The organism is Enterobacter cloacae complex sp. IR5402 (assembly GCF_049238125.1).
Lineage (GTDB): Bacteria > Pseudomonadota > Gammaproteobacteria > Enterobacterales > Enterobacteriaceae > Enterobacter > Enterobacter hormaechei_C.
In genome coordinates this window covers 171724-338464 of sequence record NZ_JBMKHO010000004.1, presented here as the reverse complement: position 1 = coordinate 338464, position 166741 = coordinate 171724, and the positions used below count along the sequence as shown (strand labels likewise).

Here is a 166741-nt window from a genome sequence, read left to right as displayed (position 1 = left end):
CAACCCTGATTTTCAGGATTTTTTCTCTTCAGCCGACCGGGTTATCTGTGAAGTGATTCACATCCGCCGTGTCGATGGAGGCGCATTATAGGGAGCCGCCGAGGAATGACAAGCGGAAAAATGCATTTTTATTTCAACCGCTCACCTTTTCGCCAAAACGCCTATTTTTGGTGCTTTTTAATCTCTTTTGGCAGTTCTGCCAGACTAGTTATCACCCAGTCGGCTGCATTTTCTGCTTCTGGGGTGACCGGTTTACCGGTACGCACTAATACTTTGGTACCTACACCTGCCGCTGCTGCTGCCTGCATATCTTCCAGTTTATCGCCCACCATATAAGATGCGGCCATATCAATGTGCAGGAATTCCTGTGCAGAGATAAACATGCCCGGGTGTGGCTTACGGCAATCGCAGGTCTGACGATACGCCTCTACACTTCCCTGCGGGTGATGCGGACAATAATAGATGCCATCAAGATCGACGCCGCGATCGGCCAGAGACCAGTCCATCCATTCCGTCAGCGTCTCGAACTGCGCTTCGGTAAATTTACCCCGGGCGATACCGGACTGGTTAGTTACCACCACCAGCGCATAGCCCATCTCTTTCAACTGGCGCATGGCATCTATTACGCCCTCGATAAATTCGAACTCATCAATCTCATGGACGTAACCGTGATCCACATTAATAGTGCCGTCACGATCGAGAAAAATTGCGGGTACAGATTTTGCCACCGGTTTGCTCCTGAAAAAGGCTTGTTCGGCTAGTATCTCATGAATCGCAGCGCAATAAAGTGCTCATCGCAAAGAGGTGGATTGATTTAGACGTCTGGATGCCTTAACATCCATTTTGTTTACGGTCATTCCCCGTATCTGGCAGAAGAAAATGCCACGGCTAACTTACTTACGATAAAAATAATCTAATGATTAAACTTTCCAATATCACCAAAGTGTTCCAGCAGGGGAACCGAACCATTCAGGCGCTGAACAACGTCAGCCTGCATGTGCCTGCTGGTCAGATTTATGGCGTCATTGGCGCATCGGGTGCAGGTAAAAGTACGCTGATCCGTTGTGTTAACCTGCTTGAGCGCCCAACCCAGGGCAGCGTAGAAGTTGGCGGCCAGGAGCTTACCGCTCTCTCAGAAAAAGAACTCACCAAAGCGCGTCGCCAGATTGGCATGATTTTCCAGCACTTTAACCTGCTGGCCTCACGCACCGTTTTCGGTAACGTTGCGTTACCCCTGGAGCTTGATAACACACCAAAAGAAGAAATTACGCGTCGCGTCACCGAACTGCTCGATCTGGTTGGTCTGGGTGATAAACATGACAGCTACCCGGCAAATCTGTCCGGCGGGCAAAAACAGCGAGTAGCAATCGCTCGCGCGCTGGCAAGCAACCCAAAAGTGCTGCTGTGCGATGAAGCCACCAGCGCATTAGATCCGGCTACCACGCGCTCTATTCTGGAACTGTTAAAAGACATTAACCGTCGTCTGGGCCTGACTATCCTCCTTATTACACATGAAATGGATGTAGTGAAACGTATCTGCGACTGTGTAGCAGTCATCAGCAACGGTGAGCTGATTGAGCAGGACACGGTGAGCGAAGTCTTCTCGCACCCGAAAACGCCGCTGGCTCAGCAGTTCATTCAGTCCACACTGCATCTTGATATTCCGGAAGATTATCTGGAACGTTTAAAAACAGACGCAACGCCTGACAGCGTCCCGATGCTGCGCATGGAGTTCACGGGCCAGTCCGTTGACGCACCGCTGCTGTCCGAAACCGCGCGTCGCTTTAACGTGAATAACAACATTATTAGCGCGCAGATGGACTACGCCGGTGGCGTGAAGTTCGGCATTATGCTGACGGAAATGCACGGCACACAGGAAGAAACCCAGGCGGCAATTGCCTGGCTGCAAGAACATCACGTAAAAGTAGAGGTACTGGGTTATGTCTGAGCCGATGATGTGGCTACTGGTTCGCGGCGTTTGGGAAACGCTGGCAATGACCTTCGTATCGGGCTTCTTTGGTTTTGTGATTGGGCTGCCGGTCGGCGTGTTGCTGTACGTCACGCGCCCGGGTCAAATTATTGAAAACGCGAAGCTGTATCGCACGCTCTCTGCGCTGGTGAACATTTTCCGGTCTATTCCGTTCATTATTCTGCTGGTGTGGATGATTCCGTTTACTCGCGTGATCGTCGGGACGTCGATTGGTTTGCAGGCGGCAATTGTCCCGCTGACAGTAGGCGCGGCACCGTTTATCGCCCGTATGGTGGAAAACGCCCTGCTGGAAATCCCAACAGGCCTGATTGAAGCTTCCCGCGCGATGGGTGCAACACCAATGCAGATCGTTCGCAAAGTTCTGCTGCCAGAGGCGCTGCCTGGGCTGGTGAACGCAGCAACCATCACGCTTATCACCCTGGTCGGTTATTCCGCAATGGGCGGCGCCGTAGGTGCTGGCGGTTTAGGCCAGATTGGATATCAGTACGGCTATATTGGCTATAACGCTACCGTAATGAATACCGTTCTGGTATTGCTGGTTGTGCTGGTTTACTTAATTCAATTCTCTGGCGATCGTATCGTCCGGGCTGTTACGCATAAATAACGTTACAAACAACACAAACTCGACGAGTTAAGGATATAACATGGCGTTTAAATTTAAGACCTTCGCAGCAGTAGGCGCACTGATTGGCTCGCTGGCACTGGTGGGTTGCGGTCAGGACGAAAAAGATCCAAACCACATCAAAGTAGGCGTTATCGTCGGTGCAGAACAGCAGGTTGCTGAGGCCGCGCAGAAAATCGCTAAAGAGAAATATGGCCTGGACGTTGAACTGGTGACCTTCAACGATTACGTTCTGCCGAACGAAGCGCTGAGCAAAGGCGACATTGACGCTAACGCCTTCCAGCATAAACCGTACCTGGATCAGCAGATCAAAGATCGCGGCTACAAACTGGTTGCTGTCGGTAACACCTTCGTTTACCCGATTGCCGGCTACTCCAAGAAAATTAAATCTCTGGATGAACTCCAGCCGGGTTCACAGGTTGCCGTCCCTAACGACCCAACCAACCTTGGCCGTTCCCTGCTTCTGCTACAGAAAGTGGGCCTGATTAAACTGAAAGAAGGCGTTGGCCTGTTACCGACCGTTCTGGACGTAACCGAAAACCCGAAAAATCTGAAAATTGTTGAGCTGGAAGCACCACAGCTGCCACGTTCTCTGGACGATGCGCAGATCGCCCTGGCCGTGATCAACACCACTTACGCCAGCCAGATCGGCCTGACCCCAGCGAAAGATGGCATCTTCGTTGAAGATAAAGATTCCCCGTACGTCAACCTGATCGTGACTCGCGAAGACAACAAAGACGCGGAGAATGTGAAGAAATTCATACAGGCATATCAGTCTGAAGAAGTGTACCAGGAAGCCAATAAGGTGTTTAACGGCGGCGCGGTTAAAGGCTGGTAATCTCCCGGCAGTGTAATATCATCAAGACGGGCATTTGCCCGTCTTGTCATTTGTGCGGTCAACTGCTTCAATATCTGACGTTTTGATTATCCACTGAGGAATTATTATGCGTGCTTTACCGATCTGTCTTTTAGCACTGATGCTGAGCGGCTGTTCTATGCTAAGCAGATCTCCTGTTGAACCTGTTCAAAGCACTGCAACCCCGCCAAAAGCGGAGCCAGCAAAACCGAAAGCGCCTCGCGCTGCGCCGGTACGTATTATTACCAAAGCCGACGAGCTGGTCGGTAAGCCATTCCGTGAACTGGGCGAAGTGAGCGGCGAATCCTGCCAGGCAACGAATCAGGACTCTCCACCCAATATTCCGACAGCCCGCAAGCGTATGCAAATCAACGCGTCGAAAATGAAAGCCAACGCGGTGTTGCTGCACAGCTGTGAAGTCACCAGCGGCACACCAGGTTGCTATCGTCAGGCGGTATGTATCGGTTCTGCGCTTAACATTACGGCGAAATGAGTTCATTTCAGTTCGAGCAGATAGGCGTTATCCGCTCCCCTTATAAAGAAAAGTTCGCCGTGCCGCGTCAGCCGGGTCTGGTCATTCACGGCGGCGGCGAGCTTCATCTTGTCGCGCCGTATAACCAGGCCGATGCAGTGCGCGGGCTCGAGGCGTTCAGCCATTTATGGGTGGTCTTTGTGTTTCACCAGACCATGGAAGGCGGCTGGCGTCCCACTGTGCGTCCTCCTCGTCTGGGCGGAAATGCCAGAATGGGGGTCTTTGCCACCCGCTCAACCTTTCGTCCCAACCCCATCGGAATGTCGCTGGTCGAGCTGAAAGGCATACGTTGTCAGAAAGATCAGGTGATCCTGGAGTTAGGTAGCCTTGACCTGGTTGATGGCACACCGGTCATAGATATTAAGCCTTACCTGCCCTTCGCCGAAGCGCTGCCGGATGCTCGGGCAAGCTATGCTCAGGACGCACCGCAGGCAGATATGCCGGTTCACTTCACGTCTGAAATAACGACGCAAATCAGCGAGCTGGAAAAGCGTTATCCACGTCTGCGTGACTTTATCGTTGAAGTGCTGGCGCAGGACCCCCGTCCCGCCTACCGTAAAGAAGAGGAAGCCGGGAAAACGTACGCCGTCTGGCTGCTGGACTTTAACGTGCGCTGGCGCGTGACTGCGGCGGGTTTTGAAGTGTTTGCCCTGGAACCCAGGTAATTTTGTTCTCCTCTCTTTTGGCATCTTTGCCACACTGGTAAACTAAACCACTTTTTTTGTGTCAGGCTGGTGTTTCAGCCTGTTCCAATCGTCGAAATGGAACCGTAACAACATGCGTACTAGCCAATATCTGCTCTCCACTCTGAAGGAGACACCTGCCGACGCCGAGGTGATCAGCCACCAGCTGATGCTGCGCGCCGGGATGATCCGCAAGCTGGCCTCCGGGTTATACACCTGGCTGCCGACCGGCGTGCGCGTCCTGAAAAAAGTCGAAAACATCGTGCGTGAAGAGATGAACAACGCCGGTGCTATCGAGGTGTTAATGCCGGTCGTTCAGCCCTCTGAACTGTGGCAGGAGAGCGGTCGCTGGGAGCAGTACGGTCCTGAACTGCTGCGTATTGCCGATCGTGGCGATCGTCCATTCGTCCTCGGCCCAACGCATGAAGAAGTGATCACCGATCTGATCCGTAACGAGCTGAGCTCTTACAAACAGCTGCCGCTGAACTTCTTCCAGATCCAGACCAAGTTCCGTGACGAAGTGCGTCCACGCTTTGGCGTCATGCGTTCTCGCGAGTTCCTGATGAAAGATGCTTACTCTTTCCATACTTCTCAGGAATCGCTGCAAGAGACCTACGACAAAATGTACGCGGCCTACAGTAAAATCTTCTCCCGCATGGGGCTGGATTTCCGTGCTGTACAGGCTGATACCGGTTCAATCGGCGGTAGCGCCTCCCATGAATTCCAGGTTCTGGCGCAGAGCGGCGAAGACGATGTGATCTTCTCTGACTCCTCTGATTACGCCGCGAACATCGAATTTGCAGAAGCGCTGGCACCAAAAGAACCACGCGGCGCGGCAACGCAAGAGATGACGCTGGTTGATACGCCAAACGCGAAAACCATCGCCGAGCTGGTTGAGCAGTTTACTCTGCCGATCGAAAAAACCGTGAAAACCCTGCTGGTGAAATCGGCTGAAGGTAGCGCTTATCCACTGGTTGCCCTGCTGGTACGAGGCGATCACGAGCTGAACGAAGTGAAAGCCGAGAAGCTACCGCAGGTTGCCAGCCCGCTGACCTTCGCAACGGAAGCGGAGATCCGCGCCGTGGTGAATGCAGGTCCTGGTTCTCTGGGCCCGGTGAACATGCCTGTTCCGGTGGTCATTGACCGCACCGTTGCGGCGATGAGCGACTTCGCTGCGGGCGCAAACATCGACGGTAAACACTACTTCGGCATCAACTGGGATCGGGACGTGGCGACGCCGGAAGTGGCTGACATCCGTAACGTGGTCGCAGGCGATCCAAGCCCGGACGGCAAGGGTACCCTGATGATCAAACGCGGTATCGAAGTAGGCCACATCTTCCAGCTGGGCGATAAGTACTCACGCGCAATGAACGCTGCCGTTCAGGGCGAAGATGGTCGTAACCAGGTTCTGACCATGGGCTGCTACGGCATTGGCGTAACGCGCGTTGTTGCTGCCGCTATCGAGCAGAACTATGACGAACGCGGAATCGTCTGGCCGGATAACATCGCGCCGTTCCAGGTAGCGATCCTGCCAATGAACATGCACAAGTCTTACCGCGTGCAGGAGCTGGCTGAGAAACTCTACGCTGAGCTGAGCGCGAAAGGTATCGACGTGCTGATGGATGACCGTAAAGAGCGTCCTGGCGTGATGTTTGCTGACATGGAACTTATCGGTATTCCACACACCATCGTCATTGGCGACCGTAACCTCGACAGCGACGAGATTGAATACAAATACCGTCGCAACGGCGAAAAACAGATGATCAAGACGGGCGATATTCTTGATTACCTGGTGAAAGCCATCAAAGGTTAAGAAACAAAAAACCCCGCCAGTGCGGGGTTTTTTAATGGCTATATCTTATTTACTGTCGCAGTCTTTCCCCGCAGCAAACTTCGCGTCTTTATCTGCCACCAGCGTTTTCACCAGCTCACCGCTATCCGGGTTTGGCTCCAGCGTAAAATGCCCTTCAACCGTCAGCAACACGGGCTTACTGTCGTTGCCGCGCGCGACGGCGTAGTCTCGCTCCAGCTGGGCATTGTTCGCCACGCTGACTTTCTTCCCGGTTGCACAGTCCGTGAAGATCGCCGCATCCGCCATGTAGAAATACATCCCTCGCATTGCCATTGGGGTGGCTGGCAGGGTCGCTTTCACCGGGGCCAACGTGTAGTTGAACTGGGATTCAATCGGATTGCCTTCGCGATCGAGCATCTCCATCCCCTCGCCTTTGGCGCGGAAATAAGTTTTATCGCCCGTGGTATCCGTCAATACCAGCTTTTCAGCCGTACGCGCCCATGTTCCATAAGATGCAAAAGAAGACGGTTCTTTCGCCCCCTGGTAACGCTGGTTCATGACCCAGGTGCCATCTTTTTGCAGGAACAGAGAGGTTTCGATGCCCTCGCAATCTGCACACGGTAATACGCCGCGCCAGCTTTGCTGCATCGGCTTTAATTCTTCATTTTGCGTTGGCTGTAGTACCTGCGTTTCCGAACGGTTATTACAGCCAAAAAGCGCAAACAGGCTTGTCACGGCCAGCGCTGATAATAATGCTTTTTTCACAATACTTTCCTTATGAAAAGGGTAACCCTTTCGTCACATTATGGGTGACGGACTTTGCCACGCAGTGATTTTACGGTGGATTTCTGCGCCTTCGATGACAACCGACGTTCTTTCGATGCCCGCGTTGGACGTGTTGCCCGGCGACTTTTTTGTACAGCCGTCAGCTCTTTGATGACCGCGACCAGCCGGGCAATTGCCGCTTCCCGGTTAAGCTCCTGGCTGCGATACTCCTGCGCTTTAATCACTATCACACCCTCGCTGGTGATCAGGTGATGGCTGGCGGCAAGCAGGCTTTCTTTATAATACTCTGGCAGGCTGGAGGCCCGAATGTCAAAGCGCAAATGGATAGCCGTTGAGGCCTTGTTAACGTGCTGCCCCCCTGCGCCCTGGGCCCGGATAGCGGTGATCTCCAGCTCGTTATCAGGGATGCTGACATTTCGGGACAATACAATCATGATGCGGGCTGCCAGGCCGTGAGATGAATTTCCAGATTATTCTGAGAATCGGAAAGCCAGATGGCACCGTCCTGAATTGTTGCCTGTAGCGCCATCGTCCGGCTGGCGAACGCACTCAACTGCGCCAGCTGTTCATCATCCAGATACCAGACGGTGAGATTTTTGAACTGCGCACATTTATTTTTATTTTGTTGCCACCAGATCTCCGCCGCGCGCTGGTTGTAGGCAAACAACGCCACTTCAGCAGACTGGGTGCAGGCCTTTTTGATCCTGCGTTCATCCGGCAGGCCAAGCTCAATCCATAAATCGATACCCAGATGATCGTTGCGCAGCCAGGCTTCCGGTTCATCTTCCGCGCTTAAACCACGGGTAAATTGCAGACGCTCGTCGGCATACTTAATCCACGCCAGCAGGCGCAGCATCATGCGCTCCTGGGTTTCAGAAGGGTGACGCGCCAGCGTCAATGACGCATCCAGAAACTGGTTACGGTCAAGATCCGCCACATTGACCACAGCTTTATAAATAGTCGCTTTCAGCGCCATGAGAGAACTCCTTTCGAATCAGGCGTACATTGTAGCGAAAACCGCGGCAAAAGGCTGTTACGAGGTGGTGGCTCACTCTTATCAAGGCGCTGATATTGCTTAAATGAGTATGGTATAGTCACCTTGCTAAACCGAGTTTAACTTCGTAGGCTTAATGATATCTCACAGTAAGTCAGTACGCTGGCAGGAGGTGATGTGAATAATTATTGTGAGTTGATTCGCAGACGGTATGCGGAGATCGCCAGCGGAGATCTGGGGTACATTCCGGATGCGTTGGGCTGTGTATTGAACGTGCTAAATGAAGTGGCCTCTGATGAGAGCCTTTCTGAATCGGTCAGGGAAAAAGCAGCGTATGCTGCGGCGAATTTACTGGTGAGCGATTATGTCGATGAATGATACTTATCAACCCATCAATTGTGATGACTATGACAACCTCGAACTCGCCTGCCAGCATCATTTAATACTGACGCTGGAGCTAAAAGATGGCGAAGTGCTAAAGGCAAAGGCCAGCGATCTGGTTTCCCGTAAAAATGTGGAATACCTGGTTGTGGAAGATGCAGGTGCAACGCGTGAGCTACGCCTCGACAAAATTGCCAGTTTCAGCCATCCGGAAATCGGCACCGTCGTGGTGAGCGAATCCTGATAACCAACGGGCAGCCAGGCTGCCCGTTACGCTTTCCATTCAAAATTAACACCCGCTTCAGCCCACCCCTCTTCAGTGATGAACCCCCCTGCCGCCGCGATGAGCGTGTCGCCGTAAAACAGAAGCGGCGTGGTATCACGTCGCCAGGGCGGAACGTTCTGTTCCTGCCAGATTTTCTTCAGCTTACGCCCGCCGTTACGACCGACGATATGCAGCATGCCGCTGGCCCTGAAGCGTATGGTAACGTTCTCGTCCGGCTCAGGTAGACGCACATTGCCCGAATGACTTAACGCAACGACACCGGCATTCATCGGTAGCGTTAATGCTTTTTCCGGCGACGGCCAGCCGAGCACAACGCCAGCCAGCGACGGCACAGATTTTACCCACCAGAGTTGCCCTTTATAACGCCTGACGTCATAACCATTCAGGTGTATACACGGTGCGGCATCTTCCCTCGCCTGTGCAACTTCCTCCCAGATACGGTTGAGCATCGCCCTGGACGGCATAACCGCACGGTGGTAAGCCAGCCAGCGGCGAATCAGAGCAGCCCGACGCACGGGGCTCATCACCTTCAACGGCGCAACGTTCAGGGCACCGTCAGCGGTAATCAGTGTATTCAGCTCCCCGCTGAGCAACTCATCCAGCAAGCTTTCCTGTTCAGCACACAGCATGGCGCTTCTGGCCGCCGCTTCGGAAAAATGCGCCCAGCGCTCACTCAGCAGCGGTAAGACGCGCAGGCGCAGGAAGTTACGGTCGTAACTGTCGTCCTGATTGCTGTCGTCTTCAATCCAGCACAGATGATGCTGCTGCGCCCAGGCTTCCAGTGATGCGCGCGTCTCACCCAGCAGCGGGCGGATGAGCTCTGTTTCAGCAAAATCAGCGCGCTCAGGCATGGCGGATAAACCCGCAGGCCCGCTGCCCCGCTTGAGCGCCAGTAAAAACGTCTCGCACTGGTCGTCCAGATGCTGCGCGGTGACCAACGCTTCTCCAGGCTGTAATGCGCCAGAAAACGCGGCGTAGCGGGCTTTCCGCGCCTGCGCCTCAATACCCAGCCCCTCATCCTCAAGCGTGACGCGTTCAACGATCAGCGGGATCTCCCACCCTGAGCACACCGCTTCGCAGTGCGCCACCCAGTCGTCGGCATGGGGGCTTAAGCCGTGATGGATATGCATCGCCCGCAGCTGGACGTCAGGCTCACGGTCGCGCCAGAGCTTAAGGCGGTGCAGCAAAACGGTGGAATCCAGGCCACCGCTGAACCCCACCAGCAGCTGGCGGTAGGGTGAAACGGCGTGCGCGATAGCGGGTAAGGTCATAGGAAATTACACATAAAAAATGCCCGAACTGAACGGGCATTATCACACATGACGGCGATTACTGCTGATAAAGCTCCAGCGGCAGGCCGTCCGGATCGTTGAAAAAAGTGAAACGTTTATCGGTAAAGGGATCGACACGAATCGCTTCGCAGGCCACGCCGTGGGCTTCCAGATGTTTTACCGCGCTGTCCAGGTCATCGACGCTGAAGGCCAGGTGGCGCAGGCCGCAGGCTTCCGGGCGTGAAGGACGCGCTGGCGGGAAAGGAAAAGAGAACAGCTCAATCACATATTGACCGTTTAACGCCAGATCGCCTTTCCAGGAGTCGCGCTCCTCACGGTAGGCCTCGCTCAACAGCGTAAAACCGAGAACGTCGCAGTAGAATGCCTTACTTTTCGCATAATCGGTGGCAATGATCGCAATATGATGAACCGCTTTTAAACCCAGCATAGTTTCTCCTTTTTATGATGTCCTGAACGTTACAACCGACAACCCGCCCCTGGCAAGCGGCCCCTTTTATTTTAGGACTCTCACCCAGTACACGCCGTTATCGTCGCGTTTCGCGCCATGAATATCCGTTTCAAAGCCAGGATAGTGGCGCCCCACCGAACAGAGCATCAGCAGGAAATCGAGCACCGCCCGGCTCTCCTCGGTGATCATTTCACCCGGCATCAGCAGCGGCACGCCTGGCGGATAAGGCAGGATCATGTTGGCCGATACCCGCCCGACCAGGTTCTCCAGTTCAACGGTTTCAACCTCCCCTTTCACCTGGCGCTGCCACGCCCTGTGCGGCGTCAGCTTCATTTCAGGCAGAACATCAAATGCCTGCAACATCAGGCGCGGCAGATCGTGCTGGCGGATCAGCCTGTGGATCCCCTGGGCCAGATCCTGAATACGCATATTGCGGTAGAAGTCAGGATCTTCCGCGTAGAGATCCGGCAGCATGTTCTTCACCCGCAGGTTCAGATCGTATGCGCGCTTAAACTCCATCAGTCCCCGGAGCAGCCCCATCGCACGGGTTTTATCGATCCCTATGCTGAACAGGAACAGCAGATTATAGGGGCCGGTTTTCTCCACCACCACGCCGCGCTCATCAAGGAACTTCGCCACCAGCGCAGCCGGGATCCCTTCCTCACCCATCACACCCTGCTCATCCATGCCCGGCGTCAGGATTGTCACCTTAACCGGATCGAGGAACATGTGGTCCGCATCAGCATCCCGAAAACCGTGCCAGCTCTCCCCCGGCGCGACGGGCCAGCATTCTGCCTCATCAATCTCTTCCGGCTGCCAGATATCAAAGAACCAGCCGTCCGCTTCATCTTTAAGTCGCTGAACCTCTTTTCGGAAATGCAACGCCCGCTCCACCGAACGATTGATCAGGCGTTTACCCGGATTACCGCGCAGCATCGCCGCCGCCGTTTCGATGGACGCCACCAGCGGGTAGCTTGGCGACGTGGTCGTGTGCATCATGAAAGCTTCGTTGAAGGTGTCCTCGTCGTACTCACCCTTGATGTGAATGAGAGACGCCTGGGAAAACGCGGCCAGCATTTTGTGCGTCGACTGCGTTTCGAAGAACACCTTGCCCGACACCCGCTCGCCGCTCATCCCACTTTTACCCGAGTAAATCGGGTGGAAATTAGTGTAAGGCACCCACGCGGAGTCAAAGTGAATCGACGGCACGTCCAGCGTCTGCTTGATCCAGTTCGTGTTGTAAAGCAGCCCGTCATAGGTGGAGTTGGTGATCACCGCATGCACAGGCCAGCTTGCCTCGGGGATAGCCGCGATCTTATTCTCAATGGCTTCATGCGCGAACTCACGGCGAGGAATGCCGCCGAGGATCCCCAGCGCATTACGCGTGGGAGACAGCCAGAGCGGCACCACATCGCTCATCATCAGCAAATGCGCCAGTGATTTATGGCAGTTTCGGTCAATCAGCAGCGTACTGCCGGCAGGCGCGGCGTACATCCCGACGATTTTGTTCGAGGTTGAGGTACCGTTGGTCACCATGTAGCTTTGCTCGGCGCCAAAGGTCCGGGCGATGTACTCTTCGGCTTCCAGATGCGGGCCGGTATGATCCAGCAGAGAGCCTAACTCGGTGACCGAAATCGACACGTCCGCCTTCAGCGTGTTACCGCCGAAGAAATCGTAGAACAGGCATCCCACCGGGCTTTTTTGATAGGCCGTTCCCGCCATATGGCCTGGCGTACAGAAGGTGTACTTCCCTTCTTTCACATAGGTGAACAATGCGCGCGTAAACGGCGGTGTGATGTTATCGAGGTATTCACCGGTGTACTGCTGAATGCGGGTTGCAATGTCCTCGGCAACGCCGAGTGAGTATTCGAAGAACCACAGCGCCATACGCATATCGTGCGCGCTCACGTCCATGGTCGAGTGAGTGTTGATAAAGGCGTACAGCGGAAGATATTCGTTGAGCTTATTGATATCGCTGCACAACTCCATGTCGTATTCGTCCCAGTCGAATATCACGCCACAGATGCGCGGATTGTGTTCGATAAATTTCAGCAGGTCGGCGCTGTTTTGCGGCCAGATCAGCTGGTATCCGCGTGCTTTAAGGGCTTGCTCCAGCTCCTTGATGGGTTCGTCTTTATAAAAGACGCCGTGTGGCCCCATGATGGCAATGATGTTCATGGTTTACCTCCTTGAAAAACATCAGATAAGCATAGTTAAGGTAAACGGCAGGTATAAAAAAAGCCGCAACAATGTGCGGCTTTTAGGATAATTGTGAGGCTTACGCGTAACCGTAGGTCATCAGACGCTGATAACGACGGTTGAGCAGATCTTCTGTGCTCAGCACGTCCAGGTCCGCCAGGTCTGCCAGCAGCTGCGCTTTCAGGGAAGCAGCCATCACTTCCGGCTTACGATGCGCGCCACCCAGCGGTTCAGGGATAACGGTGTCGATCAGCTTCAGCTCTTTCAGACGTGGGGCAATGATGCCCATCGCTTCAGCAGCCAGCGGCGCTTTAACGGCACTTTTCCACAGGATGGAGGCACAGCCTTCCGGAGAGATAACGGAATAGGTACTGTACTGTAGCATATTCACTTTATCGCCCACGCCAATTGCCAGCGCACCGCCGGACCCACCTTCACCGATAACGGTACAGATGACCGGCACTTTCAGGCGAGACATCTCGCGCAGGTTGCGTGCGATGGCTTCAGACTGACCGCGCTCTTCGGCACCAACCCCCGGGTAAGCACCCGGCGTGTCGATGAAGGTGATGATTGGCATATTGAAACGCTCAGCCATCTCCATCAGACGCAGGGCCTTACGGTAGCCTTCTGGTGCTGGCATACCGAAGTTACGACGGATTTTCTCTTTGGTTTCACGGCCTTTCTGATGACCAATGATCATCACCGGACGTCCATCCAGACGCGCGATACCGCCGACGATAGCTTTATCGTCAGCGTATGCGCGGTCGCCTGCCAGTTCGTCAAATTCGTCAAACGCCAGGCGGACATAATCCAGGGTGTACGGACGCTGTGGATGTCGCGCCAGCTGGGCGATCTGCCATGCGCCGAGATCGGCAAAGATTTTGCGCGTCAGTTCTACGCTTTTTTCGCGCAGACGATGCACTTCTTCGTCGATGTTAATATCCAGTTTTTCATCCTGACGGCTCACGGCTGTCAGAGAATCGATTTTCGCTTCCAGCTCTGCAATCGGCTGTTCGAAATCAAGGAAATTCAGACTCATAGTATTCCTGTATTAGTCAAACTCCAGTTCCACCTGCTCCGAACCAATGAGGCCACGGAGATCGTTCAGTAAACGATCGCTCGGAGAGACACGCCACGTTGCACCAAAGCGCAACCGCGCGCGTGCATCCGCCCTCTGATAGTAGAGATGTACTGGAATGGTCCCCGAGCGGTGGGGTTCCAGAGACTGACGGAGTCGGTTTAAAAGCTGGTCATCAATTTGCCTGTCCGTCAGCGAGATAGCAAGCCCGCGAGCATATTTTTCCCGGGCTTCGTCAATGTCCATCACTTCGCGGGCGGTCATTTTAAGCCCCCCGCTGAAGTCATCAAAGCTGACCTGTCCGCTGACGATAAGTATGCGGTCTTTTTCCAGCAATTGCTGGTATTTATCCAGCGCGTCGGTGAACAACATCACCTCCAGACGCCCGGAACGGTCATCCAGGGTACAGATGCCGATACGATTGCCGCGCTTGGTGACCATTACCCTTGCAGCAATCACGAGCCCCGCAGCCGTGGTGATTTTACCACGTTCTGTCGGATGCATGTCTTTAAGCCTGTGGCCGCCGACATAGCGCTCAATTTCTTTAAGATACTGGTTGATCGGGTGTCCCGTCAGGTACAGACCTAACGTTTCCCGCTCTCCATCCAGCACTACCTGTTCTGGCCACGGCTGGCAGTTGGAATAGGACTGCTCGATCTGCTCTGGCTCTTCCGCCAGCACGCCGAACATATCCGCCTGGCCAATGGCTTCCGCTTTCGCATGCTGATCGGCCGCCTTCAGCGCATCGCCGAGCGAGTTCATCAGCGCGGCGCGGTGTGGCCCCAGACGGTCAAACGCGCCGGACATGATCAGTTTTTCCAGCACGCGGCGGTTCAGTTTTTTGGTATCGGTACGGGCGCACAGATCGAACAGCTCACGGAAGTAGCCGCCGTTGTTACGCGCTTCAATGATCGCCTCGATCGGACCCTCACCCACGCCCTTGATCGCGCCGATCCCATAGACGATTTCCCCGTCATCGTTAACGTGAAAATGATACAGGCCCGAGTTAATATCCGGCGGCAGGATCTTCAGCCCCATGCGCCAGCACTCGTCCACCAGGCCAACCACCTTCTCGGTGTTGTCCATATCAGCAGTCATTACCGCTGCCATAAACTCAGCGGGATAGTGAGCTTTCAGCCACAGTGTCTGATACGAAACCAAAGCATAGGCGGCGGAGTGAGATTTGTTAAATCCGTACCCGGCGAATTTCTCCACCAGGTCGAAGATTTTCATCGCCAGTTCGCCATCGATGCCGTTTTTCTTCGCTCCATCTTCAAAGATGGAGCGCTGCTTGGCCATCTCTTCCGGCTTTTTCTTACCCATCGCACGACGCAGCATGTCTGCGCCGCCAAGGGTATAACCCGAAAGTACCTGGGCGATCTGCATCACCTGTTCCTGATACAGGATGATGCCATAGGTTGGCTCCAGTACCGGTTTCAGGCTTTCATGCTGCCACTGCACGTCCGGGTAAGAAATCTCTTCGCGCCCGTGCTTACGGTCGATAAAGTTATCCACCATCCCCGACTGCAACGGCCCCGGACGGAACAGGGCCACCAGCGCGATCATATCTTCGAAGCAGTCTGGTTGCAGACGCTTAATCAAATCTTTCATGCCGCGGGATTCAAGCTGGAAGACGGCTGTCGTCTCCGAGCGTTGCAGCATGTCGAAACTTTTCTTGTCATCAAGCGGGATAGCCGCGATATCCAGCGGCGGTTCGCCGTTCTTCTCGCGACGGGCGTTGATCATCTCCAGCGCCCAGTTGATGATGGTCAGCGTACGCAGGCCGAGGAAGTCAAACTTCACCAGCCCGGCGTATTCCACGTCGTTCTTGTCGAACTGGGTGACCGGATGCTGGCCCGCTTCATCGCAGTACAGCGGCGCGAAGTCGGTGATTTTGGTCGGGGCGATAACCACGCCCCCAGCATGCTTACCGGCGTTACGCGTGACGCCTTCCAGCTTGCGCGCCATGTCGATCAGCGCTTTGACCTCTTCGTCGGCTTCGTAGATTTCCGGCAGCTGAGGTTCAGCTTCAAAGGCTTTCGCCAGAGTCATGCCCGGATCGGGCGGCACCAGCTTAGAGATACGATCGACAAAACCGTACGGGTGGCCCAGAACGCGGCCCACGTCGCGGATAACCGCTTTCGCCGCCATCGTCCCGAAGGTAATGATCTGTGAAACCGCATCACGACCGTACATATCGGCCACGTGCTCAATCACCTGGTCGCGTTTTTCCATGCAGAAGTCGACGTCAAAGTCGGGCATGGAGACACGTTCCGGGTTGAGGAAACGTTCGAACAGCAGGTCGAATTCCAGCGGATCGAGGTCGGTGATTTTCAGTGCGTACGCCACCAGCGAGCCGGCACCGGAACCACGGCCCGGGCCTACCGGCACGCCGTTATCCTTCGACCACTGGATGAACTCCATCACGATCAGGAAGTAGCCAGGGAACCCCATCTGGTTGATCACCTGGAGTTCAATATCCAGGCGCTCGTCATATTCAGGACGCTTCTCTTTACGGACCGCTTCATCCGGGAAAAGGAATTCCAGACGCTCTTCCAGACCCTCTTTCGATTTCATGACCAGGAAATCTTCGGTGGTCATGTCGCCCGTCGGGAACTGCGGCAGGAAGTATTCGCCGAGACGCACGGTGACGTTACAGCGCTTGGCAATCTCTACGCTGTTTTCCAGCGCTTCCGGGATGTCCGAGAAAAGCTCACACATCTCCTCTTCGCTGCGCATGTACTGCTGCGATGAGTAGTTGCGCGGGCGTTTCGGATCGTCGAGGGTGAAGCCGTCGTGGATAGCGACGCGAATTTCATGCGCGTCAAAATCGCCCGCCTCAAGGAAGCGCACATCGTTGGTGGCCACTACAGGCAGGCCACGCGCTTCCGCCAGGGCGACGGCCGCATGCAGATAGCTCTCTTCGTCCGCACGCCCGGTACGGATCAGCTCCAGGTAATAGCGATCCGGGAAATACTCTTCGTAGAACGAGACGCACTGATCCACCAGCGCGTTGTTACCGCGCAGCAGACATTTGCCGACATCCCCCATACGACCACCGGAGATCAGCAGCAAACCTTCGTTCAGCTCTGCCAGCCAGTCGCGGTCAATCCATGGACCCAGTGCGCCGTAGCCGCGCTGGTAGGCTTTTGAGATCAGCAGAGTGAGATTCTGATAGCCCGTGTTATTCATGGCTAACACGGAAATTTGCGTCATCTCATCGCCGAGCAGGTCGCTCTGCACATGAAAATCCGCACCGACGATGGGCTTTAATCCTGCGCCATGCGCCGTTCCGTAGAACTTCACCAGGCCACACAGGTTGGTAAAATCGGTGATCGCCAGCGCAGGCATGCCAAGCGAGGCCGCCTTTTTTACCAGCGGCCCGGTCTTTGCCAGCCCATCGATCATGGAGTAGTCGCTATGCACCCGCAGGTGTACGAAACGTGGTTCAGCCATCTTCAAATCCCGCGTTACTTAATTGCTTGCGTCTTGATTCAGGACACCAGTCCCAGCGCGCGTTTCACCGGGCCAAAGCTGCGCCGATGATGTTCAGTTGCGCCATGTTCAGCCAGCTTTTCCAGATGGAAAGCCGTTGGATATCCCTTGTGCTGGACGAAACCATACGCGGGATAAGTGAGGTCCAGCGCGGCCATTTCAGCATCGCGCGTCACTTTGGCAATGATTGACGCCGCACTGATTTCTGCGACGCGGCTATCGCCTTTAACAACAGCCATGGAAGGCATCGGCAGCGCCGGGCAACGGTTACCGTCGATCAGTACATACTCAGGCACAATCTTCAGGCCCGCAACGGCACGCTGCATCGCCAGCATGGTAGCGTGCAGAATGTTTAGATCGTCAATCTCATGCGGTTCTGCGCGCCCGAGACTCCAGGCCAGCGCCTTCTCTTTAATTTCATCGAACAGCGCTAAACGACGCTTTTCGCTCAGTTTTTTCGAGTCGTTCAGGCCAACGATCGGGCGGGCTGGATCGAGGATCACCGCCGCGGTCACAACGGCACCCACTAACGGGCCACGACCGACTTCATCCACACCGGCAACGAGGTGGGTATGGGGATAAATAAATTCCATCATTGTGCTAACTCCAGCACCGCATCGGCCGCCTGCTCATCAGCATTACAGCGGATCAGTTGATGCAGTTCACGGAAGGTATCATGCATCTGGTGGCTGGTTTTACCGTTGGCCAGCAGCGGCAGCAGCGCATCTGCCAGCGCCTGCGGCTGGCATTCATCCTGCAAGAGCTCTTTCACCAGCTCGCGACCCGCAAGCAGGTTTGGCAGAGATACGTAATCTGTTTTTACCAGACGTTTTGCCAGCCAGAAGGTAAACGGCTTCATGCGATAACCGACCACCATTGGGCATTTTGCCAGCATACACTCCAGCGCAGCCGTGCCGGAAGCCAGCAGTGCGGCATCGCTCGCAAACATAGCTTGCCGCCCTTTTCCGTCCAGCAGGCGGACGTGAAGATCCGGGGCGACGTCGGCTTTGATACGCTCAAACTGCTCCCGGCGTTTGGCATTCACCAGCGGCACGACCACTTCAAGATCGGGGTAAGTCTTGCGAAGAATTTGCGCCGTTTTCAGGAAATCGGCACTGAGCATTTCAACTTCCGCACCCCGGCTTCCTGGCAGCAGCGCCAGACAATGCACATCATGCGGGATGCCCAGTTCGTCACGCGCCGCGTTTTTATCCGGATCCAGTGGCATGGCATCCGCCATGGTATGACCGATAAAACGGCACGGGACATTAAATCTGTCGTAAAACGCTTTTTCGAAAGGCAGAAAAGCCAGCACCAGATTGGTGGACCGTCCGATTTTGAAAACGCGTTTCTGTCGCCACGCCCACACGGATGGGCTGACGTAATGGATCGTTTTGATCCCCTGCTTTTTCAGGTTCCCTTCAAGGGTAATATTGAAATCAGGCGCATCAATGCCGACAAATACATCGGGCTTGAGGTCGGTAAAGCGGCGGGTAAGGTCGGCGCGGATATGCAGCAGGCGACGCAAGCGGCCCCGCACCTCGACGATGCCCATCACAGCCAGCTCTTCCATTTCATACCAGGCTTCGCAGCCTTCGGCCTGCATTAGCGGCCCAGCCACGCCCACAAAGCGGGCATTGGGTACACGGGCTTTAAGCGCGCGGATAAGACCTGCACCAAGAATATCGCCGGAGGTTTCTCCGGCGACCAGGGCGATGGTAAGCGGACGACTGTCGACCATTAACGAATCAGACCACGGGTTGAACGTTCAAAGAATTCCATGAACGTTTTCACTTCAGGGTGCTTATTCGCCAGCTCGGCAATTTCCGGCTTAGCCTCTTCCAGCGTTTTACCGCTACGGTACAGCAATTTGTACGCGTTGCGGATCGCGGTAATCGCTTCGCGGCTGAAGCCACGACGCTTGAGACCTTCAATGTTCACGCCAAACGGCGTGGCATGGTTGCCCTGCGCAATCACAAACGGTGGGACGTCCTGCGCCACACCGGAGCATCCGCCGACCATCACGTGTGCACCAATGATGCAGAACTGATGGACTGCGGTCATGCCGCCAATAATGGCGAAATCATCGACCGATACGTGTCCCGCCAGCGTTGCGTTGTTGGCGAGAATACAGCGGCTCCCCACGGTACAGTCGTGCGCAATGTGCGCATTAACCATAAACAGGTTGTCGCTGCCCACCTTCGTCAATCCACCGCCTTGCGTTGTACCACGATGAATGGTGACGCTTTCGCGAATGCGGTTACGATCGCCGATTTCCACGCGGGTCGGTTCGCCAGCATACTTGAGATCCTGGTTAACTTCGCCGATGGAGGCGAACTGATAGATCTCATTGTTGCAGCCAATGGTGGTATGACCATTCACGACAACGTGAGATTTCAGTACTGTACCCTCACCAATTTCGACATGGGGTCCAACAATACAAAACGGGCCGATGTGGACATTGGCACCAATGATGGCACCCGTTTCCACAATGGCGGTAGGATGAATAAAGGCGGATTTATCAATCACGTATCAGGCCTCCCGGCTACGCGCACACATCATTGTCGCTTCGCAAACAACTTTGCCGTCAACCATAGCTACGCCTTTGAAGCGAGTCAGGCCGCGACGCGTTTTTTCAAAAGTGACTTCCATGATCATTTGATCACCAGGCACGACCGGACGCTTGAAGCGCGCTTCATCGATACCCGCGAAGTAATAGAGTTCACCCGGTTCCAGTTTACCTACGCTTTTAAACGCCAGAATACCGGTAGCCTGTGCCATCGCTTCCAGGATCAATACCCCAGGGAAGATAGGCTTACCAGGGAAGTGCCCCTGGAAGAACGGCTCGTTAACGGAGACATTTTTCACTGCGCGCAGAAAACGACCTTCTTCAAAATCCAGCACACGGTCTACCAGTAAAAACGGATAGCGGTGCGGCAGAAGTTCTAAAATCTCTTCAATATGCAGAGTATGAGTGTCAGTAGTCAAAATACTCTTCCTGTCAAATGTACTAAGTAGCAATAATAACACGGCCTGCCGGTTTATAAACAAAGCCGACAGGCCGGGAAATTTAGCGTTAAACGGATGAACGCTTAGTCTTGTTGATCGATTTTGCGCTCAATCGCTTTGAGTCGCTTGCTCATATCATCAATATTCATCACCAGTGCAGCTGTTTTACGCCAGACCTTGTTCGGTTGCAGCGGAATACCGGAGGAATAAACGCCAGGCTCAGTGATTGGACGCATCACCATGCCCATCCCCGTCACCGTGACTTTGTCGCATATTTCCATATGGCCATTGATCACGCTGGCACCGCCAATCATGCAGTAACGGCCAATTTTCAGGCTGCCTGCCATGATAACACCACCCGCAACTGCGGTATTGTCGCCAATCACAACGTTATGTGCAATCTGGCACTGGTTGTCTATGATAACACCGTTACCAATAATGGTGTCGTCAAGCGCACCGCGGTCGATGGTGGTGCAAGCGCCGATCTCCACACGATCGCCGATAATCACGCGACCCAGCTGAGGGATCTTAACCCAGTTACCCCGATCGTTAGCGTAACCAAATCCGTCAGAACCAATCACCGTGCTGGACTGTACGAGACAATTCTCGCCAATCTCAACCTCATGGTAGACAGAGACATTGGCCCACAGACGAGTCCCTGCGCCAATTTTCGTATTTTTTCCAACAAAGCAGCCTGGGCCAATCACCACGTTATCACCCAGCACGACGCCGGATTCGATAACGGCGTTTGCGCCGACTGATACGTTGTTACCCAGCTGAGCCGTCGGATCAATCGCAGCACTGGCTGCAATGTTCTGTGCCGGCTGCGGCGTGGTATCAAGAATTTGGGCCATGCGCGCATAGGTCAGGTAGGGATTTTTCACTACCAGTGCAGCGCTAGTGGCAAACGGAAGATCGTCCTGCGTCAGAACAACGGCAGACGCCTGGCACTGGGCCAGGTGTTCACGGTACTTAGGGCTTACCATGAAGGTAATAGTGCCTGCTTTAGCAGATTGCATGGACGCAACAGCGGTGATGACGATATCGCCATCACCGTGTAATTCTGCATCCAACTGCTGAGCTAAATCAGCCAGTCGAATTGAAGGCATTACTTATTTAACCTGTTTCAGAACATCAGCGGTGATGTCTTTAACATCGCTGCTGTTGAATGCAACGGCGTTCGAATCAACAACCAGATCGATGCTCTGATCGGCTGCGACTGCTTTAACGGCAGACTGAATACGCGTCACCAGTTTGCCACGCTCTTCGTTAGAACGACGCTGACGATCCTGCTCGAAAGCCTGCGCTTTCTGAGAGAAGGTCTGGCGCTGAGACATGACGTCTTTTTCCAGTTTGCTGCGCTCGCTCGCTTTCATGGTAGAACCATCACGCTGAAGACGCTGCATCTTGGACTGAAGATCACCTTCCATACGTTGCAGTTCGCTCGCACGGCCTTTGAATTCGTTTTCCAGCGTTGCAGAAACACCGGTTTTCTGTGCAACCTGCTGGAACAAATTACCCATGTTGACGATTGCAATTTTATCCGCTGCCTGAGCAGAAGTTGCCATCGCTAAACCGAGACCTGCAGCTAATAACCACTTTTTCACAATTAACTCCTTACCATCCCATTGGCACCCGAGGGGTACCGTTCTTTGCGTGGCAAGGCGATCGTTTTACCGATCGCCGGTTGTCAGCGCTACACTGCCAACGCATTCCATTGCAGCGGATTATTACCAGGTTTTACCAATGTTAAACTGGAACTGCTCCGCTTTGTCTCCATCGTATTTCTTAAACGGCTGGGCGTAAGAGAAGACCAACGGCCCCAGCGGTGACATCCATTGTAATGCGATACCTGCAGACATGCGAATGTTGCTCGGATCGCTGTAGTCCGGAACCCCCGCCGCACGCATCTGGGCGGTGTTCTCCCAGTTGGTGTCCCACACTGTACCTGCATCCATAAAGAAGGAGGTGCGGACAGAGTTTGCGTACTTGTCGCTGATAAACGGCGTAGGCGTGATGAACTCGAGGCTCGCCACGGCCATAGCGTTACCACCTACTGCGTCATCAGAGCTACATACTTGCTTAGGATCACGGCTTGCGCAGTTATCTTCGTCATTACCGCCGTAATAAACCGCTTTCGGACCAATGTTATTGGACTGGAAGCCACGCACGGTGCTTGAACCACCGGCGTAGAAGTTTTCATAGAACGGCAGTTCTTTGCTTCCAATACCGTCACCATAACCCCAACGGGTACGACCCAGAACAACCCACTTGTGATCTTCATCAATTGGGAAGTAGGACGCCGTATCCAGCGTGACCTTGTAGAACTCGTTATCCGAGCCCGGGATAGTCACTTTACCGTTCAGGTTGACACGTGAACCTTCCGTCGGGAAGTAGCCACGGTCAAGACGGTTGTAGGTCCAACCGTAGTTGAAGGTGAAGTCATCCGCGGCGAAACCGTTGTCATCGCTGGACGTACTCGCCGACTGACCGATGGAGTCCAGGTAACGCCACATCGCCACCTGCGGTTGCATGTTGGACAGGTCGTTATGCACGTACCCTAAACCTGCGCGCAGGGTGTTGTATTCGTTAACCGGGAAGCCGAGCGTACCATCCAGACCGTAACTCTTGTTGGTATACGAGGAGAGGTCCGCGTCATCCGCTTTAAAGTCGTTATAGAAGATACGACCGCCCAGGCTTACACCGTCAACGGTGAAGTATGGGTTGGTAACAGAGAACTCAGAGTAGGTCTGGTAGTCGTTTTTCGTCCCGTTGATACCGACAGAGTAGCCCGTACCCAGCCAGTTATCCTGCTGAACACCGACCTGGAAGCTCACGCCACTTTCAGTACCGTAACCAATACCAAAGTTGAAGCTACCGGTATTACGTTCTTTAACTTTATAAACAACATCAACCTGATCCGGACGACCTGGTACACGCTGAGTATCGGTATCGACCGTTTCGAAATAGCCCAGACGGTTCAGACGCTCTTTACCCTGGTCTACCAGATCGCTTCCCAGCCATGCCCCTTCCATCTGGCGCATTTCACGGCGCAGAACGGAGTCTTTAGAGGTATCGTTACCTTCGAAGCGGATCTTACGCACATAGAAACGGTTGCCCGCATCAACGTTAACGTGCAGCTTAACGGTTTTATCCGTGTCGTTAATTTCCGGCTGCGTTTGCACACGCGGATACGCATAACCATAACGGCCGAGCAGCTTCTTAATGCTGTCTTCCATTTTGGTGACTTTAGATCCGCTGTACAGATCGCCCGGCTGAATTTTGGTCAGAGATTCAATTTCAGCTGAATGTCCTGCCAGGTTGCCGCTGACTTCAACACCTGAAAGCGTGTACTTATCGCCTTCAGTGATGTTAACGGTAATGTAGATACCTTTCTTGTCCGGAGTCAGACTCACCTGAGTTGAATCGATGTTGAAACGGGCGTAACCGCGATCCAGATAGTAGCTGCGCAGGGTTTCAAGGTCACCCGCCAGTTTCTGTTTCTGGTATTTACGATCGCCCACCACGTTCCACCACGGCACTTCGTCACGCAGCTGGAAGTTGGAGATCAGTTCGTCGGTGCTGAACGCGTGGTTACCCACGATGTTGATCTGCTGGATCTTCGCAGAAACACCTTCCTGGAAGACCAGTTTCAGGTCGACACGGTTACGTGGCAGCGGTGTAACAACCGCTTTAACGCTCGCGCTGTATTTACCGACGCTGTAATAGAAATCTTCCAGACCTTTTTCAATGTCTGCAAGGGTTGTGCGGTCCAGAGATTCCCCCACACGAACACCCGATGCCTCAAGGTTCTGCTTGAGCATGTCATCTTTCACCGACTTGTTGCCGGAGAAAGTGATGCTGGCAATCGTTGGACGTTCTTTTACCTGAACCACCAGCGTATCACCATCGCGCAGGACGCGGACGTCCTCAAAGTTGCCAGTGGCAAACAGAGCACGGATGGTGTTACTGATATCTTCATCATTAACCGTATCGCCGGGGCGCACAGGCATACTGAGGAGGGCCGCACCAACGGCGACACGCTGAAGGCCTTCGAAATGAATATCTTTCACTACGAACCCGTCAGCACCGTATACGGTCGCGCTGCTAAACAGCAGCGACGCTATGAGCAACTTTTTCATCGCCATCGTTATTATGCGTTCTTCCTAACTAACTCTCTTACAACCGAGAGAAATCATTGAAAAGTGCAAGCCCCATTAACAGCACCAGCAAAATCGAGCCAATGCGATAACTAAAGTCTTGAACTCGCTCGGATACCGGTCCGCCTTTTAGCTTTTCAATCGCTAAAAACAGCAAATGGCCCCCATCTAGTACGGGAAGCGGGAACAGGTTGATTATCCCCAGGTTCACGCTAATCAGCGCAAGGAACATGAGATAGTAAATCACCCCGAACTCCGCTGACATCCCAGCCCCCTGAGCAATCGAAATTGGCCCACTGAGGTTGTTCAGTTTCACATCACCGGTTATCAATTTCCCCAACATGTTGACCGTAAGCTTCATCAGCTGCCATGTTTTATCCGTGGCCTCAACGATGGCGCTAAACGGCCCATACTGGCGTATTGTCTTGTACTCATCTGGCAGTGGGATCACTTTCGGCACAACGCCGGCAAACCCTTCCGCCTTACCGCCGCCCGATTTGGTATCCGGGGTGAGAGTCAGTGAGAGCGAACTCCCCTGCCTTTCCACTTCCAGCGCGAGCGGCTTGCCTGGATTATCGCGCACCAGAGTAACAAAGGTCATCCATTGTGTTAATGGCTGACCATCGACTTTAACGATCCTGTCACCCGCTTGTAAACCTGCTTTACTCGCTGCCGATTTGGCCTGTACTTCGGCTAATACCGGCTCGATCTGCGCGCCGCGCGGTCGAATCCCGAGTGCGGCGACAGGGTCCTCTTTGTCTGGCTCAAAGCGCCAGTGGCGTAAATCCAGCACTTTTTCCTGCCGCTGGTCGGAACCAAATGGCGATACGCTGACGGTTGTCTGCTCATCACCGATTTTGGCAACCAGTTGTAACCTCACGGCATCCCAATCAGGGGTTTCGATACCATCAATCGCTTTAAGTTCCATTCCCGGTGTAATTTGCGCCGTTGCCGCAATAGAACCCGTGGTGATTTCGCCCACGACCGGGCGCACGCCAGGCACGCCGATGATAAACACCAGCCAGTAGGCGAAGATAGCGAAGATGAAATTGGCTACCGGGCCGGCAGCGATGATGGCAGCACGTTGTCCAACAGTTTTATTGTTAAACGCGCGATGGCGAAGTTCCGGGGCGACAGGCTCAACGCGTTCGTCGAGCATTTTGACATAGCCGCCCAGGGGAATCAGAGCAATGACAAACTCGGTGCCATGCTTATCGGTACGCTTCCAGAGCGATTTGCCAAAGCCAATCGAGAATCGCTCCACCCGCACACCACAGCGCCGGGCAACCCAGAAATGGCCAAATTCATGCACGGTAATCAGTACACCCAGTGCAACAATGAACGCCGCCAGATTCCAGAGAATGCTCAGCATAAAACCTTCCGTTATATCGTCCCAAACACCAGTAAAAGCAGGCAAGCAAATACAGGAACAGCCGCGGTAAGGCTGTCAATGCGATCCAGTATTCCGCCATGTCCTGGAATCAGGTGACCACTGTCCTTAATCCCTGCTTCACGCTTAAACATACTCTCGGTTAAATCACCCAGCACCGATGCCAGCGCCGCGAAAATCGAACATACCAGCAGCGTGGAGGGGGCAACCTCAAGATTCGCCCAGACGCCATAGCCCCAGGAGATAATCGCTGCCGTAAACAGGCCGCCAATGAAGCCTTGCCAGGTTTTGCCCGGAGAAACCTTTGGCGCCAGTTTATGTTTGCCGAACAGTTTACCAAACATATAGGCCCCGGAGTCAGCCCCCCAGACGAGAATCATCACATAAAGCAGCCATATCGCGCCGCTGTAGTGGTTTTCGTCATAGTGCCAGGCGCGCAGCGCAACCATCCCCCAGAAAAAGGGAACAATCGTGAGCAGACCAAAAATAAGGCGCAACACTTTAGAGTTACGCCAGATCGCCGCAGAGCCCGGATAGAAAAGCACTAAAACAAGCGCAGCAATCCACCAGGCCAGCGATATCCATAAGGATCCGGCAACCAGCGGCTGGTGAACATCGTGATGATATTCAGGCAAGGTATACAGCATCAGGGCCAGTAAAAAACCACAGAGTACCGCCAGCCATACCCGCTGAGTGCGCGAGGTAAAGCCGCTAAGCTGCCCCCATTCCCACGCGGCGAGCATACACACCACCAGCGTAACAATAGCGAATCCCACCGGAGGCAGTAAAAACAGCGCTGCGATGACGACGGGTATTAATACAAAAGCGGAAATCAGGCGATACTTCAGCAAAAGCTACCCCCATCAGGCGTTATCGCCACCAGGCTCGGTGCCGCCGAAACGACGCTCTCGATTGGCAAAGGCATGCAGCGCACCTTCAAAGTCTTGTTCATCAAAATCTGGCCAAAGAACATCCGTAAAGTAAAGTTCGGCGTAGGCAATTTGCCACAGCAAAAAGTTACTAATGCGATGCTCCCCCCCTGTCCTTATAACCAAATCCACGGGTGCCAGTTCATTCATGCAGATTTGCTGACTCAGCGCCTCTTCATCAATCTGGTCGGGTCTTAACAGCCCTTCCTGAACCTGCTCAGCCAGATGCCGAACCCCCTGGATAATATCCCAGCGTCCGCCGTAATTCGCCGCGATATTGAGCGTCAGGCCGGTATTATTTTCCGTCAGCGCTTCTGCTTTGCGAATCCGTTCCTGCAAACGTGAGTTAAAACGACTGGTTTCGCCAATAATACGCAAGCGGACGTTGTGGCGGTGCAGGCTTTTTACTTCGCTATCGAGCGCCCACACGAACAGTTCCATCAACGCAGTCACTTCCTGCGCAGGTCGATTCCAGTTCTCACTGCTAAAAGCATAGAGCGTTAACGCATCAATGCCGTTATTGGCGGCAAAAGAGACGGCGCGGCGAACAGATTTCGCCCCAGCTTTATGCCCAAAGGCTCGTATCTTCCCTTGTCTTTTCGCCCAGCGGCCATTGCCATCCATGATGATTGCAACATGGCGACAGCCATGTGCTGGCAAGTTTTCGCTTATTGGTTGATTCGCAGACAACATAACGCGTTTTTAGTCCCTGAAAGGATTTAACGGTACACAGGAATACTGAAGCCTATACATAAAAAAGCCGTGTCAAACCACGGCTTACCTGACCACTTAAAGCCAAATACCTGCGATCAGGTGGCGCAGACTATATCACTGAAGCCCAACGCTAACAAATAGCACGACGACTAGTGCTTGCTTTATCACCAGCTTGCGAGACGTGTCACCTGTTTACGCGCAACAATGCGTGCCTGTTCATCCACGGCCAGCACCTCTTCCACGCTCTGCGGCTCACGCAAATCCATTATCTCCAGCACGGATAAATTCAACGCGGCGATGTCAGTAAAGCGGATCTGCTGATTCAGGAATGCTTCAACGGTCACTTCATTGGCTGCATTAAGCGCCGTTGTCGCCGCCTGCCCCTGATCGAAGGCCGTCATCGCCAGTTTCAGACAGGGATAACGGTCGTAATCAGGCTCGCTAAACGTCAGTGAACTCAGCTTACAAAAATCGAGAGGCTTAACGCCCGATTTTACGCGGTTTGGCCACGCCATCGTATGAGCAATAGGCGTACGCATATCCGGTTCGCCCAGCTGGGCCAGCACGCTGCCGTCCTGATAGCGCACCATCGAGTGAATCACCGACTGCGGGTGGATCAGCACTTCCATCTGTTTCGCCGACGCATTGAACAGCCAGCGAGCTTCAATGTATTCCAGACCTTTGTTCATCATGGTGGCCGAATCGACGGAGATCTTACGCCCCATTGACCAGTTCGGATGACGACATGCCTGATCCGGCGTCATTGCGCTCAATTCAGACAGTGGCGTTTCACGGAACGGGCCACCAGACCCGGTAAGCAGAATCGACACAACGCCATTCTGCTCCAGGTCAGCGTACCCCAGGTTTTGTTGAAAAGGTTGGGGTAAACTCTGAAAAATGGCGTTGTGCTCGCTATCGACCGGCAAAAGACGTGCCCCACGCTGTTTTACCGCGTCCATAAAGAGGCGTCCGCAGGTGACCAGCGACTCTTTGTTCGCAAGCAGGACATCTTTTCCCGCATCGATCGCGGCAAGCGTCGGCAGAAGACCCGCCGCCCCGACGATTGCCGCCATAACCTGATCAACTTCATCAAGCGCGGCCATATCGCACGCCGCCTGTTGCCCGCTGAGCACCTCGGTACGGCAGCCCTTCTCCTGCAACAGCGCTTTTACCTGGCGGGCGCTCTCTTCATCATCCATCACCGCAAAACGGGGGGTAAACTCCAGGCACTGTTCGACCATTCGCTGCACGTTTTTTCCGGCCACAAGCGCGGCTACGGTGTAGCTGTCAGGATTATGACGTACAACGTCGAGAGTGCTGCAACCGATAGAGCCGGTCGAGCCGAGGAGAGTGAGATGCTTCATGAGATGCCCAAAAGTTAGATCAGATAAAAGCAAAACGCCGCCAGCAAGACTCAATGTCCTTCTGAACGGCGTTTATCAGTGTACAGCGAAAATCAGAACTGCATCAGTTCCGCTTCTTTTTCTGCCAGCGCCGCATCAATTTTCTTGATCGCCGCGTCGGTCATTTTCTGAATGTCGTCCTGTGAACGACGATCGTCATCTTCGCTGATCTCTTTTTCTTTCAGCAGGGCTTTCACTTTATCGTTCGCATCGCGACGCACGTTACGTACGGAAACACGACCCTGCTCAGCTTCACCACGAACTACTTTGATCAGGTCTTTACGACGCTCTTCCGTCAGCGGAGGCAGTGGAACGCGAATATCCGCGCCGGCTGAGCTTGGGTTCAGACCCAGGTCAGATGCCATGATCGCTTTTTCAACGGCCGGGCTCATTGAGCGATCGAACACGTTGATTTTCAGGGTACGGGTATCTTCTACCGTCACGCTCGCCAGCTGACGCAGTGGCGTAGGCGTACCGTAGTATTCTACGATGATGCCATCCAGCAGGCTTGGGGAAGCTCGGCCAGTACGGATTTTGCTGATTTGGTTTTTGAACGCTTCTACGCATTTGTCCATGCGTACTTCAGCATCTTTTCTGATGTCGTTAATCACGTTACGGATCCTTGAAAACTTGTCTCAGGCAGACTATCCGCCAGCACAGCGCTACAGGTGTGCTAAGTATAGTCGCGTTTAATTCATGACAACGCCAAAGGCGCGCCCGGGTAAGATACCACGTCGAAATAAAGCGGAATCTTACCTGTATTTATCGCCGACGGAAATTATTCCGTGATCAAAGTGCCTTCTTTTTCGCCCATAACAACGCGACGCAGCGCGCCAGGCTTGTTCATATTGAAGACACGGATCGGCAGTTTGTGGTCACGAGCCAGCGTAAAGGCGGCAAGATCCATCACTTTTAGCTCTTTTTCCAGCACTTCGCTGTAGCTCAGCTGATCGTACATGGTCGCTGAAGGATCTTTTGCCGGGTCGGCAGTAAACACGCCATCTACTTTGGTCGCTTTCAGCACCACATCGGCTTCGATTTCGATACCGCGCAGGCAGGCTGCGGAATCGGTGGTAAAGAACGGGTTACCCGTACCGGCGGAGAGGATCACCACGCGGTTGTTGCGCAGCAGGCTGATGGCCTCTGCCCAGCTGTAGTTATCGCATACGCCATTCAAAGGAATAGCGGACATCAGGCGAGCGTTCACATAGGCGCGATGAAGCGCATCACGCATCGCCAGGCCATTCATCACGGTTGCCAGCATACCCATGTGGTCGCCCACTACGCGGTTCATCCCCGCTTTCGCCAGACCAGCACCACGGAAAAGGTTGCCACCGCCAATGACCACGCCAACCTGAATACCCAGTTCGACCAGTTCTTTGATTTCCTGTGCCATGCGATCAAGGATGCTTGCGTCAATACCGAAGCCTTCCGATCCTTGCAGCGCTTCGCCACTCAGCTTAAGCAGAATGCGTTTGTACACGGGTTTTGCATTGGTAGCCATGTTTCTTTCCTGAGACTGTCAACGATTAAGATGGGGTTAATTCTGGCGACATGATATGTCGCAAATCAGCACAGCGATACTGGAGCCTGTCTGATTTCGTGAGACGGGTGACAAAAAGAAGCCGCCCTCAGGCGGCTCCTTTTCAATCATTAAGACTGCTTGGACATTGCAGCAACTTCTGCTGCGAAGTCAGTCTCAACTTTCTCGATGCCTTCGCCCACTTCGAAGCGGATGAAGCCAGTTACATCAGCGTTGTGCTCTTTCAGCAGCTGAGCAACAGACTTGCTTGGATCCATTACGAAAGGCTGGCCAGTCAGAGAAACTTCGCCGGTGAATTTCTTCATGCGGCCTTCAACCATTTTCTCTGCGATTTCTTTTGGCTTACCAGACTGCATCGCGATGTCCAACTGAACCTGGTACTCTTTCTCTACCACTTCAGCAGACACGTCTTCTGGCTTAACGAATTCTGGTTTGCTTGCAGCGATGTGCATTGCCAGCTGTTTAACCAGCTCTTCGTCAGCGCCTTTAGCCGCAACCAGAACACCGATACGCGCGCCGTGCTGGTAAGAGCCCAGAACGTCACCTTCCAGGGAAGCAACGCGACGGATGTTGATGTTCTCACCGATTTTAGCAACCAGCGCAACACGCTCTTCTTCGAACTGTGCTTTCAGAACTTCAACGTCAGTGATTTTGCCTGCAACCGCTGCGTCCAGAACTTTGTTAGCAAATGCCTGGAAACCAGCATCTTTAGCAACGAAGTCAGTCTGGCAGTTAACTTCCAGAATGATGCCGTAGTTGCCGTCGATTTTGGTGATGATCACGCCGTCAGCAGCAACGTTGCCTGCTTTCTTAGCTGCTTTGATCGCACCGGATTTACGCATGTTTTCGATTGCCAGCTCGATGTCGCCGTTCGCTTCGGTCAGCGCTTTTTTGCAATCCATCATGCCTGCGCCAGTACGCTCACGCAGCTCTTTTACCAGGGATGCGGTAATTTCAGCCATTCTTAAATCCTCGGGAGATGTGAACTGCCCGGCCGGGAGCCAAACAGTATAAATTGAAAAAAGGGGCCGATAATGGGCCCCTATTCATACACGGTACTAATAAGGGGTAAAACCTTATTATTCAGCTTCTACGAAGCTTTCTTCCGCCTGAGAAGCCAGATCCTGGGAACGGCCTTCACGAACGGTAGCAGCTACAGCGCTCAGGTACAGGCTAACAGCACGGATTGCGTCGTCGTTACCCGGGATAACGAAGTCAACACCGTCCGGATCGGAGTTGGTATCAACGATAGCGAATACCGGGATACCCAGGTTGTTAGCTTCTTTGATTGCGATGTGCTCGTGGTCTGCATCGATTACGAACAGCGCGTCTGGCAGGCCGCCCATATCTTTGATACCGCCCAGGCTGTTTTCCAGCTTGTCCAGTTCACGAGTGCGCATCAGCGCTTCTTTCTTAGTCAGCTTATCGAAAGTACCGTCCTGAGACTGGGTTTCCAGATCTTTCAGGCGCTTGATGGACTGACGAACAGTTTTCCAGTTGGTCAGCATGCCGCCCAACCAGCGATGGTTCACGAAGAACTGGTCGCAGCTGTTAGCAGCATCTTTCACAGCTTCGCTTGCAGCGCGCTTAGTACCAACGAACAGAATCTTACCTTTACGGGAAGAGATCTTGTTCAGCTCAGCCAGGGCTTCGTTGAACATTGGTACAGTCTTCTCAAGGTTGATGATGTGAACTTTGTTACGTGCGCCGAAGATGAAAGGCTTCATTTTCGGGTTCCAGTAACGGGTCTGGTGACCGAAGTGAACACCAGCCTTGAGCATGTCGCGCATGGAAACAGTTGCCATGTTTAAAACCTCTATATTGAAAGTTGGGGTTATGCCTCCACGTATCCCATATTACCGACCCCGAAGGGCACCCCGGAATATGTGCCGATACGTGTGTGTTGTTACACAAAGTGAGATTTGTCGCTCCCGTCCAGCCTGTGTATCTGAGATGGATCGGAAGTCCGGCGCGCTTTATATCACAAAACACGGCCAGAAACCAATAATTGTTGGCGGAGTGTGCTGTTAATGATTCTCAATTTGGCACGGGGTGCGCCTGACTGATACCATTGACAACACTTACACTAGTATTGTCGAAAAAATCGACACCGATGGACAGATTACATGGCTATCTCTATTAAGACACCTGAAGAAATTGAAAAGATGCGCGTCGCCGGTCGTCTGGCCGCGGACGTGCTGGAAATGATTGAGCCGTTTGTGAAACCGGGCGTCAGCACTGGCGAACTGGATCGCATCTGTAACGACTATATCGTCAACGAGCAGCACGCGGTCTCTGCCTGCCTTGGCTATCACGGTTTCCCGAAATCCGTCTGCATCTCTATTAATGAAGTGGTTTGCCACGGCATTCCGGATGACGAGAAGCTGCTGAAAGATGGCGACATTGTCAACATCGACGTGACCGTCATCAAAGACGACTACCACGGCGACACCTCTAAGATGTTCATCGTTGGCAAGCCAACGATTCTGGGCGAGCGTCTGTGCAAAGTAACGCAAGAGAGCCTCTACCTGGCGCTGAAAATGGTGAAGCCGGGCATCCGCCTGCGCACCATCGGCGCCGCAATCCAGAAATTTGTGGAAGCGGAAGGTTTCTCCGTGGTGCGCGAATATTGCGGTCACGGTATTGGTCGTGTGTTCCATGAAGAACCGCAGGTTCTGCACTACGATGCAGACGACGGCGGCGTAGTGCTGCAAAAGGGCATGACCTTCACGATCGAGCCAATGGTCAACGCGGGTGATTACCGCATCCGTACCATGAAAGATGGCTGGACGGTAAAAACCAAAGACAGAAGCTTGTCTGCCCAGTACGAGCATACTATTGTGGTTACAGACAACGGCTGCGAAATTATGACGTTGCGCAAGGATGACACCATCCCGGCGATACTGACGAACATTGAGTGATAAGAAGCCGGCGAATGCCGGCTTTTTTAATGGCGATAGCTTTTTCTTATGGGTGGCGCACGATGAGTAATCTCTTACCCGAACAGTATGCTAACACAGCACTTCCCACCCTCCCCGACCAGCCTGATAACCCGGGCGTCTGGCCACCGCATGAACTGTCCTGCGCGCATATCAAAGCCCACATGGAGGTTTTCCATCGCTGGCTGGGTAACGCATTTGACGCAGGCGTTTCGGCCGAGCAGCTCATTGAAGCGCGCACCGAATTTATCGACCAGCTTCTGCAACGTCTCTGGATCGACTACGGTTTCGGACAGGTGAGCGACGTCGCGCTGGTTGCTGTTGGCGGCTATGGCCGGGGTGAACTGCATCCGCTCTCTGATATCGACCTGCTGATCTTAAGCCGTAAAAAACTGCCGGACGATCGGGCGCAGAAAATCGGTGAACTGTTGACCCTGCTCTGGGACGTAAAGTTGGAAGTGGGCCACAGCGTACGCACGCTGGAAGAGTGTCTGCTGGAAGGGTTATCTGACCTGACCGTCGCCACCAACCTGATTGAAACCCGCCTCCTGATTGGCGACGTGGCGCTGTTCCTCGAACTGCAAAAGCACATCTTTAGCGACGGCTTCTGGCCTTCGGAAAAATTCTTCGCTGCGAAAGTCGAAGAACAAAACCAGCGCCACCAGCGCTATCACGGTACCAGCTATAACCTCGAACCGGATATTAAAAGCAGCCCCGGTGGCCTGCGCGATATCCACACGCTGCAATGGGTTGCCCGTCGCCATTTTGGGGCAACATCGCTGGACGAAATGGTCGGGTTTGGTTTTCTGACCGAAGCCGAACGTAACGAACTTAATGAGTGTCTGCATCTGCTGTGGCGCATCCGTTTTGCCCTGCACCTGGAAGTCACCCGCTACGATAACCGCCTGCTGTTTGACCGACAGCTCAGCGTGGCGCAGCGCCTGAATTACCAGGGCGAGGGCAACGAGCCGGTCGAGCAAATGATGAAGGATTTCTTCCGCGTCACCCGCCGCGTCTCTGAGCTGAACCAGATGCTGTTACAGCTGTTCGATGAGGCGATCCTCGCGCTGACGGCAGACGAAAAACCGCGTCCGATTGATGACGAATTTCAGCTGCGCGGCACGCTGATCGATCTGCGCGACGAAACGCTGTTCATTCGCGAACCGGAAGCGATCCTGCGAATGTTCTATACCATGGTGCGCAACAGCACGATCACCGGGATCTACTCCACTACCCTGCGTCATCTGCGCCATGCACGACGTCATCTGAAGCAGCCGCTGTGTTACATCCCGGAGGCGCGCTCGTTGTTCCTGAGCATGCTTCGTCATCCGGGCGCCGTCAGCCGCGGACTGCTGCCAATGCACCGTCACAGCGTGCTGTGGGCCTATATGCCTCAGTGGTCGCATATTGTCGGGCAGATGCAGTTCGACCTGTTTCACGCCTATACGGTGGATGAGCACACGATCCGCGTCATGCTGAAGCTGGAAAGTTTCGCTAAAGAAGAGACGCGATCCCGCCATCCGCTGTGCGTTGATCTGTGGCCACGTCTGGCACACCCGGAGCTGATCCTGATCGCTGCTCTGTTCCATGATATCGCCAAAGGTCGCGGCGGCGACCACTCCGTACTCGGTGCCCAGGACGTGCTGAAATTTGCCGAGCTGCACGGCCTGAACTCGCGTGAAACGCAGCTTATCGCCTGGCTGGTTCGCCATCATCTGCTGATGTCGGTTACCGCTCAGCGTCGTGATATTCAGGATCCGGAAGTGATCAAGCAGTTCGCCGAGGAAGTGCAAACGGAGAACCGCCTGCGCTACCTGGTCTGCCTGACGGTAGCCGATATCTGCGCCACCAACGAAACCCTGTGGAACAGCTGGAAGCAGAGCCTGCTGCGCGAGCTGTATTTCGCTACCGAAAAACAGCTGCGTCGCGGGATGCAGAATACCCCGGACATGCGCGAGCGTGTGCGCCACCATCAGTTGCAGGCGCTGGCCCTGCTGCGCATGGATAACATCAACGAAGAGGCGCTGCATCAGATTTGGGCGCGCTGTCGCGCCAACTACTTTGTACGCCACAGCCCAAACCAGCTTGCCTGGCACGCCCGGCATCTGCTGAAGCACGATCTGACGAAACCGATGATTCTGCTTAGCCCGCAGGCCACGCGCGGCGGGACGGAGATCTTTATCTGGAGCCCGGACCGGCCTTATTTGTTTGCAGCGGTCTGTGCCGAGCTGGACAGGCGTAACCTGAGCGTTCACGACGCGCAGATTTTTACCACCCGCGACGGCATGGCGATGGACACCTTTATTGTGCTGGAGCCGGACGGCAGCCCGCTGTCGTCGGACAGGCATGAGGGGATACGCTTTGGCCTTGAGCAGGCGATTACGCAGCGCAGCTGGCAACCTCCGCAGCCGCGCCGTCAGGCGGCAAAACTGCGCCACTTTACCGTCGATACCGAGGTCAATTTCCTGCCGACCCATACCGACCGTAAATCGTTCCTTGAGTTGATTGCGCTCGACCAGCCAGGGCTACTCGCCCGCGTCGGCCAGGTTTTTGCCGATCTGGGAATTTCGCTTCACGGCGCCCGAATTACAACGATTGGCGAACGAGTAGAAGATTTATTTATAATCGCGACGGCCGACCGGCGTGCCCTTAATAATGACCTGCAACTTGAAGTGCAACAACGGTTGACAGCAGCCCTCAATCCAAACGATAAAGGGTGACGTGTTTTTTAGTGAAATGGAAAGAGTAAACAATGCAGCAGTTACAGAACGTTATTGAGTCCGCTTTTGAGCGTCGCGCCGACATCACTCCGGCAAATGTGGATACCGTGACCCGTGAAGCGGTAAACCAGGTTATTTCCCTGCTGGATTCCGGCGCGCTGCGCGTGGCAGAAAAAATCGACGGTCAGTGGGTTACTCATCAATGGCTGAAGAAAGCTGTGCTGCTCTCTTTCCGCATCAACGATAACCAGGTTATCGACGGAGCAGAAAGCCGCTACTTCGATAAAGTGCCAATGAAATTTGCGGATTACGACGAAGCGCGCTTCCAGAAAGAGGGCTTCCGCGTAGTACCACCGGCAGCCGTTCGTCAGGGAGCATTCATCGCACGCAACACCGTGCTGATGCCATCCTACGTGAACATCGGCGCCTACGTTGACGAAGGCACCATGGTGGACACCTGGGCTACCGTCGGCTCCTGCGCGCAGATCGGTAAAAACGTTCACCTGTCCGGCGGCGTGGGCATCGGTGGCGTTCTTGAGCCACTTCAGGCTAACCCAACCATCATCGAAGACAACTGCTTCATCGGCGCACGTTCCGAAGTGGTTGAAGGCGTGATCGTCGAAGAAGGTTCTGTGATCTCCATGGGCGTGTACATTGGCCAGAGCACCCGTATTTACGATCGCGAAACCGGTGAAATTCACTACGGCCGCGTTCCAGCCGGTTCCGTTGTGGTTTCCGGCAACCTGCCGTCTAAAGATGGCAAATACAGCCTGTATTGCGCGGTCATCGTGAAAAAAGTGGACGCGAAAACGCGCGGTAAAGTAGGCATCAATGAACTGCTGCGCACCATCGATTAATCGGGTATAACAAAAAGCGGGGGCAACCCCGCTTTTTTTATATCCGAAGGTGGCGAAAATAGATTTTTTCGTTAATTATTCATAGGTTATGTTGAGATCAAGGGTACCGCTATGTACGATAATCTGAAAAGTCTGGGCATTACCAATCCTGATGAAATTGATCGTTATAGTCTTCGCCAGGAAGCCAATAACGATATTTTGAAAATCTATTTTCACAAGGACAAAGGAGAGTTCTTCGCCAAAAGCGTGAAGTTTAAATACCCTCGCCAGCGTAAGACCGTTGTCGCTGACGGTATCGGTCAGGGATATAAAGAAGTACAGGAAATCAGCCCTAACCTGCGCTACGTGATCGACGAACTCGATCAAATCTGCCAGCGCGATCGCAGCGAAGTCGATCTGAAACGTAAGATCCTTGACGACCTGCGTCACCTGGAAAGCGTAGTCACCAATAAGATCAGCGAGATTGAAGCGGATCTTGAGAAATTGACGCGGAAATAAGTTATTCCGGTGCGGTCTGATGCCCTCACCCCGGCCCTCTCCCACAGGGAGAGGGTGAAAACCACACACAACATTATCTCTGCTCATCCAGCTGCAACGCCACATACAGCAGTAGCCGGTCGTCAAAATTCCCTAAATCCAGCCCCGTCAGTTCCGAGATCCGGTTAAGCCGATACTCCAGCGTATTACGGTGAATAAACAGCGCTTTTGACGTTGCCAGCGGCTGCACGTTATGCCGGAACCACGCCTGCAACGTGCGGCGCAGCAGCCCGTTGTTGTCCATCGCTTTCAGACGCACCAGCGGGCGCGCCAGCTCGTTGGCCTGCCAGCCACCGCGCAGGCTGTCGAGCAGGACCGGCAGCATCAGATCCTGATAGAAATAACTGCGGCTCTCCGGCATGCGCTGTTTACCAACCATCATGGTGGTGCGCGCCGTTCGCCATGAACGGGCGATACTCCCCGGCCCGGTAAAGTAATTTCCCAGCGCGACGCGAAAACGGAGCTGTCCGTTCTCCTTCATGCGCTCGATGAGCAGCTCAACGCGGCGACGATGATCTTCCGCGTCCCAGCGGCCAAACTGATTAAGCGCAGGCTTGAGCACCACCATTTCCGTTAAAGAGACGATTGCCACCAGGTTGTTACGCTCCGGCGTCGCCAGCATGTTTTGCAGCTGCTGTAGCTCCACCATAGCGCTGTCCACGCCAAGCTGGCCGCTATCCACCTCAATAACGGCAACCACGCGCGGCTGATTCAGGTCGATACCCAGACGCTGCGCCCACTCGCTCAGGGCAGGCGTATGCTCCTCCGCCTGAATCAAATTCATCACCAGCTCTTCGCGCAGGCGGCTGTCCTGGGCGAGCAGGTGCATCAGACGCGACTGCTCCAGCATCATCTCCGCCGTCATGCAGACCAGCTCACCGTATTTACGCAGCGATTCAGGATCGCCGGTCAGACCGATAACGCCAACAATCTCTCCTTCCAGACGCAGCGGCAGGTTGATCCCCTGACGAACCCCGTGCAGATGTTTCGCCACGGCGTCATCGATGTCGACCACGCGCCCCTGAGAGAGCACCAGCAACGCCCCTTCGTGCAATTCCCCAATACGCTCACGATCGCCGCTGCCGATAATGCGCCCACGGGCATCCATTACGTTGATATTGGTATCAATGATGCGCATGGTTCGCGCCACGATATCCTGCGCCATTTTGGTATCAAGATGCCAGCCAGCCATAAAACCCTCCCGTGAGCAGAGCTCAAGCATAGGGAAGTTCAGCTAAGGCTGCATTGTGCAGATGCCCAAAGGCAGAGAGAGATGTATGGAGTTGTGGGAAAGGTCACAGAAACGAGAAAGCCCCTGCGAACAGGGGCTTAAGATGATTACTGCATCAGGAGATAAATAGAAGTATCACCACGCTGAATATTCAGTGCCAGCACGGACGGCTTGCTGTCGAGAATTTTGCGCAGTTCAGCGATGTTTTTCACCGGCTGCTGGTTAGCGCCCATGATCACATCACCTTTTTTCAGGCCGATACGGGCAGCAGGTGAGTTCGCTTTCACGTTGTTCACCACCACGCCTTTATCTGCCCCTTTGTTGCTCATCTCAGCACCTTCAATACCGCTGAAGATGGTGCTGGAGTCCACCTGATTCTGACTGCTCTGTTGCAGTTCCAGGCTCACGTTAACCGGCTTACCTTCACGCAGCAGGCCGAGGGTCACTTTACTGCCGATTGGCATAGAACCCACTTCCGCACGCAGGGCGGCAAAGCTGCTGATCGGTTTACCGTTCAGAGAGGTGATCACGTCACCCGCTTTAATGCCGGCTTTCGCCGCCGAGGAGTTCGGCATGACCTGGCTTACGAATGCGCCGCGCTGAGCGTCTACTTTCATCGCTTTCGCCAGCTCGGAGTTCAGCTCGGTGCCCATGATACCCAGCTCACCGCGTTTCACCTGTCCATATTGCACCATCTGCGCAGTCAGGTTTTTCACCATGTTGCTCGGGATAGCAAAGCCGATACCGATGTTGCCACCGTCCGGTGCCAGGATAGCGGTGTTGATACCGATCAGTTCACCATTCAGGTTAACCAGCGCACCGCCGGAATTACCACGGTTAATGGCCGCATCCGTCTGGATGAAGTTTTCATAGTTTTCCGCATTCAGGCCGCTACGTCCCAGCGCCGAGACGATACCCGAGGTCACGGTTTCGCCCAGACCAAACGGGTTACCGATGGCGACGGTGTAGTCACCCACGCGCAGCGCGTCAGAGTCGGCAAGCTTAATCGCCGTCAGGTTCTTCGGATCCTGGATTTGAATCAGCGCGATATCGGAGCGCGGGTCTTTACCGACCACTTTGGCATCGAATTTACGGCCATCGCTCATCTGCACCTTAATGGTGTTAGCATTATCCACCACGTGGTTATTGGTCACCACGTAGCCTTTGGCTGCATCAATAATCACGCCCGAGCCGAGTGCCATGAATTTCTGCTGCTGGCCGCCGCCCATGCCGTCATCCCCTGCACCGCCGCCCTGACAGAACGGGGAGCTCTGGAATGGCGAACCGTCCTGGCAGAATGGCGAATTGTCGCCGAAGAACTGCTGGAAATTACGCGGCATACGCGGCGTATTGACGGTTGTGCTGCCCTCAACGTTAATACTCACCACCGATGGCATCACTTTTTCGAGCATCGGGGCCAGGCTTGGCATCTGCTGCGCAGTCGCTGCCGAGGAAGCTGTCTCGGCCGCCGTCGCCAGAGGGGACAGCGCTAAACCTAAACTCAGAGCCAGTGCACTCATTGCTAATGTGGTTTTTTTCATGTTTCTCAATCTCGATTTACCAGATAACGCAAAATTGCTGTGTAACTCAGATTCGTTTTATACCGCTTAGTTCCGGGATTAAGTTTATGGAAAAAGTAAAAATTTATTGGTCGTCTTTACAAAACTCATGGCTTATTCAACGGCCATAAGCTTGCGGTATTCATCCCAGGCATACAAATCTGTCATCCCGCTGATATAGTCCTGGATAAGACGACAGCGATAATAATATTCCATGACTGGCCATTGGGAAGAATGACGTTCTATTTTACTGACGGCTTCAATGTATGCCAGCCGGTGGCGCGTTGAAAGCTTCTGATAGAGACGAGATTCAATCGGCAGGCGGCGAACACGTTCATTTTCGACCAGCTCGCTAAACTCATCGACCGTCAGCTGGAGCAGCGGGCCATAAATCTCCAGCAACCCGCTGATAACCCGGTATCCTTGCAGCTCCAGCTGCTCGACATCCGGGTGGCTGAAAACATGGCGAACAGCCACGTTTTTATATAATTCAAGAAGCTGGCTAAAACTGCTCTCATCTTCCAGCAGGGCGTGATTAAATTCCCCGCTAAATATCATCGGCAAATTATCAATGAAACGGGCGGCTGCATACGGCACCAGTTTATTCAGCGTGTTTACTCGCAAATACATAAAGAACTGATCTTCGGTACTGCGGCTCAGCGAATTTGAACGCGATTTATCCCAGGCATTCTCGACGACCTGCGCAAACAGAGAACCTTTTTCATGCTCTCCCCAGGCATCATGAAGATGCTGATACAGCTCCTCGACGCTGAATATTCTTTTTTCCACCGCGTCTTCCAGATCGGCCACGCAATAAGAAATGTCATCAGCCGCTTCCATAATCCATGTCAATGGAAAACGGCCATTGGGGGTCAGAGACAGTTCTTTACGCAACCGCGCGATATATGCTTCTTCCGATAAGTAATAGCCCGGTTTTTTCATCAGGTAGCTATGCGTGGCGGGCGTTTCTCCGGTCCACCACGCGGGACGCGTGTATTTAAGAATACAGCCCACCTGGGCCCAGGTCAGATTCATCCGCATCAGGGAGTGCACCAAACGGATCCCCTGCGCGTTACCTTCGAAATGACACAGATCCTGGCGCACCTTACGGCGCAGATCGTTCAGGCTATCTTCACCTTCACGCAGGCGTAAATCGCGTACCAAACAGCGGTCATCGCTGAGCGGCTGGCTTATGGCATCAGAGGGAAAAAGCCGCTGTTTAAACCAGTCATTGATGGCGGCCTCGCCGAAATGACCAAAGGGAGGATTGCCGATATCGTGCATCAGGCAGGCCATCTCAACGATGCTTTCGAACGGGCCGGTCAGTTCATCCAGTCCGTAGGTTTCCAGCAGACGTTGCTCTTTAAGGCGGCTGAGGATCTCTTTCGCAATGTAGCGTCCCACCTGCTGCACTTCCATGGAGTGCGTTAACCGCGTACGCACCGCGGCGTTACGCTCCAGCGGGAACACCTGGGTTTTTTGCTGTAACCGGCGGATGGCGGGCGAATTGATGATGCGTCCGCGATCGCTTTCAAAAATGCGCAGGATCTCATGTTCGCTCTTATCGCCCTGTGGCGAACGGAAACGTCGGTGCCAGTTAATTTTGGTGCGAAAATCGATTGGTGCCATGTGCTCCCCCGCGTGAGAATGCGTTTCCCCTTAACCGCATGATAGACTATGCATCTTAACAAGGCACATCGCGAGTAAATCTATGAAAATCGGCATTATTGGTGCAATGGAAGAAGAAGTTACGCTGCTGCGTGACAAAATTGAGAACCGTCAGACCCTCTCCCTCGGTGGCTGTGAGATCTACACCGGCCAGCTGAACGGTGTTGACGTGGCTCTGCTGAAATCAGGCATCGGTAAAGTTGCAGCGGCACTGGGCGCGACCCTGCTGCTTGAGCGCTGCAAGCCTGACGTTATCATTAATACAGGTTCTGCGGGCGGTCTGGCGCCGACGCTGAAAGTGGGCGATATCGTGGTTTCCGACGAAGCGCGTTACCACGATGCAGACGTCACCGCATTCGGCTACGAATATGGTCAGCTTCCGGGCTGCCCGGCCGGGTTTAAAGCGGATGATAAGCTGATTGCCGCCGCTGAAAGCTGCATCAACGAGCTGAACCTCAATGCGGTGCGTGGCCTGATCGTCAGCGGCGATGCCTTTATCAACGGCTCTGTTGGTCTGGCGAAAATCCGTCATAACTTCCCGCAGGCTGTGGCCGTTGAGATGGAAGCCACGGCCATTGCGCACGTGTGCCATAACTTCAGCGTGCCGTTCGTGGTCGTTCGCGCGATCTCTGACGTAGCGGACCAGCAGTCCCACATCAGCTTCGACGAGTTCCTGGCCGTTGCGGCCAAGCAGTCCACCGTGATGGTGGAAACCCTGGTGCAGAAACTGGCGCGTGGGTAAGGTGTCATTCAGGGCGCTGGTCGCCCTGCTTCTGTTCGCTCCGGCCTGGCTCATCGCCGCGCCGCGGGTGATCACACTCTCCCCTGCCAATACGGAACTGGCTTTTGCCGCCGGGATCACGCCCGTTGCGGTGAGCAGCTTTTCCGATTATCCACCGCAGGCCGCCCAAATCGAACAGGTTGCCACCTGGCAGGGAATGAATCTGGAACGCATCGTTGCGCTAAAGCCCGATCTGGTACTCGCCTGGCGCGGCGGTAATGCCGAACGGCAGGTAAACCAGCTCTCTTCGCTGGGAATAACGGTTAAATGGGTGGACGCGGTGAGCATCGAACAGGTGGCGCAAACCCTCCGTGACCTCGCGCCCTTCAGCCCTACCCCCCAACGCGCCGGACAGGCTGCACAGCAGATGCTCAACGACTATGCCGCGCTAAAAGCCCGATACGGCACGCAACCGAAACAACGCGTTTTTCTGCAATTTGGCAGCCAGCCGCTGTTCACTACCGGGAAAGGTTCGATCCAGAACCAGGTGCTTGAAACCTGTGGAGGTGAAAATATCTTTGCCGAAAGTCGGGTCCCCTGGCCCCAGGTCAGTCGTGAGCAGGTTCTGGCGCGACAACCGCAGGCCATTGTGGTGGTCGGAAATGCGAGCGAGATTCCTAAAATAGAACAATTCTGGCATCGGCAGCTTAAAATTCCGGTCATCGCACTCAACAGCGACTGGTTTGAACGCGCCAGCCCGCGTATTATCCTCGCCGCAAAACAACTCTGCGCCGAACTGGCAGAGAGTCACTCAAACAGATAAATACCCCCTTCGAGGATTTAACGATGCTCGTGTATTGGCTGGATATTCTTGGCACAGCCGTTTTTGCTATCTCCGGCGTTTTGCTTGCCGGAAAACTACGCATGGATCCTTTTGGCGTACTGGTGCTCGGCGTCGTTACGGCGGTGGGAGGCGGAACGATCCGCGATATGGCGCTGGCAAATGGCCCGGTATTTTGGGTAAAAGATCCCACGGATCTGGTGGTGGCGATGGTCACCTGCCTGTTAACCATCGTGCTGGTTCGTCAGCCTCGCAGACTGCCAAAATGGATATTACCGGTGCTGGATGCCGTCGGTCTGGCGGTCTTTGTGGGAATAGGCGTGAACAAAGCCTTTATTGCCGGGACTGGCCCGCTGGTGGCGATCTGCATGGGGGTGTTAACTGGCGTGGGCGGAGGGATTATTCGCGACATACTGGCGCGAGAAGTCCCGATGATCCTGCGAACGGAAATCTACGCGACGGCCTGTATCATCGGGGGGATCGTTCACGCCACGGCGTATTACACCTTTGCTGTCCCGCTGGAGAATGCGGCGATGCTGGGGATGGTGGTCACGCTGGTGATCCGTTTAGCGGCGATACGCTGGCACCTGAAGCTGCCGACCTTTGCGCTGGATGAAAATTCAAGATAGGTGTCGTTTATAAGCCCGGTAGCGCTTCGCTTACCGGGCCTACAATCTGCGTCCAGGCTTAAATACTGAACGAAGAACCACACCCGCAGGTGCTGGTCGCATTCGGGTTAGTCACCACAAAGCGCGAACCTTCCAGACCTTCAGTGTAGTCCACTGAACCGCCCACCAGATATTGCAGGCTCATCGGATCAACCACCAGCGCGACGCCCTGTTTCTCGATAGTCATATCACCATCGTTAACCTGGTCGTCAAAGGTAAAACCATACTGGAAGCCACTACAGCCGCCGCCGGTAATATAAACACGCAGTTTCAGATCCGGATTGTCCTCGTCGGCAATCAGGGTTTTCACTTTTTTCGCTGCTGCTTCGGTAAATTCCAGCGGCAACGCTACGTCATCACTCATCTTATGCTCCCATGAATACTGCGACTGCTATTGGGCAAAAATCACCCAATTCTTTTTGTCATTATCTAATACCCTGGTAATTCATTCAAGTATTCTGCTTCAGGGCCTGTTCAGCTTCCTGTTTCGCCAGGGTACGGGCAAGAATGGTGGAGTATAGCGGTTTTCCACCCAGGAATTGGGCTAATAGTGTCGCGCCGAGACAGGTAATGATCATTGGCAAAATGAGCTGGTAATTGTCGGTCATTTCCAGCACCAGTACGATCCCGGTAAGCGGCGCGCGCAGGGAGGCCGCCAGCAGCGCCCCCATTCCCGCCACCGCAAACGTCCCCGCGTCCAGATGATAGGCCGGGAAGCCAACCGCTGCCGCCATGCCAAACGCCGTGCCCAGCAGCGTTCCCAGCGCCAGCATCGGGGCAAATATGCCGCCCGGTGCGCCGGAGGAGAAGCACAGCACGGTCGTGATAACCCGCGAGATAAACATAAACAGCAGCAGCCCCACGCTGAAATTCCCCGCCGCGGCAATGGGAATCAGGCCGAAACCGCCGCCCGCCGCGTTCGGTTCGATGAAGCCGAGGATCCCGCACACGCCGCCAAGCAGGCCCCCCACCAGCACCCATTTCGTGGTATTTCCGCCATGGATGCGCTGAAACATATCCTGAGCCCGTAAAATCAGGGTGTTAAAAAGCGGGCCAACGACGCCAAAAATCATCCCAAGAACCAGATACAGCCACAAAGTATTGACCGGCGCATTGGTCAGCTTGCCAACTTCAATCACCGCCCCTTCGCCATTAAAGACGCGAAAGACAATGCTCGACATAATCACGCCGGTAAACACCGCTTTAATGGAGATCAGGTTGTAGCGGAACTGGGCGCGCATCTCTTCAATGATAAACAGGATACCCGCCAGCGGCGCGTTAAACGCCGCAGACAGCCCCGCCGCCGCCCCCGTCGCCAGCAACGTATGCCGTGCTTCGGCGCTGCGCATACGGAACAGATCGCCGACCATGCGCCCGACGTTACCGCCCAGCTGTACCGTTGGCCCTTCCCGACCGAGCACCATGCCCGCCCCGAGCGTTCCCATCCCGCCGATAAATTTCACAGGAAGTACCCGCCACCAGCGAACCGGGCGTAGCTCCTCCAGCGCCCCCTCAATTTCCGGGATCCCCGAGCCGCCCGCTTCGGGTGCGAATTTACGTACCAGGAAATAGCCCACCATGGCAAACAGGGCCGAAAGGCCAAAGGCCCACACCCAGACCAGCCATTCCCGATCCGCAAAGCTGGCGACGGTGCCTATGCGCCAGTTGAGCACCGCGTTGACGGCTTTTTCAAACGCGACGCCCACGAGACCGGCCAGCGTGCCCACAACGGCAGCTGCCAGCAGAATGGCCAACGGGGTTTTGTCACGGTTGAGCAGCCGCCGGATGCTGACCCGGCGCTTCGCGCGCGTAAACTGCTGTTGTTCAAAAGACGGAGTGTTCTCGTTCATTACCTTTTCTGTTTCGTCATACAAATGGCCGCAGGGATTTTACCAGAGACAATCCCCTCGTCCCCTGAAAAATACTTAACAATTGTTAAGCCTTCTGAGGGGCAAAAATTTTATAACCTCTTCCGAATCACTTAGAATAGTTGCCTTAACTTATTTCTACGAACCAGGAACGACGCCATGAGCAAGTCTGAAAACCTCTACAGCGCAGCCCGCGAGCTTATCCCAGGCGGCGTAAACTCACCGGTGCGCGCCTTTACCGGCGTGGGTGGCACCCCGCTGTTTATCGAACGTGCGGATGGCGCATATCTGTATGATGTGGATGGTAAAGCCTATGTCGATTACGTCGGCTCCTGGGGCCCGATGGTACTGGGCCACAACCACCCGGCGATCCGCAACGCGGTGATTGAAGCCGCTCAGCGCGGCCTGAGCTTCGGCGCGCCAACCGAGATGGAAGTTAAAATGGCGGAGCTGGTCACCGAGCTGGTGCCAACGATGGACATGGTGCGTATGGTGAACTCCGGTACGGAAGCGACCATGAGCGCCATCCGTCTGGCGCGCGGCTTTACCGGCCGTGACAAGATTATCAAGTTCGAAGGCTGTTACCATGGCCACGCCGACTGCCTGCTGGTAAAAGCCGGTTCCGGCGCGCTGACGCTCGGTCAGCCTAACTCTCCGGGCGTGCCGGCTGACTTCGCAAAACACACCCTCACCTGCACCTATAACGATCTGGACACCGTTCGCGCGGCGTTCGAGCAGTATCCGCAGGAGATCGCCTGCATTATCGTCGAACCGGTGGCGGGCAACATGAACTGTATCCCACCGCAGCCTGACTTCCTGCCGGGCCTGCGCGCACTGTGCGATGAGTTCGGCGCGCTGCTGATCATCGACGAAGTGATGACCGGTTTCCGCGTCGCACTGGCGGGGGCGCAGTCATACTACGGCGTCGAGCCGGATCTGACCTGCCTCGGCAAGATCATTGGCGGCGGCATGCCTGTCGGCGCGTTTGGCGGCCGTAAGGACGTAATGGACGCGCTGGCGCCAACCGGTCCGGTTTACCAGGCGGGTACGCTCTCCGGTAACCCGATTGCGATGGCGGCGGGCTTTGCCTGTCTGACCGAAGTGGCGCAGCCGGGCATCCACCAAACCCTGACGGACCGGACGACGCAGCTGGCAAACGGTCTGCTGGAAGCCGCAGAAGACGCGGGTATTCCGCTGGTGGTAAACCACGTCGGCGGGATGTTCGGGATTTTCTTCACCGAGGCGAAAACCGTGACCTGCTATCAGGACGTGGTGAAATGCGACGTGGAACGCTTCAAACGCTTCTTCCACCTGATGCTGGTAGAAGGCGTGTATCTGGCCCCGTCAGCGTTTGAAGCGGGCTTTATGTCCGTGGCGCACAGCGAAGAAGATATCAATAACACCATCGACGCAGCGCGTAAGGTGTTTGCGAAGCTGTAAAATGTGCGGCTTGATGCCCTCACCCCAGCCCTCTCCCTCAAGGGAGAGGGAGCAAACACTAAAACGGCAATCTAAGGATTGCCGTTTACTTTTATTACCGACTCTGCTTTCTCAACAGATATATAAAGTACGGCGCGCCGATAAAGGTCGACAGCAGGCCCGCCGGGATCTGATACGGGAACAGCACCATCCTTCCGCACCAGTCAGCAAAGACCAGGATCGCCCCGCCCGTCAGCGCAGAGATCACGATATGTGGCAAAGTCCTGCGGAAGCCCATCATACGGGCGATATGCGGCGCCATTAATCCGACAAAACTGAGCGGGCCAATGGTCATGGTGGCCGTCGCCGTCAGGCACGCGGCCAGCAGCAGCAGGGCGATACGCGTTGGCGTCAGCGCCAGCCCAACCGCGCGCGCGGTGTCCCCGCCCAGCGGCAGAATGGTCATCCAGCGGCGGCACAGCGGCACTATCGCCAGCAGTACGATCATCACGATCCCGGTATGTACCACCTGGCTGCCGGTGGCGTTGTACGTCGAGCCGGAAATCCAGGTCAGGATCTGCGCCATGCGCGGATCGCCGCTCGCCTGCAACATCATCAGCAGCATAGTAAATGCGGTGCTGAGCGCCATCCCGGCCAGCAGCATGCGGTGAGGCGAGAAACCGCCGCGCCCGGAGGCGATCAGGATAATCATCAGCGTCGCCGCCGCACCGATACTCCCGGCAGGCATCAGCCAGCCGAAGGCATTCCCCGGCACGAGAAACAGCATCAACACCACGCCAAACGCGGCGCCGGAACTGATGCCCAGGACTTCCGGGCTTGCCATCGGGTTACCGGTCAGACGCTGGATAATACAGCCCGCCACCGCCAGCATGACGCCCGCAATCAGCGCGGAGAAGATCCGCGGCCAGCGCCACTGCATGAGTTCATGCAGCAAATCCCCCGTCGCCCAGTGCCAGCCCGTGGCGTCGCGTCCCAGCGAGAGTGCGGCAAACGAGGCGATAACCAGCACTGCCAGTCCGGCAAGGCTGAACCACACCACCGACTGACGCTCAGCATGTACTTTATCGCCGGCATCCATTGCCGGGGCGCTAATGCTGCGCAGGCGCGGCAAGAGCCACAGCAGCAGCGGCGCGCCGATCAGGGCCGTCACCGAGCCCGTGGAAACTTCCATCCAGACGCGCGCCAGCCAGAGAATGAGCTGATCGGAAAGCCAGAGGATCAGCGCACCAATCAGCGGCGCCAGCATCAGGCGCGCCAGCAGACGGCGTGCGCCGAGCATTTTTGCCAGCAGCGGCGCAAACAGGCCGATAAAGCCGATGATGCCGACGGCGTTAACCAGTAACGCGCTGAGCACAATCGCCAGGGTCAGGGCCGCCAGACGCGCCAGCGACAGCGCCAGCCCGAGATTGCGCGCCACGCCGTCGTCCAGGCCCATCAGCGTGAGCGGACGCAGCAGCAGCAGTGTCAGCACCACGCCGCCAAACAGCTGCGGCCACAGGCGCTGAACGATACTCCAGTCGGTCTGGGTGAGCGTGCCGGTACTCCACATAAACATGCTTTGCAACTGGTCGTGGTGAAACAGCACCAGCAGCTGGTTGATCGCCCCACAGTAGAGGCTGACGACCAGCCCCGCGAGGATCAGCGTGACCGGCGAGAGACGTTTTCCCCAGGCCACGCCAAAGACCAGCGCACCGACCACGCATGCGCCTGCCAGCGCGGCAAACTGCGAGGTTAACGCTCCCGGCAGGGTCCAGAGAGTGGTGATGGTGATCCCCAACTGAGCCCCCGTCGCCACGCCCAGCGTGGTGGGCTCCGCCAGCGGGTTACGTAGCACCTGCTGAAACAGTACGCCCACCAGTCCCAGTCCCGCCCCGACCAGCAGGGAGATAGCCAGACGCGGCAGCAGGCTGTAGTGGAACAGCATTTGCTGAATATTATCGATATCCGGTGCGGCAAACGCGGCTGCCCACTGATCGCGCGGCAACGCCGTTGTCAGGTTAAAGCCGGTTAACGCCAGGGCAGCCAGAAAAATGATTGCTAACAGTAACATCGGGAAACGGGCCATACGCGTGCTCATGCCTTGCCTCCCAGTGCATTGTCCAGCACGCGGGCAAAATGCATTGCCGACAGCGTCGCGCCGTAGAACCATACCGCTGGCGCGCGCAGGAAGCGCTGCTCGCGGACGAACGGCATTGCCTGCCAGAGCGGGGTCGCCATCAGGGTTTGCATTTCGCGCTCGTTCCCGTGATCGAAGCACAGCACGTCCACATCACGAAACGCCGCCAGACGGTCAATCCCCACGGCGGTACTGCCCCAGAACGTCATCTCGCCTTCCCAGGCATTGCGAATGCCAAAGCTGTCGAGCACTTCCTGGAACAGACAGTTATTTCCAAAGACCAGCGTATGGCGGGCATCCAGCAGGGTCACCATCAGCAAAGGCCGATCGCCACGGCGGGCAAAGCGCGGCTTAAAGGAATCAATCAGCGCATCAAATTCATCGAGGTGTTTTTTCGCCTGAGCCTCACGGTTGAGGAACTGCGCCATCTCGTGGATGGAATTTTTTGCCATGGTCAGCGGCTTTTTACCGTCGCTAAAGGAAAAGCCCCGTCCGGGCGCAATCTTCGCCATGGTCTCTTCCGACGGACCATACCCCGCAGACCAGAATAAATAAGACGGTTTCATCTGGGTGAGAAGCTCAAGGTTCGGCTCCGTACGCAGACCGATGTCGATGACGGAGTCCGGCAGTTTTGGCTCATTCACCCACAGGGTGTAGTTGGGAATATCGGCCACACCGTAAGGCGTCACGCCCAGCGCCATCATCAGTTCAACGGGCAACCACTCCAGCGCCACGATGCGGTGCGGATCGATAGCGGCAGCGCGGGCCGGGCCCATCTTTAACAGCAGCGGTGAGAGCGCCATGGCCGTCAGCAGGCGACGGCGGCTAATGAATGTTGAATCCAGCATCAGTAGACAAAGCTCACGGGTGCAGCCCCGGCCGGGTGAGGCAGGATGCCCATAGGAATACCGTAGATATGTTCCAGCGTTTCGCTACGCATCAGTTCGGCAGGCGTACCCTGAGCGATCATTTCACCGCCGCGCAGCGCTACCAGATAGTCGCAATAGCGTGCCGCCATGTTGATATCATGCAGAACGGCAATCACCGTCAGGCCGCGCTGCTGGCTTAAACGGTGCACCAGCGCCAGCACGTCCACCTGGTGGGCAATATCCAGCGCGGAGGTAGGTTCGTCGAGCAGCAGGCAGCGGCTGTCCTGGGCCACCAGCATCGCGATCCACGCGCGCTGACGTTCGCCACCGGACAGGCTATCCACCAGACGGTGCGCCAGCGGTTTTAACCCGACCAGCGCAATCGCCTCTTCCACTTTCTCTCTGTCAGCAACGCCAAAACGCCCGAGCGCACCGTGCCACGGATAACGTCCAATCGCCACCAGTTCGCGCACCGTCATCCCCTCCGCCTGCGGCAACTGCTGCGGCAGATAGGCCACCTTGCGGGCAAAGGCCTTACTGCTCCAGCTCGCCAGCGGCTGGTCATCCAGCAAAATGTCGCCCTCGGACGGTGGCTGATGACGGCCCAGCATCTTCAGCAGCGTCGATTTACCGGAACCATTGTGCCCGATTAAACCGGTCACTTTACCTGCGGGAAACGTCAAAGAGAGCGGATGCAGCAAGGTGCGCCCGGGTACGCGAAAGGAGAGATTATTGAGCGTGAAGGTGGAGTCGGATTGCGTTTTGTTATCCTGCATGTCAGCCAACTTAAATAAAAAGGGCACGGCGAACCGTGCCCATAAAGAGGTTAGAAGCGGAAGGTCGCCGTGGCAACAACCTGGCGTCCTGCTCCCCAGTAGCATGCATACTCGCTGTAGCAGCTGGAGACGTATTCACGGTCAAAGATGTTGTTCACGTTGACGCCGACGGAAGAGCCCGGCAGACCGAAGCGCGCCAGATCGTATTTCACGGTCGCATCCGCCAGGGCATAACCCGCGACGTTAAAGGACTCATAGGCTTTAGGCGACGCTGAGGAGTAGTACGTCACCGTGTTACCGATGTAACGCGCGCCTGCACCGACGGTCAGGCCACTCAGCGCCGTCTCGTGGAAGGTGTAATCCGCCCAGAGGGATGCCATGTTGCGCGGTACTTCTGCCGGACGACGACCTTCATACCAGGTATCGTGGGTGTATTCCGCATCGGTGTAGCTGTAGGCCGCCGTCACGTTCACGTTAGCCGACACCGCCGCTTTCGCTTCCAGCTCAAAGCCACGGGAGCGAATTTCACCGCCCTGCACGCTAAAGCCGCTGGTCGGGTTCGCCGGATCGGCGGTCAGGTTATTGTTCTTGGTCAGCTGGTATACCGCTGCCGTCACCACAACAGGCAGATCTTTTGGAACATACTTCACGCCCGCTTCATATTGCTTGCCGCGTGCCGGATCGAACGGTTTACCACCCTGAGTAGTGCCAGAGAGCGGTTCGAAAGATTCACTGTAGCTGAAGTATGGTGTAATCCCGTTGTCGAACAGGTAGTTAATCCCCCCGCGCCAGGTAAATGCCTGATCGTTAATTTCCGCGGTGGTTCCGTTATTACGGTTAAAGGCAGACGTTTTCGCAAAGTCATAGCGGCCACCCAGGGTGAGTACCCACTTATCCCATTCCGCCTGATCCTGCGCATAGAGCCCGGTCTGCTCCTGGCGATTGAGCATGGCATACGGGAAGTTCACATTAACGTTCGCATTGCCGTGCTGCGGATTGTTCATGCTGATCGGATCGGCGGTACCGTAGTCAGCATCAATGTCATTGCGCATACGAAGGTAATCCACACCCGTCAGCAGGGTATGGTCAACGGCGCCGGTCGCGAATTTCGACTGGAGCTGTGTATCAACCGTGAACGAGTTGAGGTCTTCATCTGAGCGCACGTACGCGCGGCTGATCTGGGCCGGGGCGATATAGCCGTTACCGTAAACTGAACGGTAAAGCGTGTTGATTTTGGTATAACGCAGGTTCTGACGCACGGTGAAGGTGTCGTTGAATTCATGCGCGAAGCTGTAACCCACCATTTTCTGACGACGGGAGATTTTATTGTCTTCATCGCCTTCGTTGAAGTCGGTCGGCAGTTTGTGCGCTTTTCCGTTAGCATCATAGTAAGGCACAACGGTACCTTCACGCGGCAGCCAGCCGTAGTAACCCGCATCCGGATCGCTCTGGAAGTTGCTCAGGAAAGTGAAATCGGTTTTATCATCAGGACGCCAGCTGAAAGACGGCGCAATCGCGTAACGAGTAGACTTCACCATTTCCTGCTGCGCATTTTCACTGCGCCCCAGACCGGTCAGACGGTAGGACCACACGCCGTCATCGTCAATCGCGTCGCTGAAATCAAACCCGGTCTGCCAGAGGTTATCCGTCCCCATTTTGAACTGAATTTCTTTCAACGGTTCCGTGGTTGGACGCTTGCTGACCATACTCACTACGCCGCCCGGATGGCTTTTGCCATACAGTACAGACGTCGGGCCACGCAGCAGCTCTACGCGCTCAAGGAAGTACGGGTCCATGGACGCTTCAGAGTAGTTGTCTCCCTGCAACTTCATACCATCCAGATACTGGTTAGTATTCACGGTGCTGGAGGTCGTGAAACCACGAATCGAAACCACATCGTAAGTTGTTGATGCGCCGCGCGTTGCGAAAACGCTTGGGGTATAGGCCAGCGCCTGTTTAACCGTTCCCGGCTGTTTCATGTCCATCTCTTCACGTGTAACCACGGAAATAGACTGCGGGGTTTTCTCGATCGGTGTATCGGTTTTCGTCGCCGTTGCAGTGCGCTTTGCTGCAATCGTCGGTGCAGGACCCCAGGCACTTTCCTGTGCAGCCGGTGCGGCAGTCACGGTGATGGTTTCTTCTTTCTTGGGGGTTTCAGCGGCCTGTGCGTAAGCAGGCATGCCGGCAACCGCTGTGGCTACGACGACTGCGAGTTTACGCAGCGACGTGTTAATTGGCTGAGCAGTATTGGAAAGCGCCATGATGGATCTCTGATGGAAAAGGTGAATGATAACGTAAACGAGAATTATTATTATGACCGCAGAATAATATGCGAAACGCTGACGGCATAGCAAGCGATATGCGGCCCTACAAGAATTGAGGGTTTAAGAAATAATCAACGGAAAATGGGTCGTTAATAAGGATTGTAAACAGGGTTAAGGAAATGAGTTACTGAGGTGAAAAAATACCCCCTTCCTGAGAAGGGGGTATCAGTAGGGTTAGTTCCCGCCGAACATATCCTTGATCCAGCCGGCGACGCCGTCGCTGTCTTTCTTCTCTTCCTGCTGCTGCGGCTGTTGCTGCTGCGGCTGCTGAGGTTGAGAAGACTGATCGAACGGGTTACCTGTCGGTTCTTCTGGCTGGCTTTGCTGGCACAGCGCATCCGGGTTGGTCGTCCAGACCGGCAGCGTACGCACGCCACCGCCGCAAATGAAGTTACCCGAGCTGTCCACGCCCATATCGACGATATCTTCCGGAGCAACGAGGTTCAGCGGCACCGGAGACTGATTCGCGAGGTAGCGCTGGTAAATCGACATCGCACCGCTCGCGCCATACAGTTTGGTCGGCTGGTTGTTATCGCGCCCCACCCAGGTGATGACCACTTCACGACCATCAATACCGGCGAACCAGGTATCGACATTGTTGTTGGTGGTCCCGGTTTTACCCGCCAGATGCAGACCAGGATACTTCGCCCCCAGCTGACGACCGGTACCGCGCTGAACCACCTGCTGCATGGTCCACAGCGTCATATAGGCCGCCTGCGCCGGAACAGCGCGCTCCGCCTGCGGGAAGCTCTGATACAGCACGGAGCCATCTTCGGCAATCACCGAACGCAGGGCGGAGAGCGGCGCTCGGTTACCGCCGCTGGCGATGGTCTGGAACGCCTGCGCCACTTCGATTGGCGTCAGGTTAAGCGCCCCCAGGATCATCGCTGGCACAGGGTGCAGCTGATCTTTCGGTACGCCCAGCTTCTGCCAGGTGTCGGTGATGGCTGGCAGGCCCAGCGCCATCCCGAGGTTAACCGTTGGCACGTTCATCGAGCGGGTTAACGCATCCACCAGCATCACCTGACCGCTGAACTGTCTGTCATCGTTCTGCGGTGACCATACCTGGCCGTTAGGCTGGCGCAGGGAGATTGGCGCATCGGCAATCCAGGTGTTCAGTCGATAGAGGTTCGGCTGGCTCAGCGCGGTCAGGTAGGTTGCCGGTTTTGCCAGAGAACCAATCGAACGACGCGCCTGCATTGCGCGGTTATAGCCCGCATACTGCGGCTCAGCACCGCCCACCATGGCACGAACTTCGCCGGTGTTACGGTCAACCACTACCATCGCGGTTTCCAGATCGCTCAGCTTACGCTGCTTTTTCAGCGCCGGAATACCTTCTACCGCCGCTTTTTCTGCCGCATCCTGCGCCACGGAATCAAAGGTGGTAAAGATCTTCACGCCTGAGAGATCTTTCACTTTATCTCCGAGCTTCGACTGCAACTCCTGACGCACCATCTGCATAAAGGCAGGCTGCGGAGAGATCACCCCACCGCGCGGCTGAACGCCCAGCGGACGTGCGCTCAGCATGTCGTACAGCTCCTGGTCAATCACCTGCTGTTGTTGCAGCAGACGCAGCACCAGGTTACGACGCTCCAGCGCCAGTTTCGGGTTACGCCACGGGTTGTAGATCGACGCGCCTTTCACCATGCCCACCAGCAGCGCCTGCTGGTCAAGGCTCAGCTCTTCTACCGGACGGCCAAAGTAGTACAGGCTCGCCAGCGGGAAGCCGCGGATCTCGTTATCGCCGCTCTGACCGAGGTACACCTCGTTCATGTACAGCTCAAGAATACGATCCTTGCTGTAGCGGGCATCCATCAGCACGGCCATGTACGCTTCGTTGGCTTTACGCCAGTAAGAGCGCTCGCTGGAGAGGAACAGGTTTTTCACCAGCTGCTGGGTCAGGGTACTCGCCCCCTGCACCGTACGCCCGGCGGTCAGGTTCGCCAGTACCGCACGACCAATGGAGTAAAGGCTAATACCGTCGTGCTCGTAGAAGTGGCGATCTTCGGTTGCCAGCAGGGTATCCACCAGCAAATCCGGGAAGCCGTTACGCGCCACGAACAGCCGCTGTTCGCCGTTTGCGGACGACAGCATGGTGATGAGACGCGGATCGAGACGGAAGAAACCGAACTGGCGATCGTTATCCATGTTCTCAATGGTTTCCAGACGATCGCCGTCAAAGGTCAGACGCGCGCGCACCTGCCCTTCTTTACTGTCCGGGAAGTCGAACGGACGGCGGATCATCTCAATACTTTTCGCCTGGACGGTAAATTCGCCTGGACGGGTCATTTTCGTGACCTGACGATACTGCGTGGCTTGCAGCAGCTTCACCATCTCGTTCTTGCTGATGGACATGTCCGGCTCAAGGTTCACCATGCGGCCGTATACTGCCGCAGGCAATTGCCAGACTTTCCCGTCAATACGGCTGCGGATCTTCTGATCCAGATAAACGCCGTAAATCGCGATCAGGACAACAAAAACAATGAACAGCTTCAGCAGCAGCCAGAACCAGCCGCGCTTACCACGAGGCTTACGCCCTTTGCCTTTCCCTTTACGCGGCATCGGTTCTTCATCCTCATAATCGTCTTCATAGTCATCGTCATACTCCTCATCTCTGAGGCGACGACGGCTTACCTTTTCTTTCGCCGGACGCGTCGGCTTTCCCTTACGTCCTATTGGCTCGCGGTCATTCCCCGCCATGCTTTTTCTCCGCAACATTCAGGCGCAAAGGCCAGATTTTCTTATCTTGCACAGGTCAGTGAAAGAAGAAATCTCTCAAAGTTTGTTTCTCCCTCTCCCTGTGGGAGAGGGCCGGGGTGAGGGCATCAGCCCGCACTTTCCCCATTACGAATATTTTTTCGTGCGCCGTGTCGGCGCGGTATTCGCCGGATCGTCCGGCCAGACGTGTTTGGGATATCGCCCTTTCATCTCTTTCTGCACTTCACGATAGCTCCCCGCCCAAAACGCCCCCAAGTCGCGGGTGATCTGCAAGGGACGATGCGCAGGCGAAAGCAGCTCAAGCACTAACGGCACACGGCCTTCAGCAATGGACGGCGTGGTGGCCTCACCAAACATCTCCTGCATCCGAACCGCCAGCGCCGGCGGATTATCCTCATGATAACGAATGGCAATCCGGCTCCCGGTTGGCACAGTGTAATGCCCAGGCAGTTCACTATCCAGACGTTGACGTAACGACCAGTCCAGTAAATTCTGTAACGCTGCCTTAACATCAAGCGCCTTCAGGGCGCGCAGGGAGTGTACGCCGCTCATCTGCGGCAACAGCCACTGTTCAAGCGTCGCGAGCAGCGTCTCATCATCCACCGCTGGCCACCCCTGTTCCGGCAGCCACTTCGCGGCGCAGTGCAGACGAATGCGATACTGTTCAGCCTCCGGCGTCCAGTTCAGTACGCTCAGCCCTTTTTCCCGAATGCCATTCAGCATCGCCTGGTGTAACTCTTCCTCCGACGGCTTCGCCAGCGGTTTCGTCCCGAGCGTCAGTTTGCCAATCTGGCTACGACGGAACGCCTTCAGCGTGCCCTGGGTATCATCCCATTCCACGATGTCAGATTGCTGAAGCAGCTGCGGGCAGGCACGCGTCAGGAGGTCAATATCCACGGCAACCGCCTGTAAAATACGCGCGTCCGGGGAGTGGCTGCCCTGGAGTAAGAGCGGCGCGATCAGCCATTCATGACGCGTCTGGGCGTCATCGCTGTCCAGCATCGCGCCCATCCCATTTGCCAGCTGATAGCGACCATCCAGCCCGCGACGGCGCGCGATTCTGTCCGGGAAGGCCTGGGCCAGCAGAGGGATAACTTTATCGCTGTCAGGCGAACCGCCCCGGCAATTCAGGCGTTTACACAGCTGCTGCGCCCGCTCTTGCCAGTTTCCCTGATGGCGTGAAAAGGCCTGTCCCAGATCGCTGCCGCCACCGCGCGGCGGCTCCTCAAGAATAGCCGCCAGTTTTGCCGCCGTGGCAATTTCATCGTCGCCCTGTGCTGCCACCAGCATTGCCGCCAGACGTGGATCGTTGCCCAGCGCCGCCATTTTCTGGCCGCGCGCCGTCAGTCGCTCGCCTTCCAGCGCGCCAAGCTGGGTCAGCAGACTGCGCGCGGCGGAAAGGTTGACGACAGGCGGAGGATTAAGCCAGGTGAGCTGGTCAGGGTCCGGGCAACCCCACTGCATCAGATCCATCACCAGTCCGGAGAGATCGCTTTGTAAAATCTCAGGCGTGCTCTGGAATGCCGTACGCTCCGCCTGCTCGGCGCTGGTTAAATGCAGGCAAATACCCGGCTCAAGACGCCCTGCTCGCCCTGCGCGCTGCACCATTGAGGCCTGGCTGATGCGCTGCGTCAGCAGCCTGGTCAGCCCGGTACGCGGATCAAAACTGGCCACCCTCTCCAGCGTACTGTCCACCACCAGGCGAATGCCTTCAATGGTCAAACTGGTTTCCGCGATATTGGTTGCCAGCACCACTTTGCGCTGCCCCGCCGGTGCGGGAAGGATCGCCTTGCGCTGGTCAGCCAACGGCAGCGCGCCGTAGAGCGGGCACAGCATAACGTCACTGTTCACCCGGGATGCCAGCTGCTCCTGTACGCGCTGGATTTCGCCTACGCCGGGTAAAAACAGCAGCAGCGAGCCGGGCTCCTGGCGGAGCAATTCGGCGGTGGCGATGGCAACCGCTTCGTCAAAACGCTGATGGGCAGGCAGCGGCTGATAGCGGCGCTCGACCGGGAACGCACGCCCTTCAGAGGAGATCATCGGCGCGTCAGGGAGCGTCTGCCGGAGCCGCTCGTTATCCAGCGTCGCCGACATAATCAGCAGCCGAAGGTCGTCGCGCAGCCCCTGCTGAACGTCGAGCAGCAGCGCAAGGGCCAGATCGGCCTGGAGGCTGCGCTCGTGAAATTCATCAAGGATCACCAGCCCGACGCCGGTCAGCTCCGGATCGTTTTGCAACATACGGGTAAGAATACCTTCGGTGACCACTTCCAGCCGCGTGGATGGTCCAACGCAGGTTTCGGCGCGCATCCGGTACCCTACCGTCTCACCCGGTTTTTCATTCAGCAGTTCCGCCAGGCGCTGCGCCACATTGCGCGCCGCCAGCCTGCGCGGCTCCAGCAGGATAATTTTCCCGCTGATGTTCCCATCGCGCAGAATTTGCAGGGGCAGCCAGGTGGATTTACCCGCTCCGGTGGGCGCGCTGAGCAAAACCTGTGGCGCATGTTCTAAGGCTGCGAGAAGCTCAGGAAGGACGACGGCGACGGGCAAAGAGGACACTTACGGCTCCAGAGGGTTAACATTAATCGGCGTACATTGTAGCATCGGCGCATATCATTACCGAGTCTTGCGCATGTCTGAGTCTAAACGGCTATTCTTCGCCATTGAATTACCCACCACGCTTCAACGGCAGATTGTTCGCTGGCGCGCCAGCCACTTCCCCGCGGAAGCGGGCCGCCCCGTCGTCGCCGCCAATATGCACCTGACGTTAGCCTTTCTTGGTGAAGTAAGCGCTGAAAAGCAGCGCGCGTTAAGCGCAATGGCCGGACGCATTTCGCAGCCGGGGTTTACGCTGCATCTTGACGATGCCGGGCAATGGCTGCGCTCTCGGGTGGTCTGGCTGGGGACGCGGCAGCCCCCTCGCGGACTGCTACAGCTCGCCAACATGCTGCGGGCGCAGGCCGCGCGCAGCGGCTGTTATCAGAGCCCGCAGCCGTTTCATCCCCACATTACCCTGCTGCGCGATGCGGGTCAGGCCGTTGCCATCCCGCCACCGGGCTTTCACTGGTCCTTTCAGGTGAATGAATTTGCGCTGTACGAATCTGCCTTTGTACAAGGACGCACCCGCTATACTCCGCTCCAGCGCTGGACGCTGGGCGACACGTTAAGGAATCCTGATGAAGTTTAGTCCTGCACTCCAGCCCGCCACGCTGATCCAGCGTTACAAACGCTTTCTCGCTGATGTGATCACCCCTGCGGGCGAAACGCTCACGCTGCACTGCCCTAACACCGGCGCCATGACCGGTTGCGCCACGCCGGGTGACACGGTCTGGTATTCCACATCAGAAAATACTAAACGCAAATATCCCCATACCTGGGAAATGACCGAGACGCAAAGCGGGGCATTTATTTGCGTTAATACCCTGCGCGCAAATCAGCTGGTTAAGGAAGCTCTGACAAATGGAATGCTTCCTGAACTGGTGGGTTACGGCACGCAAAAAAGCGAAGTGAAATATGGCGATGAAGGCAGCAGAATTGATTTTATGTTACAGGCGGAAGACCGCCCTGAGTGCTATATTGAAGTGAAATCAGTGACGTTAGCGGAACAGGAAAACGGCTTCTTTCCGGATGCGGTAACGCTACGTGGCCAGAAGCATCTGCGAGAGCTAATGAGTGTAGCGGCGGCGGGCAAGCGCGCCGTGTTGCTGTTTGCGGTTCTGCATTCAGCCATTGAACGGTTTTCCCCGGCCCGTCATATTGATCCTAAATACGCGCAATTGTTGAATGAGGCACAAAAGCAGGGGGTAGAGATTTTCGCTTATAAAGCGGAACTTTCTGCCGATAATATGACTCTGAGATCCTCTCTTCCCATTGTCTTATAAGGGATTAGACGATTGACTAATAAGTGTTCTGGCCGCGTGCGCAAATACGCTTTTCCTCACAGGGTTGTCAAGTGTTACGTTTAGATAATTGCCATACGGAAAAGCATCTGCTATTTATAGCGACCTGATTTTTCCCCCAACACGGGGATCGATAGTGCGTGTTAAGGAGAAGCAACATGCAAGAAGGGCAAAACCGTAAAACATCGTCCCTGAGTATTCTCGCCATCGCTGGGGTGGAGCCGTATCAAGAGAAGCCGGGCGAAGAGTATATGAACGAAGCCCAGCTGTCGCACTTCAAGCGTATTCTTGAAGCATGGCGTAATCAACTCAGGGATGAAGTCGATCGCACCGTTACACATATGCAGGACGAAGCTGCTAACTTCCCGGACCCGGTCGACCGTGCCGCTCAGGAAGAAGAGTTCAGCCTCGAACTGCGTAACCGTGACCGCGAGCGCAAACTGATCAAAAAGATCGAAAAAACGCTGAAGAAGGTCGAGGACGAAGATTTTGGCTACTGCGAATCCTGCGGTGTTGAAATCGGTATTCGTCGCCTGGAAGCGCGTCCAACAGCCGATCTGTGCATCGACTGTAAAACGCTGGCAGAAATCCGCGAAAAACAGATGGCTGGCTAACGCCTGCCCTCTCACTACTCTGCTAAGGCGGGAGTCTCTCCCGCCTTGTTACCGTTGATATGTCTGAATCTCACTATATCGGGCGCTTTGCGCCATCTCCCTCCGGTGAATTACACTTCGGCTCATTAATTGCCGCGCTTGGCAGCTACCTACAGGCTCGCGCCCGTCAGGGTCAATGGCTGGTCCGCATTGAAGATATCGATCCTCCGCGTGAAGTTCCCGGTGCAGCAGAAACTATTCTGCGTCAGCTGGAACATTACGGTCTTCACTGGGACGGCGACGTACTCTGGCAGTCTCAACGCCATGATGCCTACCGTGAACGTCTGGCGTGGCTTGCTGAACAGGGCCTTTCCTATAACTGCACCTGCACGCGGGCGCGAATTCAAAGCGTGGGTGGCGTTTACGACGGCCACTGTCGTACGCGGCACAACGGTCCTGAGAATGCTGCCGTACGGCTGATACAGCGTTCTCCGGTGACGCAGTTTACCGACGTTCTCTCAGGAACCATTCAGGCGGATGAACGCCTGGCGCGTGAAGATTTTATTATTCACCGTCGTGATGGTTTGTTTGCCTATAACCTGGCGGTGGTTGTCGATGACCATTTCCAGGGCGTCACGGAAATCGTGCGCGGGGCGGATCTGGTTGAGCCTACCGTGCGGCAAATATCGCTTTACCAGCAGTTTGGCTGGACGGTGCCGGATTACATCCATCTGCCGCTGGCGGTCAATGAACAGGGAAATAAGCTGTCGAAACAGAATCATGCCCCGGCGCTGCCTGACGGCGATCCGCGCCCGGTTTTGATCGACGCGCTGCGATTTCTCAACCAGAATGTAACGCAGGAATGGCAGGATCTGAGTCTGGATGAATTGCTGAAAACGGCCATTGCTGACTGGGCGCTTATCGCCGTGCCAAAAATCCAGCATTCTCAAATGCGTTGCGCTGAGCTATGATTAGCCGCTTTTTTGATAACAAAACACACTATGAGGTGTACTATTTTTACCCGAGTCGCTAATTTTTGCCGTAAAGTGCTGAGCCGCGAAGAGAGCATGGCGAACGACGCTATTGCACAGCCACACATGTCGGTCATTCCGCGTGAGCAGCACAATATTTCCCGCAAAGATATCAGTGAAAATGCCCTCAAGGTGCTCTATCGTCTGAATAAAGCAGGCTACGAGGCCTATCTCGTCGGCGGCGGGGTGCGCGATTTACTGCTGGGCAAAAAACCAAAAGATTTCGACGTGACGACCAGCGCCACACCTGAGCAGGTGCGTAAATTATTCCGCAACTGCCGTCTGGTTGGCCGCCGTTTCCGTCTGGCGCACGTGATGTTTGGACCAGAAATCATTGAAGTGGCGACCTTCCGCGGTCACCACGAAGCGGGCGTCAACGATCGCACGACTTCCCAGCGCGGCCAAAATGGCATGCTGCTGCGCGACAACATCTTCGGCTCTATTGAAGAAGATGCTCAGCGTCGCGATTTCACCATCAACAGCCTTTACTACAGCGTGGCGGATTTTACCGTGCGCGATTACGTCGGCGGTATGCAGGATCTGAAAGACGGCCTGATTCGCCTGATCGGCACGCCGGAAACGCGCTATCGCGAAGATCCGGTCCGAATGCTGCGCGCCGTGCGTTTCGCCGCCAAGCTGAACATGCGTATCAGTCCGGAAACCGCAGAGCCGATCCCGCGCCTGGCGACGCTGATTAACGACGTCCCCCCTGCCCGTCTGTTTGAGGAGTCGTTAAAGCTGCTCCAGGCAGGCTACGGGTTTGAAACCTACAATTTGCTGCGTGAATACAACCTGTTCCAGCCGCTGTTCCCGACCATTACCCGCTACTTCACCGAAAACGGTGACAGCGCAATGGAGCGGATGATTGCACAGGTGCTGAAGAACACGGATACCCGTATTCATAACGATATGCGCGTGAATCCGGCGTTCCTGTTCGCGGCCATGTTCTGGTATCCGCTGCTGGAAACGGCGCAGCGCATCACTCAGGAGAGTGGTCTCGCCTATTATGATGCGTTCGCGCTGGCGGCAAACGACGTGCTGGACGAAGGCTGTCGCACGCTGGCGATCCCGAAACGTATTACCACGCTGGTGCGTGATATCTGGCAGCTTCAGCTGCGTATGTCCCGCCGTCAGGGTAAACGCGCCTGGAAGCTGATGGAACATCCTAAGTTCCGCGCCGCGTTCGATTTGCTCTCTCTGCGTGCTGAAGTCGAAAGAAACCAGGAGCTACAGCGTCTGGCGCAGTGGTGGGGAGAATTTCAGGTCTCTGCACCACCAGAGCAGAAAGATATGCTTACGGATCTGGATGACGAGCCGGCACCGCGCCGTCGTCACCGTCGCCCGCGCAAACGCGCACCGCGTCGTGAAGGCACGGCATGACCCTTGCGTATATCGCCATCGGCAGCAATCTGGCCTCTCCGCTGGAGCAGGTTAACGCTGCCGTGCAGGCGCTGGGGAAGATCCCGCAAAGCCGCATCGTCGCGCTGTCCTCATTTTACCGTACGCCGCCGCTCGGCCCGCAGGATCAGCCTGATTATCTGAACGCCGCCGTGGTGCTGGAAACGACCCTTGACGCAGAAACGCTGCTGGATAATACCCAGCGTATTGAGCTACAGCAGGGTCGCGTCCGCAAAGCCGAACGCTGGGGACCGCGCACCCTCGATCTCGATATTATGCTTTTCGGCCACGAGGTGATTAACACCGAACGCCTCACCGTTCCGCATTACGACATGAAAAACCGCGGGTTTATGCTCTGGCCGCTGTTTGAAGTCACGCCCGATCTCACCTTCCCTGACGGCGCCTCGCTGCAAGCCGTTCTGCAAAATCTCAACGCGGATAAACCGGCCCGCTGGTAATCCCGCCTCTGCATCGATTAACCATTCCTTATTTGCGGTTAATCGATTGCCTAAAATCATTGTTCCCTCGAATGTTACTGTTAGAATGCGCAAAGATTCGCTTTTGGGCCATCAGGAAACAGTATGAAACCAACCACCATCTCCTTATTGCAGAAATGCAAACAGGAAAAAAAACGCTTCGCCACTATCACCGCGTATGACTACAGCTTCGCAAAACTGTTTGCCGAAGAAGGGATCAACGTCATGCTGGTCGGGGACTCGTTAGGGATGACGGTACAAGGACATGATTCCACTCTGCCGGTCACGGTCGAGGATATTGCTTACCATACCCGCGCCGTGCGCCGGGGTGCGCCCGCCTGCCTGCTGCTTTCCGATCTGCCGTTTATGGCGTATGCCACCCCGGAACAGGCCTTTGAAAATGCGGCGACAGTGATGCGTGCTGGCGCCAATATGGTCAAAATCGAAGGCGGCGCCTGGCTGGTCGATACGGTAAAAATGCTTACCGAACGCGCCGTGCCGGTTTGTGGTCATTTGGGGCTGACGCCGCAGTCTGTCAACATCTTTGGCGGATATAAGGTGCAGGGCCGAGGCGATGCGGCGCAGACGCTGTTTGATGATGCCGTGGCGCTGGAAGCCGCGGGCGCACAGCTGCTGGTGCTGGAGTGTGTACCGGTTGAGCTGGCTAAGCGTATCACTGAGGCGCTGTCGATTCCGGTGATCGGCATCGGCGCGGGCAACGTCACCGATGGCCAGATTCTGGTCATGCACGACGCCTTCGGGATCACCGGCGGCCACATTCCAAAATTTGCTAAAAATTTCCTGACAGAAGCAGGCGACATGCGTGCTGCTGTGCGGCAGTATATTGCCGAGGTTGAGTCCGGCGTTTATCCGGGCGAAGAACACAGTTTCCATTAAGGAGTCCAGGTGTGCTAATCATAGAAACTCTGCCGCTGCTGCGCCAGCATATCCGCCGTGCACGTCAGGAAGGTAAACGTATCGCCCTTGTTCCAACCATGGGCAACCTGCACGACGGCCATATGAAGCTGGTCGATGAAGCGAGAGCCCGTGCAGATATTGTGGTAGTCAGTATCTTCGTTAACCCGATGCAGTTCGATCGCGAAGACGATCTGGCGCGTTACCCACGTACCTTGCAGGAAGATTGCGAGAAGCTCAAAAAACGTCATGCGGATATCGTCTTCGCTCCGGCCCCCGCAGATGTATATCCCCAGGGCACCACTGAATCGACCTACGTCGATGTGCCGGGTATTTCGACCATGCTGGAGGGCGCCAGCCGCCCGGGCCATTTCCGTGGCGTTTCTACCATCGTCAGCAAGCTGTTTAACCTGGTGCAGCCGGACATCGCCTGTTTTGGCGAGAAAGATTTCCAGCAGCTGGCGCTGATCCGCAAAATGGTTGCCGATATGGGCTACGACATTGAGATAATCGGCGTACCGATTGTGCGTGCGAAAGATGGCCTGGCGCTCAGCTCCCGTAACGGCTATCTGACCGCCGAACAGCGTAAAATTGCGCCGGGTTTAAGCAAAGTCATGAATACCATGGCAGAGCAACTGCTGGCAAAAGAGTTAACCGCAGAAGAAATTATCGCTCTGGCTGAACAGGCGCTGAACGAGAAAGGTCTTCGTGCTGACGACGTTCAAATTCGGGATGCCGATACGCTTCTGGCGCTTACAGAGACCAGCAAACGTGCGGTAATTCTGGTGGCGGCATGGCTCGGCCAGGCCCGCCTTATCGATAACAAAGTGGTTGAACTGGCGTAGTTTTACTACCCGGAAGTGAAAGGTAAACGTAATGATTCGCAAAATGCTACAAGGTAAGCTTCACCGTGTGAAAGTCACCCAGGCCGACCTGCACTATGAAGGCTCCTGCGCGATCGACCAGGATTTTCTCGACGCGGCGGGTATTCTCGAAAACGAAGCTATTGATATCTGGAACGTTAATAACGGCAAACGCTTTTCAACGTACGCGATTGCCGCTGAACGCGGATCTAAAATCATCTCCGTTAATGGGGCAGCAGCGCACTGCGCGGACGTAGGCGATATCGTCATTATTGCCAGCTTTGTGATGATGTCTGACGAAGAAGCACGTCGCTGGCAGCCTAAAGTGGCCTACTTTGAAGGCGATAATGAAATGAAACGCATTGCGAAGGCAATTCCTGTTCAGGTTGCCTAAGCCAATAGTACTGTTATAAATTACCCGGCAAAATAGGTTGGGTAATTTATACATAATTAAAATGAATAGCGTTCTTTTTATATATTTTTATTAATATATTAAAGTCACCCTGCCGAACACCTGATCATCAAAATGATGAACAATTATTATCACTCACTATTAAATAATCACATTGGCTTAAAGATCGTTTAAGTATTTCTAACATCTTACGGCTTCTCACAACCATTACTCATCACTTAGAATCCTTTTCCCGAAGCATCTGTTCGGAACGAACATAAGCCTTGCTTATGTGCACTTTTCTAGCATTTAAATATGGATATAAAAAATGTCTTTTAATAAATTAGGTCTGGCAACTGTAGTAGCAATGGTTCTGAGTGCGGGTTCTGCAATGGCAGCTGATATTCCTTCAGATACAGGCACTATTACTTTCCACGGTATGGTTTCTAATAACACCTGTAAAGTATCCCTGGATCAGAAGATTGACCAGGATGGTAATGATTTTGACGTTAACCTGGATACCGTGTTTGTAAAAGACTTCGCTAATGCGCTGGGTACCACCAGCACCCTGGGAGAAAAGAAATTCTCCCTCACCCTGACAGGTTGTGATTCTGCTACCGTCAAACAGGCATCCGCTCAGTTTGATTCCTGGGCGGGTTCTTCTTCAACTTCCGGCGGTCTGCTGGTTCCACCATCAAACACTCAAGGCGCCGCTAAAAACGTCAATCTGGTACTGTCAAACGATGGCAACTCCGCTACCGATCAGATCAAACTGGATCAGACCAACAATACCCAGAAAGCAACGATTGATACCACAGGCGCAGGCGCACTTTACTACCGTGTAGCGTATACCCAAGGTCAGAACTGGGATGCGGCCAACAACCCAGTGTCAGCTGGTGTGGTTCAGGCACAAGCTGCATTCACCATGATCTACGAGTAATTTTAAAAGCATAGATAAAATGCTCATATTATCCCCTGACGTACGTCAGGGGACTATTGATATCATTCCAACAGGAAGTGGAAAAATGTTAAGCACATCATTTTATAAAGGATTTAAAGCTGCCTGCTTTACAGTTGCTGCTGTCGCGTCATTCCAGGCAAGCGCAGATATCGTTATTTCGGGAACACGTATTGTTTATCAGCAGTCGCAAAAAGATGTCATCGTTTCTTTAGACAACCGTGGCAAAAAGCCACTATTAGTTCAATCATGGATCGATGACGGTCGCGATGACACCAATCCACAGGAATTAAAACTTCCTTTTATTATTACTCCACCAGTATCCCGAATTGATCCCCAAAAAGGTCAATCCGTTCGGATCTCGTACCTGGGTGGTTCATTGCCGCAAGATCGCGAATCCCTATTCTGGTTCAATGTGCTCGAGATTCCACCGAAGTCAAAAGTGAAAGACGGTGAAAATCCTAACCAGCTCCAGCTGGCATTCCGCACACGTATTAAACTCTTTTTCCGACCTGACGGCCTGAAAGGTACGCCAGGAAATGCAGCAGCCAGGGTAACGTGGTCGCAACAAAAACAAGGTAATACGCTAAACCTGATTGCACACAATGATTCCCCTTACAACGTTTCTATTTCAAATGTAAAGCTGAAATCAGCAAATAAAGAGTACCAGGTTGAGCATAAATCTATTTTACCGTTTAGTACTCAAATAATGCAGGTAAAAGGTTTAGGTAGTACTGCCACCGGCACTGTTGCTTACGAAACCATTAATGACAATGGCGGCTCTGATACTTTTGAAAGCAAAGTAAACTAATAACCGCATCACTGCCACATTATAAATATAATACGTATGAATGATTCATAGCATTCATACGACGACTTGTCTGGATGAAGCATGCTATTTCAACGATCAATTTTATGTCTCGCAATCTGTGCAGCATTTCCTCTGCATGCCAGCGAGACTGAAAAAAAAGCTGTAGACACCTCATCCGAAACAGAATCGGCCATTGAATTTAATGACCAGTTCCTTATCGATAATGGTGGAGGTATCAATGTCGATCGTTATGCTTATGGCAACCCAGTTCTGCCAGGTACTTACCGTGTAAAAGTGAATTTGAATGGCAATTCAAAATCCACGGTCGAGATGGCATTCATTGATAACAAAACGCCACGTGCCTCAGCATGTCTGACTAAACTCACGCTGACACAGGCAGGCGTTGATACCAGCATATTAGGCGATGATGTCAAAGACGACGAAACGTCTTGCGTAGATATCAAAAAATATTATCCCGGTGCTTCTGAAAATTTTGATAGTAGCAAGCAGGAAATGGATCTTAATTTCCCGCAAATCTACGTGCTTAAGCTTCCAGCAGGGTATGTCGATCCTTCATTATGGGATAATGGTGTTCCGGCCGGATTACTTTCATACGATCTTAATACCTGGCACAGCGAGTCAAACGGCACCAATTCAGATACCGCTTATGCGGGCTTGCATTATGGCCTGAACGTGGGGCCGTGGCGTTTACGTTCTCGCGGCAGTCTGAACTGGGACAGTGATAATGGCACACATTATTCCAGCCAGGATATATACCTCCAGCGAGACATCACACCACTTAACGCACAGATGGTAATGGGTGATTCCTACACACGCGGTGATGTCTTTGACTCGGTGAGCCTGCGTGGTGCGCGTATGTATAACGATGACCGCATGCTCCCGCAAGGCACCTCTGGCTACGCGCCAGTAATTCGTGGTGTGGCAAACAGTAACGCCAAAGTTAGCGTTATGCAAAGCGGCAATAAAATCTATGAAACCACCGTTCCACCCGGTGCTTTCGAGATCAATGACCTCAGTACAACAGGCTATGGTAATGATTTGATTGTCACTGTAGAGGAAGCCGATGGAAGTAAACGGACGTTTACCGTTCCGTTCTCCTCAGTTACACAAATGCTCCGCCCTGGCTCCAGCCGCTGGGATGTGGGTATAGGTGAGCTGAATGATGATTCATTGCATGATAAGCCAAACGTTGGCTACGCAACTTACGCGTATGGTCTGAATAATACCTTTACCGGTTACGTGGGTGCGCAATATACGGATATGGATTTCTACGCCGGCCTGCTTGGTCTGGCTATGAATACCCGTATTGGTGCATTCGCTTTAGATGTTACCGGGTCCTATGCCGATATCGACGGGCTGGACACGCTTAAAGGGCAGAGTTATCGGCTGACCTACAGCAAAATGCTTGAAGCCACTAACACATCTCTTAACGTGGCAGCTTATCGCTTCTCAACAGAAGATTATCTCAGCCTTAACGATGCCGCCTCATTGCAGGACAGTATTCACCACGAGGAATATGGCAATCGATCTTATGACAGCAATGCCGAGCTTTATGCTGATTATCAGCGTACCAAAAACCAGATACAGGTCAGCCTGAACCAGCCATTGAATGTTAACGGTGATGAATACGGCTCACTCTATATTAGCGGTACCTGGCAGGATTACTGGAATAATTCCAGCTCCACTTCCGACTACAGCGTGGGTTACAACAATAGTTTTGCTTACGGTAGCTATAGCGTTTCTGTGCAACGCACGTACAACGAAACAGGGGAAAAGGATGACAGCGTTTATTTAAACGTCAGTATTCCATTCAGCATATTCAATAAGGATAACGCGCAGTCAGGCGGATTTAATAACGTCAACATGAGCCTGCGCACTGATTTAAAAGGCGGTACCAGTTTTAACTCTACGGCAAGCGGCAACTCCAAAAACAGCGAAGTGAGCTATTCCGTTAGCGCCTCATCAAGCGGGGGAAACTACGGCAACCTGAACCAGGTCAGTGGCTATAGCTCATGGAACAGTCCTTACGGGCCGCTCGGTGTCTCGGCGTCCTTTGGCGATGACAATAGTAAACAGTATTCCGCGAGTTATAACGGCGGAATGGTTGTTCACTCGGGTGGCGTTGTATTTACATCAGGCAGTATCGGCGAAACGGATTCACTTGCGCTGGTAAAAGCAAGTGGCGCAACGGGTGCTCGGCTGGGTTACGGCCAAAGCCGCATTAACAGTTCCGGGTACGGGATTATGCCGTATATGTCAGCCTACAGAGAAAACCGAGTATCGCTCGATATCAGCACTCTCGAAGCAGACGTTGAAATCAAAAATACAAGCGCAGTTGCCGTACCTCGCAATGGCTCCGTTGTATTTGTGAATTTTGAAACGGATGAAGGCCGTTCGCTTGTTCTGGAATTACAACGTTCTGATAACGGCTTTATTCCGCTAGGTGCTGACGTTCTGAATGAGAAAAACGAATCTATCGGAACGGTAGGCCAGGCAGGACAAGCTTATGTACGCGGTGTGGAAAACAAAGGCGCTCTCCGGGTGGTATGGGGAAGCGATGGTTCCAGCTCCTGCACGGTGCATTATCAGATTCCTGAAAATGCGAAGAAAGCAGGCTTAACCACGATTCTGAGTAATCAACAGTGCCAAATGTAATGATGTTAAAACAGGGAATCACACCCATGGGAAATAATATGAAGAAAAATCATTGCGGTTATTCATTAATCGCATTAGCAATGTTAGCGATGTCAGGTTCTGCTGCGGCAGCCGATCTCAATGTTAACTTTACTGCCAATATCCGCGAAACCACCTGCGATATGAAACTGGTCGGCGATACGGGTTCAGATACGCAGCAAACGCTGACTATCGGTAATAACGGACAGGTACGTTTAGATGATGTCAAAGCCGGAACGGCAAATGCCAATTTCAAAATTGTGCTCGTTGAATGCCCGGCATCACTGACCTCATTGAAAACCAAAGTATCGGGAACAAGATCTGGATATTTGTACTCAGGCCTTATTAACCAAATACAAAAAATCGACGGAGGTGCAGACTACTCTGCTGTTGAGATTGCCAGAGCCAGCGCACCGGATGCCCCGTTTATCATTAACTCTGAGGACGATAACGAGCGCCTGGTCTGGAGTCCGACAGAAATCCAGAATAAGGAAGTTGCTCTGGTGGCCACCTTACGTGAAACACAGGAAAACAGGATGACCATAGGTGATTTTCAGGCCGTGGCGACCTTTGAATTTATCTACGAGTGATTAGTGCAGGAAAACGGAGCAACATTATGAAATTCAATTTTACTTTTATCGCCCTGTCCGTTTCTGCCCTTCTGTTCTCGGGAATGGCAAGCGCAGCTATTACAGGCACCCCTAGTGTCGAATTAACGATTAAATCAAAAATTGTATCAGGCACATGTACCGCAAAAGTACTTAACGATGCAGGCACAGCTTCCACTGAAATTGCGTTCGGCGACGTATACAAATCCGATCTGGTGAACAAAACCCGTGTCGAGCCGCTCAAGATTAGTTTCACCAACTGTTCTGGAGTAACCAAGGCAACGGTGTCCGCTGCGAAAGGCGCTGGTGGTGAATGCAGTGGCGTCAACAAGACGGGTGATTCTTACTCCGGCGGCTTAGCAACGGGCTTTGAGATCTGGTCGGGTGTTGTCGATACTGGCGAGCTTATGAGCTGCAACACGCCTCCGGCTGCTAAGGATGTCACCATTACTGATGGTACCGGTGAATTCCCGATGAATTCCCGTATCGTTATCGGACAAGGCCAAACCATTGCTGAAGTAGGCGCGGGGGCGGTTAATGCGCCAGTCACGTTTACTATCACTTATCCATAATACCAGGAACCAGCATGCAACAATCACCGTTTACTTTATACCAGCCCGGTCTTGTGTTGCTTATGGGCTTGGCTGGTGGCATCTTGCCTGGCGTAGGCCAGGCAAGCTCAGGATTAGACGTAAATATTACCGCTAACATTGTTAATAGCACTTGTAAGATGACCGTGGAAAATGACGGCGAAATTTATCTCCCCAATGTAATGCGCAGCTGGTTTTATAACCCGGATGGTAGCGATCGTTTTACTGCAACCGATGATGCAGGCGGTACGCCTTTTAAGATCCATGTAGATGATTGCTATGGAGACAGCAGTACGGCTAAAAAGCTGAGTTTTAGCTTTTCGCCGCAGTCGGGTTTCTGGCCAGGACAAAATCAGGTTTTCAAAAGTGATGATACCGCCGCAGGCGCGGCAAAAAATGTCGGCGTCGTCGTTTTCTCTGAAAAATATAAAAAGAATGTTTTAAACAACGACGGCACGTCAAAAATCACTTATGACGTAAGCGGTCAGGATACTGCATTTTTAACGGATTATCAGTTCTATGCCCGATATCAAAATATTGGCGTAGTGGCTGGTGGTGTCGTTACCAGTAAAGTATTTGTTGACGTCACTTACGAATAATAATCAGAACAGGAAAAAGGATGAGAATGTTCAACTTTATAAGACAGGGTTTCACCGTGAAAGGCACAATGGCGTTTGCCATGGCGAGCGTGTTATTTACCCTCAGCCACTCCTGCTGGGCAGAGGAGTGCCGAATGAATAATGGAAAAGGCGGCACAACCACGCTGATCAATTCCGAATACTCAGGTGGCACCGTACGTCTTCCCCCTCCGGGTAATTATGCCAGTACTCTTTTTAACGTTAACCTGACACCGGGCATTCAGGCCAAATGTGGTATGGGGGACGATGGTTTTAACCTCGTGTCACAAACAAACCCGACCTTGCTAAAGGGGAGCAGTTATGGCAGGGCTATGTTTGAAACAAATATTCCGGGGATTTATTATTCCGTAAGGGTCCACACCGCAGAAAGTGACGGAGGCATGGGTGGCTATTTCGCTATGAATACTACTGACTGGACTACCGTTGCATCCTCCGGAAATTCTGATCCCTGGGATGAAAAATGGATAAACACCTCAGTTCAAATTTATATTGATGCAGGTTACAGAGGCAACCCGAACAAAGAAACCTCAATCAGACCCAAACCCGGCACTCTGGGTAAAATGGCTATTGGTAATCCAAATGATTCTAACAACCAACCATGGACATTTGTGGTCAACGAAGACTCATTCCAGATCCCGATCGTTCTTCCAACCTGCGACATGGCTATGCTATCGGATGGGACTAATAATGTTAACCTGGGAGAATATTATGTTTCAGACATTAAAAATAATCGGGTTAAGGATATCCCTTTTTCAATTAGCTTAAGCAATTGTACCAGTGTGGCAAATATCACAACCAAACTCACCACCTCAAAGCTAACCGGAAAAAATAATGATCTTCTTGGAAATACGCTTTCGTCCGGAGCTGAGGGCGCAGGCGTGAAAATTATGTATAACGGAACCTCTCAACTCCTGCCGAATAATCCTGACTCATCCTATGTCATAACGGATTACCAAACCCCGGAATCCAAGCAAATTAATTATGTTGCTCAACTGGTAGCAAACGGAAGCACAGTGAAACCGGGGTCGTTTAAAGCCACCGGCGTATTCACCCTTTCATACGACTAACCGCTATCCCTGCGGCTGATTACTGATCAGCCGCGACATCGTCTCCAGTGAGTCCGTTCTTAATATATACAAACGCTTCAACAGGAACGGATTATCCCCCGGCTTCACCTTCCCTTTCACCGTGGTCACCGCCAGATGAAACCCCGCATCGTTCGCCGCTTTAATCGCTTTATTGTCATAGCCGCCAAACGGATACGACACATACAACACGCGCGGGTTGAACTGCGCCAGTGCACGACGTGATCGTTCAAAATCAAACAGGATCACGTGATAGCTACGGCTCAACAGGATGGGGTGTTTATAGCCATCCACGCGATGCAGGAAATGGGTGTGAGACTGAATGTCGAACACATCCTGGATGCCCTTGATTTCCTGAACGCTCATAAACTGTAGCGATTTTGGATCCCACTTCTGCGGATGGCCTTTGATACGTGATGAAATTATAAACGCCGTCGCGTTGAAGCCATATTCTTTCAGAACAGGGTACGCGTAGCGGCTCACCGATTTGAGACCATCATCAAAGGTGATCACCACTGCTTTCGCGGGTAGGTTCATCTTGTTACGCACGTACCCTTCAAGCTGGTACATCGTCAGCGTGGTATAGCCTTGATCGCGTAACCAGGCCATCTGATTATTAAACGCACGTACGCTGGTCGTCGTGGAGGTATGTCGAAAACGGGTGTTCTCTTCATCACGCAAAATATGATGGTAAGTCAGAACCGGTAGCCCGTTATCTTCCTGTGCATCGAGGCTGCTGATCCACGCCAGACGATTACCGATACGGATCTGAAACCATGTCTGGTTCAGGCGGTCTTTCAGCTTATTCAGAATCGGATAGCGAAGATTGGCGCTTAAGGTGCCAAAGGGCGCGCTTCCGCTGCTGGGGGCGTTATACACCGGCGTGTCTTTCCAGGTAATGAGGTTTTGATTACTGAGCGGCTTGTTCAAGTCACCCAGGCTATCCTCAACGCGTTGTTTGCCCTGAACTTTTTCAAGGTGGTCTTTATCAATAAACCCCGTACCGAATCCGAAACGAAATTCATAGTAATCCGCCGCGGCCGGAAAGACAGCGAGGATCTGCCCGGCGCGAACATTCCCTACATTCACAACGGCATTTCCCACCTGCGCCCAGATGGCCGCATCTTCGGTGGTTTGCATATATTGGGCAGGAAGGCCTTGCTGACTGGTCAGGCTGGCAGACGCACCACCGGAAACCAGCAGCAGAAGGATAAAGATAACGCGCATGAGCATGGGATATAAATCGATACGGAAAATCAGTCGCCATTGTAGCAAAAGCGACATCAATACCAATGTTTAATGCTTATACAGATCGTGAAGCAGAACGAAAGGCGGGTTCTTCTGCTGCTGGTGCCACAGGCTGCTCACGCCCGGGGAGCCCTGCGCCACAATGGCGTGGCGAAACTCAGCGCTGCTCAACGTTGCGCGCAGCGGATACATCGCTTCGAGTAAAGGCAGGCTGATACCGGAGATCACTTCACAATTATCATGCTTATGGCTCATTAACGCCGCTGAACGGTAAGGCGCCGCGCCCGATTTGTCGGTGAGAAAAATCACGCCATCACCGGTGTCGGTTTCATGCAGCGCGTCGCACATCATCCGGCTGAGCATGTTGGTGCTTAACCCTCGCCAGTAATTTACAGCACGGCATTGCGCCAGAGGGCCAAACCGGGCCTCCAGCTTCAGCAGCATTTCCTGCGCCACTTCATCGTGGCAGGTGATCACCCATCCCAGCATAACGTCTCTCCTTAGCAGGCGAGTAGTTTACCGAAGTGAAGGTTAGTTTACGGTGATAACTGTCAAAGAAAGCGCCCGGCAGACGGTACGTCGCCGGGCAGAAGGCAGAGGATTAGCTACGCAGCCCACGTCCACGCTGGATCAGATACCAGCACAGCAGGTAGAAGGCGATAATGAACACCACCAGCACCACCACCGTGGTAAACAGCGGGACATCGGTAATGCCGAGGAAACCAAAGCGGAAGCCGCTGATCATGTAGACAATCGGGTTCAGGTGCGACAGCGCCTGCCAGAACGGCGGCAGCAGCGTCAGGGAGTAAAACACCCCGCCCAGATAGGTCAGCGGCGTCAGTACGAAGGTCGGGATCAGGCTGATGTCATCGAACGTTTTGGCGAACACGGCGTTCAGCAAGCCAGCCAGTGAGAACAGGATCGCCGTCAGCAATAATGTGAGCGCCACGAACAGCCACGAATGCACCTGGAACGGGACGAAGAACAGCGAAATCGCCGTCACCAGAATACCCACGCACAGCCCACGCGCCACGCCGCCGCCCACGTAACCGGCGATGATGACGTGCGTTGGCACCGGCGCCACCAGCAGCTCTTCAATGTTGCGCTGGAACTTGGCGCTGAAGAATGAGGACGCCACGTTCGCGTAGGCGTTGGTGATCACCGCCATCATGATCAGGCCCGGCACGATAAACTGCATATAGGTGAAGCCGTGCATCTCACCAATGCGGGAGCCAATAAGGTTGCCGAAAATGATGAAGTAGAGCGTCATGGTGATCACCGGCGGCACCAGGGTTTGCACCCAGATACGCATAAAGCGGTTAATCTCTTTCGCCCAGATGCTTTTCAGCGCGACCCAGTAAAGATGCGTCATGCCTTGTCTCCTTGTTTGTCGTGCACCAGAGAGACAAACAGCTCTTCCAGTCGGTTTGCTTTGTTACGCATGCTTAATACCTGAATGCCCTGCGCACTCAACTGTGAGAACACGCTGTTAATACCCTGCTCGCGCAGCACTTCTACCTCCAGCGTCGAGGTATCGACCAGGCGATAGTTGTAGCCCTCCAGTTTCGGCAGCGCGCTTTTCGCCGCCAGATCGAGGATAAAGGTCTCTGATTTGAGCTTGGAGAGCAGATTCTTCATCGAGGTGTTTTCCACCAGCTCACCGTGCTGAATGATGCCGATATTGCGGCACAGCATTTCCGCCTCTTCCAGGTAGTGCGTGGTCAGAATGATGGTGGTGCCTTTGTCGTTCAGATCTTTCAGGAAACCCCACATGGAGCGACGCAGTTCAATATCCACACCAGCGGTCGGCTCATCAAGGATAAGCAGCTTTGGCTCGTGCATCAGCGCGCGGGCAATCATCAGGCGGCGCTTCATCCCTCCGGACAACATCCGCGCGCGCTCGTTACGTTTCTCCCACAGATCAAGCTGTTTCAGGTACTTTTCGCTGCGCTCAAGCGCCTCTTTGCGCTCCACGCCATAGTAACCCGCCTGGTTAACAACAATCTGCTGTACCGTCTCAAACGGGTTAAAGTTGAACTCCTGCGGCACCAGCCCCAACTGGCGCTTGGCGTTGACCACATCTTTTTGCAGATCGTAGCCAAACACGCTGACGCGGCCCGAGGTTTTATTGACCAGTGAACTGATGATCCCGATGGTGGTGGATTTCCCTGCCCCGTTCGGCCCCAGAAGCGCGTAGAAATCTCCCGCTTCGACTTTAAGATCTATCCCGCGCAGCGCCTGAACGCCCCCCGGGTAGGTTTTTTTGAGCTGTTCAAGCTCCAGTGCAATCGCCATGAATTCAACTTACCTTAAGTTCTGACACACGTTGTGTGGTTTCATTAAAAGTCGGGTTACCCTATAGTAGCGCAACGCAATCACTTGGTTACAGGTCGCTAACCTCCATGAACGACATTGATACACTCATCAGCAACAATGCACTATGGTCAAAAATGCTGGTGGAGGAAGACCCCGGATTTTTTGGAAAACTCGCGCAAGCGCAGAACCCGCGCTTTCTCTGGATTGGATGTTCCGACAGCCGCGTCCCCGCCGAACGTCTGACTGGTCTTGAACCTGGCGAACTGTTTGTTCACCGCAATGTGGCTAACCTGGTTATTCATACCGATCTCAACTGCCTTTCGGTTGTTCAGTATGCCGTCGACGTTCTTGAGGTTGAGCACATCATTATTTGTGGTCACTACGGCTGCGGCGGCGTGCAGGCGGCAGTCGAAAATACAGAGCTGGGGTTAATCGATAACTGGCTGCTGCACATTCGTGATATCTGGTTCAAACATAGCTCACTGCTGGGCGAAATGCCGCAGGAGCGCCGTCTCGACACGCTGTGTGAGCTGAACGTGATGGAGCAGGTGTATAACCTGGGCCATTCGACGATTATGCAGTCTGCCTGGAAACGCGGGCAGAAGGTCTCTATCCACGGCTGGGCGTACGGTATTCACGACGGCCTACTGCGCAATCTGGAAGTGACCGCCACCAACCGCGAAACGCTGGAACAGCGTTACCGCTCGGGAATTGCCAACCTCAAGCTTAAGCACGTTAACCATAAATAACAAAGCCGGGGGTTTTCACCCTCTCCCTGTGGGAGAGGGCTGGGGTGAGGGCATCAGCCCGCAATTATTCGTCCAGAATCACCACTTTCCCAACATACGGCAGATGGCGATAACGCTGTGCGTAATCAATGCCATAACCCACCACGAACTCATCCGGGATGGAGAAACCAACGAACTCCACCGGCACCTGCACTTCACGGCGCTCAGGCTTATCCAGCAGAGTACAAATCGCCAGTGATTTAGGTTCACGCAGGCTCAGGATCTCACGCACTTTAGAGAGCGTGTTGCCGGAGTCGATGATGTCCTCAACAATCAACACATCTTTGCCACGAATATCTTCATCCAGATCTTTCAGGATTTTCACATCACGGGTTGTGGACATGCCGCTGCCGTAACTGGAGGCGGTCATAAAATCGACCTCGTGCGGCACCTGCACTTCACGGCACAGGTCTGCCATGAACATGAAAGAGCCACGCAACAAACCGACCAGCACCATTTCGCTGCCGCTGTCCTTGTAATGTTCGGTGATTTGACGACCCAGTTCGGCGATACGCGCTTTGATCTCGGCTTCCGGGATCATCACTTCAACAATATGTTTCATAACCTATATATCTCACTGATTTTAATCGGTTAAATTCAATCTCACACTATGCAATTCAGTAAATATTGATACACCTATTGATATACGGATTATCGCACAAACCAGAAAAAATGCGAAAGCATGAGCACCGAGGAAAGGCGGCGAGTATACAGCATCGAGCAAAATAATAAAAAAAGCACCGCATGATGTCGGTGCTTTAATGGTTGTTTATCGTCTGGGGTTTTCCGGTTTACGCCACTGATAAGGCGGAGACTTCATGCGTTGGCGGTGCCGCTGTTTAGCGGCCAAAACCATAGCTGTTTTAGTGCGAATTACCAGCTTATCCTGCCCGTTAAGTTCATGGCCCTCGCGACTAGCAATCTCTTCCAGGGCAGCGATAAGTAAAATTTTATTCATATGAGCCTCTATTGCTGATCTTCCGCATAGATTCCGGCAGAGATAATCGCACCGCCTATTTCTCGCTGACCATAAAGCAAAGGAACAGGATTACCGGATGCTGTTGTATTGACGGGCCCACCAAACGCATAGGAAGGTTTGTTATCAGGCTCCTGCCGCATTCGCAGACCAGAGACCTGAGGGGAAAGCATTTGCACTACACCGCCAACGGCCATTGATGCGCCAACAAGGGCAACATTTAATGCTGCGCCCTTTCCTATGAGTGCTGCGCCAGCGGGGCCAAGAGCTATCCCTCCAGCAATTAATGCAGCGCCAAGAACAGCCTGAAACAGCCCTGCACGTTTACTACCACGGATTACCGGGATTATTCGCAGTTCATCACCTGGCCCAAGCGTCTCAAACTCTTCATGCCCAATATTCCGGCGGTCGCGGAATATGACAAAATCCAGGCCCTTTGCCCGAGCCTCGCGCAGGTATGCATCAAATCCATCAATGGTGTTAGATAGCGCCCTGAATACTTCATTGGCAGACGTTAACGCGCGGCGATGTGTCCTGCCAAATCGCTGAGCCATTGAGCCGCTGAGTTTTATCGTGGTTTTCATAGTAGTTAATACCTGTTGCATATTACCCCCTGTCAGATACCGTTAAATGTCGCCAACCGTTGTTTGTGGTTATCGCTCATATCGAAAGCAAAATCCTCATGCTCGGCCTGGAAGGTGCCGAACGCCATCAGCGCAGATACCGCCGGGTCTATCTTGTTGGAGGATTTCTTTTTGTTGGGCTTGATATTGGCATTGGCGTCGGACTCCATCACCACGTTTCCAATCGCCCAGGCCAGAACCGGATCGCCACGATGGCGCACCACCTTGCGGTTAACAAAAACCTCAAAGGATTTCGCTACCGGGCTGAATTTCAGATAGGTTTGCGGGAACGGCTCCACATCGAGGCCAGCCCCCTGCAACTGAGTGCGCAAGTGTGTGGCGTTCCACGTATCAAAGCCCACCAGCCGGATATTGAATGTTTCAGCGTCGCGCAGGATATCGTCACGGATGCGGTCATAGTCGATACAGTCGCCGGGGGTGGTGCGTATCCAGCCCGCTTTGACCCACTGGCGGTAGATGGCGCGGTTTTTGTTGGCGACGTTAAGTAGCTGGGCTTCCGGCAGATAATGACGGGTCAGCAGGCGGATCTCCCTGTCGAACGGGAAAGCGTAACTCACGCTGGTGATGTCGCTGGTAGAGGACAGGTCAAACCCGGCGTAGCACTCCATTCCGGCCAGATCGTCTTCGTTATAGTCGAGCGCACAGGCATCCCATGCACCGGCACCCATCCACGGTGTGGAGCCCTGACACCAGATATTGAAACGTTTGGTCAGCATTTCCACCCACTGCGACGGTATGCCCCGCGCTTTCTGGATGGTGGATTCCAGTTTCGCTGAGTCAACGGACACATGCAGGTTAGGGTTAGCCTTGATCCACATTTCAGGCTGCTCAACCTCACTTTCGTCGTCCAGTTCGTAGATCAGGACAAACAGCGAATCGTTGCTCTCTTCCCCGGCCAGAATCTGGCAGCAGTAGTCATAATGCTGTTTACAGGCAGAGACAACGTTACTCCCGGCGGTAGTGATGGCGAACAAAATCGCCTCCGGACGTGCGCCCATACCCAGCTCGAGGGCGGAATAAACGCCGTTATCCGGGTGAAGGTGGTATTCATCGACAATCGCCAGACTGGGGTTAGTCCCTTCAATGGTGGCCGCTTTCGCCGCCAGCGGCTTTAACAGGCTGTTGCTCTTCGGAAAAATGACCTTATGCGCCTGGATATTGACGCGCTTTTTCAGCGGTTTCGACAGCAGGCACATCTGGCGGGCATCGTCGAACACGATTCGGGCCTGATCACGACTCACCGCCGCCGTGTAGATATCCTGCTGGCCCTTCTCCATCACCAGAAACCAGTTAGCCAGCATGGCGGCCACGGTGGATTTGGCGTTCTTGCGCGGTACTTCAATAAAGGCGCTGCTGTACTTGCGGCGCCCTGAATCCCTGACCTTAAAGCCCAGCAGGTTAGCAAAGGTGAACTGCTGCCAGGGCTCCAGCTCGATAGGCTGGCCCCGCAGCGGGCCTTTAACGTGTGGACAGAGCCGGGAGAAGGCAATAAACCGCTCTACGGTCGCCGTATCGAACTCATAACGGGGGTCATTGAGGTCGGAAAAGTACCTTTCCACGGCCTGTTTTACGCGCTTACAGGCCGGAATTTCGCCCGTTTTTATCGCATTTGCGTACTCATTCCAGACTGTCAAGTTCGTCTTCCTCTTCCGTTTCCACCGGATTCCGGCGGCGGCTTACCGGATCAAAGCCCAGCAGCGACGACATTTTAATCATGATTTTTTCAGCGTCGGCCTTTGCGCTCAGCGCCGGATTTCGGCTCTCGCCGCCCTGGCTGTTAACAATGCTGAATCCACGGCTGGCAAGGTCTTCCACGGCTTTGCGGTACATCGAATAGTTGACGCAAAAAAGCTCAAGGTTGTTCCAGTCGGCGGGTGTCAGATCGCCACGCTCGGCCAGTTGCTTCGCTTTCGCTTTCCACTGCTGCGCGGCTAACTCATCAAGGTAAGCTGGCGGTTTTGGTGGTCTTGCCATAAAAATTTCTCGTTTCCATCGCGTTTTATTTTCAAAAAAATCACCGTGCGTAAAAATTTGAGGGGGCAGGCGGTGCCTTGCGTCTGGGGTTTTGTCCTGAAAACCTCCCCCACCCCGTCCATGCGGCCTGTCAGCGGTTGCGGAAGCATTCCATCACCTCCCGCTCACGTTCGCTCATGCGCTTCACTGGCTGGCGCTCATTGCGTCTGGTGCGGGCCCGCACAAAGCCATCACGGCATCGGGCCAGTGACTGATACAGATTCACCACGTCTTTCTCATTCATCGCTGGCCTCATACATCCAGTTATTACGCAGTGCTGCCCGCTCTTCCTGCTCGATGTAGAGCCCTGCTTTACGATTCGCTTTGGTGATGGGGTCCTGCTGCGTGGTCTTCTGGTTATGATGTGTCTGGCATAACGGCTGGTGGTTCCACTCCGGCCAGAACAGAACATCATCACCGCCATTGATAGGGATGATGTGATCGACAATCTTTGCAGGAACGTAGAGGCCCAGCTTCTGGCACTCAACGCACAGCGGATAGCGCTTAAGGTACTGAGCGCGGTACTTCTCCCATGAGGCTGAATAACCACGGGCGCGTCGGTGGCCGCGTCTGGCATCCTCTGCCCGCCACGCTTCCCGCCTGTGCTCGTCACACTTGCCGGACCTTACCCGCTTATTACATCCCGGTTCGGTGCACCGGCGCATTGGCTGCCATGGCATCAGTACACCCCCACATCACGATAGACAGACCACAGCGCAGAGATAGCCAGCGGAACCTCTTTCGCCTCAGCATCGGCAATCATCGTGCGGTACTCGTACAGCTGAGAGACGTACATCAGGCAACCAATCTTGATAGCCGGGGTGAGCTCCAGCCCGTTATCAAACCGCTTGCCGATATGCTTCTGGCAGACCTCCAGCGCCGCATCGATGTACGCCTGAATCAGCGCATCCTCCTCAGAGCCATCAACACGACAATGCAGCTTTGCTTCAGTCAGGGTGATTTCAGTAGTCATTTCTCGGTCCCCTGTTTGCAGAGAATCTCAAGGCGCGTCATACCTGAGTCCGGTATGGGCGGCCCGATAATGTTGAGCGTCGCCCCGGCAAACGGGCCAGTCAGCACCTTCAGACGGTTGGCAGCAGTAATATCTCGACGGAAACGCACCCAGACACGGATCGTTGCTTCGGCAACCTCGGCACCAGCCGCTACCAGTTCACGACCGCTGATCCCCTTAACCTCAGCCCAGATGGTTTCCCCGTCTTCCCAGATCTGAATAACCTGACCAGATGGATCTCTGTGAGTAGTGAATACCCGGATAGTTACCCGGTTTCTCAGTCCCCCGGCTCTCATGCGTCACCTTCCTTGCCGTCCTTACTGATCTTCACTTCCTGCTTCCATGCCTGGCTAAACTCATCACCACCGTCACGCGGCGGCATCCCCTCACGCTCACGGGCTTCGTTCGGGTTCATGATCCCGTTCTTGATGCCTCGCTCATAAGTGGCGTAACGCTCGGTTGGCGTGGCGCGGAGAAGGTCAGCAGAGTCAAACTCCACCTGATAGCGGGTTCCCGGAACCGGGGAGGCCACCAACAGCGCAGATTTGATTTGTTGTTCGAAGTTCGCCAGCCACGGGCGCATGGTCATGGTGAGAAAGGCGCGGCTCGCTTCGCTAAAGTTGCTGTAGGTGCTGTTGCTGTATTCCTGGAGGAAAATAGGCGACACGTTGAACATGCGGGCAATGTCTTCGATGGTGAAGCGGCGAGAGGCCAGCCATTCGGCATCCTGGTTGCTCATACCAAGCTGCTTGTAGTCCATCCCACCTTCAAGGATCGGCACTTTCCCAGCATTTTTAGCGCCTTTGTACCGATCCAGCGCATCCATAGCCTGCTTGCCCTTCACGCTGTCGAGATACTCATTTGTGGTTATGACTCCCGCCGCCATCATGCCATCTTTCATAACGCTGGCACCGTGGCGCTGCTGAGCCAGACCTAACCCCAGCGCCTCGCGGCAGATGGAAATTGGAGAGCGCCCCAGAAAACCATCATCGGTGGCATAGCGAAGATGCAAAATCTCTTCCTGGAGGTAAGTGCGCACAGCCCCGGTAAACGGCTCAGTAATGGTGTATTTGTACTTATGCTGGCCGATACGCTCAGGAACAACCGCCCCCGGCGCATACGGATGCAGGGATTGCGGCTGACCGTCGCGCCCCCACTGGATCACCGCATAGGCGTTACCGTTCAGCAAACAATGACGCATCATTGTGCGTTTAAACTGGTAAGGCGTCTGGCAGTCGTTCGGCTGCTCGTTCAGGAGAAAATCCACTGGGTGATTACTCAGCCATTCTCGCGCCTCACGACCATTATCATTACGGACGCGGTAGAGATAGCAGGGCATTGTTGCCACCGCCTCACTGATAACTGATACGGCGTTCATGACCGCCGGCAGAGATTCCGCAGTACCCGCAGACACATACTCGCCTGATCCGGTATTTGGAATCCCTGCCATCGCCAGCCACTCATCAATGGTCATACTGCGCTGTTCGGAGGGTTCAGACTTACGGCCAAACGGCCAGATATTCCACATATCAAAGCCCCGCTAATTCAGCCCAGCGGCGACGGTTATCGCCAGCGCGGCGCAGTTCAGGATGTTGGGAGAAAAGCGAACGGTGCGCGATTTCCACGCCAGACTCAGGATAAGCAGGCATAGAGGTAACGGTAATCTCCCGCAGTTCGGCAGCGGTAACAGTGCGCAGGTATGGAGACTGAGCAATATCCCACGCCTCTTTCAGCGCACGAAAACCGAAGCTCATGCCAGAGATATCCCCGCGCTCCACCAGCTCCAGCACATCGTTGCCAAGCTGGGTATTCGGCGGGGTCAGCTCGAAGCGCAGCCCGGTATCGTCTTCGGACAGCACCAGCGTGCCGGATTTGGTGCGGCCCAGCAGCTGGGTATAGTTATGCTCGTACAGCGCACGCACATCGCTACCGGATGCCAGGCTGTCTTTAAACGCTCCCGGCGCAAACTGCTCGCGGAACTCGTCCCAGATAATTTCTGAGAGACTGTTCCAGCGCACGGCATAGCCCACCAGCTTTTTGTTGCTGGCGCTCACTTCGGAGGTACGGATTTCAAAATCGATTGTTTTCATTACTGGACTCCACAGAGGGCAAAAAGGGGCCGAAGCCCCTTAAACGTCAAATCAGGAACCGGAGCCGGAAATCTCAAGCACCTTGATGGCGTTGGAGTCCACCACGCCGCCGCCCAGGTATTTATCGGTATGCACCTTGTAGAAACCCGGTTCGGTGATGTTGTCAGGACGGGTACGCACGCCAGTGGTGTGATCCACGATGAAATATCCACGCTTGAAGTCGCCAACCGCGAGGAACGCTTTACCTACCTCCGCATCCGGCATGGTTTCCAGATACTGAACAGGACGGCCCAGCAGCGTATCGGGAGAACCGGCAACCAGACGATCGCGCCAGATGTAATCCCCGTTGTGGTTTTTCAGCTTTTGCAGCGTAGCGGCGGTGTTGGAGTTCATCACCCATACGGCGTTTTTGCGGTATTTGGCTTTCAGCTTGTACAGCAGATCGATAAGTCCATCAGAGGACGGGCTAGCGGTCTCCATCTTCTCCAGCGTACCGAACGGGCGGGTTTTATCGGCAGTGGCCGCGCGAGGGTAAGACAGGAAGCCTTTGGATTTTTTGTCACCATCGCCATTAACCAAATCGTTCTCTTCGGTGGTGGTGAAGGTGTCGGCAATTTCAGAAGACAGCCAGCCCAGAATATCTACCTCGGAGAAGTCGAGAATCTCCTGGGTGGTTTTCGGGTAGGCGTAGATCGGGTTGAGTTTGATATCAACGCGCTCCATCTTCGGCGTGCTGGTTTCGGTGCGTGGTTCACCTTCGGTACCGCGATTAACGGTAGTGCCGCCCACAGATACCAGCTTCTGGTATTCGTTGGTTTTGGTGGTCTTCACCGTTGCGATGGAGCGCATCACGCTATCATCCTGCAACTGGCGCATAATCTCTTTGTCCAGCTCAGGGATAACGGTATAGCCGCCGTCAGCCTGCACCAGCGTGGAGAGAGAGCGGGTATCACCGGTCATGATGTAGTGGCGCAGCTCGTCGTTGCTTACAGGCTCACCTTCAACGGAAGTGCCAGGCAGATTGCGCTGATCGTCGGCGACGGCTTCAAGACGGGTGATTTCAACTTCGAGGGCATCAGCCTGGGCGCGTAGTTCATCGAACTTTTTGCCCTCTTCTTCGTTCAGGCTGCGCTTTTCGGTGTCGGCTTTGTCCAGCATGGAGCGCATCTGGGTTTTGAGTGCGGTTTTCTGCTGGCGTAATTCGAGTAGTTTCTTCATGGAGTGGTTTCCGTATCAATTAACGTAGAGACGTGAAACCAGCGCTTGGAGGGGAGGCCGTTAAATCTTTTTCTGCCTCTCGCAGGCTGTACTCGCTACAGCTTGACTTAACGGCCAGTGGCGGCTCACGTCTGAGTGCCACTCTTCAAGATATACATAATAATCAATGAGTAAACACCTCTATGTTGTCGCAAACAGCAGCGAAAACAGGAGAACAAATAATTTACAAAAGCAGGAATAAACCATATTGTTTTGAGGTTTACTTTTTACTCTGGACGAGGGATTAACATGTCTGACCACAACATCATGCAGGCTCTTTTTAACCAGCAGCGCATTCAGATAATGCATATCGGAAAGCATCACGATGAGTTCAGTAATGCTTACCTGTATGCTTGGGAGTCTGGAGTTTATCCAGCTCTCCATGATACGGACGGTAGCATCCCGCAAAAACCCCATGAACCCTTTGCTGATTTTTTCACTACCTCAAAGGAAAAAACACTTTTTCTTGCCAAGCGACTTGATGATGCATGGATAAAAAAAGAAAGGCTCACCTTCTACGCGCTAGAGGATGAACTTCAGGTTCGATACAAGCCTGAATGGGAACGAGGTGATCTCTTAGGAATTTGCCGATATTTTTACCTCGACCGTCGTTTCGATCAGAAGTTCTGGGAGACGCTGATTACTAACGGAGAATGCCCCTCAGAAGCCCACGGCATTATTGATGTATTCGAACGGGGAGAAGATATTTATTTCATGTAGTCTTGACGGCCTGGAGAAACCAGGCCTTTTTTTGCTAAGCAGGATGATTATTCTTTATCCAGCCCCCACTGATAGAAAGCCCAGCTTGCTGTTGATTGTGCGCTATGGATAGCGTTCTCAAGGCCAGAGGTTGGGTACGACAAATCAGCCGCCATCCTCTGTAGAAGATCGAGGTAAGCGCTGGCGTCTTTCGACAACTCTTGCCCCCCTTCTTCCAGCCCAGACTGGTACGCTTCCAGATCAAGCTTTTCAGAAGTGACAAAAGCGCTCAGTGCCAGAAAATCCGTCACCGTAATCTCATCTTTATTTGAAAGCTCATCAACGGCGCTGTAGAGAAACTTAAGATCGCTCATATGCCCGTTATCTTTGCCAATCAGTTTCATTAATGACCTCTTTATTTTTCACGTATATATACAAAACTATGTTGGTTCAGTTAGTTCAGTTGGTTCAATTTGTAAAGATGATTGTTTTATAAGGATTATTTTCCGTTGATTGAACCAACAATGCCCCGATTTGAACCAACATTGGATATTTTCATGTTGGTTCAGTCCATGAGGTTCTAAAATGTTGGTTCAAACTGCCCGTTTGTTGGTTCAAAACTGCTATTTGTTGGTTCAGTGTTGGTTCATTTTTTTGACATTAAACCCATATAAAACAGCCATATGAACATAACCAATAGACACTGAACCAACTGAACCAACTTTAATAACCCTCACATGTGTAATTTATTCTTCTCCATCTTCCGCAACCTGGTGAAGCACATAAACGTTGATTTGACGCCCATCAATACGCGGGGATTTCTGCTGGTATCCACGCCCGCTGGACGGCTCAGAAAGCAAGCCAGCAGCGGCAAGCACGCGGGCAAACTGCCTGGCGTTAAAGCCCTGAGCTATCTCCTTCTCAAACGTTGCGGGGAACGTATAGAACACCATCGGCGCATCATCATGGCTGCTTTTGCGCTTTCGATACCCTGCCAGATCGCGAATCGGCATACTGGACGGATCATAGGGCAACGGTGCAAAGCGGCTTAAACCGTAGGCATTCAGGAACGCCTCGCACTGCTCGATGATCTGCTGGTGCTCCTTGTTACCCGTGCCGAACTCTTTCACCCAGGCGTTAAAGCTATGCTGGATAGCGTCACGGCTGGCCTGTTCACTCCATCCGGTGATTGATGCACCAGTTACCAGCGCGGCTTCGAGGATTGCAAAGCGTTCGGCCACGCGGTGTACCTGCTCACCGTAATCCGCCGGGATGAGGCCGCGCCAGCGCGTTTGCGCGTCACGTACCGCCTGTTTAGCCTCCTGCTGGTGGTTTGCCAGCCATTTAACCCACTCACGCCCCGCTGCGCCATGGTTATCAATCCAGGCTTCTTTCAGTGCGTCAGCATGAGCCTTGCCGTTTGGCAGGCCGTTAAAGGCCGTCGATTTCTCCATAGGGATGTTGAGCAAGCGCACCAGTTGGCCCGCTTTAACTTTCAGCCCACCAGCAGCCAGGAAGGTTTCAATATCCATTTCCCCGGTGCTGATCGCCACAGTGCGCCAGCGTTTAAGCTCCCGATTGCCGCCCTCTTTGGCTCCCTGCAATTTTCCGGCACCGTTAAACAGGGTGTAAGCAGACGTGGCAACATCTTTGGCACTGCTGCCCTGTCCTACCTCATCAAGCGGTAACAGGCTGTCGTTATGCGCCTCCGCTTCGTTTGCTATGCCAAGCGCAGTACCGTACCAGGTAAGCCGCAACGCATCAGGCTCACCCCACAGGCTGCTCGCAATATTGGCGGTAGTGGTCTTACCGGCGCTCGACTGCTCGAACAAATGGACGCCGAAACCATCAGCACCCACCAGGCCAATAAGCGGCGCGGATAATGCCGCTGCCACGCCCAGCATCATGGACGGATTGCCCCCGGCCAGACGGGCGACGGAATCCCGCCAGGTGGCAGCAGTACCAGCAATGGCATACCCGGAAGATGCAGCGCTGCGACCGTTAAAGAGAATGGGCGTCTCTGGATCACCAATCACTTCACCATCAGGCATGATATATGCGCCGTGATGCCAGCCAGTGGTATGGGTGATAATCCATTCCCGATCAGTGCCGCTTTGCTGCAACCAGTCGGCCAGAATCGCCCGGAAGGTGCTTTTAGTGGTCACATTCACCCCACCAGCTTTAAGTGAGCGCCAGCCGTCGCGCTCACCGATATCAGCACAGGGGATCGCCCTGGTAATATCTTCATGACCACGCGGAGAACGCCAGCGCAAAACAAGATAGCGCTCTGCCCCGTCACTACCGGAGCCGACCACCTCAAGAGGCGAGCACAGCCACGTTTCGTTATTGATGATCTCGCCACTATCCTTGTCCACCTTTGGCGTGATCCAGTACAGGCCATCGCTGCGGCTTTCCACGCGGGGTTTGAGTTCATCGCCCTGTTCAGGCTTTGGCTCCCGTTTTTTCACAGGCAGGTTCACCACAATACTTTCCCCGCGTTCGGCCTCTTCTTTGAGACGTGGAAGCCTGCCCGTCCAGTCCTCCTTCGGCTGAGGCTCAAACATGCCATTAAACAGCCTGGCCTCTTTCACATCCGCCAGCGCCAGTTTGGTTGCGATAGTGCTTATCTGCATTTCGGAAAGTTCGCCAGCGCGGATCACACGAACACTGCGACGGCCGTTATCAACGATGTTTAACCGTTCCAGTTCCGCAAGTTGCCTTTTACCCAGATAAACAGGCGGTACATCATCCCATGCCCTTTTACCTTCGCTCTCGATCCAGTGCTGCACATGTGAATAGGCATCTTCACCCGCAAAGATAATCGCCTCTGTAAATTTATCTTTCGGCAGGAATTTAATATTCGGGGCATTCTTCATCTTCATCAGTGCAACACCTTATTGGACATATCCGCGCCCAGGTCTTCATGCAGGTACTCAAGGTGGCAGCTTTTCACTATCTGCAACCCCATTTCGCTAATATCGCCATCGTCGGTAAAGCAGGTCAGCAGAATATCGCGCAGCCTTGTTAATCCCTGATCACGGCCAAACTCTTTAGCACAACCGAAAACCATTGTTTTCGCCAACACGTTATAAGTGGCTACTGGTTCAAGCGTGAAGCGATAACGGGCCATATACTTATCGCTCTCCACCAGCAAGGTTGCCGAACCGGTTTCCGCTATCTGGTGAGCAATAATGGTTTCAGTGAGCTTACTGAACAATGATCCCAGCACTTCAAAAATATCGGTCATTGTGGGATACCTCCGCTCATCTGGAATTTACCGATCAGGGGATGGAACCAGTACGCAGAGCCATATTTACGCTTAGCACTGCGCAGCACCAACCGTGCCGCTTCCCTGAACTTTTCATCAGGTGCAACGAACCCGCCTGATTTCAGTTTAACCAGCATCACCCCTGTGTTTTTCGCCAGCTCCTCAGCCTTTTTGGTTGAGATACCGTATTCAGCAGCCAGTGTTGCTACTGGCGTCATACCCGGAGGGATTTCTCCGCCCTGACTATCGGTAAGTGATTTAACCTGAGCCTCAAGGCGCAAGACCTTCTCAACCAGCAGATCAACGCGGTTAGCCAGTTCGTTAAACTTCACATTGCTGATCATGGTCTTGCCTCCTGAGTTTCAGGGTCTGAAAAAGTAGAAATATCCAGTGAGTTTGCCAGTTCGTCAGAAAGGCGCTGAGCCAGGTGCGTTAAACTCACAACATGGATACGCTCCGCCTCCCCCTTGATAGTTGAAAGGTAAGCAGCACATGACATAAGCGCAGCAACCTCTTGCGCCAGTAACAGCAAATCTTTTTTGCTGCGGTAGGTGTAAAAGTTATCCATTGAGCGCTCCCGTTTCATTCTGCTCCACCATGCTTGCCGCAAGTTGATCCGATACTCGTCTGGCCAGACTGATAAGGTTTTCACGCTCAACCTGATCAACGTCGCACTCTTCGACAACCATCAACAACGCAGCCAGTTCACAGGCTATTGACGCACTTTTATTGGTTAATTCACGCATGATGTACCTCCATAGCCTGAAAGGCATGGAATGGCAGACGTGCAGCAAAAATGAGGTTTACACCCGGCATAGTGTCGCGGGCCTCCTGTTCGCTGGATGCGTTGACGTAGATCACCAATGGTTTGGCGGTAGGGTAGCGCTCAGAAGCGGAGAGAAATCTCCATGTAAATTCAGGGCGAGTTTGGGTATGCTGTAAGTCAGCCATATTGTTAGCTCCGATAACATTGTGGTCAGAGGCCCGGTTAGTGTTGCTGCACTGCCGGGCTTCGTTATTTACGAGGTGTGTTTCACCATCACTTTTAAAGCTACACTCAAGTGATACACACTTCAAGCATTGCGCATAACTTTTTTTTGCATATACTGATACACACCAAATAACAAAGGAATCAGTAATGGCAACCTCTAACAAAAACGCAAAATCACAACTCTTTACTGTTCGGGTGCCGCATGAAGTCGTGGCAGAAATGGAATCGCTTAAAGATGATGGTGAAAGCAGTGCAGGATTTATCGTCACTTCGATGCGCGGAGAGATCAAACGCCGCCAGCGTAAAAAGGCCAAGGAAGCCGACAAGGAGTGATACCCAATATCTGGGTAACGGTCGAAACTACGGGATATCTCCGGGGTATGCTGTATTGCAGTAGACCCTGCACGCTGCTCCAGATCTCCCCAGATTTGGGGAAATGGGGTATGCGCCAATGGCGCAGTTCCTGAAATCACAGGAGCGCTCAGGCTTTGACCACCAGCATTAACCCTGGTATCCTGACTTTGCTTAAGTTTTTGGTAGTGACATTGGCGGCCCTGCATGGCCGCTTTTGTTTTATTTATCACCAGAAGTACCTCCCCCGAAGTTAAGCGGTAACTGACTCAGGTTTTTAACCAGATATTCCGCTCTCTCCAGTAGCACCAAATCATCCTGACGTTTTCTCAGTCGAAGACCTGCATCACTCGAATCCTCATCGGAGAACTGACGAGCGGAAGCAACAATATGCTGAAGTTCATTGATGGTGTGGGCCAGATAACCGCCCTTCTGGCGATCCAGTTCTTCCATGTAGTCATATACTGCCGCCTGAAGTTCATAGCTGTAGCTCATAGCCATTAGGCAGGCTTCGCGCTTAGGGAACTGATAGCAAGGCAAATATCGTCCTGTACTGTCTTTGTACTGAGCGAAAAATTTCGCTGAGTGCTCCACACCTAAAACCTTCGGAGTTTTCTTGAGAAAATCCTTGTGTTGCAGTACCCGGTATTCTTTACATGGGAAGGTCATCCCCTCCGCTTCGGCCTTTGCTTTCCGCTCAGCATTGATGTATTCAACCATTTGCAAGCTGCTCATCGTTGGTACTGAATTATCAATCAGGCTGTTTTCAGAGTGATCGAACCCCTGCCCCGCGCGGGCATTTATTTTTTTCATCGTTGATTACCTGTAGCTAATTAAGCGGATTTGCGACTGTACGGGTTATTTACATTTTTCACGACGGGAGGGTTGCGAACCCACCAAAGCACATCGGAAAGAAGCCAAGCGCAGCTATTGCGGCCAAAGTGACAGCGCAGAGGAAAGCGCTCCTCTTGCTCCATTTTCCAGCGACTGGAACGAGATAGACTGGTAATTTCACTACACTCATCTTCACGAATACGGCGATCGAACTTGAAACCATACTCTTCCAGAATGGTGCGGCGTTGTTCAGGGTTTGGCGGGATAAAGGTAATATTTGGCATGTTGCCTCCACTGTACTCAAGTTTGTGGAAGCAATTCTATGTGATCGATATAAACCTTAAAACTAGCCCTAAAGGCAAGCGGGGGTGTATTGCTGTATAAAAGGGGGTATATGGTCTTTAAAGCCCCCCGTCTACCACTTAGAGGTGGGTTCTACCGTCTATCATCAGGAGATTTATATATATCCGAGATAAACTTTTGAACAGTATCCACTGACTTTATTTTAACTACACAGTCTTTGAATAAATGAGGACGATCTAGGACTTGGCGGGCCCACTCTGTGAAGTTATAGCTCCCATCAGGTTTTAAACAAACACTGTTAAAATCGCTAGGGTATCGTTCTTTAAAAGACATAGCGGCCATAATAACATCAAGACGATTTTTAGAATGTCGTTCTATAACAGGGCTATAGCCAGCGTCACCACTAATCTTATTTTTGAGTGCACCCACACCATTTTTTAAAATTTCTATTTCATCGCTAAATACATATATATCATTTATATCAAAAGAAAAACATTCATTCATCCAGATAGAATAAGGTGAAAATAGAAAATCTTTACTCTCAGACTCGGAGCTTCTTGGCATATATAGCATACCGCTAGTTACCGCTTTCCCTTTAAGAAGAGCAGTCTCATTTTTTGATATTGAATGACCGTCAATTGCAAGAACAGCACATATATCAGATGGAACTTTACAATCCTCGTCTGGACTATCGATTAATGACATCTCTATATGACCAAACCGTCCAGAAATATCAACAAAATAGTGGGCAGAGGGGAATGGTTCGCCATTCTTCTCACCTTCTCTCATGCTTGTATAACGTTTTTCAAGATTCTCTTCATCAAGAATAACTCCCATGCCTTTCACTAAATCAGGAGAATTCACTTTTACACATAGCTCAAGCCTCAATGTAGATGCATAGTGAATAAAATGCTCAACCGTAGCCCCCGGAATTTCTTTTACAGCACTCTCCAGCCTGTAATAATATATTTCCGGCAAATTGCCTTTGGAACTCATTCGTCACCCCCAACGCCCCTAATAACTTGCGAGCCAAGCGGGTAGGGTTTCCCGCTTTTCGGTTGGCCGACCTAGGCCCGCAATATCAGTTTAATCTCTATTCATTACAGGTAACAGAAGCACATTTTGATGATTACCCGCAAGAAGTTCTAATCGATCATACCACTTATTCAGAGCATCCAGCTTATCAGGCAAGTACAGACTACGGTTATAAATCGCCATAACGCCTGGCAAGGCATGGCCCAGCAACAGCTCGACTATATGCGGTGCTATACCCATATTGTTCAGCCCTGTGGAGAACGTGCGGCGTAAATCATGCAATGTCCACGGCTCGTTATGGTGAAAATCTTTAAAAAGCCTGCGCCCTTTCAATGATACAGCCTGACGCGTGCGATCTTCTCCCAGCAATAGTCCCGTTTTACCAGTCTCGCGTTTTAACTCTTCCAGCCACGGACGTATTGCTTCGGGTATCGATCTCACAATTTTCTCGCGGGTTTTGCTGTGCTCTTTCGGTACTGTCCAAATCCACGAGGTAAAATCCCACTCTGACCATCGAGAGAGACGAACCTCCATCGTTCGCGCACCAAACAGCACCAACATTTTGAGAAGCCGTGAATAATACGGCTGCTGATCCTCGCTGTCTGTGCAGCGCCATACATCAGCCAGTTCGCTATCTGACAAAACGCGGTCACGTTGGCCGGATGGCTGGCCTACATCCTGAATGGTGAGAAAAACCAAGGCATCACTGGCAGCATAACGGCGAACTTTGCAGAAACGTAACGCCTGTTTGGAAATCTGAAACATGCGACCGGCGGTCATTGGCTTAGTCTGGTTTATTTCATCAAAACAGGCCACCCAATGACGGGTTTCACATCTGGAAAGTGGATAACGACCAAGGCGCGGGTAAATATGCTTGCGTAGCTGTGCCCTTACCAGTTCTTCATCGCTACGCTTTCTCCTGGCATAATTAACCAGCCAGTATTCGAGAGCATCCTGTACTGTCACAGGTTTAAGCGTTTCTTCTGTGCTCAGTTCAAGCTCTGTTTTTGGATCAAGTCCACCAGCCAGCCATTGACGGCACTTTTCCCGCTTTTCTCTCGCAGCTTTTAGCGACAAATCCGGGTAACGGCCAAGTGTTAAACGTTCGAGTTTGCTACCCCTTCCACCCAGCCGGTACGAAAAAACCCAGCTTAATTGGCCTTGTTTTGATGCCCTGACACTTAAACCTTCACCATCAGCATACATTTCTGGCGCATTACGGCTGGTCCCCTGAAGTGCCTTGAGCTTTTTATCACTTAGCTTGTTAGTGCCCGCCATAGCCCGCCCTACTTGGATTCGTGAATGCGATTGATACACCGATTGATACACCGTTCGTTGCTACAGTCGAAAAAATCGCATAAACATACGAACATAAAACATCGTATCTTACTGATAATAAAAATCAAAACATAGAAAACATGAAATCACCTAAAAGCATGAAAACACATGGTTTTTTGCTTCAACAGTATGTTTCATATTACTAACCAAATGATTTTAGTGAAAATCTCTCAATGCGGATGACTCTCGCTCCGGCATCGATACGCAAGCCAGCCATTATACCAGTAAATGGATAAGCCTGGCGTATGAGTTATAAAAAGCAATATTTGTGATTCCGATCACAGTTGTTAATACCTATAATTAATTGCTAGCAAATAATTAACAAAACTGACGAGTACTTTTCTATGGCTGAAACAAAAACTAAACAGCCGCGTCTACTGGTGACATTAACAGCCGCGTTTGCCGCATTCTGCGCGCTGTATTTGTTAATCGGTGGCGTATGGCTGGTCGCGATTGGCGGCTCCTGGTACTACCCGATTGCGGGTCTGGTTATGGTTGGCGTAACCGTCCTGCTTTTACGCAGAAAACAATCTGCTCTGTGGTTGTACGCAGCGTTACTGCTCGCAACCATGATCTGGGGCGTCTGGGAAGTCGGGTTCGACTTCTGGGCGCTGACGCCGCGCAGCGACATTCTGGTCTTCTTCGGTATCTGGCTGATCCTGCCGTTTGTCTGGCGTTGTCTGATTGTCCCTTCCAGTGGCGCCGTGGCCGGTCTGGTCGTTGCTCTGCTGATTAGTGGCGGCATCCTGACCTGGGCCGGTTTTAACGACCCGCAGGAGATCAATGGCACGCTGAACGCGGAATCCACGCCGGCTGCGGCTATTTCGCAGGTGGCGGACGGTGACTGGCCTGCTTATGGTCGTAACCAGGAAGGTCAACGCTACTCCCCGCTGAAGCAGATCAACGCGGACAACGTGAAAAACCTGAAGGAAGCCTGGGTATTCCGTACCGGCGACCTGAAGATGCCAAACGATCCGGGTGAGCTGACCAACGAAGTGACCCCGATTAAAGTGGGCAACATGCTCTACCTGTGTACGGCGCACCAGCGCCTGTTCGCGCTCGACGCGGCCACCGGTAAAGAGAAATGGCACTTTGATCCACAGCTGAACTCCAACCCGTCGTTCCAGCACATCACCTGCCGCGGCGTCTCTTACCACGAAGCGCGCGCAGATAATGCCAGCCCGGAAGTCATTGCCGACTGTCCTCGCCGCATTATGCTGCCGGTGAACGATGGCCGCCTGTTTGCCATCAACGCTGAGACCGGTAAGCTGTGCGAAACCTTCGCTAACAAAGGCATTCTGAATCTTCAGACCAACATGCCGGACACTACGCCGGGTCTGTATGAGCCGACCTCCCCGCCAATCATCACTGATAAAACCATCGTGATTGCCGGTTCGGTAACGGATAACTTCTCTACCCGCGAAACCTCCGGCGTTATCCGTGGTTTCGACGTGAACACCGGTAAACTGCTGTGGGCCTTCGACCCGGGCGCGAAAGATCCTAACGCGATCCCATCCGATGAACACACCTTTACCTTTAACTCACCGAACTCCTGGGCACCGGCAGCGTATGACGCGAAGCTGGACCTGGTTTACCTGCCGATGGGCGTGACCACGCCGGATATCTGGGGCGGTAACCGCACGCCGGAGCAGGAACGTTACGCCAGCTCCATCGTGGCGCTGAACGCAACGACCGGTAAACTGGCATGGAGCTACCAGACCGTTCACCACGATCTGTGGGATATGGATATGCCGTCCCAGCCGACGCTGGCGGACATTACCGTTAACGGTAAAACCGTTCCGGTGATTTACGCCCCGGCCAAAACCGGCAACATCTTCGTGCTGGATCGCAGCAACGGTAAGCTGGTTGTTCCTGCGCCAGAAAAACCGGTTCCGCAGGGCGCGGCCAAAGGCGACTACGTCACCAAAACGCAGCCGTTCTCTGACCTGAGCTTCCGTCCGAAGAAAGATCTCAGCGGTGCAGACATGTGGGGTGCCACCATGTTTGACCAGCTGGTGTGCCGCGTGATGTTCCATCAACTGCGCTATGAAGGCATCTTCACGCCGCCTTCAGAGCAGGGCACGCTGGTCTTCCCGGGTAACCTGGGGATGTTCGAGTGGGGTGGGATCTCCGTTGACCCTAACCGTCAGGTCGCCATCGCTAACCCAATGGCGCTGCCGTTCGTTTCCCGTCTGATCCCACGCGGTCCGGGTAACCCAATGGAGCAGCCGAAAGATGCGAAAGGCAGCGGTACCGAAGCCGGTATCCAGCCGCAGTATGGCGTTCCTTATGGTGTTACTCTGAATCCGTTCCTTTCTCCGTTCGGTCTGCCGTGTAAACAGCCTGCCTGGGGTTATATCTCCGGTCTGGATCTGAAGACCAATAAGATCGTCTGGAAAAAACGTATTGGTACGCCACAGGACAGCATGCCGTTCCCGATGCCTGTTCCAGTGCCGTTCAATATGGGTATGCCAATGCTGGGTGGCCCAATCTCCACCGCCGGTAACGTGCTGTTTATCGCGGCAACCGCAGATAACTACCTGCGCGCGTACAACATGACCAACGGTGAAAAACTGTGGCAAGGCCGTCTGCCAGCCGGTGGACAGGCAACGCCGATGACCTATGAAGTGAATGGCAAACAGTATGTTGTCATCTCCGCGGGTGGTCACGGTTCGTTTGGCACGAAGATGGGCGACTATATTGTCGCGTATGCACTGCCTGACGACGCTAAGTAACGAAAAAGCCCGGTGGCGCTAACGCTTACCGGGCCTACGATTTCCATATGTAGGCCGGGTAAGGCGAAGCCGCCACCCGGCTTTTTTTATACGGTAAAACCGAGCATCATCCCCGTATCTTCATGCTCCAGCAGATGACAGTGGGCCATATAGGCAAACTCTTTCGGTGCCTCGTGGTCGAACTTCACCAGCACCTCGCTGACGCCGCCTTCCACCCTCACCGTATCTTTCCAGCCCGCGCGATGCGGCTCCGGCGCTTTACCATTTTCAGACAGAATACGGAACTGCGTGCCGTGGATATGGAACGGGTGCAGCATCATGTCCCCTTCGCCTGAAATCACCCAGCGTTCAAACTGCCCTTTCGTGGCGGCGAACATGGGCGTGTTCATATCGAACGCTTTGCCGTTGATGCGGTTGGCATTGTGGAAATCGAAACCATGGCCGCCGTGATCCATGCCGCCCATATTGCCGTGGTCCATATTCATATGGCCCACCATCTGGCCGTGATGCATTCCCGCCATGGCCTGATTGCCGTACTTCTTCATCAGCGCCTGCATGCCCATCATGTCGAGCATCGGGTCCATGGAGAGCTGAAGTTTACGCTGCGTAAGCCCGTCCAGCGACGGGAGTGCTGGCAGCGTGGTGAGGGTCTCCGGCAGCGTACCGGAGGCGGTGATCTGTAGCGGCTGAATGCGCAGGACCGGATGCGGCTTATCAAACGGCGCGACGGCCATCCCCATCTGGCTGACCGGCAGGGTCACCAGGTCAAACGCTTTGCCATCGCTGATATCCACCAACACCTCGAAGCGCTCGCCCATCAGCATCGGCAGCTCGCTCACCTTCACCGGCTCCGGCAGCAGGCCGCCGTCGCTTGCCACTACGTAAAGCGGGCGTTTATCGCTGGTGGCGAAGTTCAGCGAGCGGGCGTTACAGCCGTTAAGCAGACGTAAGCGCAGCCAGCCTTTTGGCGCGGCATGCTGCGGGTAGATCGCGCCGTTGGTCAGCAGCGTATCGCCAAACCAGCCTACCGCCGCGCTCATTACGTCCAGCTGATAGTCAATTTGCCCGTCAGCGCTGAATTTTTTATCCTGCACAATCACCGGGACATCGTCGATACCCCACTGTTTCGGCAGGCGCAGCAGGCGGCTTTCATCGTCTTCAATCAGCACCAGCCCGGCCAGCCCCATCGCCACCTGATGGCCCGTTTTGCCATGCTGATGCGGGTGGAACCAGCAGGTCGCCGCGCGTTGTTCCGGGGTAAAGGTTACGCTGCGTTTACCACCAGGCCTGATGACGCCCTGAGGCCCCCCATCCACTTCGCCCGGGACTTCCAGCCCGTGCCAGTGCAGCGTGGTCTCTTCCGCAAGCGTGTTATGAATGTCTACCGTCACCGCCTTCCCTTTGCGTAACTGCAACGCCGGGCCGAGCAGATTGCCGTTATAGCCCCACGTCGTGGCGGCGTGCTGACCGAACGTGGTTTTACCGGCCTGCACCACAAGCTGAATGCGGCTGCGGGCATCTGGGGCGAGTAATTCAGGAATGGGTAAAGCCGGTCTGTCGGCGGCAAAAACGGCGCGGCTCCAGAGAGGTATCGCGCTGGCAACCCCCAGCGCGGCAGAAAATTTTAAAAAATCACGACGTTGCATGTGCATTTCCTTATTTTCAGCAGGCGATCTTTTGAGCATAAACCCTCCCCTTACCGGAAGGTCAAGCACGGCGGCAATAATAAAGATCGTCGGCCTGGCATCAAGTATGCTAACGTTAATTTTCCGTGATGCAGTGGTAAAGGCAATGAAGACGTTTTTCAGAACAATTTTGTTCGCCAGCCTGATGGCGATGTGTGCGAACAGTTACGCGCTAAGTGAAAACGAAGCGGAAGATATGGCCGATCTGACGGCAGTTTTTGTTTTTCTGAAAAACGATTGTGGTTACCAGAATTTACCCAATGGGCAAATTCGTCGCGCACTGGTCTTTTTTGCCCAGCAGAATCAATGGGACCTCAGCAACTACGACAGCTTCGACATGAAGGCGCTCGGTGAAGACAGCTACCGTGATTTAAGCGGTATTGGCATTCCCACTGCTAAAAAATGCAAAGCGCTGGCTCGCGATTCACTCAGCCTGCTCGCCTACGTGAAGTAACCTTCCCGACGCCCCTTGTTGACCCGCTAACCGCCTCACGGTGGTGTTGTGTTGCGCCCATCTGCCGGATGTAATGGATGTTAACGAAGGAGGTGCTCCCCATGACCGAAAAAACGGTATGGCAAGAAACGCTGCACGACCATTTTGGTCAGTATTTTGCCGTGGATAACGTGCTCTATCATGAGAAAACCGATCATCAGGATTTGATAATATTCGAAAACGCCGCTTTTGGCCGCGTGATGGCGCTGGACGGCGTGGTGCAAACCACCGAGCGCGACGAGTTTATCTATCACGAAATGATGACCCACGTCCCGCTGCTGGCCCACGGCCACGCGAAGGACGTGCTGATTATCGGCGGCGGCGACGGCGCGATGCTGCGTGAAGTCTCTCGCCATCAGAATGTCGAAACCATCACCATGGTGGAAATTGACGCCGGGGTCGTGTCGTTCTGCCGCCAGTATCTGCCCAACCATAATGCCGGCAGCTATGACGATCCGCGGTTTAATCTGGTTATCGACGATGGTGTCAATTTTGTTAACCAGACCACGCAAACGTTTGATGTCATTATCTCTGACTGTACCGACCCTATCGGTCCGGGCGCGTCGCTGTTTACCTCGTCGTTTTACGAAGGCTGCAAGCGCTGCCTGAAGCCTGGCGGAATTTTTGTGGCGCAAAACGGCGTTTGCTTCCTGCAACAGGATGAAGCGCTTGATAGCCACCGTAAGCTGAGCACCTATTTTGCTGACGTCAGCTTCTATCAGGCGGCCATTCCGACGTACTACGGCGGTATCATGACCTTTGCCTGGGCGACGGATAACGACGTATTACGTCATCTCTCCACCGAAATTATTCAGGCCCGCTTCCATCAGGCAGGTCTACAGTGCCGATACTACAATCCGGCTATTCATACCGCAGCCTTTGCGTTGCCTCAATATCTGCAAGACGCGCTGTCCTCAAAGGAGGTGAACTAATTGAAAAAGCTTAAACTGCATGGCTTTAACAATCTGACCAAAAGCCTGAGTTTTTGTATTTACGATATCTGCTACGCCAAAACAGCAGAAGAGCGCGATGGTTACATCGCCTATATCGATGAACTCTACAACGCCAACCGTCTGACCGAGATCCTGACAGAGACCTGCTCGATTATCGGCGCGAACATCCTCAATATCGCGCGCCAGGATTATGAGCCTCAGGGTGCGAGCGTCACCATTCTGGTGAGTGAAGAGCCGGTTGACCCACAGCTTATCGACAAAACCGAACACCCCGGCCCGCTGCCGGAAGTGGTGGTTGCTCACCTGGATAAAAGCCACATCTGCGTGCACACCTACCCGGAAAGCCACCCGGAAGGCGGGCTGTGTACCTTCCGCGCGGATATTGAAGTGTCCACCTGCGGCGTGATTTCACCGCTGAATGCGTTGAATTATTTAATCCACCAGCTGGAATCGGACATCGTCACCATTGATTATCGCGTACGCGGTTTTACCCGTGATATCAACGGCATGAAGCACTTCATTGATCATGAGATCAACTCCATTCAGAACTTCATGTCCGAGGACATGAAGTCGCTGTACGACATGATGGATGTGAACGTCTATCAGGAGAATATCTTCCACACCAAAATGTTACTTAAGGAATTCGACCTTAAGCACTACATGTTCCACACGAAGCCGGAAGATTTAAGTGAGGAAGAGCGAAAGGTCATTACCGACCTGCTCTGGAAAGAGATGCGCGAAATTTACTACGGCCGTAACATTCCGACCGTGTAAACGTGACCCGGAGCAGGGACGCTTCGGGAAGTTACTTCTGTTTCATAAAGTCGCGGTAGGCATTCACCACACTCAGGAAGTCTTCCACGCCGCACAGCGACAGGCTCTCTTCGTCGTAGTAGCTCATCCCCTCTTCAATTTCATCACCCGAGAACTCAAGCTGGTTGGCGCGCACCATCACCTCTTCGCCATCCATCCACAGGGTGTATTCGTGCCCGGCGCGTTGCCAGGAGCGTTCACTGCCTTTCACCGTTTCCGCCGCCTGCTCAACTTCATCCAGCAGCGCGAGGTTCTCTTTCACCTCTTCGTTAAACCAGTGTCCAACGGCTTCGTGCCCCATCGACATTCGCACTTTCACCACGCCGGTGATGTCGCGCAGAAATTCGTAATCCATAGTGTTTTCCTCTGCAAAGCCATTAAGGTAATTATCGCAGCAGCGAGGAAGAAAAAAAGCGTGGGAGGTGGGAGGAATGAAAATAAAAAGGTGAGAGCAAGACCTGCGGCCTGATGCCCTCACCCCGTCCCTCTCCCACGGGAGAGGGTGCAAACACTAAAAACCGTCTCGTAGAGACGGTTTTGCTGTTTATACCGCCGTCTGGAAGATCACCCCGTCTGCCTTCTCGGTGTACTGAGAGAGCTGGTCGAAGTTCAGGTAGCGATAGGTATCCACCGCCGTCTTATCCACCTGAGCCACAAAGGTCTGGTACTCTTCCGGCGTTGGCAGTTTGCCAATCAGCGCCGCAACCGCCGCCAGTTCCGCAGAGGCCAGGAAGACGTTCGCACCGGTACCTAAACGGTTCGGGAAGTTACGGGTCGAGGTGGAGACCACCGTCGCGCCGTCGGCTACGCGCGCCTGGTTGCCCATACACAGGGAACAGCCAGGAATTTCGATACGCGCACCGCTCTTACCAAACACGCTGTAGTAGCCCTCTTCGGTCAGTTGAGCCGCGTCCATACGGGTTGGCGGCGCCACCCACAGACGGGTTGGCAGCTGGCCTTTGTGGGTATCCAGCAGCTTGCCGGCTGCACGGAAGTGGCCGATGTTGGTCATGCACGAACCGATGAACACTTCGTCGATCTTCTCGCCCTGAACTTCGGACAGCGGACGCGCGTCGTCCGGATCGTTCGGTGCACACAGGATTGGCTCTTTGATATCCGCCAGATCGATGTCGATCACCGCCGCGTACTCTGCGTCAGCATCGGCTTCCAGCAGCTGCGGATCGGCCAGCCATTTTTCCATGCCCTGGATACGACGCTCCAGCGTACGACGGTCGCCGTAGCCTTCTGCAATCATCCACTTCAGCAGCACGATGTTAGAGTTCAGATACTCAATAATCGGCTCTTTGTTCAGCTTGATGGTACAGCCCGCAGCCGAACGCTCAGCGGAGGCATCGGTCAGCTCGAAAGCCTGCTCAACTTTCAGATCCGGCAGACCTTCAATTTCCAGAATGCGGCCAGAGAAGATGTTTTTCTTCCCTTTTTTCTCAACGGTCAGCAGACCCTGTTTGATGGCATACAGCGGGATCGCGTGAACCAGGTCGCGCAGGGTAATACCCGGCTGCATTTTACCTTTGAAGCGCACCAGCACCGATTCCGGCATATCCAGCGGCATCACGCCAGTCGCGGCAGCAAACGCCACCAGACCGGAACCCGCCGGGAAGGAGATACCGATTGGGAAACGGGTATGGGAGTCACCGCCGGTACCGACGGTATCCGGCAGCAGCATGCGGTTCAGCCAGGAGTGGATAACGCCGTCGCCCGGACGCAGAGACACGCCACCGCGGTTCATGATGAAATCTGGCAGCGTGTGGTGCGTGGTCACGTCAACCGGCTTCGGATACGCCGCAGTGTGGCAGAAGGACTGCATCACCAGATCGGAAGAGAAGCCCAGGCACGCCAGGTCTTTCAGCTCATCACGGGTCATTGGACCGGTGGTGTCCTGAGAGCCGACGGAGGTCATCTTCGGCTCGCAGTACGCGCCAGGACGGATACCAGCGACGCCGCAGGCGCGACCGACCATTTTTTGTGCCAGCGAGAAGCCACGGTTGCTTTCCGCCACGTCTTTCGCCTGACGGAACACGTCGCTGTGCGGCAGACCCAGCGCTTCACGCGCTTTGGTGGTCAGGCCACGGCCGATGATCAGCGGAATGCGGCCACCAGCACGTACTTCGTCGATCAGCACGTCGGTTTTCAGCTCAAAGCTTGCCAGCAGCTCATTAGTTTCGTGATTACGCACTTCGCCTTTATACGGGTAAACGTCAATCACGTCGCCCATGTTCAGGTTAGAGACATCCACTTCGATCGGCAGCGCGCCAGCATCTTCCATGGTGTTGAAGAAGATTGGCGCAATTTTGCCGCCGAGGCACAGGCCGCCGCCGCGCTTGTTTGGCACGTGCGGAATGTCGTCGCCCATGAACCACAGCACGGAGTTGGTGGCGGACTTACGGGAAGAGCCGGTACCCACAACGTCACCCACGTAAGCCAGCGGGAAACCTTTTTGTTGCAGGGCTTCGATCTGTTTGATCGGGCCAACGCTGCCCGGCTGGTCCGGCTCAATGCCTTCACGGGCGTTTTTCAGCATCGCCAGGGCGTGCAGAGGGATATCAGGACGAGACCACGCGTCCGGTGCCGGGGAGAGGTCATCGGTGTTGGTTTCACCGGTCACTTTGAAGACGGTAACGGTAATTTTTTCAGCAAGCTGAGGGCGGTTCAGGAACCATTCGGCATCGGCCCAGGACTGCATCACCTGCTTCGCATAGACGTTGCCTGCTTTGGCTTTTTCTTCCACATCGTAGAAGTTATCGAACATCAGCAGCGTTGAAGAGAGCGCTTTAGCGGCAATCGGTGCCAGCTTGTCGTTATCCAGCGCGTCAATCAGCGGATGAATGTTATAGCCACCCTGCATGGTGCCGAGCAGTTCAATCGCTTTTTCAGGAGTAACCAGTGGGGAGGTGGCTTCGCCTTTGGCAACGGCGGCAAGGAATCCGGCTTTTACGTAGGCAGCTTCATCTACGCCAGGCGGTACACGGTTGATCAGCAGATCTAACAGGAATTCTTCTTCGCCCTCAGGCGGGTTCTTCAGCAGCTCGACGAGCGCGGCCATTTGGGTTGCATCTAACGGTTTGGGTACAATTCCCTCGGCGGCACGTTCTGCTACGTGCTTACGGTATTCTTCTAGCACGACGGTTCTCCTCGCTCTCATTGTCATATGCGGCGGGCGTTCTCTTCACGCTCCTGTGAGACAGCAGTTTGTAGGGTAAATGCCCGATACCGCGTCGGGCAGCATAGCAGGATTTCTGCACAGTGTTAATCTGTTTACAAAAAAGCAACATTAAAAAATTTGCTGAATCGTTAAGCATGATGTAGCACCCCGTCACCGGGCCCGGAAGCAGTTCCGTAAGTCTGTCGTCCCCCCGGCAACGCGCTGCTGGTCGCTCGCAAGAGCGGCCTTCTGAATTTCCGTCGCCTGCTCAGCCATCCGATATAATTGTGTAATAAATACTCACACTCTTTATCCGGATGCTTCAGAGTTTTTCCCAACAAAAGTCAAAACTGTAAAACACGGGTGAATGATACTCGCGGCAACAGCAACGCCTCACGGCACTGCACTCGTCTCGTTGGAGTCAATCTATGAAGTTGCCTTTTAAACCACATCTTCTTGTTCTGCTTTGCAGTGCGGGGCTGTTTGCCGCCTCGGGCGTCATGTTCGTTAAAAGCCGCGCAACGGAACCCGCTCCCGCACCTGCGCCGGTAGCCCCGCAGCTCCCCGACCCGGCAGCACAGCCTGCCCCGGTGGCCACCCCTGCCTATACCGCCGCGCAGATCGATCAGTGGACCGCGCCCATTGCGCTCTACCCCGACGCGCTGCTGTCGCAAATTCTGATGGCCTCAACCTATCCGGCGAGCGTGATTCAGGCCGCCCAGTGGTCAAAGGACAACCCTAAAATGCAGGGCGATGCCGCCATTCAGGCGGTCAGCGGGCAGCCATGGGATGCCAGCGTGAAATCGCTGGTCGCCTTTCCGCAGTTAATGTCGCTGATGGGGGAAAACCCGTCGTGGGTACAAAGCCTCGGCGACGCCTTTCTGGCCCAGCCAAAGGATGTGATGGATTCCGTGCAGCGTCTGCGCCTGCTGGCGAAGCAGACAGGCACATTGCAATCCACCCCGCAGCAGACCGTCACCACCGTGAAAAAATCTGCGCCAGCCTCCGCCAGTACAGCCGCGACGTCAACGTCGGCTAGTCCGACGGTGATTAAAATTGAGCCAGCCGATCCACAGGTGGTTTATGTCCCTACCTACAACCCTTCCACCGTTTACGGCACGTGGCCAAATGCCAGCTATCCGCCGGTGTATCTGCCTCCGTCTCCCGGCCAGCAGTTTACCAATAGTTTTGTCAGAGGCTTTGGCTATAGCCTCGGCGTAGCCACCACCTATGCGCTGTTCAGTAACATCGACTGGGACGATGACGACGATCATCATCACGATCATGATGACGATCACCACGGCGGTTATTCGCATAACGGCGATAACATTAATATTAATGTTAATAACTTCAATAAGATCACCGGCGAGCACCGTACCGATAATCACCAGGTCTGGCAGCATAATCCGGCCTACCGCAACGGCGTGCCCTACGCCAATAGCCAGCTTGCCAGCCGCTATCATCAGACTTCAGTGCCGGGCGGGTTGAGCGCTACCCGGCAGCAGCCGGTCAACCGCGATAGCCAGCGGCAGGCCGCGATGGCGCAGGTACAGCAGTCGACGGGCAAAACGCTCACACAGCTACAGCATGGCGACGCGCATTTCCCACAACATTCAGCGTCCGCGCAGCAACTGAAGCAGCTCTCTCAGCGCAGCAACTATCGCGGCTACGACAGCGCGCGGCCCCACGCACAACAGATGAATAATACTCTTGCGCAAACCAGACGCCCGACGCAGGTTCAGCATCAGCCGCTGCGGGCAAACGCCCTGAGCGGCAACGACAGCCGTTCGGCCAGCTGGCAGGCCCAGCACCAGCGCGGGCTGCAAAGCCGCCAGCACGCGTCGCTGAACAGTGAGCAGCGTGCCAGCTTCCGCCAGCAGCTGTCCGAACACCATGAATTCCACCGTCGTTAAGGGAGCCGCTATGAACATGAAACCGATCGGTGGAATGCTGTTGTTGATGGTATCCACCTTCGCCTTCGCCCAGCAATCTTTCTCCACACCTGAGCAGGCGGCCAATGCCCTGACGAAGGCCATCAGCGAGCAGAATGAGAGCGCGATGGCCGACCTGCTGGGGGATAACTGGCGCGACTATCTGCCACCTGAAGGGGTTGATCCGGAGGCGGTGGCACGATTCCTGCGTGACTGGAAGATAAACCATCGTACCGAAATCAGCGGCGATATTGCCCATCTGTCAGTTGGCGATAACGGCTGGCAACTCCCCATACCGGTAGTGAAGAAAAAAGAGGGCTGGCAATTTGATATGCAGAAAGCGGCTGATGAGATCCTGATCCGCGAAATCGGCCGCAACGAACTCGCGGCTATCGAAGCGCTGCACGCCTACGTCGACGCACAGCGGAGCTACTACGCCATGAACCACCGCTATGCGCAGAAGATTGTCAGCACGCCAGGGCTAAAAGACGGCCTGTACTGGCCCATCTCGCCGGGCGAAGCGCCAAGCCCGCTGGGTCCCGCCTTTAGCCCGCCGGAGCCTGGTATGGGCTATCACGGCTATCGGTTCCGCATTCTGTCGGATAAAAATGGCTTTGCGATGGTTGCCTGGCCCGTAAGCTATGGTCAGACGGGGGTAATGAGCTTTGTCGTTAACCAGGAAGACAAGGTTTATCAGGCAAATCTCGGCAACGATTCGGCGCAGAAAGCGCAGGCGCTCGCTGCATACCACCCGGATAAAACCTGGCAGCCTGTCACCCCCTGAACGCAGTGCATAAAAAAAGCGGCCTGAGGCCGCTTTTTTCATCTGAAGAAACTTATTTCTTCTTCGCTTTCGCGTTTGGCAGGTCGGTGATGCTACCTTCAAACACTTCTGCCGCCAGGCCCACGGACTCGTGCAGAGTCGGGTGAGCGTGGATGGTCAGCGCGATGTCTTCCGCGTCACAGCCCATTTCGATAGCCAGACCGATTTCACCCAGCAGCTCGCCGCCGTTGGTACCGACAATCGCACCACCGATTACACGGTGAGTTTCTTTGTCGAAGATCAGTTTGGTCATACCGTCTGCGCAGTCGGACGCGATAGCACGGCCAGAAGCAGCCCACGGGAAGGTGGCGGTTTCGTAGCTGATGCCTTTCTCTTTCGCTTCTTTCTCAGTCAGACCAACCCATGCAACTTCTGGCTCGGTGTAGGCGATAGATGGGATCACTTTCGGATCGAAGTAGTGCTTCATGCCGGCGATAACTTCAGCGGCAACGTGACCTTCGTGAACACCTTTGTGCGCCAGCATTGGCTGACCGACGATATCGCCGATAGCAAAGATGTGCGGCACGTTGGTACGCAGCTGTTTGTCAACGCGGATGAAGCCACGGTCGTCCACTTCCACGCCAGCTTTGCCCGCGTCGAGGTTTTTACCGTTCGGCACACGGCCGATAGCCACCAGTACGGCGTCGTAACGCTGTGGTTCGGATGGGGCTTTTTTGCCTTCCATGGAAACGTAAATACCGTCTTCTTTCGCTTCAACGGCAGTCACTTTGGTTTCCAGCATCAGGTTGAATTTCTTGCTGATGCGTTTGGTGAAGACTTTAACGATGTCTTTGTCGGCAGCCGGGATAACCTGGTCGAACATTTCAACCACGTCGATCTCTGAACCCAGCGCATGGTACACGGTACCCATTTCCAGACCGATGATACCGCCGCCCATAACCAGCAGACGCTTAGGAACGGTTTTCAGCTCCAGCGCATCGGTGGAATCCCACACGCGTGGATCTTCATGTGGAATGAATGGCAGTTCGATTGGGCGAGAGCCTGCCGCGATGATCGCGTTGTCGAAGTTAATCACGGTTTTACCGTTTTCACCTTCCACTTCCAGGGTGTTCGCACCGGTGAATTTACCCAGACCGTTTACCACTTTCACTTTACGGCCTTTGGCCATACCCGCCAGACCGCCGGTCAGCTGAGTGATAACTTTCTCTTTCCAGGTACGAATTTTGTCGATGTCGGTCTTCGGCTCGCCGAAGACGATACCGTGTTCAGCCAGCGCTTTGGCTTCTTCGATAACTTTCGCTACGTGCAGCAGCGCTTTAGAAGGGATACAGCCGACGTTCAGACAAACACCGCCGAGGGTGCTGTAACGTTCTACGATGACGGTTTCCAGACCTAAATCCGCGGCGCGAAATGCTGCGGAGTAACCTGCCGGGCCTGCCCCAAGTACTACGACCTGAGTTTTGATTTCTGTGCTCATCATGACCTCTTAATGTATACCCGTCGTCCACCGGGTCGTTCTATCCGCCCGTATTTTACAAAATTGTTAACAATTTTGAAACAACAAACGGCTCACGAATTATCGCTTTCACCAATAACCTCAAAAACCCCATGAGATTATCAGAAAAAAGCCGGCCGATTGGCCGGCTTTTCGATTACATCACCAGGCGGCGAATGTCGCTCAGCATGTTGTTAATGATGGTGATGAAACGCGCACCATCAGCCCCGTCGATCACGCGGTGGTCGAAGGACAGAGAGATTGGCATCATCAGACGCGGTACGAACTCTTTGCCATTCCACACCGGCTCCATCGCGGACTTGGACACACCGAGGATAGCCACTTCCGGCGCGTTCACAATCGGCGCGAAGTGGGTGGTACCCAGGCCGCCGATGCTGGAGATGGTGAAGCAGCCGCCCTGCATTTCGCCGGCAGTCAGCTTACCATCACGCGCTTTCTTGGAGATGGTGGTCAGTTCACGGGACAGCTCTGTGACGCTCTTCTTGTTCACGTCTTTGAAGACCGGAACAACCAGACCATTTGGCGTATCAACCGCAACACCGATGTTGATGTATTTCTTCAGCGTCAGCTTCTGGCCGTCTTCGGACAGGGAGCTGTTGAAGCGTGGCATCTGTTCCAGCGCCGCCGCAACCGCTTTCATGATGAAGACCACTGGGGTGAACTTCACGTCCAGCTTACGCTTCTCAGCTTCGGCGTTCTGCTGTTTACGGAACGCTTCCAGATCGGTGATATCGGTCTTATCGAAGTGGGTAACGTGCGGGATCATCACCCAGTTACGGCTCAGGTTAGCACCGGAGATTTTCTGGATACGGCCCAGTTCCACTTCTTCGATTTCGCCGAACTTGCTGAAGTCCACTTTCGGCCATGGCAGCATACCCGGGATACCGCCGCCAGCGGCTGCCGCAGGTGCAGCTTCGGCGCGTTTCACCGCGTCTTTCACGTAAGCCTGAACGTCTTCGCGCAGGATACGACCTTTACGGCCGGTGCCCTTCACTTTCGCCAGGTTCACGCCGAATTCGCGCGCCAGGCGACGGATCAGCGGAGTCGCGTGGACATAAGCGTCGTTTTCAGCGAACTCAGATTTTTCTGCTTTAGCAGCAGGGGCAGCAGCCGGTTTAGCAGCCTGAGCCGGTGCAGCAGCCGGTGCCGGAGCAGCCGCAGCAGCAGGAGCGGCGGCAGGTGCAGCGCCTTCCACTTCGAAGACCATGATCAGAGAGCCGGTAGAGACTTTGTCGCCGGTGCTGATTTTGATCTCTTTAACGGTACCCGCGAACGGCGCAGGCACTTCCATGGAAGCTTTGTCGCCTTCAACGGTGATCAGTGACTGTTCAGCGGCAACTTTGTCGCCCACTTTCACCATCACTTCGGTCACTTCAACTTCGTCACCGCCGATGTCTGGTACGTTAACGTCTTTCACGCCGCCAGCAGCCGCTGGTGCAGCAGCCGGAGCCGGAGCAGCTTCCGCTTTCGCTGGAGCCGCAGCGCCTTCAGAGCCCGCCACTTCGAAAATCATGATCAGGGAACCCGTAGACACTTTGTCACCGGTGTTGATCTTGATCTCTTTAACGGTACCGGCGAATGGCGCTGGTACTTCCATAGAGGCTTTATCGCCTTCTACGGTGATCAGTGACTGCTCAGCCGCAACGGTATCGCCCACTTTCACCAGGATTTCAGTGACTTCAACTTCGTCACCGCCGATGTCAGGCACGTTCACTTCTTTCGCTGCCGCGGCCGCTGCTGGAGCAGCAGCAGGAGCGGCTTCTTTCTTCTCTTCCTGCGCAGGTGCAGCAGCTGCTGCACCGTCGGCGGAATCGAAAATCATGATCAGTTTGCCAGTCTCGGTTTTATCGCCAACAGAGACTTTGATCTCTTTAACGATGCCAGCCTGAGGAGACGGGACTTCCATAGAAGCTTTGTCGCCTTCTACGGTGATCAGGGACTGTTCAGCTTCAACTTTGTCGCCCACTTTGACCAGGATCTCGGTGATTTCAACTTCATCAGCCCCGATGTCCGGTACATTGATTTCGATAGCCATTATTCTTTTACCTCTTACGCCAGACGCGGGTTAACTTTATCTGCATCGATGTTGAATTTAGTAATTGCGTCTGCAACCACTTTCTTATCGATTTCGCCACGTTTAGCCAGTTCGCCCAGTGCTGCTACAACCACGTAGGAAGCATCAACTTCGAAGTGGTGACGCAGGTTTTCGCGGCTGTCAGAACGACCGAAGCCGTCAGTACCCAGTACGCGATAATCATCAGCTGGAACGTAAGTACGAACCTGCTCAGCGAACAGTTTCATATAGTCAGTAGACGCCACCGCTGGCGCGTCGTTCATCACCTGAGCGATGTACGGAACGCGTGGGGTTTCCATTGGGTGCAGCATGTTCCAGCGCTCACAATCCTGGCCATCACGCGCCAGTTCAGTGAAGGAGGTAACAGAGTACACATCGGAACCCACACCGTAGTCTTTCGCCAGGATCTGCGCTGCTTCACGAACGTGACGCAGGATAGAACCGGAGCCCAGCAGCTGAACTTTACCTTTGCTACCTTCGATGGTTTCGAGTTTGTAGATACCTTTACGGATACCTTCCTCGGCGCCTGCTGGCATTGCCGGCATGTGGTAGTTTTCGTTCAGGGTAGTGATGTAGTAGTAAATATTCTCTTGCGCTTCACCGTACATGCGCTGCAAGCCGTCATGCATGATGACTGCCACTTCGTACGCGTAAGACGGATCGTAAGAGATACAGTTAGGGATAGTCAGTGACTGAATGTGGCTGTGACCATCTTCGTGCTGTAGACCTTCACCGTTCAGGGTCGTACGACCAGAAGTACCCCCGATCAGGAAGCCGCGAGCCTGCTGATCGCCTGCCTGCCAGCACAGGTCACCGATACGCTGGAACCCGAACATGGAGTAGTAGATGTAGAACGGGATCATCGGCAGGTTGTTGGTGCTGTATGAGGTCGCAGCAGCCAGCCAGGATGCGCCTGCACCCAGTTCGTTGATACCTTCCTGAAGGATCTGGCCTTTCTCGTCTTCTTTGTAGTATGCAACCTGCTCACGGTCCTGCGGGGTGTACTGCTGGCCGTTCGGGCTGTAGATACCGATCTGACGGAACAGACCTTCCATACCGAAAGTACGCGCTTCGTCGGCGATGATTGGAACCAGACGATCTTTGATCGACTTGTTCTTCAGCATCACGTTCAGGGCACGAACGAAAGCGATAGTGGTAGAGATCTCTTTGTTCTGCTCTTCCAGCAGCTGAGAGAAATCTTCCAGCGCTGGCAGTTCCAGCTTCTCGGTGAAGTTAGGCTGACGAGCAGGCAGGTAGCCTTTCAGCGCCTGACGACGTTCGTGCAGGTACTTGTGTTCTTCAGACCCTTCCGGGAAGGTGATGTAAGACAGTTTTTCTACCTGCTCATCGGTCACTGGAACGTTGAAACGGTCGCGGATATAACGCACGCCGTCCATGTTCATTTTCTTAACCTGGTGAGCGATGTTCTTACCTTCTGCGGTATCACCCATGCCGTAACCTTTGATGGTGTGGGCCAGGATCACAGTCGCTTTACCTTTGGTTTCACGCGCTTTTTTCAGTGCAGCGTAAACTTTCTTCGGATCGTGACCACCGCGGTTCAGCGCCCAGATCTGCTCGTCAGTCCAGTCTGCAACCAGGGCTGCGGTTTCAGGATATTTGCCGAAGAAGTGCTCACGAACGTAGGCACCGTCTTTGGATTTGAAGGTCTGGTAGTCGCCGTCAACGGTTTCGTTCATCAGCTGGATCAGTTTACCGCTGGTGTCTTTACGCAGCAGTTCATCCCAACGACCGCCCCACATCACTTTGATCACGTTCCAGCCAGCACCTGCGAAGATGCCTTCCAGTTCGTTGATGATCTTGCCGTTACCGGTTACCGGACCATCCAGACGTTGCAGGTTACAGTTGATGATGAAGCACAGGTTGTCCAGTTTCTCACGGGTCGCGATGGTGATCGCGCCTTTAGATTCTGGCTCATCCATTTCACCGTCGCCCAGGAAGGCGTAAACGGTCTGCTCAGAGGTGTCTTTCAGACCACGGTGTTCCAGGTACTTCAGGAATTTAGCCTGATAGATCGCACCGATTGGACCCAGACCCATAGATACGGTCGGGAACTGCCAGAACTCAGGCATCAGTTTAGGGTGCGGGTAAGAAGACAGACCCTTACCGTGAACTTCCTGACGGAAGTTGTTCATCTGCTCTTCAGTCAGACGACCTTCCAGGAAGGCACGTGCATAGATGCCCGGAGAGATGTGGCCCTGGAAGTACACCAGATCGCCGCCGTCTTTCTCGTTAGCTGCACGGAAGAAGTGGTTGAAGCACACTTCGTAAATGGTCGCAGAAGACTGGAAGGACGCCATGTGGCCACCCAGTTCCAGGTCTTTCTTGGATGCGCGCAGAACGGTCATGATGGCGTTCCAGCGGATAGCAGAACGGATACGGCGTTCCAGATCCAGATTGCCCGGGTATTCCGGTTCGTCTTCGACGGCAATCGTGTTTACGTAGTTGCTAGCCCCTGCACCTGAAGCCACTTTCACGCCGCCTTTGCGTGCTTCAGAAAGCAGCTGATCAATCAGATACTGAGCGCGCTCAACACCTTCTTCACGGATGACCGATTCGATCGCCTGTAGCCAGTCGCGAGTTTCGATCGGATCCACGTCATTTTGGAGACGTTCTGACATGGGGGTATTCCTTATCTATCTAATACGTTGATTTGTCTGGAACCTGTCCCATTGTATTTTCGCCAGAAAACACAATAAGACAGGTTCTGCGTTTAGTTGCCGCGCTCTAAAAGTACCTGGCGCTTAATCCTTTCGTTGCTGTATGCGGCGTAATGAACGTTCGCGACGCGATTGTTCACGGCTGCGGTCCAGCAAGATTTCCTCAATGAAAGCCAGATGGCGGTGCGACGCTTCGCGCGCCTGCTCCGGTTCCCCGGCCATTATCGCCTCGAATACTCGGGTGCGATGGTTGCTTACCAGCGGGAGCATCTCCCGACGGGCATACAACAATTCAAAATTCTGACGAACGTTCTGGGCCAGCATCGGCTCCATGCAGCGTAGCAGATGGAGGAGCACCACGTTGTGCGCCGCTTCGGTGACGGCAATTTGATACTGGACGACGGCGCTGGACTCGGCGTCTAAATCGCCGGACTGCTGTGCCCGTTCAATGGCCTGATGCAGCTCGCGAATACGTATGCGGTCTTCATCAGTGCTGCGAAGGGCGGCGTAATAGGCCGCGATACCTTCCAGCGCGTGACGGGTCTCAAGCAGATCAAACTGGGATTCTGGGTGGTCAGAGAGAAGTTCTACCAGCGGGTCGCTGAAGCTCTGCCACAGGCTGTTTTGCACAAAGGTTCCGCCACCCTGGCGACGGAGCAACAGGCCCTTTGCTTCGAGACGTTGAATCGCCTCACGCAGAGAGGGACGTGAAACGTCGAACTGTTTTGCCAGCTCGCGTTCTGGCGGGAGCTTCTCGCCCGGGCGCAGTGTCCCTTCGAGAATTAAAAACTCCAGCTGCTGCTCAATCACATCGGAAAGTTTTGGTTGGCGAATTTTGCTGTAGGCCATATTCCCTGTCTTACGCCTTTTTGCCCGGAGTCAATTGGTCTTACCAATTTCATGTTCGTATCGCTAAAGTAACAAAGTATTCACCTTCTGTCCATATTGGTTTTGATTGAAATCAGTAAACCCGGCACATTTTAACAACCTTACAGAACTAACGTTTCAGGAATGTAACTTTGCACAAATGAAATGGTTACTACCAAAGAGGCAGTTTTAACCATAGTGAAACGAGGGTTTTTGCAATCTGAAGCGATTCAACAAGGCAAAAAATGAAAATTCGCCCTCTTCTGACGCATTTCTATTCTATAGGTTGGGGTATGAGGGGTTAACGTACCGATTTACAATTGGTTTCTTTTTATTCAAGTCGTCATCGCCCCTTCATAAAGCAGGTGCATTCGCTGGCGCTTACCACTATTCTGGCGCTAACGGAAGCCATCTCCGCTTTTTTCGGTATCGTTAACCGTAAAGAAATAAATACAGAATATGGACTTTCATAATTACACACGCACAGCGTGAACATAACAACCACACACGAGGTTTCAAATGGAAGCTCAACAGCATGGCGATCAGCTAAAGCGCGGCCTTAAAAACCGCCATATACAGCTCATCGCCCTGGGCGGTGCTATTGGTACTGGCCTGTTTCTGGGCAGTGCATCGGTTATCCAGTCGGCCGGTCCGGGCATTATTTTGGGGTACGCGATAGCGGGTTTCATTGCATTTCTGATTATGCGTCAGTTAGGGGAAATGGTTGTTGAGGAGCCGGTCGCAGGCTCATTCAGCCACTTCGCCTATAAATACTGGGGCAGCTTCGCAGGTTTCGCCTCGGGCTGGAACTATTGGGTTCTGTACGTTCTGGTTGCCATGGCCGAGCTGACCGCCGTCGGGAAATATATTCAGTTCTGGTACCCGGAGATCCCTACCTGGGCGTCTGCGGCGGCCTTCTTCGTCCTGATTAACGCCATTAACCTCACCAACGTAAAAGTGTTCGGTGAGATGGAGTTCTGGTTTGCCATCATCAAAGTGATTGCCGTTGTAGCGATGATCATCTTCGGCGGCTGGCTGCTGTTCAGCGGCAACGGCGGCCCGCAGGCCACCGTGCGCAACCTTTGGGAGCAAGGCGGGTTCTTGCCTCACGGCATGACCGGCCTGGTGATGATGATGGCGATCATTATGTTCTCCTTCGGCGGTCTGGAGCTGGTGGGCATCACCGCCGCGGAAGCCGACAACCCGGAACAGAGCATCCCGAAAGCCACAAATCAGGTTATCTACCGCATCCTGATCTTCTATGTGGGCTCCCTGGCGGTGCTGCTCTCGCTGCTGCCATGGACGCGCGTCACGGCGGATACCAGCCCGTTTGTGCTCATCTTCCACGAGCTGGGCGATACCTTCGTGGCGAACGCGCTCAACGTCGTGGTGCTGACCGCTGCGCTCTCCGTTTATAACAGCTGCGTTTACTGCAACAGCCGTATGCTGTTCGGCCTGGCGCAACAGGGCAACGCACCGAAAGCGCTGCTCACCGTTGATAAGCGTGGCGTACCGGTTAATACCATCATCGTGTCGGCGGTCGTGACGGCGCTGTGCGTGCTGATTAACTACCTGGCCCCGGAATCAGCCTTCGGTCTGCTGATGGCGCTGGTGGTTTCCGCCCTGGTGATTAACTGGGCAATGATTAGCCTCGCGCACATCAAGTTCCGCCGCGCCAAGCAGCAGCAGGGCGTAACCACGCGCTTCCCTGCCCTGCTCTATCCGCTGGGGAACTGGGTTTGCCTGCTGTTCATGGCAGCTGTACTGGTCATCATGCTCATCACCCCAGGCATGGCGATTTCCGTCTACCTGATCCCGGTCTGGATTGCGATCCTCGGCGTGGGTTATATGGTGAAACAGAAAAATGCCAAAACGGTAAAAGCGCACTAAATGTTTTCTCGCTGTACTCGCGGTTGCGGGTACAGCGTCTTGTTACCTTCCTCACAAATTCGCGCCAACAGCAAAATCCTCCATATCACCGCCTTTATATTGCAACGCATATATTCGTTTGCCAGCGAATAATTCTCTCCATACCGAAACCCGGAGAGCTGTCGATGAATAACAACAAACTGTCAGTAAAAGAAAAGATCGGCTATGGCATGGGTGACGCCGGATGCAACATTATCTTTGGCGCCATCATGTTATTTGTTAACTATTTTTATACGGATATTTTTGGTCTGGCGCCTGCACTGGTTGGCGTTTTACTCCTGTCCGTGCGCGTCATTGATGCCGTAACGGACCCGATCATGGGCGCGATTGCTGACCGTACCCGCAGCAAATATGGCCGGTTTCGTCCATGGCTGCTGTGGATTGCCTTCCCCTATGCGCTGTTCAGCATTCTGATGTTCACCACGCCAGAGTGGAGCTATAACAGCAAAGTTATCTATGCCTTTGTCACCTACTTCCTGCTGTCGCTGACCTATACCGCCATCAATATTCCGTACTGCTCGCTCGGCGGCGTGATCACCAACGACCCGAAAGAGCGCGTTGCCTGCCAGTCCTACCGTTTTGTTATGGTTGGTATCGCCACGCTGCTGCTGTCGCTAACGCTCCTGCCAATGGCCGACTGGTTCGGTGGGGATAACAAAGCCAAAGGCTACCAGATGGCGATGACCGTGCTGGCGCTGATTGGTACCTGCATGTTCCTGTTCTGCTTCGCCACGGTGCGCGAGCGCGTGCGTCCGGCGGTGCAAACCCATGACGAACTTAAAAACGACCTGAAAGACGTGTGGAAGAACGACCAGTGGGTGCGGATCCTGCTGTTAACCCTGTGCAACGTCTGCCCTGGCTTTATCCGCATGGCGGCCACCATGTATTACGTCACCTGGGTCATGGGGCAAAGCACCCATTTCGCCACGCTGTTTATCAGCCTGGGCGTTGTCGGCATGATGTTCGGCAGTATGCTGGCGAAAGTGCTGACCGACCGCTGGTGCAAGCTGAAGGTCTTCTTCTGGACCAACATCGCGCTGGCGATTTTCTCCTGCGCCTTCTACTTCTTCGACCCGAAAGCGACGACAACCATTGTTGTGCTTTACGTCCTGCTGAACATCCTGCACCAGATCCCATCCCCGCTGCACTGGTCCCTGATGGCCGACGTGGACGACTACGGTGAATGGAAAACCGGGAAACGTATCACCGGGATCAGCTTCTCCGGCAACATCTTCTTCCTGAAACTGGGTCTGGCGATTGCCGGGGCAATGGTCGGTTTCCTGCTCTCCTGGTACGGCTACGATGCGGGCGCAAAAGCGCAGAGCGCGGATGCCATCAACGGGATCGTGCTGCTCTTTACCGTCATTCCTGGCATTGGATACTTAATTACCGCGGGCGTAGTACGTCTGCTGAAAGTGGACCGTGAGACCATGAAGCAGATCCAGTCCGATCTGGAAAAGCGTCGCACCAACTATCGCGAGCTGAACGATTATCAGGAACTCAAAGCCGCTGAGACTAAATAAGGAAAGCCGAATGCAAACCTGGCCAAACCCGTTTATTGAACAACGCGCCGACCCGTATATCCTGCGTCACGATGGGCAATATTACTTTATCGCCTCCGTACCGGAGTACGATCGGCTGGCGATCCGCCGCGCGGACTCGCTGGAAGGTTTACGCGATGCCGAAGAGGTGGTTGTCTGGCGCAAGCCCGACACCGGCCCGATGAGCCAGCTGATCTGGGCACCGGAACTGCATCATATCGACGGCAGGTGGTACATCTATTTTGCCGCCACGCATACCCAGGCGCTCGATCAGCTCGGGATGTTCCAGCATCGCATGTTTGCCATTGAATGCGCAGATCGCGATCCGCTCACCGGTACGTGGGTGGAAAAAGGGCAAATCAAAACCCCGTTTGACACCTTCGCGCTGGATGCCACCACCTTTGTTCATCAGGGTAAACGCTGGTATCTGTGGGCGCAAAAAGCCCCGGATATTTCCGGTAACTCGAATCTTTACCTGTGTGAAATGGAAAATCCGTGGACGCTGAAAGGCGAGCCGGTGATGCTCAGTAAACCGGAATATGACTGGGAGTGCCGCGGGTTCTGGGTCAATGAAGGCCCGGCGGTGCTGTTCCATGGCGATAAGCTGTTTATCAGCTATTCCGCCAGCGCCACCGACGAGAACTACTGCATGGGATTACTGTGGGCAGACCTGAATGCCGATCCGCAAAACCCGGCTAACTGGCATAAATCCCCGCGCCCGGTGTTCGTCACCAGCTACGAAAACCGTCAGTATGGGCCAGGCCATAACAGCTTTACGCAGACGCCGGAAGGCGAAGATGTGCTGGTCTACCACGCGCGAAACTACACTGAAATTGAAGGCGATCCGCTTTACGATCCCAATCGCCATACTCGCCTGAAACTCATCCGCTGGAACGAAAACGGGATGCCTGAATTCGGCATCCCGCCCGCAGATACACCGTAACGGCTTCGGCGCGCTGGCTTAAACCAGCGTGCCGTAAATCGTCAGCAGCGCCACAATCACCACCACCACAAACGACGTTTTCTTCGCCATCGAGACGGCAGCCTTTGGCGTTGCGACTTTGTCCGTGTGCGGCTCACGCGCCAGCGAGAACTGTGCCAGTCGGGTTAAAACCTGATACTGCGAGGTATGACGGTCAGCAAGGGAGACAAACCACGCGGGCAGCGCCTTTTCACCGTGACCGATGAGGGCATAGACCACGCCTACCAGACGCACCGGAAGCCAGTCGAGCACGTGCAGGATGGCATCAATGCCGGACTGTAGACGTTCATGCGGCGTAAGATAGCGGGCAAGCCAGGTCTGCCAGGCGCGCAGGAACGCGTAACCCATCAGCAGTACCGGCCCCCAGGGCCCGCCCACCACGAACCAGAACAGCGGCGCCAGGTAGTAACGGAAGTTAATCCACAGCAGCGCGTTTTGCAGCTCCCGCAGAAACTCGCGTTCATCGCAGTCCGGCGGTACGCCGTGGATCATCGTCAACTCGCTCGCCATCGCGCCGCGCGCGTGGGCATCATCCCGGGAAGCGGCTTTCAGATACGCGTGATAGTGCAAACGCACCTTGCCCGCGCCAATACACAGCACGCCGAGCAGGATCCACACCACCAGCAGCGGCACGTTGAAAAAGAGGCCGTAAAGCGAGCGCAGCAACAGGAACGTAATGGCCATCACGCCTGCCGCCATCAGCAGCGTGCGCAGCATGGAAAAATGCCTGATGCGGCGGAATAACACCTCCAGCCGATGATCCAGATGCCAGTGCTCGCCGAGCTTAAACAGGCGTTCAGCGATCATAACCAGCAGCATGGTAAACAACGTCATGTTATCTCCTTATCTGACGACGTGGTAAGCATGGCGTGAAACCGGGACCAGTCAAACGCCGGGCCGGGGTCGGTTTTTCTTTCGGGGGCGATGTCGCTGTGCCCTGTAATATTGTCTGCAATGGCGGGATAGCGCCCGATTAACGTTTGCGTTACAGCAACCAGTTTCTCATATTGCGCATCGGTGTAAGGCGTGGTGTCCGTTCCTTCCAGTTCAATTCCAATGGAGAAATCATTGCACCGCTCGCGCCCCTGATACTTCGACACGCCGGCATGCCAGGCACGCTTATCAAAAGGAACATACTGAACCACTTCGCCATCACGACGGATCAGACAGTGCGCCGATACGCGCAGATGCGCAATCTCAGCAAAGAAGGAGTGGGCATCGGGATCTATCGTTCCAGTGAATAACGCATCGATCCACGGACCGCCAAACTCACCCGGCGGGAGACTAATATTGTGAACCACCAGCAGTGTGGGCTTTTCATCCTCCGGGCGGCAGTCGTGGTGCGGCGACGGTACATGCCGCGCGTCCACCAGCCATCCGTTTTCTAACAACATGCTGGAACTCCTTATCTATGGTGCTGTTACTCGGTTCAGAGTAGCATGTTTCAATATTATGATTCGTTACCAATTTGGAGTTTTATCATGCCGCCTCGCCGCTATAACCCCGACCACCGACGTGACGCGCTTCTGGAACGTATTAATAGTGATATCCCGGCAAGCGTTGCCCATGCCCTGAGAGAAGACCTCGGCGGTGACGTCAGCGCCGATAACGATATTACCGCCCAATTGTTGCCAAAAGAGACACGCTCGCATGCGGTGGTTATCACCCGTGAAGCAGGGGTTTTCTGCGGCAAACGCTGGGTTGAGGAGGTCTTTACCCAGCTGGCGGGCGACGAGGTGCAGGTAACATGGCACGTTGAGGACGGCGATGCGGTCACGGCGAATCAGCCACTGTTCGAACTGGACGGCCCGTCCCGCGTCTTGCTGACTGGTGAACGCACCGCGCTCAATTTTGTGCAAACGCTCTCTGGCGTTGCCAGTGAAGTACGCCGCTACGTTGACCTGCTGGCAGGCACCCGCACGCAGCTGCTGGATACCCGTAAAACCCTGCCGGGCCTGCGCACCGCGCTGAAATACGCGGTACTCTGCGGTGGCGGCGCCAACCATCGTCTGGGGCTATCCGATGCCTTCCTGATCAAAGAGAACCACATTATTGCCTCTGGCTCGGTGCGTCAGGCCGTGGAAAAAGCCTTCTGGCTGCATCCGGATGTGCCCGTCGAAGTGGAAGTGGAAACGCTGGAGGAGCTGGACGAGGCCATTAAAGCGGGGGCTGACATCATCATGCTCGATAACTTCGACACGGAGCAGATGCGTGAAGCGGTCAAACGCACAAACGGCCAGGCGCAGCTTGAGGTGTCCGGCAACGTGACGTTCGACACCATCCGCGAATTTGCTGAAACCGGCGTCGATTACATCTCCGTAGGCGCCCTGACCAAGCACGTCCGCGCCCTCGACCTCTCGATGCGCTTCAAATAAATTATCCCCCCTCTCCGCCCGGAGAGGGGAAATACGAAACCGCTCGCAATTACGCTGTCCTTCTCTGCAACACTGAATCATTTCCCTGAAAGCCCCTTCACGTTCACGCTTTTGCCCCTCGTTTCTGCGCGCAGTCACTGCCACAGTAGCGCCACTTAACATAAGGAGCAGACATGAACAGACAACAAGGATTTACCCTGATTGAGCTAATGGTGGTCATTGGCATTATTGCCATCCTGAGCGCGATTGGCGTCCCGGCCTATCAGAACTACCTGCGAAAAGCGGCGCTCACCGATATGCTGCAAACGTTCATCCCCTACCGCACCGCCATTGAGCTTTGCGCCCTGGATCGTGGTGGTGTGGATCGCTGCGACGCAGGCACCAATGGCATCCCCTCCCCGACAACCACACGTTACGTTTCAGCGATGAGCGTGGCGAAGGGGATCGTATCGTTAACAGGGCAGGAAAGCCTTAACGGACTTGAAGTGCTCGTGACACCGATCTGGAGCGACGGTAACGGTATGACGGGCTGGACGCGTGACTGCAAAATTGCGTCCGACACGGCGCTCAGACAAGCCTGTGAAGATGTTTTCCGCTTCGACAACAACTGACAGGAGTGGACAATGAATACCGAGCAGCTTATGACGCTCTGTCAGCGCCATCACGCACTGCTACTCGCAAGCGACACCGAGATGATCAGCATTGCGGTGGTGGGTAATCCTGCCTCTGAGCTGATGGAAGCGTTACGCTTCGCCACGCAGAAACGTATTGATATTGAGTGCTGGACGGCTGAACGGATGGAAAAACGGCTTCAGTCCCTCTCATCATCACACCTGCCGGGCATCGCGCCAAACTCAGCCGCTGACGTGCTCAGTACAACCTTGCAGCAGGCAGTAAACCAGCGGGCTTCTGACATCCATATTGAACCGACGGAGCACGGTTACCAGATCCGTTTGCGAATCGACGGTGTTCTCTACCCTCAACCGCCGATCTCTGCCGCCCTCGGGACGACGCTTGCCGCACGCCTGAAGGTGCTGGGTCAACTGGATATTGCGGAGCGCCGCCTGCCGCAGGACGGTCAGTTTACGGTGGAGCTGGCAAGCGTCCCCGTCTCTTTTCGTATCGCAACCCTTCCCTGTAGCGGTGGAGAAAAAATCGTGCTTCGTCTGCTTCACCAGGTACATCAGGCTCTGGAGCTTGAACAGCTGGGGATGAGCGCAGACCAGCAGGCCCGTTTTGCCGGGGCGCTTAACAGCCCTCAGGGGTTGATTCTGGTCACCGGCCCGACCGGTAGCGGGAAAACGGTGACGCTGTACAGCGCGTTACAGGCGCGAAATACCCCTGACGTTAATATTTGCAGCGTGGAAGATCCCGTTGAAATCCCGCTTGCAGGCTTAAACCAGACGCAGATTAATCCGCGTGCGGGGCTGACCTTCCAGAGCGTGCTGCGCGCCCTGCTCAGGCAGGATCCTGACATCATTATGGTAGGTGAAATTCGTGACGGCGAAACGGCAGAAATTGCCATTAAGGCGGCACAAACCGGGCATCTGGTGCTGTCCACCCTCCATACTAATTCGACGACTGAAACGCTGGTACGGCTGCAACAGATGGGCGTCGCGCGCTGGATGATCTCTTCGGCGCTCTCGATGGTGATTGCCCAGCGGCTGGTGCGCCGTTTATGCCCGTACTGCCGACAGGAAGCCAGCCGCCACACCGAATTACCCCGCACGCTGTGGCCCCGGCCGCTTCCTCGCTGGCAACCCACCGGCTGCGATCGCTGCTACCACGGTTTTTATGGTCGCGTAGCCATTTTTGAAGTGCTCGTCATCGACGACACGCTGCGGCAGGCCATCGCCAGCGGAGCAAGCACGGAGGTGATTGGGTCCAGCGCTCGTCAGGCGGGAATGACCTCTTTGTTTGAGCATGGCTGCATGGCCGTAGAGCAAGGGCTGACTACGCTCGAAGAGTTGTTGCGCGTCCTGGGAATGCCCGATGGCTGCTAATTCGCTCTGGCGCTGGCGTGCCCTGACCACCGAGGGGGAGGTGCAAACCGGCACCCTCTGGGCCATCGACCGTAACGCAGCTTACACGGCTCTGGTGCTTAAACAGCTGCACCCGCTGGCGCTAAAACGCTGCCAGCAGCGCCACCGATGGCAGGTGCAGCACTGCTACGATATTTTTCGCCAGCTCGCCACGCTGCTACAGGCCGGACTCACGCTGTCCCAAAGCCTGCACATGCTGGCGGAACAGCATCCTTTGCAGCACTGGCAGGCGCTGCTGCACAGTCTTGCTGATGACCTGAGCGAAGGTTTCGCTCTGTCAGAGGCCATGAAGAAATGGCCAGAGGTGTTTAGCCCCCTTTATGTCTCGATGGTGAAGACGGGTGAGCTGACGGGTAAGCTCGAAGTCTGCTGCCGTCAGCTTGCGCAGCAACAAAAATCCCAGCAGCAGCTCAGTGCAAAGGTGAAGAAAGCGCTGCGCTATCCGCTGATCATCCTGACGCTGGCCGTTTTCGTGGTGCTGGCGATGGTCACGCTGGTTTTGCCTGAGTTTGCTGCAATCTACAAAACGTTCAACACCCCGCTCCCTTTGCTCACGCAGGCAGTCATGGGGCTGGCGGCCTTGGTTCAGGCGCATATCCTCACCCTTTTGGCCCTGCTCGTGGCAATGGTTGTCATCGCCTGTAAGCTGCGGCGGCATCCGCGCTGGCAGTACGTCCTGTTACATGTACCGGTGATGGGCACGCTGATGCGTGGGCAAAAACTGGGGCAAATTTTTACCGTGCTGTCATTAACCCAGCAGGCCGGAATTGCCTTTTTACAAGGACTGGAGAGTGTGGAGGAGACCGTTGAGTGTGGCTACTGGCAGGAGAAACTCCGTGAGATACGCAGCGATATCGAACAGGGGATGCCCGTGTGGTCCTCCTTCCAGAAGGCCTCTGTTTTTACGCCACTGTGTATTCAGCTCATTCGCACCGGAGAAGTGTCGGGTTCACTGGATGTCATGCTGATGAATCTGGCCCGCCATCATACGGAACAGACATTTCAGCAGGCAGACAATCTGGCGGCGCTTCTTGAGCCTTTGCTACTGGTCGTGACAGGTCTGATTATTGGCACGCTGGTGGTGGCAATGTATCTGCCGATTTTCCATCTGGGGGATGCAATGAGCGCGGGGTAACGCTGGCGCACGGACGCGCGCCAGCCGTAGCCGTCAGAGGCTATTGAAAACGCGGTTTTCCTGCTCCTGAACGCGGATAAACGTCGTGCGTTTAGTCAGCTCTTTCAGGCGGGAAGCCCCAACGTAGGTGCAGGCAGAACGCAGTCCGCCGAGGATATCGCGCGCCGTGTTTTCGACCGGACCACGCAGTGGTAGCTTAACGGTTTTGCCTTCCGCCGCACGGTATTTCGCGACACCACCCACGTGACGGGTCATCGCGGATTCAGAGCTCATTCCGTAGAATAGCATGAATTTCTCGCCGTTCTCTTCCACCACGGTACCGCCGCTCTCTTCGTGGCCTGCCAGCATGCCGCCGAGCATCACGAAATCCGCGCCGCCGCCGAAGGCTTTCGCGACATCGCCTGGCATGGTGCAGCCACCGTCGCTGATGATCTGGCCGCCCAGACCGTGCGCAGCGTCAGCGCATTCAATTACCGCAGACAGCTGCGGATAACCCACACCGGTTTTCACGCGCGTGGTGCAAACGGAGCCCGGGCCAATGCCCACTTTCACAATGTCGGCCCCGGAGAGGATCAGCTCTTCACACATTTCACCGGTCACCACGTTGCCCGCGATGATGGTTTTGGTTGGCCATGCTTCACGCGCCTTGCTGACGAACTGGACGAAATGCTCGGAATAACCATTTGCCACGTCAATGCAGACAAAATTCAGCGCCGGATTGGCGTTCAGGATCTGTTTGGTTTTCTCGAAATCTGCATCAGACGTACCGGTCGAGACCATCACATGCTTCACCACGTCAGCCGAGGCGGAGGCGACAAACGCATCCCACTCTTCAGCGCTGTAGTGTTTGTGTACCGCAGTAAGGATGTCGAATTGCGCCAGTGCGGTCGCCATCTCGAAGGTCCCGACGGTGTCCATGTTGGCCGCGATAATCGGCACGCCAGACCACGTCTGACCGGAATGCTTAAAGGTGAATTGACGTTCGAGTTCAACGTCTGAGCGACTTTTCAGTGTAGAGCGTTTAGGGCGGATAAGAACGTCTTTGAAACCTAACTTCAGATCTTCTTCGATACGCATGTGCGGATTCCTGGGGTTAGAGGCAAATATATTAAAAGCACAACTCCAGTGACGCTATCATACGCACTAATACCTGCTCCGCAAGACTGCGAAATTCTCTTTTTTTACGCTACAATCCTATAAATTTACCTGGTAAAAAGCGGGTAAAGAGAGCTAAACATTGGCTGTTGTAAGTTTGAATTTTAAGCAACTGATTTTAAAACTGAATAATTCCCAGGATCTGATTTAATGGGGTATATCGTCGCATTAACCGGCGGCATCGGTAGTGGTAAAAGCACCGTTGCGCACGCGTTTGCTCGTCTCGGCATCACGATTATCGACGCCGATATCATTGCCCGTCATGTGGTAGAACCCAATACACCCGCCTTAAACGCCATCGAAGCGCATTTTGGTCGCCGTGTGATACAGGCTGACGGCACCCTGAATCGTCGGCAGCTGCGTGAGTACATATTTTCCGATCCAGCGGAAAAAGCCTGGCTTAATGCCCTGCTCCACCCCATTATCCACCAGGAAACTCAGCGTCAAATTGCCGCAGCCCGTTCGCCCTATGTGTTGTGGGTCGTCCCGTTACTGGTGGAAAATCAGCTTCAGAATAAAGCAGACAGAACGCTGGTGATTGACGTTTCCCGCGAAACGCAAATCCAGAGAACCATGGCGCGTGACCATGTTTCACGCGAACATGCTGAACAAATTCTTGCCGCACAGGCCACGCGCGAAGCGCGCCTCGCCGTTGCGGATGATGTTATTGATAATAACGGCGCACCAGATGCCATTGCATCGGATGTTGCTCGTCTGCACGCGCAGTATCTGACCTTCGCCGCGCAGGCCGTTGCACAGGAAAAACCATAATGTCGACTCATATCCTTTTTGAGCACCCGCTTAACGAAAAAATGCGTACCTGGCTACGCATAGAATTTCTTATTCAACAGCTTTCACAACATCTGCCTGTCAACGATCACGCCACCGCGCTGCATTTTTTCCGCAACGTGGGCGATCTGCTGGATGTGATTGAACGCGGTGACGTCCGCACTGAGCTGTTGAAAGAGCTGGAGCGCCAGCAGCGTAAATTACAGGCCTGGGCCGAAGTACCGGGCGTGGATCAAAGTCGAATTGACGCTTTACGCCAGCAGCTGAAAAACAGCAGCACGACGCTGATGGCCGCGCCGCGCGTTGGCCAGTTTTTACGAGAGGATCGTCTGATTGCGCTGGTGCGCCAGCGCCTGAGCATACCGGGCGGTTGCTGTAGCTTTGACCTGCCAACGCTGCATATGTGGTTGCACATGCCGCAGGAACAGCGCGATCGCCAGGTGAACAGCTGGCTGGGCAGCCTGGAGCCGATGAATCAGACGTTATCCTTGATCCTCGATCTTGTGCGTAACTCTGCCCCGTTCCGCAAACAAACCAGTCTCAACGGTTTCTATCAGGATAACGGCGACGACGCCGATCTTCTGCGCCTGAATCTGTCTCTTAGCGAGCAGCTTTACCCGCAAATTTCCGGACATAAAAGCCGTTTCGCGATCCGCTTTATGCCGCTGGACAGTGAACATGGCACCGTGCCGGAACGCCTCGATTTTGAACTGGCCTGTTGTTAAGGAGTGCCGATGTCTGACGTAACCACCGTAAACTGCCCAACCTGTGGGAAAACTGTCGTCTGGGGAGAAGTGAGTCCATTTCGCCCATTCTGCTGCAAGCGCTGTCAGCTTATAGACCTGGGCGAATGGGCGGCGGAAGAGAAACGCATTCCGAGCGAAGGCGATCTCTCGGATAGCGATGACTGGAGCGAAAACCAGCAGTAACGTTCAAAGCCTGCTGGCGCTTCGCGTAGCAGGCCTACGGTTGTGCAACCAGCCGAAGGATCACAGGCTCATTGGCGGGCGGAAATTTTTCCGCATCGCTGGCCTGAAGCTCAATCCAGTTACCCGGCTGCCCCTCTTTACCCCACGGTTCACCTTCCCAGCTTTCCACCAGCCAGAACCACAGCGTGATGTGACGATCCGGAAACTGGTACTCCAGCTTATCGAACAGCGTTGCGCCAAGCGGGGTGATCCCCACCTCTTCCTGAAGCTCACGCACCAGCGCCTGCTCCGGCGTTTCACCTGATTCGATTTTCCCGCCGGGGAATTCCCATTTGTTGGCCATGTGCGCATCGGCGGCACGTTGGGTAATGAAGATCTGGTTTTGCGGGTTGCGAATGATCCCGACAGCAATTTGCAGTGTTTTCATCATGTCACTTCCATAAAAAAGGCGCAGATATCTGCGCCTTTTCAGTTTGTTATGTTCTTAGCTCAGACGGCCGTGGCACGCCTTGTATTTTTTGCCGGAACCGCATGGGCACGGATCGTTACGACCAACTTTACGATCGCCCGTCTGCGCTGCGATTGCTGCTGCGGCTTCGCTCTCATCGGTCTGATGGCTCAACTGCTGCATCTGTGCCAGACGCTCAGCTTCTTCACGACGCTGCTGCTCCATCGCTTCCACTTCTTCCGGCATACGCACCTGAACTTTGCTCAGAGTGCTGATAACTTCATACTTCAGCGACTCCAGCATGGCAGCAAACATGGAGAAGGATTCACGCTTGTACTCCTGCTTCGGATCTTTCTGCGCATAACCTCGCAGGTGGATACCCTGACGCAAGTAGTCCATTGCCGCCAGGTGCTCTTTCCACAGGGAGTCCAGGGTCTGCAACATTACGCCTTTCTCGAAGTGACGCATCATCTCTGCGCCAACCACTTCTTCCTTACGCTTGTAGACGTCCAGCGCGGTTTCGTAGATACGCTCGCGCAGGGTCTCTTCGTGCAGCTCAGGCTCTTTGTCCAGCCACTCTTTGATTGGCAGTTCGAGATCGAAGTCGTTTTTCAGACGTTCCTGCAAGCCTTCGATATCCCACATTTCTTCCAGAGACTGCGGTGGAATATGAGCGTCGATAGTGGCTTTGAACACATCTTCGCGAATGCTGTTGATGGTTTCGCTCACGTCGGACACGTCCAGCAGTTCGTTACGCTGGGTGTAGATCGCACGACGCTGGTCGTTGGCAACGTCATCATATTCCAGCAGCTGCTTACGAATATCGAAGTTGCGGCTTTCCACTTTACGCTGGGCGTTGGCAATCGCTTTGGTAACCCACGGGTGCTCGATCGCTTCGCCAGGTTTCATGCCCAGTTTACGCATCATGCCGGACACACGGTCAGAGGCGAAAATACGCATCAGCGCATCTTCCATAGACAGATAGAAGCGGGAAGAACCGGCATCACCCTGACGACCCGCACGACCGCGCAGCTGGTTATCGATACGACGAGATTCGTGACGCTCGGTACCAATGATGTGCAGACCACCGGATGCCAGCACCGCGTCGTGACGCACTTGCCAGTCGGCTTTGATCTGCGCGATTTGCTCTGGGGTTGGGTTTTCCAGCTCCGCCACTTCAGCCTGCCAGCTACCGCCGAGCATAATATCGGTACCACGACCCGCCATGTTGGTGGCGATGGTTACGGCTGCCGGGTAACCCGCCTGCGCAACGATATCTGCTTCTTTAGCGTGGAACTTGGCGTTCAGAACGTTGTGTTTGATGCCTGCTTTAGTCAGCTCGTTAGACACCACTTCGGACTTCTCGATGGAGATGGTCCCCACCAGTACCGGCTGGCCCTTCGCGGTACGTTCGCGAATATCTTCGATGATCGCCTGAATTTTTTCCGCTTCAGTCATGTATACCAGGTCCGGCATATCCTTACGGATCATCGGACGGTTGGTAGGTACTACCACGGTATCCAGCTTATAGATGGAGCTAAACTCAAACGCTTCGGTATCTGCGGTACCGGTCATCCCCGCCAGCTTCTCGTACAGACGGAAGTAGTTCTGGAAGGTGATGGATGCCAGCGTCTGGTTTTCGTTCTGAATATCCACGCCTTCTTTGGCTTCCACGGCCTGGTGCAGGCCATCGGACCAGCGACGTCCCTGCATAGTACGGCCGGTGTGTTCATCGACGATGATGACTTCCCCGTCTTTAACGATGTAGTCAACGTCGCGGGTGAACAGCGCGTGCGCGCGCAGTGCAGCCGTTACGTGGTGCATCAGCATGATGTTGCTCGGGGAGTACAGAGACTCGCCCTCTTCCATAATGCCTTCAGCAACCAGCAGCTCTTCGATTTTCACCAGGCCGCGTTCGGTCAGGTTGACCTGACGCGCTTTTTCATCAACGGAGAAGTGACCTTCACCCTGGAAGGTATCGGAGTCTTCTTTCTCCTGACGCAGCAGGTGAGGAATGATTTTGTCGACTTTACGGTACATCTCGGAGCTGTCTTCGGCAGGGCCGGAGATGATCAGCGGGGTACGCGCTTCATCGATCAGAATGGAGTCAACCTCATCCACCAGCGCATAGTGCAGTTTACGCTGGACGCGCTCTTCCGGGCTGAACGCCATGTTGTCACGCAGGTAGTCGAAGCCGTATTCGTTGTTGGTGCCGTAAGTGATGTCCGCGTTGTAGGCTTCACGCTTGGCAGGTGCCGGCAGGCCGGACATGTTAATGCCCACGGTCATGCCGAGGAATTCGAACAGTGGACGGTTGTTTTCGGCGTCGCGCTGCGCCAGATAGTCGTTGACGGTAACAACGTGAACACCCTTACCCGTCAGCGCATTCAGGTAAGCCGGCAGCGTTGCAGTCAGGGTTTTACCTTCACCGGTACGCATTTCCGCGATGCAGCGCTCGTTGAGCACCATCCCGCCCAGCAGCTGCACGTCGAAGTGACGCATGCCGAACACGCGTTTACTGGCCTCACGTACTACGGCAAAGGCTTCCGGGATCAGGCTTTCTAAGGTTTCGCCTTTCTCCAGACGCGCACGGAACTCCGCGGTTTTTGCTTTCAGCTCATCATCAGAGAGCTTCTCCATCGCCGGTTCCATACCGTTGATGACGTTTACCGCTTTGCGCATGCGGCGCAGGGTACGATCGTTACGACTACCAAAAACTTTGGTTAACAATTTGATTAGCATAATAAATTCTCAAACGCCCCAGTCGGGCAGATAAATTAAGGTATTGAAAAAGGTTAATTTAGCTGAGGCGTTGAGGCCCGGCACGGATGCCGTGAACCTGGCTAATCCATGTCGAAACAGAGAAGGATGCAGGGGAAACAAAATCCGTTTTCGCCGTCTGATTCACGGTCACTGGCGGCTGGTTGTCCTGCGTCAGAAGCGCATTAAGCGTATCGAGCAGAGCAAGGTGCTGAGCCTGGACCGGCAGCGTTTCTTCCGCAACAGGCATCGTCTGCGGCGCCATCGCGAACGACAGATGGCGGATAACCGTGCGAATCGCGTGCTGCTGCCAGTAATCAACGGAGAAATTGGGACGACGGCTGGCTTCAAGCCATGCGAGATTAGTGAAGTTAACCCGTGTGGTGAGATCGTGTTTAGTCGTCGTGGAACGTGCTGGCGTCGCCGCGTCTGCGCTGTTGCTGAGCACAGGCAAGCCGAGACTCGCCGCGACCATCCCCAATAAGAGATGCGGCCAGAAGTAACGTCTGCCAAATTGTCGCCAGCGCGTCAGTATTCCGCTCACTTGCTCCACCACGTTCGCCCGCCAGTGCAGGCTGAGTTTAGTTATTCTTTTTTAGCGCCCAGATATTACCACTAAAGCCAATACACGGCAGCAGGAATGACACCTTGCAGCAGGTAAAAACGGTCAATAATGCAGCGAACACACCGTTATTCGGCACCCGACACAGGCCAGGGGTGAAAGGGACAAATTAAAGAAGGGCAGAAATAAAAACGACTGGCTTCCCTGGTCGGAGAGAGTACCAGGTGAACCAGTCGCTTTTCTTACGAAACGGGTTTAACCGTTACGCCAGGACCATAGTCGGTGCTTTGAACGCCAGCGGCAGTTCAGCTTCGTCTTCGAAGGTCACATATTCCCAGGCTTCCTGTTTTGCCAGGACGGCCTGCAACAGTTTGTTGTTCAGTGCATGACCGGATTTAAACGCGGTAAAGGCACCAATGATGTTGTGACCACACATGAAGAGGTCGCCGATCGCGTCCAGCATTTTGTGACGAACAAATTCATCTTCAAAACGCAGGCCGTCTTCGTTCAGTACGCGATAATCGTCAACAACGATGGCACAATCGAAGCTGCCGCCCAGGCACAGGCCGCGGGATTGCAGATATTCGATATCACGCATAAAGCCGAAGGTACGTGCTCGGCTGATCTGGCGCATGAACGCATCCGCAGAGAAGTTCATCGCATAGCGCTGGGTGCTGGAGTCAATCGCCGGATGGTTAAAATCGATGGTGAAGTCCAACGAAAAACCATTGTACGGTTTGAATTCAGCCCATTTGTCGCCATCTTCGACGCGAACGGTCTCTTTAATGCGAACAAATTTCTTCGCGCAGTTCAGTTCTTCGATGCCGGCATCCAGCAACAAATAAACGAACGGAGCAGCACTCCCGTCCATGATCGGGATTTCTGGCGCATCGACTTCAACCATAATGTTGTCGATACCCAGACCCGCCAGGGCGGCGTTCAGGTGCTCTACGGTAGAAATCCGCACGTCATGCTCGTTCACCAGACAAGTACAGAGCATAGTATCACGCACAGATTTGGCATCGGCCGGAAAATCTACCGGTGGATTCAAGTCGGTGCGACGATAGATGACCCCGGTATTGGCCGGCGCAGGGCGTAACGTCAGTGTGACTTTCTTGCCGGTATGTAAACCGACACCCGTCGCCTGAACGATACGTTTAAGTGTCCTTTGTTTGATCATCGTATAATCTCGCCAAATTAACTATCCAACCGAGAGTGTATATCACTAACGGTGGGCCAGTTTAGCACAAAGAGCGCAAATCCCCAAATTCCAGCCAATTCTTAGTCAGCTTGCTTACGCAGGAACGCCGGGATATCCAGATAATCTGGCTCTTTTGCCGTTTGTGGAGTCGGGTCGTTCACCACTTTCGCAGCGGGTTTTTGCTCCTGAGTCAGAGGCGCCATACCGTGCTGCTGGTAACGATCCATAACCGGCTGCTGAGTCTGTTTGTTAGTCACCAAGGTGATCTCAGGACGCTTGTCCATACCGATACCGGTGGCCACAACGGTCACACGCAGTTCGTCGTTCATTTCCGGATCAAGGGAGGTACCGATAACGACGGTCGCGTTGTCAGAGGCGAATGCACGGATGGTGTTACCCACGGTTTCGAACTCATCCAGACGCAGGTCAAAGCCAGCGGTAATGTTGACCAGCACGCCGCGCGCGCCAGACAGATCGATATCTTCCAGCAGTGGAGAGGAGATCGCCATTTCAGCAGCTTCTTCCGCACGGTCTTCGCCGCTCGCCACGCCAGAGCCCATCATCGCGTAGCCCATCTCGGACATCACGGTACGAACGTCTGCAAAGTCGACGTTCATCAGGCCAGGACGGGTAATCAGTTCAGCAATACCCTGAACCGCGCCTTTCAGCACGTCGTTTGCCGCGCCAAAGGCGTCCAGCAGAGAGATACCGCGACCCAGCACTTTCAGCAGCTTGTCGTTCGGAATGGTAATCAGAGAGTCCACGTGCTTGGACAGCTCGGTGATACCCTGCTCCGCGAAAGCCATACGCTTCTTACCTTCAAAGTTGAAAGGCTTGGTCACGACAGCAACGGTCAGAATACCTAAATCTTTAGCGACTTCCGCCACAACGGGTGCTGCACCGGTACCTGTACCGCCGCCCATACCCGCTGCGATGAAGACCATGTCTGCACCGTCCAGTGCAGCGCGCAGCGCTTCACGATCTTCTTCAGCCGCGTTGCGGCCCACTTCCGGGTTAGCCCCTGCTCCCAGACCTTTGGTGATGCCACCACCGATCTGAATCGTCTGGCCAACAGCCGTTTTACGCAGCGCCTGCGCATCGGTGTTCACCGCGAAGAATTCAACACCTTCGATGCGCTCGCGCACCATGTGCTCTACGGCGTTACCGCCGCCGCCACCGACGCCGATGACTTTAATCACCGCGTCGTTGGTTAATTCCATAGGTTCAAACATAATCTCTCTCTCCGTTGTGCCTGTCGCCCGAGACCGCTAATTCTCTCCGGTCTCTTAAAAAAATTAAAATTCTTTTCGCAGCCAGGTGTTAAGTCGTTTGACCCACGACCCCACCGAGACGCGTTTTTCCACCTCTGCCTCACCACTTAAATGGGACTCTTTCCCGTAGTGCAGCAGGCCCACCGCCGTTGAATAGTACGGCTCCTGGGCATAATCCGTTAAACCGGTGATATTCAGCGGCGCACCGATACGCACCTGCGTATGGAACACGCGCTGAGCGCAGGCCGCAAGACCTTCAATTTGCGCTGCCCCGCCGGTTAATACAATCCCCGCCGCGAGATGATGTTTCACACCCTGCTGGCGAAGCTGTTCCTGTAACTGCAAAATCTCTTCGTTGACCAGGTTGAGCAGCTCGGTATAACGCGGCTCAATTACCTCTGCCAGCGTCTGGCGTTGCAGGCTGCGCGGCGGTCGACCGCCTACGCTCGGCACTTCAACGCTCTCGTCTTTGCCGACGATAGAGCCCAGCGCGCAACCATGGCGCACTTTAATCGCCTCTGCATCGCTCGGTGGCGTACCAAAGGCGTAAGCGATATCGCTGGTAACCACATTCCCGGCGTACGGGATCACTTTGGTGTGGCGTAACGCACCGCCGGTATAGACAGCCATGTCCATTGTACCACCACCAATATCGACCACACAGACGCCCAGTTCACGTTCGTCTTCGGTCAGCACGGAATAGCTCGCGGCAAGTCCGGCGAAAATGAGTTGGTCAACTTTCAGGCCACAACGTTCAACGGCTTTTACAATGTTCTTCGCCATATCGTTGTGACATGTGATCAGGTGCACTTTTGCCTGCATACGCACGCCCGACAGACCGACCGGATTCTTGATGCCTTCCTGGTAGTCGATCGCGTATTCCTGCGGGATCACATGCAGCACACGGTGCTCGTCGCGAACACGCACGGATTTCGCCGTGTGGACAACGTTCTCAACGTCTTCCTGCGTCACTTCTTCTTCGGAAATCGGCACCATACCGATTTCATTCTGGCAGCTGATATGCTTACCAGAAAGGGCCAGATAGACAGAGGAAATTTGGCAATCTGCCATCAATTCAGCCTGGTCGATGGCGCGCTGAACGCATTTCACCACCGACTCAAGGTCGTTTACCCCACCTTTATCCATACCACGGGAGGGGCAGCTGCCCACGCCAATGATATTGACCATACCGTCGGGCAGAACTTCCCCTACCAAAGCGGCAACCTTCGCGGTGCCAATCTCCAGTCCTACTACCAATTTTCTGTCCGTCGACTTGATCATTGTTGTTCTGCCTGTACCTGTGCCTGATTTTGTTGCTGATTAGGTTCCTCGACCGGAGCCGGCTCCCAACCGACTGCTGCGCCTGAGTCATAGCGCAAATCAACGTAGCTTATCCGTTTGCCATCCGTCTGCGCCTGCTGCTGTAAAACCGGGTAAAGTTCGACAAAACGCGCCAGACGTTTCATTGTATCGCCGCGGCCAAGGTTGAGCTTGATGCCATTCGTTAAGGTCAACTGCCAGGAACGGCGCGCCGTCATCGCAGCATCTTTTAACGTAAAGCGATCCTTAGCCAGCACCTGCCCCATCTCACGAAAACCCTGCAATACTTCGTTTTCGCTGCCTTCCGGCCCATACAACATCGGTAAATTCTGCTTGTTGACACGATCGCTCGGGACGCTGAACGAATTTCCGTCTACATCAACCATATGCTGATCATTCCAACGCGCAATCGGCACATATTCAACCAGATGAATCTTCAATTCATCAGGCCATTGCTTTCTGACACTTGCCTGTTTTATCCACGGCAGACGTTCAATCTGACTCTGAATAATGTTGACGTCCTGCGTCATAAAGGTGCCAGGCGACCCAAGCGCCAGAATCGACTGGCGAATATCATCGTTACGCGTGTAGTGTCGCTCCCCGGTCACCACCAGCTTTGAAAGCGGCAACCGCTGCGCATCTTCCATCCAGCCCAGCACCATCCAGCCGCTGATAAACACGGTGCACAGCACCCCGAGCAGGAAGATGATCCCTGCAAGACGCGTTCCATTACTCCGGCGCGAAGAGGAATATTCTTCTTCGTCATCGCGGTTGCGCGTGTTCAATGCAGCCTGAGACATATCAGCCCGCCTGGTCCAAAATACGTACAACTAATTGCGAGAAGCTCATTCCCGCCTGACGCGCCGCCATCGGCACAAGGCTATGGCTGGTCATACCCGGAGACGTGTTTGCTTCCAGCAGATAAAATTGCCCGTCACCGTCAAGCATGACGTCAATGCGTCCCCAGCCACGACATCCCAGAACATTCCACGCTTTAAGCACCAGAGACTGTAATTCGGCTTCACGCTCTGCTTCAAGACCCGCTGGGCAGAAATATTGCGTCTCATCAGAGAGATACTTCGCCTCATAATCATAGAAGACTCCGGCGGGTTGGATGCGAATTGACGGTAAAATTTCTTCGCCAAGCATCGCGACGGTAAATTCCGGCCCGCTAAGCCATTTTTCAATCAGAACTTCTTCATCATGTTGAAATGCCAGTGCTAAAGCGTCAGCCAAATCTACAGCTTTATCAACTTTGGACATTCCCACGCTCGACCCTTCACGGCTCGGCTTAACAATAACCGGTAAGCCCAGTGCCGCAATGCGTGTATTAACGCTGTCCGACAGACCCAATTCATATTCACGACGCGTCAGTGCAACCCATGGCGCAACGGGCAGGCCCGCGCCCTGCCACAGCAGTTTGCTGCGCAGTTTATCCATGGAGATGGCGGATGCCATCACGCCGCTGCCGGTGTACGGTATACCGATCAGCTCCAGCAGCCCCTGCAACGTGCCGTCTTCACCACCGCGGCCGTGCAACGCGATGAAGGCTTTATCGAAGCCCATCGCTTTCAGCTGCGTGACGTCCACCTCTTTCGGATCAACCGGATGCGCGTCCACGCCACCTTCACGCAGGCCCGCCAGCACGGCAGCGCCCGAATTCAGAGAAACCTCGCGTTCGGCGGAAGTGCCGCCAAACAGGACAGCAATCTTATCAGCCATGACGCTCGTCCTCCTGAGTTTGCGGCTTCAGTTTGATTTCAGCTAAGGTACGGGCGATTTTGCCGATATTTCCCGCGCCCTGAATCAGGATCAGATCGTTACCCGTCAGGACCGGGGCAAGCATTTCAGCCACCTGCGCCGGGTCGGGAACCAGAATAGGATCCACTTTACCGCGTCCACGGATGGTACGACATAAAGAACGACTGTCCGCACCCGGAATCGGCGTTTCACCCGCAGCATAAACATCCAGCATCAGCAGGGTATCAACCTGAGAAAGGACGTTGGCAAAATCGTCATACAGATCGCGGGTACGCGTGTAACGGTGCGGCTGGAAGATCATGACCAGATTCTTTTCCGGCCAACCCGCACGTGCCGCTTTGATGGTTGCGTCCACTTCCGTCGGATGGTGACCGTAGTCATCCACCAGCATCGCAGACCCTGGCTTACCGTTTACCGGCTCCAGTGGGAATTCACCGAGGAAGTCGAAACGACGGCCCGTCCCCTGGAAGCTCTCCAGTGCACGCAGGATCGCTTCATCGTCAATGCCTTCTTCTGTCGCAACAGCCACCGCCGCCGCCGCATTCAGGGCGTTGTGACGTCCCGGCGCGTTCAGGGTGACATGCAGCAGGTCTTTATCCTGACGCGCGAGGGTGAAATGCCCCTGCGCACCGATCTGTTTGTAATCTTCTACGCGTACATCCGCGTCTTCGCTGAAGCCGTAGGTCGTAATTTGACGCCCGACGCGCGGCAGCAGTTCGCGAATAACCGGATCGTCCACGCACATCACCGCACGGCCATAGAACGGCAGGTTGTGCAGGAAGTTAATAAAGGTCTGCTTTAAGTTCTCGAAGTCACCCTGGTAAGTGTCCATATGGTCAGCTTCGATGTTGGTGACGATCGCCACCATCGGCTGTAGATGCAGGAACGACGCGTCGCTCTCATCCGCTTCCGCAATCAGATAACGGCTATGGCCCAGACGCGCATGCACGCCAGCGGCTTTCACCAGACCACCGTTAACGAACGTCGGGTCGAGACCCGCTTCCGCATAAATGCTGGAGACCATCGCTGTTGTGGTGGTTTTACCGTGCGTGCCGGCCACCGCAATGCCGTGACGGAAACGCATCAGTTCCGCCAGCATTTCCGCGCGACGGATCACCGGAATGCGCGCCTCATGCGCCGCAACGATTTCCGGGTTATCCGCGGAGATAGCGCTGGACACCACAACCACGCTCGCATCGCTCACGTTTTCCGGGCGATGATTGAAATAGATAGTCGCCCCCAGCGACGCCAGCTGCTGCGTAACAGGGTTTGGCGCCAGGTCAGACCCGCTGATCTGATAGCCTTCGTTAGCTAACACTTCGGCAATACCGCCCATGCCAGCACCACCGATGCCGACAAAGTGAATGTGCCGGACGCGACGCATCTCGGGCACGATAGAACGCAGTTTTGCCAGTTGTTGTGTATTCATTCTCTAAACGCCATCGACTACTTCAAAAAAATCGTGCAGCGCAACACGCGCTGCGAGAATTATGCCTGGGCTGCCAGGCTCACTTCTTTTGCCACCCGTTCCGTTGCATCCGGGATAGCGGTCGCGCGTGCGCGTTGCGCCATCTCCAGTAATACATCCCGGTTCCAGCCCGCCAGGGTAGTGGCGACCGCATCAGCGGTAAATTGTGGCTGCTCAAAAATCTTCGCGGCACCCGCTTTTTCAAGCGGCAGCGCATTCCAGTACTGCTGTCGATCTTTGTGCTGGAACGGCACAAACAGCGCCGGTAAACCGGCGGCGGCGATTTCGCTCACCGTCAGCGCGCCCGAGCGACAGACCACGACATCGGCCCATGCATAGGCTGCGGCCATATCATCAATAAATTCAGTTACTTTATGCTGCGGCTGACCTTCCTGCGCGTAGGCCTGCTCAACGGTCTGCTGAGCGCCCTTCCCGCTCTGGTGCCAGATGGTCACTGCATCACCCAGTTTTGCCGCAACCTGCGGCATCGTCTGGTTTAAAATACGCGCGCCCTGGGAACCGCCGACGACCAGCACCCGCACCGGCCCTTCACGACCCGCCAGACGCGTATCTGGCAGCGCCAGCGCCAGCACGTCCACACGTACCGGATTCCCTACGACATCCGCTTTCGGGAATGCCCCGGGGAAGGCCTGCATAACTTTGGTGGCGATTTTTGCCAGCCATTTGTTGGTCAAACCGGCAATACCGTTCTGCTCATGCAGAACAACGGGGATCCCTAATGACCACGCCGCCAGTCCGCCAGGGCCGGAAACGTAACCGCCCATGCCCAGAACGACGTCAGGCTTAAAGCGCTTCATGATGGCGCGCGCCTGACGCCAGGCATTGAAAATGCGCACCGGCGCCAGCAGCAGCGCCTTGATCCCTTTGCCACGAAGGCCAGAAATACGAATAAAGTCGATCTCGATACCGTGCTTAGGTACCAGGTCGGCTTCCATGCGGTCTGCGGTTCCCAGCCAGCGTACCTGCCAGCCCTGTTCCATTAAATGGTGCGCAACCGCCAGCCCCGGGAACACGTGTCCACCGGTACCGCCTGCCATCACCATTAACCGCTTCGGTTGATTCATCGTGAACCTCGTGTAAACGCCTGAGCTTTCTCCAGACGCGTTTCATAATCTATGCGTAACAAAAACATGATGGCCGTCGACATGATCAACAGACTCGAACCACCATAACTGATCAACGGTAACGTCAGACCTTTAGTCGGCAACATACCCGCTGCCGCCCCAACGTTTACCAGTGCCTGGAAGCTAAACCAGATACCAATAGAGCAGGCCAGGAAACCGGAGAAGCGGTGATCGATCTCCAGCGCTTTCCGGCCAATCGACATGGCGCGGAAAGCGACGAAGAATACCATTAATAGCGCCAATACCACACCGATATAACCCAGTTCTTCCCCAATAATGGAGAAGATGAAGTCGGTGTGCGCCTCCGGTAAATACTCCAGTTTTTGCACCGAGTTGCCCAGGCCTTGGCCCCAGACTTCGCCGCGGCCAAACGCCATCAGCGACTGCGTCAGCTGGTAACCGCTGCCGAACGGATCTTCCCATGGGTTCCAGAACGAGGTCACACGGCGGATACGGTAGGGTTCGGCGAGGATCAGCAGCACCACCGCCGAAATCCCCATCCCGATGATGGCAATGAACTGCCACAGTTTTGCGCCCGCCAGGAACAGCATCGCCAGCGTAGTGACAAACAGTACGACTACCGTACCGAGGTCGGGCTGCGCCAGCAGCAGGATCGCGAGGACCAGAATCACGCCCATCGGTTTTAAGAAGCCGCGAAGGTTGTTACGGACTTCGTCAACTTTACGCACCAGGTAGTTAGCCAGGTAGCAGAACAACGACAGTTTGGTGAACTCCGCCGGCTGAATACGCAGTGGGCCAAAGGCAATCCAGCGTGATGCCCCGTTAACGGAGCTCCCGACAACCAGCACGATCAACAGCATGATGATTGAGGCGATGAGCATGGCCGTACTGTGCCGCTGCCAGAACGACATTGGCAGGCGTAAGGTGATCAGCGCCAGGCAGAACGCGAGAATGATGTAAAGCCCGTCACGCTTGGCAAACAGGAACGGGTCGTTTGCCAGACGCTGTCCGACAGGCATTGACGCCGAGGTGACCATAATAAAGCCGATCGCTGCCAGCCCCAGCGTGAGCCAGAACAGCGTGCGGTCGTACATGATCAGGCTGTCGGAATCTTTATCCCGTGAAGCCATCACCCAGCCTTTCAGCGCCGTAAACAGCCATACCAGGATACCAAATCCTGGCAGGCGCGGCATTTTCAGGCGAGGGAGAGATAAACGCATCAGCCTAACTCCTTCGCCAGGCGGGTAAAGACATCACCCCGCTGTTCGAAATTCTTGAATTGATCGAGGCTGGCACAGGCTGGTGAGAGCAGCACCATATCGCCGGGCTTCACGCGTGGGGCAATAAGACGCATCGCCTGCTCCATGGTCTCGGTTTGCTCGGCGACCTCAGGACGCAACGCCGCCAGCTCGCTACCATCGCGGCCAAAGCAATACAGGCGCACGTTATCACCGTTGAGGTACTGCTTCAGCGAGGAGAAGTCAGCCGATTTACCGTCGCCGCCCAGCAGCAGGTGCAGCGTGCCATCAACGTGCAGACCGTTCAGTGCCGCCTCGGTGCTACCCACGTTGGTCGCTTTGGAATCGTTAATCCAGCGTACGCCGTTGTGCTCCAGCGCAAGCTGGAACCGGTGCGCCAGGCCGGTAAAGGTGGTCAGCGCCTTCAGGCTTGAAGATCGCGGCAGGCCAACGGCATCCGCCAGCGCCAGCGCCGCCAGGGCATTGGTGTAGTTATGCTGGCCGGAGAGCATCATCTCTTTCACGTTCAGCACTTTCTCACCTTTCACCCGCAGCCAGGTTTCGCCCTGCTGACGGTTAAGGTGATAGTCACCCATATTAATACCAAAGCTAATGCAGCGATCGTCTGCGCCGCGCACCGGCATGGTGAGTGCATCATCGGCATTCACCACGCAAACTTTGGCATTTTCATAAACGCGCAGTTTGGCCGCACGGTATTGCTGCAAGCCGAACGGGTATCTGTCCATATGATCTTCGGTGACGTTTAAGATCGTCGCCGCCGCCGCATGCAGGCTTGAAGTGGTTTCCAGCTGGAAGCTGGAAAGCTCAAGGACGAACAGCTCGCACCCTTTATCAAGCAACATCAGAGCGGGCAGACCAATGTTACCGCCCACGCCGACATTTTTGCCCGCCGCCTTCGCCATTTCCCCCACCAGCGTGGTGACGGTGCTTTTACCGTTCGAACCGGTAATGGCGACGATCGGCGCCTGCGCCTCCCGGCAGAACAGTTCGATATCGCCGACAATCTCAACGCCTGCATCCGCGGCGGCGCTCAGGGAAGGATGCGCCAGCGCCATACCGGGGCTGGCAACAATCAGATCGGCGGCCAGCAGCCACTCATCATTCAGACCACCCAGGTGGCGTTCAACCTGCTCCGGCAGCTTGTCCAGACCCGGCGGAGAGACGCGCGTATCCATCACGCGCGGCGTCACGCCACGCGCAAGGAAAAAGTCCACGCAGGAGAGGCCGGTGAGGCCCAACCCGATGATAACGACTTTTTTGCCCTGGTAATCTGCCATGATTAACGTACCTTCAGCGTTGCCAGGCCAATCAGCACCAGCATCAGCGAAATAATCCAGAAGCGCACAATGACGCGCGGCTCCGGCCAGCCTTTCAGTTCATAGTGGTGGTGAATCGGTGCCATACGGAAGATGCGCTGACCGCGCAGCTTGAAGGAACCGACCTGCAAAATCACCGACAGCGTCTCAACCACAAACACACCGCCCATGATTACCAGCAGGAACTCCTGACGCAGCAGCACGGCGATAATACCCAGTGCGCCGCCCAGCGCCAGTGAACCGACGTCGCCCATAAAGACCTGCGCCGGATAGGTGTTGAACCACAGGAAGCCCAGCCCCGCCCCGACAATCGCCGTACAGACGATCACCAGTTCCCCCGCGTGTCGCAGGTACGGAATGTGCAGGTAATTTGCAAAGTTCATGTTACCGGTCGCCCAGGCTACCAGCGCAAAACCGCCCGCGACAAACACGGTTGGCATGATGGCCAGGCCATCCAGACCATCGGTCAGGTTGACGGCGTTGCCGGTACCGACGATCACAAAGTAAGCCAGCAAAATGTAGAACAGCCCCAGCTGCGGCATCACGTCTTTGAAGAACGGCACCACCAGCTCGGTAGCCGGGGTGTCTTTTCCTGCCAGGTAAAGGGCAAAGGCCACGCCCAGCGCAATCACCGACATCCAGAAATACTTCCAGCGGGCGATCAAACCTTTGGTGTCTTTGCGTACGACTTTGCGGTAGTCATCAACAAAACCGATGATCCCGTAGCCAACCAGAACGGTCAGCACGCACCAGACGTAGGGGTTAGACGGATACGCCCACAGCAGCACGGACACCACAATCGCGGTCAGGATCATGATCCCGCCCATGGTCGGCGTACCCCGCTTGCTGAAGTGCGATTCCGGACCGTCGTTGCGCACAACCTGGCCGAAAGAGAGTTTTTGCAGACGGGCAATCATGCGCGGGCCCATCCACAGCGAGATGAACAGCGCAGTCAGCAGGCTGACGATGGCACGAAACGTCAGATAGGAAAAGACGTTAAAGCCTGAGTAATATTTGACCAAATGTTCGGCCAGCCAAACTAACATGTCCCGTTCTCCTGTAATGCGTGCACAACCTCTTCCATGGCGGCACTACGTGAACCTTTAACTAAAACAGTCACAATCTGTTTTTCTGTAATCAATGCCTTCAGGCGTTCGATCAGTGCAGATTTATCGGCAAAATGTTCGCCAACTTCACTGGCATCGGAAATGGCCTTGCTCAGCGGGCCTGCGCTCAATACGCGGTCAAGCCCGGCGGCTTTCGCCGCTTCACCCACCTGAATATGGCAGGCTTCGCTTTCATCACCCAGCTCGGCCATATCGCCCACAACCATCACGCGATAGCCCGGCATTTCAGACAAGACCTGCACGGCCGCCGTCATTGAGCCAACGTTAGCGTTGTAGGAGTCATCCAGCAGGAGCTTGTTTTCAGCCAGCTGGATCGGGAACAGACGCCCCGGCACGGCTTTTAAATTTGCCAGACCTGCTTTAATCGCCGCGTGTGAGGCACCTACCGCCATTGAGAGCGCTGCCGCAGCAAGCGCATTGGCGATGTTATGACGACCCGGCAGGGGCAGCAGCACGTCGATGTCGCCCGTTGGGGTTGTGAGGGTGAACTCGGTACCGTGTGACGTCACATGAATGTTGGTCGCCGAAAAATCACTGTTTGCCGCATTCGGTGAGAAGCGCCAGGTTTTACGTGAACCAATGATGCTCTGCCAGTTCAGCCAGTCGTTGTTATCGGCATTCATAATGGCGATGCCGTCATCCGGCAGGCCGGTATAAATTTCACCTTTCGCTTTCGCCACACCGGCCAGAGAACCAAAACCTTCAAGATGTGCCGCCGCCAGGTTATTCACCAGCGCCGCTTCCGGACGGGTCAGGCTCACGGTCCAGGCGATTTCGCCCTGATGGTTAGCCCCTAACTCAATCACCGCATATTCATGCTCGTGGGTCAGGCGCAGCAGCGTCATCGGCACACCGATGTCATTATTAAGGTTGCCCGCCGTATAAAGCGTGTTACCGCACTGGCTAAGGATCGCCGCCGTCATCTCTTTAACGGAGGTTTTGCCCGACGAGCCCGTCAGTGCCACGACGCGTGTTGGCACCTGCTGGCGAACCCATGCCGCCAGCTCGCCAAACGCCAGGCGCGTATCTTTCACCACAATCTGCGGCAAATCGATATCGAGCTTACGACTGACCAGCAGCGCGCCCGCGCCGTTATCTTTAGCCTGTTGCGCAAAATCGTGGGCGTCAAAACGTTCACCCTTCAGCGCCACAAACAGGCAGCCCGCCGTCACCTTACGGGTGTCGGTGGTTACAGCCTCGATGGTCAGATCCTGACCATGCAGCATCCCCTGCAATACCGCAGCGGCCTGGCTTAACGTAATGCTAATCATGCCACCACTCCCAGCAGACGCGCTGCCGTCACGCGGTCGGAGTAATCCAGACGACGATTGCCGACAATCTGATAATCTTCATGACCTTTACCGGCCAGCAGAACCACATCGTTCTCCTGCGCCTGCATAATGGCGTTAGTCACGGCCTCCGCACGGCCTTCGACCACGCGCGCACGTCCCGCATCCAGCATGCCCGCCAGAATGTCGTTGATAATGGCCCGCGGCTCTTCGGTACGCGGGTTGTCATCGGTTACCACGGGAATATCCGCGAACTGCTCAGCGATGGCGCCCATCAGCGGACGTTTGCCCTTGTCGCGATCGCCACCGCAGCCAAACACGCACCAGAGCTTGCCAGCGCAGTGCAGACGCGCCGCTTCCAGCGCTTTTTCCAGCGCATCCGGCGTGTGGGCGTAATCCACAACCACCGTCGGCTTGCCCGGCGCGCTAAACACTTCCATGCGGCCACAGACCGGTTGCAAACGCTCAGCCGTTTTCAGCAGATCCGCCATCGGGTAACCCAGCGCCAGCAGCGTCGCCAGCGCCAGCAGCAGGTTACTGACGTTAAAGGCCCCCATCAGGCGGCTTTCAATTTCACCTTCGCCCCAGATGGAAGCGAAGCGGATCGTCGCCCCACTATCGTGGTAGTTCACCTCGACCGCCTTCAGCCAGCGGCCGCGGCAGTTCGGATTAATGCGATCTTCCATCGACACCGCCACCGCATCTGGCAGTTTTTCCAGCCAGCGGCGACCGACTTCGTCGTCGGCGTTAATGATCGCCTGCCCGTGGTGGTGAGTGGAATAAAGCAGCCATTTCGCCGCTTCGTAGTGCTCCATATCACCATGATAATCAAGGTGATCGCGGCTCAGGTTAGTAAAGACAGAGGCAGCAAATTTCAGGGCCGCCACGCGATGTTGTACCAGACCATGGGAAGAGACTTCCATCGCAGCGAAGGTCGCCCCCTGCTCAGCGAGGCCCGCCAGCACACGCTGCACGTCAACCGCCGAGCCTGTAGTGTTTTCCGTCGGGCTTACTTTGCCCAGAAGACCGTTCCCCACCGTGCCCATGACGGCACCGGTTTCGCCCAGCAGCTGCGCCCACTGCGCCATCAGCTGAGTGGTGGTGGTTTTTCCGTTGGTTCCTGTCACGCCAACCAGCTGTAACTGGTCGGAAGGTTCGTTGTAAAAACGTCCTGCCAGCGCGGAGAGACGCTCATTCAGCTGGCTGAGATAGATGACCGGCACGCCGTGCATTTCACGGATCTCACCGTCTGTTGCCTCATCTTTGGCCTCAGCAATAATGGCAGCAACACCTTGCGCAATCGCCTGCGGGATATAACGACGCCCGTCCGCCTGATGACCCACCACTGCCACAAAAAGATCGCCAGAAGCCGCTACGCGGCTGTCCAGTACCATCTCTCGCAGTGCTCGCGCAGGTAGCATAGGCACCCACGGAGCAAGAAGGTCGCGCAAATTACGATCTGCCACCTGTTCCCTCGCCTTGATTAATTACAAATTCACTTTTTTCGCCCGTCGCCAGCGCATCCGGTTCAATGTTCATGGTGCGCAACACGCCGCCCATAATAGCCCCGAACACAGGCGCGGAGACGGCGCCGCCGTAGTATTTACCCGCCTGCGGATCGTTGATGACGACCACCAGTGCAAAACGCGGATTGCTTGCAGGCGCTACGCCTGCGGTATAGGCAATGTATTTGTTGATATAGCGGCCGTCCGGCCCCACTTTTTTCGCTGTACCAGTTTTAATGGCGATACGATAGCCCTTAATTGCGGCCTTCACGCCGCCACCGCCAGGTAACGCGACGCTTTCCATCATATGCACGACGGTACGAACGATAGATTCCGGGAAAACACGTTCCCCCGGAACCGGTGGATCAACTTTGGTGATCGACAGCGGACGATAAATGCCATAGCTGCCAATCGTTGCGTAGACTCGCGCTAACTGTAAGGGAGTTACCATTAGCCCGTAGCCGAAAGAGAAGGTGGCCCTCTCTATGTCAGACCACCGTTGTTTTTGAGGATATAAGCCACTGCGTTCTCCGACCAACCCCAAATTGGTCGCCTTTCCCAGCCCAAAACGTGAGTAAGTATCTACTAACGCTGAGGACGGCATCGCTAACGCCAGTTTTGACACACCGACGTTACTCGACTTCTGCAAGACCCCGGTCAGGGTCAGTTCGCTATAACGTGCCACGTCTTTGATTTCGTGACCGTTAATTCGATAAGGGATCGTATTCAGAACGGTATTTTCGTTGACGATGCCTCGCTGTAGAGCCGTCATCACCACCATGGGTTTTACGGTCGAACCGGGTTCAAACACATCGGTGATGGAGCGGTTACGCATTGCATCTTTTGCTGTACCGGCAAAATTATTCGGGTTGTATGAGGGGCTACTGGCCATCGCCAGCACTTCACCTGTCGCCACATCCACCAGCACGGCGCTGCCCGATTCCGCCTTGTTAAACGCGACGGCGTTGTTCAGTTCACGATAGACCAGCGCCTGCAAGCGTTCATCAATACTCAGGGCCAGGTTGTGCGCGGCCTGGCTGTCTGTCGAGGAAATGTCTTCAATGACGCGACCATAGCGGTCTTTACGCACGATTCGCTCGCCAGGCTGGCCGGTAAGCCACTTGTCGAAGCTTTTTTCAACGCCCTCAATCCCCTGGCTATCCACGTTGGTAAAGCCAATCAGGTGCGCGGTGACTTCGCCGGAAGGATAGTAACGGCGGGATTCTTCCCGCAGATGAATGCCCGGCAGCTTCAGTTTCTTAATGTAGTCAGCCATGTCAGGGTTCACCTGACGAGCAAGATAGATGAAGCGCCCTTTCGGGTTGGCGTTAACGCGTGACGCCAGCTGATCCAGCGGCATTTTCAACGCGTCTGAGAGCGCCTTCCAGCGGTTATCAAGGGTGATCCCGCCTGCGTCGTGCAGCTCTTTCGGATCGGCCCAGATCGCCTTCACCGGCACGCTCACCGCCAGCGGGCGGCCGGAGCGGTCGGTGATCATCCCACGAGAGGTAGAAACTTCCTGCACGCGCAGAGAACGCATATCCCCCTGACGCACCAGCATGTCAGGCGCGATGATTTGTAGCCACGCCACGCGTCCCAGCAGGAAACCCAGCGCCAGTAAAATGCAGCCGCAAAGCAACGCAAAACGCCAACTGACAAAGTTGGCCTGTTCTTCCTGGCGTTTTGGTTTTAGCGTTTTTGCCGCTGCTTTCATGCGTCGCGTTTTCCCTTATTTTTGTACTACGATATTTTCCTGCGAAGGATCAACATGCTGTAATTGCAGTTTTTCCGTTGCGATCCGTTCAACCCGGCTGTGATCGCCGAGCGCGTTTTCTTCAAGGATCAGATTTCGCCATTCAATATCCAGCGCATCGCGTTCCAGTACCATCTGTTCGCGCTGCGCAGTTAATAAACGGGTATGGTGAGCGGTGGTGACCACCATGACTGCCGTCACAATGATGCAAATGAACAAGCAGAGTGGCAGCTTCCCAAACCGCAAAAGATCGTCGCCGATCACGCCAGGCAAGGCATGGCGCTCGTTGTTTCCTAACGATCCCTTAACTTTGCTTAGGGTCTCTGTCACTGTGCTGATCATGCGTTCGTCCTCTCTGCAATACGCAGCACTGAACTACGGGCACGTGGATTCTCTGCCACCTCTTCTTCGCCCGGCATCAACTTGCCTAATGCTCGCAACTGACGGCCGCCCAGCTTTCTGAGTTGTTCTTCCGTCATCGGCAGCCCAGCTGGAACCTGCGGACCGCGGCTCTGTTCACGCATAAAGCGTTTTACGATGCGATCTTCCAGCGAATGGAAACTGATGATGGATAACCGCCCACCCGGGGCCAGCACGTCGAGCGAGCTTTTTAGCGCCAGCTCTATTTCCTCCAGTTCACTGTTTACCCAGATACGAACCGCCTGGAAGGTACGGGTCGCAGGATGTTTGTGCTTGTCCTTCACCGGCGTTGCCGCCGCGATGACTTCTGCCAGCTCTTTGGTACGGGTCATTGGCTCAACGCGGTTGCGCTCCACGATGGCGCGGGCAATACGTTTGCCAAAGCGTTCTTCGCCGAAAGTTTTGATTACCCAGGCAATATCCGCTTCGTCAGCAGTTTGTAACCATTCAGCGGCAGACTGGCCGCGAGTGGGGTCCATACGCATATCCAGCGGTCCATCACGCATAAAGGAAAAACCGCGTTCTGCATCATCAAGCTGTGGTGAAGAGACGCCAAGATCGAGGAGAATCCCGTCGATCTTGCCGGTCAGGCCGCGCTCAGCGACATAATCCGCAAGCGCAGAGAAAGGTCCATGCACGATGGAAAAGCGAGGATCATCGATGGTTTGCGCAACGGCAATCGCCTGCGGATCGCGGTCAATTGCCAGCAGGCGTCCTTCCGCTCCAAGCTGAGAGAGGATCAAACGCGAGTGACCACCGCGACCAAAAGTGCCATCAATATAGATGCCGTCTGGACGAATATTCAGGCCGTTAACGGCCTCATCCAGCAGCACCGTTGTATGTTTATAATTTTCCATCATATTTATAGAGACAAGTCCCGCAGCCGTTCCGATAATGTTTCGGAATCAGACTGCTCAGCGTCGATATCTTCCTTGACCTGTTGATACCAGGTCGTTTCGTCCCACAGTTCAAACTTGTTGAACTGTCCGACCAGCATCACTTCTTTAGTCAGACCGGCATGTTGCCGCAACACAGGCGCAATCAATAATCGCCCGGCGCTATCCATCTGACATTCACTGGCATGTCCCAATAACAGCCGCTGTACGCGGCGTTCCTGCGGGTTCATGCTCGACAGTCGCGACAGCTTTTGCTCAATGATTTCCCATTCAGGCAAAGGGTAAAGCAGCAGGCATGGGGAGTTGATGTCAATGGTGCAAACCAGTTGACCCGAAGCGTTCTCAATCAGCTGGTCGCGGTATCGGGTTGGTACCGATAAACGCCCTTTGCTGTCGAGATTGACTAACGTTGCTCCACGGAACATGCCAGTCTCACCCCTCCTCACCACTTTAACCCACAAATTCCCACCTGAAGGAGTTTACGGAGCGAGGGAAAAGCTTGTCAAGCCAGGACTCTCTCTATACCGGCGCGAAAGCACCGTATTTACAGAGCAAGCGTGACCTGGCTAATTACTACACAACTGGCGAGGCAAAATTAACGTTATGAATATTTGTAAGAAAAAAACAGAATATGCACACGAGCGTAAAGACTCACTCAATATCATCGCAGGGAAATATAAAGTGTCAGTTTGCGACGCGGGCAGCATTTTAAGGCATATCGCCGGGGGATAACAGCGCCAGATTAACCTCAAAGCCAGATGGATTCGTTCGTGTGCGTTGAGGTCTGAAGGGGGGAGTAAAAAATGGCTGAATATTCATCGGCTGGCACCTGTTTGTAACAAAACAATACAAAGAAATGCCCGTTAGAAATTATAATTGCACTTTTTAACGTCAAAATGGATTCAGAATAATAGCAGGCTATGAATCTTAGAGATAAATCCTAATTTTTATCCGGGAATTATTTCCCGCAATAAATGCGCTTCAAAAGGGGCAGTTTTACCGCCCCTGTGGAAATATTAATGGCGGCTCAAAATTCCGCGCCGATAGAGATTACGTTTGATACGCGTAAGCCCGGGTTTCGGTTTGCGGGGTTCATCCAGGCTTGCCAGAACAATCTCAAGCACGCGCTCGGCGACGTCGCGGTGACGCTGGGCCACGGCCAGCACCGGACATTGCAGGAAGTCGAGCAGTTCGTTATCGCCGAAGGTCGCAATCGCCAGATCGGATGGCAGTTTGCCATCGCGACGTAACGTCACATCCATCACCCCCTGCAACAGGGCAAACGAGGTGGTAAACAACGCCTGCGGCATCGGGTGCGTTTCCAGCCATTTCTCGAACAGCTGGGCAGCCGCTTCACGCTCATAGCTGTTGGCATACAGATAATGAACGTCACGCGGATCGTCTTTCCATGCCGTACGGAACCCTTGTTCACGCAGGAAGCTTACGGAAAGTTCAGGCAAAGCGCCAAGATACAGCACCGTTTCAGCCGGGAAGGTACGCAGCTCGGCAGCCAGCATTTCTGCATCGTCCTGATCGGCACCTACGACACTGGTGAAATGTTCACGATCCAGCGCACGATCCAGCGCCACAATCGGGAACGGATCGTTTGCCCAGCGCTGATAGAAAGGATGCTCTGGTGGTAAAGAGGTCGACACGATGATGGCGTCAACCTGACGTTGCAGCAGATGCTCAATGCAGCGCATCTCGTTGTCAGGCTGATCCTCGGAGCAGGCAATCAACAGCTGATAGCCCCGCTGACGAGCCTGACGTTCCAGATAGTTGGCGATGCGGGTATAGCTGGTATTTTCCAGGTCCGGGATAACCAGGCCAATCGAGCGGGTGCGCCCGGCACGTAAACCTGCGGCGACAGCATTCGGATGGTAATTATGCTCACGAACGACTGCCATCACTTTCTCAACGGTCTTATCGCTGACACGATACTGCTTTGCTTTACCGTTAATCACATAGCTGGCCGTGGTTCTCGACACGCCGGCGAGCCGGGCGATTTCATCCAGTTTCACAATTGCCCCTCAAAAAAAGAAAAAAGTCCATGGCCCTGTCAAGGTTATGGTTAAATATTTTAACATCTAAACGCAGAATAGCTTTCACGGCAACCGCTTTTGTCCGCGTTGTCGGTGGATTACGCAAAAAAAAGCCCGGCTTTGGCTACCGGGCTGAAAGAGGCGAACCTTTTGCGCAACTAACGCATGATTTTATCGCCGCGCGAGAGGCCAACAACGCCAGAGCGCGCAACTTCAACAATTTTTGCTACATCCCTGACGGAGGCCAGGAACGCATCCAGCTTATCGCTCGTTCCGGCAAGCTGCACAGTATATATAGAAGGCGTGACGTCGATGATCTGCCCACGGAAGATATCCGTGTTGCGCTTGACCTCTTCACGACCGTAACCGCTGGCCTGAATTTTCACCAGCATCACTTCACGTTCGACGTAAGCCCCCTGCCCCAGCTCGCTGACGCGCAGTACGTCCACCAGTTTGTGCAACTGTTTTTCAATCTGCTCAAGCACTTTCGCATCGCCGACAGTCTGGATCGTCATGCGGGAGAGCGTTGGGTCATCGGTCGGCGCAACGGTCAGGCTTTCAATGTTATAGCCGCGCTGCGCAAAAAGCCCAATGACGCGTGACAGTGCGCCCGACTCATTTTCCAGTAATACAGATAATATCCGGCGCATATCAGGTTCTCTCCGTTTTGCTTAACCACATTTCATCCATACCGCCGCCACGGATATGCATCGGATAAACATGCTCTGTGCCGTCGACGATGACGTCCATGAAGACGAGGCGATTGTTTTTAACGTGCTCAAGCGCTTCGCCGAGCTTCGCTTCCAGCTCTGACGGATCGGTTACCCGCATGCCAATATGACCATAGGCTTCAGCCAGGCGGACAAAGTCCGGAAGTGACTTCATATAAGACTGAGAGTGACGGCCAGAATAAATCATATCCTGCCACTGCTTTACCATACCGAGGTAACCGTTATTCAGGTTCAGCACCAGCACTGGCAACTCATATTGCAGCGCAGTAGAAAGCTCCTGAATATTCATCTGTATGCTGCCATCACCCGTCACGCAGATCACCGTTTCGTTTGGCAACGCCAGCTTCACCCCCAGCGCGGCGGGCAGACCAAAGCCCATCGTGCCGAGCCCGCCAGAGTTGATCCAGCGACGCGGTTTATCAAACGGGTAATACAGCGCAGCGAACATCTGATGTTGGCCCACGTCAGAAGTGACATACGCATCGCCATTGGTCAGACGCCAGATCGTCTCGATCACCGCCTGCGGCTTGATGTTCTCACTCTGTGTGTCGTACTTAAGGCACTGACGGCCACGCCACTGTTCGATTTGCTGCCACCAGTCGCGGATCTCGTCCAGCGGTTGAGACGCGGTCTCCTGCGCCAGCAGATCCAACATTTGATCCAGCACCTGTCGTGCGTCCCCCACGATCGGCACATCCGCCGGCACCGTTTTAGAGATTGAAGTCGGATCGATATCAATGTGCAGCACCGTCGCATGCGGACAGTATTTCGCCAGATTATTGGTGGTGCGATCGTCAAAACGCACGCCGACGGCAAAAATCACATCAGAATGGTGCATCGTCATATTGGCTTCATAGGTGCCGTGCATACCCAGCATGCCCAGCGCCTGACGGTGGGTAGCCGGGAATGCCCCCAGCCCCATCAGCGATGACGCGACAGGAAGATTCAGCTTCTCAATCAGTTCGCGTAGTTGCGTTTCACAGGCTGCATTGACGGCGCCGCCCCCCACATAGACTACGGGCTTTTTCGCAGCCAGCAGCGTTTGCAGCGCACGCTTAATCTGGCCTTTGTGCCCCTGCGTCGTCGGATTATATGAACGCATGCTCACCGACTCAGGCCACAGGTAAGGCAGTTTATTCGCGGGATTGAGAATATCTTTTGGCAGATCGACAACCACTGGCCCAGGACGACCGCTGGCGGCCAGCCAGAAGGCTTTTTTCAGTACGCCCGGGATGTCTTCCGTTTGTTTAACCAGAAAGCTGTGCTTCACCACGGGGCGTGAGATCCCCACCATGTCGCATTCCTGAAACGCATCATAGCCAATCAGTGACGTCGCCACCTGTCCGGAGAGAATGACCAGGGGAATGGAGTCCATATACGCAGTCGCAATGCCGGTAATGGCATTGGTCGCCCCCGGTCCGGAAGTGACGAGCACAACACCCACCTCGCCCGTGGCGCGGGCCAGGCCGTCTGCCATATGCACAGCAGCCTGTTCATGACGAACCAGAACATGATCAATACCGCCTACCGTGTGCAGCGCGTCATAAATATCAAGAACCGCACCTCCAGGATAGCCGAACACTTGCTTCACGCCCTGATCGATAAGCGATCGGACGACCATTTCCGCGCCAGACAACATCTCCATGCTTTGCCTCCAGGCTTTTGTTATAGACGGTCAACAGAATTCATTTCCGCGCCGTCTTCTGACAGGGTAAACCCATCTTATAAAGTGCAGAGTGATGGATACCTTAACCGCTCGTTATGAGCCAGGCAATTAGCAAACGGAATGCGGGAATGGGCAATAAAAGCAGAAAAAACAGCTGTCAGACACGAATATGGTGAATTCATCTGCTATGAGGGGAGACGCTAATAATTCATCTCTTAAAAAGAGGATGGATCAGGAAATCATCTATTTTTAAGCCTCCTTGAGTGTCTGAAAAAATGCGAACAGAACAAAATATTGCTTGCATAAAAAAACACAGAATAAACCGCATGGCACCATGCGGTTTATTCACCCTGTCTTATCGACGACAAATATTGATCAGCAGCTCTTCCATCCATTGATGCCCTTTATCCCGCCCCGCCGCTTCATGCCAGGAAAGATAACAGGTACGGCTATTCAGCTTGAGCGGCAGAGGTAAAATTTGCAGGCTCAGCGAATCGGAGAACTCTTCAGCAAGCCAGCGCGGTGCAATAGCGACTAGCTGCGTCTGAGAAACGACATTCAATACGCTGACCATCGCCATTCCCTGATAGGCCACGCTGGCTTGTTTATCGGCAGTGTCATACCACGGCAGACTAAATGAGGCATATCTGTCCAGAGCAACCACGGCATGCTGCTCGCTGTAAACATCGCTTTCACGCAGCGGAGAATTCATACGGGGATGTTTTTTGCTGGCGACTAACACCATTTCATCTTTAAACAATGGAACACAGGCAAACTCTGGACGGCGAAACTCTTCATAGCCCAGAACGAACTCCGTTTCCTGATAACGAAGCTGGTGCTCAGTATTTTGATTTAATGATGATTTAAAAACGAGATGAATATTAGGAGCAATCTGTTCAACTTTATTATATATAACAGACGTCAAATAATTGTCTAACGGACTGCAAACACAGAGATGGAAAACCCGTTCACTGCTTAAGGGTTCAAAACCCGAGCCGGGAAGCTCATTTTGTACCAGCTGTAGCGCCTGACGAATCGAACCGAATAGCTGGAATGCACGCGCCGTGGGCTGGATACCTCTTCCATAGCGGACGAATAACTCGTCGTTAAACATCACCTTAAGTCTGGCTACGGCATTACTCACGGCAGGTTGAGACATTCCCAGAGATTGCGCTGCTCGCGTAATATTCTGCTCCTGCATAACTGCATCAAATACAGTTAACAGATTGAGATCCACTGTGCGCAACTGAGGCTTAACCCCATCATAAGTCTGTGGTTGGTTAATATTATTTTCTGGCATTTCTGACTCCACCGTCACGCTAAATTCCCTTTGCCAAGGTACAGTAATAACTTCGAAAAATATGATTTACCATGCATATACAACAAGCGAAAGGAAATTATTTAAAATTCGGAATATATAAAGAAATCCCATTCAACGAGCGACTTTACGCATCCCATAAATGAAGAGCTAAAAATCGTTCAAAAGATATCTCAAACTTTAATGTGGGCATGAAACCATAAATCAGACAAATGCACAATCAACGCACTCATTAATAATGACTTAAGTGTTATTAAACTATTAATGGCATACATCGCATTTTCATTAACAAAATGATATCAATTTTGATAACTTACTCACCCGCAAATCATTCATGTAATTTATAAATCAATGATATGAAACAGATTCCATTTCACAGCACATTGGTAAAAATAGTATGTTTAATTGCTACCAATTATATTCAAATTATTCCAGAGATGAATCGCCAGTCCAATAATAGACAATAAAATCGGTTAGACATGCAAAAACCAGCACAATTAGCTAATGTGTTTATCCTGTGCTAAGTGGCCGTTTTGCCTGAGAGGGGTTGACATGAGTTGGCGTATCCAGTACCACTAAAAGCATATCGCTTTCACCTGGAGCACGATTCATGATTCGCACCCTTCGTTTCACCGGTCTACTACTACTAAACGCATCCACTGTGCGCGGTAGACTGGCGGGCGAAATTCAGCGTTGAATCGTCTTCAGTAAAACTAAAAACCCGCGCCACTGCGCGGGTTTTTTTATGCTCGTAGCAAGGCGCCCTAAGACTGACAAGGACCTAACCCATGAGCCAGCAAGTCGTTATTTTCGATACTACTTTACGTGACGGTGAACAGGCATTACAGGCGAGCCTGAGTGTTAAAGAAAAACTGCAAATTGCTCTGGCCCTCGAACGCATGGGTGTAGACGTAATGGAAGTCGGCTTTCCCGTCTCCTCGCCAGGTGATTTCGAGTCAGTGCAGACCATCGCCCGCACCATCAAAAACAGCCGCGTGTGCGGTCTGGCTCGCTGCGTAGAGAAAGATATTGATGTGGCCGCGGAATCCCTGAAAGTTGCAGAAGCCTTCCGTATCCATACATTCATTGCCACCTCCCCCATGCACATTGCGACCAAGCTGCGCAGTACGCTGGATGAAGTGATTGAACGTGCGGTGTATATGGTCAAACGCGCGCGTAACTACACTGATGACGTCGAATTCTCCTGTGAAGATGCAGGCCGCACGCCGATTGACGATTTGGCCCGGGTAGTGGAAGCCGCGATTAATGCCGGAGCCAGAACTATCAACATCCCGGATACCGTCGGCTACACCATGCCGTTTGAGTTCTCCAACATCATCACCGGCCTGTACGATCGCGTGCCAAATATTGATAAAGCCATCATCTCCGTGCATACCCATGACGATTTGGGCCTGGCTGTGGGCAATGCCATCGCCGCCGTTCACGCCGGCGCGCGTCAGGTAGAAGGGGCAATGAACGGCATTGGTGAACGTGCCGGCAACTGCTCGCTGGAAGAAGTGATCATGGCGATCAAGGTGCGCAAAGACATTATGAACGTGCACACTCGCATCAATCACAACGAAATCTGGCGCACCAGCCAGACCGTGAGCCAGATTTGCAACATGCCGATCCCGGCGAACAAGGCGATTGTTGGGGCTGGCGCGTTCGCCCACTCCTCCGGTATTCACCAGGATGGCGTGCTAAAGAACCGTGAAAACTACGAAATCATGACTCCGGAATCCATCGGTCTGAACCAGGTTCAGTTGAACCTGACCTCGCGCTCTGGCCGCGCGGCGGTAAAACACCGTATGGAAGAGATGGGTTATAAGGACAGCGATTACAACATGGATCAGCTGTACGACGCATTCCTGAAGCTGGCTGACAAGAAAGGCCAGGTCTTCGATTACGACCTGGAAGCACTGGCATTCATCAATAAACAGCAGGAAGAGCCAGAACACTTCCGTCTGGACTACTTCACCGTTCAGTCAGGCTCAAGCGATATCGCTACCGCCTCCGTCAAGCTGGCCTGCGGCGATGAAATTAAAGCGGAAGCCGCCAACGGTAACGGCCCTGTGGATGCCATTTACCAGGCGATTAACCGCGTCACTGAGTACGACGTAGAGCTGGTGAAATACGACCTGACGGCAAAAGGGCACGGTAAAGACGCCCTGGGCCAGGTTGATATCGTCGTCAACTACAACGGTCGCCGCTTCCACGGTGTGGGTCTGGCGACAGATATCGTCGAATCCTCCGCGAAAGCGATGGTGCATGTCCTGAACAACATCTGGCGCGCCGCCGAAGTCGAAAAAGAGTTGCAACGCAAAGCTCAGAATAAAGAGAACAACAAGGAAACCGTGTGATGTCGAAGAATTACCATATTGCTGTGTTGCCGGGTGACGGTATTGGCCCGGAAGTGATGGCACAGGCGCTGAAAGTACTGGAAGCTGTTCGTTCGCGTTTTGCGATGAAAATTACCACCAGCCACTACGACGTGGGCGGTATTGCGATTGATAATCACGGTACTCCCCTGCCGAAAGGGACTGTAGAAGGCTGCGAAAATGCCGATGCCGTTCTTTTTGGCTCCGTGGGGGGCCCAAAATGGGAACACCTGCCGCCAGCAGAGCAGCCAGAGCGCGGTGCGCTGCTGCCGTTGCGCAAGCACTTCAAACTGTTCAGCAACCTGCGTCCGGCGAAACTGTATCCGGGGCTGGAAGAGTTTTGCCCGCTGCGCGCGGATATCGCGGCCAACGGTTTCGACATCCTGTGCGTGCGTGAGTTGACCGGCGGCATCTACTTCGGTCAGCCAAAAGGTCGCGAAGGCAGCGGTCAGCATGAGAAAGCGTTTGATACCGAGGTCTATCACCGTTTTGAAATCGAACGTATCGCCCATATCGCGTTTGAGTCAGCGCGCAAACGCCGCCGTAAAGTGACCTCTATTGATAAAGCAAACGTGCTCCAGTCGTCTATTTTGTGGCGCGAAATCGTCAGTGAAGTCGCTAAGCAGTACCCGGACGTTGCGCTGTCGCATATGTATATCGACAACGCAACGATGCAGCTGATCAAAGATCCGTCTCAGTTTGACGTGCTGCTGTGCTCCAACCTGTTCGGCGATATTCTCTCGGATGAATGCGCCATGATCACCGGCTCCATGGGTATGCTGCCCTCGGCCAGCCTGAACGAAGAAGGCTTTGGCCTGTACGAACCGGCGGGCGGCTCCGCGCCGGATATCGCAGGCAAAAACATCGCCAACCCGATTGCGCAGATCCTCTCCCTGGCTCTGCTGCTGCGCTATAGCCTGGATGCAGGCGATGCAGCAACCGCAATTGAAAACGCCATTAACCGGGCGTTAGAAGAAGGCGTCCGTACCGGTGATTTAGCACGCGGCACGGCGGCAGTCAGTACCGATGAAATGGGCGACATCATTGCCCGCTATGTCGCTGAAGGGGTGTAATCATGGCTAAGACGTTATATGAGAAGTTGTTTGATGCGCACGTGGTCTACGAAGCACCAAACGAAACCCCACTGTTGTACATCGACCGTCATCTGGTACATGAAGTGACCTCTCCTCAGGCATTTGACGGCCTGCGCGCGCACAAGCGCCCGGTGCGTCAGCCGGGTAAAACCTTTGCCACGATGGATCACAACGTTTCCACCCAGACCAAAGACATCAATGCATCTGGCGAGATGGCGCGTATCCAGATGCAGGAGCTGATTAAGAACTGTAACGAGTTTGGCGTGGAGCTGTACGATCTGAACCACCCCTATCAGGGTATCGTCCACGTAATGGGGCCTGAGCAGGGGATTACCCTGCCGGGCATGACCATCGTCTGCGGCGACTCCCATACCGCAACCCACGGCGCATTTGGCGCGCTGGCGTTCGGGATTGGGACCTCTGAAGTTGAACACGTTCTGGCGACGCAGACCCTGAAGCAGGGCCGCGCCAAAACCATGAAGATTGAAGTGAAGGGGAAAGCCGCGCCGGGTATCACCGCGAAAGATATCGTGCTGTCGATTATCGGCAAAACCGGCAGTGCAGGCGGCACCGGTCACGTCGTTGAGTTCTGCGGAGATGCTATCCAGGCGCTGAGCATGGAAGGTCGTATGACCCTGTGCAACATGGCCATTGAGATGGGCGCCAAAGCAGGACTGGTGGCCCCAGACGAAACCACCTTCAACTATGTGAAGGGGCGTCTGCATGCGCCGAAAGGTCAGAATTTTGACGACGCGGTAGCGTACTGGAAAACCCTGAAAACGGACGAGGGGGCAATTTTTGATACCGTTGTGACGTTACAGGCGGAAGAGATCGCCCCGCAGGTCACCTGGGGCACCAACCCGGGCCAGGTGATTTCTGTCAACGACAGCATTCCTGACCCGGCTTCCTTCGCCGATCCGGTCGAGCGCGCCAGTGCAGAAAAGGCGCTGGCCTATATGGGGCTGAAACCCGGCGTACCGCTGACCGACGTGAGCATTGATAAAGTGTTCATCGGCTCCTGTACCAACTCCCGTATTGAAGATTTACGCGCTGCGGCAGAAATTGCTAAAGGCCGCAAAGTGGCGCCGGGCGTGCAGGCGCTGGTTGTGCCGGGCTCCGGTCCGGTGAAAGCCCAGGCGGAAGCGGAGGGTCTGGATAAGATCTTTATCGAAGCAGGCTTCGAATGGCGCCTGCCCGGCTGCTCCATGTGTCTGGCGATGAACAACGACCGCCTGAATCCGGGCGAGCGATGTGCCTCCACCAGCAACCGTAACTTTGAAGGCCGTCAGGGCCGCGGTGGGCGCACCCACCTGGTCAGCCCGGCAATGGCCGCCGCTGCGGCAGTCACCGGTCATTTCGCCGATATTCGCAGCCTGAAATAAGGAGACAATCATGGCAGAGAAATTTACCCAACATACGGGCCGTGTTGTCCCGCTGGATGCCGCTAACGTCGATACTGACGCTATCATTCCTAAGCAGTTTTTGCAGAAAGTGACGCGCACGGGTTTTGGTGCGCATCTGTTCAACGACTGGCGCTTCCTCGACGATAAAGGCGAAGTGCCAAACCCGGAATTCGTCCTGAACTTTCCGGAATACAAAGACGCCTCCATTTTGCTGGCGCGGGAAAACTTTGGCTGCGGATCGTCGCGTGAACATGCGCCATGGGCATTGACCGACTACGGCTTTAAGGTGGTTATCGCCCCAAGCTTCGCGGATATCTTCTACGGCAACAGCTTTAACAACCAGCTGCTGCCGGTGACGCTGAGTGACGAACAGGTCGATGAACTGTTTGCGCTGGTGCAGGCAAATCCGGGGATTTCGTTTGAAGTGGATCTGGAAGCGGAAGTGGTGAAGGCCGGTGACAAGACCTACAGCTTCAGCATTGATGCGTTCCGTCGCCACTGCATGCTGAACGGTCTGGACAGCATTGGCCTGACGCTGCAACACGAAGAGGCTATAGCCGCCTACGAGAAAAAACAGCCTGCGTTTATGGGCTAAAGACAATGGCCCGCAAAAAGCGGGCCATTGATTTGTTTCGTGAAGCCGCCTTCCAGAATCAGACATCCTTAACCCGGCAAGTCAGCCCAAGCGTAACCACCGAAATCGCGGCAATCATCCAGTAAACTGAGCCATGCCCGTAACTTTGCGCCAGCGCCCCCTGAATCACCCCCGCCAGGATCACTCCGGTCGAAATACTGTTGGTAAACAGCGTGGTCGCGGAGCCTGCGCGCCCCGGCATTAAATCCTGGAACCAGAGCATGCCGATCCCGGCAACGATGCCGATAAATACCGCGTTAAACAGCTGTAACGTCAGCAAAGCTTCACGCGAATGGAACAGGATCAGCCCCGCGTAGAACACCACCCCAGCCGCCACGGCGACGACCATCATCCGACGCTTTCCGAAACGTTTCACGTAGTAACCCGCCAGAATCATCGCCGGGATCTCCAGCCCGGCAGCGGTGCCCATCAGAATACCCGCGAGCTTGTCGGGCAGTCCCAGATCGCTGCTGATCCACAGCGGCATATCGATAATGTACATGGTGTTGCAGGTCCACATCAGCGTGGAGGCGATAAACAACATGCGGACGTTTTTATCCTGCCAGCCGCTTACGTGGGTGATGGGCTTGTCCGTCACCTGCTCTACGCGCGCCACCGATGGCAGCACAAAGGCTATCAGCGCCAGGCTGATGGCAAAAATTCCCGCCGCGATGGTGAACATGACGGTGAAACCGTAGTTCAGCGCCAGCATGAACGCCAGCGGGGGGCCGATGACCCATGCGAGAGAGAGCTGCGCACGCATCACCGAGCTGAACATCACCACTTCCCTCGCCGAGTTGTCGGCGTACTCCCGGGCCAGGGCGAAGAGCTGCGGCATGGCGGTGTTCGCCAGAGAGGCCAGCAGCACGCCGCAGGTAATGAGCGTCAGGTAATGGCGGTTGAAGGCAAACAGCAGCGCGTTGCCCACGGCCATTGCGCAACAAAAGAGGATCAGCTTGCGGCGATCGCCCTGGCTGTCGGACCGTTTCGCCAGCCACAGGCTGACGAGGATCCCGGCAATGGCGTTGACGGTGTAGAACAGGCCCACCCAAAACGGCTGCGCTCCCACCTCGCGGCTGAGAAACAGGCTCAGCGTCGGCGCCTGTAGCGCGCCGGCTACGCCCATCATGAAGGCCACCAGCATAAAAGCGGCGTACACGCCATTCAGGCGTCGCCCCATCGTCATCAACCAGAGCATGCGCAAGTCCTTATGAAAGCGAATCGAAATTGGGTGAAATAGTAAACGAAAAAAGCCAGCAAAAAACATTTTGCTGGCGGGTGATTAGCACCAATACTCAGTCACACATGATCGAGGCGAGTTAGCGAGAAGAGGTCGGTTTCGTAACGTCCCACTGCATCAGATCTTCCAGTATTCTCAGCCGCTGCTCTGCGCACTGGCGGGCCAGCCAGGACACTCCCTTTGTCGCTGAAAAATAGTGCTGATAAAACTGACGTGCGGTAGACCTCTTCATAATTTACCTCCTCGCTTCATCGATAAGGATTATTGGCTTAATATAGGGATTAATAAATTGCTGATTTTTTGTCAGGAGTTCCCCTTTTATGCCTTCTGGTCGTCTGCAACAACAATTTATCCGCCTCTGGCAGTGCTGCGAGGGGCAATCGCAGGAGACCACGCTGAACGAGCTGGCTGAACTCCTCAACTGCTCCCGGCGTCATATGCGTACCCTCCTCAACACCATGCAGCAGCAGGGCTGGCTAAACTGGGAGGCTGAAGCCGGACGCGGCAAGCGCTCGCGCCTGACTTTCCTTTATACCGGCCTGGCGCTACAGCAACAGCGGGCGGAGGATCTGCTGGAGCAGGACCGCATCGATCAGCTGGTTCAGCTGGTGGGCGACAAAGCCGCCGTGCGCCAGATGCTGGTCTCGCATCTGGGACGCAGCTTTCGTCAGGGACGCCACATTCTGCGGGTGCTTTACTACCGCCCAATGAAAAATCTGTTGCCCGGTACGGCGTTACGTCGCTCTGAAACCCACATGGCCCGGCAGATATTCAGCGGCCTGACGCGGATAAATGAGGAAAACGGGGAACTGGAGGCGGATATCGCGCACCACTGGCAACAGCTTTCCCCGCGCCACTGGCGCTTTTTCTTACGCCCCGGCATTCATTTCCACCATGGACGCGAGCTGGAGATGCGCGACGTTATCGATTCCTTAGAGCGAGCCCGCACGCTGCCGCTCTATTCGCATATCGCGCGGATCCACTCCCCAACGGCCTGGACGCTGGATATTGAGCTATCGCAGCCGGACAAATGGCTTCCGTGGCTTCTGGGCTACGTCCCCTCAATGATCCTGCCTGCCGAGTGGCGCTCCCTGAACAATTTTTCCAGCCAGCCGATTGGTACGGGCCCCTACTCCGTTACACGAAACAACAGTAATCAGCTGAAGATCCGCGCCTTTGATGATTACTTTGGCTACAGGGCGTTGATCGACGAAGTGAACGTCTGGGTGTTACCGGATCTCAACGAAGAGCTGAGCGCAGGCCTGACCCTGGAAGGGCCAACAGCCGGTGAAAAGGCGTTCGAAAGCCGCCTGGAGGAGGGATGCTACTACCTGCTCTTTGATAGCCGCAGCCATCGCGGGGCAAACCACGACGTACGCAGGTGGATCAGCCATATTCTTGCCCCTGCTAACCTGATTTATCACGCAGAGGAGCAATACCAGACCTGGTGGTTCCCGGCCTATGGCCTGCTTCCGCGCTGGCACCATGCGCAGCCAGTGCGCAGTGAAAAACCTGCCGGACTGGAGACCATCACCCTCAGCTACTATCGCGATCACATTGAGCACAGGTTTATCGCAAGGATCATGAGCACGCTGCTGGCAGCCGAAGGCGTGACGCTGGCGATACAGGAAGTCGATTATGATGAATGGCATCGCGGAGACGTCATCAGCGATATCTGGCTCAACAGCGCAAACTTTACGCTGCCGCTTGATTTCTCGCTCTTTTCTCACCTGTACGAAGTGCCCCTGATTCAGCACTGTATCAACCGGGACTGGCAGCAGGACGCCGCACGGTGGCGGGCAGGAGAAATGGATCTGGCCGCCTGGTGTCAGGAATTACTGGCCGGGCAGACGATCGTACCGTTGATTCACCACTGGCTGCTGATCCAGGGCCAGCGCAGCATGCGCGGCCTGCGGATGAACACCCTGGGCTGGTTTGATTTTAAATCCGCCTGGTTTGCGCCGCCGGAGCCATAACGCTTTCGTAATATTCACCAAATCATTACAATAGCGCCGTTCTCAACAGGGTGCTGCATCACTGATGTGCGCTGAGATAATACCCGTCGAACCTGATCCGGATAACGCCGGCGAAGGGATTTGAGGCTGTCTCTCAAAATCCTTTGCCACTCAACCCTGAGGTGCAAAGTGTTAAAAAACGTTCTTCCTCTGCTGGCGCTGTTTGCGCTGCCTGTTTTTGCTAAGCCTGTTCTGACGGTCTACACCTACGACTCCTTCTCCGCCGACTGGGGCCCTGGCCCGGTGGTAAAAAAAGCCTTTGAAGCGGACTGCAACTGCGAGCTGAAATTCGTGGCGCTGGAAGATGGCGTCTCGCTGCTTAACCGGCTGCGCATGGAAGGCAAAAACAGCAAAGCCGACGTGGTGCTCGGGCTGGATAACAACCTGCTGGAAGCCGCCACCCAAACCAGACTGTTCGCCAAAAGCGGCGTGGCGGCAGATGCCGTTAACGTACCGGGCGGCTGGAAAAACGACACCTTCGTTCCCTTTGATTACGGTTACTTTGCGTTTGTCTACGATAAAAACAAGCTGAAGAATCCGCCCAAAAGCCTGAAAGAGCTGGTCGAAAGTGACCAGAAATGGCGCGTGATTTACGAAGATCCGCGTACCAGCACGCCGGGTCTGGGGCTGCTGCTGTGGATGCAAAAAGTCTACGGGGATAAAACGCCGGAAGCGTGGCAGAAGCTGGCCGCGAAAACCGTTACCGTCACCAAAGGCTGGAGCGAAGCCTATGGCCTGTTCCTGAAAGGCGAAAGCGACCTGGTGCTGAGCTACACTACCTCTCCGGCCTACCACATTATCGCCGAGAAGAAAGACAACTACGCCGCCGCGAACTTTGCTGAAGGGCATTATTTGCAGGTGGAAGTGGCCGCCCGCACCGCCGCGAGCAAACAGCCGGAGCTTGCCGAAAAATTCCTGAAATTTATGATCTCCCCGGCATTTCAGAACGCTATTCCGACCGGCAACTGGATGTACCCGGTCACTGACGTTGCGCTGCCGGCAGGCTTTGAGCAGCTAAACAAGCCGCAAACCTCACTGGAATTTACGCCGCAGCAGGTTGCCGCCCAGCGCGCCGCATGGATTAGTGAATGGCAACGCGCCGTCAGCCGCTGATCCCCGGCTGGTTAGTTCCCGGGCTGCTCGCCGCCGTACTGATGGTCGTCGTCAGCCTGGGTGCATTCCTTGCGCTGTGGTTTAACGCGCCAGAGAGCGATCTGCTCGCCCTCTGGCACGACAGCTATCTCTGGCACGTCATCCGCTTCTCCTTCTGGCAGGCGTTTCTCTCCGCGCTGCTGTCGGCGATCCCGGCCATTTTCCTTGCACGCGCCCTCTATCGCAGACGTTTCCCCGGCAGGCTTGCCCTGCTGCGGCTGTGCGCGATGACGCTGATCCTGCCCGTGCTGGTGGCGGTGTTCGGCATTCTGAGCGTCTACGGTCGGCAGGGCTGGCTGGCATCCCTCTTCAACCTGCTTGGTCTGGAATGGACCTTCTCCCCTTACGGCCTGAAAGGCATTCTGCTGGCGCATATTTTTTTCAATATGCCGATGGCGACGCGCCTCTTTTTACAGGCGCTGGAAAACATTCCCGGTGAGCAGCGTCAGATTGCCGCCCAGCTTGGCATGCGCGGCTGGTCGTTCTTCCGCTTTGTCGAATGGCCGTGGCTGCGACGCCAGATTGCTCCGGTTGCCGCGCTAATCTTTATGCTCTGCTTCGCCAGCTTCGCGACCGTACTTTCTCTCGGCGGCGGGCCGCAGGCCACCACCATTGAGCTGGCGATCTATCAGGCCTTAAGTTACGACTACGATCCGGGCCGCGCCGCGCTGCTAGCGATCGTGCAGATGGTCTGCTGCCTGGCGCTGGTGTTACTCAGCCAGCGGCTAAGTAAAGCGATCCCCACAGGTAGCAATAACCTGACAGGCTGGCGCGATCCGCAGGACAGCCTGCACAGCCGCGTCGCGGATTTTATGCTAATCGCATTGGCACTCCTGCTTCTGCTGCCCCCGCTGCTGGCCGTTATCGTTGATGGCCTGAATCGCAATGTGTTGTCGGTACTGCAACAGCCTGTCCTGTGGCAAGCAACGTGGACCTCATTGCGCATCGCGCTGGCTGCCGGGCTACTGTGCGTGATCCTGACCATGATGCTGCTCTGGAGCAGCCGCGAACTGTACGCGCGTCATGCCCGTAAAGCCGGACACGCGCTGGAACTGACGGGTATGCTGATCCTGGCGATGCCGGGCATTGTGCTGGCGACCGGATTCTTTTTACTGTTCAACAGCACCATCGGCCTGCCGGAAAGCGCCGACGGCATCGTCATTTTTACCAACGCATTGATGGCCATCCCTTACGCGCTCAAGGTGCTGGAAAACCCGATGCGCGACGTCAATAGCCGCTACAGTTTGCTGTGTCAGTCGCTGGGCATGCAGGGCTGGCAGCGTCTGAAGGTGGTCGAACTGCGCGCGCTAAAGCGTCCGCTGGCCCAGGCGCTGGCGTTTGCCTGCGTGCTGTCGATTGGCGATTTTGGCGTTGTGGCCCTCTTCGGCAACGAGGATTTCCGCACGCTGCCGTTCTGGCTTTATCAGCAAATTGGCTCCTATCGTAGCCAGGACGGCGCCGTCACGGCGCTACTCCTGTTGCTGCTGTGCTTTGCGTTATTTACCGTTATCGAAAAACTTCCGGGGCGTGATGTTAAAACTGACTGATGTAACCTGGCTTTATGAGCACCTGCCAATGCGTTTTACCCTCTCCGTTCGTCAGGGAGAGCGAATCGCAGTGCTTGGCCCCAGCGGGGCCGGAAAAAGTACCCTGCTCAATCTGATTGCCGGTTTTTTACAGCCTGCCAGCGGGTCGATCGTCATTGATAATGGCGAGTATACCTACGCTCCGCCGGCTAAGCGCCCGGTGTCGATGCTGTTCCAGGAAAACAATCTGTTCAATCATCTTACGGTGTGGCAGAACATCGCGCTGGGTATGGATCCGGGGTTGAAGCTCAATGTTGCGCAGCGTCAGACGCTGGAGGCGATCGCCGAACAAATGGGCCTGGCTGCGTTTATCAACAGACTACCGGGTGAGCTTTCCGGCGGCCAGCGCCAGCGCGTGGCGCTGGCGCGCTGCCTGGTGCGCAAGCAGCCGCTGCTGCTGCTCGATGAACCCTTTTCGGCGCTCGACCCCGCTCTGCGTCAGGAAATGCTCTCGCTGGTTGAGGAGGTTTGCGAGCGCGAACAACTGACGATGCTGATGGTTTCGCATAGCATCGAAGATGCCGCACGCATCGCGCCGCGATCGGTGGTGATCGCGGAGGGACGTATTTTGTGGGATGGGGAAACAGAAGAACTTCTGAGTGGTAAGGCGGGGGCATCTTCACTTTTAGGTATTCGTGAGATCTGATGCCCTCACCCTTGCCCTCTCCCACAGGGGAGAGGGATCCCCAGTAATTTGAAAGCAAAAGCGATAACGTTGCCTTCAGAATAACTGAGGGCTTACAGCGATGCCCTGGTCCGGCTGTAAATCGCTGAGGCGTTTCCTGTAGGCCGGGGCGAGGCGCAGGGATGCGTCGAGAGGGCGTGGCCTGCATGGATGCAGGCTCATGCCCGACCCGATAGCCTGAAGGAATAAGCCGAAGGTACCGCGAAGCGGCGATTTTCCGCC

Annotated in this window: 156 protein-coding genes and 1 riboswitch; of the genes, 59 read left to right on the top strand and 97 right to left on the bottom strand. The window is 54.4% G+C overall.

Going from position 1 to position 166741, the window contains the following annotated elements:
• Positions 1–161 precede the first annotated feature (161 nt).
• Positions 162–728 (bottom strand): D-glycero-beta-D-manno-heptose 1,7-bisphosphate 7-phosphatase, encoded by a 567-nt coding sequence (gene gmhB / locus ACOTXL_RS10425; protein WP_017383733.1) that lies wholly within the window; start codon positions 726–728, stop codon positions 162–164.
• 188 nt (positions 729–916) lie between these two features.
• On the opposite strand from gmhB, the gene metN reads away from it, so the two are divergent.
• The 6 genes from metN (at position 917) to proS (ending at position 6496) form a co-directional block, all read left to right on the top strand.
• Complete coding sequence (gene metN, locus ACOTXL_RS10420) at positions 917–1948, top strand: methionine ABC transporter ATP-binding protein MetN (RefSeq protein ID WP_032608553.1); 1032 nt, start codon at positions 917–919, stop codon at positions 1946–1948.
• Positions 1941–2594 carry a methionine ABC transporter permease MetI gene (locus tag ACOTXL_RS10415; protein ID WP_003856130.1) on the top strand — a complete coding sequence of 218 codons (654 nt, stop codon included), beginning with the start codon at positions 1941–1943 and terminating at the stop codon, positions 2592–2594. Before metN ends, ACOTXL_RS10415 begins: the two co-directional genes overlap by 8 nt.
• Before the next feature lie 40 nt (positions 2595–2634).
• A complete protein-coding gene (gene metQ, locus ACOTXL_RS10410) occupies positions 2635–3450 on the top strand; it encodes a methionine ABC transporter substrate-binding lipoprotein MetQ (RefSeq protein WP_003856132.1) in 816 nt (271 codons plus the stop codon).
• A 106-nt stretch (positions 3451–3556) separates the two neighbouring features.
• Positions 3557–3961, top strand: coding sequence for an Rcs stress response system protein RcsF (rcsF, locus tag ACOTXL_RS10405; protein ID WP_003856133.1), 405 nt, complete (start codon positions 3557–3559; stop codon positions 3959–3961).
• Positions 3958–4665, top strand: coding sequence for a tRNA (N6-threonylcarbamoyladenosine(37)-N6)-methyltransferase TrmO (tsaA, locus tag ACOTXL_RS10400; RefSeq protein WP_032661668.1), 708 nt, complete (start codon positions 3958–3960; stop codon positions 4663–4665). The genes rcsF and tsaA overlap by 4 nt, the downstream gene beginning before the upstream one ends.
• Positions 4666–4777: 112 nt before the next feature.
• A complete protein-coding gene (gene proS / locus ACOTXL_RS10395; RefSeq protein ID WP_003856138.1) occupies positions 4778–6496 on the top strand; it encodes a proline--tRNA ligase in 1719 nt (572 codons plus the stop codon).
• Between the two features lie 45 nt (positions 6497–6541).
• Here proS and nlpE read toward each other — a convergent pair whose 3' ends face one another.
• Genes nlpE through ACOTXL_RS10380 form a run of 3 tightly spaced genes read right to left on the bottom strand, consistent with a single transcriptional unit; the run spans position 6542 to position 8237 of the window.
• The gene (gene nlpE / locus ACOTXL_RS10390) at positions 6542–7240 is read right to left on the bottom strand and encodes an envelope stress response activation lipoprotein NlpE (protein ID WP_045350387.1); all 699 of its coding nucleotides are present in this window, start codon (positions 7238–7240) and stop codon (positions 6542–6544) included.
• 38 nt (positions 7241–7278) lie between these two features.
• On the bottom strand, positions 7279–7695 hold the full coding sequence (gene arfB, locus ACOTXL_RS10385; RefSeq protein WP_003856142.1) for an alternative ribosome rescue aminoacyl-tRNA hydrolase ArfB: 417 nt from the start codon (positions 7693–7695) through the stop codon (positions 7279–7281).
• A complete protein-coding gene (locus ACOTXL_RS10380) occupies positions 7692–8237 on the bottom strand; it encodes a YaeQ family protein (protein ID WP_003856144.1) in 546 nt (181 codons plus the stop codon). Before ACOTXL_RS10380 ends, arfB begins: the two co-directional genes overlap by 4 nt.
• A gap of 195 nt (positions 8238–8432) precedes the next feature.
• On the opposite strand from ACOTXL_RS10380, the gene ACOTXL_RS10375 reads away from it, so the two are divergent.
• On the top strand, positions 8433–8633 hold the full coding sequence (locus ACOTXL_RS10375) for a YaeP family protein (protein ID WP_003856146.1): 201 nt from the start codon (positions 8433–8435) through the stop codon (positions 8631–8633).
• Complete coding sequence (gene rof, locus ACOTXL_RS10370) at positions 8620–8880, top strand: Rho-binding antiterminator (RefSeq protein WP_003856148.1); 261 nt, start codon at positions 8620–8622, stop codon at positions 8878–8880. Before ACOTXL_RS10375 ends, rof begins: the two co-directional genes overlap by 14 nt.
• Before the next feature lie 26 nt (positions 8881–8906).
• Here rof and tilS read toward each other — a convergent pair whose 3' ends face one another.
• The 20 genes from tilS to rpsB form a co-directional block, all read right to left on the bottom strand.
• The gene (gene tilS, locus ACOTXL_RS10365; protein ID WP_045350388.1) at positions 8907–10193 is read right to left on the bottom strand and encodes a tRNA lysidine(34) synthetase TilS; all 1287 of its coding nucleotides are present in this window, start codon (positions 10191–10193) and stop codon (positions 8907–8909) included.
• Between the two features lie 58 nt (positions 10194–10251).
• Complete coding sequence (locus ACOTXL_RS10360) at positions 10252–10641, bottom strand: VOC family protein (RefSeq protein WP_003856151.1); 390 nt, start codon at positions 10639–10641, stop codon at positions 10252–10254.
• 66 nt (positions 10642–10707) lie between these two features.
• Positions 10708–12840 (bottom strand): lysine decarboxylase LdcC, encoded by a 2133-nt coding sequence (locus ACOTXL_RS10355; RefSeq protein ID WP_045350389.1) that lies wholly within the window; start codon positions 12838–12840, stop codon positions 10708–10710.
• A 100-nt stretch (positions 12841–12940) separates the two neighbouring features.
• Complete coding sequence (gene accA / locus ACOTXL_RS10350) at positions 12941–13900, bottom strand: acetyl-CoA carboxylase carboxyl transferase subunit alpha (RefSeq protein ID WP_410031824.1); 960 nt, start codon at positions 13898–13900, stop codon at positions 12941–12943.
• A 12-nt stretch (positions 13901–13912) separates the two neighbouring features.
• Positions 13913–17395: a DNA polymerase III subunit alpha gene (dnaE, locus tag ACOTXL_RS10345; protein ID WP_003856156.1), complete on the bottom strand. Its 3483-nt coding sequence runs from the start codon at positions 17393–17395 to the stop codon at positions 13913–13915.
• Between the two features lie 38 nt (positions 17396–17433).
• Positions 17434–18030, bottom strand: coding sequence for a ribonuclease HII (rnhB, locus tag ACOTXL_RS10340; RefSeq protein WP_045350390.1), 597 nt, complete (start codon positions 18028–18030; stop codon positions 17434–17436).
• Positions 18027–19175: a lipid-A-disaccharide synthase gene (gene lpxB, locus ACOTXL_RS10335; protein ID WP_045626000.1), complete on the bottom strand. Its 1149-nt coding sequence runs from the start codon at positions 19173–19175 to the stop codon at positions 18027–18029. The genes rnhB and lpxB overlap by 4 nt, the downstream gene beginning before the upstream one ends.
• The gene (gene lpxA, locus ACOTXL_RS10330) at positions 19175–19963 is read right to left on the bottom strand and encodes an acyl-ACP--UDP-N-acetylglucosamine O-acyltransferase (RefSeq protein WP_003856164.1); all 789 of its coding nucleotides are present in this window, start codon (positions 19961–19963) and stop codon (positions 19175–19177) included. Before lpxA ends, lpxB begins: the two co-directional genes overlap by 1 nt.
• Before the next feature lie 3 nt (positions 19964–19966).
• Entirely contained in the window at positions 19967–20422 is a 456-nt protein-coding gene (gene fabZ / locus ACOTXL_RS10325; RefSeq protein ID WP_003856165.1) for a 3-hydroxyacyl-ACP dehydratase FabZ, read from the bottom strand.
• 104 nt (positions 20423–20526) lie between these two features.
• A complete protein-coding gene (gene lpxD, locus ACOTXL_RS10320; RefSeq protein WP_003856168.1) occupies positions 20527–21552 on the bottom strand; it encodes a UDP-3-O-(3-hydroxymyristoyl)glucosamine N-acyltransferase in 1026 nt (341 codons plus the stop codon).
• Between the two features lie 3 nt (positions 21553–21555).
• A complete protein-coding gene (gene skp / locus ACOTXL_RS10315; RefSeq protein ID WP_003856169.1) occupies positions 21556–22050 on the bottom strand; it encodes a molecular chaperone Skp in 495 nt (164 codons plus the stop codon).
• 123 nt (positions 22051–22173) lie between these two features.
• Entirely contained in the window at positions 22174–24591 is a 2418-nt protein-coding gene (bamA, locus tag ACOTXL_RS10310; RefSeq protein ID WP_003856172.1) for an outer membrane protein assembly factor BamA, read from the bottom strand.
• A gap of 31 nt (positions 24592–24622) precedes the next feature.
• Entirely contained in the window at positions 24623–25975 is a 1353-nt protein-coding gene (gene rseP, locus ACOTXL_RS10305; RefSeq protein WP_003856174.1) for a sigma E protease regulator RseP, read from the bottom strand.
• An 11-nt stretch (positions 25976–25986) separates the two neighbouring features.
• Positions 25987–26844 carry a phosphatidate cytidylyltransferase gene (gene cdsA / locus ACOTXL_RS10300; RefSeq protein WP_003856175.1) on the bottom strand — a complete coding sequence of 286 codons (858 nt, stop codon included), beginning with the start codon at positions 26842–26844 and terminating at the stop codon, positions 25987–25989.
• Positions 26845–26856: 12 nt separating this feature from the next.
• Positions 26857–27615 (bottom strand): (2E,6E)-farnesyl-diphosphate-specific ditrans,polycis-undecaprenyl-diphosphate synthase, encoded by a 759-nt coding sequence (gene ispU / locus ACOTXL_RS10295; RefSeq protein ID WP_003856176.1) that lies wholly within the window; start codon positions 27613–27615, stop codon positions 26857–26859.
• 185 nt (positions 27616–27800) lie between these two features.
• Positions 27801–29000: a 1-deoxy-D-xylulose-5-phosphate reductoisomerase gene (ispC, locus tag ACOTXL_RS10290; RefSeq protein ID WP_045350391.1), complete on the bottom strand. Its 1200-nt coding sequence runs from the start codon at positions 28998–29000 to the stop codon at positions 27801–27803.
• A gap of 92 nt (positions 29001–29092) precedes the next feature.
• Positions 29093–29650 (bottom strand): ribosome recycling factor, encoded by a 558-nt coding sequence (frr, locus tag ACOTXL_RS10285; protein ID WP_003856180.1) that lies wholly within the window; start codon positions 29648–29650, stop codon positions 29093–29095.
• Positions 29651–29817: 167 nt separating this feature from the next.
• Positions 29818–30543 carry a UMP kinase gene (gene pyrH / locus ACOTXL_RS10280; protein WP_003856194.1) on the bottom strand — a complete coding sequence of 242 codons (726 nt, stop codon included), beginning with the start codon at positions 30541–30543 and terminating at the stop codon, positions 29818–29820.
• A gap of 149 nt (positions 30544–30692) precedes the next feature.
• Positions 30693–31544 carry a translation elongation factor Ts gene (gene tsf / locus ACOTXL_RS10275; protein ID WP_003856196.1) on the bottom strand — a complete coding sequence of 284 codons (852 nt, stop codon included), beginning with the start codon at positions 31542–31544 and terminating at the stop codon, positions 30693–30695.
• A 117-nt stretch (positions 31545–31661) separates the two neighbouring features.
• Entirely contained in the window at positions 31662–32387 is a 726-nt protein-coding gene (rpsB, locus tag ACOTXL_RS10270; protein WP_003856207.1) for a 30S ribosomal protein S2, read from the bottom strand.
• A 321-nt stretch (positions 32388–32708) separates the two neighbouring features.
• On the opposite strand from rpsB, the gene map reads away from it, so the two are divergent.
• The 4 genes from map to ACOTXL_RS10250 all read left to right on the top strand — a co-directional run bounded on the left by map (position 32709) and on the right by ACOTXL_RS10250 (position 37596).
• Positions 32709–33503, top strand: coding sequence for a type I methionyl aminopeptidase (gene map, locus ACOTXL_RS10265; RefSeq protein ID WP_003856208.1), 795 nt, complete (start codon positions 32709–32711; stop codon positions 33501–33503).
• A 62-nt stretch (positions 33504–33565) separates the two neighbouring features.
• Positions 33566–36241 carry a bifunctional uridylyltransferase/uridylyl-removing protein GlnD gene (glnD, locus tag ACOTXL_RS10260; RefSeq protein ID WP_045336110.1) on the top strand — a complete coding sequence of 892 codons (2676 nt, stop codon included), beginning with the start codon at positions 33566–33568 and terminating at the stop codon, positions 36239–36241.
• 32 nt (positions 36242–36273) lie between these two features.
• A complete protein-coding gene (dapD, locus tag ACOTXL_RS10255) occupies positions 36274–37098 on the top strand; it encodes a 2,3,4,5-tetrahydropyridine-2,6-dicarboxylate N-succinyltransferase (protein ID WP_003856214.1) in 825 nt (274 codons plus the stop codon).
• A 111-nt stretch (positions 37099–37209) separates the two neighbouring features.
• Complete coding sequence (locus ACOTXL_RS10250; protein ID WP_003856216.1) at positions 37210–37596, top strand: DUF3461 family protein; 387 nt, start codon at positions 37210–37212, stop codon at positions 37594–37596.
• Between the two features lie 73 nt (positions 37597–37669).
• Here the strand turns inward: ACOTXL_RS10250 and ACOTXL_RS10245 are convergent, their stop codons facing one another.
• The 3 genes from ACOTXL_RS10245 to dgt all read right to left on the bottom strand — a co-directional run bounded on the left by ACOTXL_RS10245 (position 37670) and on the right by dgt (position 42054).
• Complete coding sequence (locus tag ACOTXL_RS10245) at positions 37670–38827, bottom strand: CdaR family transcriptional regulator (RefSeq protein WP_003856217.1); 1158 nt, start codon at positions 38825–38827, stop codon at positions 37670–37672.
• A 146-nt stretch (positions 38828–38973) separates the two neighbouring features.
• Positions 38974–40407 carry a serine endoprotease DegP gene (gene degP / locus ACOTXL_RS10240; RefSeq protein WP_003856219.1) on the bottom strand — a complete coding sequence of 478 codons (1434 nt, stop codon included), beginning with the start codon at positions 40405–40407 and terminating at the stop codon, positions 38974–38976.
• Positions 40408–40539: 132 nt separating this feature from the next.
• Positions 40540–42054 (bottom strand): dGTPase, encoded by a 1515-nt coding sequence (dgt, locus tag ACOTXL_RS10235; RefSeq protein ID WP_032608540.1) that lies wholly within the window; start codon positions 42052–42054, stop codon positions 40540–40542.
• 82 nt (positions 42055–42136) lie between these two features.
• On the opposite strand from dgt, the gene mtnN reads away from it, so the two are divergent.
• The 3 genes from mtnN to ACOTXL_RS10220 are packed head-to-tail and all read left to right on the top strand — an operon-like array spanning position 42137 to position 44284.
• A complete protein-coding gene (gene mtnN, locus ACOTXL_RS10230) occupies positions 42137–42835 on the top strand; it encodes a 5'-methylthioadenosine/S-adenosylhomocysteine nucleosidase (RefSeq protein WP_003856223.1) in 699 nt (232 codons plus the stop codon).
• Positions 42828–43637 (top strand): vitamin B12 ABC transporter substrate-binding protein BtuF, encoded by an 810-nt coding sequence (gene btuF, locus ACOTXL_RS10225; protein ID WP_032608538.1) that lies wholly within the window; start codon positions 42828–42830, stop codon positions 43635–43637. Before mtnN ends, btuF begins: the two co-directional genes overlap by 8 nt.
• A gap of 23 nt (positions 43638–43660) precedes the next feature.
• Positions 43661–44284, top strand: a complete 624-nt coding sequence (locus tag ACOTXL_RS10220) for a TRIC cation channel family protein (protein ID WP_003856227.1) — start codon at positions 43661–43663, stop codon at positions 44282–44284.
• 58 nt (positions 44285–44342) lie between these two features.
• Here ACOTXL_RS10220 and erpA read toward each other — a convergent pair whose 3' ends face one another.
• Together erpA and clcA are read right to left on the bottom strand one after the other, a co-directional pair.
• Positions 44343–44687, bottom strand: coding sequence for an iron-sulfur cluster insertion protein ErpA (gene erpA / locus ACOTXL_RS10215; RefSeq protein WP_003856230.1), 345 nt, complete (start codon positions 44685–44687; stop codon positions 44343–44345).
• An 85-nt stretch (positions 44688–44772) separates the two neighbouring features.
• Positions 44773–46173 carry a H(+)/Cl(-) exchange transporter ClcA gene (gene clcA, locus ACOTXL_RS10210; protein WP_032608537.1) on the bottom strand — a complete coding sequence of 467 codons (1401 nt, stop codon included), beginning with the start codon at positions 46171–46173 and terminating at the stop codon, positions 44773–44775.
• Between the two features lie 177 nt (positions 46174–46350).
• Between clcA and hemL the strand changes: the two genes are divergently transcribed.
• Complete coding sequence (gene hemL, locus ACOTXL_RS10205; RefSeq protein WP_032608536.1) at positions 46351–47631, top strand: glutamate-1-semialdehyde 2,1-aminomutase; 1281 nt, start codon at positions 46351–46353, stop codon at positions 47629–47631.
• A 94-nt stretch (positions 47632–47725) separates the two neighbouring features.
• Here the strand turns inward: hemL and fhuB are convergent, their stop codons facing one another.
• The 6 genes from fhuB to hrpB all read right to left on the bottom strand — a co-directional run bounded on the left by fhuB (position 47726) and on the right by hrpB (position 58990).
• Entirely contained in the window at positions 47726–49708 is a 1983-nt protein-coding gene (gene fhuB / locus ACOTXL_RS10200) for a Fe(3+)-hydroxamate ABC transporter permease FhuB (RefSeq protein ID WP_045350392.1), read from the bottom strand.
• The gene (gene fhuD / locus ACOTXL_RS10195; RefSeq protein WP_045350393.1) at positions 49705–50595 is read right to left on the bottom strand and encodes a Fe(3+)-hydroxamate ABC transporter substrate-binding protein FhuD; all 891 of its coding nucleotides are present in this window, start codon (positions 50593–50595) and stop codon (positions 49705–49707) included. Before fhuD ends, fhuB begins: the two co-directional genes overlap by 4 nt.
• Entirely contained in the window at positions 50595–51392 is a 798-nt protein-coding gene (fhuC, locus tag ACOTXL_RS10190) for a Fe3+-hydroxamate ABC transporter ATP-binding protein FhuC (RefSeq protein ID WP_003856242.1), read from the bottom strand. The genes fhuD and fhuC overlap by 1 nt, the downstream gene beginning before the upstream one ends.
• A gap of 50 nt (positions 51393–51442) precedes the next feature.
• Positions 51443–53653 carry a ferrichrome porin FhuA gene (gene fhuA, locus ACOTXL_RS10185; RefSeq protein WP_032608533.1) on the bottom strand — a complete coding sequence of 737 codons (2211 nt, stop codon included), beginning with the start codon at positions 53651–53653 and terminating at the stop codon, positions 51443–51445.
• A 237-nt stretch (positions 53654–53890) separates the two neighbouring features.
• Positions 53891–56416, bottom strand: coding sequence for a bifunctional glycosyl transferase/transpeptidase (gene mrcB, locus ACOTXL_RS10180; RefSeq protein ID WP_003856245.1), 2526 nt, complete (start codon positions 56414–56416; stop codon positions 53891–53893).
• A gap of 144 nt (positions 56417–56560) precedes the next feature.
• Complete coding sequence (gene hrpB / locus ACOTXL_RS10175; protein ID WP_003856247.1) at positions 56561–58990, bottom strand: ATP-dependent helicase HrpB; 2430 nt, start codon at positions 58988–58990, stop codon at positions 56561–56563.
• Between the two features lie 73 nt (positions 58991–59063).
• Between hrpB and thpR the strand changes: the two genes are divergently transcribed.
• From thpR to ACOTXL_RS10095, 16 genes are all read left to right on the top strand, one after another.
• Complete coding sequence (gene thpR / locus ACOTXL_RS10170; protein WP_003856249.1) at positions 59064–59618, top strand: RNA 2',3'-cyclic phosphodiesterase; 555 nt, start codon at positions 59064–59066, stop codon at positions 59616–59618.
• Positions 59608–60312, top strand: coding sequence for a DNA/RNA nuclease SfsA (sfsA, locus tag ACOTXL_RS10165; protein WP_003856251.1), 705 nt, complete (start codon positions 59608–59610; stop codon positions 60310–60312). Before thpR ends, sfsA begins: the two co-directional genes overlap by 11 nt.
• Positions 60313–60488: 176 nt before the next feature.
• Entirely contained in the window at positions 60489–60944 is a 456-nt protein-coding gene (gene dksA / locus ACOTXL_RS10160; RefSeq protein WP_001155232.1) for an RNA polymerase-binding protein DksA, read from the top strand.
• A 59-nt stretch (positions 60945–61003) separates the two neighbouring features.
• Positions 61004–61894 carry a tRNA glutamyl-Q(34) synthetase GluQRS gene (gene gluQRS / locus ACOTXL_RS10155; RefSeq protein WP_032661631.1) on the top strand — a complete coding sequence of 297 codons (891 nt, stop codon included), beginning with the start codon at positions 61004–61006 and terminating at the stop codon, positions 61892–61894.
• A 42-nt stretch (positions 61895–61936) separates the two neighbouring features.
• Positions 61937–63334, top strand: a complete 1398-nt coding sequence (pcnB, locus tag ACOTXL_RS10150) for a polynucleotide adenylyltransferase PcnB (RefSeq protein ID WP_071785222.1) — start codon at positions 61937–61939, stop codon at positions 63332–63334.
• Complete coding sequence (gene folK / locus ACOTXL_RS10145) at positions 63331–63810, top strand: 2-amino-4-hydroxy-6-hydroxymethyldihydropteridine diphosphokinase (protein WP_023324170.1); 480 nt, start codon at positions 63331–63333, stop codon at positions 63808–63810. The genes pcnB and folK overlap by 4 nt, the downstream gene beginning before the upstream one ends.
• Before the next feature lie 123 nt (positions 63811–63933).
• Positions 63934–64725, top strand: coding sequence for a 3-methyl-2-oxobutanoate hydroxymethyltransferase (gene panB / locus ACOTXL_RS10140; RefSeq protein WP_003856280.1), 792 nt, complete (start codon positions 63934–63936; stop codon positions 64723–64725).
• A gap of 11 nt (positions 64726–64736) precedes the next feature.
• The gene (gene panC, locus ACOTXL_RS10135) at positions 64737–65588 is read left to right on the top strand and encodes a pantoate--beta-alanine ligase (RefSeq protein ID WP_045350394.1); all 852 of its coding nucleotides are present in this window, start codon (positions 64737–64739) and stop codon (positions 65586–65588) included.
• Between the two features lie 31 nt (positions 65589–65619).
• Positions 65620–66000, top strand: a complete 381-nt coding sequence (panD, locus tag ACOTXL_RS10130; protein ID WP_022647084.1) for an aspartate 1-decarboxylase — start codon at positions 65620–65622, stop codon at positions 65998–66000.
• A 325-nt stretch (positions 66001–66325) separates the two neighbouring features.
• Positions 66326–66937, top strand: a complete 612-nt coding sequence (locus ACOTXL_RS10125; protein WP_023324169.1) for a fimbrial protein — start codon at positions 66326–66328, stop codon at positions 66935–66937.
• Positions 66938–67022: 85 nt separating this feature from the next.
• Entirely contained in the window at positions 67023–67766 is a 744-nt protein-coding gene (locus ACOTXL_RS10120; RefSeq protein WP_032608525.1) for a fimbrial chaperone, read from the top strand.
• Positions 67767–67847: 81 nt separating this feature from the next.
• On the top strand, positions 67848–70442 hold the full coding sequence (locus ACOTXL_RS10115) for an outer membrane usher protein (RefSeq protein WP_045350395.1): 2595 nt from the start codon (positions 67848–67850) through the stop codon (positions 70440–70442).
• Between the two features lie 38 nt (positions 70443–70480).
• Entirely contained in the window at positions 70481–71050 is a 570-nt protein-coding gene (locus ACOTXL_RS10110; RefSeq protein ID WP_032610176.1) for a fimbrial protein, read from the top strand.
• 26 nt (positions 71051–71076) lie between these two features.
• Entirely contained in the window at positions 71077–71640 is a 564-nt protein-coding gene (locus ACOTXL_RS10105; protein ID WP_023324165.1) for a hypothetical protein, read from the top strand.
• 14 nt (positions 71641–71654) lie between these two features.
• The gene (locus ACOTXL_RS10100) at positions 71655–72257 is read left to right on the top strand and encodes a fimbrial-like protein (protein WP_045350396.1); all 603 of its coding nucleotides are present in this window, start codon (positions 71655–71657) and stop codon (positions 72255–72257) included.
• Positions 72258–72277: 20 nt separating this feature from the next.
• Positions 72278–73363: a fimbrial protein gene (locus tag ACOTXL_RS10095; protein WP_052686667.1), complete on the top strand. Its 1086-nt coding sequence runs from the start codon at positions 72278–72280 to the stop codon at positions 73361–73363.
• A gap of 3 nt (positions 73364–73366) precedes the next feature.
• Here ACOTXL_RS10095 and ACOTXL_RS10090 read toward each other — a convergent pair whose 3' ends face one another.
• From ACOTXL_RS10090 to ACOTXL_RS10075, 4 genes are all read right to left on the bottom strand, one after another.
• On the bottom strand, positions 73367–74614 hold the full coding sequence (locus ACOTXL_RS10090) for a polysaccharide deacetylase family protein (RefSeq protein ID WP_003856293.1): 1248 nt from the start codon (positions 74612–74614) through the stop codon (positions 73367–73369).
• 63 nt (positions 74615–74677) lie between these two features.
• Positions 74678–75118 (bottom strand): PTS sugar transporter subunit IIA, encoded by a 441-nt coding sequence (locus tag ACOTXL_RS10085; protein ID WP_003856295.1) that lies wholly within the window; start codon positions 75116–75118, stop codon positions 74678–74680.
• Between the two features lie 112 nt (positions 75119–75230).
• Positions 75231–76001: an ABC transporter permease gene (locus ACOTXL_RS10080; protein WP_023324161.1), complete on the bottom strand. Its 771-nt coding sequence runs from the start codon at positions 75999–76001 to the stop codon at positions 75231–75233.
• On the bottom strand, positions 75998–76924 hold the full coding sequence (locus ACOTXL_RS10075) for an ABC transporter ATP-binding protein (RefSeq protein WP_003856300.1): 927 nt from the start codon (positions 76922–76924) through the stop codon (positions 75998–76000). Before ACOTXL_RS10075 ends, ACOTXL_RS10080 begins: the two co-directional genes overlap by 4 nt.
• Before the next feature lie 107 nt (positions 76925–77031).
• Between ACOTXL_RS10075 and can the strand changes: the two genes are divergently transcribed.
• Positions 77032–77694 carry a carbonate dehydratase gene (gene can / locus ACOTXL_RS10070; protein ID WP_003856301.1) on the top strand — a complete coding sequence of 221 codons (663 nt, stop codon included), beginning with the start codon at positions 77032–77034 and terminating at the stop codon, positions 77692–77694.
• Between the two features lie 64 nt (positions 77695–77758).
• Here the strand turns inward: can and hpt are convergent, their stop codons facing one another.
• The 12 genes from hpt to ACOTXL_RS10010 all read right to left on the bottom strand — a co-directional run bounded on the left by hpt (position 77759) and on the right by ACOTXL_RS10010 (position 85686).
• Positions 77759–78295 (bottom strand): hypoxanthine phosphoribosyltransferase, encoded by a 537-nt coding sequence (gene hpt / locus ACOTXL_RS10065; protein ID WP_039671414.1) that lies wholly within the window; start codon positions 78293–78295, stop codon positions 77759–77761.
• A 207-nt stretch (positions 78296–78502) separates the two neighbouring features.
• The gene (locus tag ACOTXL_RS10060) at positions 78503–78691 is read right to left on the bottom strand and encodes a hypothetical protein (protein WP_032673037.1); all 189 of its coding nucleotides are present in this window, start codon (positions 78689–78691) and stop codon (positions 78503–78505) included.
• Positions 78692–78699: 8 nt separating this feature from the next.
• Entirely contained in the window at positions 78700–79314 is a 615-nt protein-coding gene (locus tag ACOTXL_RS10055; RefSeq protein ID WP_039273152.1) for a tail assembly protein, read from the bottom strand.
• A gap of 11 nt (positions 79315–79325) precedes the next feature.
• On the bottom strand, positions 79326–80987 hold the full coding sequence (locus ACOTXL_RS10050; RefSeq protein WP_045350397.1) for a terminase large subunit: 1662 nt from the start codon (positions 80985–80987) through the stop codon (positions 79326–79328).
• On the bottom strand, positions 80971–81327 hold the full coding sequence (locus ACOTXL_RS10045; protein WP_045350398.1) for a phage terminase small subunit P27 family: 357 nt from the start codon (positions 81325–81327) through the stop codon (positions 80971–80973). The genes ACOTXL_RS10050 and ACOTXL_RS10045 overlap by 17 nt, the downstream gene beginning before the upstream one ends.
• Before the next feature lie 130 nt (positions 81328–81457).
• Positions 81458–81610, bottom strand: a complete 153-nt coding sequence (locus ACOTXL_RS10040; RefSeq protein ID WP_162184623.1) for a hypothetical protein — start codon at positions 81608–81610, stop codon at positions 81458–81460.
• Complete coding sequence (locus ACOTXL_RS10035; protein WP_045350399.1) at positions 81603–82046, bottom strand: HNH endonuclease signature motif containing protein; 444 nt, start codon at positions 82044–82046, stop codon at positions 81603–81605. Before ACOTXL_RS10035 ends, ACOTXL_RS10040 begins: the two co-directional genes overlap by 8 nt.
• Complete coding sequence (locus tag ACOTXL_RS10030) at positions 82046–82339, bottom strand: head-tail connector protein (RefSeq protein ID WP_045350400.1); 294 nt, start codon at positions 82337–82339, stop codon at positions 82046–82048. Before ACOTXL_RS10030 ends, ACOTXL_RS10035 begins: the two co-directional genes overlap by 1 nt.
• Positions 82336–82674 carry a phage head closure protein gene (locus ACOTXL_RS10025; RefSeq protein ID WP_032673047.1) on the bottom strand — a complete coding sequence of 113 codons (339 nt, stop codon included), beginning with the start codon at positions 82672–82674 and terminating at the stop codon, positions 82336–82338. Before ACOTXL_RS10025 ends, ACOTXL_RS10030 begins: the two co-directional genes overlap by 4 nt.
• Positions 82671–83906 carry a phage portal protein gene (locus tag ACOTXL_RS10020; protein WP_045350401.1) on the bottom strand — a complete coding sequence of 412 codons (1236 nt, stop codon included), beginning with the start codon at positions 83904–83906 and terminating at the stop codon, positions 82671–82673. The genes ACOTXL_RS10025 and ACOTXL_RS10020 overlap by 4 nt, the downstream gene beginning before the upstream one ends.
• A gap of 1 nt (position 83907) precedes the next feature.
• Positions 83908–84468 carry an HK97 family phage prohead protease gene (locus tag ACOTXL_RS10015; protein WP_019077813.1) on the bottom strand — a complete coding sequence of 187 codons (561 nt, stop codon included), beginning with the start codon at positions 84466–84468 and terminating at the stop codon, positions 83908–83910.
• 51 nt (positions 84469–84519) lie between these two features.
• The gene (locus ACOTXL_RS10010) at positions 84520–85686 is read right to left on the bottom strand and encodes a phage major capsid protein (protein ID WP_045350402.1); all 1167 of its coding nucleotides are present in this window, start codon (positions 85684–85686) and stop codon (positions 84520–84522) included.
• 288 nt (positions 85687–85974) lie between these two features.
• Here ACOTXL_RS10010 and ACOTXL_RS10005 point away from each other — a divergent pair, with 288 nt between their 5' ends.
• Positions 85975–86445: a hypothetical protein gene (locus ACOTXL_RS10005; RefSeq protein WP_039671529.1), complete on the top strand. Its 471-nt coding sequence runs from the start codon at positions 85975–85977 to the stop codon at positions 86443–86445.
• 47 nt (positions 86446–86492) lie between these two features.
• On the opposite strand, the gene ACOTXL_RS10000 is transcribed toward ACOTXL_RS10005, so the two are convergent.
• From ACOTXL_RS10000 to ACOTXL_RS09950, 11 genes are all read right to left on the bottom strand, one after another.
• The gene (locus tag ACOTXL_RS10000) at positions 86493–86828 is read right to left on the bottom strand and encodes a hypothetical protein (protein WP_023309421.1); all 336 of its coding nucleotides are present in this window, start codon (positions 86826–86828) and stop codon (positions 86493–86495) included.
• 342 nt (positions 86829–87170) lie between these two features.
• Positions 87171–89306, bottom strand: coding sequence for a DUF927 domain-containing protein (locus tag ACOTXL_RS09995; protein WP_045350403.1), 2136 nt, complete (start codon positions 89304–89306; stop codon positions 87171–87173).
• Positions 89306–89671 carry a hypothetical protein gene (locus tag ACOTXL_RS09990; RefSeq protein WP_039671523.1) on the bottom strand — a complete coding sequence of 122 codons (366 nt, stop codon included), beginning with the start codon at positions 89669–89671 and terminating at the stop codon, positions 89306–89308. Before ACOTXL_RS09990 ends, ACOTXL_RS09995 begins: the two co-directional genes overlap by 1 nt.
• Positions 89668–90036, bottom strand: coding sequence for a hypothetical protein (locus tag ACOTXL_RS09985; protein ID WP_045343091.1), 369 nt, complete (start codon positions 90034–90036; stop codon positions 89668–89670). Before ACOTXL_RS09985 ends, ACOTXL_RS09990 begins: the two co-directional genes overlap by 4 nt.
• A complete protein-coding gene (locus ACOTXL_RS09980) occupies positions 90033–90260 on the bottom strand; it encodes a hypothetical protein (protein WP_045350405.1) in 228 nt (75 codons plus the stop codon). The genes ACOTXL_RS09985 and ACOTXL_RS09980 overlap by 4 nt, the downstream gene beginning before the upstream one ends.
• Positions 90253–90438 carry a hypothetical protein gene (locus tag ACOTXL_RS09975; RefSeq protein ID WP_023332884.1) on the bottom strand — a complete coding sequence of 62 codons (186 nt, stop codon included), beginning with the start codon at positions 90436–90438 and terminating at the stop codon, positions 90253–90255. The genes ACOTXL_RS09980 and ACOTXL_RS09975 overlap by 8 nt, the downstream gene beginning before the upstream one ends.
• Complete coding sequence (locus tag ACOTXL_RS09970) at positions 90431–91267, bottom strand: host cell division inhibitor Icd-like protein (RefSeq protein WP_080338183.1); 837 nt, start codon at positions 91265–91267, stop codon at positions 90431–90433. The genes ACOTXL_RS09975 and ACOTXL_RS09970 overlap by 8 nt, the downstream gene beginning before the upstream one ends.
• Positions 91257–91847 (bottom strand): Rha family transcriptional regulator, encoded by a 591-nt coding sequence (locus tag ACOTXL_RS09965; protein ID WP_045350407.1) that lies wholly within the window; start codon positions 91845–91847, stop codon positions 91257–91259. The genes ACOTXL_RS09970 and ACOTXL_RS09965 overlap by 11 nt, the downstream gene beginning before the upstream one ends.
• Positions 91848–91867: 20 nt before the next feature.
• A complete protein-coding gene (locus ACOTXL_RS09960; RefSeq protein ID WP_072050219.1) occupies positions 91868–92152 on the bottom strand; it encodes a helix-turn-helix transcriptional regulator in 285 nt (94 codons plus the stop codon).
• Positions 92153–92303: 151 nt separating this feature from the next.
• Complete coding sequence (locus tag ACOTXL_RS09955) at positions 92304–93167, bottom strand: hypothetical protein (protein WP_045350409.1); 864 nt, start codon at positions 93165–93167, stop codon at positions 92304–92306.
• Positions 93168–93257: 90 nt separating this feature from the next.
• Positions 93258–94484, bottom strand: a complete 1227-nt coding sequence (locus ACOTXL_RS09950) for a tyrosine-type recombinase/integrase (RefSeq protein ID WP_045350410.1) — start codon at positions 94482–94484, stop codon at positions 93258–93260.
• Positions 94485–94888: 404 nt separating this feature from the next.
• Between ACOTXL_RS09950 and ACOTXL_RS09945 the strand changes: the two genes are divergently transcribed.
• Entirely contained in the window at positions 94889–97279 is a 2391-nt protein-coding gene (locus ACOTXL_RS09945) for a glucose/quinate/shikimate family membrane-bound PQQ-dependent dehydrogenase (protein WP_045350411.1), read from the top strand.
• A gap of 86 nt (positions 97280–97365) precedes the next feature.
• Here the strand turns inward: ACOTXL_RS09945 and cueO are convergent, their stop codons facing one another.
• Complete coding sequence (gene cueO / locus ACOTXL_RS09940; protein WP_032628039.1) at positions 97366–98925, bottom strand: multicopper oxidase CueO; 1560 nt, start codon at positions 98923–98925, stop codon at positions 97366–97368.
• A 145-nt stretch (positions 98926–99070) separates the two neighbouring features.
• Here cueO and ACOTXL_RS09935 point away from each other — a divergent pair, with 145 nt between their 5' ends.
• The 3 genes from ACOTXL_RS09935 to speD all read left to right on the top strand — a co-directional run bounded on the left by ACOTXL_RS09935 (position 99071) and on the right by speD (position 101184).
• Positions 99071–99418: a YacC family pilotin-like protein gene (locus ACOTXL_RS09935; RefSeq protein WP_003856306.1), complete on the top strand. Its 348-nt coding sequence runs from the start codon at positions 99071–99073 to the stop codon at positions 99416–99418.
• 101 nt (positions 99419–99519) lie between these two features.
• Positions 99520–100389: a polyamine aminopropyltransferase gene (gene speE, locus ACOTXL_RS09930; RefSeq protein WP_045330972.1), complete on the top strand. Its 870-nt coding sequence runs from the start codon at positions 99520–99522 to the stop codon at positions 100387–100389.
• Positions 100390–101184: an adenosylmethionine decarboxylase gene (speD, locus tag ACOTXL_RS09925; protein ID WP_003856308.1), complete on the top strand. Its 795-nt coding sequence runs from the start codon at positions 100390–100392 to the stop codon at positions 101182–101184.
• Positions 101185–101215: 31 nt separating this feature from the next.
• Here speD and yacL read toward each other — a convergent pair whose 3' ends face one another.
• Both yacL and acnB read right to left on the bottom strand, forming a co-directional pair.
• Complete coding sequence (gene yacL, locus ACOTXL_RS09920; protein WP_032608514.1) at positions 101216–101578, bottom strand: protein YacL; 363 nt, start codon at positions 101576–101578, stop codon at positions 101216–101218.
• Between the two features lie 189 nt (positions 101579–101767).
• On the bottom strand, positions 101768–104365 hold the full coding sequence (gene acnB, locus ACOTXL_RS09915; protein ID WP_023315407.1) for a bifunctional aconitate hydratase 2/2-methylisocitrate dehydratase: 2598 nt from the start codon (positions 104363–104365) through the stop codon (positions 101768–101770).
• Positions 104366–104814: 449 nt separating this feature from the next.
• On the opposite strand from acnB, the gene ACOTXL_RS09910 reads away from it, so the two are divergent.
• Entirely contained in the window at positions 104815–106299 is a 1485-nt protein-coding gene (locus ACOTXL_RS09910) for a DUF3300 domain-containing protein (protein ID WP_023324158.1), read from the top strand.
• A 10-nt stretch (positions 106300–106309) separates the two neighbouring features.
• Entirely contained in the window at positions 106310–107101 is a 792-nt protein-coding gene (locus ACOTXL_RS09905; protein WP_023324157.1) for a DUF2950 family protein, read from the top strand.
• Between the two features lie 52 nt (positions 107102–107153).
• Here ACOTXL_RS09905 and lpdA read toward each other — a convergent pair whose 3' ends face one another.
• From lpdA to pdhR, 4 genes are all read right to left on the bottom strand, one after another.
• A complete protein-coding gene (gene lpdA, locus ACOTXL_RS09900) occupies positions 107154–108578 on the bottom strand; it encodes a dihydrolipoyl dehydrogenase (protein ID WP_003856313.1) in 1425 nt (474 codons plus the stop codon).
• A gap of 175 nt (positions 108579–108753) precedes the next feature.
• Positions 108754–110652, bottom strand: a complete 1899-nt coding sequence (gene aceF / locus ACOTXL_RS09895; protein ID WP_023315404.1) for a pyruvate dehydrogenase complex dihydrolipoyllysine-residue acetyltransferase — start codon at positions 110650–110652, stop codon at positions 108754–108756.
• Positions 110653–110666: 14 nt separating this feature from the next.
• Complete coding sequence (aceE, locus tag ACOTXL_RS09890) at positions 110667–113330, bottom strand: pyruvate dehydrogenase (acetyl-transferring), homodimeric type (protein WP_003856315.1); 2664 nt, start codon at positions 113328–113330, stop codon at positions 110667–110669.
• Between the two features lie 123 nt (positions 113331–113453).
• On the bottom strand, positions 113454–114218 hold the full coding sequence (pdhR, locus tag ACOTXL_RS09885; protein ID WP_023315403.1) for a pyruvate dehydrogenase complex transcriptional repressor PdhR: 765 nt from the start codon (positions 114216–114218) through the stop codon (positions 113454–113456).
• A gap of 537 nt (positions 114219–114755) precedes the next feature.
• Here pdhR and aroP point away from each other — a divergent pair.
• The 3 genes from aroP (at position 114756) to ACOTXL_RS09870 (ending at position 118649) form a co-directional block, all read left to right on the top strand.
• Positions 114756–116126, top strand: coding sequence for an aromatic amino acid transporter AroP (gene aroP, locus ACOTXL_RS09880; RefSeq protein ID WP_003856317.1), 1371 nt, complete (start codon positions 114756–114758; stop codon positions 116124–116126).
• A 164-nt stretch (positions 116127–116290) separates the two neighbouring features.
• Positions 116291–117688: a glycoside-pentoside-hexuronide (GPH):cation symporter gene (locus ACOTXL_RS09875; protein WP_003856318.1), complete on the top strand. Its 1398-nt coding sequence runs from the start codon at positions 116291–116293 to the stop codon at positions 117686–117688.
• 10 nt (positions 117689–117698) lie between these two features.
• Positions 117699–118649 carry a family 43 glycosylhydrolase gene (locus tag ACOTXL_RS09870; RefSeq protein ID WP_045350412.1) on the top strand — a complete coding sequence of 317 codons (951 nt, stop codon included), beginning with the start codon at positions 117699–117701 and terminating at the stop codon, positions 118647–118649.
• 18 nt (positions 118650–118667) lie between these two features.
• Here ACOTXL_RS09870 and ampE read toward each other — a convergent pair whose 3' ends face one another.
• Positions 118668–119522: a beta-lactamase regulator AmpE gene (gene ampE, locus ACOTXL_RS09865; RefSeq protein WP_003856320.1), complete on the bottom strand. Its 855-nt coding sequence runs from the start codon at positions 119520–119522 to the stop codon at positions 118668–118670.
• The gene (ampD, locus tag ACOTXL_RS09860; protein ID WP_045350413.1) at positions 119519–120082 is read right to left on the bottom strand and encodes a 1,6-anhydro-N-acetylmuramyl-L-alanine amidase AmpD; all 564 of its coding nucleotides are present in this window, start codon (positions 120080–120082) and stop codon (positions 119519–119521) included. The genes ampE and ampD overlap by 4 nt, the downstream gene beginning before the upstream one ends.
• 87 nt (positions 120083–120169) lie before the next feature.
• On the opposite strand from ampD, the gene nadC reads away from it, so the two are divergent.
• The 4 genes from nadC (at position 120170) to hofC (ending at position 124240) form a co-directional block, all read left to right on the top strand.
• Positions 120170–121063 carry a carboxylating nicotinate-nucleotide diphosphorylase gene (nadC, locus tag ACOTXL_RS09855; protein WP_032608506.1) on the top strand — a complete coding sequence of 298 codons (894 nt, stop codon included), beginning with the start codon at positions 120170–120172 and terminating at the stop codon, positions 121061–121063.
• A 173-nt stretch (positions 121064–121236) separates the two neighbouring features.
• On the top strand, positions 121237–121674 hold the full coding sequence (ppdD, locus tag ACOTXL_RS09850; protein WP_003856324.1) for a prepilin peptidase-dependent pilin: 438 nt from the start codon (positions 121237–121239) through the stop codon (positions 121672–121674).
• A 12-nt stretch (positions 121675–121686) separates the two neighbouring features.
• The gene (gene gspE / locus ACOTXL_RS09845; RefSeq protein ID WP_023324154.1) at positions 121687–123066 is read left to right on the top strand and encodes a type II secretion system protein GspE; all 1380 of its coding nucleotides are present in this window, start codon (positions 121687–121689) and stop codon (positions 123064–123066) included.
• On the top strand, positions 123056–124240 hold the full coding sequence (gene hofC / locus ACOTXL_RS09840; RefSeq protein ID WP_022650399.1) for a protein transport protein HofC: 1185 nt from the start codon (positions 123056–123058) through the stop codon (positions 124238–124240). Before gspE ends, hofC begins: the two co-directional genes overlap by 11 nt.
• Positions 124241–124273: 33 nt before the next feature.
• Here hofC and ACOTXL_RS09835 read toward each other — a convergent pair whose 3' ends face one another.
• A complete protein-coding gene (locus ACOTXL_RS09835; RefSeq protein WP_017383777.1) occupies positions 124274–125317 on the bottom strand; it encodes a GMP reductase in 1044 nt (347 codons plus the stop codon).
• 228 nt (positions 125318–125545) lie between these two features.
• On the opposite strand from ACOTXL_RS09835, the gene coaE reads away from it, so the two are divergent.
• The 3 genes from coaE to yacG are packed head-to-tail and all read left to right on the top strand — an operon-like array spanning position 125546 to position 127113.
• Positions 125546–126166: a dephospho-CoA kinase gene (gene coaE, locus ACOTXL_RS09830; protein WP_045350414.1), complete on the top strand. Its 621-nt coding sequence runs from the start codon at positions 125546–125548 to the stop codon at positions 126164–126166.
• Entirely contained in the window at positions 126166–126909 is a 744-nt protein-coding gene (zapD, locus tag ACOTXL_RS09825; protein WP_003856329.1) for a cell division protein ZapD, read from the top strand. The genes coaE and zapD overlap by 1 nt, the downstream gene beginning before the upstream one ends.
• Before the next feature lie 9 nt (positions 126910–126918).
• Entirely contained in the window at positions 126919–127113 is a 195-nt protein-coding gene (gene yacG / locus ACOTXL_RS09820) for a DNA gyrase inhibitor YacG (protein ID WP_003856332.1), read from the top strand.
• Between the two features lie 34 nt (positions 127114–127147).
• Here yacG and mutT read toward each other — a convergent pair whose 3' ends face one another.
• From mutT to leuO, 23 genes are all read right to left on the bottom strand, one after another.
• Complete coding sequence (gene mutT / locus ACOTXL_RS09815) at positions 127148–127540, bottom strand: 8-oxo-dGTP diphosphatase MutT (protein WP_003856333.1); 393 nt, start codon at positions 127538–127540, stop codon at positions 127148–127150.
• Between the two features lie 57 nt (positions 127541–127597).
• On the bottom strand, positions 127598–130303 hold the full coding sequence (gene secA, locus ACOTXL_RS09810) for a preprotein translocase subunit SecA (RefSeq protein WP_003856335.1): 2706 nt from the start codon (positions 130301–130303) through the stop codon (positions 127598–127600).
• A gap of 58 nt (positions 130304–130361) precedes the next feature.
• The gene (gene secM / locus ACOTXL_RS09805; RefSeq protein ID WP_032628081.1) at positions 130362–130865 is read right to left on the bottom strand and encodes a secA translation cis-regulator SecM; all 504 of its coding nucleotides are present in this window, start codon (positions 130863–130865) and stop codon (positions 130362–130364) included.
• A 280-nt stretch (positions 130866–131145) separates the two neighbouring features.
• Positions 131146–132063, bottom strand: coding sequence for a UDP-3-O-acyl-N-acetylglucosamine deacetylase (gene lpxC / locus ACOTXL_RS09800; protein WP_003856337.1), 918 nt, complete (start codon positions 132061–132063; stop codon positions 131146–131148).
• Between the two features lie 101 nt (positions 132064–132164).
• Positions 132165–133316 (bottom strand): cell division protein FtsZ, encoded by a 1152-nt coding sequence (ftsZ, locus tag ACOTXL_RS09795; RefSeq protein ID WP_003856338.1) that lies wholly within the window; start codon positions 133314–133316, stop codon positions 132165–132167.
• Positions 133317–133379: 63 nt separating this feature from the next.
• Positions 133380–134636, bottom strand: a complete 1257-nt coding sequence (gene ftsA, locus ACOTXL_RS09790) for a cell division protein FtsA (protein WP_003856340.1) — start codon at positions 134634–134636, stop codon at positions 133380–133382.
• On the bottom strand, positions 134633–135475 hold the full coding sequence (ftsQ, locus tag ACOTXL_RS09785) for a cell division protein FtsQ (protein WP_003856342.1): 843 nt from the start codon (positions 135473–135475) through the stop codon (positions 134633–134635). Before ftsQ ends, ftsA begins: the two co-directional genes overlap by 4 nt.
• Position 135476: 1 nt before the next feature.
• A complete protein-coding gene (locus tag ACOTXL_RS09780; RefSeq protein ID WP_003856344.1) occupies positions 135477–136397 on the bottom strand; it encodes a D-alanine--D-alanine ligase in 921 nt (306 codons plus the stop codon).
• Positions 136390–137865 carry a UDP-N-acetylmuramate--L-alanine ligase gene (gene murC / locus ACOTXL_RS09775; RefSeq protein WP_003856345.1) on the bottom strand — a complete coding sequence of 492 codons (1476 nt, stop codon included), beginning with the start codon at positions 137863–137865 and terminating at the stop codon, positions 136390–136392. Before murC ends, ACOTXL_RS09780 begins: the two co-directional genes overlap by 8 nt.
• 59 nt (positions 137866–137924) lie before the next feature.
• Positions 137925–138989, bottom strand: a complete 1065-nt coding sequence (murG, locus tag ACOTXL_RS09770) for an undecaprenyldiphospho-muramoylpentapeptide beta-N-acetylglucosaminyltransferase (protein WP_003856347.1) — start codon at positions 138987–138989, stop codon at positions 137925–137927.
• Positions 138986–140230, bottom strand: a complete 1245-nt coding sequence (gene ftsW / locus ACOTXL_RS09765; protein ID WP_003856348.1) for a cell division protein FtsW — start codon at positions 140228–140230, stop codon at positions 138986–138988. Before ftsW ends, murG begins: the two co-directional genes overlap by 4 nt.
• Entirely contained in the window at positions 140230–141546 is a 1317-nt protein-coding gene (murD, locus tag ACOTXL_RS09760) for a UDP-N-acetylmuramoyl-L-alanine--D-glutamate ligase (RefSeq protein WP_023315390.1), read from the bottom strand. Before murD ends, ftsW begins: the two co-directional genes overlap by 1 nt.
• A 2-nt stretch (positions 141547–141548) precedes the next feature.
• Positions 141549–142631, bottom strand: a complete 1083-nt coding sequence (mraY, locus tag ACOTXL_RS09755; RefSeq protein WP_003856353.1) for a phospho-N-acetylmuramoyl-pentapeptide-transferase — start codon at positions 142629–142631, stop codon at positions 141549–141551.
• Complete coding sequence (gene murF, locus ACOTXL_RS09750) at positions 142625–143983, bottom strand: UDP-N-acetylmuramoyl-tripeptide--D-alanyl-D-alanine ligase (protein ID WP_045330949.1); 1359 nt, start codon at positions 143981–143983, stop codon at positions 142625–142627. The genes mraY and murF overlap by 7 nt, the downstream gene beginning before the upstream one ends.
• Positions 143980–145467 (bottom strand): UDP-N-acetylmuramoyl-L-alanyl-D-glutamate--2,6-diaminopimelate ligase, encoded by a 1488-nt coding sequence (murE, locus tag ACOTXL_RS09745; protein WP_003856358.1) that lies wholly within the window; start codon positions 145465–145467, stop codon positions 143980–143982. Before murE ends, murF begins: the two co-directional genes overlap by 4 nt.
• Complete coding sequence (gene ftsI / locus ACOTXL_RS09740) at positions 145454–147220, bottom strand: peptidoglycan glycosyltransferase FtsI (protein WP_003856361.1); 1767 nt, start codon at positions 147218–147220, stop codon at positions 145454–145456. The genes murE and ftsI overlap by 14 nt, the downstream gene beginning before the upstream one ends.
• A 15-nt stretch (positions 147221–147235) precedes the next feature.
• Positions 147236–147601 carry a cell division protein FtsL gene (ftsL, locus tag ACOTXL_RS09735; RefSeq protein WP_045350415.1) on the bottom strand — a complete coding sequence of 122 codons (366 nt, stop codon included), beginning with the start codon at positions 147599–147601 and terminating at the stop codon, positions 147236–147238.
• A complete protein-coding gene (gene rsmH / locus ACOTXL_RS09730; protein WP_003856366.1) occupies positions 147598–148539 on the bottom strand; it encodes a 16S rRNA (cytosine(1402)-N(4))-methyltransferase RsmH in 942 nt (313 codons plus the stop codon). The genes ftsL and rsmH overlap by 4 nt, the downstream gene beginning before the upstream one ends.
• A gap of 2 nt (positions 148540–148541) precedes the next feature.
• Positions 148542–149000: a division/cell wall cluster transcriptional repressor MraZ gene (gene mraZ / locus ACOTXL_RS09725; RefSeq protein WP_003856368.1), complete on the bottom strand. Its 459-nt coding sequence runs from the start codon at positions 148998–149000 to the stop codon at positions 148542–148544.
• 591 nt (positions 149001–149591) lie between these two features.
• The gene (gene cra / locus ACOTXL_RS09720; RefSeq protein WP_003856369.1) at positions 149592–150596 is read right to left on the bottom strand and encodes a catabolite repressor/activator; all 1005 of its coding nucleotides are present in this window, start codon (positions 150594–150596) and stop codon (positions 149592–149594) included.
• Positions 150597–150775: 179 nt separating this feature from the next.
• Positions 150776–151267: an acetolactate synthase small subunit gene (gene ilvN, locus ACOTXL_RS09715; RefSeq protein ID WP_003856371.1), complete on the bottom strand. Its 492-nt coding sequence runs from the start codon at positions 151265–151267 to the stop codon at positions 150776–150778.
• Position 151268: 1 nt separating this feature from the next.
• Positions 151269–152993 (bottom strand): acetolactate synthase 3 large subunit, encoded by a 1725-nt coding sequence (ilvI, locus tag ACOTXL_RS09710; RefSeq protein WP_003856373.1) that lies wholly within the window; start codon positions 152991–152993, stop codon positions 151269–151271.
• Between the two features lie 376 nt (positions 152994–153369).
• Positions 153370–154314, bottom strand: a complete 945-nt coding sequence (gene leuO / locus ACOTXL_RS09705) for a transcriptional regulator LeuO (protein WP_022650390.1) — start codon at positions 154312–154314, stop codon at positions 153370–153372.
• A gap of 628 nt (positions 154315–154942) precedes the next feature.
• On the opposite strand from leuO, the gene leuL reads away from it, so the two are divergent.
• The 5 genes from leuL to leuD all read left to right on the top strand — a co-directional run bounded on the left by leuL (position 154943) and on the right by leuD (position 159802).
• Complete coding sequence (gene leuL / locus ACOTXL_RS09700; protein ID WP_057979999.1) at positions 154943–155029, top strand: leu operon leader peptide; 87 nt, start codon at positions 154943–154945, stop codon at positions 155027–155029.
• Between the two features lie 91 nt (positions 155030–155120).
• Positions 155121–156692 (top strand): 2-isopropylmalate synthase, encoded by a 1572-nt coding sequence (leuA, locus tag ACOTXL_RS09695; RefSeq protein ID WP_023315385.1) that lies wholly within the window; start codon positions 155121–155123, stop codon positions 156690–156692.
• Complete coding sequence (gene leuB, locus ACOTXL_RS09690; RefSeq protein WP_003856380.1) at positions 156692–157783, top strand: 3-isopropylmalate dehydrogenase; 1092 nt, start codon at positions 156692–156694, stop codon at positions 157781–157783. Before leuA ends, leuB begins: the two co-directional genes overlap by 1 nt.
• A 2-nt stretch (positions 157784–157785) precedes the next feature.
• Positions 157786–159186, top strand: a complete 1401-nt coding sequence (gene leuC, locus ACOTXL_RS09685) for a 3-isopropylmalate dehydratase large subunit (protein ID WP_045350416.1) — start codon at positions 157786–157788, stop codon at positions 159184–159186.
• A 10-nt stretch (positions 159187–159196) separates the two neighbouring features.
• Positions 159197–159802, top strand: coding sequence for a 3-isopropylmalate dehydratase small subunit (gene leuD / locus ACOTXL_RS09680; protein ID WP_045350417.1), 606 nt, complete (start codon positions 159197–159199; stop codon positions 159800–159802).
• A gap of 58 nt (positions 159803–159860) precedes the next feature.
• Here the strand turns inward: leuD and ACOTXL_RS09675 are convergent, their stop codons facing one another.
• Both ACOTXL_RS09675 and sgrT read right to left on the bottom strand, forming a co-directional pair.
• On the bottom strand, positions 159861–161039 hold the full coding sequence (locus ACOTXL_RS09675) for a sugar efflux transporter (protein ID WP_045350418.1): 1179 nt from the start codon (positions 161037–161039) through the stop codon (positions 159861–159863).
• 121 nt (positions 161040–161160) lie between these two features.
• Positions 161161–161313, bottom strand: a complete 153-nt coding sequence (sgrT, locus tag ACOTXL_RS09670) for a glucose uptake inhibitor SgrT (protein WP_003856388.1) — start codon at positions 161311–161313, stop codon at positions 161161–161163.
• Positions 161314–161401: 88 nt separating this feature from the next.
• On the opposite strand from sgrT, the gene sgrR reads away from it, so the two are divergent.
• The 4 genes from sgrR to thiQ all read left to right on the top strand — a co-directional run bounded on the left by sgrR (position 161402) and on the right by thiQ (position 166480).
• On the top strand, positions 161402–163057 hold the full coding sequence (gene sgrR / locus ACOTXL_RS09665) for an HTH-type transcriptional regulator SgrR (protein WP_023324147.1): 1656 nt from the start codon (positions 161402–161404) through the stop codon (positions 163055–163057).
• A 36-nt stretch (positions 163058–163093) separates the two neighbouring features.
• Positions 163094–163194: riboswitch (TPP riboswitch) on the top strand.
• Between the two features lie 31 nt (positions 163195–163225).
• Positions 163226–164209: a thiamine ABC transporter substrate binding subunit gene (gene thiB, locus ACOTXL_RS09660; RefSeq protein WP_003856391.1), complete on the top strand. Its 984-nt coding sequence runs from the start codon at positions 163226–163228 to the stop codon at positions 164207–164209.
• On the top strand, positions 164185–165795 hold the full coding sequence (gene thiP, locus ACOTXL_RS09655; protein ID WP_032661560.1) for a thiamine/thiamine pyrophosphate ABC transporter permease ThiP: 1611 nt from the start codon (positions 164185–164187) through the stop codon (positions 165793–165795). The genes thiB and thiP overlap by 25 nt, the downstream gene beginning before the upstream one ends.
• Positions 165779–166480 (top strand): thiamine ABC transporter ATP-binding protein ThiQ, encoded by a 702-nt coding sequence (gene thiQ, locus ACOTXL_RS09650; RefSeq protein WP_045346586.1) that lies wholly within the window; start codon positions 165779–165781, stop codon positions 166478–166480. The genes thiP and thiQ overlap by 17 nt, the downstream gene beginning before the upstream one ends.
• The last annotated feature ends 261 nt before the right edge of the window (positions 166481–166741 follow it).

What these genes read in the sequence shown, in the direction of transcription:
- metN (WP_032608553.1), top strand. Translation starts at nt 917, where the DNA reads ATGATTAAACTTTCCAATATCACCAAAGTGTTCCAGCAGGGGAACCGA.
- ACOTXL_RS10415 (WP_003856130.1), top strand. Translation starts at nt 1,941, where the DNA reads ATGTCTGAGCCGATGATGTGGCTACTGGTTCGCGGCGTTTGGGAAACG.
- metQ (WP_003856132.1), top strand. Translation starts at nt 2,635, where the DNA reads ATGGCGTTTAAATTTAAGACCTTCGCAGCAGTAGGCGCACTGATTGGC.
- rcsF (WP_003856133.1), top strand. Translation starts at nt 3,557, where the DNA reads ATGCGTGCTTTACCGATCTGTCTTTTAGCACTGATGCTGAGCGGCTGT.
- tsaA (WP_032661668.1), top strand. Translation starts at nt 3,958, where the DNA reads ATGAGTTCATTTCAGTTCGAGCAGATAGGCGTTATCCGCTCCCCTTAT.
- proS (WP_003856138.1), top strand. Translation starts at nt 4,778, where the DNA reads ATGCGTACTAGCCAATATCTGCTCTCCACTCTGAAGGAGACACCTGCC.
- arfB (WP_003856142.1), bottom strand. Translation starts at nt 7,695, where the DNA reads ATGATTGTATTGTCCCGAAATGTCAGCATCCCTGATAACGAGCTGGAG.
- ACOTXL_RS10380 (WP_003856144.1), bottom strand. Translation starts at nt 8,237, where the DNA reads ATGGCGCTGAAAGCGACTATTTATAAAGCTGTGGTCAATGTGGCGGAT.
- rof (WP_003856148.1), top strand. Translation starts at nt 8,620, where the DNA reads ATGTCGATGAATGATACTTATCAACCCATCAATTGTGATGACTATGAC.
- tilS (WP_045350388.1), bottom strand. Translation starts at nt 10,193, where the DNA reads ATGACCTTACCCGCTATCGCGCACGCCGTTTCACCCTACCGCCAGCTG.
- ACOTXL_RS10360 (WP_003856151.1), bottom strand. Translation starts at nt 10,641, where the DNA reads ATGCTGGGTTTAAAAGCGGTTCATCATATTGCGATCATTGCCACCGAT.
- ACOTXL_RS10355 (WP_045350389.1), bottom strand. Translation starts at nt 12,840, where the DNA reads ATGAACATCATTGCCATCATGGGGCCACACGGCGTCTTTTATAAAGAC.
- accA (WP_410031824.1), bottom strand. Translation starts at nt 13,900, where the DNA reads ATGAGTCTGAATTTCCTTGATTTCGAACAGCCGATTGCAGAGCTGGAA.
- dnaE (WP_003856156.1), bottom strand. Translation starts at nt 17,395, where the DNA reads ATGGCTGAACCACGTTTCGTACACCTGCGGGTGCATAGCGACTACTCC.
- rnhB (WP_045350390.1), bottom strand. Translation starts at nt 18,030, where the DNA reads ATGATGGAATTTATTTATCCCCATACCCACCTCGTTGCCGGTGTGGAT.
- lpxB (WP_045626000.1), bottom strand. Translation starts at nt 19,175, where the DNA reads ATGGTCGACAGTCGTCCGCTTACCATCGCCCTGGTCGCCGGAGAAACC.
- lpxD (WP_003856168.1), bottom strand. Translation starts at nt 21,552, where the DNA reads ATGCCTTCAATTCGACTGGCTGATTTAGCTCAGCAGTTGGATGCAGAA.
- bamA (WP_003856172.1), bottom strand. Translation starts at nt 24,591, where the DNA reads ATGGCGATGAAAAAGTTGCTCATAGCGTCGCTGCTGTTTAGCAGCGCG.
- rseP (WP_003856174.1), bottom strand. Translation starts at nt 25,975, where the DNA reads ATGCTGAGCATTCTCTGGAATCTGGCGGCGTTCATTGTTGCACTGGGT.
- ispU (WP_003856176.1), bottom strand. Translation starts at nt 27,615, where the DNA reads ATGTTGTCTGCGAATCAACCAATAAGCGAAAACTTGCCAGCACATGGC.
- ispC (WP_045350391.1), bottom strand. Translation starts at nt 29,000, where the DNA reads ATGAAGCATCTCACTCTCCTCGGCTCGACCGGCTCTATCGGTTGCAGC.
- pyrH (WP_003856194.1), bottom strand. Translation starts at nt 30,543, where the DNA reads ATGGCTACCAATGCAAAACCCGTGTACAAACGCATTCTGCTTAAGCTG.
- tsf (WP_003856196.1), bottom strand. Translation starts at nt 31,544, where the DNA reads ATGGCTGAAATTACCGCATCCCTGGTAAAAGAGCTGCGTGAGCGTACT.
- rpsB (WP_003856207.1), bottom strand. Translation starts at nt 32,387, where the DNA reads ATGGCAACTGTTTCCATGCGCGACATGCTCAAGGCTGGTGTTCACTTC.
- map (WP_003856208.1), top strand. Translation starts at nt 32,709, where the DNA reads ATGGCTATCTCTATTAAGACACCTGAAGAAATTGAAAAGATGCGCGTC.
- glnD (WP_045336110.1), top strand. Translation starts at nt 33,566, where the DNA reads ATGAGTAATCTCTTACCCGAACAGTATGCTAACACAGCACTTCCCACC.
- dapD (WP_003856214.1), top strand. Translation starts at nt 36,274, where the DNA reads ATGCAGCAGTTACAGAACGTTATTGAGTCCGCTTTTGAGCGTCGCGCC.
- ACOTXL_RS10250 (WP_003856216.1), top strand. Translation starts at nt 37,210, where the DNA reads ATGTACGATAATCTGAAAAGTCTGGGCATTACCAATCCTGATGAAATT.
- ACOTXL_RS10245 (WP_003856217.1), bottom strand. Translation starts at nt 38,827, where the DNA reads ATGGCTGGCTGGCATCTTGATACCAAAATGGCGCAGGATATCGTGGCG.
- degP (WP_003856219.1), bottom strand. Translation starts at nt 40,407, where the DNA reads ATGAAAAAAACCACATTAGCAATGAGTGCACTGGCTCTGAGTTTAGGT.
- dgt (WP_032608540.1), bottom strand. Translation starts at nt 42,054, where the DNA reads ATGGCACCAATCGATTTTCGCACCAAAATTAACTGGCACCGACGTTTC.
- mtnN (WP_003856223.1), top strand. Translation starts at nt 42,137, where the DNA reads ATGAAAATCGGCATTATTGGTGCAATGGAAGAAGAAGTTACGCTGCTG.
- ACOTXL_RS10220 (WP_003856227.1), top strand. Translation starts at nt 43,661, where the DNA reads ATGCTCGTGTATTGGCTGGATATTCTTGGCACAGCCGTTTTTGCTATC.
- erpA (WP_003856230.1), bottom strand. Translation starts at nt 44,687, where the DNA reads ATGAGTGATGACGTAGCGTTGCCGCTGGAATTTACCGAAGCAGCAGCG.
- clcA (WP_032608537.1), bottom strand. Translation starts at nt 46,173, where the DNA reads ATGAACGAGAACACTCCGTCTTTTGAACAACAGCAGTTTACGCGCGCG.
- hemL (WP_032608536.1), top strand. Translation starts at nt 46,351, where the DNA reads ATGAGCAAGTCTGAAAACCTCTACAGCGCAGCCCGCGAGCTTATCCCA.
- fhuB (WP_045350392.1), bottom strand. Translation starts at nt 49,708, where the DNA reads ATGAGCACGCGTATGGCCCGTTTCCCGATGTTACTGTTAGCAATCATT.
- fhuD (WP_045350393.1), bottom strand. Translation starts at nt 50,595, where the DNA reads ATGCTGGATTCAACATTCATTAGCCGCCGTCGCCTGCTGACGGCCATG.
- fhuC (WP_003856242.1), bottom strand. Translation starts at nt 51,392, where the DNA reads ATGCAGGATAACAAAACGCAATCCGACTCCACCTTCACGCTCAATAAT.
- fhuA (WP_032608533.1), bottom strand. Translation starts at nt 53,653, where the DNA reads ATGGCGCTTTCCAATACTGCTCAGCCAATTAACACGTCGCTGCGTAAA.
- mrcB (WP_003856245.1), bottom strand. Translation starts at nt 56,416, where the DNA reads ATGGCGGGGAATGACCGCGAGCCAATAGGACGTAAGGGAAAGCCGACG.
- thpR (WP_003856249.1), top strand. Translation starts at nt 59,064, where the DNA reads ATGTCTGAGTCTAAACGGCTATTCTTCGCCATTGAATTACCCACCACG.
- sfsA (WP_003856251.1), top strand. Translation starts at nt 59,608, where the DNA reads ATGAAGTTTAGTCCTGCACTCCAGCCCGCCACGCTGATCCAGCGTTAC.
- dksA (WP_001155232.1), top strand. Translation starts at nt 60,489, where the DNA reads ATGCAAGAAGGGCAAAACCGTAAAACATCGTCCCTGAGTATTCTCGCC.
- gluQRS (WP_032661631.1), top strand. Translation starts at nt 61,004, where the DNA reads ATGTCTGAATCTCACTATATCGGGCGCTTTGCGCCATCTCCCTCCGGT.
- folK (WP_023324170.1), top strand. Translation starts at nt 63,331, where the DNA reads ATGACCCTTGCGTATATCGCCATCGGCAGCAATCTGGCCTCTCCGCTG.
- panB (WP_003856280.1), top strand. Translation starts at nt 63,934, where the DNA reads ATGAAACCAACCACCATCTCCTTATTGCAGAAATGCAAACAGGAAAAA.
- panD (WP_022647084.1), top strand. Translation starts at nt 65,620, where the DNA reads ATGATTCGCAAAATGCTACAAGGTAAGCTTCACCGTGTGAAAGTCACC.
- ACOTXL_RS10125 (WP_023324169.1), top strand. Translation starts at nt 66,326, where the DNA reads ATGTCTTTTAATAAATTAGGTCTGGCAACTGTAGTAGCAATGGTTCTG.
- ACOTXL_RS10120 (WP_032608525.1), top strand. Translation starts at nt 67,023, where the DNA reads ATGTTAAGCACATCATTTTATAAAGGATTTAAAGCTGCCTGCTTTACA.
- ACOTXL_RS10115 (WP_045350395.1), top strand. Translation starts at nt 67,848, where the DNA reads ATGCTATTTCAACGATCAATTTTATGTCTCGCAATCTGTGCAGCATTT.
- ACOTXL_RS10110 (WP_032610176.1), top strand. Translation starts at nt 70,481, where the DNA reads ATGAAGAAAAATCATTGCGGTTATTCATTAATCGCATTAGCAATGTTA.
- ACOTXL_RS10105 (WP_023324165.1), top strand. Translation starts at nt 71,077, where the DNA reads ATGAAATTCAATTTTACTTTTATCGCCCTGTCCGTTTCTGCCCTTCTG.
- ACOTXL_RS10100 (WP_045350396.1), top strand. Translation starts at nt 71,655, where the DNA reads ATGCAACAATCACCGTTTACTTTATACCAGCCCGGTCTTGTGTTGCTT.
- ACOTXL_RS10095 (WP_052686667.1), top strand. Translation starts at nt 72,278, where the DNA reads ATGAGAATGTTCAACTTTATAAGACAGGGTTTCACCGTGAAAGGCACA.
- ACOTXL_RS10090 (WP_003856293.1), bottom strand. Translation starts at nt 74,614, where the DNA reads ATGCTCATGCGCGTTATCTTTATCCTTCTGCTGCTGGTTTCCGGTGGT.
- ACOTXL_RS10085 (WP_003856295.1), bottom strand. Translation starts at nt 75,118, where the DNA reads ATGCTGGGATGGGTGATCACCTGCCACGATGAAGTGGCGCAGGAAATG.
- ACOTXL_RS10080 (WP_023324161.1), bottom strand. Translation starts at nt 76,001, where the DNA reads ATGACGCATCTTTACTGGGTCGCGCTGAAAAGCATCTGGGCGAAAGAG.
- ACOTXL_RS10075 (WP_003856300.1), bottom strand. Translation starts at nt 76,924, where the DNA reads ATGGCGATTGCACTGGAGCTTGAACAGCTCAAAAAAACCTACCCGGGG.
- can (WP_003856301.1), top strand. Translation starts at nt 77,032, where the DNA reads ATGAACGACATTGATACACTCATCAGCAACAATGCACTATGGTCAAAA.
- hpt (WP_039671414.1), bottom strand. Translation starts at nt 78,295, where the DNA reads ATGAAACATATTGTTGAAGTGATGATCCCGGAAGCCGAGATCAAAGCG.
- ACOTXL_RS10060 (WP_032673037.1), bottom strand. Translation starts at nt 78,691, where the DNA reads ATGAATAAAATTTTACTTATCGCTGCCCTGGAAGAGATTGCTAGTCGC.
- ACOTXL_RS10055 (WP_039273152.1), bottom strand. Translation starts at nt 79,314, where the DNA reads ATGCAACAGGTATTAACTACTATGAAAACCACGATAAAACTCAGCGGC.
- ACOTXL_RS10045 (WP_045350398.1), bottom strand. Translation starts at nt 81,327, where the DNA reads ATGGCAAGACCACCAAAACCGCCAGCTTACCTTGATGAGTTAGCCGCG.
- ACOTXL_RS10040 (WP_162184623.1), bottom strand. Translation starts at nt 81,610, where the DNA reads ATGAATGAGAAAGACGTGGTGAATCTGTATCAGTCACTGGCCCGATGC.
- ACOTXL_RS10035 (WP_045350399.1), bottom strand. Translation starts at nt 82,046, where the DNA reads ATGCCATGGCAGCCAATGCGCCGGTGCACCGAACCGGGATGTAATAAG.
- ACOTXL_RS10030 (WP_045350400.1), bottom strand. Translation starts at nt 82,339, where the DNA reads ATGACTACTGAAATCACCCTGACTGAAGCAAAGCTGCATTGTCGTGTT.
- ACOTXL_RS10025 (WP_032673047.1), bottom strand. Translation starts at nt 82,674, where the DNA reads ATGAGAGCCGGGGGACTGAGAAACCGGGTAACTATCCGGGTATTCACT.
- ACOTXL_RS10020 (WP_045350401.1), bottom strand. Translation starts at nt 83,906, where the DNA reads ATGTGGAATATCTGGCCGTTTGGCCGTAAGTCTGAACCCTCCGAACAG.
- ACOTXL_RS10015 (WP_019077813.1), bottom strand. Translation starts at nt 84,468, where the DNA reads ATGAAAACAATCGATTTTGAAATCCGTACCTCCGAAGTGAGCGCCAGC.
- ACOTXL_RS10010 (WP_045350402.1), bottom strand. Translation starts at nt 85,686, where the DNA reads ATGAAGAAACTACTCGAATTACGCCAGCAGAAAACCGCACTCAAAACC.
- ACOTXL_RS10005 (WP_039671529.1), top strand. Translation starts at nt 85,975, where the DNA reads ATGTCTGACCACAACATCATGCAGGCTCTTTTTAACCAGCAGCGCATT.
- ACOTXL_RS10000 (WP_023309421.1), bottom strand. Translation starts at nt 86,828, where the DNA reads ATGAAACTGATTGGCAAAGATAACGGGCATATGAGCGATCTTAAGTTT.
- ACOTXL_RS09995 (WP_045350403.1), bottom strand. Translation starts at nt 89,306, where the DNA reads ATGAAGATGAAGAATGCCCCGAATATTAAATTCCTGCCGAAAGATAAA.
- ACOTXL_RS09990 (WP_039671523.1), bottom strand. Translation starts at nt 89,671, where the DNA reads ATGACCGATATTTTTGAAGTGCTGGGATCATTGTTCAGTAAGCTCACT.
- ACOTXL_RS09985 (WP_045343091.1), bottom strand. Translation starts at nt 90,036, where the DNA reads ATGATCAGCAATGTGAAGTTTAACGAACTGGCTAACCGCGTTGATCTG.
- ACOTXL_RS09980 (WP_045350405.1), bottom strand. Translation starts at nt 90,260, where the DNA reads ATGGATAACTTTTACACCTACCGCAGCAAAAAAGATTTGCTGTTACTG.
- ACOTXL_RS09975 (WP_023332884.1), bottom strand. Translation starts at nt 90,438, where the DNA reads ATGCGTGAATTAACCAATAAAAGTGCGTCAATAGCCTGTGAACTGGCT.
- ACOTXL_RS09965 (WP_045350407.1), bottom strand. Translation starts at nt 91,847, where the DNA reads ATGAAAAAAATAAATGCCCGCGCGGGGCAGGGGTTCGATCACTCTGAA.
- ACOTXL_RS09960 (WP_072050219.1), bottom strand. Translation starts at nt 92,152, where the DNA reads ATGCCAAATATTACCTTTATCCCGCCAAACCCTGAACAACGCCGCACC.
- ACOTXL_RS09955 (WP_045350409.1), bottom strand. Translation starts at nt 93,167, where the DNA reads ATGAGTTCCAAAGGCAATTTGCCGGAAATATATTATTACAGGCTGGAG.
- ACOTXL_RS09950 (WP_045350410.1), bottom strand. Translation starts at nt 94,484, where the DNA reads ATGGCGGGCACTAACAAGCTAAGTGATAAAAAGCTCAAGGCACTTCAG.
- ACOTXL_RS09945 (WP_045350411.1), top strand. Translation starts at nt 94,889, where the DNA reads ATGGCTGAAACAAAAACTAAACAGCCGCGTCTACTGGTGACATTAACA.
- cueO (WP_032628039.1), bottom strand. Translation starts at nt 98,925, where the DNA reads ATGCAACGTCGTGATTTTTTAAAATTTTCTGCCGCGCTGGGGGTTGCC.
- ACOTXL_RS09935 (WP_003856306.1), top strand. Translation starts at nt 99,071, where the DNA reads ATGAAGACGTTTTTCAGAACAATTTTGTTCGCCAGCCTGATGGCGATG.
- speE (WP_045330972.1), top strand. Translation starts at nt 99,520, where the DNA reads ATGACCGAAAAAACGGTATGGCAAGAAACGCTGCACGACCATTTTGGT.
- yacL (WP_032608514.1), bottom strand. Translation starts at nt 101,578, where the DNA reads ATGGATTACGAATTTCTGCGCGACATCACCGGCGTGGTGAAAGTGCGA.
- ACOTXL_RS09910 (WP_023324158.1), top strand. Translation starts at nt 104,815, where the DNA reads ATGAAGTTGCCTTTTAAACCACATCTTCTTGTTCTGCTTTGCAGTGCG.
- ACOTXL_RS09905 (WP_023324157.1), top strand. Translation starts at nt 106,310, where the DNA reads ATGAACATGAAACCGATCGGTGGAATGCTGTTGTTGATGGTATCCACC.
- lpdA (WP_003856313.1), bottom strand. Translation starts at nt 108,578, where the DNA reads ATGAGCACAGAAATCAAAACTCAGGTCGTAGTACTTGGGGCAGGCCCG.
- aceF (WP_023315404.1), bottom strand. Translation starts at nt 110,652, where the DNA reads ATGGCTATCGAAATCAATGTACCGGACATCGGGGCTGATGAAGTTGAA.
- aceE (WP_003856315.1), bottom strand. Translation starts at nt 113,330, where the DNA reads ATGTCAGAACGTCTCCAAAATGACGTGGATCCGATCGAAACTCGCGAC.
- pdhR (WP_023315403.1), bottom strand. Translation starts at nt 114,218, where the DNA reads ATGGCCTACAGCAAAATTCGCCAACCAAAACTTTCCGATGTGATTGAG.
- aroP (WP_003856317.1), top strand. Translation starts at nt 114,756, where the DNA reads ATGGAAGCTCAACAGCATGGCGATCAGCTAAAGCGCGGCCTTAAAAAC.
- ACOTXL_RS09875 (WP_003856318.1), top strand. Translation starts at nt 116,291, where the DNA reads ATGAATAACAACAAACTGTCAGTAAAAGAAAAGATCGGCTATGGCATG.
- ACOTXL_RS09870 (WP_045350412.1), top strand. Translation starts at nt 117,699, where the DNA reads ATGCAAACCTGGCCAAACCCGTTTATTGAACAACGCGCCGACCCGTAT.
- ampE (WP_003856320.1), bottom strand. Translation starts at nt 119,522, where the DNA reads ATGACGTTGTTTACCATGCTGCTGGTTATGATCGCTGAACGCCTGTTT.
- ampD (WP_045350413.1), bottom strand. Translation starts at nt 120,082, where the DNA reads ATGTTGTTAGAAAACGGATGGCTGGTGGACGCGCGGCATGTACCGTCG.
- nadC (WP_032608506.1), top strand. Translation starts at nt 120,170, where the DNA reads ATGCCGCCTCGCCGCTATAACCCCGACCACCGACGTGACGCGCTTCTG.
- ppdD (WP_003856324.1), top strand. Translation starts at nt 121,237, where the DNA reads ATGAACAGACAACAAGGATTTACCCTGATTGAGCTAATGGTGGTCATT.
- gspE (WP_023324154.1), top strand. Translation starts at nt 121,687, where the DNA reads ATGAATACCGAGCAGCTTATGACGCTCTGTCAGCGCCATCACGCACTG.
- hofC (WP_022650399.1), top strand. Translation starts at nt 123,056, where the DNA reads ATGGCTGCTAATTCGCTCTGGCGCTGGCGTGCCCTGACCACCGAGGGG.
- ACOTXL_RS09835 (WP_017383777.1), bottom strand. Translation starts at nt 125,317, where the DNA reads ATGCGTATCGAAGAAGATCTGAAGTTAGGTTTCAAAGACGTTCTTATC.
- coaE (WP_045350414.1), top strand. Translation starts at nt 125,546, where the DNA reads ATGGGGTATATCGTCGCATTAACCGGCGGCATCGGTAGTGGTAAAAGC.
- zapD (WP_003856329.1), top strand. Translation starts at nt 126,166, where the DNA reads ATGTCGACTCATATCCTTTTTGAGCACCCGCTTAACGAAAAAATGCGT.
- yacG (WP_003856332.1), top strand. Translation starts at nt 126,919, where the DNA reads ATGTCTGACGTAACCACCGTAAACTGCCCAACCTGTGGGAAAACTGTC.
- mutT (WP_003856333.1), bottom strand. Translation starts at nt 127,540, where the DNA reads ATGAAAACACTGCAAATTGCTGTCGGGATCATTCGCAACCCGCAAAAC.
- secA (WP_003856335.1), bottom strand. Translation starts at nt 130,303, where the DNA reads ATGCTAATCAAATTGTTAACCAAAGTTTTTGGTAGTCGTAACGATCGT.
- lpxC (WP_003856337.1), bottom strand. Translation starts at nt 132,063, where the DNA reads ATGATCAAACAAAGGACACTTAAACGTATCGTTCAGGCGACGGGTGTC.
- ftsZ (WP_003856338.1), bottom strand. Translation starts at nt 133,316, where the DNA reads ATGTTTGAACCTATGGAATTAACCAACGACGCGGTGATTAAAGTCATC.
- ftsA (WP_003856340.1), bottom strand. Translation starts at nt 134,636, where the DNA reads ATGATCAAGTCGACGGACAGAAAATTGGTAGTAGGACTGGAGATTGGC.
- ftsQ (WP_003856342.1), bottom strand. Translation starts at nt 135,475, where the DNA reads ATGTCTCAGGCTGCATTGAACACGCGCAACCGCGATGACGAAGAAGAA.
- ACOTXL_RS09780 (WP_003856344.1), bottom strand. Translation starts at nt 136,397, where the DNA reads ATGGCTGATAAGATTGCTGTCCTGTTTGGCGGCACTTCCGCCGAACGC.
- murC (WP_003856345.1), bottom strand. Translation starts at nt 137,865, where the DNA reads ATGAATACACAACAACTGGCAAAACTGCGTTCTATCGTGCCCGAGATG.
- murG (WP_003856347.1), bottom strand. Translation starts at nt 138,989, where the DNA reads ATGAATCAACCGAAGCGGTTAATGGTGATGGCAGGCGGTACCGGTGGA.
- ftsW (WP_003856348.1), bottom strand. Translation starts at nt 140,230, where the DNA reads ATGCGTTTATCTCTCCCTCGCCTGAAAATGCCGCGCCTGCCAGGATTT.
- murD (WP_023315390.1), bottom strand. Translation starts at nt 141,546, where the DNA reads ATGGCAGATTACCAGGGCAAAAAAGTCGTTATCATCGGGTTGGGCCTC.
- mraY (WP_003856353.1), bottom strand. Translation starts at nt 142,631, where the DNA reads ATGTTAGTTTGGCTGGCCGAACATTTGGTCAAATATTACTCAGGCTTT.
- murF (WP_045330949.1), bottom strand. Translation starts at nt 143,983, where the DNA reads ATGATTAGCATTACGTTAAGCCAGGCCGCTGCGGTATTGCAGGGGATG.
- ftsI (WP_003856361.1), bottom strand. Translation starts at nt 147,220, where the DNA reads ATGAAAGCAGCGGCAAAAACGCTAAAACCAAAACGCCAGGAAGAACAG.
- ftsL (WP_045350415.1), bottom strand. Translation starts at nt 147,601, where the DNA reads ATGATCAGCACAGTGACAGAGACCCTAAGCAAAGTTAAGGGATCGTTA.
- rsmH (WP_003856366.1), bottom strand. Translation starts at nt 148,539, where the DNA reads ATGATGGAAAATTATAAACATACAACGGTGCTGCTGGATGAGGCCGTT.
- mraZ (WP_003856368.1), bottom strand. Translation starts at nt 149,000, where the DNA reads ATGTTCCGTGGAGCAACGTTAGTCAATCTCGACAGCAAAGGGCGTTTA.
- ilvN (WP_003856371.1), bottom strand. Translation starts at nt 151,267, where the DNA reads ATGCGCCGGATATTATCTGTATTACTGGAAAATGAGTCGGGCGCACTG.
- ilvI (WP_003856373.1), bottom strand. Translation starts at nt 152,993, where the DNA reads ATGGAGATGTTGTCTGGCGCGGAAATGGTCGTCCGATCGCTTATCGAT.
- leuO (WP_022650390.1), bottom strand. Translation starts at nt 154,314, where the DNA reads ATGCCAGAAAATAATATTAACCAACCACAGACTTATGATGGGGTTAAG.
- leuL (WP_057979999.1), top strand. Translation starts at nt 154,943, where the DNA reads ATGATTCGCACCCTTCGTTTCACCGGTCTACTACTACTAAACGCATCC.
- leuA (WP_023315385.1), top strand. Translation starts at nt 155,121, where the DNA reads ATGAGCCAGCAAGTCGTTATTTTCGATACTACTTTACGTGACGGTGAA.
- leuB (WP_003856380.1), top strand. Translation starts at nt 156,692, where the DNA reads ATGTCGAAGAATTACCATATTGCTGTGTTGCCGGGTGACGGTATTGGC.
- leuC (WP_045350416.1), top strand. Translation starts at nt 157,786, where the DNA reads ATGGCTAAGACGTTATATGAGAAGTTGTTTGATGCGCACGTGGTCTAC.
- leuD (WP_045350417.1), top strand. Translation starts at nt 159,197, where the DNA reads ATGGCAGAGAAATTTACCCAACATACGGGCCGTGTTGTCCCGCTGGAT.
- ACOTXL_RS09675 (WP_045350418.1), bottom strand. Translation starts at nt 161,039, where the DNA reads ATGCTCTGGTTGATGACGATGGGGCGACGCCTGAATGGCGTGTACGCC.
- sgrT (WP_003856388.1), bottom strand. Translation starts at nt 161,313, where the DNA reads ATGAAGAGGTCTACCGCACGTCAGTTTTATCAGCACTATTTTTCAGCG.
- sgrR (WP_023324147.1), top strand. Translation starts at nt 161,402, where the DNA reads ATGCCTTCTGGTCGTCTGCAACAACAATTTATCCGCCTCTGGCAGTGC.
- thiP (WP_032661560.1), top strand. Translation starts at nt 164,185, where the DNA reads ATGGCAACGCGCCGTCAGCCGCTGATCCCCGGCTGGTTAGTTCCCGGG.
- thiQ (WP_045346586.1), top strand. Translation starts at nt 165,779, where the DNA reads ATGTTAAAACTGACTGATGTAACCTGGCTTTATGAGCACCTGCCAATG.